The following is a 230686-nucleotide window of genomic DNA, read 5'->3' as shown; positions in this document are numbered from 1 at the left end:
TTAGTTCGCTAATACGTTATCAGAGTATCATGATAACATGACAAATTAACTACGTCGATAGATTAGGTAAGCCTACATGTGTCAAATCTACAAAGATTTCAGACAACAAAAAAAAGACGACAGATCAAATCTGTCGCCATAACAATGAAAATGATTTAATTTTACTATCAGAGTTAGCGCTTATCGTTCCAAAAATTGTTAGGCTCCATATCCGAAGTAATAATACGGAACGCATAGCCTTCTTTCTTCAGTGCCTCTAGGATGCGTGGAAGAACTTTAAGTGTAGCCTTTTGATCATGCATTAGAATCACCGGGCTGCTCTTCTTCAGATTATGAACCTCTCTCATAACTGTATTATAGATAGAATTACTATCGTTCTTATATCGCCAATCCTCAGAGTCAACGTTCCAATCCCACAGATGGTACCCTTGCGTTAATATCTTATCTCTATAAGCTTTTGTTAAATAAGGTTTACTGCCATAAGGTGTACGAATCAGTGTTGTACTTTGACCCGTAATCTTCTTCAGAATTGCATTATCGTCATTCATCTCTTTTAACGCAGAGGCTGGAGAAGCATAAAATTTATCTTTCACATGTGTCATGCCGTGTAAAGCAGGTGCATGTCCCTCTTTCACTAAGCGTTTCACTTGAGACGCATGTGCGTTCATGTTATTTCCTAACATAAAGAAAGTTGCTTTCGCATCATACTTCGCCAAAATATCAAGTAGTTGAGAGGTAGTAGCAGATGGACCATCATCAAAGCTAAGATATACGACTTTCCCCTTTGTGCCTGTCGTCCCTGTAGGTACATTTTGTTGCAAATCCTTTTTATATTGGTTCACGAATGCAGCATCGTCTAATTTAGCCCCGGAATTATACACTCTTAATAGAGATTGAGCTGGCTTAAACGAAATTGAAAATCCAAGATGAGAAGTCATCTTCACAGGAACCATCGTTCTACCATTTTCAACAAATGTTATCAGCGGAATAGTCTTTCCATTAGGGAGAAGCGCTGTTGCATGATCATTCAGCAGTTCGATGGAACCGTTGTTCCCTTGAACATGAATTCCAACACCCTGAAGGGTAAGATTCAGATTCAGTTCTAGGGACAAATCACGCAGTGAAACATAATATGTATCCTTTATCGACACTGCATCAATTTTAGTTAATTTATCGTTCACCCCTAATTTCAGGGATCCTGTCGCACCCGCTGCATTCACTGTATCTATCTCTCGTACCAAACCCGTACATACGAATAGTACTATAAATAAAAGCCACACTTTCTTTTTAAACATCTTAAAAAATCTCCCATCTCGTATATTTACCTATAACATTATCATAGATTAATAGATAGAAATTTGAGAGATTGTAACTTAATACAGAATAATTTGTTACCCTTTTCGACGTTCGCAGATATTTCGACAAAATTCTTCAAATTCTGATTTCGACCAAATCCTGTCACACCAACAAAAAATGGTTAAATTCCAATCCTTTTGCACAAAATAGATGTGTCCAAATTAGCAACTTTAGTAAATTATTGAACAAAGTTTGAACAGAAATAAATAACCATTAAACAGCGTAGCTACAGTGATCTTTATCATATCATTAGGAACTTGTAACAAATTGATCACACATATTTAACTTGATCGCCATTATTAAGGTCTATTATGGCTAAGATGGAAAAATAAGTCTTTTGCTTTCTTTCTCATTAGTTCTTACTATATATGAAGGTAATGATGAGGGTTAATTAATAGAAGTATTGAAGGAAGGAGCTTAAGCATGAACAAAAAGGGACCGTTATACGCTTTATTTCTCAGCCTAATTTTACTCTTGCCAGGATGCAGTTCAATCGCTGTTCTGAATCCGAAGGGGCCGGCTGCGAGAACTCTGTCTGACACGATCATCCTCTCCATTGTTGTGATGCTCGGTGTTCTAGCAGTTGTCTACATCTTATATGTCTTTGTACTTTTGAAGTACCGCGCTAAGAAAAGTAACGAAGATTATATTCCTCCTCACGAGGAAGGAAACAAATGGTTGGAGGCTATCTGGATTACAATCCCGATTATTATCGTGGCATTCCTCTCCGTGGTCACTGTCAAAACGACAGTAGATGTAGAAAACGTTGCAGCGGATTATAAAGATCAGAAACCGCTTGTAATCTACGCTTCCTCCTCCAACTGGAAATGGCATTTCAGCTATCCTGAGGAAGGTATTGAAACCGTGAACTACGTGAACATTCCAGTTCACCGCGCTGTCGAGTTCAGATTGTACTCTTTCGGTACGATCTCAAGTCTCTGGATCCCTCAATTGGGAGGACAGAAATATGCGATGAGTGACATGCTTACCACTTTGCATCTTTCAGCGGATACTGTAGGTTCTTATACCGGAAGAAATGCGAACTTTAATGGTAAGGGTTTTGCCCACATGGAGTTTGAAGCCCTTGCGATGACTGATAAGGACTATCAAGAATGGGTAAAAGACGTTAAAGAAACAGCAGGTCCATTAACCGAAGATGAATTCAAAAATCTTTTGAAAATGGAATATGTCGGACGCAAAACATACACCAACACTCACTTATCCTTTAGCCCTCCTCCGGGAGATCATGGCGACCATATGAGTAATAATGGTAAAGAAATGGATATGGATAATGGAACTATGGAACATCAGGATAATAAAGAAATTCATCCGTCTCCTGCACCATCTAGCGAGACAGAATTTAACAGCGAGCCTAATCCAGAACTGGATGAACAGAGCACTACACATGAAGGACATTAGTCCATGTTAATTGAGCAACTTGAAAGGAGCGATTCCTAATGGATTGGGATAAATTTAAGGTCCACGGCGAACCCCTGATTTACGGGGCTATGGCAAGTATTGTTTTAGCTACAATCGGGATTATCGTCGGACTAACCTATTTTAAAAAATGGGGATATTTATGGCGCGAATGGTTAACTACCGTTGACCACAAACGTATCGGGGTTATGTATATCCTTGCTGCGCTACTAATGCTTTTCCGCGGCGGCGTTGACGCTATTATGATGAAGCTGCAAACGGCAGCCCCAGACATGAAATTTCTTGACGCACAGCATTACAACGAGGTATTTACAACACACGGCTTGATCATGATCCTCTTTATGGCCATGCCGTTTATTATCGGTTTGATGAACGTTATCGTACCGCTACAAATCGGTGCCAGAGACGTTGCCTTCCCGCGTCTTAATGCCGTCAGCTTCTGGCTCTTCTTCTTCGGAGCAATGCTGCTTAACATTTCGTTTGTTATCGGGGGATCACCAGATGCTGGCTGGTCTGCATACTTCCCACTAGCAAGTATAGAGTTCAGCCCAACGGTGGGTAACAACTACTATTCGCTCGCGCTTCAAATATCTGGTATCGGTACACTCCTCACAGGCGTTAACTTTATTGTAACGATTCTGAAGATGCGTGCTCCAGGTATGAAATTGATGAAAATGCCAATGTTTACATGGTCCGTGCTAATCACGAACGTAATTATCGTATTCGCTTTCCCAGTGCTTACGGTTGCGCTCGCTTTGATGATGTTCGACCGGTTATTCGGCTCTCAATTCTTCACGATGGCCAACGGCGGTATGGATATGTTATGGGCCAACCTTTTCTGGGTATGGGGACATCCAGAAGTATATATCGTTGTACTACCTGCCTTCGGTATTTATAGTGAAATTATCGCCACCTTCTCCAAAAAGAACCTGTATGGATATACATCCATGGTCTTTAGTATGTTGATCATCTCCCTCTTGTCCTTCTTAGTATGGGCTCACCATTTCTATACAATGGGTCAAGGCGCTATGGTTAACAGTTTCTTCTCGATTACTACTATGGCCATTGCCGTTCCAACAGGTGTGAAAATATTCAACTGGCTATTCACCTTACGAAAAGGGCGAATATCATTTACGACGCCGATGCTATATTCGCTCGCCTTTATCCCGATCTTTACGATTGGTGGGGTAACAGGTGTCATGCTGGCCATGGCCAGCGCCGATTATCAGTACCATAATACAATGTTCCTGGTGGCGCATTTCCACTACGTTCTCATTCCAGGTGCTGTATTCGCCGTTATCGCAGGTTTCCACTATTGGTTCCCTAAAGTATTCGGCTTCCGTTTGAACGAACGCCTTGGTAAACATGCCTTCTGGTGGATTATTATTTCCTTTAACGTATCGTTCTTCCCACTATTCCTTCTCGGACTTAAGGGAATGACACGTCGACAATACACTTATTCTGCGGATACCGGATTTGGTCCGCTCAGTATGGTCTCGTTCATAGGGGCGATAGGTCTTACAGTCGGATTTGTAATTCTGGTGTATAACATCTACTGGAGTACACGTTATGAACCAAGAGATACAAATGGAGATCCATGGGATGCACGTACTCTGGAGTGGGCAACGAAAAGTCCGATTCCGGCTTACAACTTCGCAGTGGTTCCAACCGTAAAAACACGCGATGCCTACTGGTTCTCTAAACAAGACAACGTACCTTTATACGAAGACAAGATTACTAAGATTCATATGCCTAGTAATTCAGGCAAACCATTTATTCTGGGTGTTATCTTCTTCATTGCAGGATTCTCTCTGGTATTCAGTCTCTGGATTCCGGCCATCCTCTCTGGAGTAGGTATCCTCATCGTTCTAGCTGCTATGTCCTTCGATCGGGATCACGGATTCTACATCCCTGCAGAAGAAGTTATTGCTACTGAAAAGAAATTGCGGGGTGAGACAATATGAAAATAGATGCGTCTAAGCCGCTTGAATACTCAACAGAAGAGAATAGTAATAAAATCTTTGGCTTCTGGGTCTTTCTAGGAGCAGAGATTGCACTGTTCGCTACGTTGTTCACTGTTTACTTTGTAATGGTAGACCGTTTTGCCAGCGGCCCTAGCGGGCCGGACCTTTTTGAAATTGGTCCAGTGATGATCGAAACATTACTGCTGTTGACAAGCTCATTTACGATCGGTCTTGCAGTTCATGCTATGCGGCATGGTTACCAAAAAGCTATGATGGTCTTTTTCGGACTAACCCTGTTAATGGGTCTTGGCTTCCTTGGTATTGAAATCACGGAGTTTGTCACTTATGTTCACGAAGGGGCTACACTTCAAACCAGCGGATTCCTATCCAGTCTCTTTGTACTGCTGGGAACACACGGAGCTCACGTATCGTTCGGGTTCCTTTGGGGTGCGGCTATCTTAATCCAGTTGAAGCGTCAAGGTATTACTCCGGCTACGGCCAATAAATCCTTTATCTTCTCGCTGTACTGGCATTTCTTGGACGTTGTCTGGATCTTTATTTTCAGCTTCGTCTATCTGAAAGGACTGATGTAGCATGATGAAGCAACTGTTTCCAATTCGCCATGTGATGGGTTTCTTAGCCTCTCTTGTCCTTTCTGTGGCTGCACTTGCTGTAATCTACCTTGATCTATCTAATAGTGCGAACATGGCTATCCTGCTTATTACAGCGCTCATTCAGGCTTCCCTGCAGCTCTTCCTGTTCATGCATATTGGGGAATCAGCTGATACCAAGAAAGAACTCTACATCAATATCGCCTATGCCTTATTCGTTGGCTTAGTTACGATCTTTGGTACGCTCTTCATCTTCGTATGGGGCTGGTATGCTTAACTCCATTCAATAACACACAAAAGGACGTCTCCAAAGCCTAAATGGCTCTGGGACGTCCTTTTTTTTTCATTTCGCGTTATAATCTAAATTGCGCTAAAGTCTTCTGCAGATCTTCCGCCAGCACCGCTAAATACTGAGCTGATGCGGACATTTCCTCCATAGCAGACAGTTGCTGCTGACTAGCTGCGCTGGTGTCCTGAACACCCACTGCCCCTTTATTGGATATAGCATTGACCTGCACCATTGCTGCCGCCACACCTTGTGACTCTAAGGAGACATGCGCAACCGCCTCTCTAATCTCTTCCGTCTGCAGCGTAGCTTCTTTAATAGAACTTTGAATCTCATGAAACGCTTGAGATACGAGCTGACTTTGAGCAACGCCGATAGAGACTAGCTCAGAGCCGAAAGCCATTGATTCTACTGCTCTTTCAGTTTGCTTTTGAATATGCGTAATAATATCTGTTACTTTCAGTGAACTGTTTCTCGTCGCTTCTGCAAGACCCCGAATTTCTCCAGCAACTACAGCAAAGCCGCGTCCATGTTCTCCAGCTCTCGCTGCTTCGATAGAAGCATTAAGCGCCAGCAGGTTCGTCTGTGTTGCAATTCCGTTAATCGTAGTAATAATTGTATTTATATCCTGAGACAGATGCCCGAGGTTACTAATAATCTCTTGGCTCTGAGTTACGCCGGAGTCGATTTCCTTCATCTGTTCAATGATGTTATCTACAGCGATTACCCCACGATCTGTTGAACCAGAAGCGACTCCCATAAGGTCGGACATTTCAAAACTGCTACTTTCTACGGCCGAAATATTATTGGTCATAGCTTGTATAGACTGAGAGGTACGATCAATGCTTTCCGTCTGTTCATCAAACCCCGCTGCAATCTCTCCTGAAGATTCGGCGATCATTTGCGAAGCCAGCGAGGTCTGCTCCGCACTAGCGCTCATCTCTTGCGATGAGGCTGATAACAATTCTGCACTCTCCGCAATGCCTTGCATCATCTTCCGTAAGCTCTCCAGCATATTGTTAAATGAGCTATTAATTTGGCCGATTTCATCCTTAGCGGTATACGTTGCCGTGACGGTTAAATCTCCATTTTCCGCCCGCTTCATTAAACTTTGCAGTTCCTTAAGAGGTTTCGTAATCAGTCGAATGATTGCAACGCTAAGCACGATACAAATGATCCAAGAGAACGTTATCAACACTATACTTTTAGTCTTCATGCTCTTAGCGGTAGCCGTAGACTCTGAATTATGATCTCCAGCTCCCTTTAGCAGCGAATCGCTTATTCCTTTAAGCATATTGATCATTTTCTCACGAGAATTACTAAACTCACCTGTGAATACTTGAAAGGCCTCTTGACTACCTTTGCTATCCGCAATCTGAATAATACTGTCTCTTTGTGCACGATAGTCTGTTAAGGAGGACTCATATTCCTTTATTTTACTCACTACCGTACTATCTTTGTACTGGACGGTCTTCAACTTGTTCAAAAGATTATTATTTTCCTGCACTTTCTCCGTAATGCTCTCTTTCAGTTGTTTGTTCTTGTTTACATCAACGCTAATCAAGCGCTCCAAGAGAAAAGCTTCAATTGCCCGATTGTTTGTACGCATTTGTCCCACGTAAGAAACAGGCAACAAGTTTTCATTATACGTCTCTGTTGTTTTTTTGGCCATTTTGTCCAAAGTGATAAAGCCAGTTACCCCCACAATGTTCAACATAACTACAGAAAATACCAATAGAATCCCAATTTTAAATTTTACTTTCATATTCTTCATCTGCATTCCGCCTTCTCATGATCTTACTAACTATCTATTTTTATCGGTAAGAAAGGCGAATAGTGTGATGATTTTTAAATAAAATCATGAATAAAATGTCGAAAAAAAGTTTCTCTTGTCAAATAATGCAACGAATGAAAAGAAAAACGGACACTAGATCCGCTAATACTCCGAATCGTAGTGTCCGTCTAACGAATAATCAATCGTACTTATTCACCCAATGAATAGTACCAATATAATATATCACCGTTCTCTAAAATGTAGCTGTCCGCACTGATACTTGGATCAGCATCTCTATTCGTCTTATACTTCCATCCACTGCTAGGTCCGCCATCAAATTCGGACAAACCATTTATAGATTTCACGTATTTACTTCCAGCGTTTCCGGATGATACTACCTTATCGCCCAATTGACTAATCAATAAGCTATAAGCTGTTTCACCTTCTTTTAGCGATACTGTTGTACTGTTCAGAATCGTACCCTTCTTGTTATCCCCAACGACTGAAATGGTAGCCGTAGCTTTAACAGGAGCAATAACATCTGAAGGAATGTTTAGGGACTGAGTATAACGCGCCACACTAGGCACACTATCCTTAACATATCCGGTAACAATGATCGTATAGGTATTCGATGGTAGACCTTGGTCAAATGCAGCTACCCCCTTAGGATTTGTGATCGCCTTCTGATCACCGATCAAGACCTGCACACCAGCGGCTGGAGAAGTCACTGGATCAGAAGTAAAGGTATCCTTATTCCACACCCATTGTTTCTGAGAAACTGTTACTGTGAAAGCTTCACCCGGCTTCGGCTGTACAGAGGATACAACCGCAGTATCAACAACCTGTGTGGTTTCTCCGGCATAATATACAAGAACACGGTCCGATTCCTGTAATTCAAAAGCATCCATACCCACACTTGGATAGATCCATTCGCCGCTACGCCATACTACGAAGCTCCACCAGCCATCATAAAGGCCTTGAGTAACCCCATGAATGCCCGATACAAAATTACCATACGACGATTTCGTGATATCTACTTTAAAATCATTGGATAACCCCAATTGCTGCAAAGCTTCAAGCGCATTGGAAGCCTTTAAAGTCCCCTCACCGATCAATCCTTGCGGACCCTCAACGGTAAGTGAAGCCGTTACATTCTTAGGAATTACCTTTAGATCTTGCGTATATTTAGCTATCGATGGTGCTTTTCCTTCACGATAGCCTGTTACTGTCAGCTTGTAATCACCTGCCGGAACATTCCCTGAGAATAACGCCTCGCCTTTAGCATTCGTTGTTACGATGCGATTTCCAATTTGGACCTGAACGGCAGAAGCTTTGGCAGTTACCGGGGAGGACGTATTCGTTACAGCGTCCCATTTCCATGTCTTACTAGTCACTACTACAGTAAAAGAATCGCCCTCTTTAGGGCTTGGTTTAGACACCGTTACCGAATCTACAAGTTTAGTATCATCTCCAGCATAATAAACCAGCACCTGATCTGAATCTTTAAGCGCAAAATCACTCATTCCAACATCAGGGTTGATCCATTGAGAGTTACGGGATACGGCATACATCCATCCGTCATAGCCGCCGTAGCTTCCAGCGGAAATGTTTCCAATTCCAGTGACATATGCACCGGAAGGATTCGTGATCGGCAAGTTCGTCTGAAGAGCCAACTTCTCTAGTGCACCAAGCACGTTACTGGCATATCCATATCCCTGTACTAAAGTACTCTTAGGACCCTCTACAGTAACAGGTGCATAGATTAAGGCATTCTGAACGGATGACTTAGAAAAATCGTATAATTTACTGTTACTGCCTTTATAGAGTAGATTGTAAGCTACAAGCGCCTGAAGGCCCTGCTCTGTAGCTAGAATATTACTGCTTCCGTCACGGCTATGCGCGAAGCTTCCGTCAGCTAGACGGTAGCTCAGCAGGTTACCCATCAGATTCACTTTATTCTTGGTATATTCTAATCCACTTGGGTCTACACCGAAGGATGTGAGACCTAGAATAGCTTGTGCAGCGCTCTCAGCACTATCTCCGTAACCTCCATGACTATCCTGAGCATTAGATAGCCAAGATACGGCTTGTAGCCCTGCTGTGTAAGCTTCTGGATTACGCTTATGCGCCGCTAGAGCGGTTAAAGCTATCGCTGTCATATCTGGCTCACTCGCACCTGTCGTTAAGGCAAAGCCACCATCTTGATTTTGCTTGGAGAGAATTTCAGCAATGAGCTTATCCGCAGTCCATTTCGCGTTATATGGAATATTATATTTACCAGAGTCCAGTGCGAGCAAAGCATATACTGGATTATTAAGTGTCTGTCCACTGATTTTGTCATGATTATAGATCTTCTCTATTAAGTTATAGCCAGGTGTTGTTCCGCTTCCAGCAAAGTTGGTAGGATCAGCACCAATTGCTCTTACTGCGAGTACAATTCTCGCATAATCCGTTACGTTCGCGAAATTGCCCTCTGCATCCTTCACCTTTTTCTCAAGGGATAGGCTATAACTCGCAGGCAGTTTATATCCCGCTTGAGCCAGTCCAATCGCTTGCCAATCCGACTGCACGCCACCCTTTAAAATAAACTCTGCAGCTGTATAGGTCGCATCCGCAACGTTAATTCGCTCCGCCTGAGCAGCTGCATCGTTAGATTCATCTAGTCCGGTGCTAACACCTGCCTCTGCAAAGATGGTTCCTGCCGGAGCAAGGGATGTTCCTAAAATTGAAATGACCATAAATATGGCCAGTCCAAGTACGAAAAACTTGGAGGTGACTACTTTCTTCATTGTTCAACCTCTTTCTATAAAGGAATGGATACTACATAAAATAAGAGCGCACAACATAAAGACCGCCCCTATAAAGGGCGGTATAACCTTATTTTCATAATCATATCTATTAATACATAGCATGTCTATAGAAAAGCTTTGTTTGAGTAACAAAAAAAGAACAGCAGAACCAAACCTTTCGGCATCGTTCTGCTGATCAGAAATTCCTTTATTCAGCTGTTCCTTCCGGACTTGCCGTTGGCGAAGGTTCAGCACTTGGGTTAACACCCAGTGCATCCTTTGGAGCGGGATCTACAATCAATGTAAATCTTCCCGCCTTGATCATACTTTTCTCTACGATGGTCGCTCCCGGTTCTAAGGTAACCTCCACCTGATAGGATGGCTGTACCCCTTCTGTGACAGCTGTCGCGGATGACCCAACTGTGTTATTATCCGCATCGGCTCCTGCGTTAGTAGCCTCCGCATCTTCAGCCGGTTCAACAGCAGTGCCTGTGGCATCCGCTGACGGAACTGGACACGTTCCATTGCTAGCAGCGACCTTAAAGGTCTTATCCACCACATTGGATGAAGTCATCAGACTAATCTCCGTCGGATTAAATTGCACACAATCATCTGCTTTAGCAAACGTGAACACCAATATGCTGCTTCCCTTATCTCCTTCGACACTCTGCTCCTTCAAGTATACTGAAGCCGGAGGCAGTTCATTGCCTGCACTCTGAACGGCTGTCGGCTCAGGGCTTGTCCCCGGTAGAGCCGTCTTTGGATCTTCCGGACGCAGCATACTGAATACAATAATTGCGACAATCACCAGAATGCCCGTGATGGAACCGGAAATCAGGAGTCGAAATCGACTGCGGCTGATCCAGCGCGCCAGCGGGGAAGCAAGCTGAGCGCGAGCTTCATTGTACACATTTTGAAGAGCAGGCCGTGCTGTAGCGACATAGCTTTTACGGAACTCACGATTCTTGAAGGCTTCGCGGTCACTGCTCTGGAAATACTTCAGAATCGCCCGGCGATAACCCGGATAAAGCTTTTTATTCGATATCGAAAATAAAGAATTCCCTTGAGACCATGCAAAGAATCGATAGATAACATCCTTATCGGTACCGGCTTTATGCTTTACTAATTCCAGGAGTGCGTCATAATCCAGCGGACCACCCTCCCGCTGACTAGTGTAGTAGAAAGCTAGAGGCAGACGTTCAAAAGGCTCTAGCACTCTAGCTTCCTTCAGTAAACGGCGACCGAGCAGCTGTACATCGTCCAATTCCTTTGGAGATAAGCCTGCAAAAATCTCTTCATTCGGCTTCTCTTCACCAAACCAGCGATACGCAGCGCGGAGTGCATTTTCTTTCTGCTTGCTAATTCTATCTAGTGGGGGCTGCCACTCCACAACATTTCCATAACGTAAGAAAACAACCTCAAGTAACTCTTCCTGCGTCATTTCAGTAAGGGAGAGGCGGTTCAACAAGAATCTATCAGCAGACGCGGCAAGCTCCAGCATAAGCGAAAGTACTTTAGGAGATACGCCTGTCCCTCTACGTCGATCTTTCTCTGCTTTATCTACAGTGCCATGAATTTCCGCCACCGCAGCAACCGGATCAGTCTCCAGTTGTAGCTTTTCTAGCAAGTAATCCCTTACTGCATCCTGAGCAAAAGGCTGCTCTAACGCAGCCGGTAGAAAACGGCCCCAATGGAGTACAAAATTCAGAATATCCACAGATTTAGATGCAGCAACTAGTCTTGATTCCATATAAGGCTCTAATAGCTGCTTACGGAAATACGATTCAGACATTACCCGTTGGAAAAAAGCAACACTCAGCTCATCATTACTCTCAATGATACCGTAAGCTTCATTAAGAACATCTTTGCGTCCCGCTTCCACGCTATGAAGCATTCCATTAATGAAATAATCAACGATTCTGGCTTTGTAATTATGATCCTTGAGAATAAAATAATCCTTAAAGCACTCCATAATTGCAGGATCCGGGACATTCCTTTGCCGGACTAAATCAAATTCTCTGTCGAACCGCTCCAAGAAAATATCATTCAGTCGGATTCTGGAATGAATCGCACCCTCAGCTTTAAGATAAGAGAGCAAACCACTCAGCACCGCGCTCTTATTCTCTGTATATAAGTGCTCATTCCCCTGCTCAATCTCATAAAATACGGCTAACTCATTATAGAGAGCGAGCGATAGTTTATGCTCAGGACTTTCTCCACGCAGGATCTGATCGGCAAAACTTACGAAATCGTCGAGATCCCCCGGATTCAGAAGTAACAGCTTCCAAACCAGATCAGCATACGGCTGACGGGACTCGCCAAAATCTACATTTCCCATCCGGCCTGTAACCAAATCGAAGGTGAAGTCCTTCTCGATGCTGCGATCACCGGGACGGAGCGAACCTTTTTCCACAAAACTAAGATGAATATATTTACGGCTTTGCGGTTCATTAGCATAAGTAATGACGCCTAATCTGCGGCGGAATTCATATGGCAGCACGCTATATAAAATTTCTGTAAGCTCCACCGCACGTGCAGACAGCTCCGTGATAGGTACATTTAGAGCGATATAGATTTTTTTCTTACCTGCCACAGAGAGCATCACCGCTTGCAGCAATGCCTTAAATATCCCTTCATCAATCCCTAACAAGCGTAATCCCGCTATAGGATCAGGGCGACGATCTGTACGTATAACTGGAATAGCTGACAGCTCCGGCAAGGTGCCGCCCAGCTCTCCTTCATAGCTTTTTGCGAAATCCGCATGCAGAAAGTCCCCGTAGCTCTGAACAATCTCCTCTGAACGTGAGGCCGGAACTACAAAGTTATGTGCAAAAAAGGCGCTCCGCTGGCCCGTAAAATCCGTCGCTTGATAATGACTTTTTCCAATAACCGTGTCACCATTTTCCGCATGGAACAGATGCAGCGCACTAGGATATGCAGATTCATCCTTTTCTCCACGCGCGGTAAGCTCTGCCGGTGCATCGTAGAGGCAGAAGGGATGTAATGTTTTTTTGATAAAATTATTGTCCAGGCTGTCCGATTTCGCTACTGTATCAAAACCTTCAGTGGAACGAAACAATCCGCGTCGTTCGCGGGTATACATTTGTTGGGCGATCTTAGACCCTGAGAAAACATTCACGGGCCGTCGCTCCCCTCAATATACTTCAGCTTGTGCAGCAGCCAAATAAACGGCTCGTCTACGCGAATCGGGCTTACTACACCCTCAATCTTCTGATTCACAGGATTACTGCCCAACGCAGAAACCGCAAAATAGCCCGTATTCGAGAAGTACACATCCATCGTATCTTTAAAAGGTCTGTCCACCTTACCAATAAATCTGCGAATTTCTCCGTCGATGTTATGGAATTCATCCATATTCAATGTTTTGCGATGGACATAGTTATTGAACACATTACTGTTGGACTTGATGTAATCGCCATCCTCATCCTTTAGCGAATGCAGCATATCACTTTTCGCAAGAACGACTGCTGTTGGAATGTCAGTTTTGCTCTTTTCCTGATAAGCGATAAAATCACCGAACATCGTCAGCACAACATCACGCGGCTCGTCATATTGCGAGACCCATTCGCCCGGGCGATCACCGATGTTAATATGAATCTTCTCACGGATTGAACGGATTTGCAGCGGATCGACCATAAACAGAATACCGGCAGAGTTCTTAATATGCTGACCGTGTAGTCCGAGATAATCCTGATCCACCATGCCCTCACCCGCTACATCAAAGAACACAAGTGTCAGCGGCGGCTTTTCTTCATCCTTAAAAACAAATTGAAAGATAAACGGCTCCTGCATTTTCTCCTTCTGTGTGGAAGCTAGCAGATCCCCGCGTTCAAACAGCGGTTCTTCATAGAGCGTACGGAACTTACGGCTAATCTCCGCGTTGAGCGGCATACAAGCGGCATCGAAATGACCAGCTGTCGTATGCTGCAAGGTATGAATCAGCGCGGTCATGTATACCGACTTCCCGACTTGGGAAGCTCCGATAATCGAGATAATGTTACTCGGAACCTTACCTGCAGTCACAGGCAGCTCGTTATGACAGGATGGACATAGCCGTCTGCGTGTGAGCACGCCATAACGATCCGTAAGCCCTGTTAACACATGATCGGTATAATGATGGTATTCTTCCGGAATATCCGCCGGATTAATGATTGCTTCTATGTCATCCACCGTATCAAGCCCAAAGCGCTCACGGTATTTATTCAAGGCATCATCTTCGCCCAGCGCGTAATTCTCATCGTCCTCTCGGCTATGCATAGCCCGGAAGACTACATCCTCCGGAGAGAACTTAGTGAAGCAATACGGACACACAATATCATAAAAAAGCGGCCTTGGCTCCGGCTGATTCTTTTTCATAAAACGGCTAAAAAAAGACATCTACTCATCCTCCCAAAAGTTGTATCTGCGTATCTTGCTATGGACAGGCAATGTCCAACTCTCGCTTGTACGCATAGACTGGTTTTACTCCGGCACCAAATCGTAATAAAGCCCATACTTAGGACCGTCGGTGAAAAAGATGCGTACAAAATCATCCTTACCGATCTCAATCGGCGGGAGTACATTGCGTCCAGGGGCGAAATCCTGTACAAAGGGAAAGAGAATACCATCCTCTTTCCCTGCCGGATGTCCTCCCCGTTTCTTAACATAACAGAGGACATCTCGAGCCACTGGAACTTCTGCCGTAATCGCCATATGTACGGTCTTTTGTTTGCCGAATAATCCTCTTTTTTGTTGAATGGAATAATAGATTCTGGCTTTGCCTGCACTGACCACCATACGGTTCGCACCATCACTTTGCCTCACCAGCAGCGTCTCTCCGTTATCAGCAAGGCGAGCGTATATGGTATAGGAGATTAGGCCGATCTCATCCAATCGATCACGGTATCCATTATTTGATTTGTATTCCTCACGAGTATAGAGCTTCATTCCGGCCGGAGGAATATCCCCGGTGCCAATAGAAGCCTCTTCTGCGGAGGTCTTATGGATGTACACCGCCTGCACACCGTCCGGCCAGCGCCATCTCAGCGTACAGAACCGGTCATCCACTTGAGAGGTCACATCCGTTATTACCAGAGCGGAAGTATTATCCTCGGCGTACCTCATTACTGTAAGCCCCTTTCAACTACTAGAATCCTTTGCTGTTCCGATTTCTCCGTCGATCAGGAAAGCTTTCTGACGGTGGAGTAGGCGCCGCATTGTTTCTTCTATTACGGTAAATACGTCCTTCTCCTACCGGAATGACGCCTGTAAATAACGAGATGATTGCAGCCAATATAAGAACAGCTAGAAGGCGAATAAGTCCGTCCGTGAAATGATGTCCGCTAAGTCCAAATTCCAGAATAAGCCCTGCGAACAACCCTGAAATTACGCCGCCAATCCCGAAGCTTTTTGCTAGATGACGGTTATCAAACATAATACCAAGACCGAGTCCAAGTGCAGCACCGATTAGCATCAGCGACAAAATACGAACTGCAGCATAGTATGGACTATCTGCTGTAGCATCACTGCGCACCGTAAGCAATGTTCGATCTCCCAACCGATCATAGATTTGCTGGAATACATCACCCAAAAGAGCCGTATCTGTCACATCATAATAGTGACCGCCCGTTAGTTTCGCAATATCCTGCAGCAACTGGGTACCGGCAGGATCCTGCATCCCCAGGCCAATGGTATTTACGGCAATGCCACGATCTATATAGGTCTGTAATTCTCGTGAGGTGTCGAAATTACTGACTCCGTCCGACAGCAAAATGACCATAGCGCCTTGATTTTTTCTGCCGTCACTGTCTATCTCCTTAAGTGCTTCCGAGATCGCACCACTAATGTTCGTGCCGCCCTCAGTTGGCTTCAGATTATCAATGGACGTTAGCACCTTCTCACGATTCTGCGAATTCGAGAGTGGTGTTAACGGCTGGACGACTACTGCTTCGTGGTTAAAGGTCACCACCGCTACCTGATTATCATTGTCCATTCTCGCAATTAACGCCTTAGCGGCTGAATAACGGCTGTTATCAGGATCACTCTGCGCCATACTGCCAGAGTCATCAATAGCCATTACAACATTCTTAACCGGTTTAGCACCGCCAAAATTCAGCTCATAAACGAATTCTGTTAATGCTCCAACTCCAAGTGCAAGGACAATCATCAGTGGCAGGAGCTTCCAGGAAAGTCCTAGGTAGCGCTGCTTCCATGAGGCTCCGTTCAGCCGTGGCGAGATCATTTCTGCTAGCAGGCAGCCGATGCCGATACCGAGTGCTACTATGGCAAAATAAATGCCTACGAGTAGGATCGAAGGCAGCTCGTTGTACCAGCTTAGCAGCCACTCGCCAAAAAGAAAGGCGACCCCGCCGCCGATCAGACTGAAGAAGAGCAGGAGCAGATTGATTTTTCTCTGCATCATTATACTTCCTTTCCGGGAGAAACCTGAATTGTACTCTTATGGTCTTAACATTGTTCGGGGGTTATGTAGCCCAAATTAACGGGCTGCCCGGATGTGTAATTATCCCCCAGATTGCACTTTGTGCAATAGAATGGAATAAAAGAAACATCTATTTCTATTCTATTGCATAATGTGCATTGGAAATAAGGAGAAATGTCCCTCTTCCAGAAATCCGCTTAAATCTAATGTATCAAATACAACAGAACCCTAGTTAAAGGTTATTTCCGTTGATTCTATTGCACAAAGTGCAATAAAGAGGCTCAAAGTGAGGGTACCCACCTATTACGCCATCAGCGCATCTCGGGAAGCTGCTCTTCACTCACCCCATGAAGCTGATAGCCATTCTGAGCATAGGTTTCATAATAAACCTTCCCATTACGGTAATAGAGCAAGTCCTCTAAATGGAAACCACCCATCAGATTTAATTTTTCCACTCCGCTCCTGCGCTGTTCATGCACGAAGCCTAAGCGATAAATCCGAGTCGTCTCATCCACACCAAATGCATAGCGCAGGAATTCAGATGCGCTGTCTCCGAAGAAATATTTTTCCTCATGACGATGCTCTTGCGTGTATTCGAACAGACGAACATTGATCGTCGCGCTATCTTCCAGGTTATGGTACAGACGCTTGAACAGCTCTTCCTTGGATAGAACCTGACGGTTCTCATAAGCAGCCGCAACATTTGCACGTCGCAAAAGCTCTTCTTCGAAAGATAGAGCAAACGGATCTGCCGTTAATATTTCCCGCTGACAAATGGCAATCAAACGCTCCGCTACCGCTACTTTGCCTTGCTCTAACAGCTTAGAAATGCTACCCATGTACTTGTCACTAAAGAATATCCCTGGCCCACGCCGGGTCTCGATCTCTTTCATTACTTCTTCTGTGACAACTCGGTAGTATTCCATCACGTTCTGGCCAGTGGTTTCATTCGTTCGCCCAATGCTGTCCATTACAGTAATACGCAGGTCTTCTTGGAGCGTCTCCATAGCTTTCACACGAGCCACACATTCCACGTGAAGCTGCTCAAGCGCAGATTCCAAACGACTGCATAGCGCAAGCTCACTTTCCATACATAATAGCTCATATTTTTTGCCATATACCGCAGAGAATAAGTAATGAATGAAGTTGCGTACCGTTCGTTTGTCAAAAAGCGGCATACGCTGGAACGGTTGGCGCTCCACACTTTCCGCATAAAGATCCTCAAGCTCATCCTGCGCGGAGACAAGTGCTGAACGCAATCCAGTCATATGCTGACGCAAAGCATGCAGCACACTGCCACCCTCATCGCGATCAGCTGTCCACTCCGCAAGCTGATAGAATGTTACTGCTGGTGTAGCTGTTTCCTGTGCCGCCAATAGGGTGCGCCATCCACGAAGTGGATGAATACCTTCTACTCTCCGGTTAGACTCTGCCACAAAATTATTACGGAAATAAGCTTCGCCCCCATCACCGAACAGCTGCTGTTCAGCTTCACGAAGTGACAGCTGCTTCAGCTCATTGTAGGACGGACGTCCATGGCTCATTAGCCCTGTCATTTCACTAAGGCCGTCTTTCTCCGGGACTAGCTGCGCCCTATGCTCCCGTAAACGATCAGGATCCAGCCCTAATAGAGATTGACGCTCGCGCATAGTCCATGGACTACCCTCACGCATATCCGCTGCAAGACGCCGGAAGGCGTGATACAGCACGGCCAAGGCAATTTGGACATTAGGCCTTCTTACGCCAGAAAAGCCTGCAGAGGCGTAGCCTTGTCTTCCTGTGCTGCCTCTAATCCCGCTTTTGAAGGTCATATTGTTATACCCGCCGTGTCCGGTTGCCTGATCAGAAGTCGGGCGAACACGATTCTTGAGTAAACTGATATGGGAAATAATCTCGTAGTTATCATCCATGCCGTGAGCAGACATCATTCCGCGCTCATTCTTATCAGAGAGCAGGTACACAAGGTCAAATAATGCAGAAGGACCATGGCCAACTGGAATTGACAGTCCGTCTTCGGTTACAAGCAGCGGCGCATTAAAGGTATAGTCCGTAGCTTGCATTCTGTCCAATTCACGCAGAAAAGCCAGCCCTACCGAGCTGGAATATCCAAAATTATCCCCTTGCTCCCGCTCATTAATTAGAGCGTAGAGATCCGTCTGTACCGACTTAAAAGACTGACTGAGTATTGCACGAGCCAGCAGTGTAATTTCTGGCAACAACACATTAAGCGGGTCATCGACCCGCGTAATGATAGAGAGATGAATCACGTCAAAAGATGAATATAGACGTCCATAATCCGCTATACTGTTGCTCAGCCGCCGGATAACTTTATTCATTTCAGCAAGATAACGTGTATCATCATGAAACTTGCGGTAAAGCTCATGACGCACCTTGCGCGGATCTGACCCTGCCATATCCGGCAAGGCCATGGCCAGCACCCGGTCTTTTCCTCCTGCATCAGTGCCCCTCTTACTTCTGTCTGAGTCCTCACTCATCGTGCCTGACACAGCATGTAATGCCATAACACCGCCGGCGTTATCCCATTTCCGTTCGCAGCTATCCAGCACCGGACCGATGGCCGGAGCAACCTTGTCGCCTACGAACAGAAACAGGGCTGGGTAATGGATGCTGCTGCGTCCATCCCCTTTACTGCGCTGTGCCTCTTCCTGTACCGCATATTGTTCACCATAGGATATTGCCAGTGTTTTGATCATTGGCCTATTTCAACTTTCTGCGGATGCTGCCGAGTTTGCTAGTCATACTCTTGTAGAAACTATACATCTCATCGCCGCTCTCATACTCTACCCGTTCATACTCCAAGCTGTCGCGTGCTTCAAGGAAGGATACATAAAGACCTTCCAGCTTATAGAGCAATGGGGTTACGTCTTCAGCGGCAGTCATTTCACTCGCACGGCGAGCTGCCTTACGCAGCAGAACGCTGCGGCTCTTCTCATCCAGCTCCCGGAAATGACGGTACACGGCATATTCCACGTAGCTACGTTCTTTCATCAAGTTGGCAAACGGCTCCCAAGCTTCCTCTTCTTCATCACGGTCATAAACGTAGAGTGCGCCTTTCTTGATAATGCTGTCCGTGTACAACGCTTCGATGAATTGGTCCATCCACTTGTCTTCGTCCAGATATTGATGGAGTAGCCCTTCAAGCTCCGTTGCTTTTGCAGTCAGCTCAGCATATTTAGCTAGCTCAATACGAACACGAGAAATCAGCTGTGGTGAACGAATTAGATTCTCCTGTGCCATTTCTTTATTGATGCTGCCAAAAATATCTTTAATGCCTTCGCGCTCCAAGCCCTTCTCGCGCAGATTCTTTAGTTCATCAGCCGCCTTCTTCACTTCTCCGAGATTCGGACGCGAAGAATTTAACTGCATATCAAATCCACTCAATAGAGCATCCATATCAAATGGTTTCGTAAACACAACAGAGTATCTGTTGCTTGTGTTCTCGTCTACACCTTTTTCGATGATCACTCCGCTTGCCAACGCCTTTGCAAAGTCTGCACGCACACGTGCGTTATAATCACGTACACGAGAATTGACGTAAGTGTCACCCCATGATTTTTCCGGAATCGGAGAAGGGAGATACGTCCAGTTGTTCTTATCCGTCATCACCAGATGGCGGCCGATCCCTTCCTTATCGAGAATGGTCCGCTCATAGTTCTCTTCAAACACCCGCAGCGGCGTGTAGACGAAGAGTGGCACACCGTTACGTGTGTTAAGCCAGAAAATACGGTTTTTCACTTGGCTTTCTTTGATTGTAAATTGTGATTTGCCAAGCGCATTATTCTGATAATTACGAATCCCTTTCAGGATGCCAGGCGCTTTAACAGGTACGGAAACAAAACCCCATGATGGGAAATGCAAGCTGCCCGAGCTGTTGCTAAGGTGGAAGGTAGGCACAGCCTCTTCGTCCAATTTACCGGCAATAATCCGCTCTACGAACTTATCCAGCGGCTCTTCATGGCCGAATTTCATCACAAGGAAATCTTCCATCGAACGGGTGATCAGATCCCCGAACTTATCGCTAAGGAAATCCGAAATCGAGCGAACGATATCAATCTCCTGTTCCTTAACCCAGCGTCCGGAATGTTTCAGCATTTCACGGGTGAAGTCGCGAATCAGGTCGTCGCCGTCCTTCTGATCCATGATTTTGGAGATCGTCGCCGAAATATCCGGCACGTTAACAATGTTCCAATAATAAGTTTTGTTGCCTTTATAATCTGCTTGCTCTTCACCATTGATAAGGATGTCCCCATTCTTGGCAAAAATCGAGCTAAGCGCACTAAGAATCTCCGTAAACACACCGTAAATCCGGCTATTCTCTTCATTTAAGAGTTCATATAAGTCCTCGTAAAATTGAATCATTTGTTCCGTGCGTTCTACATCGGCATGGAGCCAATATTCATTGATTTTAGCCTCAATATAGGCATTTTTCTTCTTCTCTTTGGATACAAAAGCACTGCGAGCATCGCTTAGCTTCTCATCCGCACTGTCCTGTGCCGTCTCAATATCCCTTGGCAGACGCAGCAAGCTTTCACGTAAAGCCTCAATATAAGACTGAATCAGCTTCAAAATACAGAAGCCCTTCTCGGTGTACAGCAGGCGGGAAACGTAGAACGGACCTTGCTCTGGGTGCAGGAAGATGCGCTCCAGCTCTTCACTGAAACGTCCGACAATTTCGCCAGGCAGCTGCTTTTTCGATTTGATATATTCTTCTCGGGCACGAGCCAGGAAGTTCTGCTCCAGCTCTGTATCCATGCTTACCACTTGATTCTTAACTACATTGGCATGATTCAGGCGTTCGCTATTTTCGAAACCTGGTAATGGCTCAGGTACACGGGATTCAAAGGTTTTAATCATGCTGTCGAGATCTATCCCCAGCTTGCGTGCGAATTTCTCAACATCCTCTTGGCCAGGCGCCTGCTGGAACATTTTTTCCATTTTATCAAACAAGCGGAAAGCCAGATAAGTCGTCATTTCCTCAATTGGAAGCACGGCAGATGAGGCACCGATAATGTTGTATTCATAGTTAGCTGGATAAGTCTTGTTCATCTGCGCAATATTAGTGCGGATATTACTGATATAGTCATGGATGGCGAATTCTTCACCCGATTGCTTTTCTTCACTTGCCATAAAGTTCGTGATGTTCTCAGCCGTTACGTTCATACAGTAATCATACGCATTCTCAAGCAGCTTACCTTCTGTATTCGTTGCAGAGATCAAATGGCATAGATTAAAAGGCGGCAGCGGAGAATTCACCGTCAAAATATTACCGTATTGCTGCTGGAATCGTTCCCCGCGACTGTCTACATTCATCCAGTAATCCAGCTCTTTTAGCGCCGCATATCCGTTCTTGCGAATATATTCACGCGTATGCTCGCTTAGACTTTTATTAGACAGGTTCACGTCCGGTGTAAATAGGTAACCCAGTGTGTTCACACGGTCAATACCGGCTGATCCATAATCACGTTCAATAATACCGCGTACGATATAGGCAATATCCAAGAACGCTCCACTACCTGTACCGCCTGACAGACCTGTCAAAAGAAAGACCATTAGCTTTTTGTTAGTGCCTACGGACAAGGTCTTAATCTTCTTATCAATCGCACCTACCACCTGATTAATCTTGGTGAATAAGAGTAGACGTCCAGCTTGCCGAACACCAGCGGCACCGTTCATACCATCTGTGATGCTCAGTTCAGGTGACAACCAATCCGTAATGTAGGAGTCAAGAATACTGCGATTCTGCAGCAATCCACCGATTTCGGCATTTGCCAGCAATACAAATTCATTCTGTGGATCGAGTCCAATCCCTTTGTATTTCTTACCGCGATCCTGTTCATTCGTCTCAAAGGCTAGAAACTCCACATTATCCGGCTTGTCCCGTTTCTTCTTGGATATCGGATCTTCCGGCAGTTTAAAGCGGCGGTTAATCTGATATTTAAGACGCAGCAGGGCATCAATGCCCGTGCCGCCTAGTCCAATAATCAGGATCGGATTATCAATCGTATCCACCCTGATTTTATCGCTGACAATCCCGCCGCCTAGTGATACATCCAATTGCTGTATATGCTCTCTTACTACTGGTTTCATATGCTTTATCCTCCTAAAAGTTTTGCGGAAGCTGTACTTCAGATTTCTTGCAAAACCACTTCTATACTAAATATTCGAGATAAATCGTCTTATCTACCGTGTGCAGGGACACTGAAACGCGGTCACCACTCTTCAGCTCAAGACCACGCGAGGCATCCGCAGCACGTCCGGATCTCTCTACAGTAACACCTTCACCACTGCGTAACAGCAATCGGTCATTCTTAGCTGGTGTGAAAATAATGCTCTCGCTTTCCTTCAGCTCAGGCGCTAATTGCAGCAGCTGATGAAGAGTGAACTTGCCTCTGAAGCCAGCAAGTTTCTTATATTGTGGGTAGGTCTTCTCACCCGTATTGCCGTCTTTAACCTCAATTACCAACTGTCCAACAAAACCACGTGCCGATTTCTTATTCAGCACATACCATGCCGCAGCGGCTGCCAACACCAGAAGAATACCACCAATAATGTAATACAAGGTATTAGACGATGCTTCTTTCAGAGGTTCTTCTTTGCCAGTCCCTGTTGATGGACTAGTAGTAGCTGCGCCACCTGACTTCGCGCTGATCTTCACAGGAGCACTTTCACGATAGAAACTACTTTCCTCTGCACGAACCTTCAACTCATAGTCATGGCTCTCTTTTACCTCAAAGGTACCCTTAAAAACATCCCCGGAGTTATCCAGTTCGATTTCCTGTACATCACCTGTATCGATATCTGTAGCAAGCAGTACCGCCTTCATATCTTGATACAAATTACTGAGCGTTACCTGAGTACCATTGCTGAACAGGTGAGAGGTAATATCAATTTTATCACCTTTTTTATAGGTTGCTGATGGCAACGCATCGATCTTAAGCTCCAAATCGTAGTTAAAAACTAGATTAATATCAATTTTATCCTTTGGCACACCTTTGACCTGAAGCTTCCAATCTCCTTCTTGCGGTGACAACAGCTTGATCAAGCTATAAGTAGAAGACTTCGACAGCACAACATCCTTGGACGGGATGGCGACAGCATTTCCTGCAGGATCAGTTAGCTTCGCGGTCACAGGCTGTGACGACATAATTGAGATATTGGCTTCCAAAACACTGCCGTTAGGCACGTTGACGGTCACATCCTGATAATCCCCATTTGCAGTGATCGACTGCACAGGTACTACCTTTAGCTTCAGATGGCTAGCAAAAATTTCACTAAGTATTTGCGGAAGATCATCTGCGGAGTCCGTCGAAAATGCTTTACCACCTGTCTCAGTGGACAGATCAGCGAGTTTCTGTTTATTCAGCTTGCCGTCGGCATTAAGCCCAATCGTATAAATGGGATAGCCATTCTTCTTGGCGACCTCCACAGCGGCGTTCAGTTCTTTATCCGATTCGCTTTGCGTCCGGCCTGTTGTTTTGTTGAAATCATTATTGCCATCAGCTAGCATTACAATGATTGGCTCATGATTCGGATCGCTACCATTCTGGAGCACCTTCACAGCTTCTTCTACACCGACAGCAATGTCGGTATAAGCTCCACGGTCCAGTCCATCAATAAAATCCTTCAAATCCTGTTTATCTGCCTCTGAATTAATTTCCAGCAGGGCCTTCTCCCGCTGCACTTTGTCGGTATAGGCAACAATACCTACTTTATCACCTTGAGTAGATAGCATATCTATGAACATTTTCATCGCTTCGCTCGCGACTTTGTTCTTGTCACTAGTCTTCATGGAGTTACTTACATCGATAAGAAGCACTGCATCAATGTGAGATTGCGCCGATGTTGCCGCATAGGCCTGAACAGCTGCAAATGGTGAGGCAGCAAGACATAGCGCCAGCAGTAATGCCGGGAAGATACGTTGAATAAGTGTCTTAGTTGTTCTGTTACTTTGATATTTACGAAGCATAAATAGGGCTCCTCTTGTGTTATATTAGGCACATATGACAGGTTCAGCACTATCGCTAAAATCTGTAAATAGTATGCCATTATGATATAATTAAACCTTGTAAACTTCAACTTTAGGACCGCCGGACCAAAGTAGCAATGATGCATAGAGTGATCATTCTATGAGCCATCCAGACTGCGAGGCGTCTATGAGAAAGGACTGTTCCATGATTTCATACGTCATTCTTGGGATTACGTTCCTAATTGTCGTAATTCAAATTTCCATCTATGCTGCACGCCAACGTAAACCACTAACTCGAGATGATATTAACGACCGCCTACTGGCCGCATTGAACGGAGGCGATAAAGGCCGTGAATAAGAAAAGACCTGTTACCTTTCGCCCTTTCAAGGCTCCTCGTTACGCTTATGACAAGCTTCGTATTTGTCGCCACTGCGGACAATACACCGCTCTCGGTGAAGATCGATGCTCCAAATGCGGGAAAGACTCACTTATTACGGTAGAGAAGCAAGCCGCATCCATTGCAGGAAGAAAAATGCATACGCGCCTCCTATTCATCTTACTGCTTACACTAGCCTCCGTCTATTTTGGAAATAGCATAGAGCAGATGATGTTATGTGGTGCCGGAGGAATTCTCCTCGCTGGACTATTGTACTATACGCAGCGAAAAGTACGGCAGAACGAGAATCTTCGTTCTCTTAACGAGCTGCTCGGCCGAGGAATTGGCATCATCAAAGAGGGACTGGAGATCAACCGCCAGGAGGCTGTCTCCGTACTCCGTGAGGACGATGTTCTTGCCTACGAGAAGCTGCGCGAACTCTCCATCCTGCTTCGTGGTGACCGGATCGCACGGCAACGTATCGCCTTGCTGCATGGTTTTTTGCTTCGCAAGGATATGGATTTAGAACTGGAGCAGCTTCTTCTTAAGGATTTCGAGCCGCTACTAGCCGAATATATCGGCGAGATCGCTAAAGTCCGTCCTGATCTGATCAAAGATCGTACACTACGATACGTAAAGAACTATGAAGTAGAAATTCGTCATATGAATAATGGTATGACCATCCTTACGGGAGTTGCCGGAGCTGCAGTAAGAATGAAGCGTTATGCCCTGCTCTACTCCAGTATGATCGGCCGATACGTGCAAGATCTGCCTAAAGACCGCTTTATGCGGTTATCCAAACTCATCGCTGCGAATCCCCATGAACCGTGGAATGGCTTGGACCAAAGAGTAGCGGACATTCGTGAAGCCAAATACCGCTGGGACCCGGAAGTTCAATAGGGCTTTCTTATATTTCAAGAAGAAACGGGATTGGCATCTTATTGATGGCAATTGTTTCTCGGTGAAATATAAGGATAAAGAATGATGTGAAACTATGCTTTCTTATATTTCAAGAAGAAACGGGATTGGCATCTTATTGATGGCAGTTGTTTCTCGGTGAAATATAAGGATAAAGAATGATGTGAAACTATGCTTTCTTATATTTTGAAAAAAGAGGCTACTCTATATGACGTTCAAACCATTAATAACCCTGCGAAACTTTATGATCATTTTGTGTATAAGCATGTTTGTGATGCTTGGACAGAAGGTTTTTCTCATCGCCGACAAAATACAAATAACTAAGGAAGCCGACCGTCTCTATGCTGCTGGCGATCTGATAAGTGCAGAGAATCAGTATCGCCTAGCGGCGGCAAACCATTCCATATTTTATATGGAAGAAAAGGTTGCGAAGCGACTTGATGAGCTGTCACCAATCACGGCCATCCGCCAAGGTTTGAATGCCTTGGTATCATCCGCTAAAGCACAAGCTGCGACGAAAGATTTCACCGGATTTATGAAAAGTTATGATACCCTCCTCAGCTTAAAAGCTACATATATGAAGCCCGGTGGTCCTTATGAATCCTATTATCGCCAGTTATCGACCGATTCAGGCATTTCTGACCAGTTCACAACCTACTTCCGAGAATTTAAGGAGCAGTTTCTTACTGAACTTGCTCAGAGCCAAGATGGAAACAAGAGTGAAGAAGACACTTTTAAATGGAATCTGTTGCAGATTCCCGATGCTTATTACGGAAGCGCTGCTTCCAAGGAGGAGTTGCTAGCCTCCAAGTTCAAAAGTCATGATACAGCTAAACTAAAAGCCTTAGCAGGCACAGGAAACTTTACAGGCATGCTGGAGAGCACCCTCTCCATGAGGAATGCTTACAGCCAGCATAGTTACGAAGCGCCATGGGTACTTGGGCAGGCAGAAAGTAGCGGAAAAATCATCCTGAACAAAGACCTAGAGAGCGATAACATCACCGCTTTTGCTGGGCATGCTGTTGCCTATCGTCATTTTGCAGGATCAGCAGGGATCACCTCATCCAAAGTACTAACCTTAGTAGATACCAGTAAAGCTAAACTACTTAAAAATGCCAAGCGCATGGCCAGCAAAGGCCAATATGCTGAAGCTATTCAGCTATACAGTGATCTTGCTCCGCTAGAGGATACTTCTTCAATCCTTGCCGCTACAAGATTGGCTTGGAATATTGCTGAACCTGTGCGCCTTCTCCCGGGCGGTGAGGAACAAGGCAGATATGGGAACGTCATCTCCAGCAAGGGACTACACGATAAGAAGGTCATTGTGGCTGGAACGGATAGCAATGGTGTCCTCTATTATGCAGCAATGAATAGCGACGAAAGTGTCATTACTTTAACTGGAAATAGTTTACCAAAATTCGAGAGTCTGCGCAGTCTAACTTTTAATGACCAGCTTGCTGCCTCTTCAGGTTCTAGTGCACCCGTGATTCTGGCTGAATCTGAGATCGAAGGTGGACGTACCCTTTTTACAGCATATGAAATGAAAAAAGATGGTATTTCACAGTTGTTTTCTATGTCTGGAGATAGCTACGAACTGCAGTCCGATGATTCCATACTCGTATCTAACGCGGATCTCGGAGACGGTGTCATTGGACAGACAGCACGTTATCGCAAAGTAGATGCCAGCTATCAATTTGCTGAGATTGTTCAGGAGTATGCGGTAATTTCAGCTTCCGATGTAGCGCTTCATCCTTTTGAAAAGGTCTCTTTTCACTGTGAAATCGTCGCTGATAACTTCGGCAATATGCTTGCATACTCCAATGGAATTTATATTTTTCTTCAAGGAGACTTGGGTTCCGTTACAGGTAACGCGTTAGTTAGTGGTCAATATCAGAACGGTTATCAGCTTGTTGGAACGGACATGGGAGAGCAGTATGTGCCTGTGTTTGTGGTGGAATCCGTAGGTAGTATGAGTTTTGCACAGTAGAATATATGGGTTAACTGCTTAGTTGAATTGTGGGAACGCTCGTCGTGACGAATGAGAAATTTTATATATACATGAATCTAGGATCACCATATCCGCTCAGTTTTTTTGTCCAAGGGGTGTCGGTAGCCCGTCTATACTTGTAGTATTCTTCTCTTGTCTATATTCTTTCAGACCTGCTTCGCCCTTTTGGATAGACCAACGTTGTAACGTGTCCCGCTCACCATCATAACTCATAAATGGGACCGAAAATCCGCAGGAAGTCTGTACTTTATGAACATCAATTAAAATGATCTGTCTAGCTCCAGGCAGAGATGTAAACATAGGGTACAGCGTTTCCCATTCTGATGAACCAGGCAGGATTACTGCCCCTGTTCCATACAGTCTCAGAATGTTCGGCGGTCCTTCAAAGGCACAAAACATAACCGTCACTCTTCCGTTTTCCAGCAGATGAGCGCTTGTCTCATTGCCACTACCGGTCATATCGAGATAAGCCACCTGATTAGGAGACAAAATCCGCAAGCAATCATGACCCTTAGGTGAAAGGTTAACATGCCCCTCTTCAGAAAGTGGCGCTGACCCTACGAAAAAAAGATGCTGCTGCTGAATAAACTCCTGATGTGCAGGTAATATAGCCGTGAATTGTTTTCCCATTTGATGTTCTCCGTTTCTTTTGGTTTATGTGTGATTCGTTTGATGGGACTGTCACGCTCCATCGAACCTATTAACTCAACCAGCTACTTCGTTCGAAACCAGCCAATGTACGGGATTTTTACCGTTCTTTTTCTCATTCGTTACGCATTCCTTCTATTGATATATATTCGTTTCTACCGTTGAGTAACCCTTCACCCTCACCCAAGGTATTAAACTCATCACCGAAAAAAGGAACTGCCTCTCGGCAGCCCCCAAATCCCCACGAAACATTTCTTTTAGCTAAAATATCTTTCACCCGATCTACTCAATCGCAATATAAATCTCAACCTGCGTGTTGGCAGGATCAAAATTCCGCGAATCGTAAATTTCAAAATCACCCGTATAGGTTCTTACCTCTGTAGACGCCTTAAAATACGCCCAAATCTCCCCCCATGCTTGCGAGACTACTTCAAATACCGGACCTTTTTTCGTCGTAAAAACCATATACTTGCTCTCCGGAACAGCCGAACTCACGATCCCGCTATCCGCTAAATGTCTCTCCCCAGCGACTTCATGCCCGATCACAACGGTATATGCACCCGACGCATCACTCTCATAATCTGTATACAAGGCATAGATGTACTCAGGCTTAACCGTATCCATCTGCCCCGCAATATTACTCTGAAAATACGTTTCCCAGAGCCGCGATAAGCCCCCGTCGGGACCCATTTCCACTTCATTTGTCGTACGTATGCTAACCCCAGCCAATGTCATTTTCGGTTTTTGTACAAAATAAGTATTCATTATTCTCCCTCATTTCCTGTAATTGAGTTCAGTATACACAAGGGAAGTGGACATCTGTCTGTCCAGTTAGAGCAGAATTATCGATTTGGGTTATAAAAGCATCAATGGGGTAATTAATAGTATGGAACTACACTCGAAGGGAATGACCTAGCATGTCAAAAATTAAATTAGCTGTCATCTATTACAGTGCCACAGGAACTAACTACCAGCTAGCACAATGGGCCGCGGAAAGCGCCGAGAAAGCGGGAGCTGAGGTAAAACTGCTGAAGGTGCAGGAGCTGGTTCCCGAGGATAAAATTGCGGCCAATCCGGCCATGAAGGCCTTGGCTGAGAAGACAAAAGATATCCCCGTTGCAACACCTGATGATATTGTGGAGGCCGATGCGATTATTTTCAGTTCTCCAACCCGTTACGGTAACATTGCTTCTCAAATGAAGCAGTTCATTGATACAACCGGAGGGATTTGGGGCAAAGGACTCACGGTAAACAAAGTCGTCAGCGCCATGAGCTCAGCACAGAATCCGCACGGCGGACAGGAAGCTACGATCTTGGCACTCTACACATCGATGTATCACTGGGGAGCGATTGTCGCTGCACCTGGTTACACAGATCCCGTCACATTCGGTGCAGGAGGCAACCCGTACGGAACAAGCGTCAGTGTAGATGGGGACGGTAAAATGATCGAAGAGCAGGATCGGATCCGTGATGCTGTTTTTCATCAAGCCAAGCGCACGGTTGAAGTGGCCGGCTGGGTCCAAGCAGGCAAAAATAAAAACGACAATAGTCAGAACTAGACTTCCACCTATCGTTCGATATAGCAAACACCCCTCGGAGCTACCTTAGTAGCTCCGAGGGGTGTTGTTTATTTTATTTACTCTCCAGGATACTTAAGACCCCACTGCGCACGTATTTGATCCAGCAGTTTCAGAATCGCTAACGATTCATCCAATGACATGACTGGACTTTCAGTTAGCCCTGCTTGTAAACAACGTCCTACTTCCTCTGCTTCAAAACAATATCCAATAGAAGCTCGATCATCCACAAAGCTCTCTACCTTCTCATCCCCTATATAGAGCGAAGCCGATTTCGGGTTCACTAACGTCCCTTCAACAATTATACGTCCCTCTGTTCCAAACACATGTGCTTCCTCCAGCGTATTAAGACGAATACCACCGTTCAACGAAGCGGTTTTTCCATTGCCATAATTCAGCAGCATGGAGAAATGCTCGTCCACTCCAGTCTCGCCAATATGCACCGTACTGGACATAGATTCAGGATGAGGTCCAAACACCATCGAGGCAAAAGAAACCGGATAAATCCCAACATCCAGCAGCGCGCCTCCCCCCAGCTTCGGATTCAGCAATCTGCTTTCTGGATTCCAGTCGGTGCGAAATCCTAAGTCTGCCTTCACCAAACGAACATCACCGATTCTGCCCTCGGCGATCCATTCTCTAACCTTCACCATCGCCGGGATGTAACGACTCCACATGGCCTCCATCAGGAACAGCTTATGATCTCTAGCATAGGCCACCACTTCTTCCAATTCTCCGCTATTCACGGTAAAAGGCTTCTCACATAGAACAGCTTTACCTGCACGTAGCGCCAATAATGCATTTTCTTTGTGAAAAGGATGTGGCGTTCCAATATATACAGCGTCTACATTCGGGTCATTTACCAATTCCTCATAGGTAGCATAAGCATGTGGTACTCCATGATCCCTCGCGAATTTATCCGCACTTTCCTGTGAACGCGAACCCACGGCATATGCCACGCCATTGCTGGCATGAGATAAATCAGTAACAAACTGATGGGCAATCCAGCCTGTACTGAGAATTCCCCATCTTATCTTGTAAGCGTTATCCATTTTCATTTGCATGTTCCTCCTAATCCTTCTGCTAAGTCTCTTTAATTCTATCAGACCATTCTAATAAATGTATAGGAACTGATGCCGGCGAACACCACCGTCACTACCAAAATAGCAATATTCCAGCTCCTGCTCAGAGCCGCTGAATGCTCGTTAGAGCTCTGAATAAACGCTTTTTGCAAAAGGAACTGCAGGAGTTTCATGATTATAAACCCCAAACATCCAAGCCCGCTTTGCAAAATAACCTCCAGACTAGACTTGCTTACAAATCTATCAGCCATATTCCCATCGTAATGGATCGGAACCCTATCAGGCATTTTGGAATATAGGAATAAATAAATAGCAATAGGAATCAAGGCTACCACACCGCTTAAGATCATCATCAGTTTGGTTTTGGACAACTTTAATAACCTCCTTATACGGAACAATAATCTCTAGTTATTCTCTTTCCACATCAATCAAAAATATCTGCTCCTTAAATCCGCCACGACGTTCAGCTTTCTCAGCACGAAGCTCCTCCAGCTCTGCGCTATTACTTCCATGGGTCTCCGCCAGCGCTTGAATTACTTCCAGCATGTCGGCAAGCTCCTCTAGCGCTTCTTCATTACTCACTGCCCGAAAATACTCCTCCGACTCTTCTTTCAATTTCTTACGTAGTTCAGTTATGTATTCTTTGGAATCTAATATCCTTGTTTTAAAGTCTTTACCTTGAGAAGCTATCAGGTTGGGGATTCCGTCACGCACTAGCTTTTCATATACGGGCACTTATGTTCTTCCTTTCTACTTGATGTTCAGACTGACTTCACACTTGATCTGACCCCACCATTAGCCGTTCTACAAAAGGAATATCTGCAGGAGCAAACGTGAACGGACCGAGTGCAGTTGGAAACACCCACCTATATTCATCGTGATCGACAAGTTCAATTACACCTCCCAGATATCGGGCTTTCCAAGCAAACAGTCTGATCTCGACACTTCCATAGTTGTGCTCGTTCACGCCAAAGCTTTCATAGGGAAGGATTATTATCCCCATCTCCTCCTGAAGCTCTCTTTGCAGACAATCTGCGATGCTTTCATCCTGCTCTATTTTGCCGCCAGGAAATTCCCAAAGACCTGCCTGAGATTTACCTTGCCTGCGCCGAGCAATAAGAATCTGTCCTTCTTCATTATGTATAATCGCTGCCGCCACCTGGATCACAAGGAACACCTCCTTTATTGCTATTTATTAGACAGATACTTCTATTAAAACATACATTTCATTCCAAACCAAAGAGACTCTCCCAAAAGCTATTAGGCCCGGGAAAGTCTCTTCCGTACAGTTGCTCTATAAATTCACTGCAACAAGACTGATGCTATTTCTTCAACACAAGCTCTAATCGAACCTCAAGATTGTTCTCCGTATCCAGTACAACGGTGTGTGGATTGCTTAAGCCAAAATCAGAAAAGGCCACTGTCGCTGTACCCGACAGCATCAGCTGTCCACCACTGTACGCTGCTTGAGACTGGAAAGTAACGTCCTTATCCACACCCTTCACTGTAAGCGTTCCTTGCATTTCAACCGGTACAGTTGCTCCTTCGGTCCATTCCGTTGGCAGCTCGGAGAATGATTTAACGACAAACGTAGATTGTGGAAATTCCGTAACGGCTAGAAAGTCTTCCCCTTTTACATGCTCATCTCTTTGACCATTGCCAGAGTCCAGAGCGCTCATATCTACTATCCCTTCTCCAACCATCGAAGTAGTATCTTCTATATTAACTTTCCAGGTACCTTGAACTTTGTTATCCACGAAGTTTACTGTTTCTTTAGAGGTGGTTACTGACCAATATACCTTAGAAGCATCCGTAACCGTCCAATCACCGTTTAATTGATCGGCTGTGACTGCCATACCTACTGGTGCTCCAGTGTTAGCCGTGCTTTCTCCATTACCGGCTGTTGTGGCTTGCCCTGGAATCACGGACTCGATCTGTACATTATTGCCCAGCGATTTATCCAGCAATGTATAGCCTGTGACTACTCCTACGATGATGACTCCGGCCGCGATCAAGGCTATTCTTTTTCTCTTCATCCTGTTCCCTCCAATATTCAAAATATTCTGTATATTTTCAAGCTCGTCCCTCATTCTAACAAAGCAATATGTCGGGAAGAAGTCAGAGCAGAGCGAGCAATGATGTGTTAAACTTGTCGTAATTTTATAGATTGGAGGACCACCACAGGATGAGATCCATTCTAATTGTTGAAGATGAGGAAGCTATCTCCAGGGTCCTCAGTGCCTATCTGAAAAAAGCAGGCTTCCATGTCACCCGTGTAGCCGACGGACACGCTGCACTGGAGTCTTTTGCTATAACACCTCCCTCATTAGTATTACTCGACATCATGCTGCCAAACATGGACGGCTTTGAACTGCTAAAGCTGATTCGTGAAAAAAGCAGCTGTCCCGTAATCATGCTCACCGCAAGGGACGGGATCCATGACCGACTAGCCGGACTCGACGGTGGTGCGGATGATTATATGTCTAAGCCCTTTATTCCTGAGGAAGTGGTGGCACGCGTGAATGCTGTGTTACGCCGTCCTTCGCAGTGGTCCGATGGCAGCCGCAAACGGCATTATGGCAGTTTGTTTATCGACTTTACTGCACGAGCTGTATTTTTAAACGGAGTTGAGCTGAGTCTTAGTCCACGTGATATGTCGGTCATGTTATTTCTGGCTGAAAGACCTAATCAAATCTGTACCCGCGAGCAATTAATAGAACATGTCTGGGAGATGGATTACGAAGGAAGTGAGAGAGCCGTGGACTTGTCTATCAAAAGACTTCGCCAAGCGCTGTCGCATTGGCCAGTAGATGAGGGGGAAATCCGTACCCTGAGAGGGACAGGATATCAATTATGGACAACCTAAAGAAGAGCAGCCCCAAACGTACTTCGATTCTCTCCTATTGGACGATTCGTTACCTGCTCATCATTAGTGTTGGTCTCCTGCTAACTGCACTAACGACGTTCTGGTGGATCCAACAAGAAGCTATGAGTAACCGGATGCAGACTACTGGATTATTAGCACAGGAGATTGCCGACCGGAGCGTAAATCGTGAGGGTTCAATAGAGATCAGCCAAAATCTTGGAAGGCTCATTGAAGACCGAAAACGATTCTTCAAGTTAACCGTAGAAATGTGTGTAATCATTACAGATCAGCAAGATCAGATGCTGTTCTCAATGCCGCCTCTAACTGAAGATGAGATGAGGCATAAACTTAATGATAGCCTTGACGACTCTCGCAGTCCGGAGTTCAAAGCTGCAGTAGCGCCCATAAAATCGGATGGGGAAACGCTGGGACAGGTGATTGTGCTTCAATCCAAGAAATCGCTGAGGCATATTCCGCAGGAGGAGATCATTTTTTTCTCCATTCTGTTGCTATTTCTAATTATATTAAGTTGGCTAACCATTTACCTCTTGTCTCGTAAACTGGCAAAACCGATCCAGAAGGTAGCCAAAGCAGCCGCTCAAATCAGCCATGGCCGTTATGATATCGTTCTGGATAAGGACGCCAAAGAACGGGAAATCCATGAACTGATGTTGTCTTTTGAAGAGATGGCAGGCAAGTTACAACAATTTGAGCAGTCCCGTGCGGTTATGTTAGCCGGTGTATCCCATGAACTAAAGACACCAGTAACCTCTATTAAAGGCCTAATCCATGCCGTTCGTGAAGGGGTTGTCGAAGACGATGAAGCTGTGGAATTTCTAGATATTGCTTTGCAGGAAGCTGGACGATTGCAACGGATGGTTGCCGATCTTCTGGATTACAACGCACTGACTGCAGGAATCGTTTCAGTCCGTCACGATCGACTGGATGCCGTACCACTGTTATCCGAAATCGTGTATCAATGGAAGCTGACACAAGCGTATGAAGTTGCGGAGCCTGTGCTCCATATGCCAAGAACTCCCTTATTTTTGTGTGGGGACCCGCTACGTATCCAACAAATCATCGTCAATTTACTTAATAACAGTGTACAAGCCAAGGCCCCAGACCGAATGGTACAGCTTACAGTAGAGGTGCTTGAACAGCAAGGTCATGACATGGCGGAGATTCGTATTCAGGATAACGGGCTGGGCATCTCATCAAATCATAGTGAGTATGTCTTCGAGGCTTTTTTCCGAGGTAGCGACAAACAAAGCACACTACGTGGTCTGGGACTCGGCTTAACCTTCAGCCGTCTGCTGGCAGAAGCCATGAACGGGAGCCTTGTGCTTGAGGAGCACTCCGAGGAAGGCTGTACCTTCGTGCTGACTCTGCCGCTTGATCACTAAAAAATAGTCTGCGGGCCATCGTCATGGTATAATCATGTGCACAATCACACCGAAAACCGGAGGCTGTATATGCTTACTTTTGAACAAAAATTAGCGATTCTCGACTCTTACCCCCAATTGGAACGTAAAAACGTATCCCTTGGGCGCGTGAACTATCACTACGAGGAAAGCCAGCATGATAAGAAAACCGTTGCTTACCATCTGCATCCTAATGGGAATGGTTATGTGTTCGCAGGCTTATTGCGGGGCTATGAGGCAGATGATAAGGGCCTTGTGAACATTCGCGACTACTCGGAATCCGAGCTGCGGAGTCTGCTGGATGCCACCATCACCTCACTGTCTATTTACATTCCGGATGCCCCTGTAGCCAGCAAAAGAAAGAAAAAGGCTGCGGCAGCAGCCGACTCATTCTGGACTAATGATGAGGGCCATACGCTGACTCTAAAACTTGAGGATGATTTATGGTACGTCTATGCCGACCTTAATCTAGAAATGGCCTTTGAGACCCTTGAGGAAGCTAAAGAATATTTAGCGGAAGAGGGATTTACAGCACAGGGGTAATAATGACTCTTATCAAAAAATAAAAAGAGGTGTCCAAAGGCCATTTTATCTGGCGATTCGGGCACCTCTTTTCAATTGGGAGCATGAAAGCTCTTTGAATAAAAATCTATTTATCTCACGCCTCAATATAACACTACCCATCAAACCCAAATTATGGTTAGATGAAGGAGAAGCTATATCCTATAGGGAAAGAAGCGTGAACGCACATGAGTTTCGAACTCGTAGAAGCCACTGTACCCGAGATCCAAGCTGCATTAGAATCCGGAGAAATCACGTCAAAACAACTAGTTCTCATGTATTATGAACGCATAGCTGATCATGACAAAAATGGCTTAACGATTAACTCTGTGCTAGAGATCAATCCGGATGCATTGTTTATCGCAGAATCTCTGGATGTGGAACGTGCGATCAAAGGCTCCCGAGGTCCTCTGCATGGCATCCCTGTGTTATTGAAGGATAACATCAATACTGGGGACAAAATGCATACTAGTGCGGGTTCGCTGGCTTTGGCGAATTCTTTTGCCGGGAAAGATGCGTTCATCGTTACCAAACTGCGTGAAGCCGGAGCGATTATTATGGGTAAAGCCAATATGACCGAATTCGCCAATTTTATGACCACCGGCATGCCCTCCGGTTACAGCTCCCGTGGCGGGCAAGTCCTTAACCCCTACAATATATCTACACCAACTGGCGGCTCCAGTAGTGGATCAGCGGTTGCTGTAGCCTGTAACTTCTGTACAGTCTCTGTCGGTACAGAAACCTCCGGATCGATCCTTAACCCCGGCAATTTGGGCTCTATTATTGGCATTAAGCCAACCGTTGGACTGCTCAGTCGTTCGGGAATTCTTCCGCTCTCCAACACGCAGGACACTGCGGGCCCTATGGCCAGAACGGTTCGTGATGCTGTTCTGCTGTTAAATGCCATGCTGGGCGACGATAATCATGATGCCGCCATGGGAACGAATATAGGTAAAATCCATGAGGATTACACTGTATTCCTCGACGAGAACGGCTTGCAAGGTGCCCGAATAGGTATCCCGCGTGATTATTATTTCGAGGAGCTAACAGAAGAACAACTTGCACTATTCAACGCTTCCGTAGACAGGATGAGAGAGCTCGGAGCGACCATCATTGATCCTGCGGATATAAAGACCGCTCGGGAAATTAGTTATTCTTCGGTAGTCTTAAACGAATTCAAAACAGCACTGAACGCTTATTTATCTCATTTGGGACCTGGCGCACCAATGCGAACCTTAAAGGATATTATTGATTTTAACCATGCGCATCCTGTGGAGACTTTGAGATATGGTCAAGCTACATTAATAGATGCGGAATATACCTCTTCCGGCACACAAACCGAATCCAAGTATTTACGACACCGCGTGACTGACCTGAAGCTGTGCAAGGAAGATGGAATCGACGCTACTATGAAGGAATACAATCTGGATGCCCTGCTGTTCCCCGCCGATTTCGGCGCCAGAATTACCTCCAGAGCGGGATATCCGTCTATCGTTGTGCCTTCCGGTTATACATCAGCCGGCGCCCCTTTCGGTGTGACTTTCTCTGCGAAAGCTTATCAAGAGCCCACACTCATCAAGCTCGCCTATGCTTATGAACAAAATTACAAGGTGCGAAAAGCACCTTCGCTAAAGAGTTTTATCTAATCTCTTCTTATATTAAAAGGCCCATAAACGGTGATGTTCTCATTCACTGTTTACGGGCCTTTACTTTTCCAAAATCTACATATACTTACTCGTAGTCACGTTGATTCTCTTCATCGGCAATATTCTGAATTTCATCGGAGTGAATTAGAAACAACTCATATTCCCCTTCAGCATGCAGCTTCAACGCCCGCTCTTTAAAAAACTTCGGACTCCCCTCCGCCGCATCCTCATCATAAAAGAGCAGTATTCCGTCACTTTTGCGGAACAGCAGATCATCTCTGGCCCGAAACTGCCAACTACCGTCATAAGGGGCATTACTGACCGCCCCGAAGAAATCCGCACCCGCAATAATACGCCGATACTCGTTCTGCTTCTCTTCTTTCCACTTCTCTTCCTGTCCGGTATGCGCTGTAATGATCCCAAGCTTTAAGTCCGGATATTGCAGCTTAAGTTCGCTTACCACTTCGCATGCCCACAGATCCACACCATACTGGCCGGGCGTAATCACCCATTCCACGCCTTCTTCAATCAAAGGTTTTAATCGGTTAGCTAGTGCCTTTTTGATATAAGGAATCCCTAGATGCTTATTGTCAAAAATACCGAGCTCGTGCGCACGATACCCCGTTACTAGTAAAGTCTTCATGTGCTGCCTCTTTCCTGGTCGTCTCATTGCAGATTGTGCAACAGAATGCTACCTTTGGCTCCTATAAAATCATTCCATTGTACTTCGTGCAATAGATTTCGGAGAAATCCGTTAAAATAGGTGCTTTTCTCTTCTTTAAGTGTACAAAGTGCAATAGAATTCTTATCCCCCCTCATTTCAGGAGAATCTATTGTACAAAGTGCAACCTAGTGGGCTATAAAGCTCCACATATTTGTTCATTATATAACATTTGCATATTTCATTTCTTTAGGCAAACTTTCAGCTAATATTAAGCAAACTTTCAGAACTGTTTGTTATATTTCTCCTAATCTATCTTTAACCTACTAAGGAGGAATAAAAAATGAGAAAGTTCGTCCCTATTCTAATATCTGGAGGCCTACTCGCTTCTCTATTATTGGCTGGCTGCAGCGCGAATTCGGAGGCCGAAGGAACAGCTGCTGCAAATAACCAAGCAGACAGGGGTTCAGCAGCCAAACAACCACAAGCAAACGGCAATCAACAAAATGGCAGACCCAATATGTCCATGAATTTCGGTAAGATTAAGAGTGTAAGCGATACTACCCTTACCCTCTATAAATCGGACATGTCTATGCCCCGACAAGGTGCTGGAGAAGGGGACGGGCAGAACAGTCAAGGCGGTACCCCACCGGAAAAACCTGATGGCGATCAAAATACAGGAAACGGCGCTGCGCCCGAGGGTGGGATGCCACAAGGGGAAATACCGGAAGGTGGCGGACAAGGCGGCGGGCCACAGGGAGGTAGAATGCAGCAAAGCTTCTCCGATGAAACCACAGACATTACGATTGATGCGGATACTAAAATCGTAGCGGTTACCTTCGACAATGGCACGCGTCAAGAAAATGCAATCACCTTAGCAGAACTAAAGGCGGATGATATTATCCAATACACACTTAAATCAGATTCCACCGTGGCGGAGAGCATTACATTAAGTAGTGGCAATCCGGGTGGAGCTACTCTAGATGACAGCACGAGCAGCAGCAGCTAATGAAATGCTGCATAACAAAAAAAGATCTCCGGGGACAAGCTGGTCCCCGGAGATCTTTTTATATACTACGAATTAGTTCTTATCCGACAAAATCAATACTCCACGGGCTGGCACAACAGCAGAACCGCTAACCTTATTGCCAGTCAGAAGATCCGTACGCTCAGTAGCACCAATATCCGCACTCAAATCACCAGTGGTGTGGTTCAGCAAGAATAGGTAGGATGCGCCTTCCTTCACACGTTGCACAGATTCGATACCTTCCGGTGCATTCACTAGCGGCTGAATGTTCTTGTCAGCACATAGATTGGCTAAGAATCCTTTCAAGAATCCCGCTTCTGGGCTGGTAGCCACGTAATACGCCTTACCCTCACCAAAGTTATTCACAGTCAAGGCTGGCATTCCTTTATAGAAATCAGATCCGTACTCTGCCAAAACCTCAGCACCTTCGGCATGAATCAGATCACAGAGCAGATCACATTTGTAAGAACCACTCAAATTGCCCCATGCCTTGTCCATCACAATCTCATTGCTCATCCCTGGCAGCAATGCATCAATTTCCTCAGCCCAGATCCCTAGTACGTTGCGCAGTTCCCCAGGGTAGCCACCAACGGTTACGAGGTCGTTCTCATTAACAATCCCGCTGAAATAAGTCGTAATGAATGTTCCGCCTGCTTTTACAAAAGCTTCAACCTTCTCAGCAAAACCCGGCTTAACCATATACATCACAGGTGCGATAACAATCTCATATTTGAACAGATTCTCTTCTACACCGATCATATCGGCTTCGATATTTTGTTGGTAGAGTGCATCATAATATTTATGAATCTCATTCACATAATCCAAAGCTACGGATGGTCCACTTGAAAGGTTGATAGCCCAGCGGTTTTCCCAGTCATAAATAATCCCTACTTTAGCTGCACTACGCGCATCCAATAGCTGATCTCCAAGTTGTCCAAGCTCTTTTCCTAGCTCAGCACATTCACGGAATACACGCGTGTGTTCATGTCCTACATGCTCAATAACAGCTCCATGATACTTCTCACATGCACCAATTGAACGACGCAGTTGGAAGAACAGAACAGTGTCTGCACCACGCGCAACAGCCTGATAACTCCATAAGCGCATAACCCCTGGACGTTTCAGAGAGTTATAGGGTTGCCAGTTCTGCTGGCTTGGCGTTTGCTCCATCAGCATGAAAGGTTGTCCATTCTTCAATCCACGCATGAGATCATGCGCCATGGCTGTAAAGCTGACTGGTGTATCGAGTGAAGGATAGTTGTCCCAAGAAATGACGTCCATATGTTTAGCCCACTCAAAATAGTCCAGTTCATCATAAAAGCCCATCAAGTTAGTGGTAACAGGTACGTTAGGACTGTGCTCCTTAATCGCATCACTCTCAATTTTGTAGCATTCCAGCAAGCTATGCGACATAAATCTACGGAAGTCTAAGGAAATGCCTTGGAAGTTGGTACGGTTACCATCCCATTCTTCACTTAGCTCACTAGGCAGTACAATTTCTTCCCAATCATAAAACGTATGTCCCCAAAAACGTGTATTCCACGCTTTGTTTAATGCATCCAGAGAGCCGTAACGATCCTTTAACCAGACACGGAACGCCGCTTCAGATAAATCAGAATAATCGTAGTTACTGAACTCATTCGAAACGTGCCAAGCTACCAGCGCCGGATGATCCTTATAACGTTCAGCCAGCTTTCCTGCCAGCTTCGCTGCAAACTTGCGGTAAACCGGACTGTTTGGATTCGAGTTATGACGTCCACCGAACTTGCGTTTTCTACCCTTCACATCAACACGAGTAACTTCAGGATAACGATGAGCCATCCAAGCTGGGTGCGCTCCTGTACCTGTTGCCAGACATACGTAAGTACCATTTTTATATAGTCTATCCATTAATTCATCTAGTGATGAGAAATCATAAGTGTCTTCGGAAGGTTGAATCAGCGCCCAGGAAAATACATTAATTGTGGCAACATCAATTCCTGCCAGCTTAAACATACGCTCATCCTCTGCCCATACAGGCGCATCCCATTGCTCTGGATTGTAATCTCCACCGTACCAAATCTTAGGTAATTTATCGTTAATCACACTTCGCACATCCTTTATTGTATAATTATATATATATTGTAATCGGTTCATCTGACGCTATAAATATAAAATAATCTTCCCGTCATATAAGAATATGGAACTAAGAGGAGATGGATTCATTGAAGGGAATCGTGCATCGTAGAATTGTGTTCCCCCATGAGGGTGGACAGCATCTACCTATCACATTAGACAGCATCGGTCACAATCATCAACAGGAAAAAGTATCTCGCTTAGATGGCTACGAAACCTATCATTGGCTCCAAACGGCGTCTGGTGAAGGGGTGATTCATTTGGAGAATGAAAGCTTCTCCCTCCCCGCAGGCAGTGGTGTATTACTTCTCCCCTATACTCCACATCGCTATGAAGCTTCTGCTGCTAACTGGAGCACTTCTTATCTAACGTTCGGAGGCAGCTCTGCAGGTTCTATTTTGGAGACGCTGGGGATGAATATGAATTCTTTTTACCGCTGGGAAAAAGAGGCGCCTCTCTCCAAGCTGCTAAGAGAAATACTTGATCAGTATGATGCCTCACAGGACATGTTTGGTCTGACTGCCTCCACAGATGCTTATCGCTTTCTGCTTACTTTAAGCAAATATGGGCAACTACATAACAACACAACAATATCCCGCAATGTAGATAAGCTGCAGCCGCTACTGAAATGGATGGACAGTCATTATGGTGATCCTGATCTCGGACTTAACGATCTAGCCGATCAGCTCGGCGTCTCAGGACGATATCTCAACAATCTATTCATACAGACCTTCGGGCTATCTCCTTATGCCTATTTCGTACGGCTACGTATCCGTAAAAGCAAAGAAATGCTCGTAAGCCAGCCGGATCTTACTGTAAAAATCATCTCGCAGAGAGTAGGCTTCCGTGATGTTAGCCATTATGTTGCCACCTTTCGCAAGCAGTCAGGGACTACACCGGAGCAGTTTAGACGACTTCACTAATACTCTATGGTGTATAGCTTAATCGCCTCCTGCGTAGTGAAATGCTACATAAGATTGCGTATGACAGAGCTCATCGCTGTGTGGCTCTCATTAGTATGGGCATGTGCGTTAGAGTAACTGCATTTAGTACACTTAAATCAGCCTGTTCAGCAGAAAATATCCATATAAGTGTATTCTGTGCAGTTATATTCTCAGCATTTGGCTGAGAACCGCGATACTTCGCATTATAGCTGCACTAAATACAACTAAATCCATTTCATAGCCCGAGAACTTTAAATAAGTGTAGAAAGTGCAGCTATTCCGCACCGCACCAACTCGCCATTTGCCCCAGCGTAACATTCTGCACCATTCCACTCGCCTACCACTCCAGCGTAACATGCTGCACCGCACCAACTAACTTGCCTCGACAGCTCCTCCGACCCAAGGAGCACATTCTATTGCACTTCATACATTAGAATGCACTTTTCCATCTCATTTCGAGCGTTCTGTTGTACTTCGTGCATTAGAATCTTGTGAAATCCATTAAAATGGAGGCTTTCCACCAATCTGATTGCACAATGTGCAACAGATTTCAAATTCCCCCACCCAAAAAGGAATTCTATTGCACAGAGTGCAATCCCATTCACAATCCCAAAGGATTCAATCATAGGTCGAAGGAGATAAGAACGCCCTCCCCATCAACGGTTACTAAGAATCCTTTCACATCTCCAGAATTTCTACACCATATGGCTCAAGCTGCAGCTCTCCTGAACAAATCGAGTGATCGAGCAGACTGCTATACTCTTGTGGCAAGGTGACTGTCACAGACTCCCGGCTCAAGTTAAGCAAAAATAAGAAGCTGCCTTGATCTCCCGAACGCACAGAGGCCTGTACTCCATCCGGCAGTCCCTCAAATCTAAACAGCCCCTGCTGTTTAGAAAGGCGCTCCAACAACACTGACCAGAAGCGCTCTTCCATATGCGTTCCAAAATAATAAACCTGACCCTTCCCAAAAGCATTAACGGTTACAGCCGGTGTTCCACTATAGAAATCATCGCTATACCAAGCAATCGGCCACGCCACAACTGGTCTCAGGATGTCGCACCACTGCGTACATTCATATTGGTTCCCCTCAGCATCAACAACCTTATGGGTTTCAGCACCAATCGGATCATACTCCAGTACTTCAATCCCTGTGCAATAGCTCAGTAGTCCCGGCAGTGGCTGCATGACTGCGATGTTATTTGTAGTTTTCACGCCACTTCGGTTGGTAATGAGCAAGGTGCCGCCAGCTAGTGCAAAATCCTCCAAACTACGTACGATCTCCTCATCCAGCAAGTATAAATTTGGCGCGATCACTACTTTATATCCATCCAGTGGTTGTCTGAGGTCAATCACATCGCAGCCCAAGCCAAGCTTTGTTACTGCACGATGGATCTGTTTAATATTCTCATAATAATCAAATCCCTCAGCTTGAGGCTGAATATCCAGTGCGGCTTTCTCTTCATGAGAATATAGAATCGCCACTTCATGCTTTAATGTCGTTCCAGTCAGCCTTTCCCCAAGTGTATTCACTTCATGGCATAGCTGAGTGAACTCTGCAAATCTGCGTCCTGGGACATTACTGTGATCAATCAGTCCATGCCAGAATTGCTCTGCACCTGCGGCTGCACTACGCCAACGGAAATGAACGACAGTATCCGCACCTCTGGCTATCGTCTGCCACGCATAAGCACGAAGCATCCCAGGATACGGCGTTCTCCACATCGGCATCCAACAACCTGGTGAGCCGCTTAGCTGCTCCATGATCCAGAAGTTTTGACGTTTAATCCCTCGGGTTACGTCTAACGAAAGTGCTCCGCTATATGGTGTTGTCGCTTGCTTGGTTGGTGAAGTATTCGGATAATAGTCAAATGCAGCGATATCCAGATCAGCACCGACTGCGTACATATCCAGACGCTGCGGATAGCTGTGAAAGTTATGAGTGATAAAATGCTGCGGACAAACAGACCTCAAAATATCAATCTGCGTCTTCTGGAATGCTACCACCGAATCCCACTGAAACCGCTGATAATCTAGCAGAAACGATGGATTCTGATGTGGCGATCCGCCCAGTGGAACCGTAAGCTCATTCCAATCGCTGTATTCTCCACTCCACACAACCGTTCCCCACTCTACATTCACCCGATCAAGGCTGCCATATTTGGCTTTTACCCAAGTGCGAAACGCTATATTGCAAGCGTCACAATGACAATCTAACATACCGAATTCATTGTCAGTCTGCCAGCCTATAACGGCCGGGTGTTCACTATAGTGCTCAGCAAGACGCTGGGTAATACGGCTTCCGTATTCACGTAAAGATGCACTGTTATAACAGCGATGTCCGCGTACCCCTGGGTGGAATATATCTCCGTTCGCAAACACTGGCAGCACGTCCGGAAATTTCGTAGTTAACCATCTAGGAGGTGTAGCAGTCGGCGTACCGATCACAACTTGCAGTTCATATTTGTGAAAAAGATCCAGCGCGCGATCCAGCCACCCGAACTGGTAATTCCCCTCCGTAGGCTCTAATCGGCTCCATGCAAACTCGGCGACTCGAACTACCTTAACACCTGTTTCCTTCATTAAACTGATATCCGGTTCCCACATGGATTCTTCCCAATGTTCCGGGTAATAGTCCACACCCATCTGAATAGGATCAAATCGTTTCATCGGCGCCCTCTCCCCTAGCTAAGATAAAAGGCGCTCCCCGTCTCATATTGATGAGGTATACGGAGAACGCCTTTGTGAACTACTTGTCCATTTTAATCTTTTTTATGAACGAGCTTTCCTTATTTCTTAAGCTTGTCCCAAGCTGCTTGCATGCCAGTCATCCAGCCGTTCACATCCACTTTGCCAGCAATCATCTGTTGAATAACACTAGCAAATTCTTGGGTTACACCATCAGGGAATTTAGAAGATTGCAAACCATACACCTTGTCTTCTTTTACATAATTCCATACGTCAGATCCAAGCTTACCGATATCTTCAGGAGTAGCTTCGATTGTGGATAAAGCAGGAATGAATTTCCATTTTTTAACGATATACTCTTTACCCATATCAGAAGTTACCAACCAGTTCAAGAAGGTTTTAGCTTCTTCTTTAGATCCGGAATCTTTGTTTACAACAAGGTTAGCAGGAATACCTACAGTCATTTTATCGTTTTTCTCAGCATCTTCATTGATTGGCATTGGGAACATCCCGATGTTCATATCAGGTGTGATGTTATCTACAAGTGTTTGTGCCCAGTTCCCTTCTTGCATCATTGCGATTTCACCTTTAGCAAACATAGCCAAGTGAGTGTTAGCATCTGTGGTCAAAGGATTTTTTTGTCCGTATTTCAAAGTCAGGTTGAGCAAGTTGCTCCAATCTTCAAACACTTTGTTACCTATGATTGTACCCGTACCCTCATTCAAGCTCTTAATGAAGCCATTTACATCGTCTTGTTGTGCAAATGCTACGCTAATGCCTTGGTTACCAAGGAGCCACCATTCTTGATATGCATTACCAAAAGGAGTTACGTCAATGGCTTGTAGTTTCTTAGCCGCTTCTTCTAGTTGTGACAATGTTTTTGGAGTTTCAGTGATGCCTGCTTTTTCAAATAGGTCTTTGTTATATACAAATCCAATACCTTCAAGGTTCATTGGCATACCGTATACTTTACCGTCTTTAGTCATTGGCTCTGCAGCCATAGGAATCAGATCTTTCACCCAAGGTTGGTCGGACAGATCCTCCATCTTATCTCCCCAAAGCTCCATTTCAGCATATCCACCATTGGAGAAAATGTCAGGTGCGTCGCCGGAAGCAAACTTCGTCTTCAGTGCTGCTGCGTAATCCGCACCACCACCAACGGTTTGGATATCCAGCTTGATGTTAGGGTATTCTTTTTCAAATTCAACCTTGAGCTCATTCAGACCTTCAACGATTTCAGTTTTGAACTGAAAGATTTTAACCGTTTTTACTTGGCCTTTATCCGTGCCAGCGCTTCCATTTTGTGAGTTACTAGAAGCGTTATTGCCTCCACCACATGCTGTTAATGCTAAACTCATAGCCATTACTGCCGAAAGTGCAACTGCCGAGCGTTTCTTATTCATTATGTTTTCCCCCTTAAGATAGTGGATCAAGTCTACAATATTTGGAACGGAGGGCTCGGTGTTAACCTTTCACCGAGCCAGCCGCTATTCCCTCAACAATGTAACGCTGCATAAACAGATAGAAGATGATAATTGGAGCAATCCCGATTACGAGAGCCGGAAGCGCCATATCCCATTGCTTGGTGTATTGACCAAAGAAGGAGAAGGTCGCCAGCGGAATGGTACGAAGTTCTGGTGCCTGAAGAATCAAGGAAGGCAGCAGATAATCATTCCATATTCCAAGTGCATTCAGCACGATCGTTGTCATTACCATTGGCTTCAGCAAGGGAAGTACTATGCGGAAGAATACGGTAATTGGATTACATCCGTCAACTGTTGCCGCCTCTTCGATTTCAAGCGGAACGGACTTGATAAAACCGTGGAACAGAAAGATTGCCATTGGAACACTGATCCCTAGATTCGTAATGATCAATCCTAGGAAGGAGTTGTTTACTCCAATTACATTTACGACTTTCAAGATTGGAATCATGATCGTTTGAAACGGAACAACCATTGCAGCTACGAACAACAGCAGCAAAAATTGATTGAATTTCGTATTCGCCCGAACCATACGATAAGAAGCCATCGCACTAAACAGAGAGATCAGAATAACACTGATAACCGTTATGATAACCGAATTTCGGAAAGCTTCACCAAACCGTGCCAATTTCCAAGCATTTGTATAGTTCGACCACATAAATGTCTGTGGCCAGCTTGCGGCATCACTCAGAATTTCACCGAAGGATTTCACTGAGTTCGCAAGTAAGAAATAAAATGGAGAGAGGAAGAGAAGGGCAAGAAGAATCATCAACACCTCTACGCCGATATTCCATCTGCCTTTTGACTTAGCGTTCATTAAGCTTCTACCTCCTTGCTCTTCGTAATACGGACCTGAATCAGAGTGATAATCGCTACGATAACAAAGAACAGTAGCGCTTTAGCAGTACCCAGACCGTAACGATTGTTCAGGAAGGCTTCATTGTAAATATTCATGGCAACCGACTCTGTAGATTTGAACGGTCCACCTTTCGTCAAGGAAAGGTTAAGGTCGAACATTTTGAAGGACCAAGAAATCGCTAGGAACAAACCGATAGTTACAGCAGGCATGATCAATGGAACTACAATGCTGCGCAGGACCTGCCAACGGGAGGCACCATCAATATCAGCCGCTTCCAATACTTCTTTCGATACGTTACTTAGAGAAGCGATGTAGATAACCATCAGATAACCAGATGACTGCCAAACAAAAACCATCACAATCGCCCAGAAGCCGGTTGTTGCATCACCCAGCCAAGGAAGATTAAAGAACGACCAGCCGGTGAGTTCTCCCATCGTTGCGAACCCTTTGATGAAGATAAATTGCCAGATGAACCCAAGCAACAATCCCCCAATAACGTTCGGCATAAAGAAAATAGTCCGAAGCATGTTCCGTGTCTTTAAAGGTTTCGTTAACAGATAAGCTAGGAAGAATCCTACCACGTTAGTCAAAACAACACCTAACACAGTAAATCTTACTGTAAACCAAAAGGAAGACCAGAAGTCGGGGTCATTCGTAAATATAGTGGAGAAGTTTTGAAATCCGACCCAACTTACATGACCAGATACACCGTTCCAGTCTGTGAAAGAGTAATACATCCCCATGATGAATGGGATAATCGTTATTAAGGTAAAAAACAAGACTGCAGGACCAACGAAAAATGCTTGTTGACCTAACTGGGACAACTTAGTGCCGCGCATTTATTGTCCCCCCCTTTCTTTTGCTCACTTACTTGTTTATGCTTTATACACATATTATCTGTTTTTTTGAGGCTACCTCACACCTACGGAAGTGATCTTTCAGGTGTAAAATATTGATCGGATGTGACAAATTTCGATGAAATGGAACACGATTCGCACAAAAATGATCGTTTTCATCCTACTCCCAACTTTAATCTGCATTATGGCCACAATGTTTATAAGTTACCACTTTAGTACTCAATCCTTAAGAACAAGAGCAGTAGATGAGAATACGAATCTTCTCTTTCAAGGCACTAAAAATATCCAAAGTCTGATTCAGGAGCTGAATCGACTCTCCCTTATCGTTTATTCAGATTCAGAATTCTACAGGTCACTGGAAGCCGGATACGAGGATATGCTAGCCAATGCAAGAATCTACTCTTCTCTGAATTATATTTCATCCTCTATGCCTGACATCTCTCAGGTCTATTTATACGGTGTCAAAGAAAACACAGCTACTCTGCTTACCCAGAGTACACCGAAACGTTGGCAGGGTATCCCACCTTATCCTGACTCCAAAATCACTACCGAGTCTACGGTATCCATACAGAGCACACATATAAGTCATAGCTACGGCCTAACGGCACCGATCCCGCAGTTCGTACCGGAACCAGTGTTTACCTTGCATAGAAGAATTGAAAAGGTCCCTACCACAAAGGCACTTGGCTACCTGTCGATTGATGTCAAGCTAACAGCGCTAACCGACATCATCAGTCAGTTATATGACCAGAAGCAAGAGAACATCTGGCTGCTGGATGGCAGCGGAAACATTGTCTATGGGGACAATAGCGAAGAATACGGTAAGAAACTGAAAGGTAATTGGTACAATGCACACATCGCGGGAAATCCTAGCCCACAGGGCTACTTTGAAGAGGATAAAGCCATGTTTATTTACCAGAATATCGAAGGTCCAGGATTGAAATGGACACTGGTAAAGCAGATTCCTGTTTCCTATCTTTTCCGAGAAGCCAATGAAGCGGCAAAGATTAATATAGCACTGATGGTCCTGCTGTTGATTACCATTACTACACTAACAATCCTAATCTCTTTTCGAATCACAGCCCCGATTAAGCAGTTGACCCGCTATATGAATCAGGTCCAGACCGGAAAGCTTGATATCGATATCCGCCCCATGGGCAAAGACGAGATCGGTGTCGTTACAGAGCGGTTCCGCAGTATGATGGATACGATCAATAATCTGATCCTGAGAGAGTATAAGCTGGAATTAACGAATAAAACGAATGAGCTGCGGGCTTTGCAAGCGCAGATCAATCCGCATTTTCTCAACAACACCTTGCAAATCATCGGTACGCTTGCCTTGGAGCTTAAGGTACCCCAAATCTATTCTCTTCTTTCGGCGCTTGCGAAAATGATGCGTTACAGCATGTACAATGAGGAGAAGATTGTCACCGTTAAAGACGAGCTGGATCATGTCAAAGCTTATATTGAATTGCAAAAGGAACGTTTTGAAAATAAATTCAGTTTCCGTTACGATATGGAGGAATCTCTTTTAGAGACATTTATGCCTAAAATGATTCTGCAGCCTATTGTAGAAAATTATTTCAAACATGGGTTTAATCATTCCCGTACGGATGGATTCATTGAGATCACCGCAGCAAGAGCAGGTGACAAGCGGATGGAAATTCGTATCCAAAACAACGGAAATGCCATTCCTTCTGCGAAACTGGATCTTCTACGGCAGAAACTTCAACATTCCACTAGAACAGATATTGATTTATTAAGAAATTCTGAGCAAGACAAGGAAGCTGCTGGATCTGGTATTGGTCTGCCGAACGTTCTGGCACGGCTCAAGCTAGTATGCGGAGACAGTGCCCTCTTGACTGTGGACAACCTCAGAGCGGGTGGAGTGGTTGTAAGACTGGAAATAGACATTATAGCGGAGCGTGAGACGATATGAAGGCGTTAATTGTTGATGACGAAGCGAGAGTTAGAAAAGCAGTTAGACTTCTTGTTGACTGGGACGCGCATCAAATCGATGGGATTCTGGAAGCCGGAAACGGAAATGAGGCCATAGAGATTATTCGGCAAGCAAAACCCGCCTTAGTCATTATGGACATGATGATGGAATCCGGCAATGGCATAGAGTTAATGACATGGGTTAACGAATTTGCCGGCAACACCAAGTTTATTGTGGTCAGCGGACATAATGACTTCGAGTTCGTCCGCCAGACCGTACGCCATGGAGGGATTGATTACATCCTTAAACCCATTGAAGCAGAGGCCATCAATGTTGCAGTCGCTAAGGCAGTGACTGCCTGGCGTTCAGAGGAAGCTGATCGGAGCGAGCGACAGAAGCAGAGTATTCAGCTCAATGAGTTCAAGCCCATCTACGGAGAAAAGCTTCTATCCGCGTTAATCGATGATCCGATCAACTCGGAATTATCCTTCCGAAGATTATGTAACGATGGCATTATCCCGGACAATGTCCTCACTTCGCGCTTAATCCTGGTGCAGACAGACACAGGAAATAATCTCCTGCTCAAACGTTTTGGAGGAGACACTGGACTCATGAATTACGCAATCGTCAATATATGCAATGAATTTCTACAAGGTCAGCATAAGGGTGTGGCCTTTCGTTACTGGGGAGGTCCTTCGGAGATTGCCATTATTCTATGGGATATTCAAACGTCAGTTGTCGAGCTTATAGGTAAAATTAATCATGGTATCTACGCTACCCTACAGGTCCGAATGCATTTCGGAATTAGCTGTATCGGTAGCCTGCCTAAGCAATTACCTTCTCAGCGTGCAGAAGTGGCCGAGGCCCTGCAGCGTCGAAATTTATTAGTTCATGAGGATTACTGCCATTTCTCCAGTTCTTCTGAAGAGTTTAAAGAGCGAAATGAAATCTCAAAGCCAAAAATTCAAGGAAATGCATCTCCGACGATCTTTGCTCGTGTGAAGGAGGATTGGAAAATGGCAGTCATCAGTGGAAGCCCTGAAGTTATATCCTCAGCAGCGCAGCACTGGGTAGATGAGCTTAGCCGAGGTGGTATTGTTACACCAGAGATCCTAAACTCATGGAAGAATGATGCTCTTTTATTCCGTTCCCAGTTAGTACGTGAAATGTTAGGCCCTGATGCCGATAGCGCACTAGCCGAGCTAGAACAGGCCGACCAGCTTCATCCGGCCCCTTATACGAACGGATACTCGTTCTCCTTATTTGCCTGGCGTGACTGGTCATTTGACCTGATGGAGCGACTGTCAGAAGTATTCTCGGCTAAACAAGCTAAAGAACGTAATCCTATGCATGACATCGTGAAATATATTGAACTCAATTACGCCTCCGATCTTTCCCTACAGGAGGTTGCCAGTAAGTTCTATGTTAGCCGCGAATATATATCACGCCGATTTAAACAGGAATACGGCATTAATTTCTCTGATTATATCGTTAACATCCGGATAGATAAAGCTAAGCTGCTTATGCAGAACCCTCGGCTTAGGCTGTCGCAAATTTCTGAAATGGTCGGGTTTCATGATGTGAAATACTTTAGCAAGGTCTTCAAGAAACAGATTGGGGCATCACCTAAGGACTACCGAAACCAGACTAAAATTTAATTCATACCTCGCTACGAGAAAACGATTGTCTCCTTTATGGAAGACAACCGTTTCTCGCAGAAATATAAGGATAATGTATAGCGTGAAACTTAAATTCTTATATTTTTAAAAAGGCGTCCGCAACCGTCTTGCCGGCTTCGCCATTCGGATGCGGGTCGTCTGTTCCACTCATATACTCCGGTCTGATAAGATGATCATCTGGTGCAGGTAATGATAATAGGCTTGCTATATCAAACACCCGGCTCACACCTATAGGCGGATTGGACAAAATCTCACGATTCACCTTGCGCCAAGTCTCTTCTCTCTCGCCCTGGAAATTGAATGGCGGTACCGTACCTAGAATAATACTAGCTTCAGCATTTGCCCCCTTGATCTTAGAAATAAGGGTCTGCAAATCACCAAGAAGCTCGTCCGCCGAACGGCAGCCAATATCAATGTCATTTACTCCGAGTACGATCATCACTTCATCACTCTGCTTAGCTTTGTTTAGCCATGGGCCATCCGCGGCCACATCATAAGCTCTAGCCCAGCCAGAGCCGAGATTCCATACCCCAATATCCGTGCTAAGGCCATCCGCAATTCTCGCAACCCAATATTCGTACGCATCCTTTAAGGTCCGCACACCTTGAGTAATCGAATCCCCCAGAAATACTAGTCTCTTGGTAACAGATTTCTTATACCCAATAAAGCTTGGCAGTACCAAAAGATTATCAGACACAGTAAAACCATCCGCTGATTGCTGTGCAGCAAGATTTCCAGGCCCGTCATAAGCTGTAGCCAGCATCCCTTCTACATTGAAAGGAATCGATTTGCCTGCAGTGAGCGTCTTAATCGTCCACGTAAACGCCAAGTAATGACCCTCCGGTAGAACAATGCTTGTCTCATCACTCCAGAAACATTCACCAGCCGCAACGGTTTTTGAGGCTTTGCCCTCAAAGGTAAGCGCATGCTGTGTATTTTCAGTTATCGTTCCGTCTGGTTCTGTTCCTCCGTCAGCGATATAAGCTGTCTCGATAACCCAGTCGCCTCCAGGTTCACTGCCTACAGCTTCTTGCCCTTGATCCCATGTAGAATCCACCGCATTGCTATGCCAGAACTTTAACTTTAACGTACCATTTTCCCTTAAACGAATATAAGTCCGGTACGTATGCGTAAACGGTTCTTGCCTATTCATTATAAAATTCGCTGCAGTTGAAAGAACCGTTGCTGAGGTATAATCCGTCTGGTTCAATACTCCACTTCCCTTGGTTAAATTAGTATCCATAACGTTTCCCCCGTTATTCCATAAGATTGTAACACTAAAACCTCTCCAATAAACTAAGGGAACAGATCGTCCACCCTGTTTACAAGAGAGGTTATGGCTATATCAATATGCTTTAAGAAACAATCTTATTTCAATGTGATCGTAAACGATACGGTTTTTGCACCTGCGTTTACTTTTACTGTATTTTCATCTACTTGCTCTGCACCTTCTACAGAAGCGATAGCTCCCAGATCTTTAAGGGAAAGCGAGAATTCTTTACCGCTGCCTTCCGCAGTAACTGTTACCGTACCGCCTTTACGGTCAGCCTTCACAGTCAATTCAGGAGCACCTTTAAGATCACGAACGGTTGCAGAAGTCGTGGTGCCATCTTCAAGTGAATACAAGCCAAATTTCACGCCATTCGCATAGTCGTAATCCGGTTTGTTATCCACACTGCCAATTGCCAGCAAGGAATTCTGGCGAACGAATAGGGGCAGGCTAAAGAAATCATATTTCTCTTTGCGCCATGATCCGCCCTGTACGGTTTCACCAGTAAGCAGGTGAGTCCAGCGACCAGCCGGCAAGTAGTACTTCGCTTCACCGTTTTCTTGGAAGATAGGGGCTACAAGCAAGGATTCACCTAGCATGTATTGACGATCCAACACCTCGCAGGTAGGATCTTCCGGAAATTCCATAACCATAGCCCGCATAGAAGCCCAGCCATGTTCATGAGCCTGTCCTGCTACATCATACAGATATGGCATCAAGCTACATTTAAGTTTGGTGAAGAAACGGGTAACATCACAAGCTTCATCATCATAAGCCCAAGGCACACGGTACGAAGTGCTACCATGCAGACGGCTGTGACTGGACAATAGTCCAAACGCCAACCAGCGTTTAAATACATGTGCCGGAGCCGTGTTCTCGAATCCGCCGATATCATGACTCCAGAAACCGAAACCTGACAAGCCCAGAGACAATCCACCACGAAGGCTCTCCGCCATGGATTCATAATCTGCGTAGCAGTCACCGCCCCAGTGAACCGGGAACTGTTGGCCACCGGCAGTTGCAGAACGTGCGAACAATGCTGCTTCATTCTTACCAAGCTTCTCTTCTAGCACTTCAAATACAACCTTGTTGTACAGTTGCGTGTAATAGTTGTGCATTTTCATCGGATCAGATCCATCGAAGTAAACTACATCTGTAGGAATACGCTCGCCGAAGTCTGTCTTGAAGCTATCTACACCCATATCTACCAAATCACGCAGGTAGCCGGCATACCATTCACAAGCCGCAGGGTTGGTAAAGTCCACCAGCGCCATTCCCGCTTGCCAAAGATCACATTGATAAACGTCACCGTTAGGTTTTTTGAGCAGATAACCATTTTTCTTGCCTTCTTCAAACAAGCGGGAACGTTGCCCGATATAAGAGTTGATCCATACGCAGATCTTCAGCCCTTTTTCTTTCAGGCGTTTCAGCATGCCTACTGGATCAGGGAATACGCGCTCATCCCACTGGAAATCGGTCCATTGATATTCACGCATCCAGAAACAATCGAAGTGGAATACACTCAGTGGTAAATCGCGCTCTGCCATACCATCTACGAAAGAGTTTACGGTTGCTTCATCGTAGTCGGTAGTGAAAGAAGTCGTCAGCCACAGGCCGAATGTCCAAGCTGGCGGAAGTGCAGGTTTGCCAGTAAGTGAGGTATAGTTACTGATCACTTCCTTAATGGTAGGACCATCAATCACGAAGTATTCCAGGCTTTCTCCAGCTACACTGAATTGCGCTTTTTTCACTTTTTCCGAAGCGATCTCATAAGAAACCAGCTCAGGATGGTTAACAAATACGCCATAGCCTTTGCTGCTTACATAGAAAGGAACGTTCTTATAAGCTTGCTCGGAGCTAGTACCACCGTCTTTATTCCAAAGATCTACGGTCTGTCCATTCTTTACAAAAGCGGTAAAACGCTCGCCCAAACCATATACGAATTCACCTACACCGAGATCCAGCTCTTCACGCATATACGTGTTGCCGTCTTGATCTGTGATATAAGCCATGGACTTGAAACCGCTGCCTGTAATTCTCTCGTCTCCACGATAGAAATCCACAGCCCATTGTTGGCCTTTGCGAATCACTACACGAAGTCCGCCGCTGATCAGTACAGTCTCGGAATCGGTTTCTTCAATCTTAACATGATCTCCAGTACCTTTTGTGAGTTCGAAGACTGGACCGCGTTCTTGTACGCCATCATGATGAATAATCTTAACCCCTACCACACCTGGAAGCGGGGAATGAAATTTTACAGTAAGCAGGGTTGAGTTCAGCGTCGCTGAACGCCCTGTGATTGGAGTGGTTTGAGTAATTGCTGTTAATCCTTCTGGAGTCTTTTCTACAACATAATTTTGAACTGCACCGTTAATCGTGATACCATCACGCACCAGCCAGAGACCATCAGTGAATTTCATTGTGTACTTGCCACCTTTCAATTTGGTGTTTATAGTTGCATTATACCGATAAAAAATAAACAAAACTAATACTATATAGCTCATTTATAACACTATTTTGATGTTTTTTCCGAAAGAGGTGGCATTTATGGACCGTACAACCCAGAGTTTGCTAAAAGAAGACAGAGTGCATGGCGATAGCATGTTTCCGCTTGCAGCTTATTGGATAGAATTACCGGCTGGAACACATGTCCTCGATACCCATTGGCATGAAGAAGCGGAGTTTTTTATGCTGCTCGAAGGTGAGATTCTGTTTCAGGTGGATACCGAATATTTCCCACTTAAAGCCGGTGAGGCTGTATTTATCGAGTCCGGTGATATTCACGCTGCCTATGTACTTAACGAAGACACACCCTGCAAATTTTGTGCGCTCGTGTTTCTTCCTGATCTTCTGGCTAGTGCCCAATATGATACGATCCAGCAGAACACCATCTTACCCCTTCAGGAGAAAAGACAAAGCTTTCCTCGCCACCTAACACCAGCTGTGAAATGGCAACATGAACTTCTCGGGCACTTAGAACGCATGATGGACGCCTACGCTGCGCAATCTCCCGGGTTTGAAGCTTTTATTAAAGGCACGTTGCTCATCATGCTCTCGCTGATTGCCCCAGAGGATCGTTTTGTAAACCGCAGCCAGCTGGATGACGCTGATACTACTAAAATCAATCGACTTAAGAAGATTATTCTCTATATTCAGGATAACTATCAGGAGCCGATTCGAACTCGTGATCTCTCTGAGCTGATTCCCATGAGCGAGGGACAGTTCTGCCGTTTTTTCAAAGAAATGACCCGAAAGACTCCAGTGGATTACATTAACTCTTACCGGATTCGCCAAGCCGCCGATCTACTGCAACAAAGCGACAGAAAAATATCCGACATCGCATTCGAAGTCGGATTTGATAATGTAAGCTATTTTATTAAAGTATTTCGCAGAGCGATGAAATGCTCGCCTTCGGAGTTTAGGAAGGAGTCCCGTTGACATCTTGCTGTTCGACTTAGCTAACGGCTCTCTTTATTAATTCTTCTTGTTCATCTACCGATATATTATAAATAGATCTTATCGTCGTAGGAGGAGAATGAGCCATGCATATAACGAATATGACCACTGCTATGGGAACGAGACTAAATGTAGCTGGTAGACATCAAACTAACGATAAAACCATAAATTCAAACAGTAAGACGAGCGGTAGCGGAGACCACTTATCGATAAGCAAATCTGCAAAAGCAGCTTTTCAAAATCAATCTAAAATGAGCGGAATGGTTGATTCTCTACTTAAACAAAAACAGAGTATCATCGATAGCAAGAACAGCCTAATTGAAAGAACCACCAAAAACTCACATAACCTTGATTCTATTCAAGATCAACTTAAGGAATTCGATAAACAGCTCCAAACGATTGACCAACAAATTGCAAAACACGCCTTCGAAGAGCAACAAAAGAGCTTAGAAAATGCTCAGAAAGCAGATCCATCGGATGAACCTAAAACCGAGCAAGAGGTACAAAACGAAAGATTGAATACGATTGTTGCTATAAGCCAAAATATTTCTCAAATGGAGGTTGTTTCTTCTACCCACACTAAGATGCATGGCGAGGCAAGAGTTCTGACCAAGGAAATCGAATTGGATGAAGCTCGTTCTACTCATTCCGCAACAGCCAAACGTGAGCAGTTATCCAAAATCGAAGATAGAATATCGGAAATGAATGAAACGTTAGGCGATACTATACAAGAAACCGGAGATAAAATTAAAGATCAGGAACGGTCTGAGAAATTAGCCACCTACCAAGAAATTCAGCGTTTAGCCGAAGATTCTGATAAATCGCAGCTAGAAATACTAATCTAACAAAAACAAAATTCTATATATAGAAAAAGCAATCGGACCTCTACCACATCAAAGGGTTTGCCGATTGCTTTTTTATATGCAGATGACTTTATATTGTTCAACTATTCCTTCCGAATCACAATAAAGCAGGTGCTGTCCGGTAGCGCCACTTCCTGTCCGCTCTCATCCATGAACCTTACTCTGTCATGCAGCGCTTCGGTATAACCTTCTTGCAAGTAATGCCGGAAGACTTCAATCTTTGCCTGCTTTCCTAAAGTCTGATCAATAAATGAGGCAAATTTCGCAGGAGTAAAATAACCAAACTGTTCTTGTACCTCATGAATATAAGCCTCCTCGCCCCAAGTATACGTATATAAAAATTCCATAGCATCATTAACAGGCATGAGTACTTCTTGCTCTCCTAATCTTTGATACTGAATCTGACGTCCGGCAAAATCCTTCGCATAACGCTCCAGCCACGCCATACCGTCCTCCTCCAGAAAGCGAACTCTCCGCAGCAATGCTGTGGGTTCGGTCATTATCCCATCGCGGATAATGATAACCCCGCCCACTGACAATACATCAAAAGCACTTCGCAGAGCGGCCGAAACGGTATCATGATTGAACTTTTTACCGTTAAGCGGCACATAAGAATATAGTTCATGCAAAATCGAAGAAAAAATCACCGTGTCCACCGTTCCAGCCTCCACGAAATCTTTAAGCTTCAACGCATCTCCCTGCTGGACCTCCCAATGCCGCCCTTCCCGTTGCTTGCGCTGCCGCAGAGCTTCCACTACATTGCTCGATATATCAATACCGATAGGAGTAACCTCTGGCATACGCTCTTCCAGTAAATCCAGCAACACACCGCCGCCCGGACCGATATCCAGCACTTTTTGTCCAGTGACATGCTCCAGAATCACAGCCTTATAATCTCCTGAATGATTCATTTGGCTTAAGTAGGTATCTTCATTATGAAAACGGTCGAAAGCATCCCTCCGCAGCTCGAACAGATCGAATAACAGCAGTACTGCACGTTCATATAACGGTGATTTTTCAGCTTCCATACAGAATTCGATCAGCTTCTCTGCCGCTGCCGAAAATTGGAACTGAAAAAATACCGTGTCTGGCAGATACTCCTTAGCATAAGGACGAAGCATTAGATGAGGGTTCTCATCACGTAAGGTCCCTTTTTCAATATCTTCCCATGTAAGCTCCGCTAAATATTTTTCTATAATCCGCTTCTTATAAACATTGATCTTCTTAACACCCTTGTAGTCATAGTAAATGCTGTTCATTACCTGCTCGAAACTGATATGGCGTAGGGGTTCATGCTGAGCCCTTTGGGCTGCAAGCAACATCACCTTCAGAAATTGCTCCAACGAGAAGGTCTGCATTGCAGATTCCACATACCAGAAGATAGTTTTACTTAAAGACTCTAACCGTTCCGCATGGAAGCCTTCCTGTGTCAGCTTTGCCCATTCCGTAGTGAAATCCTCTCCTCTAGAGATCGGACCTAACCGCATTCTGCGCAGTCTTTCTTTCATCGGCATTGGACTAGCAAGTTCACCGGATGAAATCAGAGCGATAAGCTGCTTCACTTCATGCTCTACATTCAGCCAGAGCTCGGGGGATACAGCGCCGATGATGCAATGATTGAGTACGGTTAGCAAGCGTTCAAGTTCCTCGGCAGTCAGTAACTGTTCTTCCACAAGATCACGGAGCGGCTTATTTACTTCTGGAGGCACCTCCCCACGGATTTGCTGACCTATCAGTCCATGGGTTTCAATAAGCCGATGAACCAGTGCACTTGTTTCAGAGACCGTACCGCTCAAATGTTTCCCGTATAACTGTGCGGAACCCATATTATGTACAAAACAATTAATGCCTTCCTCCTGCCAAAGTAACCTTTCCTTCAATGTGCCACCCTTAGCCGTTTCTGACCAAATTAACGTTTCTTCCACAAGCTCTTTGATCCAAATAGAGCGGGGAAGTTGGTCCAGAATCAGCAGACTGCGTTCCACATAATCCAGTACAGGATTCCTGCGATCCAGCTCCTCCAGAGATTCCACACGCTCCAAATTGACAATTTGCTCCTCCGCTTGAACGATAAGCTTCAGCCAGAGGTTATCCTCCAAATGATCTTGTATTCCTTCACGGTATAAGGTGATGGCTTCCAGCGATTTCAGCATATACTCCTCCTTCGCTCCAAGTGGAGACTATATAGACTTATTATTATATATACACTCCCATTCATTAAAAAACAGAACCAGGACTCATGAAATAGCCATGTCCCAGTTCTGTTTACATTCAAATCTTTAAGTTCCGAACCGTTGCCGGTATCCGCATTTGCGGCACAGCTCTTCCACTGCCTCTCTACGAGAGAATCCATAGAATAGATTATTCGCTCGCTCGCCCTCTACGATTTCTGAGAATGGAGTCTCATGAATGTTGCCGAGGTTGATTACCCCTTCACCATCTAGACAGCACGGCACAACGGTACCATCCACGAGGATTGCCGCTTGGCTGCGCAGTGCATGACAGAATCCTTTTCCGTCGTCCTCCGGTTCGTTCAGTGCAGGCCAACGGAACTCATGGTCCTGATTGAGATACACCCGAGGAGCAATCTTGACGCCGCTGCCAGGTACAACCTTTTCTTCAATTTTAAAATCAAGATTAAAGGCTTCCTCTAGCATAGCAAGAGTCTCACGATTACGATTCTTCTCTAGATTAGTCAGGTTATCCTCCGTCAAATTCCACAACCGGAAGGAAATAATCACGCCTTGCGCAGAGGCTTCCCGTACAAAAGAAATAATCTCCGCCAAATACCCTTCGCGGTTCTCAGATCCCTCATGCCCATCAAAGCTATGCAGAGAGAAGTTCATCTGTCGTATTGCAGGTTTGCCGAGAATCTTAGGGCCTGCCTTATGAATTAACGTACCGTTGGTAGTAATATTGACCTTAAACCCTTTGGCATGTGCGGCATCCAGCAGTTCACCAATCTTTGGATGCAGCAATGGCTCACCTTTTACGTGAAGGTAAATATGATTACTATGCGGTTTAATTTCATCTAATATCGTATTAAAAGTATCGAGCTTCATAAAGTTCTTCGTTCGGGCGGTTGGTGGACAAAAGCTGCAGGCTAGGTTGCAGACGCTTGTTATCTCAATGTATACCTTTTTAAAAGTCTTCAAGTGCTGCTCCCCATTCTATTTATAGATCTGCGGCATAGCGGAGGCCGATCTGTGCTCTGGCTTCCTCCATAACTTCTGCTACTGCCAAGGAATTCGCATGTGTATTAACCCTGCTTTCCCGTTCACCATTCTTTATTAAGTTGATAAATTCCTCAACCTCATAATACATAGACTCGAACACCTGAGGCTGTGTAAGCTCCTCGACGGTCCCGTCACGATAATGAATCTTCACTTGATAGGGTTGGTTGATCTTATCGATCACCATTGTACCACTTTCCCCTTGAATCTCGGCTGGCAAATAGGAATCAGCGATCTTGGAATGCATCACAACTGCATCCATATCATCATATTGCATGACAAGACTTCCTTCACCATCCACTCCGGAAGACAGCATAAGACCCACGGCCTTTACAGACTTCGGTTTCCCAAACAACACTACCATAGGATATAAGCAGTAAACGCCAAGATCCATCAACGAGCCATTAGAGAATGCCGGATTAAAAGCATTTAACACTGTTCCCTGCCGATAAGCATCATATCTCGATGAGTATTGACAATAGCTCGCAAAATAACGACGTACTTGGCCAATCTTATACAAATTGTCTCTGATCACTCCGAAATTCGGCATAAATGTCGATTTCATTGCTTCTACCAACAGCACATCATTGTTCTGAGCGGCTTCAATCATGGCTCTAAGCTCCGCACTGTTTGAGGCAGCCGGTTTCTCACAGAGCACATGTTTGCCATGGTTTAAGCACATAATCGCCTGCTCAGCATGCATGGAGTTCGGGCTTGCAATGTAAATAGCATCGACATCTTTACTGGAAACCATATCTTCCAAATTCGTATAAATTGTAGCTCCAGCATATTTTGCAGCAAAGGCCTGACCTTTCTCCATTGTGCGGGAGTACACGGCTGTCAGGATAAACTCCTCATTCTCCAAGCCGGCTTGCACGAAGCGGTCTGTAATAAAGTTTGTTCCAATGACCCCGAAACGAATTGTCATGATAATCCCGTCCTTTTTAGTTCTTACTAAAACTCTATATGCTATTTTCTCACTCTCTGGGTAGTCATGTCTACTTTTCAGGACAAATTTCCGACAAATTCCGATAGATCCACCTTGTGAAAAAAAGCACCACTGCATCATCTTTTGTCGATATCAAACTATTCATAGTAAACAGCGACATTATTTGTCGAAGGATGCAGTAAAAAGGCTCCCATTCTTAACTTAAGAACAGGAGCCTGCTGAGCCATACGGATTTACAACTTATTTATAAAAAGCCTGCAATTGACGCACAATTTCATCCTTGTCATGATCCACTACGGTTTGGTGTTGTGGCATCTCGAACAACGCTTTAATTTGTGCCGGGAATTCCTGTTTAATGTCGATCAGAGTAATCGCCTCATCAAACTTAGCTGGATGTGCGGTCGCAAAGGTAATCCCAATCTCATCCGAACCATTAAAAGCTTCGTAAGCTGCGATTCCACATGCAGTATGCGGATCAAGCAGGTAACTATATTCTTTTTGATACTTAGCAATTGTATTCAAGCATTGATCATTCTTCACGCCAAGCGCTGCAAAATCCTGCTGCACCTGCTGAAGCGCCTCGCCTTCAACCGTAATCTTGCCCTCGGTTTGCAGCTTGGACATATACGCAGACAGCTTCTCGGAATCTTCGCCAACCAAATAATACAGATACCGCTCAAAATTGCTCGCCACTTGGATATCCATCGAAGGGCTGTACGTACTTGTGAAGCCGCCTGGTTTGTATTCCCCAGTGTTCACAAAACGCTCCAAGATGTTATTTTCATTCGTAGCAATAATGAGTTTGTTAATCGGTAAGCCCATTTGCTTAGCCAAATATCCGGAGAAAATATTACCGAAGTTGCCGGAAGGCACGCTGATGTTAATCTTCTTCTCGTTGCTGCCATCAACATGCAAATACGCATAGAAATAATAGACGGTCTGCGCCAGAATACGCACAAAATTAATGGAGTTGATCGCACGCAGATGATAGCGACTCTTAAAGTCGAGATCTGCGAACAGATCCTTAATCACCTTTTGGCAATCATCAAAGTTACCATGAACAGACAGGTTCAGTACATTACTGTCATCAACCGTAGTCATCTGCAGCTCCTGCACTTTACTAACCTTACCATGGGGATGAAGAATACAGATCTTGATTCCTTCTTTTCCGCGAACGCCCTGAATGGCTGCCGCCCCAGTATCCCCCGAGGTTGCTCCGAGGATGTGGATGATCTTGTTCTGCTTTTTAGAAATATACGAGTACAGCTCACCCATAAACTGCAGTGCTACATCTTTGAAGGCAAAAGTAGGGCCATGGAACAATTCCAAGACATATAAAGAATCGTTCAATTGTTGAATAGGCGTTACTTCTGGCGTGCGGAAATTACCATAACTAGTATTGACCATTTCCTGCAAATCTTCTAAAGGAATCTCATCATTAGTGTAATAGGCGAAAATCTTCAGGAACAATTCCTGGTAGCTAAGACTTCTCCACTCTTCTAAAGTAGCTGCTGAAACTACAGGAATCTCGGAAGGAACCATCAAACCGCCGTCATCAGCAAGTCCCATCAACACCGTATCGATAAAGCCTTTAGGTTCCACATTGCCTCTTGTGCTTATATACTTCATGCTCATCCTCCTGAACCCCTCTATATACTATATATAAATATAAGTTTCACTTTATAGCTGCTTGTTTTCCCTATATACTACCACGTTTACGCGCTAAAGTCCGTTAATTCTTTGTCTTATTTTGTAGCTCTTTCCAGACGGTTTTGTTGCTGTACTGCCGTTCTGTGCTGACATCCTTGCCGAACCATTCCGGTGCCTTGAAGCTTTCCGCTTCCTCCAAAGATTCAAATTCAACCTCCAGAACGGACAATTTAAGCTGAGAATAGACGTCGATCTCAACCGTTGTGTCATTCCACACCGCCGTAATCCGCTCTTTGACCAAGGCTACCGCATTTACTGCCTCAATCATCTGATTATATAAACCCTCCGAGATAAAATATTCGATCTCTTCACGTTTGATCCCTTTGCCGTCCTTAAACGTATGTGTGTATGTTACCTCTCCTGAGTCCAGATCCGTAATTTTACGCACACGCAGCTCTTGCCCGCCGTCTATCGCCAGATACGTCTGATCGATATTATGCCGGGTCACAATCTTCAATTCGCCTGCTTGAATAAGCTGCTCCGGAAATTCCGGCAGCAGAAACTTGCGTTCGATCTCCAAAGCCATGATGTTTCGCTCCTCAATGTGCCATTTATTTTATATTAATAATCATCATAGGGGTGAGACAAACCCAAGTCAATGTAGATTATGGGGAAATAGGTCATGTTCTTATCGAATTACCTCAATAATAGAAACAGCGGCAGTCATGGACGTGGAGACAAAGCCCTAGACTGTCGCTGTTTAGTTGAGCTATAGTTACCCGTTAGCTTAACGAATAGTGGTTAATTTTACGTTGTCTAAAGATTTCCTAACAAAGCGGACATATTTTTTTGATTTTCTGCAAGCCAAATCATTTCCTTCGCAAAGCGAGCTGGCGGTACACTATGTTGATCTATGTTAGCGTTAATCCACCATATGCTTTCCATATACCACAACAACTGTAATGAATGTGTTAAATAGCCTTCTACCACGTCGCGTTCCTCACTGTAACCTTCCATAAACGCCGAAGCCAGGGAGACATCTAAATTATCATCTAAGGCACATGACATCACAGCACGAGCTACATCAAGCTGCGGATAGTCATATTTTAGTCGATCAAAATCTAGAATTGCAGATAATCCGTTATCATTAAATAAAAGATTATCTACCCAAAGGTCACGATGTGCCCAGCCTGATTGAAGTAATTCGAGTAATTCTATATTCATTTCTTCAGTAGCTTTAAATTGAGTTTCTATATCAGCAAGCAGCTGAGGTTTACCAAGTCCCTTAGTCTTTTCCCAAACGGAGTTCCAATGTGCTAAGCGCTCCTCACGACTTGGAGGAATAAATTGCGGACTATTTTTAATGCCAAGTGTCCCGTCATTTAACAATCGATGCATTTTTCCTGTCGCTCGACCTAAATCATATATTTGATGGATATTGATTGTACCTGGTGAAATTAGTTTTCCCTGGCAATACTCCATCACCAGGAAGCGTTCTCCATTATCAGATTCAAGCAAAACACTTTCATTCTGTGATAGCACTTTGGGGCACGCTAGACCTTGGTCATACAATCTAATCTGTTGAGAGAGAGCTAACAATATCTCCTCTGACTTATATAATTTATATCTTTCTTTATTGTATTGTTTAAGTAACAATACCCCTGCATCCGTCGTAACTTTCCACTTTAAGTTTAACCAGCCTCGTTTTATCGAAGTAGTTTCAATTACATTCAAACCGAATAAACGATGAAATGTATTTAGTAGGTCATCCAAGATCATTTCCTCTGTTAATATGGTCTCCATCTGCTCAACTCCTATATTTATAGTGTATAAGTTTTTATTCCTTATGGAGACCTATATAACCTCTGGCATAAATCTAAGTTTTTGAGTTAAACTGCCTTAAATAATCAATCTGATATTAATTTTGAATACATATTGAGATCTATAAACTTTCCGTTTACTCTTTCATACCTTCTTAAGGTTCCCTCAAACATAAAGTTCAGCTTTTGCAAGACTTTTACTGAATTCACGTTTTCGGGTTCCACTTTTGCTTCGATTCGATTCAGCTTCAAAGTTGAGAATGCGTAATCTAACAAAGCACTTATAGCTTCTGAAGCATAGCCTCTTCCCCAAAATGCTCTAGCAATGTCATATCCAATCTCCGCTTTCTCATTTTCAAAGTCTAAAGAATTAAAACCACATGAACCTATAATTTCATTGGATTTCATTTCAATTATGGAGAAACGAATAGCTTTGTTATCTAGAGAAAATTCATCAAGAAGTTTTATCATATCTTTTGCCTGATTTTCATCTGTAAAACTATCAATATTCATGAACTTGGTAACCTCTGGATCAGACCAAATTTTAAACAAACTTGGCGAATCCGATACCTTCATTTTTCATTCCCCATTAGAATATCACACCATCGTTAAAACGAATAATATACCTCTTTTCCCTCAAGAAAATCGCGGCATAGGGTACTGCATATTTTGGAGGCGTGCTCTTTCATCCAACCGTTCCTCTCAGAGTCATGAATAAAAAATACGTAACTAATAAAAATATCCATAAATATTTGTCCTTCAATGTACCGAATCTCATCAAGCGAAAAGCTTGATTTAGAAGCATAACCCTCCAAAAGCGTTTTGCGGAGCTCACTTTTCAACATGGAAGATGCAGAGCCCAAATCAAACAGGTAGTAACCATAACCAAATAAACAATAATCTATTAAGATAGGATTTTGTTCCGACACAACGATATTCCCCAGTTGAAAATCAGCATGAATGAACCCCCATGAGTTGTCCCTAGCGTCTAGCTCTGCTAATTGTTCTTTTACTACGAGTAGAACGCTACTAATAACTTCGTAATCCTCCTGATTAAGGGCTCCATTGTCTGTTCCCTTTCCAAGTTCTATTAAAGTTTCATCAATCTTTGTGACATTGTATACAGGTCTATGTAACTCCAAGGGCATTAGCGTTCGTGAGAATTCATGTAAAATGGCAAGATTTCTACCTAATCTATGAACAATCTGTTCAATGTTATCTTCATCTTGGGTTAGCGTCGAGCCTTCGATCCATTCTAAAAGAGTGGCCAAACTAGTACCAAATTGCTCCGAACTATATTCAGTAACCAGTTCCCCTTTTTGATTTACAACAGGTCTTTGAACTTTTAGTATGTTCTTCTGATCGATTTCTCGCAGAAAAAACATTTCTGCCTGTAATCCATCTCGTGTATGTTGTAAGCCTGAGAACCCTTCAGATATTGGTTTATGTATACGTAACAAATAATTCTTGTTATCCGTTTTGTCGGTCACTTTAAATGTAATATTCTCATTATGTCTAATGAATTCAATGATGGGATTGATGAACGAATACTGTAACAATACTTTCTCAGCTTCAATGATCATAAGACTTCCCTCCTTCAAATCTAGGATATTCTTTATATTGTACCTGTTGCCCGTTGTATTTTGTTGGAATTAATAACTATATTTAAAAAGTATCCTATTGATTAGCTCCTATAACAAAATAGAGTTACATATTAGATCTCTAATACGTAACTCCGTTTAGTTCATTACCTTTTTTATTCATAGCATTAATATAATACCCATACCCCAAAGCCTTCCAAAGTAACCTCACCCGATAATGTTGTTCCGCTCAGTAAATCTGTTTTGGTCTCATGCAAATGTATGGAGGCAGGCACTTCACTATAATTAAGTAAAAAAGTGTAACTGGAAGAAGTCCCATTACGAACTTGCAGCTCTACATCTTCAGGGAGCACCAGCCATTCTACTGGCGACTGCAGACCGATTTGTTCTATGATTATGGACGCTGCTTGTTCATTAAAGACTGCTCCGTAATACCAAACCTCGCCTTTGCCGCGACGATTTCTTGTAACCGCCGGCTTTCCCGCATAATAGTCCGAGGCATAGACCGCCATGACTTCGACCGAATCATCCTCATTCCGGAGAATATCATTAAAATCATCTGCCCCGGTAACCCCTTCTGCCGCACCCGACCAGCTAATCGTCGTTGGCTGACGACTACCTTTAACCATGGTGAATTCTTCGACTGTGATCCCGCATAGATCCCTAGCAGCACCTGGGAAAGGACGCATATAACATTGACCGCGCTCATCCTTATAGCCGGTTCTGCATCCGAAGATCAGTTTTCCACCTTGTTGAACATATTCATCCAGAAGCGACGCTGTCTCATCTGTCATGATCGCTGGGTGAGGATAGATAAGCACGTCGTATCGTGCGAGCTCTTCCAGCATCGTCTTTTGGCGTAAATAGAGTACGTCATTTGGGATATGCTTCCGTTGGAGTGCCTTGTACCACTCCTTATTGCTCTTCCACATAAATGGACCATGCCATACATCGTACTCTCCATCCCACTCATTAGCATAATCACGAACAATAGCAACGTTAGCCTGATTACGGGTGCCGATAAGTGCTTGCCCTGCCGCTGCCAGCTCTTGACCGATCTGTCCCGCTTCCCGTACTCTTCGGTTCGGCTGGTTATGGTAGTCGTTAATGCCGTGCCAATAAATTTCATTGCCCATCGTGGCTGTCCGCCAGCGGAAATACAGCACCATATCTGCGCCATGAGCGATCGATTGATAGGTCCATAACCGCATCTGTCCCGGCTTCGGAGATGGCATATCCATCCGGTTCACCCAGCCACCCGGTCCCGACTGCTGCTCCATAATACAGAAATTAGGGGAAATAGAACGGACAACAGATAATGAAAGTCCCCAGCCTCTGTCATTCAGCGGATTCCGCTCATTCGGATCATAAAAAATAGTCGAGAACTGCGGATAGGAATCATAGCTGAAGAAATCCAGTAATTCATCCGTCAATTCATGGCTGTCGAGATGCCCGAACAGACCGTTCGTTGTTACCCACTGCTTAGAGGCAAGTTTACGGATGATGTCCGCTTGGTTTTTGGCAAAAGAAATCGTATTGTCCGATATAAACCGCTTTTCATCCAAAGCCTGATGGGGATTGGGCTGCTTAGGTGATGGGGTTGGACGCGGAAGATACACCTGAGACCAATCACTATAACTCTGATTCCAAAAAACGGCCCCCCAAGCCTCGTTTAGCTGCTCAAGCGTGACATATTTCTGCTGCAGCCATTTCCGGAAAGCCTTATGGTCACTCTCTGAATAAAATTCACTGATCTCGCAGTTGAGCTCATTATCAATTTGCCAGCCGACCACACCTGGATGATTGCCATAATGTTCAGCCATCTGTTCCGTAATCCGAGCACATAGCTCACGGTATTTGGGACTACTGTAATTATAATGACGGCGCATGCCATGCTGTAGGGTAACCCCTTCATACGTCACGTTTAATACTTCTGGATACTTATGGGTCAGCCAAGCTGGAGGTGTTGCCGTTGGCGTGCCGAGAACAACCTGAAGACCATGTTTATGAGCTAAATCAATCGCCCGATCAAAGAGCCCGAACTGGAATTCCCCTTCAGCAGGTTCAAAAATTGACCAAGCAAACTCCCCGATCCGAATGATTGTAAAGCCTAGTTCTCGCATCCGGCGATAATCGTCCTCCCACATGCTTTCCGGCCAGTGTTCCGGATAATAACAGACACCGAGCTCGAATTTTTCTGTTGCGACAGGTTTCTTCATCATTACCTCCAAAGTATTAAAAATATGCTTTCAGTATTTTATAATTCTATTGTAGTATCAATATTGACAAGTCTTATATAACAAAATATTGCGATCATATAACGATCTTGCGTTAATGAACTTAAACCAACTAGCGCTCTGATGCGCGACAGAAATGAGTGCCATATAACATGAAGAAACAATGGTATTTGCCGACACCAGCTTTTTCAAAATATGTCTGTTATCCTGAATTTTTGGGACATTACAGTCACTTTCCACAGCATACCGAGAGAAGAAGTGAAGGATTCCTGGGAAGCTATAACCTGCATTTAATCTTTGGTGGGGAGGGTTATGTATTCCATGAGGGCGAACGTATTCCAATGAGCAGAGGACGAGGGTTTCTTTACCCTAAAGGCGCCTACCAGCAGTACGGCTCTGATCCCGGAGAGCCTTGGGATGTTCGTTGGGTTCATTTTAGCACTCAAATTGTACTCCCCTTATTAGAAGAAGTGGACCAGTCTAGTGCATACCTGTTCACTTTTGATTTGGACGCTAAGCTGGATGAGTTATTCGAGGAAATGTATTTACTGAGCGCTTCCTATGTAACACGTAATGAGCCAAGACTATCCGCGCTTCTGTACGAGCTTCTAGTGAAATTGCTGCAGAACTCCGAACCGCTTCACGGCTCAGTACCACACGAGGTCAGGCAGTCTATCCGCAGTGCCGCAGATATCATTCATGTCGAATGTGCCCGCCCTTGGTCACTGGAGTCGATGGCAAGACTAACCGGGTACAGCAGCTATTATTTTCTACGGCTGTTCCGAATGGTTATGGGCAAAACACCAAACCGTTATTTAACGGATTGCCGACTGGCCAGAGCCAAGCTTCTACTGGTTTCTACTGGACTCTCCATTGCTCAGGTTGCGACTCAGTCCGGTTTTGCCCAGTCCAGCTATTTCATTAAAGTGTTCAGAACGTTCGAGGGGATGTCCCCCGTAAAGTACCGTCAGGCTTTTGGATCATAATTCCTTAAACGTTAAACGAGAAAAAACCGAACAACAATCAGAGAAAACCCTGAAGTTCGTTCGGCTCAAACAGAGGAAAAATATCATTTATACCAGCACAAAAAACAAGCCAAGAGCCGGGCTCATGGCTTGTTTCCTTTTGAAATAAATTATCTATTCCTGCACCTTCAATTTAAAGCATCCGCTAACATAATCCTGCTGAATATCCGGCAGTGCCAGTCCGACCTGCATTAGACGGTCGCCGCCGTAGACCTCACCGCTTGCCTCCAGAGTATAATTCAGCTCCGGATTCAAGCCATTCAGCTTCAAGCTGCGGCGTGGCGGGTGCGGCACAGCCATTACCCGGAAGTAATAAATGAGTGCTTCATGCTGATCGTCTGAGACGAACATCCATGCCGTCTCGTTACCCTCGAACGGGCTTTGCAGACGATACAGATTGCCCTGCTGAACAAGACTGCGGATCTGTTTATAGTTCGCAACCTGTTCCTTCACAAGCTCCTTCTCTTCGTCTGTAAACTTCGTAAGATCCAGCTCGTAACCAAAATTACCGGACATAGCTACATCTCCACGAAAGGACAGCGGGGTGATCCGTCCTACCTGATGATTCGGCACAGCAGACACATGCGCGCCTATGGAACTAACCGGATACACCAGACTTGTTCCGTACTGAATCTTAAGCCGTTCTACAGCATCAGTATCGTCACTGGTCCATGTCTGCGGCATGTAATGTAGCATGCCTGGGTCGAAACGGCCACCACCACTACAGCAGCTCTCGAACAAAATATGTGGAAACTCTGAAGTTATTCGCTCCAATAGTTCATACAAACCTAGCACATAACGATGTGCAGTTTCCTCTTGGCGTTCAGGGGGTAATTCTGCAGAGCCGATCTCCGTTAAACAACGGTTCATATCCCATTTCACATAGCTAATCGGCACGGTAGTGAAAATTCGGCTTAACGATTCATAGATGTACTGCCGTACATCTTCTCGCGTATAATCTAGCACCAGCTGCCAGCGGGCCTCGCTGCGGCGCCGTCCCGGCACATGCAGACACCAGTCGGGATGCTTCCGGTAGAGCTCACTGTCTGGCGAGATCATTTCCGGTTCGAACCAGAGGCCGAACTGCAAGCCTAGATGGTTCACGCGTTGGGCGACATCAGACAATCCGCCTGGAAGCTTGCGCAGATCCTCCACCCAGTCTCCGAGAGAGGAGTTGTCAGCGTCTCTTTTGCCAAACCAGCCATCATCCAGCACGAATAATTCGATCCCAAGCTTCGCGCCTTCGGCCGCAATGGACTCCAGTTTCTCCGCATTGAAGTTGAAATAGGTGGCTTCCCAGTTATTGACCAAGATCGGTCGCTCCTTATCTCTATATAACCCTCTGCACAAACGAGTCCGGTACAAGCGGTGATAGGTTCTCGACATTTCCCCGATCCCCTCGGATGAATACACCATAACTACCTCCGGGGTCTGGAAATGTTCCCCCGGCTCCAGCAGCCAAGAGAAATCAAAAGCGTTCAGCCCCATCGTAAACCGTGTCATCCCGAAGGAGTCGACCTCTGCCTCGGCTTCAAAGCCTCCACTATATACAAGACTGAAGCCGTAAGCCTCTCCATGATTCTCATCCGTTTCAGGTTTCACCAGCGCGGCAAATGGATTTAACTGGTGGCTGCTCATCCCTCTGCGGCTCCCAATAGTTGTACCACCTTGCACCAGACGTCTGCGAGTCAGATTACCTTCTCTTGACCATGCTCCTGCCAAATAGATCATATCCATTTCGCCAGACGAGAAATCTACACTCGCACTCCATGCACGCTGTAATTGCAGTTGTGTTTCTCCATCATTTGTGAACTCGACCGAGCGGGTAATTACGTTGGAATGCTCATATATGGAATATCGTAAAATAACAGTTAGCTTGGCATAATCATCCCTAAGCGTAAGCTCTAGCGTCTGTGCTTCTTGGCCAGACTCTACATATACTGAAGGCAGCCCGGTAAGTGCTGGTTTCCCCTCCATTACGCGATACCCACTGTATTTCAATTCCGTGATACGAGTGCCGTCTTCAAGCCGAACCTGATAAGCAGGTGTTCTGAAATCTCCCGTGCCGTATTGTGGATATTCCTGCGGCAGTCGGTCAAGTCCCGTATTTCCTCCCAGATTCAATAGGTCGTCCAAATTGCTGTCGCTACGCAGCTTTTTGCCCCAATACACATGTGCCGGATAATCATTAACCAGCTGAAGGATATAACTCATCCCTGCATTCTGTAAATGGAATAATCCCTTATCTTCCTGAATTGAAATCCCCATGCAACAGTCCTTCTCTCCTTAAGATTTACAGTGAATCTTCGCTCACAAAATCAACCATCGATTGAACCTTCAGTCCCTTAGGAGCGCCTGGAATCCAGCCCCTTCCATCGTTCCCGCGTTTCGAGAACGTTATCGTCTTGGGCTGCCCTGGGAGAAGATCAAAGTAATTGTCAGAGAATATTCCTTCATCTTCTGAGGTCAGATATACGCCTCTAGCTAATACATCACTTGTCACAGTGAAGCTTAGACCTCCGCTATCTGGAGTTTCCATTATGTTAATTACTGACCGCTGCAACCGAATTTCTTTTTCCGGGACAAAATAGTGCACCTTTCGATCTATCATCTCGCCATCAGCCTGCAAGCTGATCTCAAGCAACACATCGTTAGATCCATGACTTTCTATTAGTTCCGCTACTGGAGACGAGAATACGATAGCCGCAGAATCAGCTCCTAACTCAACTGAATGTGTCCACTCTTGTACTAGGGAACCGTTAAACTGATACAATTTAAGCACCAAATCAGCGATAACCGCTGTTCTTAAATCAGATACGACATGAACGTCAATCCGCTCACGGTCTGTACCGTCAATAGACAACAGAACATCTTGAAAACTTGAGCGCACGGTATATTGCAATGCCTTCCAGCGTCCGTTGTAATCCATCCCCGCCCAAGAAGCGACCGGCCAGCAATCATTCATCTGCCAGTATAAAGTCCCCATACAATAAGGTTTATTCCTTCTGTGACTTTCAATCGCGATTCGAATCGCTTCAGCCTGCAGGATTTGACTCATATACAGAAATGATTTAAAATCCTTCGGCTGCGGCAGATACATATCCATGTATTCCTTGATCAGCAGATTCCCGCGTCCATTCTTCTGATGAGCCAGCATCACCTCTGAAGTAAGCTCCAAATCCTGCTCTTCAGCATAGCTCATTACGGTCTTCAGTTCCGGGAACGATTGGAATCCGTATTCACTCATAAAGCGGCCAACCTTGGTATTATAATTCTCAAAAGGCTCAATCCCGTGCCACACGCCCCAGTAATGCACATCCCCATCGCCCACAATCCGTGTCGTATGTTGATTCATATCTCCAGTCAAATTCCGCATTGGTGAAGACGGCCAATAGTCCACACCTGGATGGAATGCGGCTACAGCCTCCGGTAGAATCCGGTGGAATATTTCCTCATAATCAGCCCACATGGTAGCTCTTTGCTCAGCACTGAGTTTTTCTTTCCAGCCCCAGCCCATATTTTCCTCGAACTGTGACCAGGCCGAATCAATCTCGTTATTACCACACCATAAGGCGATGCAGGGATGATTGCGCAATCTTTTAATGTTATACTCCGCTTCTTTCTTCACATTCGCAAGGAACGCTTCATCCCCCGGATACATGCTGCAAGCGAACATGAAGTCCTGCCAGACCAACAGCCCGTATTCATCACAGAGCCTGTAAAATATCTCCTCTTCATAAAAACCGCCACCCCACACTCGCAGCATATTCATGTTTGATTCTGCAGCCGTGGCAATTTCATGCCGATACCGCTCTTCGGTTACTTCTGTGATGAAGCTGTCATTCGGAATATGATTGGCACCTTTAGCGAAGACCGACACCCCATTCAGTACAAAAGAAAATGAAGTCCCTTTCGCATCATGCTCCCGAATCAATTGAATGCTACGAAGCCCGGTTCTTACGCTTTTGCTAACTTCAACTTCCGTATCTTGCAGCAACTCCGCTTGGAATGTATATAAATTAGGCTCGCCTAGTCCTCTACACCACCAGAGCTGCGGCTGATCTACCACGATATCCATCTCTATTAGCTGCTTTCCACTTTTTAAGGAAACCGCTTTTATTGACTCTAATCCATCAGCACTCATTCGCAGCATTCCCTGCCATGCCGCAGGAGCATCTACTTCAATCATTGCGGTTAAATGAGCCTCTTCCTTTGTGATCACATTTTGGCGGATATGGAGATCTGTGATTTGAACTGTGTTACGCCCCTCAAGAGAGGCCTCACGCCAAATTCCACTGGTCAAAAAACGCGGACCCCAATCCCAACCGTAATGATAAGGCGCTTTGCGGGCAAAAACGCTAATCCGCTGTTCCTCTAGTCCCCCAAGCTCGGATTGATCATTCGGTGCAGGTAACGCATATCCCAGTTTCGCTAGCTTAGGCAGATCCTCTTTAACTACAGAGCGGAATCTCACTCGTATATGGTTTTCACCAATCTTCAACTGATCTTTAACATCCACTCTCCACGCCAAAAACATATTATCTGCAGCGAGCACATGTACATTATTCACATACACGTCAGCATAGGTATCAAGACCTTCAAAAATCAGTTCTGTGCAAGTAAGCTCCAACCACTCTTCACCCAGCTGCAAAGTGGTTTGATATTCCCAATCCTTCTTATCAATCCACTGTAGGTTATGTTCATTTGTTCCATAGAAGGGATCCTCAATCTTTCCGTTCTTCAATAAATCCGTATGGACCGTGCCTGGCACAGTAGCCGGAAGCCACTCCTCGTCACCACAGCTTCTAAATTCCCACTTCGCAAGCTTCATCTCAAGATGTTTCATGGTACCCTCCTAAAAGTGTTGTAGAGCATATGCATCTTTCAAAATAGCATACCTTTTCTAGTATTTCATTGAATCCAATTGTCATTCTTAGTATTTTGTTATCCATTAGTTAGGAATAAATTAATTATAATCGTTCAAACAAAACAAATAAAGACAATAAATAATAATACAATACATTTCTAAACGCTTTATTTAAAGCTATAATGTTCATGTAAACGCTAACAAAATAATGAAAAAGGGGACTATGTTATGAGAAATAAGTTATTTTCGTTATCTTTTGTTATGATTATGGTTTTATCATCAACGCTGACTGGCTGTGGCTCGAACAATGGAAACAGCACCAATAACGGGGCTTCTGCAACCGATAAGCCTGCAGCAACGAATACAGAGAATACAAGCGGAGATTCAACAAACAACGCAACAGCCGAGCCTGCAGCAGGAGCTGATATTAGCGGCAAAATCACCTTCCTGACTAACAGAACAGACATGATTGGCAAAGAATACGATGAATATTTAAAGCGCTTTAATGAAAAATACCCGAATATTAAAGTCGAATTCGAAGCTTCCCAGACCGACTATAATCAACAGGCTAAAGTCAGAATGGCCAGCGGCGAGCTTCCAGATGTTATGTTCATTCCTACCATTCCTAACTCCGACCTGCCGAAATACTTCGCTTCACTGGATGACCTCGGTCTGAACGATCAAATCACCTTTAAAGACTTCAAATCCTTTGATGGCAAGCTGTACGGAATTACCACAGGGAACTCGACATCCGGAATTGTTTATAACAAAAAAGCATTTACAGATGCTGGCATCACAGAAACACCTAAAACTTGGGATGAATTCCTGGCTGCCTGCGAAAAGCTGAAAGCAAAAGGTGTCATTCCATTGTCCTCTAACTTCAAAGATAAATGGCCACTCGGTACTTGGGCTTATGACACTCCACGCCTAATTGCAGGCAACCCTGACTTCCCTAATGAGAAGCTGAACTCTGAGACACCATTCACTTTAGACAATGGTTACGGGAAAGCGTTTAGTCTGCTGAGAGAACTGAACGAAAAAGGCTATCTGGAAAAAGACATCAACTCCACCAACTGGGAGCAATCGAAAAAAGACATCGCTTCTGGTAAGTTCGCCATGTACTATCTCGGCAACTGGGTCATTAACCAAGTTATTGGAGTAGGAGCTCCTTCAGACGATGTTGGCTTCTTCCCATTCCCTTATGACAATTCAGGTAAACCTTCCGCTACTCTTAGCCCAGACTTCTTCTATGCTGTTGCTAAAAACAGTAAAAATTTAGAAGCTGCTAAAGCTTTTGTAAAATGGATGATTGAGGATTCCGGCTATGAGGACTTTGCGGGCTTTATCTCCCCACTAAAAGGAAAAGAATCTAATCTGGCTCAGCTAAAAGAATTCCAAGCTACCGGAGTAGAGCTAGTAGAGGGAACTGTTGACGATGCGAAGGTTACAGAAATCGGCAACAAAGCACAACTGGATCTCCCTGCTGTTGTCCAGGAATTTGTGCTTGCCAAAGATCCACAAACTGTATTAGACAAATGGAATAAAGCCTGGGCTAAAGCTAAGAAAGATCTCGGCTATTAATACAAGCTTTTGACCAGAAGTACACCACGGCGCAAAATGGATTATCGCCCTTACGGATAGTCCATTTTGCCTTTCCATACCAAGCTTTTATGAAAGAAGGGCTAGCGATGTTCGGAACACTTTCCTATAACAAACAAAAAACGATAATCATCGTATCATTCCTTACGATCCCATTGTTGCTCCTTGCGACGTTTACGTATTATCCAGCGCTTAAGCTGATCTATTACAGCTTCACCAACTGGGATGGCTATAGCCCTGAGAAACCATGGGTCGGACTTGCTAATTACCGTGAGGTCTTCTCTAATCCTGATATTTTCAAAGTATTTACACATAACTTTGCATACTTCGCTATGGGAATTGTTCAGAACATAGTCGCCATTTATTTTGCAGTTGTTCTGAATAGTAAGCTCAAAGGGAAAAATGCATTCCGAATCTTACTTTTCCTTCCTTACATTATGAACGGAGTTGCCGTTGCTTTTATGTTTGGTTATGTCTTTGACACTACTAACGGCTCTCTGAACATGTTCTTGAACAGCATCGGTCTAACCGGATTAGGGCAGACCAGCTGGCTTGGAACAGAAGGACTGGTCAACTACTCTCTGGCATCCACAGGGTTTTGGCGTTTCATGGGTTATAACATGGTCATCTACATCGCCTCCTTGCAGGCTATACCAAACGATATCTATGAGGCTTCAAAGATTGATGGTGCCGGGTCCTTCCAAACCCTTTGGAGAATTACTTTACCGAATATGAAGCCAGTCATTCAGCTTAACTTATTTCTTACCGTCACAGGAGCACTGGAAGTATTTGATCTCCCGTTCGTATTGACCAAGGGTGGTCCTGCGGGCGCCAGCGAAACTTACGTACAAAAAGTAGTAGACACTGCATTTGCTTACAACAACTATGGTCTCGCTTCTGCCATGAGTATCATCTTGCTCTTCTTTGTCGTCATCGTACTATTAGTACAGCAACTAGTTCTTAGCCGGGGAGGACACAAATAGACATGACAAACTCCAAATTCCGCTTTACAGATGTTATTAAATACTTCTCGCTAATCATCGGCATATTTGTCGTGCTCTTTCCTCCTTATGTAGTTATCGTAAACGCCTTCAAATCAACTGATGAATTTAACAGTAGTAGCTCCATGGCGTTGCCAACAAGCTTTTTAAACTTTGATAATTTCATTGCAGTCTTCCAGCGTGGAGGTTTACTTAACGGCTTTGGTAACGTGTTAATTATTATTGCTGTTACTTTAATTCTGAACATTCTTTTTGGAACTATGGTAGCATTTGTACTGGGACGCTTCTCTTTTAAATTAAAACCTGTTGTCTTCGGTGCCTATCTAATAGCTACTATCATTCCTAGCATCACGACACAAGTAGCGACTTTTGGTATCATCAAAAGCATGGGGCTTTATAATACACTCGGCGCCCCTATCGTGCTATACATCGGAGCAGATGTGATTCAAATTATTCTTTATTTGCAATTCATCCGTAACATTCCCGTGGATCTCGATGAGAACGCGATGGTAGAAGGTGCATCTCTTTTTAAAATCTATCGCTCGATTATTTTTCCATTATTGACGCCGGCTACGGCTACTTTGATTATTTTGAAGACGATTAGTATCTATAATGACATGTACATCCCTTATCTATATATGCCAAAACAAAGCCTGGGTGTAGTTACGACGATCCTGATGCGTTTTCAAGGGGTCAATTCGGGAGAATGGAATTTGATCTGTGCGGCCATTCTGCTCATCCTGCTCCCAACAATAATTCTATATTTCTTCCTACAACGTTACATCTTTGAAGGCGTAACCAGTGGCGCAGTTAAATAAGGAAGTTGACTTTAAGAAAGGACAACGCAAATGGTATCATTCATCCGGCTAGCCTTACGAAAAATGTGGTTGTTCCTTGCCAATCTTCCGATGGAGCGAAAACTGATCGTCGTATTTGTCTTTCTGATCTCGCTTCCAATCACTTATGTTAGTTATTTGTCCTCCCGCTCCATGTTCAATTCTGTTCTTGTGAATGCAACGGAAAGCGCGAACCAAATGACATCGAATGCCTCTGATACCATTGACCGTTATGTCGCCGATCTAAAAAGATACACAGCGCTACCGCTGTATAACACCGATGTACAATTCTACCTCACTCAGCAAAATACCGACTGGGATAAAAGTACTGGCATGGCGATGTTCCTGAGCTACTTGAAGCATACGAAGGAAGAGATCATCGCCGTGTACATGGTGGATCAGTACGGTTCTGTTTTTTATGATAGAGTCCCCGGAATCCACGAGCTGTACCCTGAAGAACGACTAGCCGAATGGAGAACCTTAAGTGATGAAGCTGGAGCCGCTCCTGTCATTCAAGGCAGACATACGATTCGTATAAACTCCAATGCCCATAGAGAGGTTTTCAGTGTACTTCGCACCATTAATTCTGTAAGCACGCTAGATCATATAGGAATTCTCGTATTTGATGTAAACATCAACTTGTTTAACGGGATTATTGATCCCGTAAACGCAGTTACACAAGGCAACACATTAATTGTAGATAATAACGGAGAACTGATCTATGACAGTGAAGACGCCTCAGACTCGATGCAAACCGGCGGGGAACAAAGACTGAACACGCAGCTTTTGCTGCAGCATGTGAATCAGCAACAGGATCATTTTCAAATAGAAATGAATGGTCAATCTTATCTTGCAGTGTATAGCGTCTCGAAACAGACAGGTTGGACGACTATGGTTACGATTCCTTTGGCCCGTATCCTGTCACCTGTACAGAAGAATCGCAATGCTCTTATATTAACTACACTGATCATTATTGCTTTTGCACTTTGCGTTGCCACGTTCATCTCACATGCGCTGACTAAACCCCTTAAATCTTTGGTCCGTCTAATGAAACGGGTACAGCACGGTAATCTGGATGTCTGGCAGCACTCCAAATATAATGATGAGATTGGAATGCTTGGCAGTCATTTTAATCGAATGATCATAAGGGTCAAGGATCTGCTACAGGAAGTATCCCTCACCGAGAAGCGTAAGCAGAAGGCTGATATGAGGGCACTTCAGAATCAGATCAATCCCCATTTTATTTATAATACGCTGGAGTCTATCCGTATGCTGGCAGAGAGCAATGATGACCCCCGTGTAGCGAAGCTCACCTATTTACTTGGACTTCAGATGCGTTACAGTATTGTCCGAAGCGAAGAAGCCGTTACGATCAGACAAGAGCTGGATCATGTTCGAAATTATTATCATCTGCTACAAATCCGGTTTCCAGATAAGTTCAATCTACACATTGATGTGCCAGAGAAATTTCTACATCTTCCTGTAATCAAACTTGTCTTCCAACCCATTGTGGAGAACGCAGTTTTTCATGGCTTAGATCAAAAAGTAGGTCTCGGTACCTTAACCATCACCGCATGGAGTGAGCAAGGAAATGTCGTATTCTGTGTAGAAGATGATGGCATCGGTATGGATGCTGCCACCCTTCGTTCCTTAAATCATAGTCTGCAAAGTGGGAATGAAAGTGAAATGTTTGGAATTGGCCTACGAAATGTGAATGAGAGAATCCGTCTGCATTACGGCAGCTCATTCGGGCTCCTTGTAGAGAGTAAGCTCGGAGTAGGTACTCGTGTTACACTGCGCATTGAGGACATTCCCTTCACTACTCATAGTGAAGATGATATGAATTACGGAGAGGAGATGCTCTGATTGCTGCGTATTGCAATTGTTGACGATGAAATCCTGATCCGCGAAGGTCTGGCCCGAATGATCAGCAAAGAAAATACTGAATTTCTGGTCATCGGCACCTACTCCGATGGGAAACATCTACTTGACGAGTTACCTTCGCTTCAGCTTGATGTTGTGATTACTGACATTCGTATGCCGCAAATTAACGGCTTGGAATTAATTAAACAATTAAAAGCCAGTCACCCGCAAATCCGCTCCATTCTAATGAGTGGATTTGTTGAATTTAATTATGCCAGAGAAGCCATACGCAGCTCTGCAGTAGACTACTTATTAAAGCCTATCGATAAGGAGCAATTATTCGACCTGCTTTATCAATTGGAGAAAGAGCAGCAGTTCTCTCGTGACAAGGAGGTACGTCACCGTACCGGTCTCCTACTGACCCTTCTTCAAGTCGACGAGCCCCCATCCCCCTTGCTTTTGTCGAGCCTTACTTTGCCCCAGCCTTATTTCTCAGTCTTTGTGTTCAAAGGAAGATCAAGAGAACCCGTCTGTTTCTGTGTAGACAGTCTGCGGCAAGAGAAGGCATTTAGTATCGACAGCTTAGAGATCCAAAATGGACTGCATGTCTGTATCCTGTATTCTACAAAACAACTCTCGGACAGCGATAGGAATGAAATCGGAGACAGGATTCGTATCTCTGCCAATGGTATGATACTGCATGTAGGTACTAGCAGTTCCTATAATGATACCGCCAAGCTCAGACAAGCGTATCAAGAGGCTAGGTTAGCCTGCAGTGTCGGCATCTATAACACTGACCGATTGCACTATGCTAATATTCAGAACATTCAGCAGCCTGAGATAAATATTCTCGAGCCTTTTAATGCGATCAAGGAACCATTAATCCATGATCTGCAGATCCTAAATATGGAGGGTGCTTTAGAGCGCGTGCGTAACTTATTCTCAATGTTGAAATCACAACAAGCTGTGCCCGATCAAATTCTCCGTGTCTGTCGATGGGTTATTGAATCTGCGCAGAAAGAATTGCAAGAATTTGAGACCCTCTACAAAGGTGCACCCTATCTTGGACTGGATGAAAGCATTACTTCCAGTATGAGATTCAGTGAAGTTGAGCGTGTATTCACCGACCATTTTTCAAGCATTTTATTTGAAATCAGAGCCCATCGCCTAGAGATGTCCGGTACAGCTGTAGAAACCATAAAGCGCTGGATATCAGCCAACTATAATCAACATGCGGATCTGAACACCTTAGCGAATATGGTTTTTTTGACACCAAGCTATCTAAGCAAGCTGTTCAAACAAGAAACTGGACTTACATTAACGGACTACATCACGGAAATCCGGCTACGTAAAGCCAAGCATCTGCTCAAGAATGCTCCTGACCTAAAGATTCACGAGATTGGAGCAGAAGTTGGATATGGCGATCCTGCCTATTTCAATAAGCTTTTTAAACGTGTAGTCGGCGTTACACCCAATGAATATAAACGAATTTCTATCGTATAAGGAGCTTGATCACTTGCAATCACAGATTCACACAAGCAGCGATAATCATGAAATCACCGTCTATGACACCACAGAACTATACGGTGAACAAGGTGCGTTCCGCGTCATGCAGTTTTCCAATCAGGCCATTCAAGGTGCGATGGATCTCAATCACCCAGAACGAGTTGTGTTTGAATATCCGCGAGCCATCATTCACTTGATGAAATGCAATGCTTCCTCTTTCGAGGACGCCTTTCTTATTGGTCATGGGATTGGAACGATTGCCGGGTATTTTCTAGACAAGAGATTTAAAGTAGCTGAGCTAGACAGCGAAGTAGTCGAATTAAGCCGCCGCTATTTTGGATACATCCAAGATAACGTAGTGATCGGTGACGGACGTCAGATCCTTGAAGGTGAAGAAACACAGAAATATGATTACATCGTCTTGGATGCTTTCACCGCTGCGGGCACGCCGAGGCACTTAATCTCCAGTGAATTTTTCAACATCGCGCATTCAAAACTGAATACCGAAGGGTATCTCCTGATGAATCTGATGGGAAAAGGTGAAAATGATCCGCTCATTAATGCTATTTACACCACGCTCGCCGAACAATTTACCTATATTAAATCCTTTTCACTGCCTTCAGATGGGACTGCGGATATCAAAAACATCATTATTATAGGTGGATTTAAGCCGATCCGCTTTCAAGCTCGCCACATGGCAGGCTTTAATGAAATCCAGCTTGGGCAAGGCTATCTTATACGGGATTAAGCTAAGCATATAAAAATGACCTCATCCTCCACTTTACTGTGGGTTTTGAGGTCATTTTTGAGTTGTTACTATCTGATATCCTTTACACCGGATTTGGGACAAAACTGCCACCTCGGCAATACTTCAAATAATTTAGCGCATGTACCTGTCCAGTCATTTCTAGTTCACCCTGGTAGACAGGATCATGCCAGCCTTCAATATCAATTGTTCCCTTATAACCAGCTTGGCGCAGAATCGAGATGATATCCACCCAGTTCGTATCCCCGAAGCCAGGCGTCCGGTCCCAGACATAAGGCTTAGGTCCATGAATTCCGTATTCCTTGACGATATCCCAGGCAATAGTGGCATCCTTGCCATGTACATGGAACACCTTATTCACCCATTTGCGTAGCTGCGGAATCGGATCAATGAGACCTATCAGCTGGTGGCACGGTTCCCATTCCAGACCCAGATTGTCTGCTGGCACAGCATTGAACATTTTCTCCCAGGCTGAAGGATTGTGAGCGATATTCCACTCTCCCGCCTGCCAATTTCCACCCATAGCGCAATTTTCAAAAGCAATTCTTAAGCCACGATCGGCTGCCCTTTTGGACAATTCACTAAACACCTCTGCAAATCTCGGAATCGAATCGTCAATCGAAGAACCTGGAAGACGTCCGGTGAATCCTCCGATAATATCTGTGCCGAATAAATGGGCATGATCAATTAATCGCTCCCAACTGGCGAGTGTGTCAGCATTGTCTCCATCTCCTGAAAGTGGATTTCCGTAAATCCCAACGGAAGAGATGACAAAATCATGCTCAGCAGCCAGCTCCCTTACTCGTGCAGCTGTTTCTACAAGATTAGTTTCACCTGTGGTCTGCCAAAAGTTCAGGTTAAAGGATTCAAAACCATGCTGAACGATTTGCGGAATCACGGTGACGGCCTCCCCGCCACGAACCAGAGTACCTATTCTCAATGTGTCTTGCATTTGGGTTACCACTCCAATGATAGCGTTTATAGTCAGTATTAAATCTTAATTGTTTTGAGCATCTTGCAAGAACCTCGCTTGAGCAATACCGCATCGTAGACAATATGCTGATGACCTGACCTTCCGGAAATTAGATCAAACAGAACACCCACACTGGACAAAGCCATTTCTGTACCCGGTTGGCTGATCGTATCAAGAGAAGGATGAAAATATTCAGCCATTTCGATCCCGTCAAAGCCAATGATTGAAATATCATCTGGAATAGACAACCCCGCGGTAAGCACCGCCTTGGCTGCACCGATAGCAATCGTGTCGGAGGCTGCAAATATTGCGGTTACTCCCTTATTCCGTTTAAGCAATCTCCGCGCTGCATCAAATCCCGAGCTAGGACTATATTCACAATCCTCCACCAACTGTGGATCATAAGGCAGATTATGTTCTTCCAGTGCTTGTTTGTAGCCCAAATATCTCCGGTTTCCTGTTGTTTCATCCAATAAAGGGGACTTGGCTAGAAAACCGATATTCTCATGCCCAAGTGATATCAAGTAATTGGTGGCCTTATAAGCTTCCTTCAATTCATTAATGGTGACACTAGAAAAGATATCAGGGTCCACCTCTTGTGTAGAGGTGATCGTCGTCAGTACAAACGGAACCGTCAGCTGCTTGAACTTCTCTTCGGAATGATTGTAGGTTCCGCCCATGAAGATGATCCCGCATAGATTTTTTTCTTTGGTGAGCTGAATGGCAGCATTGATTTCATCCGTACCATCCTCTACCTGATGAATGAGAAAGGGATAACCACGCAGATTAGCCTGCCGCTCGATTTCTTTAATCATATTGGAGAAAAACGGATTGGTAATCCCCTTAACCATAAGTGCAATGTTCTTTGACTCTGTAGTTTTTAAATTTCTTGCATTGGAATTGGGAATGTAATTGTATTCCTTAACAACATTCAGAACCTTTTCCCGAGTAGCCTTACTCACCAGCCCCTTATTGTTGATGACCCTGGAGACCGTCGAGATGCCCACACCGGAAATCCGCGCGATATCCTTGATATTTACGTCCACTATACTCCCCCACTTATAAGTAAGGGAGCTATATGCTACTATAGCTCCCTCACACCTTTTAACGTTCTTTAGTTCACTGGAACAAACGCAGCCAATTGCTTTTCTACTTCGGCAATAACCTTGTCAATTCCTGCTTTTTTCAGTTGCTCACGGTAATCCGCTACAGCAGCTTTAGGATCTTTGCTTGTTTTACCAAGCATCAATTGAATACCAAGCTGGGAATTCACGTTGGAGATGGAAGCAATTTCTGTAGTTACATTCGATGGATCAAAGCTAAAGCCATTGTATGGATCATCGATAGCGACTTTATCCCACTCTGCAAATAAAGAGTTACGAATTGGGTTTTCTGTATCCGTAGGAACTACGAATTTGTCATTACGAAGTGACCAAGCCGCGAAACCTCCGCCGTCCGTTTTTTCGTTGAAGCCTGGAGGCTGCTTTTTAACACCATTTTCCATAACATATTGTTTGCCTTCAATACCGTTTTGGATGAGGTTGTAGTAGCTTTCGTCTGTCATGAACTTCTCGATCACCATCAGAGAACGCTCTGGATTCTCGGAGCTCGTGCTAATTACAGTCGAGTTATCAACACCCATCTTACGTTTGATCTTCTTGTTGGCTTCCGCAAAAGTAAAGAATGCAGTTTCTGCCTCTGGTTGTGCCTTCAAATCTGCACCGTATTGGCCAATCCAGTCCTGAGCATGAGTCAAATAACCAGCGGAGTTTGCTGCTCTGAAGTTATCTTTGCTGCCAAGAGTTGCAGACAGCACATCCTTGCCCCAGTATCCTTTATCTGCCCATTCACGCATTTTCACAGCCCAATCTTCGAATTCCTGAGTGTATGCTGGATGGAAGACGGTCTTGTAGTCCTCTGGACTTTTAGTCACAAGATTTAGTTCATTCAAAGATATACCAGGTGCGTTAAGCCACATTCCTGTAGTATCTACGAGCATTCTGAACATATTGGCCGCATCTTCTGACTTACCGTTAATTGGTGGGAAGGACTCATTGGCAACAACATTATCCATGTATTTAACCATGTCATCGAGAGTTGTAATTTTTTCCATTCCGTATTTCTTCAACAGGTCTACACGATAGGCATAACCATTTGGTGTATATTCACTATAAAGACTCGGTACGCCATAGATTTTACCTTTGTACTTAGTATTTTCCCATACACTAGCAGGGATTTCTGCCTTCAGCTTAGGAGCAACTTTATCGAGCATATCGGTAAGGTCCACTAGAGCACCTTCACTAGCCAATGTGAAATAGGATACAGGTGCTCCTGGAGATGCATGAGACATATCAAACTGCTCGCCTGAAGCAAATAGCAACGGGTATTTCGTATTGATATCTGGCCAGTCAATATACTTCACTTCAATTGTAGCGTTGAGATCAGCCTTGAGCTTTTTGTTAATCTCAGCTAGAATCGCCTTATTTTGAACACCTTCACTACCCCACAGATAATACACCAACTTAGCTTCTTTGGAAGTGTCTACTCCTCCTGCATTCGTTGAAGCATCTGGTGCCTTCGTAGCTGCCGGATCATTACTCGCCTCGTTGTTCTTCGATGAACAGGCTGTCAATGCCCCAGTAAGCATGAGTACAGCAATTAAAGAAGACGCAATTTTTTTACCTTTCATTAGGTAAGCCTCCCTTTTCTTTTCTATTTATGAATTGCATTTATAATAAACGCGCCTTCGAAAAGGAGACGTCCATTAACCCTTTACAGCCCCAACGGTGAGGCCTGTTACGAAATAACGCTGTACAAATGGATAGAGGAGAATAATTGGCCCGGTGGCCAGCACAGCTGTAGCCATCTTGATGGATTGCGTTGGAAGATCAGCTGTATTGATAACTGCCCCCGAATTGATTAGTGTACCGAGATTCGTCTGATTGACCATTCGCTGCAAGAAGTATTGGAGTGGATATTTCGTCGGGGAGTCCATATATAACATCCCGTTGTACCACTCATTCCAAAAGCCTATCGCCGAGAAAAGCCCGATGGTAGCTAAGGAAGGAACCGCCAGCGGAATAAATATCCGCCAATAGATACGGAAGTCGCCAGCACCGTCAATGGTAGCAGATTCATATAAGGAATCCGGAATGGCCTTCATGAAATTACGCATCAGGAAGATCGACCATGCGCCAACTACAGCCGGTAGAATCATGGCAAATAAGTTGTCTTTCATATGCAGGTGCTTGACCATCAAGATGTACGTTGGAATCAAGCCACCGCTGAAGAGTGTCGTAAAGTAAATTAGAAAGGAAAAGAAGTTGCGATACTTGAAATCCTTGCGGTTAAGCACGAAGCCAGCCATCGACATCATGAACAGTCCAAGGACCGTACCCACTACGGTTATAAAAATAGTTATCTTATAAGCATTTACTAGTTGCGTAGAGTTGTTAAACAACAATTCGTAAGCCTTAAAGGAAAATTCCTTAGGCAGCAGCTTGTAGCCTTCGCGGACAATTTCCTGCTCGTTCATAAACGATGAGGAGATCATTAGTGCAAAGGGAAATACACAGAACAGTGCAAAGATACTAATGCAGATATAGCTAATCACTTTTATGATAATACTTCCGGAATCCTGTTTGATTTTTTGAGTTTCCATATTCATCACCCCTGTTTCGTGTCTGGTTTTAGAACAATGCGCTGTCCGGCTCGACCTTACGTACAATAAAGTTAACTACTAGCACCAGAATCAGGCCAAACATGGATTGGTAGAAGCCCACCGCGGCGCCCATAGAGAAGTTGAATTGTCCCACCAGTGAACGGAAGACATAGGTATCGATAATATCCGTCTGCGGATACAGCACCGAGTTCGTACCGATCAGATTATAGAAAAGGTCAAAAGAGCCCTTGAGAATTCCACCCATACCAAACAGTAAAAGCAGAATAAAGGTTGGCTTCAGAATCGGTAAGGTCATATAACGGATCCGCTGCCAGGTAGTAGCTCCGTCCATATAAGCAGCCTCGTACAGATCATGATTAATCCCTGTGATCGTTGCCAGGTAGACAATCATTCCATATCCGGTAGCGGCCCAGATCTTGAAGGCTACTATGATATATTTCCATATGCCCGGATCAGAATAGAACTCGTAACGGTCTAGCCCCATTCCAGTTAGCATCGTATTGATGAACCCGGAATTAAAATTGAATATATTGTAGGCAAACACACCGACGATAACCATAGAGATAAAGTAAGGTAGGAGAATAACGGATTGAGACACTTTCTTGAACCACTTGCCCGAGATCTCCGATAGCATAATCGCAAACACAATTTGAATAATGTTACCCAGTGCTAGGAAGACGATGTTGTAAAGAAGCGTATTCTTGGTAATATTCCACAAATCTCCATTTTGAACCAGAAATTCGAAGTTTTTCAGACCGATAAAATCACTTCCGAAAATACCCTTGTTGAGCTTGTAATCTACAAATGCGACATAAGCGCCAGGCATTACGGCATAGTGAAAAATAATGAAGTATACGATTACAGGCAGCAACATTAGAAAAAGCACTTTGTTCTTAATGACTTCCCGGACAATATTTCCACCCGCAAGCTTAATTCTTGCCAATGAGCCCACCTCCAATTTGAAAGATGCATTTCATCACATGCATAACTTAGCTTCCTTTCTTGTCCCGCAACCAGCATGAAACTGCTTGCTCATCCTTTATAATAAGCGTATCGGATGATATAGAAACGTTTCCATAATTTCTTTGAAACTCCCTGTACGAAAATCATACTCCCTAGTTGTATGCGCTGTCAATTGATTTTATTTTTGATTTTCTAGTAATAAAAATCACATTTTATAACCTAAATATAATGATTCGGCCGATTTCACGAAGATAATTGACTTTTTATGGCCTTCGGACTAAGATCGATATGTATCGTTAATGGAAACGTTTCTATCTGTTCTTTCACAGACATGTCAGTCTCTATTATATGATGTCTGACAATGAACTCCCCGTTCTTATCTATCTCATGTCTCATCCAATTATATTTATCTGCGTGTGCATAGCGGCGAACTCAAATAGCAAGCGCTTTCTTATTGGTATAGCACATCTATTTGTCACAATAACTTTCAATGCGCTCACGAGGAAGGTGTTAACCATGACTAAACTGTTTATCCAAGATCTTGTGAACGATATGACGCTAGAAGAAAAGTTGGCCCAATTGACCCAGCTAGGCCCTCACTATTGGGGTTTGGATGATACCGTAGATTTAACCGGTCCATTCAAGGAGCTGAACATTAATCCGCAGCTAATGGAGAACATCGGAAGCGTTCTGAACGGCATTGGAGCCAGGAATGTGATTGATCTACAGACCCGGCATTTGCAAGCCAGCCGTCAGAAAATCCCCTTGCTCTTCATGGCGGATGTCATTCATGGCTACAGAACAATTCTTCCGATCCCGCTTGCGATTGGTTGTAGCTTTGATATGGAAGCTTGCGAGCGATTTGCTGAAGTTGCAGCCAAAGAGAGCGCAGCTGCCGGCATCCATCTCACTTTCTCACCTATGACAGATCTCGTACGCGATCCGCGCTGGGGACGGGTGATGGAGACATCCGGTGAGGATCCTTATCTGAATGCCCGTGTAACTGAGAGCATGGTACGGGGCTATCAGGGCAAAGACCTAAAAGAAAAAGGTCGTATCGCTGCCTGTGTGAAACACTTCGCCGGTTACGGCGCTCCCGAAGGCGGTCGAGAATATAATACGGTCGATATGTCCCTCGGCGTATTACGTGAGTTCTATCTACCAGCCTATAAAGCTGCTGTAGATGCTGGTGTAGCCATGGTGATGGCCGCATTCAATACGATTGACCGCATACCAGCAAGCGGTAATTCCAAACTTCTCCGGGGAATTTTGCGTGAGGAATGGGGCTTCAACGGCGTTACCATTGCCGACTTCAATTCCGTCAATGAGCTAATCCCTCATGGTGCAGCTGAGGATGGCCGTGAAGCAGCGGAGAAAAGTATAGCTGCAGGACTTGATATTGAAATGATGTCCACCCATTATCTAAACCACGGCGCTGCTCTAGTCGAAGAAGGCAAGCTTGATATCTCCTTGATTGATGAAGCCGTTATCCGGGTGCTAGAACTCAAGGACGCTCTCGGCTTGTTTGACAATCCATTCAAGGATGCAGATCCAATAGTAGATGAGGCACCTACGCCGAGCGTAGAGAATTTACAAGCTGCGAGAGAGCTGGGTGCCAGCTCAGTGGTGCTGTTGAAAAATGACAATAACGCTCTGCCCCTTAAACACGGTATGAAGATTGGATTGGCTGGTCCCTTCGCCACCTCTATTCAAGTGCTGGGCGGCTGGTCTGGAACGGAAAAAGACCCAGCCGTATCACTCTACAATGGCATTTCTCAAAAAACATCTGCCGCGGATATTATTACGGCCATGACTGGTGAGCTGGGAAGCATGCTGGAGGGTGTTTTTGATGTGGAGGATGAAATCGAAGAAGCATTCCAGCGCCTGAAAGATTGCGACGTCATTCTCACTGCTGTCGGTGAGAATCAGCAGGATACCGGGGAAGGCGGAAGCAAAACCAATCTGCGCTTGTCGACCAATCAGGAGAAGCTAATCTGGCGTCTGAAAGATACCGGCAAAAAGATTGTTACCATTGTATTTAGCGGCCGACCGCTGGAACTAAAGCCTGTTCTTGAGGCCAGCGATGCTTTGCTGCAAGCCTGGTTTCTGGGTACAGAATCCGGAAACTCACTAGCTGATGTGCTGTTCGGAGATTATAATCCGTCCGCTCGTTTATCAATGAGCTTTCCTTACTCGGTTGGGCAAATCCCTGTTTATTACAATGCCTATCAGACGGGACGCCCTTATGATCCTCTATATCCCAATGTACGTTATGTAACCCGATATTTGGATTGCCCTAATGATCCGCTGTTCTGCTTTGGCTATGGTCTGAGCTACTCCAGTTTTGATTACAGCAACTTCAATGTTGATGCTACCGATCGGATTGTTGCCTCCATTGAAGTGGAGAATACTTCAGACATCACCGGCAAGGAAACCGTTCAACTCTATATCCATGACGTTAGCGCAAGTGTTGTACGCCCGGTCAAGGAGCTGAAAGCCTTCCGACAAATTACACTCGCAGCGCATGAGAAACAAGTGGTTTCTTTCGAGATTACTAGAGAAATGCTGATGTTCTATGGAAAAGACGATCAAATGCTCTTCGAACCCGGAGAATTTGATATTATGATTGGTAGGAACTCCGGAGATCATTTCACCCAGCGGATCTGGATCGGCTAACGTCTATGGCTACATAGCTGATAGTGTCAGCCCTCACCCGGCTTGATGTCGCATAAGCGGCTCACGCTTCCGGAGCTTAGAATTCAATATCAGACAGTAAGGGAGATACCCCAATGAGACACAGCTTATCATTTCAGCAAGATGGAACTTTGAAAATTGTACAGTTCACTGATCTTCACTGGATGGATGGAAGAGCCGAAGATCAGCGTACCCGGGAACTGATGGAACGCGTTCTGGAAGCGGAACAACCTGATCTTGTAGTTTTCACGGGCGATCTAATTTACACCGGCCCTGTATCACCTGGTGAAAAGGCCTGTGAAGACCCCGCCCAAGCTTTTCGGGATGCTGTTGCTGCTGTGGAGAAAACGGGAACCCCTTGGGCCTTCGTATTTGGCAACCATGATACAGAAACCCTGATTTCCCGCAATGAACTGATGCAGATTGCCTTGGAGCATCCCCACTGCCTGGCCAAAGCCGGCCCAGAGGATCTCGAGGGTTCAGGGAATTACTCACTTGAAATTAAAGATCAGGATGGCCAAGCGGCTGCAGTCCTTTATTTTATTGACTCGGGCAGCTACTCTGAGATGGAGCATATCCCTGGCTATAATTGGGTTAGCCGGGGTCAGATCAATTGGCTGACAGCTGAATCAGATCGGCTAAATCCAAAGACTGCGGAAGACAGACTACCTGCATTAGCTTTCTTTCATATCCCAATTCCTGAATACCGGGAAGTATGGTTCACACAAGTTTGTCATGGACATAAGAACGAGCGTGTATGCTCACCACATGTTAACTCGGGATTGTTCACCGCTTTACTTGAAATGGGTGATGTGCTGGGCACTTTTTGCGGGCATGACCATGTTAACGATTTTACGGGCAGCCTGTATGGCATACGTCTTTCCTATGGCCGTGCTACCGGCTACAATACTTATGGAAAAGAAGGCTTTATGCGGGGCGCACGCGTCATCAAACTGACCCAAGGCACCCAAGACTTTAATACCTGGATTCGACTTGAAGACGGATCCGTTCTACTGGAACAACCCGTTCATCAACCTGAACCTGATGCCACTCCAGAGTATTAATCGCCTTCCTTCATTTTCTGCACTCTTATTTGCTCATTATAGTGATAAAAAGAACCCGCATTGTGCAGGTTCTTTTTTTATGTTCCAATATTAGCTTGTTCCCTTACTCCCCATTACATCGCTTTTTTTGTTAAAATAGAGTAGTCGACGTATTAAGCACTACAGCGTCAGTCATGGAACGGAGGCAAGTACCTGTGGATTATATTATTCTGGACATCGAATTCAACGGCCGTAAGTTTGCCAGCGAGCACCCTATGGAGGTCATTGAGATTGGAGCCGTCCGGTTAGACTCTTCATTGCAGTATAAGGATGAATTTTCTTCCTTGATCAAACCCATATATTTCTCCACCCTTAATTCTTTTATTAAGAAAAAAACCGGTATTCCCCAAGAGGAAATCGACATCGCACCCCGATTCCCGAAAGTCATCACTGCTTTTAGAGAGTGGCTTGATCTAAGTACAGATGGAGTGCTGCTGCTTACTTGGGGTGGCGAAGACATGAAACGAATCATTCAGGATGTACGTATGCACAAGATGGACGACTCCTACTGGATGTCCGCAACGTATTTCGATTTACTGAAGGGTGTGCTTCGGGCTCGCGGACTAAGTAATGATGTCAGCGTGGAAAGCGCAATGGCTTTATTTGAACTTGAACCTTCCGGATCTGCTCACCGGGCGCTGGATGATGCAAAGATGACTTCAGAGATTTTCCGCGCTGTGTTTAAGGATCTGGATTTTGAGCGCTCACAGCATTACGTAGATACCTTTTCTAATGCCAAAGAACGTAAGACGGTCAAAGTTGCCATTAAAGCGATGAACTCACAAAAAATAGTACCTACCTGGGACCTTGTTCTCGAACACTACTTCTCAGACAAAACAACTCTAGCTGATCCTCGGAAATTAGAGGAATTACAGAATTATTTTGCGGCGCAGATGGGTCAAAAATAACTTCAAACATCAGCAAATCATAGCAGCGGCAGTCTTCCCAATGATCTTCAGCGGGTAACTGCCGCTGTTTGGGATACCCTAAAAAAACATTTGACCTTCACGCTACGTAAAGGTGTACATTGAATTTGTGGGAGGTGATACTACGGAATACACAGTACAGAAGCTCGCTGAGCTAGCTGGAATCAGTACGCGAACCCTGCGATACTACGACGAGTTTGGCATTCTTAAGCCGGCGAGAATCAACTCCTCGGGGTATCGTATCTATGGCCGCACCGAAGTAGATCTACTGCAGCAAATTTTATTTTATCGAGAGCTTGGCTTGAGTCTGGAACGTATCAAAGCTATTATGACCGAACCGTCTTTCGACGGAGCCAAGGCACTACGGGAGCATCATGACAAGCTGCTTGAAAAGAGACATCAATTAGATCTACTCATTGCTAACGTCGAACAGACGCTAGCTCACCAAGAAGGGAGAATGACTATGAGTGACGCAGAGAAATTTGAAGGCTTTAAACAAAAGCTGGTAGAAGACAACGAGAAGAAATACGGTCAAGAAATTAGAGAGAAATACGGGGACAGCACTGTAGATCAATCCAACAAGAAGCTTAAAGGTATGACAGAAGAACAATATGCGGCTATACAGCAGCTTGAGGAGGAAATGTTTGAGTCCCTAGTTCAAGCGATGGAGCATGGAGATCCTGCCAGTGTATTGGCGCAAAAAAGTGCTGATCTGCACCGCCAGTGGCTCTCCTTCTACTGGGATTCCTATTCCAAAGAGGCACATGCCGGTGTTGCTCAAATGTATGTTGATGATGAGCGTTTTACCAAGTACTACGACAAGCATCGCCCTGGACTTGCAGCGTTCTTAAGAGATGCCGTTCACGTATACACGGGTACAAAATAATAAAAAAGAGCGGCACCTGAAATCCGGTCGCCGCTCTATTTCTTTTATCTGGAGCCTTGCTGATCCCTCTTATAGACTGCTATGCAGCAGTGACAGTACCTTTCGCAGCTCAACTACAGCTACCTGCCCAGGTGCAGAGGGCTTATGTGCCGCTCCAAAGGTAAGCGCTGAACCGAATATTTCACCGGCTAGACGGCTAATTACCCCAGCTCCAGCCATAGACATCGTTATAATTGGGCGATCTGCATGTTGTTCTTTCATGAGATGTGTAGCTTCTAGTAAAGTCAGTACATCCCCGGCATCCTTAGGCATCACGGCAATCTTGGGCAGGTCCCCCCCAAGCTCCTGTGCTTTACATAGTCGTGAGATAATTTCCTCTTGAGAAGGGGTTCCATGAAAATCATGATTGGATATAATAACAGACACATTATGGGTATGAGCAGTCTCGACTAGCAGCTTTACATCCTGTTCCTCATTAAATAATTCAATATCTATTATGTCTACCAGCCCGCTTTCGGCTGCAGCAGTATTCAATGCAATGTAGTACTCCTTGCTAACCTGCTTTTCGCCACCTTCTTTGGCACTCCGAAAAGTAAAAATCAGCGGTAACTCCGGAATAACAGAATGGATTTCTTTTAGTGCTGAATTGACCGCCTCTACGTCTTCAACTTCATCAAAAAAATCCGTCCGCCACTCTACTAAATCGGGACTAAGCTCTTTTAATGATTCGGCTTCCTGTTTCAGTTCAGACAAGGTAGCTCCAATCAACGGAACACATATTTTAGGGATTCCTTCGCCAATGATCACATTTTTTACGATTACTGTCCTGCTCATTATTTCAGCCCCTATCCAGTCGTCTGTTATAGATTCTGTATTGTTTATTTTACTGCCGATACATGTTTTAGAAACTGTTCGACCTCTGATAATTGCGGAAGCGATGGGATCGCGCCTTCTTTCCCTACAGCCAGTGCTCCAACAGCATTAGCGAAGCTCACTGCCTCCTCCAACGTTTTGCCTAAGACCAATTGCTGGGCTAATGCCCCATTGAATGAGTCTCCGGCAGCAACCGTGTCTATCGCCTTAACCGGGAATCCAGGAACTGACTTAGCGCCTTCAGCATTAACGATCAGTGCGCCTTTAGATCCCAAGGTTACGATCACATTTTTAACACCTTTTTGCAGCAAAATACGGGCTGCCTGCTCAGCAGTCTCTAAACTATCTACAGTCATTCCAGTCAAAATTCCCGCTTCCGTCTCATTAGGTGTCAGATACGATACTTGACCCAGCATCTCGTCTTTAAGTACTCTAGCTGGTGCTGGATTCAGAATGACCGGAATTCCATGACGATGTGCAATGGCAATAGCATGCTCACTCATCGCCAGTTCCATTTCAAGCTGCATCACAATCATCTCAGCCTGGCTAATTACAGCCTCTAACGCCTGTATATCCTCTGCAAATAGATCAATATTCGCTCCGGGTACAACGATAATCCGATTCTCTCCATCTTCTTCAATAACGATTGAAGCTACACCTGTTGCCTCAGTTTCACTCATTGAGATATGTTCTATATGAATACCTTCTTGCTTAATAATCTCCAGCATTTCGCTTCCAAAGGTATCTTTTCCGACGCTGCCGATCATACTAACCTCAGCACCCAGACGTGCTGCGGCAACGGCTTGATTCGCTCCCTTTCCACCGGGAGATAGAGCAAATACTTGTCCCATAAGCGTTTCTCCTGCATTCGGTGCCCGGCTCGTACGTACTACCATATCCATATTTATGCTTCCAATCACAACTATACCCAACTTAAACACCACCAGTAATTATTTCTTCAATCTCTTTATCTTAGGGTCTTCCCTTCACTTTATCAATCACTTCCGTTGATTTTACCCCTAATTGGCTATTTTCACCAAATCGACGTTATGCTTTTATAGATAAAGTGTGCTAGAATGATGGTGCAATCGCTTCCACAACGATTGTTGGCTGTTTTTTGAGCAAACGTTTGCATCGTAGATAATGCCAGCAGCTTTACTGCAATTCAATCTAATCCGCGATTAGGAGGCTTATCAAGTGAACGAACAAAAATTACCAACAGTAGCTTATTTCAGTATGGAGTACGGGTTACATTCCGATTTTAAAATGTATGCCGGAGGGCTTGGAATTCTCGCCGGTGACTACATTAAGGGAGCTAAGGACATCAATGCTCCTATTATCCCTATCGGGCTGAAGTGGAAACAAGGGTATACGGATCAAAAAATTGATGCGAATGGTAATCCGTACGACTCCTATCACAATTATGTTTATGATTTTCTTGAAGATACAGGGGTGAAAGTAACCGTTAAAGTCAGAAAGACCGATGTGGTGTGCAAAGTATGGAAGACTGATTATTTTGGCAACAGCACGTTGTATTTACTGGATACGGATATCCCCGAGAATAATGATGCCTGGATTACTGGACAACTGTACGGCTGGTTCGGCGAGGAACGGATCGCACAAGAGATCGTACTTGGAATCGGTGGAGTAAAAGCTATGCGTGCGCTAGGCATACCGATTGATGTGTATCATTTCAATGAAGGCCATGCAGCCCTTGCAGCTATCGAGCTAATCCGAGAGAAAATGTCCGGAGGCAACACCTTTGAGGAAGCTTGGAAAGCTACTCGGGAAGAGGTTGTGTTCACTACACATACCCCAATCAAAGAAGGCAACGAAACCCATCCCCTCGACCGCTTAGAGTATATGAGTGCATTTAATGGTTTAACCCGTGATCAGATGGAGCGAATCGGTGGTGAGCCTTTCAACATGACAGTTGCCGGTCTGCGCCTCTCCCGAATATCCAATGCCGTGGCTCAGCTTCATGCGGATACAGCCAATAAGATGTGGAAAGAGGTTGCCGGAAGATCGGATATCATCGGCATTACTAATGCGATTCATACGCCTACCTGGGTTGATGAAAGAATGACCCAAGCCTACGAAGAAAATGGCGATTTATGGGCAGTGCATCAGGAAATTAAAGGTGAACTGATTGATTTTATTAAAGAACGCTCTGGCATTAGCCTCAATGCTGATAATCTACTTATTGGCTTCTCACGCAGAGCTGCTCCGTATAAACGCAGTGACCTGATCTTCTCGCAGCCGGACATTATTGAGCCTTATCTAGAGTCTGGAAAAATACAAATTGTATTCTCCGGCAAAGCCCACCCACTGGATGATAACGGCAAAAAAATCGTCAGCAATCTAGTGGCGATGATGAAAAAATATCCGAAGAGCGTTGTCTTCTTAGAAAACTACGATATGACTATCGGCGCACAGCTGACACGCGGTTCTGATATTTGGCTCAATAATCCTCGTAGACCACTGGAAGCAAGTGGTACCTCCGGGATGAAGGCAGCCATGAACGGGGTATTGAACTGCTCTATTCTAGATGGCTGGTGGCCGGAAGCCTGTATAGATGGCAAGAATGGCTGGCAGATTGGAGATGGCTTCGAGACAACTGACTTCGAGGTTCTGGATAAGCATGATAGTGATGCGCTATACGACACCCTATTGAATCGAGTACTCCCAACCTATTATGAGAATCGTGAACAGTGGGTACAAATGATGAAGAAGAGTATCGAAACCACTCGCACCGAATTTGCCACCAAAAGAATGCTGGATGAATACTATAACAGAATGTACATTAAAAACTAAGTACAGAAAACGGATATTCCTATATCAAAATAGAACAGCGTACCCTCCAGTGATGGTAGAGGTGCGCTGTTTCTTTTTTAACTCTGCTTAGTAATTAATCACTCTATCTATCATATATATCTGAATGGGACGACGATTACCACATACTGTAATGTGTCAATTAATCAAAAAGTGTTGCATTTTCCCCAAAAAACATTAATATAGAACTTATACTAAATCTAAAATCAAATCTTACGAGGTGATTCTATTAATGAGCTCCAATAATAATAATCTTACGACCAGCTGGGGTGCTCCAGTAGGCGACAATCAGAATTCAATGACAGCCGGTGATCGTGGTCCTACTTTGCTGCAAGATGTCCATCTGCTTGAAAAATTAGCCCACTTTAACAGAGAACGTGTTCCTGAACGTGTCGTTCATGCTAAGGGTGCTGGCGCTCATGGGTATTTTGAGGTCACTCAGGATTTAACTCAATATACAAAAGCTAATTTTTTATCTGAGGTAGGCAAACGCACACCCATGTTCATCCGTTTCTCTACGGTTGCTGGGGAGCTAGGTTCTGCTGATACTGTACGGGACCCTCGTGGTTTTGCTGTGAAATTTTATACGGAAGAAGGAAACTATGATCTCGTAGGTAACAATACACCTGTATTCTTCGTTCGTGATGCAATCAAGTTCCCTGATTTTATTCATACACAGAAACGTGATCCACAGACTCACTTAAAGAACCCTAATGCGGTTTGGGACTTCTGGTCTTTATCTCCGGAATCTCTACATCAGGTGACTATTTTGATGTCAGATCGCGGGATTCCAGCTACGCTGAGACATATGCATGGGTTCGGAAGCCACACCTTCAAGTGGGTAAATGACGAAGGAAATGCAGTCTGGGTGAAATATCATTTCAAAACAGAACAAGGCATTAAGAACCTTGCTCCAGATCTTGCCGCAAAAATAGCTGGGGAGAACCCAGATTATCATACAGAAGACTTGTTCAATGCTATTGATAAAGGAGATTTCCCTGCGTGGAAACTCTACGTGCAAATAATGCCGATCGAAGATGCGAAGACGTACCGCTTTGATCCATTCGATGTAACAAAAGTATGGTCGCAAAAAGATTATCCATTAATTGAGGTTGGCCGCATGGTACTGGATCGCAATCCAGAGAACTACTTCGCGGAAGTAGAGCAAGTTACGTTCTCGCCTGGCTCTTTCGTCCCTGGTATTGAAGCTTCTCCTGATAAATTACTACAGGGTCGACTGTTTGCTTACGGCGATGCTCATCGTCACCGTGTAGGTCCTAACCATAACAGCCTGCCTATCAACCGTCCAAAAGTAGAAGTGAAGAACTATCAACGTGACGGTGGCATGGCACTCGGCAACAATGGCGGATCCGGTGCTTATTACGAGCCTAACAGCTTAGGTGGACCTAAAGAAGCACCACAATACAAAACCTCACCCTTCGAAGTATCTGGAAATGCCGACAGTGTCTCCTATAATAGTGACGATCACTATACACAACCTGGTGACTTGTATCGCCTGTTAAGTGAAGAAGAGCGTATCCGTCTTGTTCAAAATATCGTAGGTGCTATGACCCCCGTTGAAAGTAACGATATTAAACTTCGCCAAATTGTTCATTTCTATAAAGCTGATCCGGAATTGGGACAGCGTATCGCTTCCGGTTTAGGATTATCCGTTCCAGACGGTATTTAAGACTGTAAATGCACTTATATAATCAAAGAGGACCTTTACCCGTAGATGGGAAAGGTCCTCTTTTTAATAAGAAAAGCTAAAACATATAATATATTAGAACAATCACGATGCATAGTGTGGAGACAACAGATAAGCACGAAAAAAAAGTATTCCAGTTATTGCCCTTCATTTGTCTTATACACGACCAGTATACTGCTTCTTTGATGCTCTGCCCCATCACGTGAAGATTTAACTACCGAACCGTAACAGATATTCACAACCTGTTCCTCACTCAGCCCTGCCAAGAACTCATTAGCTTTATTCTCAGCATACGAATTATCAGCATCTACAAACTCTTTTACTTGAATCATCCTGATCTCTCCTTTAATAAATTTTAGTTACTTTTTATGTCTAGATTCTATAGGTAAACTCAACGAAATGTACATGGCGTATCACTCCCCTGGTAACATTTAATGTAAATTTATCTTCGAAATATAGTATAGGCATTCCGCAGTTTTCTACGAAATGCCCATAACATCAGCCTATCATAGCACCCAACTATACAATAGTCAAACGTTTTAAATACAATATTTAGTAAGAATTAATTGCCTTTGCAAAATGGATTGGATTTACATATAGAAGCTGTTATACTGATCAGAAGGTTCCCTCTGGGGGACCTCTATTTGTATAGGAGGGATTGTACTATGGCAACGCGTCATAACAAATTTGCAAAGAATGTGCTACTTAGAGGGGGTGAAATCTACTATGAACCATAGTCTAATTTATGAAGGCTCAAGGACACAATTGGTCCAGCAGCTTATTTATTTTGATGAGGAAAAAATCGCATTTCTAAATCAGTATTTCCCGGAACGAAGCAAACAAAGAAGTAATGCTGAAACGCTGTTGTCCCGTTATTGCTCCGAGCTGGAACAATTACTTTCCCGTTTTAATGGTGAAGAATTGAATTCACTCGTATTGATTGGAAGTCAGCTTCAGCTACGCTACTTAGACGACAATACTACAGATACCTACACCATCGTATTTCCAAACCAGGCAGAACCCAATGATAACAAGATTTCAATGTTCTCGCCTATTGGCATGCAGTTGCTGTTAGCTCAGATCGGCAGTACATGTCAGCTTGCTATACCTTCAGGTGAGTTATCAGTAAAAATCGAAAGTATTAAGTTTGTGAATTGTGGTGAGGTAGCCGTTCTTATTTAAGCCAACTCGCACATATCACCAACATTAACAGCGTCCCTTTCCAATCTTATGGAAGAGGACGCTGTTCATCTATTCAGCCTGCTAAGCACTTCTTCATACTCTTATTTAAGCCTTAAGCCTTCACCCAGTTTACTGACTGATTTATTGATACGAGATGCTCTGGTTTCAGGTTTTTTCGCTGCTTCGATCCAAGACACATATTCCTTCTGATAAGAATAAGCTAGACCGTTAAAATAAGCTTCTGCCTGCTCATGCCTACTCAGCGCATCAAGGAAATCCTCTGGGGCTTCTACCTCCCGTAATTGATGATCTTGCTCCATCGTCATACGCACAATATCACCAGGTTGAGCTTTGGCTAGATCCCTTAGTTCTTTCTTTACCACCATAAAATGCTTTCCGTTTCCATGGGGCATAAGCGTTCCTCTATAGGGGATTCCATTTACACTTCCTTTTACCTGTATTCTGGACTTTGTTTCAAATATTTGTTCGGCATCAAAAGGGACGTTAAGATAAGTCCAGCTCCCGCTTGCATCAGGCCGCACTAATTTAGCTTCGAATTCAAACATAGCTACATCCCCCTCAACTAAAATCCTATGTTCTATTGTATCCATTCGAATGTAACTATACAAAAAAACACCTATCTATAATAGATAGGTGTTTCTTAATTATAAGCGGGTGATGGGAATCGAACCCACGCTATCAGCTTGGAAGGCTGAAGTTCTACCATTGAACTACACCCGCAAAGGTATAAAATCGGGATGACACGATTTGAACATGCGACCCCCTGGTCCCAAACCAGGTGCTCTACCAAGCTGAGCTACATCCCGTCAAAACATGTAATTACTTCGTAATAAAAATGGCGCGCCCTGAGAGATTCGAACTCCCGGCCTTTTGATTCGTAGTCAAACGCTCTATCCAGCTGAGCTAAGGGCGCAAAAATTATGGAGCGGAAGACGGGAATCGAACCCGCGACCCTCGCCTTGGCAAGGCGATGCTCTACCGCTGAGCCACTTCCGCAAAATATGGTGCGCGTGAAGGGACTTGAACCCCCACGTCGTGAAACGCCAGATCCTAAGTCTGGTGCGTCTGCCATTCCGCCACACGCGCACACTTTAAAAATAATGGTGAGCCATGAAGGACTCGAACCTTCGACACCCTGATTAAAAGTCAGGTGCTCTACCAACTGAGCTAATGGCTCGCAAGATGGGGTCCCCGAAAAGTATTCGGATTCACCTTCAGAGAGTAACTTCACTTTTTGGGGTGAAGTGGCTGGGGATATAGGATTTGAACCTATGCATGACGGAGTCAAAGTCCGTTGCCTTACCGCTTGGCTAATCCCCAACAATAATTAACTAAATGGCGGAACCGACGAGATTCGAACTCGCGATCTCCTGCGTGACAGGCAGGCATGTTAGGCCAACTACACCACGGTTCCAAAGACATAATGCATAAGTGAAAATTGGTTGCGGGGGCAGGATTTGAACCTGCGGCCTTCGGGTTATGAGCCCGACGAGCTACCGGGCTGCTCCACCCCGCGTCATTTAATAATTATATACTATTCATTTACACTTCGCCAGCTAGTCCCAAAACATCATGCTTAAGGAAAATTTGGTTGCGGGGGCAGGATTTGAACCTGCGGCCTTCGGGTTATGAGCCCGACGAGCTACCGGGCTGCTCCACCCCGCGTCGTTCTTAAATGAATATGGTGGAGGCTGAGGGGATCGAACCCCCGACCCTCTGCTTGTAAGGCAGATGCTCTCCCAGCTGAGCTAAGCCTCCATGTTATGACCCGTATGGGATTCGAACCCATGTTACCTCCGTGAAAGGGAGGTGTCTTAACCCCTTGACCAACGGGCCATGCTAATAAAATTTGTGGCGGAGAGAGAGGGATTCGAACCCTCGAGACGCTTGTGGCGCCTACACGATTTCCAATCGTGCTCCTTCGGCCAAACTCGGACACCTCTCCATAAATGGCTCCCCGAACAGGACTCGAACCTGTGACAACTCGATTAACAGTCGAGTGCTCTACCAACTGAGCTATCAGGGAATATGGTGGGCCTTAGTGGACTCGAACCACCGACCTCACCCTTATCAGGGGTGCGCTCTAACCAGCTGAGCTAAAGGCCCTTTTAAGACATTTAAATATTAAGGGCAAAAAAAATACCACGGGTAATGTGGTTGTCCGCTTGGCGGCGTCCTACTCTCCCAGGACCCTTCGGTCCAAGTACCATCGGCGCTGGAGGGCTTAACGGTCGTGTTCGGGATGGGTACGTGTGGAACCCCTCCGCTATCGCCACCAAACGGGCATTTACATCGTAAATGCTCAGGCTTGAGTCGCCTGAAAACTGAATCCGAATCGAATTTGCGTCTTAAATATAGGATAAGCCCTCGACCGATTAGTATTGGTCAGCTCCATGCATTACTGCACTTCCACCTCCAACCTATCTACCTCGTCGTCTTCAAGGGGTCTTACTAATTGGGAAATCTCATCTTGAGGGGGGCTTCACGCTTAGATGCTTTCAGCGCTTATCCCGTCCGTACGTAGCTACTCAGCCATGCTCCTGGCGGAACAACTGATGCACCAGCGGTACGTCCATCCCGGTCCTCTCGTACTAAGGACAGCTCCTCTCAAATTTCCTGCGCCCACGACAGATAGGGACCGAACTGTCTCACGACGTTCTGAACCCAGCTCGCGTACCGCTTTAATGGGCGAACAGCCCAACCCTTGGGACCTACTTCAGCCCCAGGATGCGATGAGCCGACATCGAGGTGCCAAACCTCCCCGTCGATGTGGACTCTTGGGGGAGATAAGCCTGTTATCCCCAGGGTAGCTTTTATCCGTTGAGCGATGGCCCTTCCATGCGGTACCACCGGATCACTAAGTCCGACTTTCGTCCCTGCTCGACTTGTAGGTCTCGCAGTCAAGCTCCCTTATGCCTTTGCACTCTTCGAATGATTTCCAACCATTCTGAGGGAACCTTGGAACGCCTCCGTTACTCTTTAGGAGGCGACCGCCCCAGTCAAACTGCCCGCCTGACACGGTCCCCGTACCGGATTACGGTACTAGGTTAGAACCTAGATACGATCAGGGTGGTATCCCAACGGCGCCTCCACCGAAGCTTGCGCTCCGATTTCTACGGCTCCCACCTATCCTGTACAGATCGTACCCAAATTCAATATCAAGCTGCAGTAAAGCTCCATGGGGTCTTTCCGTCTTGTCGCGGGTAACCTGCATCTTCACAGGTATTAAAATTTCACCGGATCTCTCGTTGAGACAGCGCCCAAGTCGTTACGCCATTCGTGCGGGTCAGAATTTACCTGACAAGGAATTTCGCTACCTTAGGACCGTTATAGTTACGGCCGCCGTTTACTGGGGCTTCGGTTCATAGCTTCGGATTGCTCCTAACCACTCCCCTTAACCTTCCAGCACCGGGCAGGCGTCAGCCCGTATACTTCGCCTTGCGGCTTCGCACAGACCTGTGTTTTTGCTAAACAGTCGCTTGGGCCTTTTCACTGCGGCCCCCTCGTGCTATTCACACTACCGGGGCACCCCTTCTCCCGAAGTTACGGGGTCATTTTGCCGAGTTCCTTAACGAGAGTTCTTCCGCGCGCCTTAGAATTCTCTTCTCGCCTACCTGTGTCGGTTTGCGGTACGGGCACCTTCTCCTGGCTAGAGGCTTTTCTTGGCAGTGTGAGATCATGACCTTCGCTACTGTAATTTTCGCTCCCCATCACAGCCCAGCCTTAACGATGTGCGGATTTGCCTACACATCAGCCTCACTGCTTAGACGGACATATCCATCAGTCCGCGTCACTACCCTCCTGCGTCACCCCATCGCTCATAGCGGATTACGGTGGTACAGTAATTTCAAACTGTTGTCCTTCGACTACGCCTTTCGGCCTCGCCTTAGGTCCCGACTTACCCTGAGCGGACGAGCCTTCCTCAGGAAACCTTGGGCTTTCGGCGGATCAGATTCTCACTGATCTTTTCGTTACTCATACCGGCATTCTCACTTGTATGCTGTCCAGCGCTCCTTACGGTACACCTTCAACCCACATACAACGCTCCCCTACCCCAGATACATACGTATCTAGCCATAGCTTCGGTGGTGTGTTTAGCCCCGTTACATTTTCGGCGCAGAGTCACTCGACCAGTGAGCTATTACGCACTCTTTCAATGGTGGCTGCTTCTAAGCCAACATCCTGGTTGTCTGTGCAACTCCACATCCTTTCCCACTTAACACACACTTGGGGACCTTAGCTGATGGTCTGGGCTGTTTCCCTTTTGACAATGGATCTTAGCACTCACTGTCTGACTCCCGGCAATAAGTATATGGCATTCGGAGTTTGACTGAGCTTGGTAATCCTTGCGGACCCCGCACCCAATCAGTGCTCTACCTCCACTACTCTTATACCGAGGCTAGCCCTAAAGCTATTTCGGGGAGAACCAGCTATCTCCGAGTTCGATTGGAATTTCTCCGCTACCCCCACCTCATCCCCGCATTTTTCAACATGCGTGGGTTCGGGCCTCCAGTGCGTGTTACCGCACCTTCACCCTGGACAGGGGTAGATCACACGGTTTCGGGTCTACGTCCACATACTAAATCGCCCTATTCAGACTCGCTTTCGCTGCGGCTCCGTCTTCTCGACTTAACCTTGCATGTTAAACGTAACTCGCCGGTTCATTCTACAAAAGGCACGCCATCACCCATTAATAGGGCTCTGACTTTTTGTAAGCACACGGTTTCAGGTTCTATTTCACTCCCCTTCCGGGGTGCTTTTCACCTTTCCCTCACGGTACTGTTTCACTATCGGTCGCCAGGTAGTATTTAGCCTTAGCAGATGGTCCTGCTGGATTCATACGGGGTTTCACGTGCCCCGCACTACTCGGGATCCGTCTCGGAGAGAACACAGTTTAGGCTACAGGGCTTTTACCTCTATCGCGGGCCTTTCCAGACCTCTTCGCCTACCATATTCCTTTGTAACTCCATGTGAGACGTCCCACAACCCCTAAGAGCAAGCTCTTAGGTTTAGGCTGTTCCGCGTTCGCTCGCCGCTACTGACGGAATCACTATTGTTTTCTCTTCCTCAGGGTACTTAGATGTTTCAGTTCCCCTGGTCTGCCTCTACATCTCCTATGTGTTCAGAGATGAGTAACTGCGAATTACCACAGCTGGGTTTCCCCATTCGGACACCCCCGGATCAAAGCTTGCTTACAGCTCCCCGAGGCAGTTTCGTTGTTCGCCACGTCCTTCGTCGGCTCCTGGCGCCTAGGCATCCTCCGTGTGCTCTTATTAGCTTAACCTTCGCTCTGATGTTTCGCTTGTTTACACAATCGAAAATCTTCGCTTCCAGCTAATAACTAACATACTTGTTTACACAAGTTATAGCTAAAAGATGTTCTAAAACGCAAATTCGTTTCGGTATCCAGTTTTCAAGGATCAAGTCTTACTTGAGAGCTTAAACTCTCAAAACTGAGCAACGAGTGAGTAACAGGCCTAAACCTGAGATTTGGAAGTTTAACTTCCGATTTGAATGTCTTCATTGCAGAAGACGATTCTCCATAGAAAGGAGGTGATCCAGCCGCACCTTCCGATACGGCTACCTTGTTACGACTTCACCCCAATCATCTACCCCACCTTCGGCGGCTGGCTCCCTTGCGGGTTACCCCACCGACTTCGGGTGTTGTAAACTCTCGTGGTGTGACGGGCGGTGTGTACAAGACCCGGGAACGTATTCACCGCGGCATGCTGATCCGCGATTACTAGCAATTCCGACTTCATGCAGGCGAGTTGCAGCCTGCAATCCGAACTGAGACCGGCTTTGATGGGATTGGCTTCACCTCGCGGCTTCGCTTCCCGTTGTACCGGCCATTGTAGTACGTGTGTAGCCCAGGTCATAAGGGGCATGATGATTTGACGTCATCCCCACCTTCCTCCGGTTTGTCACCGGCAGTCACTCTAGAGTGCCCAACATTACTTGCTGGCAACTAAAGTTAAGGGTTGCGCTCGTTGCGGGACTTAACCCAACATCTCACGACACGAGCTGACGACAACCATGCACCACCTGTCTCCTCTGTCCCGAAGGCCGCCACTATCTCTAGTGGATTCAGAGGGATGTCAAGACCTGGTAAGGTTCTTCGCGTTGCTTCGAATTAAACCACATACTCCACTGCTTGTGCGGGTCCCCGTCAATTCCTTTGAGTTTCAGTCTTGCGACCGTACTCCCCAGGCGGAGTGCTTACTGTGTTAACTTCGGCACCAAGGGTATCGAAACCCCTAACACCTAGCACTCATCGTTTACGGCGTGGACTACCAGGGTATCTAATCCTGTTTGCTCCCCACGCTTTCGCGCCTCAGCGTCAGTTACAGCCCAGAAAGTCGCCTTCGCCACTGGTGTTCCTCCACATATCTACGCATTTCACCGCTACACGTGGAATTCCACTTTCCTCTTCTGTACTCAAGTCACCCAGTTTCCAGTGCGACCTCAGGTTGAGCCCAAGGTTTAAACACCAGACTTAAATGACCGCCTGCGCGCGCTTTACGCCCAATAATTCCGGACAACGCTTGCCCCCTACGTATTACCGCGGCTGCTGGCACGTAGTTAGCCGGGGCTTTCTTCTCAGGTACCGTCACTCCGATAGCAGTTACTCTACCGGACGTTCTTCCCTGGCAACAGAGCTTTACGATCCGAAAACCTTCATCACTCACGCGGCGTTGCTCCGTCAGACTTTCGTCCATTGCGGAAGATTCCCTACTGCTGCCTCCCGTAGGAGTCTGGGCCGTGTCTCAGTCCCAGTGTGGCCGTTCACCCTCTCAGGTCGGCTACGCATCGTCGCCTTGGTGGGCCGTTACCCCACCAACTAGCTAATGCGCCGCAGGCCCATCCCTCAGTGACAGATTGCTCCGTCTTTCATTCTTTCTTCAGGAGAAGAAAGAAATTATCCGGTATTAGCTACCGTTTCCGGTAGTTATCCCAGTCTAAGGGGCAGGTTGCCTACGTGTTACTCACCCGTCCGCCGCTAAGTTATTTTGAAAGCAAGCTTTCAAAATAACTCCGCTCGACTTGCATGTATTAGGCACGCCGCCAGCGTTCGTCCTGAGCCAGGATCAAACTCTCCAATTAGTATTGAAAAGAGCGATATGCTCATTTTGAAACATCTGACGAGAAAATTAATTCTCTAATTTTGGATTTCACTTTCGTGATTTCCTACTCACTCGTTGTTCAGTTTTCAAAGATCAAGTTCTCGTTGGCGCCGTTTAATGTCTCAGCAGCAACTCTTATACTATATCATGTTCGGCTATTTAATGTCAAGCTCTTTTTTTAACTTCTTTTTCGAGCTCGGCATGTGTATTTCTTGGCCGGACTTAGAATATATCATGTATAGAGATTCATTGCAAGTGTTATTTGTAAAAAGTTATTGAAACACAAAAGAGCCCCAGCCGATATGCTGAGACCCCTTTGTTCAATACTTACTGAGCTTAAGTTCTTTTCACCCTGTTAATAGATTATTTCTGCCCTTTTTCTAATAATGCAAGGATTATGGTAACAGCCTCTGCTCTTGTTGCCTTCTGGTTAGGTGCAAATTTATTCTGCCCTACACCATTCACAAGGCCTGATTTCGCTGCTGCTACAATATACGGCACAGCCCATGCTGGTACATCCTTAGCATCATTGAAGGTTAATGTCGCTTTCGGATCTACTGTAATACCAAGAGCACGAACAACCATAACTGCTAACTCTGTACGTGTTAGCTCCTGTGTAGGACGGAATGTCCCATCATCATAGCCACTGATAATTTGCAGAGATACAGCCTGTGCTACAAAAGACTTAGCCCATGCTGGAATCTTCGCAGCATCTTTAAAGCTTGATGTGTCACCACTGTCCGGCAATTGTAATGCACGTGCCAGCATTGTGATAAATTCAACCCGATTTACTTTCTGATTCGGACGGAAAGTATCATCCGGATACCCGCTAACGAAGCCAGCTGCTACTGCTTTCTCAATAACTGCTGCTGCCCAGTGATTGCTAGTATCCGTTAAAGTTGGCTTGTTAACTGGCGTTGCAGTTGGTGAAGGTGCCGTTGTCGGTGCTGGTGTAGCTGTTGGCGCTACTGTTGGTGTTGCTGTCGGTTTTGTTGTTGGTGTCGTTGTTGATGGCGCTGTTGATGGTGCTGTTGTTGGTGCTGTTGTCGGTGCTGTTGTTGGTGCTGTTGTTGGCGTTGGTGTCGGTGTAACTCCACCATTCTCATCGCCCTTAACAATACCGAACTCTTCAAGAACATATGGTTTAGCCTCATTAACATTCTGATCAATCTCATAAGATACAGCTGTCAGCTTCCCTGCATCTACAGTGATACCCACAAAGGTCTGAACTTGACCGCGCATTGGACGCGTAGCATCACTTGGGTCCGCTCCGTATTTAGCAGCTGTATTCTCATTGGCTACTTCAAAGAGATTATAATACGCATCTCCCAACTCAGGTTTCATGTTCTTGTAGTAAACCTTTGCTCCTGCTGTAGCTGGAATCAGATAGATCGTTCCATCTGGGTTTACTGTGTACTCCACAGTTTGACCATTAAAGCTTTCCTTGATCTTCACTGTGTCTGCTGCAGTTCCGTCAGCCTTGATTGGCTTCGTCCGTGCATAAATATGGTCGTGGCCTTGAAGAACCAAGTCAATGCCCAGTTCAGCCATCATTGGAGCGACCTTCGCTCTTTCTCCATTAGCACCCATAATATCTTTGTCAGTAGCGTGGTTAGAGGTTGTGTATGGTCCTTTATGCATAGCGACGATAATCCACTTCGCCCCAGCAGCCTTCGCTGCTTTTACATCGGCCTTCATCCAATCCAACTGTGCTTTGCTGAAGTTAGCATATTCATCCGAATTTTCATTCGTGTTCAAGACTACAAAGTGCGCATTGCTGTAATCATAGGAATAGTATGCTCCCGTTTCTGTTGGTGAGCCTGCGGCTTCCTTAATATTGTAGTGCTCATAGAAGGCATTCGCTTTATCCTCATGGTTTCCCGCAACTGGAACAATAGTCGTATTGAGCAAGGTTTCCTGTGAATGGCCAAGCAACCAATTCCATTGTGATTCATTGGTTCCAGTATCTACGATATCTCCGTTAATCGCCACAAACTCAGCATCCGGGAATGTCGTAAGTGCTTTTGCCATCGTTTCTCCAGAAAGAATAGCCTCATCTTCCGTCTTAGCTTGTGTGTCCGCCAGGTCGATGAAAGTAAATGCACCTGTCTTAGCAGCCGTTTCGAAAGTTCCCACTGCACTCCACAACCCTAGTGCTTTATCACCTACACGGAAGTAGTATTTCGTATCAGCCTTAAGGCCAGAAGCTTCAGCTTTATGAACTAATTCATCCTTTGAATTTCTGGAAACAGCAGAACGGCCTGTAAACTCAGCTGCTTTTATAAAGTCTGGAGTAACACCCGTGTTCTCTACTACCTGCAGGTCGCTTCCTGCAGATTTCAACGCTGTGTACCATGTGAATCCTTTTGCACTCACTGGGTCGCCGTTAAAGGTAACGGTAACTTTTTTGATAGAATCGGTAGAAGCAATTTTAGCTTCTGAATTGGTTCTGTCACTTACAGCTTTGATAACAAATTGATAGGTTTGGTTCGGATTAGTATTTTCTACAGTGTAACTATAAGAAGTTTGACCTTCCGTATTAGGAACACTGACCGTCCAGTTTGCAGATACCAGATCATTTTGTTCATAAATGCGATATCCTGACACTGGTGCGCCAGATGCAGGCGCATCCCAAGTTAACGTGATTTTACCGCCATCTGCTACAGTAGCTTTTGCATTTTGCACAGGTTTAACAGCTACGTCAGATTTATGAATGCTGTATTTATCATACAAGTCGGTAGTTCCACCAGTTGTCGTGGTGTAGGCTTCGTATGAAAATTCATTATTCGTTACAGTCATTCCTGTGAACATTTCCTTACCAGGCTGCTCGTATTTAGCGGCAAAAGGAAACGGACCTGCGCCAACATTATATTTTTTATTACCCGCTGCATTTGTAATCAGGTATAACGTACCCTTAGGATCAGTTACCACTCCGTTTTTATCCGGCTTAATATCCGTCAACGGCTGATTGTTGTACATTTGATAGCTTCTAGTATAGGTGTGGTCATGTCCTCCGATAACCATGTCAATACCAAGCTCATCAAATACCTTTGTCAAATTAGCTCTGTAATAGAGTACATCTGTATCATTTGTGTGACTGGCAACAGAATAAGGCGATTTATGCAAGAGCACAACTTTCCACTTCTGATCGCTTTTCGCAGCTTCACTGCGCAGCCACTCTACTTGTTTATTGTAAATTTCGTTATTCTCAAGATTCGAACTAGCACCATAGTATTCTGTATTAATAACCATAAAGTGTGCTGAACCGTAGTCAAAAGAATATACAGAGCCGTCTGGTTTTGCGCCCGTATTCGAGACATTAGGTAAATTAAAATGAGTTGTGTAATTGCTATAACTCTTACTTTCATGATTACCTACCAGTGGAACCAATGGAATATTTGCTAGAATATCCTTTGGTTTATTGAAGAACCATCCCCATTGCTCCTCAATATCACCGTTGTCTACCAAATCACCGGAATTCAGAATGAATTCACTTGTCGGGAATTTAACCAATCCCTCTTGAAGGGTATGATTCCAAATATCAAAATCACCTTCAGTTGTTCCTTGAGAGTCCGTTGTATATAAGAACTTAAATGCCTGATTACTGGAGCTTTCTGTTGTAAACGTTCCGATGTCACTCCAATTGTCAGCTTGTCCATCCCCAGCACGGTAAGCATACTCCGTTCCCGGCTGCAAATGATCAGCAATGACCTTATGGCTAGTCAGTACAACTGGTTTTTTAGCTGACTTATCCGCTTTTGTCATATACACGCTTGTTGTAACCGATGTTCCTTCGTAAGTTTGAGCACCTACCGGGAACTGACCGTCCACTAATTTAGAAGCTTCTACTACTTCAAGTTTGGTACCCGTCACACTCTCAGGTGCATACCAGTTGAACCCCATACTAGTCTGAGGGTTTCCGTTAAAAGTCAGTGCGATGGACTCAGGCTTACCAACACCAGGTTCTACAGGTTCTACTACCGGATAAGCAATCAGGTTCATATCCCAATAGAGGTCAGAGCTACCATCACTCGACTGATGCACCTCAGCTGAAAGCTCATTACTTCCGTCCTTCAAGTTAGCCTTTACTACTTCGGTAAGGTCTACCTTAGTATATTCGTTTGGATCACTTAAGTTAGTTGAACTTTTTGTTTGAAAATTAATTTCGCCCGCTGGCATAGCCTCACGGTAGATTTCTTTACCGTTCAAATATAGTACTGCTCCGTCATCAAATGCGAAATTACCCAAGATTTTATCGGATTTCGCAATCTCTTCCTTATTCACCGTTACGTTTGTACGGAAGTAAGAAGTACGATATTTCAAACTCTTATTAGAACCGTAGCTTATATTTGTGTTCAGAGCACCAAATTGCTTGCTGCTGACTCCGGTTCCATTATCTTTATACCCAAGCGGTGCTTGGCCAGACGCCCATGTTGAATCGTCGTACACGGACCGCCATACCGTTCCTTGATCTGTTCCGTGATCTAGATACTTCCACGTAGAATTCCCTGCCAATAATGTAACAGGCTCTAGCGATTGTAATTGCAGTAGTCCAGCATCCCCATTGCTGTCTTCAGCATAAGCTGGTATTCCTGTGAATGTAATTCCCAGTACCATAACGAAAGCTAAGGTCATGGATACAGCTTGTTTAAATAACCTGTTCATAATCAGTCTCCCTTACTGTTCTATGAAATGCTTGCATCCATTTATAGTAACTATTAAATATTTTCGCAATGTCTTTATAAACATAGAAGTTTGTAAAGTACATCGTGTATGTATTCCTGCAAAAGTGGTTACAGTAACGGCAAGGTTGCCATTCAAGGAGGATAAACATGGACGATACTCATGCTTTTGTAGAAAAAGTACATGACACCCAAAAGAAAGCTGAAAAGAATAAAGAAAACCATGGTAAAAGTACACCAAGTCAAAAGCTGCCAAATAAACAGCACAGTAAGTAAAAGCGTTTAAATCATTGACTCCCAAACACGACAAAAAAAAGCAGCAAGCCACTCCAACTACGGGAGACTTGCTGCTTTACTTTTTAAGGCACAAAGATAGGTGCTAATGAGGGCTTATTTCGTCCATTTCACTACATTCACTGCTACTTTTTCTAATTGCGTCTTACTCAGTGTTTTATTCGGGGAACTAATCGTAACAAAACGATCATCCAGTTTATAGGTCAAGAACAACGAATCACTGGAGGGGCTATACCACTTGGCTTCTGTACCATTGGAAAGCTTTACGGTATCGCCTTTGTAATCATAGGAGTAGTCACGTGGAGAAACGTTCACCCTCATATGGTTGAACAATAAGTACACTCCATCTTCAGAGCTAGCTGCTTTTTGAAAAGCGTCACCACTCACCATTTGTGCTGGTGCATAAACCGTTTTAAACCCATCGAAATTTGCAAAAGCTTTAGAAATTTGTTCTTTTTGAGCGTTGCTGTACTGTACTGGTGTTAATGTATCTTTATCCGGCACCACAGTTCCAGTACCCAGAATAACCTGATTATTCACCGCATCAAAGGTCACAGGCACCTTCATCACATCAGCAATCGCACGTACAGGAAGATAGGTTGTATCGTTATAAGTAATTGGCGCTAATGAGTTTCCTTTATTATCTACTGGTGTATAAGCTGTGCCATTCACCTTAAATCCAATGCTGTGATTGAGGTATGCCGTAATTTTCTGAAGTTTAGTGCCCGCGTACACACCAGCTGATCCTGTGACTGCCATCCCAAATACCATCGTTGCTATAAGTAATTTTTTATTTTTCATAAGTAAATCCTCCTTAGAAGTTCAATCTTTGTTCTTACTTTAGCTCAAACGAAATAAGATTATGTCTCTAAGTTGTTTCTAACTTGTACCCATTTTGTAAAGAAAAAAATCATGAAATCAATCATTTATATAAAATAAAAACAGCAACCCACTTATCCTAAAAAGGATCGTATGGATTGCTGTTAGAGATTAGCCTTGATACGGTGTTGTAACCTTATACACTTCTGTATATAAAATTTCTCGATAAAGATCGAATTCTTCCTCATCGACAGGGTTAGGGTAAGTCATGATTTGAAGCGGTAAGTCAGCATTTCCCACACGCAGAGGGGGCTGCACATACGCATAAGGATTTAAGTGGAAACCCAGTCGCTCATAAAAGCCAATTCTCCGTTGCTCCATTTCACCCAGTGGCGGTTCAACTTCAAGAAGCACAGGCTTGCCTGACTGACGGATATACTCCTCCATCAGCTTTTTACCAACGCCTCCACCTCTAATACTTGGGTCCACTGCGATATGTTCTACAAATCGAAATCCTGGAAACTCCCAGCAAGCTATAAAAGCAATGATTTTCCCCTCAGCATTCACTTCGGTAATCAATCGGTAATGTGAAACATCCAATAACTCCTGTTGTCCCTCATAGGTTCTGATCTCGGAGGTAGGAAAAGAGGCTTCCATAATAGCGAATATTTCATCAAAAGTTGTGTGATTCATAACATAGTTCTCACTTTCTGGATTTATATTTACACAAGTTATCTTAACCTTCTAAACCCTATGATATCAAATTTAAGCATCAAGGTACTAGTACCTGGTACTAGGATAACGTGCTATACTAAGCATAACCGTTATACACATCTTGTTTTATATAGGAGAGGTTCATATTGGATAATCAGCAGTGGATCGCACCTGAGTACTACAATCTCACTTCGGAAATGGAACGCCATACTCCGGAAAAGATTGCGCTTAAGTGGTTGAATGAACAAGGAGACTACGAGGAGATCACTTACGGAGATCTTCGCAAGCAAGCTAACCAGCTTGCCGGAGGGCTCGCAGCACTCGGCCTTCAGCAAGGGGATCGTGTTCTTGTAATGGTTCCCCGTCGAATCATCGCTTATGTCATCTATTTAGCATGTCTGAAGCTAGGACTTGCCATTATCCCTTCATCAGAAATGCTTCGCGCAAAGGATTTATCCTATCGTCTGCGGCATTCCGAAGCCAGAGCTGTTATTGCCTGGTCCGAAGTCACTGATGAAGTTAATAAAATCTCGGACGATCTGCCTGCTCTGGATTACCGTCTTTCCGTATCCGGCGACCCTGAAGAGCTCGGTCATGGATGGCTAGATCTGGAAGGTCTAATGATTGATCAGTCCGATAAATTCACAGCAGTCGAAAGCCACCGGGACGATATGGCGATCTTGGCCTATACCTCTGGAACCACTGGCAACCCTAAAGCAGTCGTTCACAGTCATGGCTGGGGTTATGCTCACTTACGTATCACATCGCCTCAATGGCTCGATATCAAAGAAACTGACACCGTTTGGGCAACAGCAGCACCGGGCTGGCAGAAGTGGATCTGGAGCCCCTTCCTAACCGTCCTTGGCAACGGGGCGACCGGTTTTGTATATAGCGGATCTTTTCATCCCAAAAAATATTTGCAGCTGCTACAAGATCATAACATCGAGGTATTATGCTGTACGCCAACCGAATATCGCTTGATGGCCAAATTAGAAAATCTCAATCAGTATGACTTGTCCCGCCTTCGCTGCGCGGTTTCCGCTGGAGAGCCTTTGAATCAAGAGGTCATCAACACCTTCCAGCGTGAATTCAATATCACGATTCGTGATGGTTACGGTCAAACAGAAAGTACGCTTATAATCGGTACTCTCAAAGATACTCCAATTCGAATAGGTTCTATGGGTAAATCTATTGCTCCGGGTCTAGTTGAAGTGGTAGATGAGGACGGCATTCCGTTACCTGCTGGAGTTGTTGGAGACATCGCAGTGCACTTAAGCATGCCAGCGTTGTTCCATACCTATTACAAAGACCCCGGCAGAAAAGAAAGCTCTACTCACGGCGAGTTCTTCATAACTGGAGACCGGGCACGGAAAGATGAAGAGGGTTATTTCTGGTTCGAGGGCCGTGGAGATGACATTATCATTAGCTCGGGTTACACCATAGGTCCTTTCGAAGTAGAAGAAGCCCTTATGAAACATGCTTCGGTTAAGGAATGCGCAGTCGTTGCAAGTCCGGATGAAATCCGCGGACATATCGTTAAAGCTTTTATTGTACTAAAAGATGAGACCGCCGCTTCTCCAGAGCTTGTGAAGGAGCTGCAATCCCATGTTAAAGAGTGGACCGCACCTTATAAATATCCACGCAAAATCGAGTTCATTCCAGATCTTCCGAAGACGACCTCCGGAAAAATACGGAGAGTAGAGCTTCGTGAGCAGGAGAAACGTGCCGCGCAGGAGTAACATAACAGTAGATATTGAATAAACAAAGAGCAGCTGGTCCGTAATAGGACTGCTGCTCTTCTTTATAGGGTACCAGCTTGTTACTCGGACCAATATTTCGCATCCGGGTTTAGAGCTGCACCTACTTCGCCCTCTTTTACTAAATCGCAATCGAGGTATCCCTCTTCATCCAGGAAATAAACCTCCTGCTTGTAGAACTCACATAAAGTCTCCAGGAACTTTTCAGGTGATTCATACATCACAATGAGATCCCCAAAATCATGCAGCAGGTCACATACGCGTTCCACACCATCTGCAGATTTATAGTAACAAATGAAGTCGCTGCCGTAGTTCGTTAAGATCGGCAAGATAACTCCATCCACTTGATGACCTTTTTCCTCCAATATTCCAGCTAAAATCTTCATCTCTGCTTCATATTCATTAATATGAATTAGACGATACCCTGGAATAAATTCGATTAGACTTGGTTCTTCTTCCTCACTGCTTGTGCCTGAAACCGTGTTATAAATGGCCTTCAGCAGTGCAGGGGTTTCCGGGAAAACCGACGTAATCTTCGCTTCGTTATCACCTTGGCCTAAGCTTGCAATATAGTCGGGACGTAATTCAGCAGAAAGCTTAAGGTATTCTTGAAATTGTTCAATTAATTTGTTAATTTGCATGTTGTCATCCTTTACTTGTTCGAGGAATTCCACATCTTCATCAGCCAAGCGTCAAAGTCAGCGCCCTTTTCGCCTTCGTAAATATCGTACACGTCGATTCTCATCTTTTTCAGCTTCTCTTTGAAATCTTCGTACGAATGATCTCTTGGCAAGCTCTTCTTGATTCTCAGGAGTATTTTGGATACGCCTTTTACTAGCTCCGGTTTATTCTTGGACGGTGCTTTAACATCTTCGCCGAATGCCTTCAGTTTAAGGTAAGCTGCTTCTTGAACTGTATATACAGGATCGCTCTCCATTAAACGCGTCAGGATATCGATAATTTGTTTGTGGTTAGTCTGTCCCAGTTCTTCAACAGCTTCTAGACGGGCTCTCCAATCCGCAGAGCGGTTGGCAGCTTTCTTTAATTCCTCGTAATTCTCCGGTAGTCCATTATTGTTCAGTTCTTCGATCATTCCGTTCAATCCCCTTCTATTCAAAACTATCTATCTAACATTAACAGTATAACCAACCATTGCGCAAGCTAAGAGAGGAAGATCTTTGCATGACCTTTTTCTTCGAACATATTTCCACTAAATTGGGGTAAAGTATTCGAAAGATAGTGTCCCGCAACATTCTATAGGCTCTTTACGTTAGTTAACTAGAGAAATATAGATCAAACACACCAAGGAGAGTGACCTAATTGAAAAAACATACCTTCATTCTAGCGTTAACTATTGTATTAAGTGTAGTGCTTAGCGCCTGTTCCAGTGGTAACAATGAAGCCGTTGTCGAAACCAATCTGACGCCGAAAGAAATGATCGACGAGATGCTCGCAAAAGTGGAACAGCCTTCATTAATGGAAGTTGAAGAAGATATGGTGGCTCAGCTGTACCATCTAGCTCCATCATTACTTGAAGATTATAGCATTAGAATGCCAATGATGAATGTGAAAAGTAACGAAATTGCCATTTTAAAAGTTAAAGATGCAAAAGATATCTCTACGGTCGAAACCGCCGTCAAAGAGCGTGCGACCGATATTCAAAAGCAATTCGAACAATACCTTCCGGATCAGTATGAGAACGCCCAAAATTATAAGCTGGTCACAAAAGGAAATTACATCTTATTCGTGATTTCGGAGAGTGCTGATCAGCTGGTGACTGAATTTGATACCTTGTTTACTAAAAAATAACTAGCGATGGTATTCAGCAGCCTACTCTTTCTATTCCTGTTTCTGCCGGCTGTCCTTGCACTCTACTATGTTTCGCCTTGGCGAATCAAAAACCTCATATTGTTCTTAAGCAGTCTGGTGTTTTATGCTTGGGGCGAACCGGTCTACATTGTAATTATGTTGCTGTCCACCATTACGGATTACGGCTTTGGTCTACTTCTTAGTAGACCAAAGCTGACTATGGTACAGCGCAAGTGGATTGTGGTTAGCTCTATGGTTATTAACCTGGGCTTATTGTCGTATTTCAAATATGCAGATTTTCTCATCCAAAATGTAAACGAACTCCTCGGTACTCATCTCCCATTAACTGATTTACCACTACCTATTGGGATTTCGTTCTATACTTTTCAATCCATGTCCTACATCATTGACGTTTACAGAGGAACTGCTAAAGCACAGCGGAATTGGATTGATTTCGGTACGTTTGTAGCCTTGTTCCCACAATTAGTAGCCGGGCCTATCGTTCAATACAACACCATTGCAGAACAATTACGAGCGCGTTCGGTGGATATCTCCATGTTCGCAGCGGGTGTGCGAAGATTCATTATCGGACTAGCCAAAAAAGTGCTGCTTGCCAATAACATCGGTTTGCTTTGGCACACCGTTTCCAGCTCCAATCTAGATTCCATGCCTGCTTTAACCGCTTGGATTGGCATTATTGCATTTGCTTTTCAGATCTATTTTGATTTCAGTGGATATTCGGATATGGCGATTGGCCTCGGACTTATGTTCGGCTTCCGCTTTAACGAGAACTTCAACAAACCTTATATTTCACAGAGCATTACCGACTTCTGGCGGAGATGGCATATTTCCCTTAGCAGTTGGTTTCGTGACTACGTATATATCCCGCTTGGAGGCAACCGCCGGGGTTTAGGCATTCAGGTGCGCAATATCCTCATTGTCTGGCTGTTGACGGGAATCTGGCACGGAGCAAGCTGGAATTTCCTACTCTGGGGATTATACTTTGGGATTATTCTTATCTTCGAAAAATGGTGGGGTTTAAAGCTACTGAGCCGCCTACCGCGCTGGGTTAGGCATCTCTATGCCATTGTGCTTATTCTCATCGGATGGGTCTTGTTCGCCTTTGAAGAACTTCCATTGGTGCTTAGTTACTTGCAAGCGATGCTTGGCTTTAACGGTCAGCCATTGTGGAATACCACTACTTTATACTTTACATACACAAACGCGATTCTACTTGTGCTACTAACTTTAGCATCCGTACCTTTGAAACTCTCCAAGCGTATGGATGATAAATCGATTCCTTCTCTAGTTTGGTATGGCGTGCTGTTCTTCCTATCTGTCGCTTATTTAGTGGATGCTACCTTTAACCCATTCTTATATTTCCGATTCTAGGGGGTGATTGTTTATGAAGCAGAGGACGGATCGAATACTAGTGGCAGGATTCGTCGCGACGCTGTTTCTGGTGGGTATAACCTTTTTCTTATTGCCAGTTCAACGTTTCTCTGAGCTAGAAAACCGATATTTGCAAAGCGCTCCCCAACTGACATGGGACAATTTATTATCCCACACCTACGCGGAAGAGGCGGAAAGCTTCGTAACCGATCACTTCCCTTTTCGAGCCAAATGGGTATGGGTGAAATCGGCAGTGGAGCAAATGAGGTTGCAGCAAGAGAATAACGGAATTTATAAGGGGAAAGATGGCTACTTATTCGAAAAATTCGAGGCACCTGATCACAATAAGGTTCAGCAATATGCAGCGGCTGTGAGACGTTTTGCCGATAAAAATGCAGCAGCCAAAATGACCTTTCTGCTTGCGCCGACATCGGTAGGCTTGTACAACGAACGTCTGCCCTGGCTAGCACCCGTATATTCGCAAGCCGAGGTGAATCAAACGATTGCTAAGGATGTAGGGGATAGTTTAACTTTTATTAATGGATTTGATGTTCTTGCTCCACATGCCGCAGAGCCCATTTATTATCGGACCGATCATCACTGGACAACCTACGGTGCTTATTTGGCTTACGTAGCTTATGCTAAAAGTATGGGATGGCAACCTCTGTCCCAGAGCGAATTCGAGATTGAGACGGTAAGCGATTCGTTCCTTGGAAGCTACCATACGCGGAGTCAATTTAACGGAGTGGCGCCAGATTCCATTCAAATGTATAAGCCTGTTCATGATGTATCCACCAAGATGCACATTGTGGATACTAATGAGACTTTATCAAGTATGTACGATCCAAGCTATCTGGCGAAAAAAGATAAGTATTCTTATTTCCTTGGCGGCGTTCATGCTCTCATGAAAATCACAAGCCAGCTTGATCCTAAAGTGGTCAAACAGGAGAAGCTGCTTGTCATCAAAGACTCTTATGCACATAGTGTGATCCCTTTCCTGACTCAGCATGTACCGGAAATCCACGTGATCGACATTCGTTATTATAACGGAAGTATCAGTGAGTATATGGCTCAGAATGAGATCAAGGATGTATTGATGCTTTTTAATACAGCTACTTTTGTTGATAATGCTTCAATCTTGAAGCTGAATTGATGGTAGGGTGATGAATATGGTGATGGGGCGTAACTGCGGGAATGTTTGGACTTTCGGTCGCTGTTGTCTCCAGATGTTTTTGATTTTACCGCTATCAGCGGATAACATCCGGAGACAGCATATGCTTCCGATGCGAGCTTTCCTTCGGAAAGCTTTCAGGCGAACGCTCCGCTCATACAGTTCCAAAATTCCCTCCGTTACTTTTCACCATATTTATTGGGGGAAGTCTAAAAACATTCACGATTATATGTAGAATCATGTCTCTGCCTAAGAACTGTAAATCAATTCCACTAGCGTTGCATTAAGCTTCACATCATACGAACAAAGGGAGGTTTTCCCTAATCTAATCATTTAATCGAGGTATATATTATGTTCATACGAAGATACCAAAGTACTCATCATTCTGTAATCTTAACATCAAACCAAACACTAAACCTAATATACGAGTCCTCTAATGTGGCTTCGTATTTCAGATCATTTTTAGCTAGAATCTCCGCGACGATAGACAGGCCAAGTCCAGTACCGGAGATTTCTTTATTCCGAGACTCCTCGATCACATAGAACGGGTCCCAGATATACGCTAGATGCTTCTCTTTTAGGCGCGTGGTTTTATTTGTAATGGTGAATTTCAGGGTATCGTGGCTATCATTCGCTAGCGATATTCCAAAAACATTCTCTTCCCCATATTTAATGGCATTACTAATTAAGTTGTTGAATATAATTTCTATTTGGCTGATATCCTCTTCAACGATGGATCGATTAACCGCATGGAAGTCGCTCTGTAAAATCAGATTTTTATTTTTGAGCGTAATATTATATTGTGAGATCACTTTGAGCAGAAGCTCTTTAAGATCGAATCTTTCTTTATGGACTTCGGTCTTTTGGATTTTGGACAGTTTAATTAAATAATCCACCATATCCGATGTATATTTCACCTGCTCCAAAATGATATCCGCATACGTACCATCATCCAAATCGTCCTGAATGCCAATGGTATACGCTTGGATTAAGGATAACGGTGTCTTCACTTCATGTGAAATGCTTGAGATCAGTGTGTTTAAGCTTTGATTTTTCTGCTCCAGCTCTGCATGGGCACTTTTCAGGCGCTGGCTCATCTGGTTAATGCTTTTGGATAATTCTTCGATTTCATCCCCCGTTTTAATCGTCACCTGTTTAAATTCAAGATTGGAGATATCCTTCGCGACATCCTGTAGCTTCTCTAATGGGGTAATAATCTTTTTTGAAAAAAATGCCACTAACAGCAAGCTGATAATAATCCCCAAAAGAATGGAATAGAAGCTGAATTGATTTACGATATTTAAAGCATCGGTATTGTGCACAACCACAGTGCCGATGAGAATCAAACTGCCATCCTGCTCGTATATTTTCGTTAACAGGCTGGATTTCAATTTCCCCTGATTAAATAAAAGATTCACCGTATTTCCTTCGTTTACCTTTTGCAAAACTTTTTCTGTAATCCAAAACTTATTGAGTGCCACCTTATCTTTAAACAACGCAAATTGAATGTTCTCGTTAATTGCTGTCACGCTTCCTCTGTTCTCAACCCTCACAATCGTTACATTGTTATTGTTCTCGATCGCTGTTTCTTTCTCCATGAGCTGATCCAGACTGAGATCCTTTACTTCTTCATAAATAGCGTTAATCTTGGTTTTCATTTTATAAAGATAATAATCGGACGAGAAAAAATTGTGCAATAAATAAGATGTTCCAAACACAATCAGCAGAATGATACTTACCATAATCAATAACTTGGTGCTTATTTTATTGATTTTTATCATGGAAGCTGTACCCCATTCCCCTGTGTGTGATTACGTGGTCAGCCCCAATCTTATCGCGCAATCTCTTAATATGTGTATCCACGGTTCTTTCTTCGCCAAGGTAGTCCATCCCCCAAACGGAAGATATCAAAGCATCTCTAGACAAAATCCGGCCTTTATTCTCATAGAGGAAGGTTAGCAATTCAAATTCTTTTTTATATAGGGACAGCTCCTCCCCCTGCTTGTACACTTTCTTCCGCTCAAAATCAATTTCTAAATCCCGTATAGCAGCCACTTTTTCGGTACCCAGCATTTTTTTGATTCTCAGCATTAAAATCCGTGGGTCGAATGGTTTTCTTATATATTCATCTGCACCGATATCTAAAGCGCTAAATTCATCGTCATGGGAAGATCGGGCGGTCAGCATCACCACTTTAGCTAAACTAACCTGCTTGATTTCATTACACACCTCAATCCCGCTTCGCTTCGGCATCATCCAATCCAATACCACAAGATCGATCTTATTCGAAAAAAAGAGCTCTAGCGCCTCCTCCCCATCTGCAGCTACCCAAACGTTATAGCCCTCTTTTTCAAAATAAGTCTTCAAGATATGGGTCATATGTTTCTCATCATCGGCAATTAGAATGTTCAATTAGCATCATTTACTCCTTTCCTTCAAGTCCTTTCTTCAATACTTCCCAAATCGGGTTATGATCTACTGCTGTTCGAGGGGGCTGTTCGCCTTTCTCTATCGCTTGCCAATATTCCCAAGTTGGGGGCTGATTGCCCAGTTCATAATCCATTCCGTCCCATGTATCCTCTCGGAAGGCATAAAACGCCCAGTGCCAGCCAAAGTCATCAAAAATCGAGATTAAATCAGCCATGTATTGATCTGCACCTTTTACTAACCGATTCGTTCCAAACTCTTCGGCAACAATCCGATTTGCGGGAATATTATGTTCCTTTGCCCACTGCGCAACAGGTTCCAGAAATTCCTTTAAGGTCTCTTTATTAAATGCTTTTTCCGTTTTATTGTCTCCGACTTTTATCGTTCCAGGATATTCATAGGTTAACCCTTTTTTCTTATTCTGACTGGTTAGCTCGTAAGGCTCGTACATATGAAAAGCATACAACACATTCTCGTCTTCGATAGGTTTCAAATATTTAAAGGCCCACGGTGTAGCATACAGACCAGAATTGACGATAATAGGTGTCTTGGTATCCACAGTACGAATAGCGGTCACAATTGTCTCATATAAAAGATTTAAATCCGCAGGCGTATTCTCGACTGAGCTATACCATTCGTTGTAATCCTGAGTCCAGAAGTCATGAAATCCAGTCGCCGTCTCCGGATGTGGCTCATTAATCAAGTTATAACCGATTACCGCAGGATGATCCTTCAATCGACTTGCCAGATCCCTCCAAAACACTGCCGCTTGTTCATGATAACTGAAATCCTTCCATATCCGATCATCATTCTCATAATTGTTGAACTGCCTCCAGCGATCTCCGGGGAGACTTAAGACGGTCAGCACCACTTTGGAGCCCCGAGCCTCCGCTGCATCTAAGTCCGCTTTTAACTCGGCAAAATCCGCCTCAACCATCCCTTCATACTTATCTGCATTCCCTATTAGAAAATCTTTATCCGGGTTCGCATCCAGTTTGTCATTGAAAAGGAAGTCCCTGCCTTTTGCCCATTTATCTGGTGCAAGTCGAATGAATTCAATGTTTTGCTCTTTGGCAGCATCATAGTTTTCCGGTAAAGATTTTGAATTCATGAAATTGGCTCCTTTTCTCTGGTCCTCCCAGAAGGCCATCTTCTCATTCCTTTCGGTCTTCTCTTCCTTCTTCTCTTCTATCTTCAGTTCTTGATTAGCTTGCGGTGTTACAGAACTACATCCTACAACCAACAATAAGATCAACACGATAAAACCTTTAGCTTTCTTCATTCTCTCACCTCATAACCTATCGTAGTCAATCTCTGTTACAAGAGTGTCACAAGGGGTGGAAATCGTTTAAAAGCAAAAGCTCAACCAATAGTACTGGCTGAGCTTCTGTTCATTCGCCAAACAATAAATCCAATATCCGCTCATCTGCCTTTCGGTTCTTCCCTTTATAAGGATAACAGTGAATATGAATTGCTGGATTGAAATTGATCTCAATAATGCTGTAATTGGTATCGGTCGCTTCTTCCTGCATATCATCGATCATCATATCCACTCCACAAATCGTGGCCCCCGCAGCTTTAGCTGATTGAATGGCTAGTTCTTTATAGCTGTGTGGAATCTCATCTGTAAAGTCTAGGCTATCTCCACCAGTACTAATATTCGAATTCTCCCGTAAAAAAATGGTCTCATTCAATGAAGGAACATCGCTCCAAGCCAGCGCGTGATTCTTCAAGAACATCGCCTCTGCTTCGCCGATCTGAATTTTCTCAAGCGGAGTTTTGTAGCCGCGACCTCTTAGCGGATCCTTATTCTTTTCGTGGACCAGCTCTTCAATCGTATGTACATCATCACCGACCACATTCGCCGGAACCCGGTGCAATACTCCGACTACTTCATCACCCATGACTAGAAAACGATATTCTTTCCCCGTCATAAATTCCTCAAGCAGTACTGTCCGATCATGCTCGAAGGCGATAGTGAAGGCTTTTTGATAGTCTTCTTTGGAGAACTCATCTGTAAAAATAGTAATGCCGATTCCAAAATTCGTTGATTTGGGTTTGATCACAATTGGCTTATTACGATAAGTGTCATAGGCATTCATTGCCGCTTTCAAATCTCCAAAAGCCTCACCTGAGGGAACACGAATGCCTTGCTGTTTGAGAACTTCCTTCGTAACAATTTTATTCTCCATAATTAGTACCGTGCTGTAAGAATCCAGGGATGTCTTCGTAGCCTGCTTAACGTATTCTTTATGATCGCCTTTCGTAAGTACAACGAAGTTCTCTTCCCGATCGAGCAATCGAAACTTAATCCCACGTTTAACCGCCGCCTTCAGTAGAAGCTGTGTAGATAGCTCCAAATCCTCATATCCTACAAAGCGGTACCCATTCGTAAGACTTTCCTTAGCATATTGTTTGGCTTGATTCAGATGATATTTAATAAAAGAGGATTGTTGAACTTCCGACTTCACAATCCCTGCAAAGCTCTGATCTGGATTTAGAATCTTATCCTTAGCTCCGTTCAGAACGTTCGAGAACTGTTTATCCTCCGGGTTCAATTGCTCAATCATATCCTGCATCTCTTGCATACAAATTAAAGCCTTCTGCTCCATTGCCTCGCAAGAATCTCCGTTATCATGCAAACAGCCTTGAATCCCCTCCATGATCAATTGATCATGATTAAGATTCGCCAGCTTCTGATCCTCTACGCCGAACGGTTCGTCCTCTTTCAGTAGCATATACACGATAAACAGATGTATAAAAATCATCGTTTCTTTGCTAATCCCTATTTTGTAGAGGGGATTCAGATCAATAAAACGAAGCTCCAAATAGGCAACACCATCTTGCAGCAGCTCCTCTAATGGATGTTTACCTCTTGCCGTCTTCACTCTAACCGGGCTATAGAACTCTTTTACACTTAATAATTCTTCTGACTCGATCAACGCTTGTAAATCATGTACGTAGTCCGTAAGGGAATCAAAAGAAACATAGAGAGGTTTTTCATTCCTATACCCGCATTCGCTATTTCGCAGTGAATTCATATTCAGATAATAGAAGCTTTTGTCATCATCTGATTCACCACGTGCCACACATTGCTCCATATACGTCTTATCAAAAACAGGACTAGCGCCTGTTAAATAGAGTAGAAGCCAGCGGTATCGCAATAGGTTGCGGGCTATTTTTAAATAGGTAGCATCTTTGAAATCTTTATAGCTCTCTTGTGAATCTACGATATCATGAAGCTTTTTTAGAAATTGTTCATCAAAAGAGAAATTATAATGAATCCCGCTCAGCAATTGTCTTTTGCGGCCATACTTATCGGCTAACTGATGTCTATACTCGTCCTCTACCGGATTACCCATTCTGGCAATGGGAATGTCCTTATCCTTCGGTAGCATGGGAGGATTACTACTCGGCCACAGATACTCTTCATTAAGCTCTAGCGACACAATATCCTGTAGCGCCTCCAGAAAGTTATAAGTCTCTTCAATAGAATCAAAAGAGGGTGTCACCATTTCAACCTGACTCTCTGAAAAATCCGTTTGAATATAGGGGTTCTCCAGCTTATTGCCAAAGGCTTTTGGATGTGGAGTTAGCGCAAGGTTTCCTTCTGGATCCACTCTGACGTTTTCTTTTTCTAGTCCAAATTCGCCATGAAAAATCTCCTTATTTAATTGGTTATCTCTTAGAAGCTGTATGAGTTTACGATTTAATAAAGCCATTTCACGCTCATCCTCTGCTTAGTAGTTTACCTGCTGTCTGTTCATTCTGAACAAAGATCTTCTAAACCAGAACACTAGAATAACTCCCTTGAAAACACTGCTTATCGCAATCGACATCCACACCCCATTCAAGCCAAAAGGTTCGGATAAGAGTAAGGCTAGTGGAATTCGGAGTGCAGTAAATGAAATACTAAAGATCGGTGGAATGTGGGTTTGACCCATGCCGTTAAAAGCACCTACTGTCATCAATTCCAGACACATGAATACCTGTGAGTAACCGATGATCCGCATATAATCTGCGCCCAATTCCAAACTTGTCTGGTCTGATAAAAACAATGAAAATAGCTGCTGCGGGAACGCAATAAATAGAAGCGACACGATCACGCCAAAAATGGAGGTTAAAATTAAGGCCTGACGATACCCCTGCCCCATACGATCGAAGCGACGCGCTCCATAATTTTGACCAAAAAAGGCAGCAATAGCTCCCTGTAGTCCGCCAATGGTCATATAGGAAATGGATTCAATTTGGATTCCTACTTTTTGAACCGCAATAGCATCCGCTCCAAATCGTACAATGATCTTGGCAATGATGATCGATATGATCGTAAAGGTGACCCGTTGGATCGTTATTGGTAGCCCCATGCGGATGACTTCTTTCATTTGACGACTGTCCCACGCGGATGTGCTTGAAATGAGTTCTGACTTTCTTGTCTTCATGATAAAAAGAGCCGTAACCAAAATGTTCGCCATTAATGTTGCAATAGCGGCCCCCGCTACTCCCCAGCCCTCAAAACTGCCCCAGCCAAAAATCAAAAATGGATCAAGGACAATATTAACCATAAGACCAATGGAGAAGATCTGAAACGGTTGTTTACTATTTCCCATAGCGTTTAGGAGAGTTGCGAATAACGTATTCACAATGGAAAATACCGATCCAAATATCGAAATCATTAGAAATTGTCTAGCCATCCGCTCTACTTCATCACTTCCAAGATCAAAAAAACCAATCAACTGATTCTTGGTTAATAGCACTAAACTCATATAGAGAAGTCCTAATAAAATAGACATCATAAATCCGTTTTTTATATAAGATTTAGCCTTCTCTAACTGACCGGATCCCATACAATGCGCCACCTTAATCCCTGTGCCGATCGTAACCATAGTCGATAAAGCAATCGCTAGATTAATGAAAAAACTCGCTGTACCAATCGCGGCAACCGGACCACTTCCTAACCTTCCAACCCAAATCATATCGACTAGACCATAAGTAGTAGAGATGAAATTCGTCGCAATAATCGGAAGCGTTAATTTCATTAAGGTAGGCATTATAGGACCCTGAGTCAAATCGTTTGTGTCCTTCAAGTCTAATTACACCTTCTTCATTTAAATATCAAATTCATTATATAACCGTATACTTATATAATCAATTGATTATATTTAAACATTATTTTGAGTTCGGATTTTTCGGTGAAATGGCTATTGAAAAGAACAAGGAGTTCGTTTACAATAAAACCAACAAATAGTTCTACATTTATAGAACAATAAGGAAGTTCAGTATTTCACTGAAAGAATGGAGCAGCTCATGGATTATAAAGTAGAAGTTGATTTTGCACCCATGTATGAATGTGTTAGTAGTATGACTGCCTTTCTAAGCAAGCAGAACCATACTGCCATGGATTCCGGTAAGCTCTGGGTACGCGATGTTCAGGCAAGATTCGCACCCATGCTCCTTCGTAAAATGCAAGAGGTCGTTAAAAAACTTGATGATTTCAGTTTGGCCCCCTATATTTGGTCTTGTCCGGGCGAGCGTTCGGTAGAGGGCTTTTTGGTCTGGTTCGATGCTTTAACATCTGGAGAGCTATATGAAATTTCCGGACGTTTCGGCCAATCAGTTCCCTCCAATCTTGCGGAGCTTAGGGATACTGCTTCTGATATCCTGCGCGAATGGAACGCGGGATACTTCAGTGGAATCGACCCTAATATCATCAAAGGGCTTGAGCAGGAAGCCGAATCAAGACGCGCGATGCTAAGCGTCAATAATGACATGGAAGTGTTTGAAGCAGCTACCGCTGGCATGCGCCTTTATCCAAACGAACATCTGAAGCAGGTCATTATCATCCCGCAATATCATGCGCGTCCACTGGTTACCACCTCTATGTATGATGAATTCGTGTTCACTAGCTACTCTTGTGATGTTCTCCCTCCGGAAGCCGGACGGCCTGCTCCTGCACTACTCCGCCTTACTCGAGCATTGTCGGATGAGACCCGGCTGCATATCCTTCGTTTACTCACAGGGAAACAGCTCAATTTCACAGAAATCGTACGTGAAGTAGGACTTTCCAAAAGCACAATCCACTACCATCTTATCGCGCTGCGCGCAGCTGGGCTGGTCATTGTCCATACCCATGCTAGAAGCGCTTCGTACAGCCTACGATTAGAAGCCTTAAATGGACTGCCCCAGCAGATTGGGACGTATCTGGAGAGTTAAAAAGGAGCTACCAAGCTATGATAAAACGCAGCTATTATGGTCTTCTCTCGACCATTACTTTAAGCGCTTTTGGGGATGCCTTTGGCTTGCTGGCTATGGAATGGCTCGTCTATGAGCTAACCGGTTCTAAGCTAGCGATGGGAGCACTCGCGCTCAGCTCTGGCATACCTGAGCTACTGTTGCGCTTGCTCGGTTCACCGTTGTCTGATCGGCTGCACCGGGTCCGTTTTATGGCCTGCTTGGCAGCCATTCGCTTGCTGGCTATAGCCCTGCCACTTGGCATGGGATTAGCGGGTCAGCTGCAGCTGTGGCATCTGTTTGTCGCTGCCGGACTAAGCGGTGCCTGCGCCGCACTGTTCATGCCAACAGCGATGGCTGTTATTCCCGGCGTTGCTGACAGCCGGAAGCTGGTGCGGGCTTTTGCTATCATTGATGGCAGTAAAAGCGCAGCAGTGTTACTGGGACCTGCCTTAGCTGGAGCGTTGACCGCTGCCAGTGGAGCGCTGCCAGCCCTTAGCATCAACATGTTATGTTACGTAGCCGCCATAACTACCCTGCTATGTTTACAAAATCTACCAAAACCTTCTCCAGCCCCAGGTCGTTTCTCCATCACTATTTACGTTCGCGAGATAGCCGAGGGCTTTACCTTCTATAAACAATTTCCTGCAATGCTTACGATTATGATCATGGCCTCCATCAGTAATTTAAGCTCAATTGCCGTCTGGACGATGATGGTGCCTTTTGTACGCGAAGTGCTCCACCGCGATGCGGCAACGATGGGCACGCTAAGTACGGTTTTGGCGCTGGGAACCTTAGTCGGGCTAAGTGTGATTTCCATGATCGGGGAGATAAAAAAAAGGCGGTTTGTCATGCTTGGCAGTCTGGGGACCATAGGTTTAGTGACTACCTTATGGGGGTTATTCCCTAATTTTTCTTTTGCTCTCGCCGCCGTATTTGCTACTGGAGCGTTAGCTCCCTTCTTCGGTTCCTTAAGCTCGTCACTCCATGGACGTCTAGTTCCGAGCAATCTGCAAGGAAGGGTTAATTCTATTCGCTTTCTGATCGGTGGCGGCTTGCAGCCTTTTGGTGCTTTTGCCGGTGGTGCGATTGCCGAGCATTATGGGGTACCTGTGCTTTTTATAATCGCCGGACTGCTTCCAATGCTCTGTGCTAGCGCAGCCTTGCTGCTCCCCGGACTCAAAGCACTGGATGGGGACCTTTCCACCCTTGAGTCCACCCATAGGCGACCCGTTGTGGAAGTTCCGTCACAAGGAGTTGTAGCTGAACGATAAGTGGGGATATGTAGAAGAGTTCCCTGATTCTAATAGAAAACTACCGCTGTTTATTTTAATTTTTTCACAATAGACTACCCTCTGTCGTTAAAGGCGGCGGATGGCAGTCTGTTTTTTTATAGTCTTGTTAACGTTCCATTCACACTACTCTGATAATCTCTATAAGCGTTAGGTGGATGATCATCCAAGCCCAATAATTGATGATGCGGAGGATAATAATGTTAACATCTATAAAAAAAAGACTGATCGCTGTTCTAACCCTATTGGCTGTGATTAGTGCCGGATTAGGAGCAAGTCTGGTGTTGCCCGGAAAACAGGCATCGGCCGAGACCAAGACGGATCAAACCGTGCTACCTATAGCTCAGACTGAAGCACCCGCCAATCTTGATGATACCGCTAGTCTGACTACCTTCGTTGATGGCATTATGGAAAAAGATATGAATCGGCTGCAAATTCCGGGAGCGGTCATCTCGATCGTAAAGGATAACAAAATTATTTTGGCCAAAGGTTATGGCAGTTCCAATCTGGAAGAAGCGGCACCGGTTGATCCGACAACCAGCATGTTTCGAATCGCTTCGACGACAAAGCTATTCACCTGGACAGCGGTAATGCAACTGGTCGAGCAAGGTAAAATTAATCTGGACACGGATATTAATACCTACCTGAAATCAGTAAAGATCCCTGCTACTTATCCTGAGCCGATTACTATGCGCCATTTGATGACACATACAGCAGGGTTCGAAGAAGGTGGAGTTGGTTATCAAATCACTACAGACCCTGCCAAATTGCCGGGGTCAATCTCGGAAACACTCAATAAGCATATGTTGTCACGAGTAAGACCACCCGGACAGATAAGTTCTTATTCGAACTACGGTGCTACACTCGCAGGTCTAATTGTAGAGGAAGTTAGCGGTGTTCCTTACAATGATTATATAAAGAAATATATTTTTGATCCGCTCGACATGAAATATTCGACTGTAGTAGAACCTTTGCCGGAGTCATTCATGCCCAACAAAGTTGTCGGGTACAACAGCGAGAACGGTAGTTTTATTCCAGGCACACCTACCTTCGAGGGAGGGTTTCGTCCTGCCGGCTCGGGTACAGTATCAGCAGTAGATATGGCGCATTTCATGATCGCCCATCTGCAGAACGGCAACTATGGTGACCAGCAGATTCTGAGACCCGAGACGGCAGAACTAATGCATTCAACGGCGTTTCAATTTGATAAACGTCTGCCGGGAGTGGATCTTGGGTTCGCAGAGAAACAAATCAATGGGCTCACGCTGATCACTCATGGTGGTTCTGACCCCATGTTTAATACGGGATTGTATCTTGTGCCTGCCAAGCATGTAGGCATCTTTGTATCCTACAGCGGCGGTGAGGGCGGTGATTCCGCATCAGACCTCATCCAAGCCTTTTTCAACCGCTACTACCCTGCTCCTGATGGGAGTCAGCCTGAATTCATAGCTTCTGATGAATCTATTCAGAAATTCGCAGGATCCTATCAATTTACCCGCAGAAACATCAGTGATATTGATAAGTTTTTCAATTTTTCCGCTCAGCTGAATGTCTCGGTTGAGGATAATAAGCTATCCTTGGGAAGTGGTAGTGAACAACAATTGTACAGAGAAGTCGGTCCGAATATGTTCCAACTCGAGGGAGGTGCCGAACAAATTGCCTTCCGCACGAATGAGTCCGGTAAGGTTACACATATGATCTTAGGGATGGTACCAGATATGCCGCTGGAGCGTACGCCTCTCTTGGATCAGAATAAATTTTGGCTTATCGTACTAGGGTTCTCTGGGTTTATTTTTATCACTGCATTGCTCGGACTAATCTTTTCCAGACGCAAGATCAAGGCGATGACGCCACCGGAAAAATGGGCCATCCGACTGTCTACGGGAACTGCTGGTTGGGCGCTGCTATCTTTCGTCACGATATTCATGGTGGTTATGTCCATGGACACGATGCAGAAGTACAGCGGTATCAGTCTTTCGCTTTCTCTCAGTTTAGTTATGCCAATCATTTTGGTGGGTCTGACTTTAGCTCTGTTAATCTCGGCTATACTGGTTTGGAAGAATAAGTACTGGACAGCTTTCAAGCGGGTGCATTATACGTTAGTGACGCTTTCTGCTGTGGCAATGACTCTGTTCTTCTACTATTGGAATCTGTTGGGTTGGCAGTTCGGATAACACCATTACTTGCTAAGAACAATTCAGATATAATGAAAGCTTAATAGAGGAGGAAAATCGTGGCTACTATACTTATCGCTGATGATGATGATAACATCCGAAAGCTAATGTCTTTATTTTTGCGAAAAGAAGGTTTTGAACTCAAAGAAGCCAGGGATGGTACCAAAGCTCTGTCCATTATACAGAATTCGCGTGTCGATCTCGTCATTCTAGATATTATGATGCCAGGACTTAATGGTTGGGATCTGTGCAGAGAAATCAGGCGCTGGGATGCCAACATCCCCCTCCTCATGGTGACAGCTAAAGCGGAATCCGTACACAAAGTGAAAGGTTTTCAGCTTGGTACGGATGACTATCTAACAAAACCATTTGATCCACTTGAACTGGTAATGCGAGTAAAAGCTTTGCTTAAACGCTCGCTGGTCGTTACTTCCCAGTCTGTGCAGTTGGGCAATGTGGTTCTCAACCGCCGAACTTTTCAGGTCACGCGTGGTGAAGAACCAGTCACAATTCCTTTGAAGGAATTTGAGCTGCTGTTTCTGCTGGCCAGCCATCCTGGGCAAATCTTCACAAGAGAACAGTTGATCCTTCAGGTCTGGGGATTAAATTATGAAGGAGACGGCCGGACTGTAGATGTGCACATAAGTCGGTTGAGGGAGAAATTCAGCGGCAAGGGCGAGCAATTTCAAATCGAAACGGCCCGCGGTCTGGGATACCGGCTGATCCTTACGCCATGATCAAGACGTTGTATGTACGAGTCATTCTCACGTTTCTAGGCATCATTATCTTTAGTCTAATCTGTTCCTTTTTCATTGGTTTGTATGTCTTTCAGAAACAAATAACTTATGAGGGACAGAATGAAATGATCGTAGTAGGAAAAGAGATCATTCACCGCTATGATGACGCCAAACCTAAAGATACGGACGAGTTCCTGAATAGTATGGTTAAGGTATCTGCATACCCTATCCACCTGTACAATCATGCCGGGGAACATACCTTTTATGGGCTCAAGGGTAGTCCAGCTGTCATGGTCCCCCCCGATGCTGTCAAACAAGTCCTACAAGGAAAGCTCTACCGATCCTCCGCGGACGATAAGGATATTTTTATCGGGATGCCCTTTATGTTAGACGGGGAGTGGCGTGCGATGTTCTTGCAGTATTCTGCTGAGAACGAAAATATCGTCAATCGAATGATGCTATTTGTGCTTTTGCTCGTGCTTTTACTGGGTAGTGTATGTATTCTTATTGCCGCCAGATATTTGGTGGAGCCGATCAAAGCACTGACGAATGCGACCAAAAGGCTGGGCAAGGGTGATTTCGAGGTGGAGCTTAAAGTGAACCGAATAGATGAAATCGGGGAATTGACACAGAGCTATGTGGAGATGGCAAGGGAGCTGAAGCAGTTGGAACAGATGAGGCAGGATTTCGTATCCAACGTTTCTCATGAAATCCAGACACCGCTTACGTCCATTTCCGGCTTTGCCAAGGCGCTACTGAACCATGATTTAATCGTGGAGGAGGAACGCAGCGAGTATCTTGATATCATCATTGCGGAGAGTGAGCGCCTATCGAGGCTAAGTGATAATTTACTGAAGCTCGCTTCCCTGGATTCTGAACATCATCCCTTCAACGCAAGTCCCTTCAATCTTGACGAGCAGATTAGAACCATCGTTGTGACCTGTGAGCCCCAATGGTCAGCCAAAGGCATTGTTATCGACCTTGAACTGCCGGAAGCGATCAAGATTAAGGGTGATGAAGATCAACTGAAGCAAGTATGGATGAATTTGCTCAGCAACAGCATCAAATTCACACCGGAAGGCGGGAATATTCGCATCAGTATAGATAGTCGTGCAGCAGAAGTATCCGTCACCATCAGCGATAATGGAATCGGGATGTCCCCGGAAGAGTTCAAGGCTGTATTCCAAAGATTTTATAAAATAGACAAATCGCGGAACGGAAACAACAATGGCAATGGCCTCGGACTTGCGATCGTTAAAAAAATCGTCTCTCTGCATCAGGGAAGGATAGAGATAGATGGTGCGGTTGGAGAAGGAACGACGATTATCGTTAGTTTACCCGTCTCTCCGTCTGCTCCCAGCCGAAAGAGCCAAGAATAGCAACCCTAACGAGGCTCACTAAGCTAACATCTTTTAAATATCATAGAATCAAAAAACAGGCGATACCGGTAGACCGGAGCATCGCCTGTTTTTTAAGGTTAGATCTAGGAGCATCGCTACTAGATCTGCAACTGATTGTAATATCTAATAGTGGCCAAAGCTCCAGCCACTAGGTACTGCCGCCCCCCTTCGGCTAAAAACCGAAGGGGGGTTCTTTGAGCCTTCCTTCGGTTTTGGGTTTGTGTTTTGGGGTTCGCGCTGATGGCAGCGGAGAGAACGGACTGATTGTGGAAAAGCGGAGCGGCCGCCAGCGCAATGCGCAGCACTTAAAACGCCAAATGCCCAATTCCAAAACCTAAGGCTCAATCAACCCATACTTCGTTTTTATCCGATCCAACTTTTCAATCATAGGGTTAGCAATGAAAAAGAGGAACACCACCGTCGAGATAGCATGCACCATATCAAACCAAAAGGCGGAAATATAAGTTGTCATCAAAGCCGACCATGAGAACTCAGACGTGAACATCATCAGCGAGCCTATATTGATAATGCCGCCATATACCAAGAACGTCGCTAGCCCTCCGAATATACAGAGAGACAGTTTGGTCTTTTTAAGCAGACCTTTCTTGAAGAAAATGCCCGCCAGGAAGCCAATGATGCCAAAACAAAACATTTGCCAAGGCGTCCATGGTCCCTGCCCAAAAAAGAAATTGGAGACAAAGCCCGCAACAGCACCGACCAGAAATCCTGCCTCAGCTCCCAAACTCACCCCTGCGATGATGACAATGGCAACAACCGGCTTAAACTGCGGCAACATGAAAAAGGCTGCGCGACCAGCAACAGCAATGGCTGCTAACACCGCTATGACGATGAGTTCCCTCGCCTGAGGCTTCCGATTCTCGAACACTAGCGCAAACGGAATCATCGTATAGAGGACGATCAATAGACTGATAAAGTAATATTTGCGATCGTCTAGGACAAAAATACCTAACAAAATTGTAGCTGGAATAACTATAAAAATTAGCAGTGCTGCTAATAAAGTTCGACGACTCAAACGACGACCCGTTACCTGCTTCGTTGACATAAATCAATCACACCCTCTATCGTAACTCCCTCGCTCCATACATGACGCGCCATCCGATTGGCGGCAGTCGTATAGAAGCTGTTTCCCGCAAAAAACTTCTGGGCTTCATTCGTAGTGATGATGCTTCCATCAAAAAACATCGCGCAGACCTCGGCGTACTTGGCACAAAATTCAACGTCATGCGAAACCATTACGATGGTAACACCTTCGGCATTAAGCTTCTGTAGAAATAAAGCTAATTTCTCTTTAAAAGGTCCATCCAGTCCCTTAGTCGGTTCATCCAGCAGCAGAATCTTCGGTTCTAACAAAAGCACTTTAGCCAGCGCCGCACGTTGCTGTTCTCCCCCGCTAAGATCATACGGATGCATCGAGAGAAGATGTTCCAGTTCTGCGAACTTAACCACGGCCTCAACTTTAGCCACCTTTTCTTCCTTCGTTAAAGGAAGCTGAGATAACATTTCGTATAAATCTAGTTCGACTGTTTTTTTCACAAATAACGTTTGCGGATTTTGCGGAAGGATGCCCAGATGGTTAGTAAACAATTCTTTGGCATTTATTTTCGCTGGGTTTTTCCCGCCGATTAGAACCTTCCCTCGATAGGGCTGAAGGATGCCGCTCATAAGTGACAGCGTCGATGTCTTCCCCGTTCCATTCCCACCAACAATGCAATAGAACTGCCCTTGCTTTACTTCAAACGACAAATCTTTGATGATATCCGGTCCATTTTTATCATATTTAAACCATACATCCTTGAACTTTATGACTACAGGGCCGTCCACTTTCGAGCTTGACTGAGCTACTACCATCGTTGCAGGTGTCTTATCCTCTAGAAAAGCATCCAGCCATTGGCGTCCTTCCTTCACTGTAACAGGCCATGCTAAGTCATTCTCTACGCCTGCGTAAATTTGCATGGGTGAGGGCATGGACAGAAACATTGGATGGTTCAGCTTGCTTAAAGCTTCGCCTACCTTTTGCGGGGTATCATCTGCAATCACAACGCCCTCATTCAGCACAATCAGCCGATCTGTGAGCGGAAGAACATCCTCTAGACGATGCTCGGTCATGATAACGGTGGTTCCAAGCTCGCGATTAATCTTTTTGACCGTCTCCAAAAAATCGGAAGCCGCGATAGGATCTAGCTGAGAGGTAGGCTCATCAAGGATTAGAACCGAGGGATGCATAGCCATAATCGCAGCTAAATTGAGTAACTGCTTCTGGCCACCCGATAACTCAGTCACACTTTTATGGAACCAGGTCTGAATTCCGAAAAAGCTCGCCATCTCAGCCACGCGCAAACGAATCGTAGAATTGTCATAACCTAAGCTTTCAAGACCAAAAGCCAGCTCATGCCACACCTTGTCCGTCACAATTTGATTGTCGGGACTTTGGAGTACATAACCGATTTCTGCTGCCTGTGTCCGTTGATCGATCTCCTCTACAGGTTGCCCCTTATAATAAATCACCCCTTGGCGTTTGCCATGTGGGGTTAGGATTGTTTTCAGTTGTCTTAGTAAGGTACTTTTGCCGCAGCCTGACTTTCCACAAACAGTAATAAAGTCTCCGCTTGCAATCGTAAGATTAACATTCGAAAGAGCCATCTGCTCTTGTTCAGGAAAAGCAAAGCTTAGTTCTTCGATTCGATAGATTTCCATTTCATTGCCTCCACCATATTGATGAGCACAGGGATCATACATAGCGCAAAATAAGCGATATATACAAGGATACTAAAAGGTGTAATTGCGCTCGCTTTAATCGACGGATAATATCTCATCGTGTTCTCACCCATCGCTGCACCGACAGCTACTATCGCAATTAAGCCTGCCATGATCAAGAGGGCTACTTTGTCCCGGGCATCTAATCGGAAGATCGAAAAGCTTGTACGTCCCGGCAATCCATATCCTCTTGACTTCATAGAATCCGCCGTCTCAATCGCATTTTCCAGGGCCCAGGTAGTCATTATCGATAGGATCGTTATCCCATTTCGCGCTCGCGCGAGGAGATTTCCCTGCGTGACATCCCGGCCTATACATTTTTGAGCATTCGAAATCACCTTGATTTGCGCTAAATATCTAGGAACAAAACGAAGCACCATCGAAAAAATCAACGACAGTGCCGGCAGTATTTTTCCGAATATATAAATAAACTTATCAGAGGTCATCACGGCGTTATAACAGGAGAACCATATGATTACCGTCACAAACATGCACGCCGCTGCTACGCCATAAAGAATCGATTCCTTCGTAACGGGGTTTCCATTGTTTAAATAGAACAAGATCGTTACCCCTTGATGATTAAAAACAGGGTTCATAATCGCCATAAATAGTAGAAAAGGAACCATGTACAGCAGATTAAATCGAACGGCTTTTTTTCCTTTTAACATAAAGGAGTAAACCACTGCACTGATCAGGGCAATCACCTGAAATATGGGATGCATGAATACCATGCTAAACAGCAATACCACGACAAAATATAAAAAATTCACAAACGGATGAAAGGTAGAAAAGCTATCCTTCATTATTTCTGAGCTCCTCCTGTGGCTACATAACCACCCACATCTCGACCTAGATCACAGGTGTACACCCATTCCACAACATCGCCGTCCTTAAGCACATAACGACTACTGCCGTAGTTAGGGAACCAGCCATTTACTTTGTACATCCATCCACTAAGCTCTCCAGCATCAAATTCATACAGATTATTTATGCCTTCAATATAATTACTGTTATAGATCGGAGTCATACTGAATTCCATATGGATTTTATTCTTCTTCATCTCTCTTAGCAACACATCAAACACAGACTCCCCTTCATAAAAGGTTACCTTCTGCGCTTTATAAATGATACCATCTGCCGGTAATACTTCAAGCTTATCCTCGTTGAAAATGTTCATATTATCTAAAATGGTAGCCGCCGAGACGGACAAGGTAGCCGTTAATTGCTTCTTCTTATCTACTGTTGCATTTTGCCATTCCACTGGCTTAGGTTTCCCGCTCGGTACTGGATCCGTAAGAAATTTATCCTTTTTCGGTTCCTGCTTGGCTTCTGTTGCCGCTACTTTTGAATCCGGTTTGGTTACTGGTTTTGCCGTCGCTTTCGTTTCCGGCAAGGACGTTTTAGCCGCTTTCGGTGTTGCGGTCGGCTGTGCCTGTGTATCCGGTTTAGGTGTTGCGGTCGGCTTTTCAACCTCTGTACCCGCAGTTTCGGTTGGCGTTACCTCTTCAGTTGGCTTTACCGTTTCAATGGGCTTAGCTGTTTCACCTGGCGTAGCTGTAGGAGCTATCTCCGTTGTCTCGGCATCACTTGAGGCTGTAGGCTCTACTTCAACATTCTGATTGGAAGCCGTATTGGCTGATTCTACAACTTGTGACCCAACATTGTTACTCGCAACCTTGTTCGGGCTCTTCTGATAATTCCCGCCCCAAAAGAACGCAATCGCCAACACACCAATAATTAGTATCGCTGTTAGCCATTTTTTCTTGTTCATTTCTTAAGTTCCCCACCTTAAATAATAAGCAAGGGTATACACGCTACCCTTGCTTATCTCTTTAAATAAAGTTCTATTTAACGTCTGTCATGTCATAAAGACTCGTCTGACCCTTAACGAACCGATCATAAGCAACCAGTGCATACATCGCTTGATCCGTAGCCATAAGATCTACTTCTCCTGGTTTCGCGCCTCCGTTGCCTACTCCACCCTGCTTCACGTGATAAAAACCACCTTCAGCAGCAGCAAAGCCAAGCAACGCATCTACCGCTGAACGGCCATTTTTAATAAATCTGGAATCCTTATGCGGATCTATACCAAGTCCAGTTAAAGCTACAATAACCTGAGCAATGCTCTCGGAGTTCGTAGATTCCCAGCTTGCAAAGCCACCGTCTGCTGTTTGTGTTTTGGATAACCAAGCCAATCCACGATCTACAGCAGCCGTTACTTTGGCATTCGTTTTGTAATAAGGGGTTAAGCCTTGAATAACCATCCCAGTGATATCCGGATCGGCCGCAGTAGCATTACTGCCAAGTGCCCATCCCCCACCGTTGATCTCTCTGCCTAAAATATAATCAATAAGCTTCTCTCTAGTCGTCTGTGTCTTTACATCCTTAACCACTGGAATGTCGTAATGATTACTATCCAGTGCGATCAAGGCAAACACAGGTCCATTAATACCTTGCTTGATTACAGTATCAAAATCAGCGAGCGGCTCCAGTAGGTTATAACCCGCCACTTTATCAATATTTTTGCCGATTGAAGTTAATGCCAAAATAACTCTATCATATTCCGTATATTTTACGCTATGCAGCTTCCCAGCCTTTTCTTTAAGGGTTACTTCTACATTCGCATAGTACATAGCGTAATAACTATCTGGAACCTTCACACCAGAACGTGCCAGCCCGAACACTGTCCAATCGCCGCCAACCGAGGAGATGACAGGGTTTGTTACTGTTTTTTGCAAAAAGGCTGCTGTGTTCTGAATATATGGACTAACTGCTTTGTCGCCACTCTTATAATCATGGGTTCTAGTAGCTACAACAGCTGCCATTTCTCTAGTTACAAGCTCTTTAGGTTTAAATTGATTTTCATCACCTAACATTAGTCCAGTGGCAACAATAGTTTCCACATCTGCTTTAGCCCACGCGGATGCAGTTTTGATGTCTTTAATCGCTGTTCCTGGCTTCGTAGCTGGGATTGATAATGCTCTGACAATGATTGCTGCCATCTGCTCGCGAGTAATCTTGTCATTTGGCTTAAATTCATTATTAAAGCCTGTAATTAATCCTGCTTTATGAGCAGCATTCACATATGGATAGAACCAATCTGCCAGAGCTACATCCTTATAGGTAATTCCCTTATCACTCTTAATATCAAGTTCCAATGCAGAAACTAGGATCTTAGTAAACTCTGCTTTTGTAATGTAATCCTTCGGATTCACCTGACCATTGTTACCTTGGATGTACCCTTTTACTGTAGCTGTTTCAATCGCTGAGAACGCCCAGGATGAGATCTTATCGGCGTCTTTATACACTTGCTTGATATCATTAGGAGCCGCTGTTGGAGATGGACTTGCTGTCGGATTACCGTTACCTTCCGGAATAGTTACATCACCCGGAGCAGGAGTACCGCTGGGTTTTGGCGTTGGTTTTGGAGTCGGACTCGCTGTTGGTATCGGTGCATTTAGATCGGCACCCAAATTCGTAGTATAACGCCACTGAATTCTATCCCCAGCACTTAGGTTATATGAAGATGCACCATAATTAGGATATTTTCCATTTACATTATACATCCATCCACTACCGCTACCATGGTCAAATTCTCCATCACCAGCTATGGATTCAACATACACACTTCCAAATGTACTGTTCCAAGAATAGCTATAGTCGATCCCGCGGCTATCTAGTACTCTTTCGAATATAGACCACACTGTGTCACCAGATTGTAGCTCTACCTGTACAGAAGGAACAACATATCCCTTCTTAATCGTAAGCTTATCCACGGATAGGGTTACATATGGCTTCGATGGAGTGGTTCCTCCACCACCAGTGCCACCGCCATTTCCTTCGCCGTTGTCACTACCACCGTCACCACCAGGTGTCTGAACTACACTGGATGTGTAAGCAATGTAATCAGTGAAGTGATTGGTTTTTACGATTAAATCATTTCCATTATCGTAGGCATACTCTGACTTGCCGCTTGCCAAACCTAAGGCATCACTTACAAATTTTTGAATCACATGAGGTGTACCATTTTGAATATAAGCTGCATCTTTTCCTTTAAGGTCCTTAAAGGTTAATGTTATAAATTGACTAAATTCTACTCTTGCACTGCCACCCATGGAAAAGGCTTGAATAATGCTCTCCAGCTTCTTATCCTGGGAAATAATCTGATTCAGACTATCTTTTATTGCAGCTTCTGTGCCTGTTAAAGGTGACAAAAGTTCAATTGCTGAGGCATCTCCACGGGTAACTTTTGCACCCTTAGGAATGACTACAGATACGTCACCTTTGGTAGCTTCAATCTGAGGAAGATCGCTGTTATCTGGTAAACTAACACTAACCTTCGATTGTTGATTTTTAGGAATAACTACCGTTATTTCCTTGTTGCTATCTCCTGTGCTGATTGGAACAATATAATCTTGAGAGTCAATTGGGATATCAACTTTTGGGTGATCACCAGACGGTAACGGAAGTTCTTTTGGACCCTCTGGTTGCCCAGGTCCCGGTCCTTCTGGTTGTTCCAATTTCACATCATTCATATCAAAGAGACGGTTACTATGATTGATCAGACGATCATAGGACACAAGTGCATACGTGCCTTGGTCCGTAGCCATTCCATTTACTGATCCTGTTAAGGTGTGCTTAAATCCACCATCAGGTGCAGCAAAGACAAGTAATGCATCAATAAGGGACTTGCCATTCTTGATAAACCTAACATCATTGTCTGGGTTAACACCTACGCTAGTTAAAGCAACAATAACTTGCGAGATGCTTTCACTGCTTGTGCTTCCCCAGCTTGTATAACTACCATCATTATTTTGATTACTCGATAACCATGCAATGGCCCGATCTACGGCAGCTTTTACATTAGAATCCTTTGCGTAATAAGGTGCAAGTGCTTGTATTGCCATAGCCGTCATATCGACATCGGCTTTCGCCGTACCTAATGCCCAACCACCGGCTTCTACTGTACCTTTTTTAATCTCATTATCTAAAATATACTGAATCAGGTTTTCTCTTGTGGTTTGAACTTTACCTGCTGGCGCTACTGGAATATCATAGTTATGACTATCTAGCGCAATTAGAGCAAATATAGGACCATTATTTCCTTGCTTCTGAATGTATTGATAATCAGCAAGCGTTTTTCTCAGATCATACCCCGCGACATTCGTGATATCTTTTCCAATAGAGGTAAGTCCTAAAATCAATCTGGAATACTCTGTACTTACAGTAGTATCGATTTTCCCATCCTTTATTAAGGCTGCTACTTTCGTAGCTATATTGTTGTAATAGAGATCATAATAATCATTAGGCACATCGTAGTTTGCACGTGCTAAAGAAAGAATGGACCACTCTCCGAAATAAGTCGGATTCGTTACGGTTTTAACAAGATAGGCAAGGCTCTTATCCAAATGCTGCTTGGCTACATCTGGAGTCGGTACTTCCGGCTGCTCTAATTGAACATCATTCATGTCATAGAGACGGTTGCTATTATTGATCAGACGATCATAGGATACGAGTGCATATGTGCCTTGATCCGTAGCCATAGCGTCTACTTTTCCGGTGAGAATATGCTTGAATCCACCATCCGGCCCAGAGAAGCTAAGTAAAGCATCTATAAGTGAATTTCCTTCTTTAATAAACTTAGGGTCACTGTGCGGATCTACGCCTACGCCAGTTAAGGCAACAACAATCTGTGCGATGCTCTCACTGCTTGTGCTTCCCCAGCTTGTAAATCCACCTTGAGCATTTTGTACACTCGATAACCATGCAATCGCCCGATCCACGGCAGCTTTTACATTAGAATTCGTTGCGTAATAAGGCGCAAGTGCTTGCATCGCCATCCCGGTCATATCGACGTCTGCTTTGGTTACACCTAAAGCCCAGCCCCCGGCATCTGCTGCACCTTTTTTAACTTCTCTATCTAAGATGTACTGAACCAGGTTTTCTCTTGTGCTTTGATATATAACTCCCTTCTCATCAGGATCAGGGAATAATACTGGAATTTCGTAGTCATGACTATCTAGTGCAATCAGAGCAAATATGGGACCGTTGTTCCCTTGCTTCTGAATATATTGATAATCAGCGAGTGCATTTCTTAGATCATGACCTGCAACATTCGTGATATCTTTTCCGATAGAGGTCAGTCCTAGAATTGCTCTGGAATTCTCTGTGCTTTTATTGGCGTCGAGTTTTCCATCCTCTTTGATAATCGATGTTATTTTCGTAGCTACATTGTTGTAATAGAGATCATAATAACCACTTGGTACTTTATAGTTCGCACGTGCTAGAGAAAGAATCGACCATTCTCCGCTACCTGTTCCAAATGACGGATTCTTTACAGTGTTAACGATGTAAGCCAAGCTTTTATCTAACTGTTCTTTGGCAGTAATTTTATAAGTAACCTGATAGGTTACATTATCTGCTTTGTTCCCAGCGCCATCTACAGCCGTTACTGCGATTACGTTACTACCTGGGTTAAGAGAGGCTCTGTACTCACCATTAGTAGCTGACAGAACGACTTGGTTCAGCTTTACTACTGGGATAATGTCTTTATAGACATTGTCTGTAACCACTACTTTGAAGCTTAAATCTTTACTGGATACTTCTTGTTTATCTTGTATACCTTCTATTAATATCGTAGGCTTCTCTGTATCTGGCTCTTGTACTAACGCATTAATCTGCTCTACTAGAGCTTGATTAACCTCTGTTGTTACAACTGCACTATCGGCAATTACTTCATTCGCATGAGCCGGGATTAGGCTTGTAGAGAACGTCGTGATAAATACAGCTACAATGAGTAACCAAGCTAAAAACTTATTTTTCTTCATGTTTCCATAACCCTTCCCTTCTCTTCCTATAATAAAAAAACAGAATAAACTTTCCAAGCATAACGCCCTCGGCGTCCTTATAAGGACGTTATGCGTTTAGCGAGAAATATAAGACATAGAGTATAGGTGCTAAACTTATACTTTCTTATATTTTTAGCACTACAAAAAAACCACTCAACATAACGTCAAGAGGTTTAAGATAGTGAACCGCAATAATAGCAGGCATATACTATATCAAACACCCCTCTATCGCTCGTAGAGTTTAATGGTGTATCAGAAACAGGCAGATATTCTGGCTCAAGTATCATCACCCTTGCTACCTTCCCAGTTTCCCAGTGGTACCTTGCAAGGACTCCTCTTTCACAGCGGCGGGACCGCGCGGGACTCACACCCGCTTTCCATTTAACCAATCTATGATTGCATTTCCGAAACATTCATAATTGGCACCTATTGCTAATATTAATTTTTCATGCTCCATCATATCTAATATAGATGCTTTTGTCATGCAATATTTGTTTTTTGTATAACGAGTAGTTAGCGATAATCCTATTGAATATCAAATCATTTTAACCACAATATACTCTTTTTCTCTCAGCTCAAAGCCCTCCTCCAGTGACAAAGAGGCCAAATCAAAGATTCGATCATACTTTTTATTTCGTAGGAGCCCTTCTTCCTCAGCCCAACAAGTATAAAGCTCAAACTCGGCACCAGATACCCCATAATCTGTCATAAGCCTAAATAACTCCCGACAACACTTGAGTGAGGCATCATACGATCCTGGTAGCGTATCTTTTAGCTTAGGGGATACAGAGAAGCCGCCCCAATTCGGTGAAATCCGGTATACATATGGACTCCGAAAATGCTTGCGAATCTCATCGTTCCAATACCCAAGTTCCTCTATAAAAATACCCGCTGCATCTTCTTCCGAGTCGTATACAAGACAGTCCTCATCTCTTAAATGAGACAGATCTGCGATGTCATCCAAAGGAATTATGCCTTGCAGGCGTAAAGCCTCTCTTTGATTCTTATACTCTGGGGAATTTTTCACTTCATTATATGTCTTTGCTGACAGTACACTGCCTCTTTCTCCTAACGGAAGCTCTGTAGCCGAGCCTATGTAATGAAATCTGCTCACTGGATTGCCCTCCATAACTTTGGAATCACTGCAAATCACTAATTCATATATGAATTTACCACAAATTAGTAAGGTACTCGTTGAAATTATTCTATGTTAGGGTATTTGGTAAGCGTTTACAACAAATTAATGGAGGTGTATATGATCATCTAAGCACCAAAGTACTAAGGAAGGTCCGGTTTAAGCATCCTCAAAAATGATCTTACAAAGGAGAATTCAATGACTACTCGAATCCAGAAACACTTCTTATCATTGACCCTTGTCACCGCTCTTCTGCTTTCTTTGTTCTCATCCATTGCCGCCGCTGCCACTAAGGACGAGCAACAAGCTAAGCCAGCACCAAAGAGTAAGATCCAATCCTATGTAGACGATATGCAGCCCGGATGGAACCTTGGCAATACGCTAGATGCTACAGGTGAGGATGAAACCTCCTGGGGCAATCCGCGTGTGACCCAAGAACTGATTAAGAAAATCGCCGCACAAGGCTACAAAAGTATCCGGATTCCCATCACTTGGGATTCACACATAGGTGAAGCACCGAACTATACCATTGATCAAGCTTACCTCAACCGTGTCGAAGAAGTTGTCGGCTGGGCGCTGGACGCCAAGCTTTATGTAATGATTAACGTCCATCACGACTCCTGGTTATGGGTAAGTCATATGGAAGAGAAGCATGATGAAACGCTCGCGCGTTATAACGCAGCATGGACTCAAATTGCGGACCGCTTCAAGGATAAATCCGATAAGCTGATGTTCGAAAGCATTAATGAACCTCGTTTCACGGATGGCGGAAGTACGGATGAAGTGAAGATGGAACAGATGCTTACAGAGCTCAACAATTCTTTCCATCAGATCGTTCGAAACTCAGGTGGAAAGAATGATGTCCGTCCGCTAGTGCTGCCTTCATTAGAGACTTCTCCTACCCAACCTAGAATGGATCAGCTTTACAAGACGATTACAGCTCTTAACGATCCGAACATAATCGCGACCGTTCACTACTACGGCTTCTGGCCGTTCAGTGTGAATATCGCTGGTTACACCACGTTTGAAAAAGATACAAAAAACGATATCATCCAAACTTTTGATAACGTTTACAACACATTCGTAGCCAAAGGAATCCCTGTTATCGTTGGTGAGTTTGGACTGCTAGGCTTCGATAAGGATACAGGTGTGATTGAACAAGGCGAGAAGCTGAAATTCTTCGAGTACCTTACCTATTATTTAAAAGAAAAGAAAATGACCTCCATGCTCTGGGATAATGGGCAACATTTCAACCGCAAAACGTATAAGTGGTCCGATTCCGAACTCCACAACGTATTAATGTCTGGTCTGAAAGAACGTTCCTCGAGCACCGAGAGCGATCTGGTCTATCTAAAAAAAGGTGCAACGATCAAAGACACCAAGGTGAAGCTGAACCTAAACGGCAATAAGCTAACCACGATTAGTGCAAATGGGAAGTATCTAATAAAGGGAAAAGATTACACCTTGAATGGCGAGGAACTCACACTCAAAGCCAGCCAACTCAAAAAACTCACAGCTTCCCAAAAATACGGTGAAAATGCCGTGTTAACGCTGAAATTCAACAAGGGTGTTGCGTGGAGACTAAAGATCATCGTGAATGACACTGCCAAATTAAGTGATGCCAAAGGTACGACTGAATCGTTTGCCATTCCAACTACCTTTAATGGCAACCAGCTTGCCACGATGGAAGCTGTCTATACCGCTGGTGGCAATGCAGGCCCGCAAGACTGGACTCCATTCAAGGAGTTCGGCAATACCTTCTCACCCTCTTATAACACGAAAGAAATCAAGCTGCTACCAGCCTTCTTTAAAGATGTTAAAGACGGAGAAGTTATCCTGAAATTCCACTTCTGGAATGGTGATATCCTTACGTACAAGATCACGAAGAGTGGAACAAACGTTGTAGGAAAGTCTTCTTAGCTTTCGCTGCATAACATAAATAGGAGTGTCCCTTCACGAGGACACTCCTATTTTTAATTAAATCATACATAAACTTCTTCATACGTCATCAACATTAAGCGATAGACCAGATACACTCCAAGATAAGCTCCCGTTATAAGGAACATTGGATTCAAAAAAATCGCATGGATCGAGGTCATGAATACCGTGTTATCTCTTAATATTTCATATATGGCTAGGGCAGAAATATTGCCTAAAATAAGCGTAGATAACACAGAAGCAACATTAAAAACAATACGCCACTTTATCCATTTATGTTGTATCATTAGCATCGCGACGGGAACCACTATACTGCCAAATACGATTAGAAATTTCATTTAGCCAGCCACCTCAGTATCTCTTTAATCCTCCAGTTCAACACTTTCAATTTGCCCCTCTGCATTCACTGTCCACTCGATATCAACACCTGGCATCAATCCAAGCTTGTCCTCATCTTCGATCACTACATGATCGGGGATGGCTAGGGTCTGCTCTCCCCCACCTTCTACTTTAACGGTAACCTGTCTACCATTAGACGTAGTAATCTTCCCTTCATATTCAATCTGCTGCAAAACAATCTTTTGGCTCGGATCCGTAATGGTAACCCGCTTGCCGCCGTCTGTCAGCAGCTCAATCTTTTTATGATAGCCATCCTTTAAAGTGACTTCCTTCATGACTCGCTGAACGCTAACATCCGCCGGAAGTCCCTCTGTATTTGTACCGGATGAGGCACTGGGTTGTTCTGTTGCATGGTTCGTAGGCGCAGGTGCAGTGGCATCTGTTGTAGACGTTGGAGTTACTTGTGTGGTTTCATTGGCAGCATTAGAGCAGCCACTTAATAGGACAGTGCAGGCACAGCTCAAACAAAGAATTGAAGTTCGAATCTGGCGTTGTGAATTGCCTTTATTCTGTGTCATCATTTACCTCCGCATTAAAATTTCTTCCAGTTCTATTTAGTGAACATAGTTTTACCTCTTCCCTTCCTTTTATACCCCAACTTCCCCATACAAGATCGATAGAATGGTAAAAATTCATGAACATATCAAAAAACCGCCCTGATTTAAGATCAGTGGCGGTTCTTGTAAATTAAATTATTTGCTGCCGGTAAACGTAATTCCCTTTATAAAGAAGCGGTTAAAGAATGCATAAATAAGGAGCGCTGGGAGGGTAAACACCATTGATGCGGCCATAATATAATTCCAGTGGCTAATATACTGGCCCTTAAAAGTATTGAGACCTAGTGTAAGTGTGAACATCGACTTGTCTGACATGAACATCAGTGGCTTCAGAAATTCATTCCATGCACCCATGAATACAAAGATCGTCTGAGCCGCCAATGCGGGGATAGCTAGTGGCAGAGCAATGCGGAAAAATGTGCCGAACTTATTTAGACCATCCATCTCGGCAGCCTCCTCCAGCTCTTTCGGAAAGCTCAGGAAGAATTGCCGCATCATAAAGATGAACGTCGCATTTACCATCATCGGCAGCGTCAGCGCAGCATAAGTGTTCAACAAATCAAGCTGTTTCATGATCAGATATGCAGGCACGATAGTCAATTGGCCGGGAATCATCTGTACGGCCAGGATTAGAAAAAACACAACCTTGCTGCCTGTAAAATCAATACGTGCAAGCGCATAACCCGCCATAGAGTTGAACAAGGTATTGCATAGCGTTGAAACTACAGCGATGAGTGCACTGTTGAACATCCATCTGAGAAACAGCGGCTCCTTCACGAAGATGTCGTAATAGTTCTGGAAAGTGAACTGTTTTGGAATAAAGTTGATACTCCCTGACACAATCTCGCTTAACGGTTTAAACGATGAGGATAGTGCCCATAGGAAAGGTATGACCGTCACGCACCCATATGCGAATAACAGGAAATACAGAACCACCTTAACCCCTTTGGAATAGTTAATTACCACCTGATCGTCCTCCTAGTTCAGCTTCTCTTCGGAGAATAGCTTCCGCTGGATCAGCGTTACGATCATAATGACCGCAGCCAGCATGACAGCGAGCGCAGAAGCGTAACCGAAGTCGAGATTTTTAAACGCATACTGATAGATAAGCAGAGCCACCGTTAAGGTGGAGTTATTCGGACCGCCGGAGCCAGCCGAAAAAATATACGATTGATCGAATAGCTGAAAGGTACCGATGATTCCCATGACTACCGTGAAGAAGGTCGCCGGCTTAATCATCGGAAGCGTAATAGAAATAAAACGTCTAAATCCACCTGCCCCATCCAGCATGGCCGACTCGTACAATGCATCAGGGATATCCTGCAGTGCAGCTAAGAAGACTACCATAAAAAAAGGAGCAGTAGACCATATATTCATAAGCATGATCGCCTTAAGAGCGACCGCCGGATCTCCAAGCCAGTTGTAGCCATGCAAACCTACGAACTCAAGCACACGGTTCAGCAGACCGTTTGAATTGTAAATCCACATAAAAATAAGTGACAATACCGCCGAGGAAGTAACCGTCGGCATAAAAAAGACGATTCGGAAGAAATTTTTAAATCTAAGCTTAGCATTCAAAATAACGGCTAATAAAATAGCAAATGCAGTCTGCAAAGGTACAACGAACAGCGCAAAGGATGCCGTGTTTTTCAGCGCAATCCAAGCTCTCTCGTCACCAGCCATACGTGTAAAGTTATTGAATCCAACCCACTTGTAACTGACATCACCAAGTAAATTTACCTTATGTCCTGATAAATAGAGCGAATAAAAAACTGGCAGGAACAAAAAAGTGCCCAGTACAAGAATAGTAGGAAGCAGGAACAGATAGGCCGTCACATTATTTCTTAGCTTCTTTCTAAATGTTGAGACTTGAGTCATGCTTCACTTTTCCTTTCGGTTCAGAATGAAAGAAGGAAGGGGTGGTCCGAAGACCCTCCCCCTTCAATCCGTTTATTTTGCTGCTTCAATTTCCTTATTCGCTACATCTTCAGCTTTCTTCATGGCATCCTCAAGCTTGGAGTTGCCCATAAATGTATCTACAAATTGGTTATTGAAGTTATTAGTGATGGTAGGCAGCGTAGATGCGGCTTGCCATGGTGTTGCATAAGAGGCACCCGCTACAATTGCTCCACGCAGTTCGTCCTTGTCGTAGCCCAGCTCCTGTGCGACAGATTTCCGTGTAGGAAGTGCGAACCCTTTGCTGGTCCAGGTCTTCATTCCATCCTTTCCTGTCAAGAAAGAGATTAACTGCCAAGCCGCTTCTTTCTTCTTCGATTGCTTGTTCATTACATAAGCTACCGTAAAGGCCATTGTGCCTTTCGTACCATTCACCGTTGGAAGCTCAGCGGTAGCATAATCCAGATCCTTGTAGTTGGATTCCAGGAATGGAATCGCCCAGTTGCCTTCAAATACGATAGAAGCCTTGCCTTGCCCGAACATTTCTCCACCCCAGCCAGCGCCTACTTCCTTAGGCTCACCGGAGGATTTATCAACGTTGTGCATATCTACAACAAGCTGCAAGCCTGGGAGTGCTTCCGCAGATGCGAAGGTTGCTTTGCCTTCTTCGTCAGAAACTTTTCCACCGAACGCTTGGATCATGAACATCTGACGTGCAAGCTCAGGCGCAACGCCGAAGCCATAACGAGTGATTTTATCTCCTTCTTTTTTAGTCAGCTTGATCGCGTCTGCTTTCAGTTCATCCCAAGTTGTTGGAGGCGTCGTAATTCCCGCTTCGGCAAAATCCTTTTTATTGTAGAACATAGCGAGCGTAGAGAAATCCTTAGGGAATCCGTAAGATACATCATCTTTCTTAAAAGCATCGACCATTGGCTGTTCAAAATCTGCAACATCAAACTCAGGTGTCACATAGCTGTCCAATGGCTCCAGCACATTAGCTTCAATGAGACCAGGCGCCTCAAATGCGTCCAGGTAGAAGACATCCGGGCCTTCTCCACCTATGAGTCTAGTCTTGATAACATCCATGTATTGATCGGCAATAACTTCGTAATTTACTTTCACATTCGGATATTTAGCTTCGAACTCCTTCAGCGTCTGATTTAACAGGTCCTGCTCTTCTGGACTCGCTCCCCAGCCTGCAAGTGTAATCGTAACCGGCTCATCCGTTGTCGGTGCTGCTGTTTCTTTATCTGTGCTATTGTTTGTTGCAGCCGTTCCTGCGTTACTGTTTGTTTTGTTGCCACCACATGCGGTCAACATTAGTCCAGAAACCAGCATCAAAGATAGAATTATTAACCCCGATTTTCTCATTTTCAATACAACCTCCTTAGTATTGTCAGGCTTTTTATATAAAAAAATTACGTATTGCCTATAGAATCACCAATTCATAGCCAGTCTGGTTAGACAAAATCTCCAGCTTCGGCTCGTTATCCACACGACTAACTCGCAGGCTGAGCGTGCCATTGCCAATCTGTAATTGCTCCACCTTTAAGTCATTCATACCGTTTAGAAGTGCAGGCTTGATCGTAATTTGCCGGGTTAGGGCATTCGGTTGAAGACCAAGCAGTGCTTGCACGAAGGTCAATGGTGTTCCAGCCGCCCATGCTTGCGGAGAACAGGCTACCGGATAAGGAACCGGAGCACCGAGCTGGTCACTGTAACCACAATACAATTCAGGCAATCTGTAATATTCAAATTGGTCAGCTGCGTTCAGTAATCCTTGCATAACGGTGATTGCTTCCTCTGTGAACCCGGACTGACTAAGGCCAAGCAAACAGAGTGAGTTATCATGTGGCCATACACTTCCGTCATGGTAGCTCATCGGATTGTAACCTGTAGCCGCAGTACTCATGGTCCGAATACCGTATCCTCCGAAGAGATCAGGGGCTACCAGTCTTGCCGCAACTGCTTTTGCCCGCTCTGGCGAGGCGATTCCTGACATTAGAATATGTCCTGCATTCGAAGTAACGGAGTCTACCCGTTTCTTATCCTTATCCAGGGCGATTGCATAAAATTGCTCATCATTCATCCAGAAGTCTTCCTCGAAACGGGTTCGCAGCTGAGCTGCATCTTTTTCCATAACCTCTGCCTGTTCTTCGTGACCTAGGCTTTTGAAGATAGGAGCAAGTCGAGTCAGCGCCTGATACACATAACCTTGAACCTCTACTAGCGCGATTGGGGCCTCCGCATAATCACCATTACTATGAATGACGGAATCCGCAGAATCCTTCCACCCTTGATTGGCAATTCCCTTGGATGACTTCTGATAATACTCCACAAAGGAATCTTTATCATAATCGCCATATTCTTTAATCCAATTCAATGCAGCGTTGAGATGCGGCATTAACGAGCTAACAAAATCAAGATCTCCTGTCCAGTGGTAATACTCAGCGGTAAGCAGCAGAAACAGCGGTGTTGCATCGATTGTGCCGTAATAAGGTGTGAACGGAACTTGGTTAGTAGCCGCTAACTCTCCATACCGGATTTCGTGCATCACTTTGCCTGGCTGCTCATCGCGCCACTCATCTTCCTTCTGGCCTTGGTAGGCAGCCATTGTAAGTAAGGTTCCCTTAGCAATTTGAGGATTCGAAGATAACATTTGCAGCGCTGCAATCAGGCTGTCGCGTCCAAAGGGAACGGAGTACCAAGGTAAGCCTGCAACCGGAAACTGCCCATAACCAAGGTCTGTGAGCAGCACCCGTAAATCTTGAACCCCTCGATGGTACAGCTTGTTAAATAACGGCATATCACTGCTGATGGAGGTCGATGAAGCATTCCAACTAGCGTAAGATGCTCTGAGCTTATTCATCGCTTCCTTAGGTTCATGCTGCAGCGGCTCGTTGCCATTTATCATCGGGGCAATAAAGAAAGCGATTTCAACACTCTCCTGATGCTTCAGCTCGACATCGAAATGTACCTCACCTGTCTCGCTTATTCGGCTTTCCTGAGTATCCCATTTCACCTTGGTTTCTCTCAGTAACTCATCTGCCCCGAGATAACTGATCACTCTTTCACCTGGAGCACTTCGTTCACCCGTCTTACTCCCTAGCTTGCCATGCTGAAACCCACGAATCACGAACATATCTGTAAAATCCGCATCTAACAGCACAGAGAAATCGAATTGGATGGCTTTTGGATAATAACTTGTTAACTTGAAGGTCTCATATAATGCACCCTCATAAATAAAGCGGGTACGTTCAATCTCTACAGACTCACGCCATAAAATCAATTTACCGTCTTCCTCCATATGAGGATTGGTAAGACGAATGGTAGAGATATAATTCTCATCGGCAGCCGAGGATAACAATATCGGTCGCTGATTATTAATTCGGATTTCCATTCGGCTTAAGAAACGGGTATCTCTAGTATAGAGACCTAGACCCGATTGATCATTGTCCGGTATGTCCCCACTTTTGTCCGTCATTAGAAACAGATCATTTTCTTTAATAACTCGATAATTCAAAACTTCCCCTCATTTCTTCGCTGTGTATCCGAAACGTTTCGGAAAAAGCACAAAAAAATATATGTTTCAGATAATCTAATGCTCCACAGACTTACCAAAACGTTTCGGATAAGGTATAATCGAATTATAAATCATGATGAAAGCATTTACAAGATGCTTTTTATATTTTATTTTTTAATATTTAAATACTACATATTGCCTTATTGTCCCTAAATATGAAGGAGGTATCGTAATGGTTACTATAAAAGATATTGCCAAAGCCGCCAGCGTATCCGTAACTACCGTCTCCCGGGCCTTAAATGGTTATGACGATGTTAACGAAGGTACTAGGCTCAAGATCCGAACTATTGCAGACCAATTAGGCTATAGCCCTAACATGGCTGCCAGATCGCTTATATCCAAAAAAACAAAAACGCTGGGTCTCCTACTCTCCAATGTTACAAGAGATAGCTCCAAAGACAATATAGCCTTTGAAGTATTATGCGGGATCAATGATCGTTCAGGAGAGCTGGATTATGACCTTGTACTCTTCAGCACAACCCCGCAAAAGCAAAGAGTGAAATCCTATAAGACATTATGCCAAGAAAGAGGTGTAGATGGTGTCATTATTATGGGGATTCGACTGGATGATCCCTATCTCAAGGAAATCGTATCCTCTGATATTCCTTGCGTGCTCATTGATATTACACTTGAAGGGCCAAATGTCGGTTATGTCACCTCTGATAATACAAAAGGGGCGCTTCAAGCAGTAACTCATCTGCTAGAGTCAGGGCATCGCCATATTGCTATGATTAACGGACATACCCAAGCAGATGTAGCACTTCTTCGATTAGAGGGTTACCGTCTCGCCCTTGAGAATTACAGTATTCCTTTTGACGAATCCCTCGTTTTTAATGGATTATTTTCCGAACAAGGAGGAAAAGAAGCCGCTCAGCAAATAATGTCCAGCCATCCTGAGGTCACTGCTATTTTTTGTGCAAGTGATTTGATGGCGCTCGGAGCTATGCAGGGTGTGAAGGAAGCCGAAAAATCGGTGCCCGAGGATATTTCAATTATAGGTTACGATAATATTGATCTGACAGCGTATTGCACACCCGCTTTGACTACAGTGAACCAACATAAATACGAGTTAGGAACCAACGCTGCTCAGATCCTCATAGATCTACTAGAGAAACAACAAGCTATTCATCATGTCATGCTTCCTAGCGAGCTAATAAAAAGAGATAGCGTTCGAACCCTTTAACTCCCTTTGGAAACCATTAAACAACTAAAAAAGGATTTCCCTTCATTAGGGACATCCTTTTGGTTGTATGAAATCATGAATCAATGCTAATTTATTACAGCGTCATAGCACGCCCATATCTAGCTAAATACTCTTCCTTCTCCTTATAATCCGGCATGAGGCTTCCAACCTTTCGCCAAAAAGAGCGGTCATGATTCATATGAAGTAAATGACACAGCTCATGGATGATTACATAATCGATAACCTCCACTGGAGCCATCGCTAAGCGATAGTTAAAGGTTAGCTTTTTATCCGAGCTGCAGCTTCCCCACTTGGTTACAGACTCAACAATGTCAATCGTCTTAGGCTTTACTCTAAGCTGTGTCTGATATTTAGGGATCCGTTCGCCTACAATCTTCTTACAGCTAGCGAAATAGAATTTCTTCAGCTTAAGCTTAAGCTCTTCCTCATTTAAATCCCCTGTCTCTATTAACTCATGCAGCGAATAATATTTGCCTAAATACAGGAATTTACCCTCGTCTTCATACTCTTTGAGCTTTGGTGTTTCTCGGTTCGCTTCAATGCTCCGCAGCTTCTCCACTATCAATTCCCCATTGCGCTCAACCACGCTTTTAATCGTCTCTTCACTTGTTTTCTTGGGAGCTTTGAGCGTTATACGCCCTGAAGAATCTATATGAATGGAGATTTTCTTGCCGTTTCCATATTGAACATTAAACTCGATCACCTGATTGTCGTACTCAATCTTCATACCCACCATCGTTTCTATAAGGTTATTCGCAAAAAAAGGAGAACGCGTTTAAGCGTTCCCCCTATTTTAACATGATTCATCAATACACTGGATACTACCTTATAATACAACCCTTTCCCAATCCGCTAACTTTTCTTTTTGTGAAATCGTAAATGCCTTGGTTAACAGATTCGCTTCCAATTTCGCTTCGTTCAACAGATTTTTCCAAGCTATCACCACATTATTCTCATCCAACTGTTCAATCTGTATATCTCCATCAAAGGCTGGATTACTATTTCTGAATTTCAAGATATTAAAGAGCTTCTGCACGACTGGGCGCTCAACCTCAACATCTATCTCTTCTTGAGTATAATAATGCCGATTAATATTCCGTCCTTCTTTGGTCTTCTCCAGAAGCTCTATATCATTCACTCCAGCCAGTAACCCCACATAATAGATCTGCGGTATACCCGGTGCAAAGCATTGGATGGCTCTCGCCAGCAGGTAAGCCTGATCATCATTACCAAGTGCTGAATAATAAGTACAGTTGATTTGGTAAATATCAAGGTTGTTATACGCTTCGGTGCTGTATATTTTTTTGACATTAGCGCCTTGGCTATAAAGGCTTTCTCTTGTCATTTCTGCTTCTTCATCACTCAAAAGATCCTTTACATCCACCACACCAATACCATCATGCGTGTCTAGTGTTGTAAACTGTTTTCTCGGGCAAATCTCCAGCCAATGCACCAACCGGTTTACTTTCCCACTAAATAAAGCATGCAGCACCAACATTGGTAACGCAAAATCATATACATAGTAATCCTGTTCTGCAATTTTTAACTGGATGCTATAATGCTCATGAATTTCCGGCAAAACGGTCACTCCGTAAGGGGCAACGGTCTGCTCAGAGTGATTCAGCATCTCCCAAATATCCGGCTCAACAAAGAAACAATTCGTACCGATTTTTTTGTTAGCATATGCGAAAGCATCTAGTCGAATAATCGAAGCTCCTTTTTCAGCCAAAAACGTTAGATTGTCCGTTATGAATTTCCGCGTCGTTTCTGTAGTCACATCCAGATCAATCTGCTCTTCATCAAAGGTACACCATACTTTTTCCATGCTACCATCCTTAAAGGTAACCTCTACGTATGGAGCGCGTGGTTTACGCTTATAGATTAAATCCACATCTTCCTGAGTGGGCTCCCCGTTCGGCCAAAAATCCTTGTACCGGATAAACAGATCCGCATATTCTGATTCATCCTTTTTCTCAAGAAAGTCCTGAAAATAAGGAGATTGTCTTGAGATATGATTAATCATAAAATCAAACATCATATAAAAATCCTTACTCATGGCTTCGACGTCCGCCCAATTGCCAAATGCCGGATCAACCTTGGTATAATCCATTGGTGCAAATCCTCTGTCACCCGAAGAAGGATAAAACGGTAGTAAATGAACACCTCCAACGACGCCTCGCAGATGCTTATCTAATATTTCGTTTAATTCTTTTAAATTACGCCCGAGGCTATCTGCATAGGTAATCAACATAGCTTCATTCTTAATTTGCATCATAAATCCCCCTATTTAGATTTCGGCTGCATCTGCACTCTTTTCCCCTTTGCAGATCAATGCCTCATAAGGCCTCAACAGACCCTTATCATGATTATTAAGGTTAGACAGTACAACATGGCCTGCAAGAGGATCAGTTAACGGAATGGTTTGATCCGTAAAATTACAGATTACCGTCCAACACTCATTCCCGTAAGTTCGAACATATCCGCCTAGCTCATTCGAGTCCACATAAATCTCATGATAATCACCATAAATTAACGCTTTATTGTCCCGTCTCAGCTTGATTAATTCCCGATAAAAATGAAGGATAGAATTATCGTCTTGTAGCTCGTCCTCCACATTAATCGATGAGTAATTCGGATTCACATTAATCCATGGCTCCCCATTCGTAAATCCGGCCATAGGTTCTGAACTCCATTGCATCGGTGTGCGGCCCTGATCCCTGCTTCTGATCGCTAAATAGTTCAGGATATCTGCCTCAGACCTACCCCGTGCAGTTTCATTACGGTGATAATTTAAGCTCTCAATATCTCTATACTCTTCAATTGAAGCCATGAAATAATTGGTCATTCCAATCTCTTGTCCTTGATAAATAAAAGGTGTTCCTCGCATGAAGAAATAATAGGCAGCCAGCATTTTAGCTGAGTCTTTATGGTATATCCCGTCGTTACCGAATTTTGAAACCGAACGTACATGATCATGATTCTCCATAAAAAGTGCCATCCAGCCCTTATTGGCTGTCTCAAGCTGCCATTTAGATACTGCGTGCTTAAATTCAGTCAGCTTCCAAGGATGATAGATTCCTTTAGCCATTGGCTTGGCATCCAGATCTACATGATCAAATTGAAATATCATATTAAAGACGCCGTTCTGCTCATCTACATATTCATGAATTTGCTCTATCGGAACCCCAGGAGCTTCCGCAACCGTCATCACATTGCGAGGTTCAAGAACCTCCTGTTTCATCTCGTGAAGAAAATCCAAAATTCCGGATTGATTCAAACAAGCTTCAGCCAGAGGAACATAGCGGCGGTCGTCTTCAGACTTAAGGTGCGGAAATTGCTGATTCTTTTTAATAAATGTGATCGCATCAATGCGAAATCCGGCTATTCCCCTGTCAATCCACCAATCCATCATGGAAAAGATGCTTTGGCGAACTTCGGGATTCTCCCAATTGAGATCCGGTTGTTTCTTAGAGAAACAATGTAAATAGTATTCCTCTGAGGTCTCGTCATATTCCCAAGCTGAACCTCCAAAATTCGATTCCCAGTTGGTAGGCTCCTGACCATCGTTTCCCGGCTTCCATATATACCAGTCACGCTTAGGATTGTCCTTAGAACTTCTTGACTCCATAAACCAAGCATGTTCATCCGAGGTATGATTCGCTACCAGATCCATGATCATACGGATTCCGTACGCTTCCGCTTGTGCGATCAATTCGAGCATATCTTCCATACTTCCAAACTCATCCTGAATTTTATAGAAATCCCGAATGTCATACCCATTGTCATCATTAGGTGAATCGTAGACCGGACACAACCAAATAACATTGATTCCCAAATCCCTTAAATACCCGAGTCGGTTGATGATTCCACGCAAATCTCCTACTCCATCTCCATTTGAATCCTGAAAACTCCGGGGATAAATTTGATAAACTACACTTTCTTTCCACCAGTTGCTGTTTCTAGTCTCCATAACTCCACACTTCCTCCAGCACCCGAGTCTGGGGCTTTCTTTATCTTATTTAATAGCGCCTTGGCTGACGCCTCTTATGATGTAACGTTGACCGAACAAATAAGCAATAAGAATCGGCAGGATCGTTAACAGAAGTGCCGGTATCAACAGCTCCCAGTTATTCATATACGTTCCGTTAAACACCTTCATCTTAATAGGCATAGTAAAATGGTTATCCTTAGTCAACACCAGTGAAGGCAGCAGATAATCATTCCAAATCCATAACACATTCAGAATCGCAATGGTCACCGATGTTGGAGCTAACATAGGCAGTACAATCTTGAAGAATGTCTGTCTACGATTACATCCATCGAGCAGTGACGCTTCTTCCAATTCATATGGAATCGACTTCACAAAACCATGGTACATAAATACCGATAACGCACTTCCGAAGCCGATGTAGAGAATAATCAATAATGGAATAGGCGCTGCGTCGATCCAATGAAGCTTTGCCCCGTAGATATAAATCAGGGGAATCATAATGGACTGAAACGGAATAATCATGGAAGCCACCATTAGAGCAAAAAAACCATTATTAAATTTAGTCGAATGTCTCACCATGTAATAGGCGGTCATTGCTGCAAAAACACCAATGAACAGGACACTGAAGAAGGTGACTACGACTGTATTTCTAAAGGAAACAAAAAAATTCATTTTATCAATGACTTCAGCAAAATGCCCAAAGTTTAAGCTGGTCGGCAGTGAAAAAGGGCTTTCGAGAATTTGACCATTACTCTTGAAGGAATTGACGATCATAAGAAAGAACGGAAAAACAAAAATGATGAAAAACATAACCAAAAATAAATACGTCAGAATCACGGAAGTTTTTCGTCTAGCATTCATCATGCAGCAACCTCCAATTTCTTACTGAAATAAACCTGCAGACCCGTAACAATTGCAACGATAGCAAACAGCACAAAGGCTTCCGCTTGACCCACACCATAATTATTTTCGATAAAAGCCTTTTTCACCACATGCATCGATACCATGGTTGTACTATCATAGGGTCCGCCTGCTGTTAGAGAATAGTTAACGTCGTAAACCATAAAGGCATTCTTCAGCGTTAAAAAGATGGTAACTACAAAGGAAGGGACCATCAGCGGTAAAGTAACTTTTCTCAACCGTTGCCATCCATTGGCGCCATCAATCGTGGCTGCTTCCACTACATCCTTTGGCACATTAACTAAACCAGCCACAAAGATGATCATCATATAGCCCGCAGATTGCCAGATCGACACGATAACAATGGCCCAGAAAGCCAAATGTTCATCCCCTAGCCACCCTAAACGCAGCCACTCTATCCCGAACTTCTCACCAATAGAAGGCATAGTTTGCACGAATATAAACTGCCAGATGTAACCCAAAATCAAGCCGCCAATCAAATTCGGTGTGAACAGAGAGGTTCGAAAGAAATTTTGCATCTTCACTCCGGAAGTCACTAAATAAGCCAATATAAAACCGAGAATATTAATGATAATAACGGTTGTCACAACAAACTTAACGGTCAATAAAAGAGAATCCCAAAACTTGGAATCCGTAAATGCTGTCTTATAGTTAGCTAAACCTGAGAACTCTATCGGATTTAATGGAGAGGTCATATTGGTAAAGGTCAGATATAATCCATATGCAAAAGGAATCAGTACTGCAATCGTAAAGAAAATGATCGTGGGACCGGTGAAAAATAACTGGTTGCCCATTCGTTTGATCAGACGTTTTTCTGATATCATACGTTTAGCACACCCCTAATTGCTTTAAGGAGGAAACAGGCGAGAGTGAACCCAACCCGCTTCCCCAATTCAGCAAATGATTAATTACTTTTGGCTTTTGTAATAGGTTTCAATAGCTTTGGCAAGATCGGCACGGGATTCTTTTTGAGCGATATATTTCTGAATATCCGGTGCAAGAATGTTACCCCAATCTTCCACCTTCACATAGTTTGAACTGAACGGCATCGTATTGCCGGCTACCACAGCATCCGCAATCGCTGATCCGAGTGGATTATTAACTTTCAAAGTGTTGTTCTTAAAAGCGGAGACCACTTGTGACTGATTCACCAGAAAATCTTGACCTTTTTCATCGTATACGAGCCAATTCAGGAACTTCTTAGCTGCTTCTTGCTCAGTCGGCGTTGCCGCTTTATTAATGACCAGGATATTAGTTGGACCTGCCGCAATCTTATTGTTAAGTGGATTGTCTGGATTGTTATCTACCGGAACAGGTATAAATCCGAAGGATTCTCCACTAACGGCTTGCAATGAATCATAGGCCCAGTTTCCGTTAAACAGAATAGCTGACTCCCCTTTACCCACACTTACATGCGCATCGTCATAGTACTTGCCCAGTGGACGTTCACCATATTTGTTATATTCTTTCGATACCAGTAGATCCATCGTATCGTAGTAACCATTCCAAATATCATTACTTGCTAAATCGAATGTTCCCGCTTTTAGTTGATCTACAATTGTGTTTGGATCTTCTGCCTGATTCACAAACTGTGTACTGTAATGGTTCGCTACAGACCAGTTTTCGGTTTGATAGGCAACCGGATATTTCACACCGGAAGCTTTAATTTGATCTAATAATTCTTTTAGTTTGTCACGGGTATTAATAGAATGCGGATCGAAAGTGCCGCCAACGGCCTTATCAAGTACACTCTTGTTATATACGAGACCGAAGCCTTCTATTGAGAATGGAAAGCCGGCAATTTTCCCCTCTGCGTCTTTAACGCCATAAACCGTTTCTTCATTCCATTTCTCACCTGAAAGATCTATACCGAAATCCTTATATTTGTTCACAATGGAATCGGGGGACATCATCGCCATAGTTACCGTTTTACCGGATGCCGTAAGTTTATCCAGCAAGTTAACGGTATCACCAACAGCTCCAGAGACAGCCTCAACCTTGATATTCGGATTCGCTGCCATGAAATCTTTAGCTGCTTGTTCCCATTGGGAAGCGATTTCACCTTTTCCGTTCGTAATAATTATGCTGACTTGTTCATCCTTCGAGTTCGCTGCCGGACTTGATCCCGCTCCGTCGGATCCACCACAAGCTGTCAATGAAACAGCAAGCAAAAGAACAAATAATAAAACAGATATCTTTTTCAAACAAAACCCCTCCATTTTGTGCTTTTTTTATATGCTAGACCCCTATAAAAGTCTGAACATCAGATTGATACCGTTTTCATTAATTCAAAAATCCCTTCATTCATTTAGCTGCTTTATATCCTAGAAAGCTTTCTTGCCTGTATTGTAACATCACTTGGTATCGGTTTCAATATAATTTAAAGCTAAGTTTATAAATTATTCAGAACAACCACTGATAAACAAGGTTATTCCAGTTAATTATTGATCATATACAAGTGGTATCGATACCAAAAAAGATAAATAAAAAGCGAGTCTGCATTGCAAATTCGCTTATCAGTGTTAAGTAGATTCTCGGACTACCAGTTCAACCGGAAGCTCATAAGTAACTGACTCTACATTGGAATCATCCAGCATCTCCATAAGAACTTCCCCTGCCTTACGCCCCATCTGCTCTATAGGCTGCCGTATAGTCGTTAATGCGGGATCCAACATTTCAGCGAGGGGCTGGTCATCGAAACCAATGATCGCCAGATCTCGCGGGATACTTAACCCTTCCTTTTTCGCAGCCATCATCAAGCCACCAGCAATTTCATCACTGCCTGTAAACACAGCGGTTGGACGATCCTTCATTTCAAGCAAGAGTTTCATTACTCTTTTCCCATCTTCAATGGTATGCTGGTTGACCAAAATCCAGTTAGGATTCACTTGAATCCCGGCCTCTTCCAATGCTTTTTGATAACCTAGGTTACGGTCTTTATCTTTCCCGACCTCGGTAAACAGACCTCCCGTACAGTAAGCAATTTTACGGTGACCTCTTTCAATTAGGTGCTTGATTCCTAAGTATGTACCTTTAAATTGATCCAGCCGAATCATCGGAATTTTTGCATGACTCACATATTCATTACATAACACAATAGGCCCAAATTCAGTATACGGTTCAATGACTTTCCAATCATTCTCAATGGATGCCATGATGATGCCGTCCGCTTGTTTGGTCTTCAACAAATTTAAATAGGTTAACTCTCTCTCCTTATCCTCATTAGTCTGACAGATCAAGGTTTGGTAGCCGTTTCTGTAACCAACCTTCTCTATGGAATCAACTAAATAGGAGAAAAAAGGATTCACAATTCTAGGAACTACGACAGCTATCGTTGTTGTCACTTGTCCTCTTAATCTTCTTGCTGAGAGATTCGGGGTATACTCAAGCTCTTCCATTGCTTTTAATACCAATTCTCTTTTATCTGCTGAAATATGAGGATAGTTATTTATTACTCGGGATACGGTCGTCTTAGACACTCCTGCTAGACGCGCCACATCTAAAATATTTGCCATTTCTACACTCACTCCAGATAGGGACAGTTTTTGAAACCAGTTTCAATCATTTTATCTTATAATATAAAAAAATGAAAGGGTCCTCAATACACTGGATATCCTGCCACAAACATCGCTAAATACAAAAGACTCCCCACAACAGAAACTACAGTAAGGATAGCATCCTTTGATTTTTCTTCAGTGAGCGCAACAGCAGCAAAAGCTAGTGGAAATGCAACAAGCAAATACCGCGGGGCTGACAGCAGCCAGGTAGCTCCCACTACGAACGCAAAATACACGATGAAATAAGCGGTGTATGAAGGTCGTATCTTTTTTGCACCCAAGAACATGATAATAAGTGCTGAGAATATAGCGATTAAATTGGGCAGCCATAAGCCGAGAAAAGAACGACTATCTCCACTCTTAAAGGTGCCCACAGCATATTCTATCTGATATCTTACCGTATCAAAAAAGAGATAAAACCGCTGAGACCAATGCTCTCTCTGATAAATACTGAACTGAAACGCATTTCCCGTCACATGATAATTAATAAACAGATAGGCCAGCAAGCCCATTGATATGATAGCGAGAAAACTGACGGCGCTGATGATTCTATGTATAAAGGCTTTGTTACTTAATCGCTTATAGTTGCCCATCAGATCCCGTCCAAATTCAATCGCAACCGGTACAATCAGAAGCACTCCGGGAGAACGTGTGTATGCTGCAAGTGCACCGCATAAGCACCCGATCAGCCATTCCTTTTTTCTCACAAAATATAAACACATCAACGATAGGGCTAGAAATAAAGATTCGGTCATCGGAATGAAGAAAAAGAACGCGGCAGGGAATATAAAAATATACTTCACAACTCGCATGGCATTCTTTCGATGCATGTCTAATGCTGCCAGTTCATAAGCAACCAATGCAGCGACAATCGATGAGATATTGGAAACGATGAATCCAGCGACAAGATAATTGCCTACGAATACCTGAACTACTTTAATTAAATTTGGGAGAAAAGGAAAAAACACAATATGGAACTTTGGATCTCCCTCTGTCACGTACCAGTTCTCGGCAATCCCCAGATAACTTGAAGCATCGATCCCAGAAATATGCCAAGTCTCGGCGATTTTGCTAAACAGGCCGCCTGAATAACCATTCTGTATAATCAAAAATGCATAACCGATGAGCATAAGCAGGATACGACTCGCCAATATCCATCCAATAATATAAAGCCACGCCTGTCTTCTATCCTGCTCCTTACTCTTCCAAGCCACTTCAGGTACTGGATTCGTCAAAAGAAAATCCGTCAATACAGGTATAGTGCGGAGCCCCAATAGCGCAAAAAGCCCGAAACAGACCACAGAAGCGAGGGTGCCCAGCATGGTCCAGCTCTGAGTCGAAATGGCCCAGTAAATAGCCGTCACCATCATAACAAGTATGAAGATGAAGGAAATGATTTTGTCGTGCTTTTTCATTTGATCCTCCAGTTATTTAGTCCGAACAATTGTTTAGGAAAAAAAGGATATAATTACCTATAGAAATATAATAGTCCTTGTGTATTTTTTTGTAAATCACATCTTATCTCTTCGTTCCTTACTCCCTCTCATTGCTGAAATAAAAGTTCAAAGGCAATTCATCATCACCTTGAAAACTGTTCGACATCCTATAGGTTATATACAATTTATCCTCGTCCTTGCCGTATGACCATGATTCTTCGATAGAGCCTGTTAATGGCTTTAGCGGAAGAGCCATCCTGTCAATCGTTTGGACTGATTTCTCGACTTTTTCAGCCTCTTCATCTTCCACAGGTTTGTAATGCTCCAGAAAAGCGCGCACCAGTTCTCTCGCATTTTGATAGCCGCTTTCCGATCTGGGAAAAACGGTTCCTACCCGATAACCAATGATTTTATTGGTCTTAACATCTACCACAATCTGCTGTATAAATTCCTTTTGATTCACGGATAAGATATCATCCTGCATAATTGTACCCAAGGTTGTATCGTATTCACCCACAGTATCCGCAATTTGCAAAGCAGCAAGCCCTTCTTCACGCGGCTGCATGAACACAGCCCGATGCTCTTCCACATGTGTGAAAAGCTCTGCATACTTGGGTCTTTCCTTACTGCATGCAGTGAATACCAGCAAAAGAATGACTATTCCACAAAGGAGATTGAAATATGATTTTTTCAAACGAATACACCTCCTGGCCTAACGAAACCGGTTTGGTTAATCGACCTCCTAAACCTTACCATATATTCGAAAAAGACACAGCTATTCATGCCTTATATTAGAAAAATAAAGCATGCCCACAGCAGTGGGTCCCAAAGAAAAAGCCCGAGCGTTTATGCCCGGACTTAATATCATTCAAATGGATAGATCCAGAAATGCTCTGTTCCAAAACGATCTTGGATTTCTTTATCCTCTAGCGTTTTGCTGCCTAACAGTTCAGCGGCTTGGAATTGGGATTTATGCGCCTGAATGGACGCCATCTTTTGCTTCAGGAAATCTTTCACATCAATGGTGACCTGAGGCTTTCCAATCTCTTCAATATTATTGGCAAAAGCTATGCAGTGCACAGGTGGTCTTTCTGCCTTAGGCAGTCTTCCAACGGTTCGAGCCACCGCAGCTCCGGTCGCATCATGATCAGGATGAACGCTGTACCCCGGATAGAATGTAAGGATCAGTGAGGGATTAAGCTCCTTCAGAAGCGCATCAATGTGGCTATCTAGCAGCGCTTGATCCTCAAATTCAATCGTCTTATCGTGGAAACCAAGCATTCTCAAATCCTGTATTCCAATCGCTCGGCAGGATTCTTCCAGCTCCTTCTTACGTATCTGTGGGAGGGTTACCCGGTTTGCAAATGGCGGAACGCCCATATTCCGGCCCATCTCTCCAAGTGTCAGACAAGCGTAGGTGACTTGGGTGCCATTTTGCACATGCTTAGCAAGCGTTCCAGAGATACCGAAGGCTTCGTCATCCGGATGCGGTAATATAACTAGAATATGTCTTTCCACTGAACTCCTCATCTCCTCTACCATTAGAACGGCTCCCGGCTTAATTGTAAAGATACGACCAGTTTGCCTTGACTGTCATGCCCGGCCAGAATCAATCTTTCTGTCTCACTCTCTTCATAGTGAGTTAATCCTTCCGAGTACACCCAGCCCTGTGACATTTTTAAGCCGACCCGATAAGGTCCATTGCCGGAAATCGAACCATGGGAATATCGGATCACAGCATTAGTAATGAAAGTAGCCGCCGGATGTTTAGAACTATCGAAATGGGCAGCGTATGCTCCCGTTGTCATCTCAAGATGGATATACAGATCCTGATCTTTAAGCAGGTCGATCCTCTCTTGTATTTCGGATTGATTGATTAGCTGCAATGTCGCGCCTCCATATCTGAATGAATATATTCATACGAAAAATAAGATCCATACCTTATAAAGGACGGATCTGTTAAATGATAAGCGGGTCCGTATTTCTCATCAAAGTATAACTTGCAAAGCTATGTAATTCAATGGATACTCCTGATAAGGGGCCCTACGTCTTCACTAATAGAGCAGTATAGGAACTTGATCAAGCATCGAGATCTCAATATATGGTAAAATTAATGAGGATAATAACTGTATAGAATTTGAATTACAGGAGAAAGGATGGAGCGACTTGGGATTTCATCAAACATCTTTTTCAATCAAATATCCAAACGTAATGAAAACATTAATTGCAATGTGTTTTTTTGAAGTTTCCTTGATAATTACTATGTATAATAGTACTAGCCGCACATCTGAATTTCTATTCTTCTTTCCAAGAATATGGTTCATCTTTATCTTCATTATTATCATATTTGTACTTTATCGATGGATTAGTTCTAAGAGTATTACAATTGGCGACAATTATATTGTTTCTTTAAATAAGAAAAGATACGATGCGGATGAAATAAGCTCAGTATTTATCGATGGTGAACGAATTGGATTTAAGACTGTTGATAAAAAGTTAGTTCCAATACAGCTGTACTTTACTTTTAAAAAAGAGAATACGGTTAATGGCATGAACGAAATTAAGGAGTGGGCACAAAGAAACAACAAGCCCATAAGATATAAATTCTTCTTTGGATGGATTTAAGCAAAGGGGCGTCCTATATCCATTTTATATGGGTTTTAGACAGCCCCTTATATATTTATGCATGCTGCTGTTCAGATTAAATTATTCTTTCAGCCTTTTATCCAGAATTGGGCGTATGAACCAGATGTAATAAACTAGACAGAGTAGCAATACTACAGATGTCAGAAAAAAGGGGATTTCATAATCCTGTCCAATCAAAATCCATCCGGTAAGCAGAGCGGCGCCGGATGATCCGAGGCTCCGAAACACGGATCTCATCCCTGCGTAGAGATTCCTCTCCCGCTCCTTAAAGGCAGACATCAACTGACTGTCCAGCAGATTAGACAGCATCGTAAGCCCTCCCCCGCGAACCAGAAACACAATTGTGAACATCCAGACCGGCATAGCCCAGGATAAAGAGGCGAACACGAGTATGTTAACCAAAAAGACAGATACGATGGCCACATTGTGGCCAAAACGCTCTAATACATAAGGCGTCATTAAAGAAGCTGCAAACAAAACAGCTCCGCTTACCGCCAGCAGAATTGACACTTTATCATCCATCCAGTTCAGTCTATACTTCACAATTACATTAAGAAATGACCCCGTGATGGCTATCGCTCCTCCGAGCAGGGCCATGAATACCGAGAACAGCCAGAGTGTGCCGGAAGGCAGCTTCTTCCTCAAGCTAGAAACTTCACGGTTCACTTCCAGAACTTCAGACGTTCTAACCGTTTCGTTTTCCCTCCCCTCAGAGGGAAGCCAGAGTCCTCTAATCATACTGTGAACAACGAAAACCAGTGCAGCAAGCAGCAGCGTAAGCCCATATCCTTCCCCGCTATCAGCCAAATTCGGCAGATATCCGGCAGCCAGGGTTCCTGCCCCTGTAAATGCCGTAAACACGGCAAACATCAGGGAGAAGGCACTTGCTTCTTCCTTGCGCGAGGCACAATAGTGGAATAGCAACTGTACCTCAGTCGTCTCTACAAGAGTAAGCCCGATCGAGACCAAAGCTTGAGCCAAATAGAATATACTGGAACGATTACCTATCGCATAGAGTGCACTCCCTGCTGCTATAAACAGGATGCCAGATACCAGCAGCTTTTTACGTCCTATACGGTTTGCTGATATGGATACAGGAATAGCCAATGCCCCCATGATCAGTATGCCTATGGACATGAGCAGTCCGATTTCATCCTCCTTCATTCCTTTGGACAATAAATGTAAATTAAGAACTAGCGAATACATACCGATGCCGATGCCATACATAGCTTCGGTCATAAGAAACCGGCGGACGCCGACGGACAGACGCAGCAAGTCCCTCATATACCCAGACATAACCATAACCCCTTTCCATGGTGATACAGTCAAACAGGAAGGGCTCCGAACGGAGCCCTTCTGCTTTCCAATGTATTATTAATAAATGTGTGGGGCCAAACCCTATACAGGCTCTGTCTTCTTAAGATAAGCCCGCCACGTGATACACCATTCTGCAGGATCATCTAGAGAAGATTCCACATTCCGGTGAACGGTGCTGCTGTGCGGAGCTAACTTAACGATATGCGGCTGCGTGTAAGCTTCATTCGAAATATGGGCCAGCGTCTCGATATATTCATCAAGATCTTCCTTCGAATAAGATTCGGTTGGCTCCAGCGTAAATGGCTGCGGAACGATGTACGGATGATGGGACGTCCAATAGTGCAGGCCGAAATCACACATCCGACGGGTGATATCTTCTGTCGTTACCCCAGTCTCATCCGTAAGCTGTTTCCAACTGTACCTTACCTGTTCAAGACGCTGACCTTTCATGTAAGGCGCGCTGGCTCCGCGGATTTGCAGAATTTTGTGATACAAGTAATTATTATTCAGGACAGCGATTTGAGCCACATTCTTAAGACCGTCTGGGCCCAGGCTCATAATCCAGGCGTAGGAGCGTAGCACAGTCTGGGCCACGCCGTGGAAGCTGCGGACTTTACCGATACTGTCATCGCTTTGCTCTGCAAGGACATAATGGCTGCCGTCCCAGTCAACAAGCGGCCCCGGCAGGAAACGCTTAAGAGCATCGATTACCCCAAGAGCGCCTGTAGCCGGTCCCCCACACATATGAGGCGCGGCAAAGGTCTTATGCAGGTTGAAGAAACACATGTCAAACCCGGCTTCCTTGGCCCGGGTGATGCCGAGCAGTCCATTTGCGTTTGCCTGATCGTAGAAGCAGATTCCGCCTGCTTCATGAACCACGTCCGTGAACTCACGGATACGATGGTTGTAAATGCCGGTGTCTTCCGGATTGGCCACGACGAAACCTGCTGTGCGTTCGGAGACAGCATTCTTCAGCTTCTCAAGATCAGGAAATCCGTCTTCATCCGGATGCAGTGTAATAACCTTATATCCCTTAACCGCTGCGGTTGCCGCTTGAGATGGATGTGAGAAGATGGTCGTAATGATCTCATCCCGCTGATCTCCCTCGCCACGTGAATCGTGATATGCACGGACAATAGAAGCCATAGCCAAGAGGGCTTGAGTGCCACTGCTTGGCTGAAACGAGAAGGCGTTCATCCCTGATATTTCACGCATCGCTAGGTCCAGCTTATAGTAGATTTCCAGGATACCCTGAACCGATCCGGCATCCTGCAGAGGATGCAGCTCCATCAGATTAGGGGTACGTATAAGCATTTCATTGATCCGGGGGATATATTTCATCGTACAAGTCCCCTGTCCGATCTCTACGTTAAAATCGGAACCCAAAGTCTCTTGGGAGAGTCTTAAATAATGCCTAAGAACTTTGGCCTGACCAATCTCAGGCAGTGCTGGTGCTTCTTTTCGCCGCATGACTGATGGAATTCGGGCGGAGCCTTGGCCGACAACTTCGGCAATTCCAGCCTCGGTGTATGGTGGGATCACTCCGCGCTCCCCTGACCGATGAAGCTCAAAGATCACCGGTTCATCCCATTTGGCCTGGTGAAAGCGGCGCACCTTGTGGTCTCTACGAATCCGTTTCATGACTTTCCTCCTCCTCTTCTATGCTACTGATTCTTGTAGACAATGCGCCCTATAGCTAACGCAAGCCGGTTCAGATCTGCCTGCATATGAATTTCAGTTACACAGTAAAGGGCACATTGTCCCCACTGAGGATAAGCGGATGACAGATCTTTTCCTCCAAAAATCCCTTCTTCCAAAAGGCGCTTGTTAATCTCAGCAACAGATATGCCGGTCTCGTTAAAATCTAAGACAAATTCTTTGAAAAAAGCTGTATCTTTAAACCGTAAAGAGACACCAGGAATGGCACACAGCTTATCCGCCGCATATTGGGATTTCTGCATAATGGTCTCCCCTATTTCCTGCATACCCACTGGTCCAAGCAAGGAGAGATAAACTCCGGCGGTAATCCCCCATAGTGCTGTCTGTGTTCCCACTGACTCCTTCCCCTTCTCCCGGAGGGCAAAGGATGTACGCTCATAGGCCACATCGCCAAAGCCGTATTCCCCTTCCACTTCTGTGGGAACAATACCGAACAGGCGGGACGGATATTCCATCACATATTTCTCTTCATCCCGAGTAGCAATGAATCCGGCTTGACCCCCGCCATAGTTCATGTGCATGCCCAACGGTTGCAGATCCCCACAAACAATATCAGCGCCGTAACGACTTGGAGGTTCCATTACACCAAGAGAGATCGGATCAACGCCCACAATAGAGATTGCGTTCACCTCGTGCACAAGTGCAGATATTTCAGCGCCTTGATCCTCAATAACGCCGAGGTACCCCGGATTCTCGAAGTAGAATGCCGCCGTTCCTTCCTCAAGCTTGCTCTGCAGATCATCCAGATCTATCTTTCCTGTCACTGGATCAATCTCCACGTACCGAATTTCCATTACAGGTGTACAGTAATTGCTAATGATCTTGGCTTTATCCGGATCGACAGATCTGGAGAGCAGCGCAATGCTGCGACCTGTAATTCGGCCTGCCATGCGGATAGCCGTGGAGGCCGCTTGTGCCCAGTCGAAGGTAGGAACGTTAACTACATCCATATCGACGAGCTCAGCCATCAGACTCTGATACTCGAACAAAGCCTGAAATCGACCGTGGTCTTCGTAAGGCTCTCCGGCATAAGCCGTCACGAACTCCGATCGTTGGTTAATTTCGTCGCATACTGCCGGAACGAAATGCTGCCAGCATCCAGCTCCGAGGAAGTTGATATAATCAGCGCCATGCTTGTTCTTCGCAAGCAGAGCCTCAATATGCCGGCGAAGCTCATATTCATGCATAGCCGGAGGAAGATTCATCTCCCGCTTGAGTTTTAGACTGTCCGGAATCGCATCATGAAGCTGGTCGATGGAGCTCAAGCCGATTTCCTTCAGCATCGCCTCCTGGACTTCCGGTACTGTGTTCGGAATATAGGGATGGGCATACGTTCTGTGTTCAGACATGCTTAACGCCTCCGTCCTTAAAAGGTTGTTTAAATGAAATGATTCGTTTCTTTAGTTGTTAGGCAATACCTCCGCCATCCACAACAAGTACACTTCCAGTGACCCAAGAAGACAGATCGCTGGCTAAGAACAATACCGCATTCGCGATATCACGTGGTGTGCCCAACCGCTCCAATGGTCGGCCCCCCGCCGAGGCCACCAGGAAGGCAGCTTCGTCCTGATGAAGCTGCTTGGCTTCATCACGCAGAAGCGGCGTATCCGTGTCACCCGGGGACACGCAGTTCACGCGAATGTTCGCAGGGCCGTGGTCAATGGCCATCGCCCGGGTGAGGTTGACCACACCCGCCTTGGCCGCGCAGTAGGAAGCGGCACGGTCCCCGCCTTTAAGGCCCCAGCCGGAGCCGGTATTAATGATGCTGCCTCCACCTCCGCGCTCCATCACGGGTATCATATATTTGGAGAGTAGATAGACTCCCTTAAGCGATACATCCATCACCAAATCCCAGTCAGCTTCCTCAAGCTCGACAACCGTCTTGCGACGGATAATCCCCGCATTGTTGAATAGAATATCAACTTTTCCGTGTGCGTTATCAATCTCTGTAGCTACACGCTTGCAATCCTCCGAAGAGGAGACATCGCAGCGGTGGAAGCTGGCGATCCCTCCCCGCCCTTTCATCTCCTGAACAGCCTGCTCCCCTTGCCTTACATTGATGTCCAGCACAACCACATGTGCTCCAAAATCTGCAAGTAACCCAGCCGTCGCAAGACCAATACCTGATGCTCCTCCGGTAACAACAGCAATCTTTCCGCTTAAATTGAGTACATCCTGTGTATGGAGCATGCTGCCTCCTCCTCTCATTGCTATAGTTGTGGTGACCCAAGCAGTATTTGTCTAGCAAGCCACTCCGGCGATGTATCTTCTAATAAAAATGGAGTGAGTTCTATACGGAATGTAAAAGCTCCCGATGTTACCTTATGATCCGGCATCTGAGCAGGCCCACAACTGTTGCTGCCCAGCCCATTCTGCCGGTAATCCAGATTTAGCGTGACGAAGTCGCGCGGAACAAGCGCACTTGCATGTTTTGCCTCTTCAAGATCCTTGTCTGTATAGCGGCGCGCGCTGAATTCAAGCGTTGGATTCCCCGCGGCAAGCAGCCCAAGCCCTGATGCATCTGTGATGGATATCCATCTGACATCCGTCCGGTTACCATTCTCCTGTGGATATATATATGGAGTGAATAGTCCATCGACCGAAGCTGTATACACACCAACACGACATGCCTCTTTGCTGTCCGAATAATTCTCACCAGGTCCCCGGCCATACCATTTCACCCGATCCAGATCACCTGGAATCTCCATCTGGAGCCCAATCTTTGGAAGCATCTCTGGCGGTTTGCCTTCAGGTGTGCCCTGTACATCCATAGTGATCTGCCCTGTGCCGGTTACGGTATAGGTGGTTACACAGCGGAACCCCCAATCAAAAACGGGTGGAGCAATCCTTGAGCTTACAGCGATGCGAAGGGTTCCTTCATCAAGCCGGGTCCAACTCACCTCATCAACACGTTCCGTTAGCCGATCGAGGTGTGCTTTGCGCCAGTCCGGCAGCACATACATATCATTGTCGATCGGCGCACGCCAGAAATTCAGCCGCGGTCCGGCCTTCATCAGTGCCTTGCCATTCAGATGAAGCGAATGGATTCGCCCGCTCCGCGTGTCCAAAACCATACGGAAGTCATCATTTGCGAGAATGATCTGCCCAGCAGCTTCCGTGCAATGAAGATGCTGCCTGATCAGCTCACTCTCAACTTTATGCTCCACCTCATCCTTCATTAGAAACTGGGCCCAAGCTACTTCATGCCCCTGCTCTGCCCAAGGGCAGTCCGCCGCGATGGAGAAACGGATGTTCAGCCACCGTTCCGCATCCGCACTGCGATGAAGAACATCAAGACTATGGTCGTATGGAATCTCCATTTCTGCCTGTCCGCCCGCTTCAATCTCTGGCAGTGCAAGTGCCCCGCTCTGAACGGTTTGCCCATCCATGGTGATGCTCCAGTCAGCATGAAGGTGATCTAGTGTTAGGAAATCATAGCAATTAATCACATTTACTATATTCCTGCTTATATGCTCGACCCGCACCGGCTCGATAATTTTCTTGTATTCAAGTAGGCCCGGTGATGGCGTCCGGTCCGGCCGGACCAGACCGTCTATGACGAAGTTGCTGTTATTTGGCACATCACCGAAGTCCCCGCCATAAGCGTAATCAGCCTTCCCGTCTGCTGTCTTCCAACTCAACCCATGATCAATCCATTCCCACACAAAACCGCCCTGAAGTCTGTCGTACTTCTCAAAAATATCAAAATAAGGTCTTAATCCACCCGGTCCGTTGCCCATGGCATGCGCGAATTCACACAGAATGTGCGGTTTAGGATGGTCAGTCAACTGACCGAAGCCTTCCATTTTCTCAACAGAGGAGTACATCGTGCTTACCACATCACAGACTTCAGCTTCGCGGTCTTCTTCGTAATGAATAAGCCGTGTCGGATCAGCTTCTCTGCACCACTGTGCCATCGCCCGGAAATTGCAGCCGAAGCCGGACTCATTCCCCAGCGACCAAAAGATCACGGAAGGATGATTCTTATCGCGCTCGACCATCCGCTGCATGCGCTCCACATAGGCTCCCTGCCAAGAGGGATCATCGCTGAGTCTGGAAATGTTGCCAAGTAGTTCGAATCCATGTGTCTCCAGATCGGTCTCTTCCATAACATATAAACCGTACTCATCACACAGATCATAGAACCGGGGATCATTCGGATAGTGGGCGGTTCTTACGGCGTTGATATTGTATTGCTTCATCATCTTGATATCCTGCATCATGGTGGATACGGTAACTGTGCGGCCGGTATCAGGATGATGATCATGACGATTGACCCCTTTGAGTTGAATCGCCTTTCCGTTCACCAAGAACTGTCCACCACACACCTCAACTGTGCGGAATCCAACCCGCTGGGCCACCACCTCTACCGTTTCCTCACTTTCATTCCGCAAAGTAATCAGTAGATGATATAAATGTGGCGATTCCGCACTCCATAGCTCCGGTTGGCCTACCGGCATAACAAGCTGCACATTTCTTCCTACAGTAGCCTCAGTCTCAGCCAGGGTAACAGATTCACCAGTCCGTTTAAGCAGCTCAAGGTGCAGACGGCCCTGTGCCGTGGCTTCCCCTTGTATGTTCACTTGAACGGACAAGATCCCATCACGGTAAGATTCATCCAGTTCCGTTACAATCCGATAATCAGCAATGCGAAGCGAAGACGGCTCGGCGAGCAGGTACACATCTCTAAAAATCCCGCTCATCCACCACATATCCTGATCTTCCAGATAACTGCCGTCCGACCATTGGTACACTCTAACGGCTAAGGTATTGCGTCCGGCCTTCACATAAGGAGTGAGATCGAATTCTGAGGTGAGGCGACTGCCCTGACTATAGCCGACCGATTTACCGTTCACCCAAATATGAAACGCACTATCCACCCCGTCGAACTTAATGGCGACATTCCGCCCATTCCAGAATTCGGGCAACATGAACTCTCTTACATAACTGCCTGTCGGATTCTCATCAGGTACATGTGGGGGATCTGCCGGGAACGGATAATATAAATCCGTATAATGCGGAGTTCCATAACCTTGTAGCTGCCAGTGCCCTGGTACCTGAATCTCATCCCAGCCGGAAGTATCATACTCTTCCTCATAGAAGTCGTCTGGTGCCCACTTTGGACCTTTTGCATAGTTGAACTTCCATATGCCATTCAGGGATTTGAACCAGGGTGAGCTTCCCCTGTTGTAAGTTAGTGCCTCTGACGAGTCAGAATAGGGGATGAAGTAGGTCCGGCTTTGGGCCCGACCCCGCTGAAGGATGCCAAGATCATCCCAATCCCTCCCGATCATTTGCTGTGTCATGGTTCATTTCTCCTCTCTTTTCTCTAGCCAACTAACCTTTAATGCCTGTAGTCGCAATGCCTCCAACAATGTAGCGCTGCGCGAAGAAGAAGATCGTCAGCGGCGGGATCGAGATCAGACAAGTAATCGCCATAATGGACTGCATATCCACACCGTACATCCCTTTGAACTGTGAGAGTCCTAGGGTCAATGTGTATTTCGTCTGGTCATTAAGGAAAATAAGCGGACCGAGATAATCATTCCAACATCCCATAATCTGAAACACAGCGATTAAGATCAGCGAAGGTTTCATCAGCGGAACAATAATCCGCGTCAATACGGTCAGCTTGTTGGCTCCGTCGATTGTAGCTGCTTCGTCCAGCTCACGAGGAAGCGTAAGAATGAACTGCCGCAGCAGGAAAATGAAATAAGCGGACCCAAAGAAGGATGGTACAATTAGGGGTTTTAGCGTATTAATCCATCCTAGACCGTTGAACAACATATACTGTGGGATCATGGTAACCTCCCACGGAATCATCATCGTTGCCAGCACAACCAGGAACAGAAAGTCTCTGCCCTTGAACTGGAATCTCGCGAATCCATAAGCAACGAGCGTGCATGAAATCAGTTGGCCTAGTGTCGACAGGATGGTGATCAGCAGTGTGTTTTTCAGAAATATATTGAAGGGCTGAATGTTCCACGCCTCTGCAAAATTGCTGAACTTCCACACGGATGGAATCCATTTAGGTGGAAAAAGATACAGCTCGGACTGTGACTTCAGCGCAGTCGTAACCGCCCAGAACAACGGGGCCACAAACAACAGTGAGAAAAAAAGCAGCAGCACGTATACGAGTATTTTCTTCACAATGAACGTCTCCTTCCTTGAGCCTTCTGCTTCTTCTGAGGATTCTTCTTCATTTCACCTTCGTAGAACACCCAGGCTTCCGAGGACTTGAACACAATGAAGGTCAAGCTGAGCACAATCAGGAACATAAACCAAGCGTTAGCTGCCGAATATCCCATTTTGAAATACTTGAACGCATTCTCATACATGTACATGGCGTAGAAATAAGTTGCTCTCATTGGACCGCCTCCGGTCAGCAATAACGCCAGGGTCAGCTGCTGGAAGGCTGCAATGATGGAAGTAATTAGGTTGAATAAGATCGTCGGTGTGATCATTGGAATGGTCACACTGCAGAATTGTCTGATCTTGCCTGCTCCATCAATGGAAGCGGATTCATAAAGGTCTTTTGGAATCCCTTTGAGGCCAGCCAGAAAGATCAGCATCATCGAGCCTTGTCCCCAGAGACTTGCGACCACCATCGCTACTAATGACCACTGCTTATCGTTGAGCCAATCCGGACCCTGAATGCCGATAAGGGACAGGAAGTAATTCAGAATCCCATAATCGCCGCTGTACACCCAAGACCAGATCATAGCCAGAGCGACACCGGATATAACCGAGGGAATATAAAAGGCGGTCCGGAAGATGGCACTGCCCCGAGTCTTCTGATTCAAGAGAATCGCAAGCCCAAGCGCCACAATGATGTTCAATGGAACAAACAATGCCGCAAATTTGAGGGTAACCCCGAGTGAGGTCCAGAACAGCGGGTCATCGGTAAACATATCCGCATAATTGCCAAACCCGATAAAATGTACTTCGCCAACAATCGGCCAATCAAAAAAAGAGATGATAAGGGAAAACAACAATGGCCCCAAGGTAAACACGAGGAATCCGAAGATCCATGGAAAAATGAAGAGGTAGGGAATTGCCCTACCCCATTTACGTTTTCGTGTCGGCTTGAGCTCGGCCATAGGCTCCCCTGCTTGATGCAGAAAGGTCTGAGCCATCTCTTAACCTTCTTTCTGTAAATGTGTTATTTCAAATAACGTTCACTGTCTTTAACAGCCTGATTGAGCACTTCCTGGGCATTGCTGCCATGCATAACCGCTTCTACCGCCGCCGAGAGCTGGCGGTTTACTTCATTCCATTTCGGATTGAGCAGGAACGCCGGTGTGTTGCTGGAACGCTCCAGCATCGTGTAATAAGGTTTATAGAGCGGGTCCTGATCTTTCTTCAGCTCATTAACGACACTGACCCTTACAGGCAGATCAGCCACACGCATCTTGATCGATTCATTGGACACATAGAATTTCACGAATTCCCAAGCCAGATCTTTCTGCTTCGAATCCTTGGCGATCGACAAGGCGGATTCTGCAAGCACTCCTTTGACTGGTTTGCCAGGAAAGGCTGGGATTTCGACCGTACCTACATCTATGCCTGCCGTCTTAAACGATTCCAGCGGCCAGATACCGCTCTCCCACATCGCGATCTTACCGGCTTTAAAAATATCGTCTCCACTCTGCTGGCCTTTACCTCCGGTCAGCACAGCCGAACCGTTCTTAACCATATCGCCGAGCATCTGGATGGACTCCGCTGTCTCTTTGCTGTTCATAAATCCTTCAATCGTTTTCCCATCATCTGAGATGAAAGAGCTTCCGTTGCTCCATACGAAGCTCTGCAGGTCATACGTATCGTTCTCTGCACGAACCCCGAATCCGTATTGCTTCTTCGACTTATCACTAAGCTTGGCCGCGATGTCCTGGAACTCTTTCCATGTCCATCCATCCTTTGGATAAGGTAGCTTTGCCTCATCGAACAACTTCTTGTTGTAATAGACCACACGAGTGGTGAACCCTGCCGGAATACCATAAAGCTTGCCGTCAATTTTTCCATAATTGAATAATCCCGGATAGAAATCTTCAATGTTTAATTCTTCATCTTTGCTCGAATAACTGTCCAGTGGTTCCAGAGATTGATGATAGGTTGGAAAATCCCACATATACATCACATCCGGCGGATTAGTCGCCCCGAATCCAGCGGCAAGCTTCTGATCAAAACCGTCTGCATACGCCTCTACCTGAACCTTCGTGCCCGGATGGGCTGCTTCGAATTTCTTGGCGATGTCTTGCTCAATCTTGAGCGCATCTCCGGTATCCCATGTCGCAAAGCGAAGCGTCTTCGTCTCCCCTGAGCCTGCGGTACCTGTGGATGTTGAGCTCTCATTCTTCCCCCCGCAAGCCGTGATCATAGTTGCCATTAATGTTGTGGCAAGTACTATAAGAGAAATTTTCTTTTTCACTGTAGCAGCCTCCCCTTTGAATGAGGTTATAATAATTGAACCGCTTTCATCTTAACTTTTATGAAAGCGGTTCAAAACGGATATCTATTCGAATGTTTGTGTACTTTTGTTCGATTTACAGGCTGGGGTGTTCATCTGTTCGAATCACGTCGTCTTTTTGTTGTATCCGGTAATGACTAGGCGTCTGCCCCGTACAACGCTTGAACCATTTGCTGAAGTATTTGCTGTCTCCCAGCCCTGTTCGCTCCGCAATGTCCTGCATTGTCAACTGCGTATCCCGCAGCAACTCCTTGGCCAGCTTAAGCTTCCGTTTATATTGGAAAGCCACAAAGCTGTCGCCGAGTGTCTTCTTAAATAGGATCGAGAAATGGCTTCGGCTAAGCCCCACCTGGCCCGCCAAATCACTAACCGACCAGTCCGCTCCAGGGTTCTCGTACAGTAGCTTCACGGCCTTCCAGATCGGTTCAGGCCAGTCCTGGGACGAAATTCCATGCAGCTTCTCCACTTCCGCTTCCTTGTGAAGCGCCATGAAGGCTTTGCTTAGGTCTTCAGCGTCGTGCAACGGTCCTCTCTTGGCCCAATTCAGCTTATCGGATTGGCTTTTCAACTGAACGAGCAGACTGCCCGCAGTCTCCAACTCGTTACCAGGTACAATCCAGTAGCACAGGTTCTCACCATAAGGGATGATAACAGAAGCACTGTGGGGTACCCGGCTATTCCCATCCTCATGAACCTTAACGAGATCCAGATAGGTATGATCGCATCCACAGGTTTTGACCAAATAAATATACAAGGATTCCCTATTCAGCGGCAGCTTTTCCCCAATGAGCTTATCCATTTCGTCAATAAATTTGCTGTTATACCCACTCTGCCAGGCAAACAAGAGAGAGCCCAGCCGTTCTCCATAGATTTCGCTTGTTTCAGGATCCACTGCGGGAGCAGGGGATGTCAGTTCTCTCTGGAACTTCTCCAGCATTCCTTCCAATTCTTCATCTTCAAAGGCTGTCTTAAGCAGATATCCTGAAGCACCAAGCTTAATTCCCTGCTGGGCGAATTCGAAGTCACGGTGACAGCTCAGCAGAATAATCCGGGTGTCCTTATCCACTTCTTTAACTCTGCGTAACAGTTCAATCCCATTCATCTCTGGCATGACGATATCGGTAATCACGATTTGGGGCAGATGAATCTGGTAGGCCTCCCAGGCCTTAAGGCCGTTCGGCGCATCTGCCACCACTTCCATCCCATATTTATGCCAAGGTATTGTGGAGCGAAGCCCTTTGCGCACGATACTCTCATCATCTGCAATTAACACTTTAATGGTCTTGGTTGTCTCCATGCGGACTCTCCTCCTTCTTAGGCCACCGAATTACGATAGTAGTGCCTTCACCTTTCGTGGATTGAACCGTTAAGCCATACTGTGGTCCGAAATGAAGCTTGAACTTCTGGTTGGCGTTCTGAACGCCGAGTCCCCCGCGTCCCTGCGGTTTACTTTCCGGCTTTGCAAGCCTAAGTGCCCTCAGGTTCTCTTCCGTAATCCCTGCACCGTCATCAGACAAGGTTAACAACAGATGCTCGCCTTCCTCCCGTACACTTAACGAAATATTCCCCTTCCCGTCTTCAAAACCATGAAAAAAGATATTCTCAAAGAGCGGCTGAAGGGTCATACGGGGAATCAGATACGACTTAAGGTCATCGTCGCAAGTCTGTTCATAGCGGAACGTGGCTCCATAACGAATCTCCTGGATTTTCAGAAAATGCTCAATCATACGGAGTTCACGGCCCAGAAGGATCAACTCCTGGGAAATATCCAGATTTCCTTCAAGCACCATCGTCAGATGATAGAGCATTTGGCGGATATCCTCCGCCCCTTGAAGCCTTGCCTTCCACTGGATAGAATTCAGTGTATTGAAAAGCAAATGAGGATTAATTTGGTAGTGGAATGCCTTCAGCTCGGCCTCCTTCTTTAGCCGCTCACTCTGCTCCACTTCCTGGACAAGAGATTGAATTCCCCCCACCATACGATTGAAGCTGGTATCCAAGCTCCCGAGTTCATCTTTGCCTTCCACCAGGGTCCTCGTATGCAGCTTGCCAAAGCTGACCTTCTGCATCGAGTCTTTCAGCCTGCGAATGCGAGCTGTGAATTTTGATGAGAATATATAAGCTAGCCCAAAGGCAAGGAGACAAGAAACAATGGCTACAAGTACTGTATTATAACGGATCAGGCTTGAGGAAAAATAGAAGGCTTTGGATGGCAGCCTCGCTTCAATCTTCCATCCATTGGCTGCCAGTGTCCTATTCCACACCACATCTTTGTCGTTCGGGGTGAACGGTGATTCTGACTGATAAATGGGCTGTCCCTCTGTATCAGTTATCGTCAAATGTGCTTTGGTATCCTCCTCAAACATATGGAACATATCCAGAAGAACCTGCGCATCCTCTTCAATTAAGATCGTGCTTCCATGCTGGGATCCCGCCGGATTATTAATCCGTACGGCGAGCCCCAGTATAGGTTCCCCGGTATTCGAATCTCCCATGTCATGATTCATAGGATAGAATCCCAGCCAATAGGGACCTTTAGATGAATAAGTAATGGCCCGCCAGGCGGGAATATCGTTAAGCTTACTGACATCCAGATTATTCTCTCCATAGTAATAACCAGAGCGGGTAATTAAATAAATCCCTCTTGTCAGATCCGCCTTAAGTGATTTAAGAAGTGCCTCGAAGTCATCTTTATCCATAATCTCCTGATACGTAGTCGGTACATGATCACCTAACCCCGCCCGCGCAGGATCAAGGAGATACGAATAGATCGCTCCTGTCGTCTGATTCATCCGGTTCAAAGCAGAACTGATCTGCTGATCAAGCTGTGCCACGGTGTTCTCCCCGTATTTCCCGAATTGGGAGTTGATAACTTTGGCTGATTGATAATAGTTCAGGGCTCCCAGCGACAACAGTGGAATAATAGTGACAATAAGAAAGCAAAAGAGCAGCTTGGTCCTGATGCTGAAATAAGAGCGAATAGAGAAGCGATGATATAACTTCTGAAAGAAATGACTCCACATGACTCCTCATCCCCGCCTTATATTTCATTTTTATAGTTGAAGTGTAGCATGGACTGGCACACTCGGGAATATCTCGAAAAATGGGAAAGCACTTCCCCTCACGCCGGTCTTGACCAGAAGGAAGTGCCCGTATATTTTTAGGTTGTATACTCATGCCCCAGTATTAAGAAGACACTTGAGGTCCAAGTGAATGCCCTGTCACGAAGGCCTTGACCCGTCAAGGCATCGAAATTCTCGGCCATGCCGCTCTTGTTCAGCATATTGCAGAATCGGCGGGCTACCTCATTTGCCAGTTCGATATCCCCCGCTGCGGCCACCCCCTCTACGAGCAGCATGGTGGAAGGCGCCCAGATTGGGCCTCGCCAATAGCCATCCGGGGTGTAGTAAGGGCTCTTCACGCTCTCAGTAGCCCAGCCGTTCGGCGTCAGGAAGCGGCTCTCATCCCTTAAGCCATCCAGCAGTGCGCGCAGGATGGGCTCCGGCAGCCGCTTGCCGAGCAGAACGGGCACGAAGAGCAGCAGGCTGTCGCCGTCGGATGCTTCGTGAGTTCCAGAACGGCAAGCGGTGAACCTTCCATCCTTCCAGAAATGACGCAGCATTTTCTCCAGGGTCTCCTCGCCCAATCGTCTCCATGCGGTGCTTTCGTCGGTAAGCCCCAGAAGCCCGGCAATTTCGGCAAGCAGTTCAATCTGCAAGATCAAGAATGCTGCCAGATCCGGACTCTCCACCGGAATCCCGTTATTAAAGGCAGTACTGTTGTCCCAACCCGAATCGTTTCCATGATTGTACTGTGGTATACCGTCCATGTCGTTATCCCGGTATCGGAACCACCAGTTCGTCCACTTGCTCAAGGGGCCATACACTTCACGAAGATGGGATTCCTTAATATAATCCGTCCGCTGCATCATCCAGGCCAGCGTCCAGCCATGAATAGGCGGCTTGTTGCAGTTCCAAAGCTCATACTTGTCATTGATAAAATCTGGAATCAGGCCGCTCTCTTCCTGACGGTCGAAGAAGATCATGAACTGGTCCCACGCCAGCTCTGGATGATGCATAACTAGAGCCATCGCATTGAAGCAGTGATCCCAGCTCCAAATATTCGTCATCCAGTTCTTCGACATATACATGGCTGGCCGGGTCAAACATCCTTCCGCGGGAACGAGACAGGACCAGGTAATATAAGCTGCCAGTTCACGGCCGTCCTGCCATTGTTCGGGAACGGTCAAGCTAGCATCCAGCCACTGGTCATATTCCTGTTGCACCTCTAGTACTGCTTCCTCCCATGGTGTCCAGGCATCACGCCGTTCCCATACCGTGCGGAATTCTTCCACCGCGAACTCGGCAATTTTCGTACTTGCTTCAGGGATGAATTCCGCCACAATGCGGGAGCTCTTGATTTTATCCCAAGGCACCTCCATCCGAAGCGCCCCGGTTAACCGGGTGAGCATGAACCGGCATTCATGGGTGAAGCTGTTTACTTCAAAGCTGCCTGCGCTGTGTTCATAAGCATAATCGTAGGCTGAGGTACGGAAGGTGAGGCGAATGCCACATCCTCTGCTCTTGAAACGGACCGTACGGCCATCTGTAATACAGATCTCCGCATAGATATTATCGATATCCGTATTCAAATGAAGCAGTGCAGGCTCTGCCTTAGCCTCGTACGGAATATACTGATTACTCTCATCCAGCAGTTCAATTTGAAAAGCTTCACCAAATTTATCATCCCCACCACGTACAGTCCGTAAGTAAAGTCCCTCCGCCCTGACATCCGATTCAGGTAGTTCAGAAATTGCCAGAAAGGTGCCTCTTCGGCTGAAGGGTACCGTGTTAAGATTAAAGTTCATATCGTTGGACTCCTTTCTAAAGGAAGTATGCGCTTTCAGTTTATCCAAGGCGTTAGAATTACGAAACAGACAGGTGTTAGCGATGGGGAGTCATATTGTTGGAGTGAGAAGTCTGAGGCGTACACGGGTGTCTTTTTGTTAGATGATCAGGGTACAAATGTTAGCGCGTCTTTGTAAACGAGCATAGCGAAAGGGAAACAGCATATGAGTTTGGTAGAAAAAAAGGTTATCCGGAATACCTCATGTTGGCATTAACGGGATAACCTTTTACTGATAATTCAATTCAATCGCTCGTGTATGCTAATTTAATGGGATCGAATAAAACAGTCGGGATCCTTTGTTGTTGGTATACCAGACAATTTTGCCACCGCTAACAATAGGGCTGCTTTCTGATAGTACAAAGTTCTTAATCGTTTGGATACCGCCAGTGGTTGCACCCTCTCCATTTATTAGAACATATTTCAGGTCCCCCGGATGATTTTCCTTATCAAATTCCTGCCACAGCACCATCAGCTTGTCGTCGGTTATTTTCACCAATTTAGGGATGGAAGCGATCTGGTTTGTACCTACATACTTAGCCAAGGTGATGTGGTTCACTGACGTGCTAGATAGATTGGCTTTTGGCAATACACTAAGAACGATATCTCTCTGGTCCTTCTCCAGTCCCACCATCTCATAAGACGTATATTCTTTGACAAGCGAATGGTCAATCGTATTCATAGCGACAATATAGTTCGCCGAAGACATCTCAAACCCGCCTATAGAAACACCGGTGGTGTTCGCTCCGATTTTGCCGGGGATATTAAACAGGTTCACTTCGTTATAGCGGGTTCCGTCCCCTTTATTCAGGACAATCGAACGGGGATAGGCATCCCCATGATCCACTAGAACATGAGTAGCACCATCAAACAATACATATTGATCAAAAGAGTGGCTGACATGATTCTTCTGGAATCTTCCGAGATCATTCGTCACGATCATAGTTTGGGTATTCACGATAATGGTCAGCTGGGATTGATGATTTAGTTTATCTTCTGTCGTGTATCTTGTACGTGAAGTGTGGAATACAAGCGTATCACCAGCCTCGGCCATACTTCCAGAGCCAGAATCAAAAGGGCTAACCGTATAACTCTCGCCACCCTTAATGGAGACACTATCTACTCTATTAAAGCTTTTATCATAACGGACAATACGAATCACTTCTTTGCTATCATTCTCTTCGCGATTCTCTTGTCCAAAAGCAATATAGTTATACTTCTCCCCACTATAGAAACCACCAAATATCGGAAGCTCAAAAGGGATACTCTTATTTCCAGTTAGTTCAAACTTCTCATTATATGATTCAATCCTAACTTCCTTATTCGCCTCAAGGATACATACAGTCCCATCATTATTATTCACGAGATAGGAAGTGGCTGTACTTTTCCATCTGGGAAAATAAGAAGATACAGCGTTACTTTCGGCTTCCACCGTCGTCTTCACTCGGTAAGCATGATCTGGAACTTTTGAGAACAAGGATATTCGATCAGACTGAACGTCATATTCGATCTCGAATGGAATCTTCCCCGCCAAATCTCGTAACTGAACATAGTTATTCTCGTCAATATTGTACGCCGTAATCGACTGTAGCTGCCCATTCACTAGCACCTTAGAGGTCGACAGCGTAGCTGAATAATTTCTATTGCGACTATAATAGCTGCTGCTAGTTTTCTTTTCGGGAGTATAGGCTTGCCCCGTTATAATCTCTATCGCATTGTTTGCTTTATTCCAAGTGATATCAAATTGACTGGCTGTTCCGGAGAAATACTCCGCTACATCGCGCAGCCGGAAATAATTGTTGTTCGAGATATTGAACCCATTCAGATCCCTTTGTTCTCCGTCAAAATATGTCCTGCTCTCGGTTACCTTAGCCTTCACCGTGCTGCTCGCAAAGGTTGTAGTGCCAAGCACTGGTATAACCAGTAATGCAATTAGCAAAACACTAAAAATCCTCTTCATCCAACTATTCCCCCATTTATGTATAAATAAAAATTTTATAATTTTTATCGGTATTTTTGCAATATGACCTTAATAAAAAAAGAATGGGGTCAGCGCCCCACTCCTCGATTTCAAACACTTCTATTCTTATCTTGGCTATTCCTCAACCACATAACTTACAAATGCTAATCGCTTACTATCCGGTGACCACGAATTCACGTTAATCGTACCCTGTCCTCCATACAGTTGTACCAGTGTGCGATACTCTCCTCCCGTGCTTGCCATTAATCGAATCTCAACATCCTTATTCGCAGGGTGATCACCAGGATCTACATCTCCTTTGCGGTAACTAAGGTATGCAATCGTCTGTCCATCTGGCGATACATGCGGGAACCAGTTATTACTCTCGTCAAAAGTCATCTGCATCTGCTCACTGCCATCGGCATTCATACGCCACACCTGCATCAGCCCTGTACGCACCGAATTGAACCAAATATGCTGTCCATCTGGTGAATATTCAGGTCCATCATCCAGACCTGGATCATCCGTCAATTGCACCTCTTCTCCACCGTCTACTGGAATGGTATAAATATCATACTGACCATTGCGCTCAGCACAATAAGCCAAATCAGCACCATTTGGAGACCAGCCATGTAAATAGCTTGGAGCCTTTGGTGTAATTAGAATCGGCTCGCCACCTTCTATAGGAAGGATATATATACGCGATTTACCATCCTCTTTCGTATGATGACTAATGGCGATCTTAGTGTTGTCAAACGATACCACATGATCGTTATTACATTCCGTAGCAAAACTCGAATCCATGTGAACGCTCTCACCGGTCGCGATGTCAAACGAATAAAGACAACCCTGACTATTATAAATAAGACGCTTGCCATCGTTCGTCCAATTGGGTGCTTCGATTAAGTAATCGAATGAGCTAAGTATGGTTCGTTCCCCTGTCTGTACTTCCACGATTTCTAATGTGCTAATCACTTTCATTATCCTCTCTCCTATCATTAAAATATGTATATAACCCACTTCGACAGCTATTCTAAATACCCTTTCTTAAAAAAAATCTGCCTCGAAGAGTGTTCACTCCTCAAGGCAGATCCAACTTCCGCTTATAAACGTCCAGCCGCTTTCACTTTTACAAGCAATGCATTGCCTGGCAAGTATGCAATCGGAATATCCTCAGACAGCACGATCTGTACAGTCTCACGAGCTGCACCAGCAAGAACGGCTTGTTCAATCGCATGGTTGCGAGCATCTTCCTTAGCTTCATCATAAGACATTTCATCCAGCGAATAGATTCGCTCGGTCTCTCCGCTAACTTCACCTAGTGCTGCGCCAATCGCATTCGCTGCATCATAGTGATCCGGTCTTACTATCCGCGCTACACCCTCAAGCTGATCGGCTACAAGAATGCTTCCGCCGCCGACCAAAATAACGTCAACAGGGTCCGAGCTAGTCTTCATCCGATCAATCGCATCCTCAATATCTTGGGTAATGATCTCATCGGCTCTGCGGCAGATTGATTCACTAAGCTTCTCAGTCAGCGCATCTTTCCATTCGTATCTTCCAAGCTTAACCGCCACATCGGTTGCTGTGAGCGTATCTCCACCAAAGATCAGGCCACGCTTCAATAGCTCGTACCCCACGCTATCGGGACCCACTGTTACCTGATCCTTCGCTTCATCGAAGCGAACGATTGTCCCGCCGCCGATCCCGATCGATAAGATATCCGGCATGCGGAAGTTCGTGCGAATCCCGCCAATCTCAACCGCAGCGGAGGATTGACGCGGGAAGCCTTGCATGAGAACGCCGATATCCGTTGTTGTACCCCCGATATCCACCACAAGCGCATCATTCAGACCTGACAAGTGTGCCGCGCCCCGAATGGAATTCGTCGGACCGCAAGCAATCGTCAGAATCGGGTAACGAAGCGCGTATTCACTATACATCAGTGTTCCATCGTTCTGACAGATGTATAGGCTCGCGTCAATTCCATAAGTGTGAAGCGCCTCTTCGAAGCCTTTGACTACTCCCGCAATGACGTTAAGTAAAGCACCATTTAACAAGGAGGCATTCTCACGCTCAAGCAATCCAATGCTTCCAATTTCATGAGACAGTGTCACAGGCATATCTTCACCGAGTACTTGCTTCGCAAGCTCTTGAACACGTTTTTCCTGTGAAGTATTCACTGGAGAGAACACACCACAGATTGCAACCGCTTCGACCTCACCCTTCATCTTCAAAAAGCAGTCAATAACCTCAGCTTCATCCATCTCAACAATCGTACGACCATCATATTCATAACCACCGTAAACAACATAAGCATGTGGGCAGACCATTGCTTTCAGCGTATCGTCCCAATCCGCAAGTGGAGGAACAGCAGTTGTTGCCGGTGCACCGATACGAATCAAGCCTACTTTCCCTAAGTGCTTGCGTTCTACAATAGCATTCGTACAGTGCGTAGTTCCGAGCATCGCATAACGAATCTGCGCCGGATTGACGTTACTCTCTTCAAGTAAACGGCCAATCGATTCACTGATGCCCTCATTCACATCACGTGTGGTATGTACCTTTATCGTGTGAATAGTCTTTAATTTGGAATCGAGCAAGGCAGCATCTGTATTGGTCCCGCCGACATCAATCCCAATGCGGTAAATTTCATCCTTGTTATTAATATTCGTCTGAGACATTACTCTGCTCCCCCTTTCTCTGCTGCCAATTTTTCAATTGGAACATAAGATGCATCATAACCAAAATACTGTGGCCCTACCGTCTCAAGACCCTTTTGCGAACGCCATTTCGGATCACAAGGGAAACCGACCACAGTCACCCTGGCACCGTATTTCAAATTTTCAGTTGTAACCGGCATGCCTGTATCCTGATCAAGCACCGAAATCAAATCAGGGGTAACCGCTACTGAGCTTCCATCCTCTGTAGCCAGAAGGAACTCATTCTGGAAGAACAAACTCATCGTACTTCCTTTTTTAGCATCCGTACCTTCGAAGATCGCTTCACCACGTGTGAATCCGCCTTCTGTCCGGCGACGAATATCTACAGCTTTGCCCTGGAACAATTCATACCCATTCAACTGCTTCAATAGCTCTTCGATTGGATTCTTTTTCATTTCCTTAGCTTCGAATAATGTTTTTCCAATTTCATAAGCAAGCGTTAGGGTATATGGAATTGCACTTTGTTTCACCTGTGCTCCAGACAATGGATAATCACAGATCGAGGCTGATCCACCCATTTGAATCGTCACGGCGCGCGCCATCCGCTCTTCCCAGACGCCGTCGATCGCATGCATTAGCACACCATTGCCGCGTTCATCCGCCATCGTAATCGGACTGCAGTCTATACCGTCCAAGTAGAACGTCACCATTTGCGATTCAGGAAAAGCACGTCCCATGGCATCCGCATCCACGATAGGAATGTTGCGTTCCGCCGCCGTGATTACAGGAATCAGAGAGTTGCCGCCGCCAACCTCAATGGGCATAATGGCATTCACTTTGCGTCCAAGCTCTTTTTCAATCATATCCAAAGGTTTGATCATTTGCAGAATCGAAGGTATCTTCTCATTCATAACCGTGGGTGCACCAATCATGGATATTGGAACAACCAAAGCGTCGTCCTCCAGATCCTCTGGACTGATCACACGAACAGGACCATGTTTACGAATGGCTTCCTTCGCCATTAATTTACCAATATGCGGGTCACCGCCCCCACCTGTTCCAAGAACGGCTGCACCTACAGCGATATATTGTATTGCTTGCTCATTTAATTCTGTTAGTTTGTTCATTCTCATGATGTTATCCCTTCTTTGTCATGATTTTGCCGACCATCCATTGCACGATAAAGGCGAACATAAAGGCATCTAATGCCGGAACACTCGTCACCTGGAACCATCCAAATCCATCTGGAGCTGCGGTGGTCATAAAAGCAAATAACGTAGCTGCAACCCATACGGCTAAGGAGCGAATCACCCAGTTTTTATTGCGGTCCAAACCTTCAAAAGTGAATTTCTTTCGATCCACAAGCAAAAATTCAGATGTATAAATCCCCCCGATGGGTGAGACAAACATCGTAATAATGTTTAGGAAAGATAAGAACTTATCATAGATCCCTAATACGGCAAGAAACGTAGCAATAATACCAGCAATAATCGTAATCAGCTTCTTCGGTACTTTCTGGAACACGACAGAGAAACCTAGCGATGCTGAGTATAAGTTACTCGTATTCGTCGTCCATTGCGCAAGTGTTAAGACGATAATCGCAGGAAGACCAAGCCCCAGCGCAATGAAAATATTCGTTAGATCATCTGTATCCATGATTCTAGATAGAAAGATAGCCACAATCGCCATAAAGCTGTTTCCTACAAAGAAGCCGATAAACGCAGCCGTAATGGCATGCATAGGAGTACGTGCCCAACGAGCTATATCAGGTGACAGCACCGTACCCACGATAAAGATACCGATAACAAGCGAAATCGCTGTTCCCATTGGGATCGTTGCACCGCTAATCGGTTCCCAGGCTGCTGAAGCTCCTTTGGTGTGGAACGCTGAATAAATAGCCACTCCGATAAATAAAATAAGCAATGGCACAGACCAGGTGCTTAGCCGCTCAATGGATCGATACCCCCAAATAGCCGTCGACATCATCAGCAGCCCGCCTATAAATGAAAGCACGCCTAGGGACAAATGAATATCCCATAATTGACTAAACGCAGTCTGCATATTCGAAGCGAAGAATCCGACCTGCACCCCAAACCAACCGAGTGAGAAAATACCGAGGATAATCGCAACGACACGTGCACCTACATTTCCGAATAGAAAACGTGAGATCATCGACGTAGATAAACCCGTTTTCGCACCTACATATGCACACATAGCTCCAATTACCCCTAGAATCATCGATCCGATGATCGTAGCTGTCAGCGAATCTGTGAGATTCATGCCATTGCCAAGCTGCGCCCCCAAGAACATTGCTGATAAATCAATCCCGATGGCGATCCAGACAAGCGACATGGACAGCCATCTTTTACGCATATGTATAGGAACGGGCTCTCTCTCAAAATCCCCCGAGCTTGAATCCTTCTGCTTTACTTGACTTACTTCTGCCATTCTCCCCATCCCCTTGTTGTTATCATCTTCCGTAGTTCTATGAGGACGCCCCATTCCAGTACATTTCAAACGCATGGTTCAGTTTACGCTCATATATTCCTTTAGAAGTGTAATAGAAATATTGCATGCTTAATCCATCCATCAAGTTGAGAAAAGCGTCTACGAGAAGCTGCACGGATTTATCGCGAATTACACCCTCTTCCATCCCTTGCGAGATGAATTGTTCAATGATCTTCGTCAGTATGGCGTCCGACGCCAGGAATGCTTCCTCAATCGTTTCCTTCAAAAATCCAGGTGGAAAGACTACATACCTCAGTACGATTTTGCTTGCTTCAGGACTCTGCTGATAGAATTGATACTGTCTGGATAGAATGCCACGAAGACTTTCCTTCGCACTCAGCACCTTCTGATCTTCCGACAACTCCTGAATATAAGTGTTATAGGACAACATCGCCTCACGGAAGACCGTCATAAACAAATCCTCTTTATTCTCAAAAAAAGCATAGATCGCCGGAGTCTTCACGCCAACTTCCTTCGCAATTTCAGAAAGAGCTGTACCTTCGTACCCCTTCTCACCGAATAATCTCATCGCCACTTCTTTCAGCTTGTTTTTGGTCAAGATATTTCACACCCTTATTTACTTAATTAACGTTAATTAAAAATCACTATACATCTTTATGCATAAAAATTCAACGATTTTCAGAAAAATAGCAACAATACACTCAAAAAAAAGCTGACCACCATCAGGATAACTTCCTGATTGATGGTCAGCTGAACGGTTCACTCGGTGTGCATTAGACGCAAAATACATATTTTTATGAATGTAATCTCTCATCAAACATCAATTGAATTTGAATACCAAATGGGTCTTCAATAATGCCATAGGCTTTGCTGAACACATTACTAGATAAAGGAGCAATAATCTTTACGCGCTCATCTGTCACTAAGCTTTTATAAAAACCTTCAATTTCCTCTAAATCAGCACTTTGTATACACAATGATGTGTTATTCCCCACTGTATATTTCTCATTCTTATTCATTGTATCTTCTGCTATCATTACTTTTGTTTTTCCGATTAACAAGACAGAGTGAGTAATGTAATCCTTATTCTCATCCGTAAGCTGTATGGAACCGTCACGTTCTGCAAGCTGTTGATAAGTAACACGTAGCAATTCCTCTGCCTTAAAATGTTGTTCGTAAAATTCTATAGCTTCCTTTGTGCTTCCGTTCATCGATAAGAAAATAGCTACTTCTAGTGTTGCACTCATCGTATAACTCTCCTTCGTAGGTTTGATATGTGGCCCTGAACTTATTATCTTATATAAAGGTATCAAAACATGACACCTTAATAAGGAGCTTTTTATATGATGAAACCAGAACGATTAAATGACATGATGCGATACTTAAACGGGCGAGAGTTTTTTAATCTAAGTGACCTCATGGCGAAATATAATATTTCAAAAAGCACAGCGCTACGTGATATTGCTTCATTAGAACAATTAGGTATGCCTATCTTTTCGGAGCATGGGAGATATGGACGATATGGTATTTTAAAAAATAGATTGTTATCCCCTATTATTTTCACCATGGATGAAGTGTATGCACTGTACTTTGCCATGCTGACCTTAGAATCTTATCAATCCACTCCGTTTCATTTAAGTGTGAACAAGCTAAACGAAAAGTTCGAACACTGTCTATCGAATACACAAATCGACCAGATTCATAAAATGAAAAAGGTTCTACAATTCGAAATGGTTCAGCATAAGCATGTTAGTCGTTTCTTAGATAAAATCCTAGCAAGTATTCTAAATGAGAGTGCCTGTAACATTGAATATACAAAAAACAACCGGCTAAAAAGCTACTCTGTGCAATTCTTCAGAATTTCCGCAAAGTTTGGGCAATGGTATGCTACTGGAATAGAGCTTACTACGAATAAATATAGGGTTTACAGAGGGGATAGAATATCCTTCTTGGAAGAAGATAAGAGAGCAGCCCGCTATTCTTTAGAAGAACTTCTTAGCCGTTCCTTAGAATTTTATCAATCTGCGAGCAATATTCACTTTGAAGTTGAGATCGAGGAACAAGCCAAGGATATTTTTTATAAAGAACGTTATCCTTCTATGGAAATAGAAGCTGGCCCGAGAACTATCATTAAGGGATTCTATCATCCAGGCGAAGAAGAATTTCTAGCTAATTATTTCATGCGTTATGGTCAATATGTTAGAGCGGTGAAGCCTGAAGCCTTAAAACAAATGATTCAGGATAAAGTTAAGAATCTCTTAAATCACTATCAGAAACTATAAATGGAACGAAAAAAAAGAAGGGTCTATGCCCCTCTTTACTACTTCTCCAAAATAGACCGCATTGTAATTCTAGCGGTTTATTTTGGCATGGATTATGATTTTATTTTTCCGATGGATAGATTCACTCGATAATTGCCATGTTTCAAAAGCTGCGCCAGAAATGCCTCAAGCTCCTCATTAGAAGCAAAATGTCCGGTTAACACATAACATCCTTCTCCGCTAATTCGATGCACTTCGGTAATAGCATCCTCTGCCATCACGAACTTCTGGAATAAAGGATGATTGGCTGATTCCACAAAAAATGTAATAAAGGCTGTGATAGACAGTCCTAGCTTTGCTTTATTAGTAACGATCGTATATTGCTCGATAACCCCTAAATCTTCTAAACGTCTAATGCGATTTCCGACCGCTTGGCCGGTCATATGTATCTTTTGGCCGATGTCCTTCCACTGAATTCTGGAGTTCTCTTTTAGTAATGCTAGTATCGCAAAATCGATATGGTCAAAAATAAAAATCAATCCTTTCGTCATGAAAGCAAATGGACATATAGCGTTTCGCCAACTTATTCAGCATTTAAGCATGACTATCTATACTTAGTTATATCCTGATTCACTAGTTAGTAGCCATTGAAACAGTGATAACTAAACACTTTAAAGGAGGTCCAAGAATGCTATTACAAGAAATTTTAGAGTATAACGATCAGTTCGTAGAAGACAAGGAGTATCTACCTTATGAGGGAACAAAATTCCCTAAAAAACGCATGGTTGTCGTAACATGCATGGATGCACGACTGATTGAACTGTTACCTAAAGCCCTAAATATACACAATGGGGATGCCAAAGTCATCAAAACAGCAGGTGGAACGATTACCCATGCATTTGGAAGCATCATGCGCAGTATCGTAACGGCTGTCTATGAACTGAATGCGGAAGAAATTTATATTATCGGTCACCACAATTGTGGCATGAGTCAAAGTAACCCTGAAGGAACACTTCAAAAAATAATGGATCGTGGAGTCGCGACACCAGAAATTCTTTCTTCACTTGAATATGCAGGTATCGATCTTCATAAATGGTTGTTCGGCTTTACGAATGTCGTAGATTCGATTAAAGGAAACATAGATCTGGTGCGTAATCATCCGCTCATTCCGAAAGAGGTAGCTGTTCATGGTCTGGTGATTGCACCCGACACTGGTAAACTCGATCTGATTGTAAATGGATATGAACAAGTAACAGGCTACGACAAGCACTAAGCGATACTCATTATACTAAACTAAAGGGAGCAATAAAATATGAATAGAAAAGAAGCGACACAACAAATATTGGACGCTAAATTTGCAAAAGGATTAACTTGGGGCGAAATTGCAAAGGAAAGCGAGCATTCAGAGAGCTGGGTTGTAACTGCACTGTTGGGCCAAGCGACAATGACGCGTAATGAAGCAGATAAAATGGGGGAATTGCTTGAACTCGATGAACAAGTCGTTCAAGCACTCACACAAATCCCACACCGTGGCGATGTCATTGCTATGCCGCCTACAGATCCAGGACTGTATCGCCTATACGAAATGCTGCTTGTATACGGTCCAACGATTAGAGAACTTGTTTTGGAGAAACTTGGCGAAGGTATCATGAGCGCGATCGATTTCCAATTCGACGTACAGAAGCAAGAAGATCCGAACGGTGACCGTATCATTCTGACGATGAACGGAAAGTTTTTGCCATATCGCAAATGGTAATAGATTAAGGAGCAAGCCACCTTTTAACGATTTCACATTGAAAGGTGGCTTGCATTTTCCGTATAGATTGTATAGTTAACAATAGTGAAGGTGAGTAGATATGAAGAACAAATGTGTTACCGATAGTCTCAGCACTATACAATGGTTTATTTTTTTGCTAGCCAATGCAGTGGCGCTGCCCATTGTCATTGGAGGTATTTTTCAATTGTCGTTTGAACAAATTTCAACCTTAATGCAGCGGACATTTTTCGTTGTAGGAATCAGTTCATTTATTCAGGGATGGTTAGGACATAAATATCCTATTGCAGACGGTCCTGCGGGATCATGGGTAAGTATCTTTATCATATTAGGCAACTTAGCTTTAATTCAAGGGCAAGATCAAATGAATGCATTACAAATTCTAGAAGGAGGATTAATCGTAGCCGGGCTTGTTCTCTTCATATTAGGAACTACAGGGTTAGTTTATAAGCTTCAATTTTTATTTACACCCTTAGTTTCGGGTTCATTTTTATTCATTCTCGCCTTGCAATTAAGCGGTGTATTAGTCAAGGGCATGCTTGGAGTACAGGAAACAAGCGCCGAACCAGATGGTATAGCAGCACTCATATCCTTTTTTATTTTTGGACTTGTTATTTTTCTCTCTATTAAAGGAAGAGGATGGATTAGTAGTTACGCCGTACTGATTGGAATCGGCTTGGGTTCGGCATTATTTGCAGCATTCGGGAAAGTGGGGCCAACATTTACAGCTTTAACCCCCGTCTTGAAGTTCCCTCATATTTTTGCTTGGGGAGTACCTCAATTTGATCTAGGGATCGTGATTACCTCACTGTTGTTTACGTTTTTGTTAGTATCCAATACAATTTCTTCTATTTCCGCTGTAAAACAAGTAGTTCCGGTTTTACCGAAAGATGAAAAAACAGCATTAAGCCGAGGGATTTGGACGGGAGGGATCTCTCATATACTAGCCGCCCTATTCTCAACGATAGGAGTTGTTCCTTTACCAGCCTCGGCGGGCTTTATGAAATTAACAGGGCAAAAGCGAATTCGGCCATTTCTTATGGCCTGTATGTTACTAACCGTTATCGCGCTAATGCCGTCCGTTGTCAATGTGCTAGCGTTACTTCCAGCGCCTGTAGCCAATGCAGCACTTCTAGCTACTTTTGTACAAATCGTAGGGATTGCATTCCAATCCTTGCTACAGGAACAGCTTGATCATCGCCGATTAACGATACTAGGAATAACTTTGTTGGTGAGCATTGGACTCATGTTTTTGCCTCCAGCGGTATTTCAGAGTCTCCCTTCCACACTTCGATATATTTGCAGTAATGGTCTGCTTGTCGGCACTATACTGGCCATGCTTTTAGAGCAAATTTGGAAAAGTGAAAAGAAAATAAGCCACTGTCAAAAATTATAAAGCTACCCAAAAGAGGTAAAAAATACATCCTGCAGAATGGCTTTAGCTTTTTTAAGGTTGCGCGTGTCCAGTTGGTTAAGCATTTCTACGATTTGACTCATTTCATCGCTATCTATTACCTCAAGTGATTCTCCAGCATTTAATAGTTCTTCTTCAGCAACCGATTCCGAATGAACCCATGATGCTTCTAAAGTATCCTCGAACGCTTGCATCAGAAATAATAATTCATCTGTGTTATACCTCTGCAGAAACCGAGTTATCCCTTTATTCATCTCCTTATGTAGTTCTTGATGCAAATCGAATATTTCTTTTCCGAGAGGTGTTGTAAGAAACAGCACTTCTTTTTTATTTTCGGGGAGAAACTCCGTGCGAATCATTTGCTGCTGAACTAATTTTCTAGTGATTTTGGACACGCTACCTTTCGGAATCCCGAAATGCTTCGAAATAGTAGTGCCATTCACCGGCTCAAGCTGTCCAATTGCATCTATTACATGCAGCATCATGACTGTGGAGTCTTGGAGAAAATCAATGATAAGTGGATTACTACAGTTCTGGAGCAGCCATTCCTTTTCTTCATCATCCTCCGATTGAAATCGTTTTTGTAATTGAGGAATCATCTCTATCAGTTTTTTTATCAATAAATCCTTATTCGGTAAGTTCTCGAAAGAATGCGTCACTGTTAAGTCTCCTCGTAAATTCATCTTATGATCATCTTAACAAGACACAGCTCAAAAATAAAGTTTCCTAGAAATAATATTGACAACAAGGAAACTTAAAATGTACTATTGTTTCCATAGTCATTATTTTATTTCCAGGAAACAATAAAACGTAAAGAAGGTATTTATATGAATGTCTTAATTATTTTTGATCATCCATACGGAGCATCGGCGTCCGAGAATGTCCCACATCAGCGAAGCTATTCCGCAGCTCTGCTAGCCTCCGTGATGCGAGGTCTTACCACTAAAGGCCATACGATCGATCTTATCGATTTGCATGCCGATGGATTTAATCCAATCATGTCGCGCGAAGAACTTGCTGCTTGGCGACAAAAGAAAACCGTCGACCCCCTAGTCGCCAATTATCAGCAACGGCTTATGGCAGCAGATCATATCGTCTTCCTATTCCCCATTTGGTGGGAGGCCATGCCTGCTCTTACCAAAGGCTTTCTGGATAAGGTCTTCGCAAAAGGCATTGTCTATGAGGAAATCAAACCTGGACGGCCCTTTAAATGCTTACTCCCGAATATGAAAGGCGTATCCCTGCTGACGGTAATGAACACGCCCGACTTTGTTTACCGCTGGATATTTGGCAACCCTATCACCAAAATCCTGTTCAGAGGAACCTTCCGCAAAATGGGCATACGAAAGAACCTCCGTTGGTATAATTATGCCGGCATGTCAGATCGCAGCTTGGAAGAACGGGTGAAATATCTTGATAAGACAGAACAACGGTTTGCACGACTAGACTAGATTACTGAAGCGCTGACGGATTCCGAGAACGAAACCTCCTGCTTCTTCACTTCCTGGAGCACCAATAATCCAATTAATAAGGAAGCAACGCCAATAAGGATCAGCAGCGCTCCCAGCTCCAGACTGTAGGCAGATAACGCCCCATCCCGAAAAGCCATCCCGCGTATGAGCCGGTTCAGCCAGTTCATCGGTAATACCCAAGCGGAAATTTGAAAAAACGCAGGAAACGCTAGTGGACTCAGTTGGATTCCAGTAGCAAGAAATGACGGATACAATACGAAATTGGTTCGTAAATTAACTTTGGAAGCGTCTTTGGCGGTATAGCCAATCAACAGGCCCATAAGGGACAAAGCAAAGGCATACACAAGCAGCGGAATAATAAAAAGATAAGGCGCCGCTTCAAAACGCATTCCCCCCACCTGCTTTAATAAGCCATAACATAGGAGCAACGAAAGCGTGGTCAAGACAGCATAAGGGACACTACGAATCCAAATTTGCCAAGGCGACTTCCCGTTTGTAAAAAGTTTTCCTTCCTGCCGCAAACGCGGGACAATGGCGCCCGCTGCGCTTGTTGTAATCATCAGCACCACAATATTCACAAATCCAATGACCATAAAGCTCACATAACTTGTGGTCGGATTGAACAACATCCGCTGTTGGAGAGATAACGGTGAAACAAGCCCTTTAGAGGCTTCGGCATCCATCCCCTTCTGAATCAGACGGGTCATCGAAAGCGTCATATTCTCCGTCTGAATGACTTCCTGAATGGCAGTTCGGATGCCGGTTAGCCCTGAGGGCATCGTGTTATCCATCAAGATGCCGATATTCGTTGAAATCCCCTGCTGTTGATGTTGTCCCAGCTCTTTAGGAAGCGTGATAACTGCGACAGCTTGCTCATTTGCCAGTATAGTTTCTGGATTTAAGCGGCTGGCGTACACATTGGTTACTTTCATATAAGGAGAGGCATTGATTTTAGAGATCAGCTGCCTTGAATACGAACTGTGATCCTCATCAATAACTACAACATGCGATTCGCTGATTTGATTCTTCGAGAACATCAAGCCAAAAAACAGAGCCGCAATAAGCGGACCAATAAAAATCAGGCGTAAATACTTACTGCCCGCCACGTACTTCCACTCATCAATCAGTGACTTCATCGAGCTTCACCTCCGCTGTCATCCCCGGAAGCAACTCAGCATTCGCATCCATAGCTACACGGACAAGAAACATACTTAAATCCGCTTGCCCCTTTTCACGTGACATACGTAAGCTCGCAAATTGAGGGGCGGCTGCGATGGAAGTAATTACACCCGTCACCTCCGCTTCATGCTCCAAATACGGAAAATGAACCCCAATATTTTGATTCACCTTTAGCTTTTGGATTTCACTTTCCTGTACGTAAAGGTCTGTATAAAAGCTGTTTTTTTGCAGCACCGCCAGTGGCATGCCTTGCTGTACTTGATCTCCCGGCTTTACAACCATCCTGTTGACCGATCCGTCCTCAGGCGCGAGTACATCTGTTTCTCCTTCTTCAGCGGATTTAACCTTGAACAATACCTCTCCCTGTTTTATAGAATCACCTACAGCCACACGGACCTCAACAATTGACCCTGGACTGTTCTGATAAAATATAGTCTTTTGCTCTGCATCAAGAATCCCTTGCTTCCTGCTCTCAGCCTGACTAACAGCATCCTTACCTTTTACTGCAAGCAGCGACCCTCCAACGATCAACACAACCGCAATTCCAATATACAAGCCTGCTTTTATCTTCATTTTCCACGCTCTCCCCTTATCATTTTTCTAACCGCATTTTCGGCAGCCTCCATAATCACTTCTCCCAATGTAGGATGAGGGTGAATGGTCATCGCCAAATCCTCCACAGTGGCTCCCATCTCAATGGCAAGGGCAAGCTCCGACACGAGTGTGGATGCCTCCACGCCAACGATTTGGGCCCCCATCACGATTCCTGAGATCGGATTTGCTACAATTTTGACGAAGCCCTCAGTTTCCTTCAGGGCCAATGCTCTCCCGTTAATCCCAAAGGTGGATTTACCAATTACGATCGGGATGCCCTTTGCTCTTGCTTCTGTTTCACTTAAGCCCACGCTCGCTAACTCTGGTTCAGAAAAAACAACAAGCGGAATGGCTCTATAATCAACCTCGGAGGAAAGGCCTGCAATGGCTTCTGCCGCAATTTTAGCTTCATAGGACGCCTTGTGAGCAAGGGCTGGACCTGACGTAATATCCCCAATTGCAAAAATATTCGGAATAGCCGTTCTGCACTGTTCGTCTGTCTCAATCAATCCTCTAGCCGTCACGGGCAAGCCTATACGATCCAGTCCTAAATTGCCGTCTGTATTTGGTTTTCTCCCGACAGTGACTAACACATATTCCGCTGTCACATGCAGCTGTTCCTGATTTTTCAAATAATGCAGTGTGATGGTATCTGCACTCTGCATTACGTTCACAGCTGTCGCTCCGGTAATCATCTTAATCCCATCAGCCTTCAACTGCCTTCCAACAGGGTTCACAAGCTCCGCCTCAAATCCAGGCAGCACTTGATCTCCTCCCTCCAGAATCGTTACCTTTGTTCCAAATTTGGCATACATTTGCCCCAGTTCAATCCCTATATATCCCCCACCAATAACAACTAAGCTAGTTGGAGCTTCGGAGAGTGACAGAGCTTCTGTAGAAGATAAAACACGTCCGCCAACCGGAAAGGCTTGCAGCTCAATCGGACGTGATCCTGTGGCCAAGATGGCGTTTTTAAAAGAAATACTTTGCTCCTGCCCAGACTGACTGATAATCGCCGTATGCTCATCAACCAATCTTGCCTCTCCTTCCAAAATATTCACACCTGCCGTCTTTAATAAATAGCTAACTCCGCCTGCCTGCTTATTCACAATTCCCTGTTTGAAATCCTGAGCATTCTTAAATGACACTGCCGCCTCTGAAGAGCTGAACAGTCTAAACAACTCGTAACGATGAGACTCTGCAATTAATGCTTTGGATGGAATACACCCAACATTTGTACAAACCCCGCCAAGCTGATTGCGTTCAACAATTGCCGTCTTCATCCCAAGCTGGGCAGATTGCAGCGCCGCTACATACCCTCCCGGACCTGATCCAATGACCAACGTTTCTACGGATTCAAGCTTACTCATCGTCGCTACCTCCTGTTAAAGTTATTTTAAAATATGATGACCGTAATATATTATTATCATCATATTTTAAAACCGTCAACAACCCTGTTTAGCTATTCATCAGCTAATAGTGCTCACAATCGCTAAATTGACAGGCTTTATTATGATGATTATAATATTTTAAAAAGTATACTTATGAAGCTGTGGAGTGATTATAATGCCCTATCCCAAAGGCCATAAAATAAAAGTGCGGAATACGATTATTGAAAGTGCTGCTCAGGCTTTTCGCTCGCATGGTATTCATGATGTAAGTGTTCCCTTCATTATGAAGGGTGCCGGGTTAACTCATGGCGGGTTTTATTCCCACTTTGACAATAAAGAACAACTGGTCGCCGAAGCCTGCCGGTATGCCATCAGTGATACCATCACACTTTTGCAGAAGGTTGCGGAGCAGGAAGAGCAGAAACCCAAAATCAATGCGGTCATTGATTATTATTTAAGTCCGTATCATCGCGACAAAACGGAGATGGGCTGCATTATTCCTGCCCTTTCTGCCGAAATAGCCCGTTCTTCCGAAGAAGTTCGGCGGATATTCACGCAGGAATTAGAGCGGATGGTTACATTCATCTCCACGCTGGCGGGCATTGACGCGTCCAAAGGTAGCACACTGTTCAGCACCATGGTTGGCTCTCTAGTTCTTGCACGGACAGTAAATGACCCTGAACTGAGCGACAGCCTCCTTTCGTCAGGCAAACGGTATGCTAAAGAGCTGGTTATGATCTAAAAACAATAAACACCCCAAACAAATGAATCCAACTCAGAAATTTTTCGTAATATTATGAATTATAGATAACTGAGGGGTGTATCCAATGAACGAGCAGTTTGCAGCAAGGGTTGAATTGTTCGCAGAGAACGCGCTGAGGATCAAAAAGGCTTTTCCTTGGCATAATGCAATGGTTAGCCGTTTGGCGGGGTTACTGTACACAGCAGAGAATAAAAGTGCAGATGAGGATGCGATTCGTGCGAGCCACGAGCTTATTAAAGAAAATACCGGAATGTTTTCTTCGTTTAGGGGGAACTCGGCAATCAGTATTGCTACTATGCTCTCTCTTTCTGCTGACAAGGAACAACAGCTTGCAAACACACTGACCGTATATGACTTATTGAAGGACGTCAAATTTAGAGCCTCTGATTATCTCGTCGTTGCCGCTTATCAAATCGCCGCTAATACGACAACAGATCAGTATCAGCGTACGGTAGAACGCGCAAAGATGTTTTACGATAGCATGAAAGCGAAGCACCGTTTCCTTACCGGACATGATGATTATATTTTCTCTGCCATGCTCGGCCTTTCCGATATCGACGTGGACAGCGGCATCGACCGGATGGAGCAGCTTTACACTACACTAAAGCCTGAATTTATGTCGGGGAACAGTGTGCAAGCTCTGACACAGGTACTGGTTCTTGGAAAAGAAGCTTCAGAAGCAGCGGATCGTGTACTGGCATTACGAGATGCGTTCCGTGCACATGGCATCCGGTTAGATAAGGAATATACCCTTTCTTCGCTGGGCGTGCTAACTTTGCTCTCCTCCAACAATAAGGACATGGTTACGGAAGTCTCAGAGACCTTCGAATTACTGCGTACCAAAAAAGGCTTTGGCAGCTGGTCCATTGTAAAGCAGGAATTGCTACTGCTGTCAGCTGCGCTAGTAGCCTTCAAATATGTAGAGGATGTGCAAAGCGGCATTGTAACCTCGATGCTTTCCACCAGCATCACTAATATTGTGATCGCACAGCAGGCTGCTCTTGCAGGGGCTGCGGCCGCTTCGGCTGCGGCTGCAGCTTCATCTTCTTCGAATTAAGTGAAAATGCGAGGGAAGACATGGACTCAATACAACCAATCAACACTAGAAATGAAGAATGTTTATACCGTCTACTGAATATTTGGGAATCCTCTGTGCGGCATACACATCTATTCCTGTCTGAACAGGACATTGATGCGTTGCGGCCACTGGTTATACAAGGGATGGAGCATATAAGTCGTCTGCTTGCTTTTATAGATGACCATGACCAATCGCTTGGATTCATAGGGATTCAGGATAACAAGATTGAAATGCTATTCGTAGAACCTGCTGCAATGGGAAAAGGCATTGGAAAATCACTCGTTGCTTATGCTATACAGACACTGAACGTACGCTACGTTGATGTAAATGAACAAAATCCGCAGGCCTTAGGTTTCTATGAGCATATGGGCTTTCAAGTTTTCGAGCGTTCTGCACTAGATGAACAGGGTAATCCTTTTCCTATCCTGCATATGAAGTTATCAATCGGCTCACGTTAAAAGATTCCATCGCCTCTCAAAGCAAAAGAGACCGCTTCGAGTAGCCAAAACAATGGCTGTTCGAAGCGGTCCTTTGTGGTTAAGTAGGATCAACTTTTGTTTTTGGTGTGGAAGCTCCGCTTATTCTACCGACTTTAACGCCTCAATCATATGAATCCGTTTGAGCTTAATGTGCATGAAAGCCATGACTATGCCTGAGAACAGCAGTGTTAAGAGTGCGGCATACACATAGCTTGGCCACTTAATAATCGGCGCGAACATCGTTGCATCCAGCTCAGCTGTATTCAAGACGAAGCTGTGCAATATAATGCCAAGACCCGATCCGGCTACAATGCCGAGTAGGCTTAGCAGCATATTCTCACGGTAAATATACAACGTTACTTCTTTATCATAAAATCCCAATACCTTGATCGTTGATAGTTCCCTGATCCGCTCAGAGACATTAATATTGGTCAAATTGTAGAGGACGACGAAAGCCAGAGCAGCAGCCGATACAATGAGCACCAAGGTTACAACGTCCATACTCTTCATGGTGTCATCAAAGGCAGTACCTACATTGCTGGAAAAGCTGACCGCTGCCACTCCCTCATTGTCCGTTAGCTTCTCGCCGAACTTGTCCTCCCATGCTTTGTCGTGCGTGGTATAGTTCAGCAGCTCTGTGTTGAACACCGGTTCATGTCCAAATACGGAAGAATAATACGCAGGTGTCATATAAACATAGTGCATTACATAGTTCTCTGTAATCCCTATGACCTTAATCTTGAATGTCTCGTTATCCTTGTCCACCACATTCAATGGGTCGCCGGGTTCAAGCCCGTATAATTTAGCCAGCTTCTCCGAGATTATAGCGCCCTCGTCCGAAAGCGTGCGTTTTTCACCACTCACTCGATCCCGCAGCTCCACATAATCGGATATCGCAGCAACAGATGCAGGGATGAACATATGCACATCCTGATCATTCACACCACTGCTGTGCGCTTTCATCGTTTCCTGTGCCACACTTAGTGATCCGGTTATAGTGGACTCGCCAGTGATCAATTGCTCGTAGGCATCCCGCACATCAGCAGACGCATCTTCATGCAGCGCTACAAGTGCATCATATTTCATAATTGTGCCGAACTGCTGGGGGGCAATGCTGCCGATCGAGTCTTTAAGACCAAAACCGGTCAGAATCAGCGCCGTACAGCCGGCCACGCCGAACACTGTCATGAACATCCGCTGCTTGTAGCGGAATAAATTCCGTGCGGTCACCTTTTGAACAAAGCTCAACCGTTTCCATACAAAAGTAACTCTCTCCAGTAAAATCCGCTGCCCGCTCTTTGGCGCCTTCGGACGCATCAATACGGAAGCGTTGCTTCGTAGTTCTACCCGCGCGGCAATCCAAGCCGTCAATGTAGTGCAGATTAGCGCCACTATAATGGAAATGATGGAATACGACGGATAGAAGCTTTTGATAAGATCCGGCAGATTATAAAGTGAACTGTACGCATTATAGATAATGGTTGGAAACATCGTAAATCCGAGCGCAAGTCCCGCAACCGAAGCCGTCAAGCTGGCAAGCGTACCATAAACCAAGAATTTGGCCATAATGTCACGGTTCCCATACCCAAGCGCTTTAAGTGTCCCGATCTGCAAACGATGCTCCTCGACCATCCGAGTCATAGTCGTCAAGCTGACCAGCGCAGCGATCAGGAAAAAGAATACCGGGAACGCACTCGCAATTGCCGACAATCGATCAGCGTTGTCTTTATATTCGGCATATCCCGGATTGGCACTTCGGTCAGTGACGTAGACCTTCGGAAGGCCCAGTTCTGCAAGCTTTTGCTCCCCTGCAGCTAGTTCCGCCTTGGCCGAGACCAGTCCGTCAGTAATAGCTTTCATGTTTGCAGCTTGTTCCTGCTGCACCACCTCTGGCTGGCGCTTTAATTCAGCAAGCTGTTGCTCGGCGGCGGCCACCTTACCTCGTCCACTGGACAGCTCCTTCTCACCTTCCGCGCGCATCTCCGCAAGCCGAGCCTCCGGCACGCCGGACAGCGCCTGCTCTACCGCCTTAGTATGCTGTTCGATCAATGCCTTGTACTCTGGCGAATAAGCCTTCACACTGGCTGTATCCTTAAAGGACAGATAGGCTTCCGTATACACCGGGAGCTTGAAATCTGACTCCGGAATTGCTGCGAATGCATCGGCCATACCCTTGCCGATCCCACTGGTGCCCCGGGTACTCTTTTCTATAAATTGTGGGCTTCGCACAAAACCTACAACCGTATAGTTCAGTGACGCAAAGTTGTTCGACAGCTCCGCATCCGATCCGTCACCGCTAAAGGTTATTTTGTCACCCAGCGCATATTTTCCAGCCAGCTTGTCATCCAATACGATTTCTCCGGAAACCTCTGGAAGACGTCCTTCAATCATACTGTACTGGTTAAGAGGTTTATCTGAATGATAAGAATGGACTTTGAGGATCAAAGCATTATCACCGCTGAACACATCCGTACTGTAACCCGGCTGGACTTCATCGATGCCCGGTATATCGCTCAGCAGGCCGATATTATCTTCGGTCAGACCATAGTTGGTCTGCACCTTCAGATCCATTAGTCTCGTCTCTTGATAAAAGGTTCCGGCTGTATCCAGCATATCCGGACCGGCTGACTTGATGCCGGAAAAGAAACTAACGCCCAGCATAATGATGGCAAAAATCGAAATGAACCGGGCTTTGGTATGCCTAATTTCACGAAAAATATCTTTCCACAATGCTCGCTTTTTCATAGATGCCTTCTCCTTACCATTCGATATCTTCAACGGATATTGGCGAAGGATTGACTACCATCTTCCGTACCTTAGCATTATTAATCTCAATAACCCTGTCTGCCATTGGTGCAATCGCCAAATTATGCGTGATTACGATGACCGTAGTGCCTGTGTTACGGCAGGTATCCTGAAGCAGCTTAAGCACTTGCTTTCCAGTATTGTAGTCTAGCGCACCTGTTGGTTCATCGCAGAGGAGCAGCTTCGGCTGTTTAGCTAGCGCTCTGGCGATAGCGACACGTTGCTGCTCACCACCAGACAGCTGAGCCGGAAAATTATCCAGCCGTGCACCTAGTCCCACATCCTCAAGCACCTTACGCGCATCTAGTGCACGCGGGGAAATCTGAGAAGCAAGCTCAACATTCTCCAGTGTGGTGAGATTCGGCACTAAGTTATAGAACTGGAACACAAAACCCACGTCATTGCGGCGGTAGCCCGTCAACTCCTTGGCACTGAACTTGGCAATGTCCGTACCGTCCACAATGACCTGGCCTTCGTCAGCAGAATCCATCCCGCCAAGAATATTAAGCACCGTCGATTTGCCCGCACCGCTGGGGCCGACAATCACTGCAAACTCACCTTTATTTATCTCAAAATCAATTCCGTCGTTGGCAACGATCACACTTTCACCCATTTTGTAACGCTTGTACTCATTTTTGACAGCAACAAAGCTCATTTTCCATCCTCCTGTCTCTATCCAAACCAAGCCTAATCACTTTATATTGTTTCAGTTTATCATAATTAGAACGCCCAAGCCCGAATGGCAAACCCTCATTACGCAAGGTTAAATTCACATCATTAATAAGTTCATTTTTTTGTAACAATAATGTAACAAGGAAATTTTACCGTAAACGATACTTAGTCATTTGATAATGTTATAATCACTTTGTTTTATTCACTCTTTTCAGGCAAGAGTGAAAGAACAAGAACAATCAGAAACAGGTGATCAGATGTTCGAACTGAAATGGCTATGGCAGAACTTAGAGGGCAACCGGACACGGTACATTCTGGCACTCTGCCTCTCGGTAGTGGGCTCAAGTCTTACGATTGTAAACCCTTACATCAGTCAGCGCATTGTCGATACGTTTATAGCAGGTGACAATGCGCTGCAGAATCTTACACAAGAACGGCAATTATTGATTATGCTCTGCTTGGCTATGATTGGATTTTCTCTACTGCGCACAGGACTTGCTTATTTTACAACGATGCAGTACGAACAGTCCTCTCAAAACATGATGTACAACATCCGGATTTTTTTGTACAACAAGATTCAGGGACAGGACAGAGAATATTACGACCGTAACCGAACCGGCGATCTCATGACCAAGATGACCGGGGATCTGGACATGGTTCGGCACTCGATGGCATGGATTTTTAAAACGATCATTGAATCGCTAACGATCTTCATTGCTGCTGTTATCTATTTTTTCACCATAGATGCTCAGCTCACGCTGTGGATGCTAATCCTGTCGCCACCTATTTTTATCGTGGCTTACATATTCGCTAAACGCGTCCGTCCTATGTATATTGACCTGCGTGAGCGGTTGTCCCAGCTTAACACGACTACTCAGGAGAATATTTCAGGCAACCGTGTGGTTAAGGCTTTTGCCCGTGAAGAGTTCGAGGTTCAAAAATTTACGGAGAAGAATGTCAATTATTCTACAGCGAACAAAAAGGCCGCCCTTGTATGGCTGGATTACTTTCCTTTTCTGGAATCCTTCGCTCAGGGCTTCAACGTCATTCTAATGCTGGCAGGCGGTTTGTTCCTGATGAACGGCCGGATCACCTTCGGTGAATTTACAGCTTTCTCTTCGCTGATCTGGGCGATATCGAACCCTATGCGCAATATTGGTATTATTATCAACGACATTCAGCGCTTTTTTGCGAGCTTGTCCAAAATCATTGATATCTATTACGCAAAGCCTAATATCGTAAACGAGCATACGTCTACTAACAAACGCCGTTACGAAGGCCGTATTGAGTTCGATCATGTCCGCTTCAAATATGACAGCGCTATCGTACTTGACGATGTTAGCTTTACCGTTGAACCTGGTGAAACCATAGCAATCATGGGCTCGACCGGATCAGGCAAAACAACAATCATCAACCTGATACCTCGCTTCTATGACGTAGCCGAAGGACGTGTACTCGTCGACGGTGTTGATGTCCGAAAGCTGGAGCTCGATGAGCTGCGCGATAATATCGGTATGGCGACCCAAGATGTGCTCTTGTTCTCTGATACTATCGATGGAAACATCGCCTACGGTGATCCTGATCTTCCGGAAAAAGATGCGATAAGCTTTGCTGAGCTCGCAGCCGCACACGACTTCATTACCAAAATGCCTGAAGGTTATGATACCGTTGTCGGCGAAAGAGGCGTCGGCTTATCCGGAGGTCAAAAACAGCGTATCGCTTTAGCACGTGCTTTGGCAGTTCGCCGTCCGATCCTCATTCTGGATGATACGACCTCTGCTGTCGATCTTGAGACGGAGGAGCATATTCAGAAAAGTCTACGTGAGCTGGATTATCCTTGCACGAAGATTATTATCGCGCAGCGTGTATCTACGACCGCGCAGGCTGACCGTATTCTCATTCTGGATGACGGGAAGCTGGTTGAGGAAGGCACCCACGCCGAACTGCTAGCGAAACGGGGCTACTACTACGATGTGTTTAAACTGCAGAACGAGGGTATTGGAAGGCAGGTGACCGCAAGTGGCCAGGAATAAATTCGACGTCGATGAGAATCTGGAATCGCCGTTTAATATAAAACACTTCCGGCGTGCGATGATATACATCAAACGAAAGAAAACGCCAATGATTGTTGCATTTATACTCAGTGCACTTTCAGCGGCCATTTCACTATCAGCTCCGCTGATCATGCAGCATGTGATCGACGTGACCATTCCGGCAAAAGCGAAGCTTGCGCTGCTGGGCTGGGCTGGACTGATGCTGCTGACCATTGTAGTCAGCGTTTATCTGGCTACGATTCGTTCACGTATCATGACGAGTGTTGGACAGGATATTATTTTTGACATCCGTACAGATTTGTTTAAGCACCTGCAAGAGTTGCCATTCAAGTATTATGACGACCGTCCGCAGGGCAAGATTCTTATCCGGGTCGTAAACTACGTTAACGCCGTTTCGGATGTGTTATCCAATGGTATTATTAACTTTATTCTAGAAATCGTGAATTTGCTCTTTATCGCAGCCTTCATGTTCGCTGTTGACGTACGTCTATCATTTGTCATCCTTGCAGGACTGCCAGTCTTCTTTGGCATCATGATGCTGATCAAAACTCGGCAACGCCGGGCTTGGCAAGCAGTATCCAATAAAAGCTCCAACCTGAACGCCTATTTGCAAGAAAGTATCAGCGGTATTGGTGTGACGCAAATGTTCTCACGGGAACAACGTAACGAAGGAATCTTCACACGTCTCGCGGGTAATTTCCGTACAGAATGGATGAAGGCCCAACGTTACAACTTACTTATTCCGTTCTCCGTGGACAACTTGTCTACGATCGTGACATCATTGATTTTCCTTGTAGGCTTACTAACACTAAGCCCTCAAGATATGACCCTCGGTGTCATTCTGGCGATGAGCAGCTACGCTGCCCGCTTCTGGCAGCCGATTCTGAATCTTTCGAACCTGTACAATAACTTTATCAACGCCGTTGCCTATCTTGAGCGTATCTTCGAGACGCTGGATGAACCCGTTACCGTCAGTGATATTCCAGATGCGAAGACACTGCGACCTGTAGAGGGCCATGTCACTTTCGACGATGTGACCTTTGCCTATGATCCTGGACTCAATATTCTGGAGAATATCTCCTTTAAGATCAAAGCAGGAGAAAGCATCGCTCTAGTGGGACCAACAGGTGCAGGCAAAACTACGGTCGTCAATCTGATCTCGCGCTTCTATAATATTTCAAGCGGTAAGATTCTTATCGACGATCAGGATATCTCGCAGGTTACGCTGAAGTCCCTGCGCAGCCAAATGGGGATTATGCTACAGGACAGCTTCATCTTCTCCGGTACGATCCTGGACAATATTCGTTACGGTAAACTCGATGCCACCGAGGAAGAAGTCATCGCCGCAGCGAAAGCCGTTTGCGCCGACGAATTCATCCGTGAATTCGATCAAGGCTATCTGACAGAGGTTAACGAGCGTGGCTCCAAGCTATCTCAGGGGCAGCGGCAGCTCATTTCGTTCGCAAGAACGCTTTTGGCTGACCCTAGGATTCTCATACTGGATGAAGCCACTTCTTCCATCGATGCGAAGACTGAGCGTTTGCTTCAAAAAGGTCTGAATGAGCTCCTTAAAGGGCGTACCTCATTCATTATCGCGCATCGTCTGTCCACCGTAAAAAACTGCGACCGCATTATGTATGTGTCTAACAAAGGCATCGCAGAAAGCGGCTCACATGATGAGCTAATCGCACAAAAGGGACTTTATCACCGCCTTTATACGGCGCAGAAGATGGAAGCTTAATTGAATAAACACCAAAAAAGCTCAGGCTGAATTGCAGCCTGAGCTTTTTTGCATAGGTACAATGTATTTTGGTTTCACCGTTTAGAATTACAATAGGTTATAATTATATAAAGCAATAATAATTACAAGGGCGTGATAAAGATGCAATGGCAAGAGGTTCGGTCAATTTATCCTGATCAATATGTACTGCTCGAAATTTTGGATTCTCATACCAAAGAAAACATTCAGTTCATAAATAATGTTGCTCTAGTACGTGCCATTTAAGACCCCGATGAGGCTACCCGCCTATTATTAAACTACAAGAATAACAATATTGTTTATCATACCGGACAAGAGAATATCACCGTCGAACTTAGAAATCATCCTCTATATAAGAGTAGATAAGATGCAAATTGAGTTTATGCACGACTTAATTCAGACAGCGATGACGATTGACTACAAGGGACGTTCCTTAAAAATAGACAATTTAGTCATTGATACAGGTGCTGCTCACTCCCTACTGTCTTCTGACATCGTTTCTGAACTAGGCATTAGATTCGAAAATGGCGAATCGGAATTGATCATGAAGGAATTAATTACATCAACGGTCTTATCGGACTGGATATTCTAAAAAGCGGAAATATAATATTGATCTAAATCGGATGGAGATGTTCCCTGCAGAATCGCAGAGACAGCTAGATTAAAGAAGGATCAAAAAAATAAAGGCAATCCTGAGACTGGTTGTTCAACCACCTTCAGAATTACCCATAATACTACTTACTCTATTCATTCTTTTTTTGAATAAACACATACGTATTCTCATCCGACAGCTCCTCAGCAAAGCTGAAATCAAACCCGTCGAAGCCTTTGATATCCTCCACACAGGTGATTTGCCGCTCAGCCATGAAGCGTACCATTTCACCTCTGGCCATCTTGACCAGGGTCGCTCTCTCCACGATCTTACCGCCGATTTCCTGCCCGAATACACAGCTAATCATTCGAACGTTTCCGCCAACATACGGGGAGATGCACTTGCTGTATTCCTTGGAGGCCAGATTCAGAATGATGTCACTCTCCGAGAATAGCTGATCCGCCAGCTTTCTGTTCCAGAACTCGTAGATAGAGCTAAAACCAGGTCCGCTAAGCTTGGCCTGCATTTCCAGCCTGTACAGAACAACGCCGTCAAACGGCCGGACGATTCCATAGAACCCGGACAATATCCGTAAATGCTGCTGAAGATATTCCAGCTCCTCCATTTGAAGTACCCCAGGTGCCATGTATTGATACTGGATACCCTCATAGGAAAAGATAGCCGGTGTAAGATTCCGTGTTACATCCATATCCCGAATCCGCTCCACATTCAGTGTGGCGATGGCATCATTGCATTTCCATAGGGATTTTGCTTCTTCATAATTCAACTTTTGTAATAAGGCCAGAAGCGTCTGTGACTCGCTTATGAATTGCGGCATCTGCCGGCAATCCATGAAATCCGTGTCCCTCTTCATCTTCTTGGCAGGCGATATAATGATTCTCATGATGCTCCCATTTCTCTTTTCTTACCCCTGCGGGGAATTTATATATAATCTTATCCTATCATACTTAATCTTCGTAGACTTGAGGCAAGTTCATGAAATTTATTCACTGTCGCCCGCTTCGTCCGCTAACTCCTCCATCACCGCTACCGTCATCCTTACCCTGGCTACCGTTTCCTCTCGTTCCGCCATTCATGCCCGGAAAGCTACCTCCATTTTTGTCCCGACCACCATTAAAACCCTGTCCCCCGTTCGCCCTTGACCCGGAGTCGGTACTTGATATCTTCTGCGCGGTAATGGCCTCACAGGAGACGAGTACTATGGAACAACTAAGCACTGATATGAGCAAAGCGAGAACTCGCTTGATTCGCATCTTTGAACCCCCTCTTTCCGAGCGAAAATAGTTAACGAAGAACATATCTTTTCACCATATAATCGTATACATCTTTAAAGCCCATGTAGGACAACACGATCAGCAACGGGTACACGGGGTAAATATATCGGGACTTAATCTCCCACAATAAATAGAATCCGATAAAGCCCAGCACCACAAGAATCAAAGGGGTCTCTTCAAATCTTTTAACTCTTATTCCACCGATTAAGCGAACGAATATACACACATACATCAGAAAATTCAGAACATACAGCAACCACAACATTCCGCTTCTATAATTGGAGTCCGCCTTAAACAAATCCGTAGCAGCATTAGTGTAGCTATAACGGTCCATGACAAAACCCATTCTTCCACCGTTGCTGGATGATCCGTCATTCCCAAGCCCATATCGTTCCATCTGGTATGTTCCTTCTGTCCAGGTCCAAACGAGCTTTTTATAATACATTTCCACTAAGTCACTTAAGCTTGCTTCGGAGAGCTTATTGCTGATCTCCTCTTTAAATAACTCCGTACTTTCTGCCTTATTATAATTTGCATCTTGCTGATAGATTGCGTAGCTCTCTCGATTGTCCCAGAACCCAAACGTCTCCAAATTGATCCCCATATTCAGCCACATGTAGACTGGTGCGGAATTTTCGTTAATCGGTTCATCTACAACATTCATCCCCTGCAGCACAGCATTTTGCGTCCAGCTCGGAGTATTGAACAATAAAATCGTGATAAACAAAGCGCTTAGAGCTTTTTTCACCCCGATCGCACGCATGTTGAACAAAAGACTGACCACCACAGCAATCAGAACAATAACACCGATGCTTCGGAAATAGTTGCCGACTGCCAGAAGGATGGCTGCGAAGAGGATATCCTTTATGGACTTTCTTTTTATAAATTTCACAGTAAAATATAAAGCACTTGTTAGAAAGGCTGTAGCAATCACATCGTTATAGATTAAATTACTCATAAACAAAGAAGGAATATAGGTAGCGGCAAACACGAGAATGCCATAATCATGATCCTCAGACTTACCCTTGAGCTCTTTATACAGCAGGTAAATCATTAACGAGGTTAAGAGTGTGAATAGAATATTGAATATTTTGATCACCAAGTAATTATCCGGAAATAACTGTAGCAACGTCTTTAAGTACACAACAATCGAGAAATTAAACGGGAACATATGCAGATAACCCGTCGTGTCAAAAGATGAATAATCATTCCTGTACAGCATATCGAGTGCCAGTGAAAGCACCGTCTGCGAATCATCCGTCGGCAAGCGAGGAAACAGAAAAATGATGACGATCTGAATGGCAAAAGAACACAGCAATATGGATGGAATGACGATTTTCCAACTGTACGGATTAAGCTTCAGGCATATTTTATACAAAATAACGCTTAACGCCAGCACCACCACAATCCCTAGAATAAAAAGACCCAGCTGTTGCTTCTCCAAAACTGGCGTGTCCCCATATACGAAATAATTATATTTCGCCCGGATAAAAAAGGAGGAAGCGATAAATAGTCCTATGAAGCATGCAAGTATGACATACAATGCTTTTTGAATTGCCCTTACCATGGAAAGCCTCCTTTACACAGTTGAAGTCCTATACAAGTACATCCCCCGATTCATAAAAAGCATTATAAACACCCAAACTGAATATTGAATGAAAATTGAGTGTGCCGGGATCCTGCAGTGAACAAACGTAAATAGACCGCCCTCCATGCAAAGGGTTGCGGTCTATAATGTAATTCTTTTTGAGATGAAGTTCATTTAAACCCTACGAATTCCAAATCCTTTAGGAATCGATTACTTCCTATTAAACTCTTTACCCTCTTCGTTACATTAGGTCCTTTAGGTGTACTACCTCGTCTATTCAGCAAGATCCATCTAAGACAAGCCCAGGCTTCGAAGACCTCAAGCTCTTCCTGCTCCATAAAATTCTCCAATAGATAAGCAGAACGGAACATATCAGCGTAACGCTCGGAGATATGGATTTTCAGCAGAATAAGTGACCACGCAAAATCATATCTAGGATCTCCTAACTGGCCGTTCGTCCAATCAATGACGGTAAATCGCCCCTTATCTTCTACTATATTTCCTAAATGAAAATCTCCATGAATGATACGGTCCTGTTTCATTGGCGTTTGCTCCACTAGAGAAATCAGTGCTTGTTTAAGATCTGCGTGCTCGATCACTTCGGGAAAAAAGTAATCGACGAAGTCGTACTTAGGTAGTTGTATATGTTCAAGCTCAGCAATATCTATTTGATGAATTCTGGCTAAAATGCTCGCAAGCTCCTTCAGTGTCTTATTATTCACTTTATGAATTGGCGTTCCGTCAAAGCTTGTTAACAACACCTTATCCCCGTTCGGGTTGATCCCCCAGCCCACTGGTTTAGAGACGGCTCCCCCTCGTTCGGACAGGACATCCAATAAACGATATTGAAACTGAACATCTGGTTTGGAGCTTTTACTCCACGTTTTTAAGACATAGCTCTCCTCATCAGAACTGATCTTTAGAACCTCTGCTTCAAAGCCCTCATCCATCAGATGTATGGTTAAGTTGGCTTCTTGAATAAGTAAGTCTTCCATGATTTCTTTGTGTTCTATCCAGTTTACGTTAGTTATAGGGGTTCTCAAGAGTGGTTCTTCCTTTCGGGTAATTGTATATAGCTACGATCTCAATCAAGTTCCCTTCTGGGTCAGCCACAACAGCTTCACGCAGCCCATAGGAATTTTCATGATGTCCCGATAGAATGTGGCCATCTTTCCCATGTCTTTTACAATCAAAGTGATCGCGCCAATTTCCATGAAATCCGCCTACTCTTCTAAATTATTCCTTTTATGATCGTAGATATAGTAGCATAGACGGTAAAATATTGAAATGAAATGTGCAATAATAAAAAGCCCTGTAGAAGTTCTACAGAGCACTTGTTGGCTTGAATCTAACTTCTCTACCTATGTCACTGAATAAAATGCTAATCCGATACTTGAAAAGATAAGCAACAATATGGTAATAAAAACCGCAGATCCTATATACTTATTCTTTCTAGACTTACCCGTAATTGATATTCCTCTTTTTCCAATAAGAGAATATAAAATGAATCCCAATATGGGAGTGGTCGCAATCATTAAGAACACCCAAATCCAAGGATTTATTCCTCGATACAAACAATCGTTGTAGAGCCATAGGCATGATAGCGTTATAGTCAATAAAGCAAATACAACAACTAATACAACTAATGGAATCATAGCTTTCTCCCTCCTTACTTATCACCAAAACAAATAATTAAGCAGGTTCAAGTTTACTCCCCTTGCTCCTGCTTAAAAGTACTAACATACTGCTTTCATCATATTTCTAACTGGTTAACTACTTTGAACGAATATCACAACTATTGTTACCAAGAAAACCTAACCAGTTAGAAATATTTAGTTTAAATTAGAAGCAGAAACAGAAGCACAGTGAGAAACAAATGGAGAAGCAGAAACAACCATACTCTTCTCTCGTTTCCAAATTTTCTACGGATTCATCAGTCCAAAGGGATTCTGTGGCATTTAAAGAATGCATTTACCTTCCACTCCTTTCATTTTGAATTAGCGGAAACAATTGATGGCATAAATGAATTCACATATAACAATAATATTTATTTAGTTACTGTATAAAAGTAACAATAGTTGTCGCATTTGTCATATGAATAATTAATCTCATTCTCTAATCACTTCTAAATCATTATATTTCCTACTGAAAAGAGATATATTTCCTACAAGTACAAACAAAACAGATATAAAAATGATAAATCCATACATACTTCCATCAATAATTACATTTCCTTTAGAAATAGCTGAAACAGCAACGGATATAACTACAGAAAATAGAACCAACGACATCGTAAGCGAACATATTATGCTAATTATGGCTTTGATCACAAATTGCTTCACAAGAATTTTCTTACCTATGCCTAAAGACCGGATGATTGCATACTCTTTTCTATTGAGATCATTCATTAAGCTAAGTAAATTAACGTTAAATATGACTGCTGCCACGATGAAAAGAAAACAAATATATTTAAAACTAGTTAAGAATGAATCCATTTTAGATAACAGGTAATCTCCTACTACATTCATGTTAGCAATATAGCTATCCTTCACTTCATTAAGGAATCCATCATCTACTGCTCTTACCAAATAAATTGTATCGCTATATTGATTTTCGGAAGCTTTCAACATCCAATTATTATTGATACCAGCAGAATCGTAGGTTCCTTTTACTCTATAATTCACAGTTTTCTCTTCGTTCGTAATTTCTAAGGTATTTCCAATATTGATTTTATAGGCGTCTGCATATGCTTTTGAAATGAGTATTTCTCTTGGATTTCCTTCAAAGACATCTTGCCCCTCGGTCATTTTAAACTTTGATGTATAATTCTTTTGGTCAATTTCATTGATACGAACCTGTTTGTTGGAGACCTTATCATTTTCTATCTTTGCATCCATATAGTGCATTATCGTGAATGCCTTTATATCACCGGAGTTGATCAACACCTTACTTAGAGCCTCTTCATCACTTGTCTTCATTAAATAGTTATAGGGTAAGGATTGTTGATACCCCATATCAACAGATTCCTTTAAGGTATTTGCTAACCCAAAGCCTATTAGAATAAACCAAAGCATCATGGTTAAATTTAAAATCCCTATTACAAAAACGAGCTTATTTTTTTTGATTTCTTTAAATGTATATAAGGTACTACGATGATATTTCCATACTGGAAGTCTTGTAATCAGCTCAATGAGCAGTAATATCCCTATAAAAATAGCGCATAACGTAATTAATAAAATAAAGTTACTCGCCATGGATGTACCACTACCCAATAAAACTGCATATACGGAAAAGACAACTGGGAGAGATAGCATAATCCCAAAATTTCTTAGCCTATTCCTGTTAGGGAGACCATGATCTCCTTTGACAATAAGAACAGGATCTAGATTGACCATATACTTTAGAGCAACATTTCTGTACAAAAGGAATACAAAAATATTAAAGACTACAAATTTAAGAATATTTATCATATAAGCGGCTGTGTAATTAACACTAATATTTTCCGCAGCTAAAATCATTTTTGCGAGTGGAATGCTGAAAATAACGGACAAAATTAATGGGGTAAAGATCAAAATATTGATCTCTAATTTCATTGCCTTAATAATGTCCTTCATCTTGATAGGAATTAGCATTAACGCAGCAATATCTTTCTGGCTTCTCACAATCAACATCGTAATCCCACTAATCAACACGGCGATTGCTAATAAGTACCCTACTGTACTAATCAAATTCAAAGCCATAATCTGTTTATCTAAGTCTGAGAATAATTCATTTCTTCTATCTTCAATTGTTTTGTATTTATAACCAGACTCCAGGGATTGCAGTTCTTGTTTCAATAACTCTCCGGATTTACCGGAAATAAATACTAATCCAGCGTCAGAATGATAGGAGGTTTCTAAATTTTTAGTCTTGATATAACCAGAAACCTGGGCATCATCCACAACATCAATAGGGAGATATTCTATTCTCGTGATCTTTAAAGCTTTATCTTGTTCCTTAATTCCTATTAGATGGATTGTATCTCCTACATTTAAATGCTGCTTGTTCGCCAATCCTTCAGAGATTACAACCTCATCCTCGGATAAATTTTCGTAACCGGATAGAAGATAGAGCATCATTTGGTTATTTTCATTTTTAAGATAGACAGGGGCTGAATGAACATAGGAGGTTTGAATTCCTTCCTGTTCATATGTGCTTATAGCTTTATCAAAGCTCTTAGAGGGAAAAGATTGTGTGACTACAAGATCAGCAGGGTTAGATTCTTGCATAGCCTGATTAATGTATTCCTGCTTACTCATTCTTATTTGAGGCAAAATAAGCGAAACGGTCATTGTAATTACGATTGAAAGGGCTATAAAAAACATTGACCATTTATTTTGGTTTAGGTTTTTAAGATTATAGAGTTTAAATAATTCTCTATATTTCATTTAACAACCCCTCATTCATTAAATATTGTCGTTTACCCAGACTTCCAATGGAATGATCATGAGTAACTATCACTAATGCGCTGTTATAAGAAGCACTTACTTCTAGAAGGAAGTCCATTATGCTCTTGCCGGTGGCAGCGTCTAAAGCTCCTGTTGGTTCATCACATAGAATCATCTTGGGATTATTAATTAAGGCCCTCGCAATGGCGACTCTTTGCATTTCCCCACCAGAAAGTGTCGGTGTCTTATGACTATGTTTGCTTGTTAATCCCACTCTTTCTAGCATTTCCATTGCACGACTCTTTTTCTTTGCATACGATAAATTTTCATGAATAGCAATAATCAAATTTTCTAAGGGTGACAAACAAGGGATTAGATTTGAGTTTTGAAATACAAGTCCAATATAATCTTGCCTGATCTGTTCGATCTCTTTTCTATTCTTGGTATCAATGGATCTTCCATCCACTAAGATCTGACCCTCTGTTACATCTGTTAACAATGAAATACAATTTAAAAAACTCGTTTTTCCACTTCCCGATTTCCCCATTATGGTGATGAAGTCACCTTGCTCAATGGTTAAATCAATTCCCTTTAGAACATGCTGCACATTTTTATCAGTGCTAAAATCTTTTTTAACATTTACACACTCAATCATTGTGCCTTCAAGCCTCCTTTAATTTTCAAAGTGAGGTAAAGTCTTTTTAAGAAGGATGCCAACAGGCTAACAACAAAAATCACCGGTATAAATAGAATAAATAGGTTATTTAGATCAACTAAAACATTAGATATATTTCCATGTATTATATTTTGCTGTAAGGATATAAATTTGTTGATTAACAAATCATGATTTTGAATTAAGCCCATGACAGAGTACAGAAGTGACAGAATAATCAAACATGTAGTAAGTACATATACACTACTGTAAATACCATACACATATACAGACTTACTGATTGAATAGTGTTCATCCATTTTTCTTGCTCTCTTTGCATTTATTAATTCTACAGTCATCTTTTTGATTGACTTAAACGCTTTGACCTGAATATTTTGAACATTTAGATAATCCGACAACAGCCAGTATCCATCCATTCTTAAGAATGGTATAAGGTTCATCGCCGACGTCATTAGAATAAGAACAATGCCGATAAGTAAAGAAATATTATGCGATATCATATAACACACGAATATTGGAATTGTAGTGAGTACTTGAAAGTACATCCCACTGACATCATTGATAATTCTTTTGTTTTTATCTAAACGCCAAGTATTTGTCATATCAATAAAGAACACAAAATAGGTTAAATAAATTCCGATACCTATTTTCCCAACGTTAACATCGTACTTATAAGCTGCTGTTGCATGCCCCAGCTCATGAATAAACATGGAGAGATACACTAAAAAAATAACAAGAATAGTGTTCAGGTTATTAAAAATATCCGTTGGATATTTTGAAAGATGCATCACCGAAAATACTCCACAAATACTTACAATGATCAGCAATGGGATAACAACCCAACGACTATAGAGTAGATATTTCAGTATTGAATATAGTCCACGGAACTTCGATGACTCAATGATCGGAAGATGTAACCAAAGGTAGCTTTTTTTTTTCTCACCAGATTTGTTAGAGGAATTTGTCATCATATTTTTAGGAACAAGAAATTTTTTAATAAAATAATCGAATTCCTTGTCTGTAATACTAATACCTTTTGCATTGAGATCATTAATAATCTCCTCATTACTGTTCGTTCCATCTAACTTATCAATGATTTCTTTTGCTCTAGGTGATACTTTGATATGGCTGGATTGATCAAACGATAATATATAAAAGCTATTACCGTCTACATCAAGCTCTTGTCTAGTTTCATATTGCTTTACTTGTAGCAGCCCCTCCATGCTCATCACACCTTTTGTAGAATTTGACGCTTTCTTGTATTCACAAAAGCTTTCATTGTAGCTTCAATATCACTGCATACAGGACAATCAATATCCTGGTTTATGTCTATGGCTGCTATAGGACAACCCCCACCACAAATCAGACCGTATTTGCATTCTTTGCATTGTGGAATTCGTAGTATAGTTCGATCTTTCCACATTCCCTCAAGATTTGGATCAAGCTTTACACTTTCCCCGTCATAGGATCCGATTTGATGATGCCCCTTACCGGCTAACATTAAGCAAGTAGAAATATTTCCATCGGGAGAGAATACTAAATTACCACCAGAAGTAGCCTCACAATAATTTAGCTTCCAAGGTTTCATTTGATTATTTGAATCAAAGAAAGATTGTAGGTAATTCACACATGGAGAAACAACCATTTTAATAATTGAATCTTCAGATCCTAATGTGGGTTCGATTTCTAGAACTCTGGAGTATAACTCACTTTCTTTCATAGAGTTGTTCGAACCGTCACAATATTCTAATACTGGTGCTACATAAGGGTATACATAGCCTGATTCCACCCATTTCTTTTCTTTGATAAACTGGACCAAATCGCTTAAAGAATCGATATTATCTTGATTTATATTTGTTCGTAAATGCGTTTTTATTTTCATTTCAATCAGTAAATCAATACTTGATTCGATGAGATCAAAGGTTCCTCTTCCACTCACTCCAATTCGTCTGACATCATGAATAGACTTTGAACCATCCAAGGTGATCTGAATGATGACATTATCATACATTTTCAAAAGCTTACTGTAGTATTTTATTGTTGTTCCATTCGTTACAATTCTCACTTCGATGTCCCTTGCTTTTGCAAAATCAAGTGTCTTTTGTACAATTGGCATGTTTTGAGGTAACAAGGGCTCTCCTCCAAACAAGGAAATCGATGTTTTTGGCGTGTCAATCTCTGTTTGTGCAGTAATGCAAGTATCAATATAATTAAGAATTATAGTTAGTTGTTCTTCAGTCATTACTTTTTTATTACTTAGATTCTCGTCCCCCTCAAAGCAATAGGTACATCTTAAATTGCACCCCATCGTGGGACAAATGGTAAAGCTGCGAACTAGATTTTTCTCAATATACTTTTGATGTATCTCAGCATACTTTCTTATGAATTCTTGTTCTTTCTCTTTTTGTTCAAACACGTAGCCCCTCTTAATTAAAGTTTGCATCAGCTCATCTTTATCATCAAAATTGGAATATCCCTTCTTCATTTCCTCAATCCGTTCATACGTATCTGAATCAATAATGTCAAATGCACTAGAGATTGTATTTATTAATAAGATACTCTCATCATCAAGTTGGAAATCCATTACTCTATCCGTGAAATACAATTTTTCCATCCTCCTATTTCACTTTTCATTTTTATTAGTGGGAACTATTCGTCACATTTCATTCCTTATGTTGAAATCATAAACCAATATTTTCTGTTTTTTTGTTGCTCGTTGTAATCGGCACAATACTCGTTGTAATCTGCATAACAAAAAGGCGATTTCCCATTCAATTGTTTTGAATGGGAAATCGCTGCCTTTTGTTCTTATGGAATTGGTAAAACTACGATTGAATTAAAATAGCCCTCATCGTACGAAAAGTCTGAGTATCCTTTTAACTTTTTGACTCGTTCATTGATACTGCTGATTCCAATGCCGTACCTATTTTTCCCTTTTTCAGAGATTAATCGCCCATAGGAGAAGTCCACATTCACATGATTCGATGAATTTACAATGATTATGAATAATTTACCTTCACTAAACTTTATTTTAATTTCAATTTCCTTTTTTATTTCTTCTGTTAATCTAAGTACGGCTTCAACAGCATTATCTAAAAGATTTCCTAAAATGGCTGCTAGATCAATGGTATGCTCTATAAATAAGTCATGAGGAACTTGGAGGTCTAAAGTGCATTCTATATTATACTTTTTGGTTTGTTCTAGCTTACTATTAAGAATGGCATCGATGGGTATACATCCGGTTAATAATCTATATGAGAATACATTGGTTTTCAATAACTCCTGTAGCTCCTCTTTTACCTCGTCTGTTTTTTTCCTCTCCAATCCATAGGCTATATTTAATAAAATATTTTTCAGATCATGTTTTAGCTTAGACATTTCCCTTTGATTCTCTAAGCTCTCTTCGTAATATTTATTTTGTGTCTCCATTATGGAGTACTTATGTATTAGAAAATTTTTCCCTTCTAAACTGTTGTAGATCAGCATGATGCATACATTAACAATTAACAAAAAAATACAGGGAACGAATTGATTAATATCTTTATATTGGAAAATCCAATATATACTCAATAAGGATAGACAGGGAACAATGCTTAATAACAAACATTCCTTATTACTTAATCCGATCTCATTATCAGATCTAAAATAGAGTAACAGCTTTGCTGACAACATCACAATTAACAACGATAAAAAGTTTGCACTAAAATATACGACAAGCATAATAAATAACTGGCCTTCAAATTTTTGATCATAATTATATGTAATAATTGACAGGGCTAAGTCTGCAAGCGTAGTTATCAGCGTAAAAAAGATAATGTGGTAAATCTTTCGAGCCATTGATCCGTAGAATGAGTACAATATACAGATGCTTAAAAGAACAACAAATAAAAGCAACCTGACCATAGCGTTTGTGTCATTAGACAATAATTTTATGATTCCCATAGAAAGAAAGGTTAAAGAATAGAATTTATACTTTGAGATTCTGAGGTTAAGAAATCCATTAAAATAAATTGAAATTGATGTGACCTGAACAAGCGTATAGAGAATAGCTAGAATTGCAATGCTAATAACCTCAATATGTCTCAAAAGCCAATCCTCCTTTTTATGAAATGGTTATAGGCATCTTTAACTATTTTCCTCTGCCCTCTACTAATTGCAAAACTTTCCTTATTGGTGAGAATAATATCAGTCCCTGAAACAATATGTATGTAATTTAAATTTATAATGGTGCCTTGATTTACTTTTATAAAGGATAATGGATCAAGCATTTCTTCAATATCTTTTATTGTGCCATAGAATGAAAATTCGTCATTAACGGTTACAACATGTATAATCCTACCTTTCTCAGAGGAAATGGATAGAATCGTGTCACTTTTAATTTGATAGTTAAGATTTTGAGTTTTGAAGAATAAGTACTGGTTATTCCTTCTGACCTCATCAATGGCGTGAAGTAATACTTTACTTATTTGTTCTTCTTGTATAGGTTTTAGTATGTATCGAAAAGGTGAAACTTCAAAGCTTTCCATAGTGTAATTGTCATAGCTGGTAACATAAATGATAATCATATTTTTGTCTATTTTTCTAATTTCCCTAGCGACCTCGATTCCATTTAGAATCCCCATTTCAATATCTAAGAATAATATTTGATACTCTTCGTTTCTAGCATTTAAGGCTTTCAATAATGATTTTCCGGATTCATAAATGTCAATATCTAACTCTATGTTTTGATACAAGACCAGACTATCCATAATGATCTTCTCTAATTTGGAGCTATGTAATGGCTCATCATCACAAATACAAATTCTTATCATTCCCCTAAACTCCCTCTATTGAAATAAAATAAAGAAATTGAAATTTCAATATATGCCTATAGTTATGTAAATATTACCTTATTAGTATTAATTCAACAAAGTAGGTCTGAAGTCCTTGCAAAATAAAAAAAACACCTCCTAGAATTTATCAGATAGGGATTATCCAATGTTTATTCTAAGGGTGTTGTTTATTACTCGTGCAAAACAAACTGCGCAATATTCTTACTATGATCACCAATTCGCTCCAGATTGGTTAGCAGGTCGAGGTAAATTGAGCCCGTTCCGACGGAGCATAAATTTTTATGCAGCCGCTGAATATGATTTTTACGATATTCGACCTCCAGCTCATCCAGCTTTAATTCAAATTGAAGTACTTCTTTGGCTGCTTCCTTGTCTTTATGCTCAAGTGCAACCAATGCTTTATTCACAGCATGATTAGCAACTTCCATCATTTCCTTGAGCTCAGCAGCCGCTTCGGCTGACAACTCCAGCTTGTTCGTCATTCTAAATTCGCCCAGCTCCACAATATTCTCAGCGTGGTCACCGATTCGTTCCAGATCACTTACGGTTTGGAACCAGCCTGTGGCATTCTCAGATTCTTTCGGAGAAAGACCCTTCTGGTGAATTTTCACGATATAATCGGTAATTTTACGGTTCAGCTCATTCACTAGCTCTTCCTTCTGAAGAGCCTGCTCTGCGGATTTGGTGTCCTTATTGAAAAAGAACCCTGTTGCATCCTGAAGTGATTCAGATGCATATTGGCCCATTCGGACAATCTCATGCTGAGCTTGACCAAGAGCCATAGCAGGCGTCGCGAGAAGACGTTCGTCGAGATAAATGGCTTTAAACTGAATCTCCTCCTTTGTGCCCGGAATGGCCTTAGTTACGATCCAAGCCAGTACTGGAATTAGGGGCAGGAAGATAAGTGTATTCGTAACATTGAAAAACCCATGAGCATAGGCAATCTGCATACGGATATTCACACCTTCTCCAACCCAGAGGACAATGTTATAAACGACTGGTAGTAGAATCGTAAAGATAATCGCCCCAACAATATTAAAAATAACGTGCACGAGAGCCGTCCTTTTAGCAGCCACCGACGCACCGATCGATGCAAGCACCGCCGTAATGGTGGTTCCAATATTGTCACCGAACAAAATCGGTAAAGCTCCACGTAGACTAATCATGCCCTCGTCAGCAATTGTCTGCAATATACCAATCGTTGCACTAGAACTCTGTACAATCATTGTAAATAACGTACCCACAAACAAACCTAAGACTGGTTGGTGAGACAGATCAATCATAAAATCTGTAAATGCCGGCAACTCCCGAAGTGGTTTAAGTCCCCCTCCCATCGTAGCTAAGCCGAGAAACAAAGTTCCAAATCCAAATATAATCTGTCCAATATACTGGTAACGCTTTTTGTTAATGAAGAACAAGAAGAAAGCACCGACCGCAATAATGGGAAGGGCATACTCTTCAATCTTAATTCCTACAATAAATGCAGTCATTGTTGTTCCGATATTGGCGCCCATGACCACACCAATGGCTTGCCGCAAAGTCATAAGCCCCGCGCTAACAAGTCCGATTGCCATAACAGTTGTCCCTGTTGACGATTGTATCAATACAGTTACGCTAATCCCGACAAGAACACCCAAAATCGGATTGGATGTATACTTCTCGAGCAAACCGCGCATTTTATCCCCTGCGGATTTTTGAAGCCCGTCCGACATGTATTTGATACCGAATAGAAAAATGCCAAGTCCACCAACAAACTTAAATATTAAATCCTGCCAATCCAATAGGTAAATCCTCCTCTAGTTGTTGTTTTAAACCCGTTTTATTTTAGCATATCATATAAAGATTATGAATTATCTAAATATAGACATAGGTTACGAATCTCAATGTTGACTACAACACATAGCATGATCTAATTTCAGGATGCCTAACCCAATTTATATATAGTGAGATCCTTTTCAAAAATATCGCAGCAAAAAAGCTCAAGCTTCGGCAGGTTAGCCACAAGCTTGAGCTTCTTCAGTATTACTAGTCGCCAATAGTTCTAATAAGCGTGTCAAACGGATCTAATTCCAGAGTTTGTTCTCCATACTCCGTATGAATCGTCGTTTTTTGAAGTTGATCGCTATTGTTAATGACTACGAGGATTTTACTTTCTGGATAATAAGCACATTCTGTATATAAGTTATCCGTAATGTATTTTGTCTCCGTGAACTCATTACCCGCAAAACGAATCAAATTCAGCAGCAATCTTGTATTCTCAAAGCTGAAGGTGAAAGAAGGCAGGTAGATCCCTTTTCCTTTACCGAAGTCATGCGTGGATAAGGTTATCCTCCCATCCGTTTCATTCACAACCGCTGCTGCTCCATCAGTAAGATAAATGTTATTTTTGGGTGTAATGTTAGCCCCATCAGGCACTAAACCAAGCTCATCTTTAACGTCATATGTCCATTTTCCATGGGCGACTCTGGAGCCTGTATCCTCATCCAGTCCAAGAACATGTGCCATTCTAAAAAAATGGTCATACCCTTCAAGCGCCGAAGGCTGATTCACGCCTATAAAAGCACCACCTTTATAGACCCACTCTGTTAGCAAATCCACGCACTTACTGTCATCCCAGCGTTCTCCACCACTCCATGCTGAACCTGCAGAGCCGGCATTGATCACTACATCACAATCTTTTAAAATTCCCTGCCGGATATCTTCAAAATCAATAAACTGAACTTCAAACGGCAATCCAGACAAAGCCTCGTTGATATGAATCAAATCATGCATATGCGTTTCATGGAAATGCCCGGACAAGGTCCATGATCTCAATTTGCCCCAAGCGTGCAGAATGGCTACCTTTGTCTTAAGGTGATACGGGTTACCTTTATGATGCAGCTCTTTAATGTCTCTGAATTCACCGGCAATCTTTTCGATGTAATCACAGAAATCCGGATAAGGCTCTACAAGATGCAAATATCCACCCAATCCAATTCGGTCTATCGGCTCTCTGAGCAGAGCACGCCGGATATTAATCCAATACTTTTTGGCATCTAGTGTAGGATTCCCTCCCTCCATAAAGGTAGGCAGGCCACCTAAACCAACCGGAAATAGGTAGGGATGCAGCCGAATCTCGTGGGTATCTACTTTTACACCTGAACACATTCTTGCCTCGAACCCTGAGAACACACATTTAATCATCCCGTCGAAGCCAAATTCTTCAAATCGATCATTGTAAGGCTCCATGCCAACCCAACTGTCATCATAGAAGACATACGCCAGCTTGTCGTGCTTATGCACGATATCAATTAATTTCTTACTAAATTCGATGACAAAATCATTGATAAATGCCATCCAGTCCAGCTTGCGCTGCTGCGCCGGGATATGACTGACACGATATTTCCCACCATTCACAAAATCCTCGGCCGTGAGCGAATACCCATGTTTTCGGGCAAACAGATCAAGTGCTCTTGCGCTTACCGTAAAATCATATGAACCCCAATCCGAGAACAAATGCCGATTGCGTTCATTGCTGCCCCAAATCCAGGCGAAATTATAAAATAGGGATGTAAACCGGACAACTGTTGTTTCCTGATGCTTATGACACCAATCTTCGATCCAATGGAGCAAATAGTTCTGCGTTTCAACATAGATGGGATCAATCTGCATCAGATGCTCTTTTTCCCAGTGATTCGTGGTGTGGTTGTACATGGAGATCTCTTCCCAAATCCGGTAGACCATGAAGCTAACCGTATACTTATGCCAAGGCGAAATACCAGTAACGACTACATTTCCTGATTCCCGTTCATAATTCCACTGTTCTTTCGGAACCTCTTCACCAGACGTTCGGTCAAAAACCTGCCAGTACTTAAACGCCTCTTTGGAGTCATTTACTCGGAATTGCTCAGCGAAAAAGTCCTCCATCAAATAGATGGATAAATAATCTTCGACCGCTACCTTCGGATTGGTAATTAAAAAGCTCTGCTGTAGCTTATCAGAGTTTTGAGTTGCCCATTCATTATGATCTCTGATGATACAGATTGTAGAATAAATGCCGTATCCTGCGTTGATAATCTCATCGGATAACTGTGTACCGTCACTGTCACGGATGACATCGGCACCCCACCGTTCAGCTAACGCTAAGGTCAGTGCCTCATAACCGGATTCGCCCGGTAGTGTAAAGGCCCCCGTTGTATTTGTGGACAACTTGGATCCCTCCTATTTAAGCATATCGGATAGAAAAGAAAGTGCTAAGCCTTGCCCCCAGCCTTGAATCCAGTCTTTTGGAATATTGCGATAACCTTCCCGGTCCTTCATAACCGCTGTTCCGCCGGATACTCCCAGTACACGTCCATCCTCGCTGATATTACTTAGAACACCCTTCAGGGCCTTTTGCACATATTTGGTATGCAGCGGATTGCCGTTATTGATCATTGCAGCCGCTATCCCGCAAGAGGCAGATACTTCTTCATAAGACTCTTCGTCATCAAGCACTGTCCGCCACAGGCCATTCTCCGTTTGCACAAGCTTGAGTGCGGCCAGTTGATCGCGAAGCGAGCACTCCACATCCATACATTGCGGATACAAATACCAGTCTTTCAAAAGCTTTTTGACTTGCGACATGGTATATGCGCCCCAAGCATTTGCTCTGCCCCAATATAGTCCGGACATATGATCCAGCTTCACATTATTGTAGCCATGGTACCAGAGGCCGCTGCTAGGGTCTTGCAGGTATTTGATATGCCAGTAATATTGATTCAAGGCATCTTGGATCATTTCCTGATCGTTTAATTTAGTTCCTACACGAAGCAGAAAAAATGCCGCCATAAACAAGGTATCTGCCCATGCCTGTTCTGGAAAATCATTCGAGACGGATACGGTATGCTGAAGAACATGATCTCCGAATCTGAGCGCATGGTTCTGAAGATAATCCACCTTACTCATTGCAATATCCCAATATTTCTGGTTGCCTGTTTCTTCATATAAGGTGATCAGCATATGACCCATGGCACAAGTGTTTACCGTCCAGTCCGGCAGGCCCAGCTCAATATATTCATCTGCCCACTGGACAAGCATATCCAAATACGCTTTATTTCCGGTAGTCTGATAAGCTCTGGTTACCCCATAATAAGCCACACCACATGGCCAGTCCCATGTTAAATCCATCGTCATTGTTTTTCTAACGACTTTGCCGATAACGCTTAGAATCTCTTCTCGGTCATACGTTAATTGAAGCATCTTCATTCTCCTCTCATTCGCACACGCCCCCAATGGCGCTTGAGCGCTGTCCGTCCTATTGTAAACGCTTTACTAATTCTATTGTAAGGAGTAAAATGGTCTGATTCTAAGCATATTCATAACTAAACTGCGCAAATTCAACCATTTATGGTACAAGGACAGGGTGAGTCGCAATTCCGGTGAATGTTTGGACTTCCGGCCGCTGTTGTCTGCAGATTTCTTGATTTATTCCGCTCTTTGCGGTGGAAATCTGCAGACAAAGGCGGACGCTATCGCTCCTACAGTTCCAAAATTCCCTCCACTGCTCCTTTCCCTCTCCTCAAGTTATAAAATACATCTATATAGTTGAATTTGGAATCACGTTCACCTATAATCTACACAAATCAACGGAATGGGGGCAGAGCACCCAATATGCCCAGAAAAAAAAAGCCCGTCATTGAATACCGCCACTACAGCTTGCCGATAAACTTCCCTATTCTACTGTTAAGCGGTGAACGTTGGAAGATTTCCGATATTAAAAGTGAACATCTCCATTTTCATAACCATTTAGAGATTGGCATCTGTCATTCGGATAGCGGGATCATGGAGATCAAGGGAGAAGCTGTGCCTTTTAAAGCCGGAGATGTGACCTTCATCCCTAGGTATCTGCCTCATACAACATATAGTTCGCCAAATGAGGCCAGTCTTTGGTCATATATCTTTTTTTCACCTGAGGAGCTCTTTCAACATTCATTCAAAAGCGCTTATAGTGACTTCGAGCCAAATTTGTGGGCGATCAAGGGAATGAACTGTATTGTGAACAAGGAGGAACATCCCAAGGTTTATACCCTTGCGACATCGGTCGTAGAGGAATTGAAGCACAAAAATCCTTACTATCAGGAAAGCGCTTATGGCTTATTATTATCCCTTTATATAGAAGTTCTTAGAATCCATTCCCGGAATGAACTCTTGGCCGAGCAAGAAACAGAACATAATCTAAAAGGTGATTTTGTCATCGCTCCGGTTCTGGAGTACATCACTAAAAACTATATGACACCTATGTCCATCAATGATCTGGCTGATCTATGCCATCTAAGCACCACTCATTTCCGTAGAAAATTCCATGAAATCATGGGAAGCGCACCTCTTGATTTTCTAAACAGCACCCGCATTGAAGAGGCCTGTAAGCAGTTGAAAAGCACGGATGCTTCCATCCTCTCCATCTCTGAACGAGTCGGTTTTCAGTCCATCTCCAGCTTCAACCGATGTTTCTCCAAGCTAATGGGCGAATCGCCCAAGCAATGGCGCAAAGGCGCACATACTGAAGCGCAATCCGCAAAGGCATCTATATTGGAGTTTACGGGGTGGGTATAGGGAAAGGGAGTTCCCTGTCTACTCTATCTCACAAAATCTGCTTCATGCGACCCACCTACCTTTAGCATTTGGCAAGGGAGAGTTTATTTATAATACAAAAGAGAGTCCCCGGTAACCACTTTTTTTGGCTGTTGGAAGACTCTCTCACTATTAGGTTCTGCTATTAAGTTATTTTGATTTCTTTACAGTCGCCGATTTAACTTGAAATGCTCCATTTTTGTAA

Annotated in this window: 178 protein-coding genes, 15 tRNA genes, 3 rRNA genes and 1 riboswitch (1 of these 197 cut by a window edge); of the genes, 58 read left to right on the top strand and 138 right to left on the bottom strand. The window is 44.2% G+C overall.

Going from position 1 to position 230686, the window contains the following annotated elements; genetic code table 11:
• Positions 1-173: 173 nt before the first annotated feature.
• Complete coding sequence (locus tag MHB64_RS04525; RefSeq protein ID WP_280787748.1) at positions 174-1295, bottom strand: polysaccharide deacetylase; 1122 nt, start codon at positions 1293-1295, stop codon at positions 174-176.
• Positions 1296-1779: 484 nt separating this feature from the next.
• Between MHB64_RS04525 and qoxA the strand changes: the two genes are divergently transcribed.
• Genes qoxA through qoxD form a run of 4 tightly spaced genes read left to right on the top strand, consistent with a single transcriptional unit; the run spans position 1780 to position 5645 of the window.
• Positions 1780-2775 (top strand): cytochrome aa3 quinol oxidase subunit II, encoded by a 996-nt coding sequence (gene qoxA, locus MHB64_RS04520; RefSeq protein WP_094871516.1) that lies wholly within the window; start codon positions 1780-1782, stop codon positions 2773-2775.
• 38 nt (positions 2776-2813) lie between these two features.
• A complete protein-coding gene (gene qoxB / locus MHB64_RS04515) occupies positions 2814-4757 on the top strand; it encodes a cytochrome aa3 quinol oxidase subunit I (protein ID WP_042185110.1) in 1944 nt (647 codons plus the stop codon).
• Complete coding sequence (gene qoxC / locus MHB64_RS04510) at positions 4754-5350, top strand: cytochrome aa3 quinol oxidase subunit III (RefSeq protein ID WP_094871514.1); 597 nt, start codon at positions 4754-4756, stop codon at positions 5348-5350. The genes qoxB and qoxC overlap by 4 nt, the downstream gene beginning before the upstream one ends.
• A gap of 1 nt (position 5351) precedes the next feature.
• A complete protein-coding gene (gene qoxD / locus MHB64_RS04505) occupies positions 5352-5645 on the top strand; it encodes a cytochrome aa3 quinol oxidase subunit IV (protein WP_179281646.1) in 294 nt (97 codons plus the stop codon).
• A gap of 76 nt (positions 5646-5721) precedes the next feature.
• On the opposite strand, the gene MHB64_RS04500 is transcribed toward qoxD, so the two are convergent.
• The 9 genes from MHB64_RS04500 to MHB64_RS04460 form a co-directional block, all read right to left on the bottom strand.
• On the bottom strand, positions 5722-7428 hold the full coding sequence (locus tag MHB64_RS04500) for a methyl-accepting chemotaxis protein (protein ID WP_179281645.1): 1707 nt from the start codon (positions 7426-7428) through the stop codon (positions 5722-5724).
• A gap of 209 nt (positions 7429-7637) precedes the next feature.
• Positions 7638-10217: a DUF4430 domain-containing protein gene (locus tag MHB64_RS04495; protein ID WP_341133815.1), complete on the bottom strand. Its 2580-nt coding sequence runs from the start codon at positions 10215-10217 to the stop codon at positions 7638-7640.
• Between the two features lie 208 nt (positions 10218-10425).
• Positions 10426-13356, bottom strand: coding sequence for a GAP1-N2 domain-containing protein (locus MHB64_RS04490; RefSeq protein WP_341133814.1), 2931 nt, complete (start codon positions 13354-13356; stop codon positions 10426-10428).
• Positions 13353-14615: a TRAFAC clade GTPase domain-containing protein gene (locus MHB64_RS04485; RefSeq protein WP_042124368.1), complete on the bottom strand. Its 1263-nt coding sequence runs from the start codon at positions 14613-14615 to the stop codon at positions 13353-13355. Before MHB64_RS04485 ends, MHB64_RS04490 begins: the two co-directional genes overlap by 4 nt.
• 84 nt (positions 14616-14699) lie before the next feature.
• Complete coding sequence (locus tag MHB64_RS04480; RefSeq protein WP_094871508.1) at positions 14700-15341, bottom strand: beta-mannanase; 642 nt, start codon at positions 15339-15341, stop codon at positions 14700-14702.
• A 22-nt stretch (positions 15342-15363) separates the two neighbouring features.
• Entirely contained in the window at positions 15364-16638 is a 1275-nt protein-coding gene (locus tag MHB64_RS04475; protein WP_341133813.1) for a vWA domain-containing protein, read from the bottom strand.
• Positions 16639-16967: 329 nt separating this feature from the next.
• Positions 16968-19370 (bottom strand): transcription initiation factor TFIID, encoded by a 2403-nt coding sequence (locus MHB64_RS04470; protein WP_341133812.1) that lies wholly within the window; start codon positions 19368-19370, stop codon positions 16968-16970.
• A 4-nt stretch (positions 19371-19374) separates the two neighbouring features.
• Positions 19375-22764 (bottom strand): tubulin-like doman-containing protein, encoded by a 3390-nt coding sequence (locus tag MHB64_RS04465; RefSeq protein WP_094871503.1) that lies wholly within the window; start codon positions 22762-22764, stop codon positions 19375-19377.
• A 61-nt stretch (positions 22765-22825) separates the two neighbouring features.
• Positions 22826-24643: a vWA domain-containing protein gene (locus tag MHB64_RS04460; protein WP_094871502.1), complete on the bottom strand. Its 1818-nt coding sequence runs from the start codon at positions 24641-24643 to the stop codon at positions 22826-22828.
• Between the two features lie 160 nt (positions 24644-24803).
• Between MHB64_RS04460 and MHB64_RS04455 the strand changes: the two genes are divergently transcribed.
• The 3 genes from MHB64_RS04455 to MHB64_RS04445 all read left to right on the top strand — a co-directional run bounded on the left by MHB64_RS04455 (position 24804) and on the right by MHB64_RS04445 (position 27925).
• Positions 24804-25001 (top strand): hypothetical protein, encoded by a 198-nt coding sequence (locus MHB64_RS04455; protein WP_341133811.1) that lies wholly within the window; start codon positions 24804-24806, stop codon positions 24999-25001.
• Positions 24994-25920, top strand: coding sequence for a hypothetical protein (locus MHB64_RS04450; RefSeq protein ID WP_341133810.1), 927 nt, complete (start codon positions 24994-24996; stop codon positions 25918-25920). The genes MHB64_RS04455 and MHB64_RS04450 overlap by 8 nt, the downstream gene beginning before the upstream one ends.
• A gap of 226 nt (positions 25921-26146) precedes the next feature.
• A complete protein-coding gene (locus tag MHB64_RS04445; protein WP_094875456.1) occupies positions 26147-27925 on the top strand; it encodes a hypothetical protein in 1779 nt (592 codons plus the stop codon).
• A gap of 96 nt (positions 27926-28021) precedes the next feature.
• Here the strand turns inward: MHB64_RS04445 and MHB64_RS04440 are convergent, their stop codons facing one another.
• The 3 genes from MHB64_RS04440 to MHB64_RS04430 form a co-directional block, all read right to left on the bottom strand.
• The gene (locus MHB64_RS04440) at positions 28022-28576 is read right to left on the bottom strand and encodes a pyridoxamine 5'-phosphate oxidase family protein (protein ID WP_094870798.1); all 555 of its coding nucleotides are present in this window, start codon (positions 28574-28576) and stop codon (positions 28022-28024) included.
• 133 nt (positions 28577-28709) lie between these two features.
• On the bottom strand, positions 28710-28871 hold the full coding sequence (locus tag MHB64_RS04435) for a hypothetical protein (RefSeq protein ID WP_341133809.1): 162 nt from the start codon (positions 28869-28871) through the stop codon (positions 28710-28712).
• Between the two features lie 5 nt (positions 28872-28876).
• Positions 28877-29359 carry a GyrI-like domain-containing protein gene (locus MHB64_RS04430; RefSeq protein WP_341133808.1) on the bottom strand — a complete coding sequence of 161 codons (483 nt, stop codon included), beginning with the start codon at positions 29357-29359 and terminating at the stop codon, positions 28877-28879.
• Between the two features lie 152 nt (positions 29360-29511).
• On the opposite strand from MHB64_RS04430, the gene wrbA reads away from it, so the two are divergent.
• Positions 29512-30153 (top strand): NAD(P)H:quinone oxidoreductase type IV, encoded by a 642-nt coding sequence (gene wrbA / locus MHB64_RS04425; protein WP_094875457.1) that lies wholly within the window; start codon positions 29512-29514, stop codon positions 30151-30153.
• 77 nt (positions 30154-30230) lie between these two features.
• Here wrbA and MHB64_RS04420 read toward each other — a convergent pair whose 3' ends face one another.
• The 5 genes from MHB64_RS04420 to MHB64_RS04400 form a co-directional block, all read right to left on the bottom strand.
• Entirely contained in the window at positions 30231-31229 is a 999-nt protein-coding gene (locus MHB64_RS04420) for a Gfo/Idh/MocA family protein (RefSeq protein ID WP_373455807.1), read from the bottom strand.
• Between the two features lie 44 nt (positions 31230-31273).
• Positions 31274-31624, bottom strand: coding sequence for a DUF1648 domain-containing protein (locus MHB64_RS04415; RefSeq protein WP_094870792.1), 351 nt, complete (start codon positions 31622-31624; stop codon positions 31274-31276).
• A gap of 37 nt (positions 31625-31661) precedes the next feature.
• On the bottom strand, positions 31662-31988 hold the full coding sequence (locus tag MHB64_RS04410; protein ID WP_094870791.1) for a nucleoside triphosphate pyrophosphohydrolase: 327 nt from the start codon (positions 31986-31988) through the stop codon (positions 31662-31664).
• Positions 31989-32025: 37 nt separating this feature from the next.
• Positions 32026-32421, bottom strand: coding sequence for an 8-oxo-dGTP diphosphatase MutT (mutT, locus tag MHB64_RS04405; RefSeq protein ID WP_094870789.1), 396 nt, complete (start codon positions 32419-32421; stop codon positions 32026-32028).
• 154 nt (positions 32422-32575) lie between these two features.
• Positions 32576-33289 carry a YceI family protein gene (locus tag MHB64_RS04400; RefSeq protein WP_094870788.1) on the bottom strand — a complete coding sequence of 238 codons (714 nt, stop codon included), beginning with the start codon at positions 33287-33289 and terminating at the stop codon, positions 32576-32578.
• A 149-nt stretch (positions 33290-33438) separates the two neighbouring features.
• On the opposite strand from MHB64_RS04400, the gene MHB64_RS04395 reads away from it, so the two are divergent.
• From MHB64_RS04395 to MHB64_RS04380, 4 genes are all read left to right on the top strand, one after another.
• Positions 33439-34119: a response regulator transcription factor gene (locus tag MHB64_RS04395; RefSeq protein ID WP_341133807.1), complete on the top strand. Its 681-nt coding sequence runs from the start codon at positions 33439-33441 to the stop codon at positions 34117-34119.
• Positions 34107-35522: a HAMP domain-containing sensor histidine kinase gene (locus tag MHB64_RS04390; RefSeq protein ID WP_094875460.1), complete on the top strand. Its 1416-nt coding sequence runs from the start codon at positions 34107-34109 to the stop codon at positions 35520-35522. The genes MHB64_RS04395 and MHB64_RS04390 overlap by 13 nt, the downstream gene beginning before the upstream one ends.
• Positions 35523-35591: 69 nt before the next feature.
• Entirely contained in the window at positions 35592-36083 is a 492-nt protein-coding gene (locus MHB64_RS04385) for a hypothetical protein (protein WP_094870784.1), read from the top strand.
• Positions 36084-36289: 206 nt separating this feature from the next.
• Positions 36290-37747 (top strand): amidase family protein, encoded by a 1458-nt coding sequence (locus MHB64_RS04380; RefSeq protein ID WP_280787737.1) that lies wholly within the window; start codon positions 36290-36292, stop codon positions 37745-37747.
• A gap of 85 nt (positions 37748-37832) precedes the next feature.
• On the opposite strand, the gene MHB64_RS04375 is transcribed toward MHB64_RS04380, so the two are convergent.
• A complete protein-coding gene (locus MHB64_RS04375; protein WP_042185074.1) occupies positions 37833-38390 on the bottom strand; it encodes a DUF1273 domain-containing protein in 558 nt (185 codons plus the stop codon).
• 361 nt (positions 38391-38751) lie between these two features.
• On the opposite strand from MHB64_RS04375, the gene MHB64_RS04370 reads away from it, so the two are divergent.
• Positions 38752-39417, top strand: a complete 666-nt coding sequence (locus MHB64_RS04370) for a hypothetical protein (RefSeq protein WP_341133806.1) — start codon at positions 38752-38754, stop codon at positions 39415-39417.
• A gap of 72 nt (positions 39418-39489) precedes the next feature.
• Here MHB64_RS04370 and MHB64_RS04365 read toward each other — a convergent pair whose 3' ends face one another.
• On the bottom strand, positions 39490-41520 hold the full coding sequence (locus MHB64_RS04365; RefSeq protein WP_094870778.1) for a beta-galactosidase: 2031 nt from the start codon (positions 41518-41520) through the stop codon (positions 39490-39492).
• A 119-nt stretch (positions 41521-41639) separates the two neighbouring features.
• Here MHB64_RS04365 and MHB64_RS04360 point away from each other — a divergent pair, with 119 nt between their 5' ends.
• Positions 41640-42473 carry an AraC family transcriptional regulator gene (locus MHB64_RS04360; protein WP_256990341.1) on the top strand — a complete coding sequence of 278 codons (834 nt, stop codon included), beginning with the start codon at positions 41640-41642 and terminating at the stop codon, positions 42471-42473.
• Between the two features lie 183 nt (positions 42474-42656).
• Here MHB64_RS04360 and MHB64_RS04355 read toward each other — a convergent pair whose 3' ends face one another.
• From MHB64_RS04355 to MHB64_RS04335, 5 genes are all read right to left on the bottom strand, one after another.
• Entirely contained in the window at positions 42657-42851 is a 195-nt protein-coding gene (locus MHB64_RS04355) for a hypothetical protein (RefSeq protein ID WP_341133805.1), read from the bottom strand.
• A gap of 321 nt (positions 42852-43172) precedes the next feature.
• Positions 43173-45164 carry a beta-galactosidase gene (locus MHB64_RS04350; protein WP_341133804.1) on the bottom strand — a complete coding sequence of 664 codons (1992 nt, stop codon included), beginning with the start codon at positions 45162-45164 and terminating at the stop codon, positions 43173-43175.
• Positions 45165-45283: 119 nt separating this feature from the next.
• On the bottom strand, positions 45284-46585 hold the full coding sequence (locus tag MHB64_RS04345) for an ABC transporter substrate-binding protein (RefSeq protein WP_341133803.1): 1302 nt from the start codon (positions 46583-46585) through the stop codon (positions 45284-45286).
• 61 nt (positions 46586-46646) lie between these two features.
• Positions 46647-47480: a carbohydrate ABC transporter permease gene (locus MHB64_RS04340; RefSeq protein WP_094870770.1), complete on the bottom strand. Its 834-nt coding sequence runs from the start codon at positions 47478-47480 to the stop codon at positions 46647-46649.
• Positions 47480-48361, bottom strand: coding sequence for a carbohydrate ABC transporter permease (locus MHB64_RS04335; protein ID WP_094870769.1), 882 nt, complete (start codon positions 48359-48361; stop codon positions 47480-47482). Before MHB64_RS04335 ends, MHB64_RS04340 begins: the two co-directional genes overlap by 1 nt.
• 136 nt (positions 48362-48497) lie before the next feature.
• On the opposite strand from MHB64_RS04335, the gene MHB64_RS04330 reads away from it, so the two are divergent.
• Both MHB64_RS04330 and MHB64_RS04325 read left to right on the top strand, forming a co-directional pair.
• Positions 48498-50318, top strand: coding sequence for a cache domain-containing sensor histidine kinase (locus MHB64_RS04330; RefSeq protein WP_094870768.1), 1821 nt, complete (start codon positions 48498-48500; stop codon positions 50316-50318).
• On the top strand, positions 50315-51976 hold the full coding sequence (locus MHB64_RS04325; RefSeq protein WP_094870767.1) for a helix-turn-helix domain-containing protein: 1662 nt from the start codon (positions 50315-50317) through the stop codon (positions 51974-51976). The genes MHB64_RS04330 and MHB64_RS04325 overlap by 4 nt, the downstream gene beginning before the upstream one ends.
• Before the next feature lie 97 nt (positions 51977-52073).
• Here MHB64_RS04325 and MHB64_RS04320 read toward each other — a convergent pair whose 3' ends face one another.
• Both MHB64_RS04320 and yicI read right to left on the bottom strand, forming a co-directional pair.
• A complete protein-coding gene (locus MHB64_RS04320; RefSeq protein ID WP_341133802.1) occupies positions 52074-53240 on the bottom strand; it encodes an SGNH/GDSL hydrolase family protein in 1167 nt (388 codons plus the stop codon).
• A gap of 125 nt (positions 53241-53365) precedes the next feature.
• Positions 53366-55687, bottom strand: coding sequence for an alpha-xylosidase (gene yicI / locus MHB64_RS04315; protein WP_341133801.1), 2322 nt, complete (start codon positions 55685-55687; stop codon positions 53366-53368).
• A 127-nt stretch (positions 55688-55814) separates the two neighbouring features.
• Here yicI and MHB64_RS04310 point away from each other — a divergent pair, with 127 nt between their 5' ends.
• Together MHB64_RS04310 and MHB64_RS04305 are read left to right on the top strand one after the other, a co-directional pair.
• Entirely contained in the window at positions 55815-56705 is an 891-nt protein-coding gene (locus tag MHB64_RS04310; protein WP_094875474.1) for an AraC family transcriptional regulator, read from the top strand.
• Between the two features lie 104 nt (positions 56706-56809).
• A complete protein-coding gene (locus tag MHB64_RS04305; RefSeq protein ID WP_341133800.1) occupies positions 56810-57568 on the top strand; it encodes a hypothetical protein in 759 nt (252 codons plus the stop codon).
• A 101-nt stretch (positions 57569-57669) separates the two neighbouring features.
• On the opposite strand, the gene MHB64_RS04300 is transcribed toward MHB64_RS04305, so the two are convergent.
• The 9 genes from MHB64_RS04300 to MHB64_RS04260 all read right to left on the bottom strand — a co-directional run bounded on the left by MHB64_RS04300 (position 57670) and on the right by MHB64_RS04260 (position 69058).
• Positions 57670-59739 (bottom strand): class I SAM-dependent methyltransferase, encoded by a 2070-nt coding sequence (locus MHB64_RS04300; protein ID WP_341133799.1) that lies wholly within the window; start codon positions 59737-59739, stop codon positions 57670-57672.
• 126 nt (positions 59740-59865) lie between these two features.
• Positions 59866-60741 (bottom strand): radical SAM/SPASM domain-containing protein, encoded by an 876-nt coding sequence (locus MHB64_RS04295; RefSeq protein WP_341133798.1) that lies wholly within the window; start codon positions 60739-60741, stop codon positions 59866-59868.
• Between the two features lie 19 nt (positions 60742-60760).
• Positions 60761-61747, bottom strand: a complete 987-nt coding sequence (locus MHB64_RS04290; protein WP_094870760.1) for a Gfo/Idh/MocA family protein — start codon at positions 61745-61747, stop codon at positions 60761-60763.
• Positions 61748-62008: 261 nt separating this feature from the next.
• On the bottom strand, positions 62009-63397 hold the full coding sequence (gene thrC, locus MHB64_RS04285) for a threonine synthase (protein ID WP_094870759.1): 1389 nt from the start codon (positions 63395-63397) through the stop codon (positions 62009-62011).
• A gap of 103 nt (positions 63398-63500) precedes the next feature.
• Entirely contained in the window at positions 63501-64004 is a 504-nt protein-coding gene (locus MHB64_RS04280) for a CYTH domain-containing protein (protein ID WP_341133797.1), read from the bottom strand.
• A 230-nt stretch (positions 64005-64234) separates the two neighbouring features.
• Positions 64235-65221 (bottom strand): phosphotransferase, encoded by a 987-nt coding sequence (locus MHB64_RS04275; protein WP_341133796.1) that lies wholly within the window; start codon positions 65219-65221, stop codon positions 64235-64237.
• A gap of 104 nt (positions 65222-65325) precedes the next feature.
• Positions 65326-65814, bottom strand: a complete 489-nt coding sequence (locus MHB64_RS04270; protein ID WP_341133795.1) for a GNAT family N-acetyltransferase — start codon at positions 65812-65814, stop codon at positions 65326-65328.
• A 32-nt stretch (positions 65815-65846) separates the two neighbouring features.
• Positions 65847-66821 (bottom strand): phosphotransferase enzyme family protein, encoded by a 975-nt coding sequence (locus MHB64_RS04265; protein WP_341133794.1) that lies wholly within the window; start codon positions 66819-66821, stop codon positions 65847-65849.
• A 185-nt stretch (positions 66822-67006) separates the two neighbouring features.
• Positions 67007-69058, bottom strand: coding sequence for a beta-galactosidase (locus MHB64_RS04260; RefSeq protein WP_341133793.1), 2052 nt, complete (start codon positions 69056-69058; stop codon positions 67007-67009).
• A 170-nt stretch (positions 69059-69228) separates the two neighbouring features.
• On the opposite strand from MHB64_RS04260, the gene MHB64_RS04255 reads away from it, so the two are divergent.
• Complete coding sequence (locus tag MHB64_RS04255) at positions 69229-70062, top strand: helix-turn-helix transcriptional regulator (RefSeq protein WP_094870754.1); 834 nt, start codon at positions 69229-69231, stop codon at positions 70060-70062.
• A 153-nt stretch (positions 70063-70215) separates the two neighbouring features.
• On the opposite strand, the gene MHB64_RS04250 is transcribed toward MHB64_RS04255, so the two are convergent.
• Both MHB64_RS04250 and MHB64_RS04245 read right to left on the bottom strand, forming a co-directional pair.
• The gene (locus MHB64_RS04250) at positions 70216-72369 is read right to left on the bottom strand and encodes an alpha-galactosidase (protein WP_341133792.1); all 2154 of its coding nucleotides are present in this window, start codon (positions 72367-72369) and stop codon (positions 70216-70218) included.
• 25 nt (positions 72370-72394) lie between these two features.
• Entirely contained in the window at positions 72395-74947 is a 2553-nt protein-coding gene (locus MHB64_RS04245) for a beta-mannosidase (RefSeq protein ID WP_341133791.1), read from the bottom strand.
• Between the two features lie 249 nt (positions 74948-75196).
• Here MHB64_RS04245 and MHB64_RS04240 point away from each other — a divergent pair, with 249 nt between their 5' ends.
• From MHB64_RS04240 to MHB64_RS04215, 6 genes are all read left to right on the top strand, one after another.
• On the top strand, positions 75197-76549 hold the full coding sequence (locus MHB64_RS04240; protein WP_094870751.1) for an ABC transporter substrate-binding protein: 1353 nt from the start codon (positions 75197-75199) through the stop codon (positions 76547-76549).
• Between the two features lie 107 nt (positions 76550-76656).
• Positions 76657-77550: a carbohydrate ABC transporter permease gene (locus MHB64_RS04235; protein WP_094870750.1), complete on the top strand. Its 894-nt coding sequence runs from the start codon at positions 76657-76659 to the stop codon at positions 77548-77550.
• Positions 77551-77552: 2 nt separating this feature from the next.
• Positions 77553-78386: a carbohydrate ABC transporter permease gene (locus MHB64_RS04230; protein ID WP_094870749.1), complete on the top strand. Its 834-nt coding sequence runs from the start codon at positions 77553-77555 to the stop codon at positions 78384-78386.
• A 30-nt stretch (positions 78387-78416) separates the two neighbouring features.
• Positions 78417-80270 carry a sensor histidine kinase gene (locus MHB64_RS04225; protein WP_094870748.1) on the top strand — a complete coding sequence of 618 codons (1854 nt, stop codon included), beginning with the start codon at positions 78417-78419 and terminating at the stop codon, positions 80268-80270.
• A complete protein-coding gene (locus MHB64_RS04220; protein ID WP_341133790.1) occupies positions 80271-81770 on the top strand; it encodes a response regulator in 1500 nt (499 codons plus the stop codon). It abuts the gene before it with no gap.
• Entirely contained in the window at positions 81742-82521 is a 780-nt protein-coding gene (locus tag MHB64_RS04215; RefSeq protein ID WP_445671598.1) for a spermidine synthase, read from the top strand. The genes MHB64_RS04220 and MHB64_RS04215 overlap by 29 nt, the downstream gene beginning before the upstream one ends.
• Positions 82522-82603: 82 nt before the next feature.
• Here the strand turns inward: MHB64_RS04215 and MHB64_RS04210 are convergent, their stop codons facing one another.
• The 5 genes from MHB64_RS04210 to MHB64_RS04190 form a co-directional block, all read right to left on the bottom strand.
• A complete protein-coding gene (locus MHB64_RS04210; protein ID WP_341133788.1) occupies positions 82604-83491 on the bottom strand; it encodes a sugar phosphate isomerase/epimerase family protein in 888 nt (295 codons plus the stop codon).
• A gap of 38 nt (positions 83492-83529) precedes the next feature.
• Positions 83530-84558, bottom strand: a complete 1029-nt coding sequence (locus MHB64_RS04205; protein ID WP_341133787.1) for a LacI family DNA-binding transcriptional regulator — start codon at positions 84556-84558, stop codon at positions 83530-83532.
• 68 nt (positions 84559-84626) lie between these two features.
• Positions 84627-86201, bottom strand: a complete 1575-nt coding sequence (locus MHB64_RS04200) for a DUF3502 domain-containing protein (protein WP_094870743.1) — start codon at positions 86199-86201, stop codon at positions 84627-84629.
• A 75-nt stretch (positions 86202-86276) separates the two neighbouring features.
• The gene (locus tag MHB64_RS04195; protein ID WP_218832580.1) at positions 86277-87173 is read right to left on the bottom strand and encodes a carbohydrate ABC transporter permease; all 897 of its coding nucleotides are present in this window, start codon (positions 87171-87173) and stop codon (positions 86277-86279) included.
• Between the two features lie 28 nt (positions 87174-87201).
• Complete coding sequence (locus tag MHB64_RS04190) at positions 87202-88137, bottom strand: ABC transporter permease (protein ID WP_256989849.1); 936 nt, start codon at positions 88135-88137, stop codon at positions 87202-87204.
• 536 nt (positions 88138-88673) lie between these two features.
• Here MHB64_RS04190 and bglX point away from each other — a divergent pair.
• The 4 genes from bglX (at position 88674) to MHB64_RS04170 (ending at position 93766) form a co-directional block, all read left to right on the top strand.
• Complete coding sequence (gene bglX, locus MHB64_RS04185) at positions 88674-90833, top strand: beta-glucosidase BglX (RefSeq protein ID WP_341133786.1); 2160 nt, start codon at positions 88674-88676, stop codon at positions 90831-90833.
• 113 nt (positions 90834-90946) lie between these two features.
• A complete protein-coding gene (locus MHB64_RS04180) occupies positions 90947-91915 on the top strand; it encodes a metallophosphoesterase family protein (protein ID WP_341133785.1) in 969 nt (322 codons plus the stop codon).
• Positions 91916-92109: 194 nt separating this feature from the next.
• Positions 92110-92862 carry a 3'-5' exonuclease gene (locus tag MHB64_RS04175; protein ID WP_094870739.1) on the top strand — a complete coding sequence of 251 codons (753 nt, stop codon included), beginning with the start codon at positions 92110-92112 and terminating at the stop codon, positions 92860-92862.
• A 112-nt stretch (positions 92863-92974) separates the two neighbouring features.
• On the top strand, positions 92975-93766 hold the full coding sequence (locus tag MHB64_RS04170; protein WP_341133784.1) for a MerR family transcriptional regulator: 792 nt from the start codon (positions 92975-92977) through the stop codon (positions 93764-93766).
• Positions 93767-93835: 69 nt separating this feature from the next.
• On the opposite strand, the gene aroD is transcribed toward MHB64_RS04170, so the two are convergent.
• Complete coding sequence (gene aroD, locus MHB64_RS04165) at positions 93836-94600, bottom strand: type I 3-dehydroquinate dehydratase (protein ID WP_341133783.1); 765 nt, start codon at positions 94598-94600, stop codon at positions 93836-93838.
• Between the two features lie 44 nt (positions 94601-94644).
• The gene (gene rbsK, locus MHB64_RS04160) at positions 94645-95559 is read right to left on the bottom strand and encodes a ribokinase (RefSeq protein WP_341136048.1); all 915 of its coding nucleotides are present in this window, start codon (positions 95557-95559) and stop codon (positions 94645-94647) included.
• 277 nt (positions 95560-95836) lie between these two features.
• Between rbsK and glgP the strand changes: the two genes are divergently transcribed.
• Both glgP and katA read left to right on the top strand, forming a co-directional pair.
• Entirely contained in the window at positions 95837-97453 is a 1617-nt protein-coding gene (glgP, locus tag MHB64_RS04155) for an alpha-glucan family phosphorylase (protein ID WP_094870735.1), read from the top strand.
• Between the two features lie 250 nt (positions 97454-97703).
• Positions 97704-99161 carry a catalase KatA gene (gene katA / locus MHB64_RS04150; protein ID WP_094870734.1) on the top strand — a complete coding sequence of 486 codons (1458 nt, stop codon included), beginning with the start codon at positions 97704-97706 and terminating at the stop codon, positions 99159-99161.
• 155 nt (positions 99162-99316) lie between these two features.
• On the opposite strand, the gene MHB64_RS04145 is transcribed toward katA, so the two are convergent.
• Positions 99317-99511, bottom strand: coding sequence for a sporulation protein Cse60 (locus MHB64_RS04145; protein ID WP_280787713.1), 195 nt, complete (start codon positions 99509-99511; stop codon positions 99317-99319).
• A 394-nt stretch (positions 99512-99905) separates the two neighbouring features.
• Between MHB64_RS04145 and MHB64_RS04140 the strand changes: the two genes are divergently transcribed.
• The gene (locus MHB64_RS04140; protein ID WP_060625163.1) at positions 99906-100361 is read left to right on the top strand and encodes a GreA/GreB family elongation factor; all 456 of its coding nucleotides are present in this window, start codon (positions 99906-99908) and stop codon (positions 100359-100361) included.
• A 101-nt stretch (positions 100362-100462) separates the two neighbouring features.
• Here MHB64_RS04140 and MHB64_RS04135 read toward each other — a convergent pair whose 3' ends face one another.
• From MHB64_RS04135 to MHB64_RS04040, 20 genes are all read right to left on the bottom strand, one after another.
• Complete coding sequence (locus MHB64_RS04135) at positions 100463-100927, bottom strand: YdeI/OmpD-associated family protein (protein WP_280787711.1); 465 nt, start codon at positions 100925-100927, stop codon at positions 100463-100465.
• A gap of 104 nt (positions 100928-101031) precedes the next feature.
• Positions 101032-101102: transfer RNA gene (locus MHB64_RS04130), tRNA-Gly, on the bottom strand.
• Between the two features lie 12 nt (positions 101103-101114).
• Positions 101115-101188, bottom strand: a tRNA-Pro gene (locus MHB64_RS04125).
• Positions 101189-101218: 30 nt separating this feature from the next.
• A tRNA-Arg gene (locus tag MHB64_RS04120) sits at positions 101219-101295 on the bottom strand.
• A gap of 8 nt (positions 101296-101303) precedes the next feature.
• A tRNA-Gly gene (locus tag MHB64_RS04115) sits at positions 101304-101378 on the bottom strand.
• A gap of 6 nt (positions 101379-101384) precedes the next feature.
• Positions 101385-101468: transfer RNA gene (locus MHB64_RS04110), tRNA-Leu, on the bottom strand.
• Between the two features lie 15 nt (positions 101469-101483).
• Positions 101484-101559: transfer RNA gene (locus MHB64_RS04105), tRNA-Lys, on the bottom strand.
• A 68-nt stretch (positions 101560-101627) separates the two neighbouring features.
• Positions 101628-101702, bottom strand: a tRNA-Gln gene (locus tag MHB64_RS04100).
• Positions 101703-101718: 16 nt separating this feature from the next.
• Positions 101719-101796 (bottom strand) — tRNA-Asp (locus MHB64_RS04095).
• A 25-nt stretch (positions 101797-101821) separates the two neighbouring features.
• Positions 101822-101898, bottom strand: a tRNA-Met gene (locus tag MHB64_RS04090).
• 72 nt (positions 101899-101970) lie between these two features.
• Positions 101971-102047 (bottom strand) — tRNA-Met (locus tag MHB64_RS04085).
• Between the two features lie 17 nt (positions 102048-102064).
• Positions 102065-102140 (bottom strand) — tRNA-Val (locus MHB64_RS04080).
• Between the two features lie 6 nt (positions 102141-102146).
• A tRNA-Glu gene (locus MHB64_RS04075) sits at positions 102147-102218 on the bottom strand.
• A gap of 16 nt (positions 102219-102234) precedes the next feature.
• Positions 102235-102327, bottom strand: a tRNA-Ser gene (locus tag MHB64_RS04070).
• A 5-nt stretch (positions 102328-102332) separates the two neighbouring features.
• A tRNA-Asn gene (locus MHB64_RS04065) sits at positions 102333-102408 on the bottom strand.
• A gap of 3 nt (positions 102409-102411) precedes the next feature.
• Positions 102412-102488: transfer RNA gene (locus tag MHB64_RS04060), tRNA-Ile, on the bottom strand.
• A 57-nt stretch (positions 102489-102545) separates the two neighbouring features.
• Positions 102546-102662 (bottom strand): 5S ribosomal RNA (gene rrf / locus MHB64_RS04055).
• Positions 102663-102737: 75 nt separating this feature from the next.
• Positions 102738-105666, bottom strand: a 23S ribosomal RNA gene (locus MHB64_RS04050).
• 262 nt (positions 105667-105928) lie between these two features.
• Positions 105929-107486 (bottom strand): 16S ribosomal RNA (locus MHB64_RS04045).
• The 16S, 23S and 5S rRNA genes sit together here with 15 tRNA genes alongside, the layout of an rRNA operon.
• Positions 107487-107869: 383 nt before the next feature.
• Positions 107870-112171 (bottom strand): S-layer homology domain-containing protein, encoded by a 4302-nt coding sequence (locus MHB64_RS04040; protein ID WP_341133782.1) that lies wholly within the window; start codon positions 112169-112171, stop codon positions 107870-107872.
• 167 nt (positions 112172-112338) lie between these two features.
• Between MHB64_RS04040 and MHB64_RS04035 the strand changes: the two genes are divergently transcribed.
• Positions 112339-112464, top strand: a complete 126-nt coding sequence (locus MHB64_RS04035) for a DUF4023 domain-containing protein (RefSeq protein ID WP_052404154.1) — start codon at positions 112339-112341, stop codon at positions 112462-112464.
• Positions 112465-112578: 114 nt separating this feature from the next.
• Here the strand turns inward: MHB64_RS04035 and MHB64_RS04030 are convergent, their stop codons facing one another.
• On the bottom strand, positions 112579-113283 hold the full coding sequence (locus tag MHB64_RS04030) for a hypothetical protein (RefSeq protein WP_094874617.1): 705 nt from the start codon (positions 113281-113283) through the stop codon (positions 112579-112581).
• Between the two features lie 189 nt (positions 113284-113472).
• Positions 113473-113994 carry a GNAT family N-acetyltransferase gene (locus tag MHB64_RS04025; RefSeq protein ID WP_094874618.1) on the bottom strand — a complete coding sequence of 174 codons (522 nt, stop codon included), beginning with the start codon at positions 113992-113994 and terminating at the stop codon, positions 113473-113475.
• A gap of 164 nt (positions 113995-114158) precedes the next feature.
• Between MHB64_RS04025 and mbcS the strand changes: the two genes are divergently transcribed.
• A complete protein-coding gene (gene mbcS, locus MHB64_RS04020; protein ID WP_094878792.1) occupies positions 114159-115754 on the top strand; it encodes an acyl-CoA synthetase MbcS in 1596 nt (531 codons plus the stop codon).
• Between the two features lie 80 nt (positions 115755-115834).
• Here the strand turns inward: mbcS and MHB64_RS04015 are convergent, their stop codons facing one another.
• On the bottom strand, positions 115835-116413 hold the full coding sequence (locus MHB64_RS04015; RefSeq protein WP_094874620.1) for a hypothetical protein: 579 nt from the start codon (positions 116411-116413) through the stop codon (positions 115835-115837).
• Between the two features lie 11 nt (positions 116414-116424).
• Complete coding sequence (locus tag MHB64_RS04010; protein WP_042184977.1) at positions 116425-116865, bottom strand: HEAT repeat domain-containing protein; 441 nt, start codon at positions 116863-116865, stop codon at positions 116425-116427.
• A 227-nt stretch (positions 116866-117092) separates the two neighbouring features.
• Between MHB64_RS04010 and MHB64_RS04005 the strand changes: the two genes are divergently transcribed.
• The 3 genes from MHB64_RS04005 to MHB64_RS03995 are packed head-to-tail and all read left to right on the top strand — an operon-like array spanning position 117093 to position 120126.
• A complete protein-coding gene (locus tag MHB64_RS04005) occupies positions 117093-117581 on the top strand; it encodes a DUF4358 domain-containing protein (protein ID WP_094874621.1) in 489 nt (162 codons plus the stop codon).
• 6 nt (positions 117582-117587) lie between these two features.
• Positions 117588-118973, top strand: a complete 1386-nt coding sequence (locus MHB64_RS04000; RefSeq protein WP_341133781.1) for an MBOAT family O-acyltransferase — start codon at positions 117588-117590, stop codon at positions 118971-118973.
• 13 nt (positions 118974-118986) lie between these two features.
• The gene (locus tag MHB64_RS03995; protein ID WP_280789074.1) at positions 118987-120126 is read left to right on the top strand and encodes a DHHW family protein; all 1140 of its coding nucleotides are present in this window, start codon (positions 118987-118989) and stop codon (positions 120124-120126) included.
• A gap of 398 nt (positions 120127-120524) precedes the next feature.
• Here MHB64_RS03995 and MHB64_RS03990 read toward each other — a convergent pair whose 3' ends face one another.
• The 5 genes from MHB64_RS03990 to MHB64_RS03970 form a co-directional block, all read right to left on the bottom strand.
• The gene (locus MHB64_RS03990; protein ID WP_341133780.1) at positions 120525-121925 is read right to left on the bottom strand and encodes a HAMP domain-containing sensor histidine kinase; all 1401 of its coding nucleotides are present in this window, start codon (positions 121923-121925) and stop codon (positions 120525-120527) included.
• Complete coding sequence (locus tag MHB64_RS03985; protein ID WP_094870040.1) at positions 121909-122556, bottom strand: response regulator transcription factor; 648 nt, start codon at positions 122554-122556, stop codon at positions 121909-121911. Before MHB64_RS03985 ends, MHB64_RS03990 begins: the two co-directional genes overlap by 17 nt.
• Positions 122557-122566: 10 nt before the next feature.
• Entirely contained in the window at positions 122567-123853 is a 1287-nt protein-coding gene (locus tag MHB64_RS03980) for a glycoside hydrolase family 5 protein (RefSeq protein WP_445671597.1), read from the bottom strand.
• Between the two features lie 109 nt (positions 123854-123962).
• Positions 123963-126293, bottom strand: a complete 2331-nt coding sequence (gene gshAB / locus MHB64_RS03975) for a bifunctional glutamate--cysteine ligase GshA/glutathione synthetase GshB (protein ID WP_341133779.1) — start codon at positions 126291-126293, stop codon at positions 123963-123965.
• Positions 126294-126311: 18 nt separating this feature from the next.
• A complete protein-coding gene (locus MHB64_RS03970; protein ID WP_094870037.1) occupies positions 126312-127655 on the bottom strand; it encodes an MATE family efflux transporter in 1344 nt (447 codons plus the stop codon).
• A gap of 220 nt (positions 127656-127875) precedes the next feature.
• Between MHB64_RS03970 and MHB64_RS03965 the strand changes: the two genes are divergently transcribed.
• The 5 genes from MHB64_RS03965 (at position 127876) to MHB64_RS03945 (ending at position 134381) form a co-directional block, all read left to right on the top strand.
• Positions 127876-128781, top strand: coding sequence for an ArsR/SmtB family transcription factor (locus tag MHB64_RS03965; protein ID WP_341133778.1), 906 nt, complete (start codon positions 127876-127878; stop codon positions 128779-128781).
• A gap of 17 nt (positions 128782-128798) precedes the next feature.
• Positions 128799-130073: an MFS transporter gene (locus MHB64_RS03960; protein ID WP_094870035.1), complete on the top strand. Its 1275-nt coding sequence runs from the start codon at positions 128799-128801 to the stop codon at positions 130071-130073.
• 218 nt (positions 130074-130291) lie between these two features.
• A complete protein-coding gene (locus tag MHB64_RS03955) occupies positions 130292-132265 on the top strand; it encodes a serine hydrolase domain-containing protein (protein ID WP_341133777.1) in 1974 nt (657 codons plus the stop codon).
• A 59-nt stretch (positions 132266-132324) separates the two neighbouring features.
• Positions 132325-133002, top strand: a complete 678-nt coding sequence (locus MHB64_RS03950) for a response regulator transcription factor (protein WP_094870033.1) — start codon at positions 132325-132327, stop codon at positions 133000-133002.
• Positions 132999-134381 (top strand): HAMP domain-containing sensor histidine kinase, encoded by a 1383-nt coding sequence (locus MHB64_RS03945; RefSeq protein WP_094870032.1) that lies wholly within the window; start codon positions 132999-133001, stop codon positions 134379-134381. The genes MHB64_RS03950 and MHB64_RS03945 overlap by 4 nt, the downstream gene beginning before the upstream one ends.
• Positions 134382-134736: 355 nt before the next feature.
• Here MHB64_RS03945 and MHB64_RS03940 read toward each other — a convergent pair whose 3' ends face one another.
• The 6 genes from MHB64_RS03940 to MHB64_RS03915 all read right to left on the bottom strand — a co-directional run bounded on the left by MHB64_RS03940 (position 134737) and on the right by MHB64_RS03915 (position 145139).
• Complete coding sequence (locus tag MHB64_RS03940; protein ID WP_094870031.1) at positions 134737-135465, bottom strand: ECF transporter S component; 729 nt, start codon at positions 135463-135465, stop codon at positions 134737-134739.
• Positions 135447-137117: an ABC transporter ATP-binding protein gene (locus MHB64_RS03935; protein WP_094870030.1), complete on the bottom strand. Its 1671-nt coding sequence runs from the start codon at positions 137115-137117 to the stop codon at positions 135447-135449. The genes MHB64_RS03940 and MHB64_RS03935 overlap by 19 nt, the downstream gene beginning before the upstream one ends.
• Positions 137090-137980 carry an energy-coupling factor transporter transmembrane component T gene (locus MHB64_RS03930; RefSeq protein ID WP_280789064.1) on the bottom strand — a complete coding sequence of 297 codons (891 nt, stop codon included), beginning with the start codon at positions 137978-137980 and terminating at the stop codon, positions 137090-137092. The genes MHB64_RS03935 and MHB64_RS03930 overlap by 28 nt, the downstream gene beginning before the upstream one ends.
• Positions 137980-138948 (bottom strand): DUF4430 domain-containing protein, encoded by a 969-nt coding sequence (locus tag MHB64_RS03925; RefSeq protein WP_341133776.1) that lies wholly within the window; start codon positions 138946-138948, stop codon positions 137980-137982. The genes MHB64_RS03930 and MHB64_RS03925 overlap by 1 nt, the downstream gene beginning before the upstream one ends.
• A gap of 73 nt (positions 138949-139021) precedes the next feature.
• Positions 139022-144004 (bottom strand): S-layer homology domain-containing protein, encoded by a 4983-nt coding sequence (locus tag MHB64_RS03920; protein WP_341133775.1) that lies wholly within the window; start codon positions 144002-144004, stop codon positions 139022-139024.
• A gap of 265 nt (positions 144005-144269) precedes the next feature.
• Positions 144270-144470, bottom strand: a riboswitch (cobalamin riboswitch).
• Between the two features lie 90 nt (positions 144471-144560).
• Positions 144561-145139, bottom strand: coding sequence for a hypothetical protein (locus MHB64_RS03915; RefSeq protein WP_094876823.1), 579 nt, complete (start codon positions 145137-145139; stop codon positions 144561-144563).
• A 219-nt stretch (positions 145140-145358) separates the two neighbouring features.
• Here MHB64_RS03915 and MHB64_RS03910 point away from each other — a divergent pair, with 219 nt between their 5' ends.
• Complete coding sequence (locus MHB64_RS03910) at positions 145359-147080, top strand: cellulase family glycosylhydrolase (RefSeq protein WP_094876822.1); 1722 nt, start codon at positions 145359-145361, stop codon at positions 147078-147080.
• A gap of 62 nt (positions 147081-147142) precedes the next feature.
• On the opposite strand, the gene MHB64_RS03905 is transcribed toward MHB64_RS03910, so the two are convergent.
• The 6 genes from MHB64_RS03905 to MHB64_RS03880 all read right to left on the bottom strand — a co-directional run bounded on the left by MHB64_RS03905 (position 147143) and on the right by MHB64_RS03880 (position 153473).
• A complete protein-coding gene (locus tag MHB64_RS03905; RefSeq protein WP_094870025.1) occupies positions 147143-147436 on the bottom strand; it encodes a transposase in 294 nt (97 codons plus the stop codon).
• Positions 147437-147460: 24 nt separating this feature from the next.
• On the bottom strand, positions 147461-148015 hold the full coding sequence (locus MHB64_RS03900; protein WP_341133774.1) for a hypothetical protein: 555 nt from the start codon (positions 148013-148015) through the stop codon (positions 147461-147463).
• Positions 148016-148189: 174 nt separating this feature from the next.
• Positions 148190-149014, bottom strand: a complete 825-nt coding sequence (locus MHB64_RS03895; protein ID WP_042193304.1) for a carbohydrate ABC transporter permease — start codon at positions 149012-149014, stop codon at positions 148190-148192.
• A gap of 18 nt (positions 149015-149032) precedes the next feature.
• On the bottom strand, positions 149033-149932 hold the full coding sequence (locus tag MHB64_RS03890) for a carbohydrate ABC transporter permease (protein ID WP_094870022.1): 900 nt from the start codon (positions 149930-149932) through the stop codon (positions 149033-149035).
• 72 nt (positions 149933-150004) lie between these two features.
• The gene (locus MHB64_RS03885; RefSeq protein WP_094870021.1) at positions 150005-151321 is read right to left on the bottom strand and encodes an ABC transporter substrate-binding protein; all 1317 of its coding nucleotides are present in this window, start codon (positions 151319-151321) and stop codon (positions 150005-150007) included.
• A gap of 58 nt (positions 151322-151379) precedes the next feature.
• Complete coding sequence (locus MHB64_RS03880; protein WP_341133773.1) at positions 151380-153473, bottom strand: amylo-alpha-1,6-glucosidase; 2094 nt, start codon at positions 153471-153473, stop codon at positions 151380-151382.
• A gap of 232 nt (positions 153474-153705) precedes the next feature.
• Here MHB64_RS03880 and MHB64_RS03875 point away from each other — a divergent pair, with 232 nt between their 5' ends.
• Entirely contained in the window at positions 153706-154716 is a 1011-nt protein-coding gene (locus MHB64_RS03875; protein WP_094870019.1) for a LacI family DNA-binding transcriptional regulator, read from the top strand.
• A 94-nt stretch (positions 154717-154810) separates the two neighbouring features.
• Here the strand turns inward: MHB64_RS03875 and MHB64_RS03870 are convergent, their stop codons facing one another.
• The 11 genes from MHB64_RS03870 to MHB64_RS03820 all read right to left on the bottom strand — a co-directional run bounded on the left by MHB64_RS03870 (position 154811) and on the right by MHB64_RS03820 (position 166528).
• The gene (locus MHB64_RS03870; protein WP_341133772.1) at positions 154811-155464 is read right to left on the bottom strand and encodes a M48 family metallopeptidase; all 654 of its coding nucleotides are present in this window, start codon (positions 155462-155464) and stop codon (positions 154811-154813) included.
• A 99-nt stretch (positions 155465-155563) separates the two neighbouring features.
• Positions 155564-157009: a sucrose phosphorylase gene (gtfA, locus tag MHB64_RS03865; RefSeq protein WP_341133771.1), complete on the bottom strand. Its 1446-nt coding sequence runs from the start codon at positions 157007-157009 to the stop codon at positions 155564-155566.
• A 15-nt stretch (positions 157010-157024) separates the two neighbouring features.
• Complete coding sequence (locus tag MHB64_RS03860; protein ID WP_341133770.1) at positions 157025-158707, bottom strand: glycoside hydrolase family 13 protein; 1683 nt, start codon at positions 158705-158707, stop codon at positions 157025-157027.
• Positions 158708-158752: 45 nt separating this feature from the next.
• On the bottom strand, positions 158753-159589 hold the full coding sequence (locus MHB64_RS03855) for a carbohydrate ABC transporter permease (protein WP_094876838.1): 837 nt from the start codon (positions 159587-159589) through the stop codon (positions 158753-158755).
• The gene (locus MHB64_RS03850; protein ID WP_094876815.1) at positions 159589-160473 is read right to left on the bottom strand and encodes a carbohydrate ABC transporter permease; all 885 of its coding nucleotides are present in this window, start codon (positions 160471-160473) and stop codon (positions 159589-159591) included. The genes MHB64_RS03855 and MHB64_RS03850 overlap by 1 nt, the downstream gene beginning before the upstream one ends.
• 84 nt (positions 160474-160557) lie before the next feature.
• Entirely contained in the window at positions 160558-161853 is a 1296-nt protein-coding gene (locus MHB64_RS03845; protein ID WP_341133769.1) for an ABC transporter substrate-binding protein, read from the bottom strand.
• 318 nt (positions 161854-162171) lie between these two features.
• Positions 162172-163164, bottom strand: a complete 993-nt coding sequence (locus MHB64_RS03840) for a LacI family DNA-binding transcriptional regulator (RefSeq protein WP_094870013.1) — start codon at positions 163162-163164, stop codon at positions 162172-162174.
• A gap of 83 nt (positions 163165-163247) precedes the next feature.
• Positions 163248-164621, bottom strand: a complete 1374-nt coding sequence (locus MHB64_RS03835) for a hypothetical protein (RefSeq protein ID WP_341133768.1) — start codon at positions 164619-164621, stop codon at positions 163248-163250.
• 118 nt (positions 164622-164739) lie between these two features.
• Complete coding sequence (locus MHB64_RS03830; RefSeq protein ID WP_341133767.1) at positions 164740-165336, bottom strand: hypothetical protein; 597 nt, start codon at positions 165334-165336, stop codon at positions 164740-164742.
• A 170-nt stretch (positions 165337-165506) separates the two neighbouring features.
• Positions 165507-166160, bottom strand: a complete 654-nt coding sequence (gene bshB2 / locus MHB64_RS03825) for a bacillithiol biosynthesis deacetylase BshB2 (RefSeq protein WP_341133766.1) — start codon at positions 166158-166160, stop codon at positions 165507-165509.
• A 23-nt stretch (positions 166161-166183) separates the two neighbouring features.
• Positions 166184-166528, bottom strand: a complete 345-nt coding sequence (locus MHB64_RS03820; protein ID WP_341133765.1) for a YojF family protein — start codon at positions 166526-166528, stop codon at positions 166184-166186.
• Between the two features lie 280 nt (positions 166529-166808).
• Between MHB64_RS03820 and MHB64_RS03815 the strand changes: the two genes are divergently transcribed.
• Positions 166809-167267, top strand: coding sequence for a hypothetical protein (locus MHB64_RS03815; protein ID WP_341133764.1), 459 nt, complete (start codon positions 166809-166811; stop codon positions 167265-167267).
• An 81-nt stretch (positions 167268-167348) separates the two neighbouring features.
• On the opposite strand, the gene MHB64_RS03810 is transcribed toward MHB64_RS03815, so the two are convergent.
• The 18 genes from MHB64_RS03810 to MHB64_RS03725 all read right to left on the bottom strand — a co-directional run bounded on the left by MHB64_RS03810 (position 167349) and on the right by MHB64_RS03725 (position 192035).
• Entirely contained in the window at positions 167349-168584 is a 1236-nt protein-coding gene (locus MHB64_RS03810) for an MFS transporter (protein WP_341133763.1), read from the bottom strand.
• Between the two features lie 102 nt (positions 168585-168686).
• Positions 168687-170246, bottom strand: a complete 1560-nt coding sequence (gcvPB, locus tag MHB64_RS03805) for an aminomethyl-transferring glycine dehydrogenase subunit GcvPB (RefSeq protein WP_341133762.1) — start codon at positions 170244-170246, stop codon at positions 168687-168689.
• A 23-nt stretch (positions 170247-170269) separates the two neighbouring features.
• Positions 170270-171673, bottom strand: a complete 1404-nt coding sequence (gene gcvPA / locus MHB64_RS03800; RefSeq protein ID WP_341133761.1) for an aminomethyl-transferring glycine dehydrogenase subunit GcvPA — start codon at positions 171671-171673, stop codon at positions 170270-170272.
• Between the two features lie 58 nt (positions 171674-171731).
• On the bottom strand, positions 171732-172514 hold the full coding sequence (locus tag MHB64_RS03795) for an SDR family NAD(P)-dependent oxidoreductase (RefSeq protein WP_341133760.1): 783 nt from the start codon (positions 172512-172514) through the stop codon (positions 171732-171734).
• A 20-nt stretch (positions 172515-172534) separates the two neighbouring features.
• The gene (ebgA, locus tag MHB64_RS03790) at positions 172535-175630 is read right to left on the bottom strand and encodes a beta-galactosidase subunit alpha (RefSeq protein WP_341133759.1); all 3096 of its coding nucleotides are present in this window, start codon (positions 175628-175630) and stop codon (positions 172535-172537) included.
• 31 nt (positions 175631-175661) lie between these two features.
• The gene (locus MHB64_RS03785) at positions 175662-176474 is read right to left on the bottom strand and encodes a carbohydrate ABC transporter permease (RefSeq protein ID WP_341133758.1); all 813 of its coding nucleotides are present in this window, start codon (positions 176472-176474) and stop codon (positions 175662-175664) included.
• Positions 176471-177424 (bottom strand): carbohydrate ABC transporter permease, encoded by a 954-nt coding sequence (locus MHB64_RS03780; protein ID WP_341136046.1) that lies wholly within the window; start codon positions 177422-177424, stop codon positions 176471-176473. Before MHB64_RS03780 ends, MHB64_RS03785 begins: the two co-directional genes overlap by 4 nt.
• Positions 177425-177486: 62 nt before the next feature.
• Positions 177487-178710 (bottom strand): ABC transporter substrate-binding protein, encoded by a 1224-nt coding sequence (locus tag MHB64_RS03775; protein ID WP_440962367.1) that lies wholly within the window; start codon positions 178708-178710, stop codon positions 177487-177489.
• A gap of 157 nt (positions 178711-178867) precedes the next feature.
• Complete coding sequence (locus MHB64_RS03770; RefSeq protein WP_341133756.1) at positions 178868-180088, bottom strand: response regulator transcription factor; 1221 nt, start codon at positions 180086-180088, stop codon at positions 178868-178870.
• Positions 180066-181814, bottom strand: coding sequence for a cache domain-containing sensor histidine kinase (locus tag MHB64_RS03765; RefSeq protein WP_341133755.1), 1749 nt, complete (start codon positions 181812-181814; stop codon positions 180066-180068). The genes MHB64_RS03770 and MHB64_RS03765 overlap by 23 nt, the downstream gene beginning before the upstream one ends.
• Before the next feature lie 137 nt (positions 181815-181951).
• Entirely contained in the window at positions 181952-183658 is a 1707-nt protein-coding gene (locus tag MHB64_RS03760) for an amylo-alpha-1,6-glucosidase (RefSeq protein WP_341133754.1), read from the bottom strand.
• A 300-nt stretch (positions 183659-183958) separates the two neighbouring features.
• Positions 183959-185656 carry a hypothetical protein gene (locus tag MHB64_RS03755; protein ID WP_341133753.1) on the bottom strand — a complete coding sequence of 566 codons (1698 nt, stop codon included), beginning with the start codon at positions 185654-185656 and terminating at the stop codon, positions 183959-183961.
• A gap of 135 nt (positions 185657-185791) precedes the next feature.
• Positions 185792-186637, bottom strand: coding sequence for a TolB family protein (locus MHB64_RS03750; protein WP_341133752.1), 846 nt, complete (start codon positions 186635-186637; stop codon positions 185792-185794).
• Between the two features lie 122 nt (positions 186638-186759).
• Positions 186760-188340: an ROK family protein gene (locus MHB64_RS03745; protein WP_094870008.1), complete on the bottom strand. Its 1581-nt coding sequence runs from the start codon at positions 188338-188340 to the stop codon at positions 186760-186762.
• The gene (locus MHB64_RS03740; protein WP_341136045.1) at positions 188340-189446 is read right to left on the bottom strand and encodes a DUF917 domain-containing protein; all 1107 of its coding nucleotides are present in this window, start codon (positions 189444-189446) and stop codon (positions 188340-188342) included. Before MHB64_RS03740 ends, MHB64_RS03745 begins: the two co-directional genes overlap by 1 nt.
• Before the next feature lie 10 nt (positions 189447-189456).
• On the bottom strand, positions 189457-190767 hold the full coding sequence (locus MHB64_RS03735) for a cytosine permease (RefSeq protein ID WP_094876807.1): 1311 nt from the start codon (positions 190765-190767) through the stop codon (positions 189457-189459).
• 37 nt (positions 190768-190804) lie between these two features.
• Positions 190805-191386 carry a TetR/AcrR family transcriptional regulator gene (locus MHB64_RS03730; RefSeq protein ID WP_094870006.1) on the bottom strand — a complete coding sequence of 194 codons (582 nt, stop codon included), beginning with the start codon at positions 191384-191386 and terminating at the stop codon, positions 190805-190807.
• A gap of 196 nt (positions 191387-191582) precedes the next feature.
• Positions 191583-192035 carry a VOC family protein gene (locus tag MHB64_RS03725; RefSeq protein ID WP_341133751.1) on the bottom strand — a complete coding sequence of 151 codons (453 nt, stop codon included), beginning with the start codon at positions 192033-192035 and terminating at the stop codon, positions 191583-191585.
• Between the two features lie 96 nt (positions 192036-192131).
• On the opposite strand from MHB64_RS03725, the gene MHB64_RS03720 reads away from it, so the two are divergent.
• On the top strand, positions 192132-193070 hold the full coding sequence (locus MHB64_RS03720; protein ID WP_341133750.1) for a helix-turn-helix transcriptional regulator: 939 nt from the start codon (positions 192132-192134) through the stop codon (positions 193068-193070).
• 92 nt (positions 193071-193162) lie between these two features.
• Here MHB64_RS03720 and MHB64_RS03715 read toward each other — a convergent pair whose 3' ends face one another.
• Complete coding sequence (locus MHB64_RS03715) at positions 193163-193600, bottom strand: Lrp/AsnC family transcriptional regulator (protein WP_094870003.1); 438 nt, start codon at positions 193598-193600, stop codon at positions 193163-193165.
• A gap of 137 nt (positions 193601-193737) precedes the next feature.
• On the opposite strand from MHB64_RS03715, the gene MHB64_RS03710 reads away from it, so the two are divergent.
• The 3 genes from MHB64_RS03710 (at position 193738) to MHB64_RS03700 (ending at position 196219) form a co-directional block, all read left to right on the top strand.
• The gene (locus tag MHB64_RS03710) at positions 193738-194322 is read left to right on the top strand and encodes a beta-class carbonic anhydrase (RefSeq protein ID WP_094876804.1); all 585 of its coding nucleotides are present in this window, start codon (positions 193738-193740) and stop codon (positions 194320-194322) included.
• Positions 194323-194361: 39 nt separating this feature from the next.
• Positions 194362-194805: a cyanase gene (gene cynS, locus MHB64_RS03705; RefSeq protein ID WP_094870001.1), complete on the top strand. Its 444-nt coding sequence runs from the start codon at positions 194362-194364 to the stop codon at positions 194803-194805.
• Between the two features lie 100 nt (positions 194806-194905).
• Positions 194906-196219, top strand: coding sequence for a purine/pyrimidine permease (locus MHB64_RS03700; RefSeq protein ID WP_341133749.1), 1314 nt, complete (start codon positions 194906-194908; stop codon positions 196217-196219).
• Positions 196220-196221: 2 nt separating this feature from the next.
• On the opposite strand, the gene MHB64_RS03695 is transcribed toward MHB64_RS03700, so the two are convergent.
• Positions 196222-196896, bottom strand: a complete 675-nt coding sequence (locus MHB64_RS03695) for a MarR family transcriptional regulator (protein ID WP_341133748.1) — start codon at positions 196894-196896, stop codon at positions 196222-196224.
• 168 nt (positions 196897-197064) lie between these two features.
• Between MHB64_RS03695 and MHB64_RS03690 the strand changes: the two genes are divergently transcribed.
• Entirely contained in the window at positions 197065-197688 is a 624-nt protein-coding gene (locus tag MHB64_RS03690; protein ID WP_341133747.1) for an NAD(P)H-dependent oxidoreductase, read from the top strand.
• Here the strand turns inward: MHB64_RS03690 and MHB64_RS03685 are convergent.
• Genes MHB64_RS03685 through lpdA form a run of 3 tightly spaced genes read right to left on the bottom strand, consistent with a single transcriptional unit; the run spans position 197685 to position 200852 of the window.
• Entirely contained in the window at positions 197685-198845 is a 1161-nt protein-coding gene (locus MHB64_RS03685) for an ABC transporter permease (protein ID WP_094876800.1), read from the bottom strand. The genes MHB64_RS03690 and MHB64_RS03685 overlap by 4 nt on opposite strands.
• Positions 198829-199461, bottom strand: coding sequence for an HlyD family efflux transporter periplasmic adaptor subunit (locus MHB64_RS03680; protein ID WP_341133746.1), 633 nt, complete (start codon positions 199459-199461; stop codon positions 198829-198831). The genes MHB64_RS03685 and MHB64_RS03680 overlap by 17 nt, the downstream gene beginning before the upstream one ends.
• Positions 199458-200852 carry a dihydrolipoyl dehydrogenase gene (gene lpdA / locus MHB64_RS03675; protein ID WP_341133745.1) on the bottom strand — a complete coding sequence of 465 codons (1395 nt, stop codon included), beginning with the start codon at positions 200850-200852 and terminating at the stop codon, positions 199458-199460. Before lpdA ends, MHB64_RS03680 begins: the two co-directional genes overlap by 4 nt.
• Positions 200853-201048: 196 nt before the next feature.
• Between lpdA and MHB64_RS03670 the strand changes: the two genes are divergently transcribed.
• From MHB64_RS03670 to MHB64_RS03660, 3 genes are all read left to right on the top strand, one after another.
• Positions 201049-201615, top strand: coding sequence for a TetR/AcrR family transcriptional regulator (locus MHB64_RS03670; protein ID WP_094876797.1), 567 nt, complete (start codon positions 201049-201051; stop codon positions 201613-201615).
• A gap of 85 nt (positions 201616-201700) precedes the next feature.
• Positions 201701-202693 (top strand): DUF4003 family protein, encoded by a 993-nt coding sequence (locus tag MHB64_RS03665; RefSeq protein ID WP_094876796.1) that lies wholly within the window; start codon positions 201701-201703, stop codon positions 202691-202693.
• Positions 202694-202713: 20 nt separating this feature from the next.
• Positions 202714-203172, top strand: coding sequence for a GNAT family N-acetyltransferase (locus MHB64_RS03660; protein ID WP_094869993.1), 459 nt, complete (start codon positions 202714-202716; stop codon positions 203170-203172).
• A gap of 120 nt (positions 203173-203292) precedes the next feature.
• Here MHB64_RS03660 and MHB64_RS03655 read toward each other — a convergent pair whose 3' ends face one another.
• A complete protein-coding gene (locus tag MHB64_RS03655) occupies positions 203293-205938 on the bottom strand; it encodes an ABC transporter permease (RefSeq protein ID WP_341133744.1) in 2646 nt (881 codons plus the stop codon).
• Positions 205939-205951: 13 nt separating this feature from the next.
• Positions 205952-206653 (bottom strand): ABC transporter ATP-binding protein, encoded by a 702-nt coding sequence (locus MHB64_RS03650; protein WP_094869991.1) that lies wholly within the window; start codon positions 206651-206653, stop codon positions 205952-205954.
• Between the two features lie 238 nt (positions 206654-206891).
• Between MHB64_RS03650 and MHB64_RS03645 the strand changes: the two genes are divergently transcribed.
• The 4 genes from MHB64_RS03645 (at position 206892) to MHB64_RS03630 (ending at position 211075) form a co-directional block, all read left to right on the top strand.
• On the top strand, positions 206892-208703 hold the full coding sequence (locus MHB64_RS03645; protein ID WP_341133743.1) for an ABC transporter ATP-binding protein: 1812 nt from the start codon (positions 206892-206894) through the stop codon (positions 208701-208703).
• Positions 208690-210465, top strand: a complete 1776-nt coding sequence (locus MHB64_RS03640; protein WP_094876792.1) for an ABC transporter ATP-binding protein — start codon at positions 208690-208692, stop codon at positions 210463-210465. The genes MHB64_RS03645 and MHB64_RS03640 overlap by 14 nt, the downstream gene beginning before the upstream one ends.
• 141 nt (positions 210466-210606) lie before the next feature.
• The gene (locus tag MHB64_RS03635; protein ID WP_341133742.1) at positions 210607-210729 is read left to right on the top strand and encodes a hypothetical protein; all 123 of its coding nucleotides are present in this window, start codon (positions 210607-210609) and stop codon (positions 210727-210729) included.
• Between the two features lie 121 nt (positions 210730-210850).
• Positions 210851-211075: a hypothetical protein gene (locus MHB64_RS03630; protein WP_256989798.1), complete on the top strand. Its 225-nt coding sequence runs from the start codon at positions 210851-210853 to the stop codon at positions 211073-211075.
• Between the two features lie 151 nt (positions 211076-211226).
• On the opposite strand, the gene yaaA is transcribed toward MHB64_RS03630, so the two are convergent.
• From yaaA to MHB64_RS03560, 14 genes are all read right to left on the bottom strand, one after another.
• Positions 211227-211979 carry a peroxide stress protein YaaA gene (gene yaaA / locus MHB64_RS03625; RefSeq protein WP_341133741.1) on the bottom strand — a complete coding sequence of 251 codons (753 nt, stop codon included), beginning with the start codon at positions 211977-211979 and terminating at the stop codon, positions 211227-211229.
• A 103-nt stretch (positions 211980-212082) separates the two neighbouring features.
• Complete coding sequence (locus tag MHB64_RS03620; protein WP_341133740.1) at positions 212083-212349, bottom strand: hypothetical protein; 267 nt, start codon at positions 212347-212349, stop codon at positions 212083-212085.
• Between the two features lie 31 nt (positions 212350-212380).
• Positions 212381-213937 carry a glycosyltransferase family 39 protein gene (locus tag MHB64_RS03615; RefSeq protein WP_341133739.1) on the bottom strand — a complete coding sequence of 519 codons (1557 nt, stop codon included), beginning with the start codon at positions 213935-213937 and terminating at the stop codon, positions 212381-212383.
• A gap of 191 nt (positions 213938-214128) precedes the next feature.
• Positions 214129-215001 carry an aminoglycoside phosphotransferase family protein gene (locus MHB64_RS03610; RefSeq protein WP_341133738.1) on the bottom strand — a complete coding sequence of 291 codons (873 nt, stop codon included), beginning with the start codon at positions 214999-215001 and terminating at the stop codon, positions 214129-214131.
• Positions 215002-215046: 45 nt separating this feature from the next.
• Positions 215047-215172: a hypothetical protein gene (locus tag MHB64_RS03605; RefSeq protein WP_256989796.1), complete on the bottom strand. Its 126-nt coding sequence runs from the start codon at positions 215170-215172 to the stop codon at positions 215047-215049.
• A gap of 894 nt (positions 215173-216066) precedes the next feature.
• The gene (locus tag MHB64_RS03600; RefSeq protein ID WP_341133737.1) at positions 216067-218385 is read right to left on the bottom strand and encodes an ABC transporter permease; all 2319 of its coding nucleotides are present in this window, start codon (positions 218383-218385) and stop codon (positions 216067-216069) included.
• The gene (locus MHB64_RS03595) at positions 218375-219040 is read right to left on the bottom strand and encodes an ABC transporter ATP-binding protein (protein ID WP_094869983.1); all 666 of its coding nucleotides are present in this window, start codon (positions 219038-219040) and stop codon (positions 218375-218377) included. Before MHB64_RS03595 ends, MHB64_RS03600 begins: the two co-directional genes overlap by 11 nt.
• Entirely contained in the window at positions 219037-220281 is a 1245-nt protein-coding gene (locus tag MHB64_RS03590) for a hypothetical protein (protein ID WP_094869982.1), read from the bottom strand. The genes MHB64_RS03595 and MHB64_RS03590 overlap by 4 nt, the downstream gene beginning before the upstream one ends.
• A gap of 5 nt (positions 220282-220286) precedes the next feature.
• A complete protein-coding gene (locus MHB64_RS03585; protein ID WP_341133736.1) occupies positions 220287-221672 on the bottom strand; it encodes a radical SAM/SPASM domain-containing protein in 1386 nt (461 codons plus the stop codon).
• Between the two features lie 194 nt (positions 221673-221866).
• The gene (locus MHB64_RS03580; protein ID WP_339302271.1) at positions 221867-222487 is read right to left on the bottom strand and encodes an ATP-binding protein; all 621 of its coding nucleotides are present in this window, start codon (positions 222485-222487) and stop codon (positions 221867-221869) included.
• Between the two features lie 653 nt (positions 222488-223140).
• Complete coding sequence (locus tag MHB64_RS03575) at positions 223141-223869, bottom strand: LytR/AlgR family response regulator transcription factor (RefSeq protein ID WP_341133735.1); 729 nt, start codon at positions 223867-223869, stop codon at positions 223141-223143.
• A gap of 191 nt (positions 223870-224060) precedes the next feature.
• Positions 224061-225671: a Na/Pi cotransporter family protein gene (locus MHB64_RS03570; RefSeq protein WP_341133734.1), complete on the bottom strand. Its 1611-nt coding sequence runs from the start codon at positions 225669-225671 to the stop codon at positions 224061-224063.
• Between the two features lie 244 nt (positions 225672-225915).
• A complete protein-coding gene (gene gnpA / locus MHB64_RS03565) occupies positions 225916-228078 on the bottom strand; it encodes a 1,3-beta-galactosyl-N-acetylhexosamine phosphorylase (RefSeq protein WP_341133733.1) in 2163 nt (720 codons plus the stop codon).
• A 12-nt stretch (positions 228079-228090) separates the two neighbouring features.
• Positions 228091-229110 (bottom strand): glycoside hydrolase family 88/105 protein, encoded by a 1020-nt coding sequence (locus MHB64_RS03560; protein WP_341133732.1) that lies wholly within the window; start codon positions 229108-229110, stop codon positions 228091-228093.
• Positions 229111-229521: 411 nt separating this feature from the next.
• On the opposite strand from MHB64_RS03560, the gene MHB64_RS03555 reads away from it, so the two are divergent.
• A complete protein-coding gene (locus MHB64_RS03555) occupies positions 229522-230463 on the top strand; it encodes an AraC family transcriptional regulator (protein ID WP_341133731.1) in 942 nt (313 codons plus the stop codon).
• Positions 230464-230631: 168 nt separating this feature from the next.
• Here MHB64_RS03555 and MHB64_RS03550 read toward each other — a convergent pair whose 3' ends face one another.
• A protein-coding gene (locus MHB64_RS03550) for a hypothetical protein (RefSeq protein WP_094869975.1) crosses the window boundary here: on the bottom strand, positions 230632-230686 show its 3' end. 1865 nt of this gene lie beyond the right edge of the window; the window shows 55 of its 1920 coding nt (coding positions 1866-1920); its start codon lies beyond the right edge, outside the window — the gene reads right to left on this strand; it ends in the stop codon at positions 230632-230634.

Origin of the sequence: Paenibacillus sp. FSL K6-2859, assembly GCF_038008265.1 — a bacterium.
GTDB classification, from domain to species: Bacteria; Bacillota; Bacilli; order Paenibacillales; family Paenibacillaceae; genus Paenibacillus_AQ; species Paenibacillus_AQ nitricinens.
This window is presented reverse-complemented; position numbering and strand designations above follow the sequence as displayed.

Coding starts and splice junctions, on each gene's coding strand:
- MHB64_RS04525 (WP_280787748.1), bottom strand. CDS start 1,295: ATGTTTAAAAAGAAAGTGTGGCTTTTATTTATAGTACTATTCGTATGT.
- qoxA (WP_094871516.1), top strand. CDS start 1,780: ATGAACAAAAAGGGACCGTTATACGCTTTATTTCTCAGCCTAATTTTA.
- qoxB (WP_042185110.1), top strand. CDS start 2,814: ATGGATTGGGATAAATTTAAGGTCCACGGCGAACCCCTGATTTACGGG.
- qoxC (WP_094871514.1), top strand. CDS start 4,754: ATGAAAATAGATGCGTCTAAGCCGCTTGAATACTCAACAGAAGAGAAT.
- qoxD (WP_179281646.1), top strand. CDS start 5,352: ATGATGAAGCAACTGTTTCCAATTCGCCATGTGATGGGTTTCTTAGCC.
- MHB64_RS04500 (WP_179281645.1), bottom strand. CDS start 7,428: ATGAAGAATATGAAAGTAAAATTTAAAATTGGGATTCTATTGGTATTT.
- MHB64_RS04495 (WP_341133815.1), bottom strand. CDS start 10,217: ATGAAGAAAGTAGTCACCTCCAAGTTTTTCGTACTTGGACTGGCCATA.
- MHB64_RS04485 (WP_042124368.1), bottom strand. CDS start 14,615: ATGTCTTTTTTTAGCCGTTTTATGAAAAAGAATCAGCCGGAGCCAAGG.
- MHB64_RS04480 (WP_094871508.1), bottom strand. CDS start 15,341: ATGAGGTACGCCGAGGATAATACTTCCGCTCTGGTAATAACGGATGTG.
- MHB64_RS04475 (WP_341133813.1), bottom strand. CDS start 16,638: ATGATGCAGAGAAAAATCAATCTGCTCCTGCTCTTCTTCAGTCTGATC.
- MHB64_RS04470 (WP_341133812.1), bottom strand. CDS start 19,370: ATGATCAAAACACTGGCAATATCCTATGGTGAACAATATGCGGTACAG.
- MHB64_RS04465 (WP_094871503.1), bottom strand. CDS start 22,764: ATGAAACCAGTAGTAAGAGAGCATATACAGCAATTGGATGTATCACTA.
- MHB64_RS04460 (WP_094871502.1), bottom strand. CDS start 24,643: ATGCTTCGTAAATATCAAAGTAACAGAACAACTAAGACACTTATTCAA.
- MHB64_RS04455 (WP_341133811.1), top strand. CDS start 24,804: ATGAGCCATCCAGACTGCGAGGCGTCTATGAGAAAGGACTGTTCCATG.
- MHB64_RS04445 (WP_094875456.1), top strand. CDS start 26,147: ATGACGTTCAAACCATTAATAACCCTGCGAAACTTTATGATCATTTTG.
- MHB64_RS04440 (WP_094870798.1), bottom strand. CDS start 28,576: ATGGGAAAACAATTCACGGCTATATTACCTGCACATCAGGAGTTTATT.
- MHB64_RS04430 (WP_341133808.1), bottom strand. CDS start 29,359: ATGAATACTTATTTTGTACAAAAACCGAAAATGACATTGGCTGGGGTT.
- wrbA (WP_094875457.1), top strand. CDS start 29,512: ATGTCAAAAATTAAATTAGCTGTCATCTATTACAGTGCCACAGGAACT.
- MHB64_RS04420 (WP_373455807.1), bottom strand. CDS start 31,229: ATGAAAATGGATAACGCTTACAAGATAAGATGGGGAATTCTCAGTACA.
- MHB64_RS04400 (WP_094870788.1), bottom strand. CDS start 33,289: ATGAAGAGAAAAAGAATAGCCTTGATCGCGGCCGGAGTCATCATCGTA.
- MHB64_RS04395 (WP_341133807.1), top strand. CDS start 33,439: ATGAGATCCATTCTAATTGTTGAAGATGAGGAAGCTATCTCCAGGGTC.
- MHB64_RS04390 (WP_094875460.1), top strand. CDS start 34,107: ATGGACAACCTAAAGAAGAGCAGCCCCAAACGTACTTCGATTCTCTCC.
- MHB64_RS04385 (WP_094870784.1), top strand. CDS start 35,592: ATGCTTACTTTTGAACAAAAATTAGCGATTCTCGACTCTTACCCCCAA.
- MHB64_RS04380 (WP_280787737.1), top strand. CDS start 36,290: ATGAGTTTCGAACTCGTAGAAGCCACTGTACCCGAGATCCAAGCTGCA.
- MHB64_RS04375 (WP_042185074.1), bottom strand. CDS start 38,390: ATGAAGACTTTACTAGTAACGGGGTATCGTGCGCACGAGCTCGGTATT.
- MHB64_RS04370 (WP_341133806.1), top strand. CDS start 38,752: ATGAGAAAGTTCGTCCCTATTCTAATATCTGGAGGCCTACTCGCTTCT.
- MHB64_RS04355 (WP_341133805.1), bottom strand. CDS start 42,851: ATGTTACGCTGGAGTGGTAGGCGAGTGGAATGGTGCAGAATGTTACGC.
- MHB64_RS04350 (WP_341133804.1), bottom strand. CDS start 45,164: ATGAAACGATTTGATCCTATTCAGATGGGTGTGGACTATTACCCGGAA.
- MHB64_RS04345 (WP_341133803.1), bottom strand. CDS start 46,585: ATGAATAAGAAACGCTCGGCAGTTGCACTTTCGGCAGTAATGGCTATG.
- MHB64_RS04340 (WP_094870770.1), bottom strand. CDS start 47,480: ATGAACGCTAAGTCAAAAGGCAGATGGAATATCGGCGTAGAGGTGTTG.
- MHB64_RS04335 (WP_094870769.1), bottom strand. CDS start 48,361: ATGCGCGGCACTAAGTTGTCCCAGTTAGGTCAACAAGCATTTTTCGTT.
- MHB64_RS04330 (WP_094870768.1), top strand. CDS start 48,498: ATGAAATGGAACACGATTCGCACAAAAATGATCGTTTTCATCCTACTC.
- MHB64_RS04325 (WP_094870767.1), top strand. CDS start 50,315: ATGAAGGCGTTAATTGTTGATGACGAAGCGAGAGTTAGAAAAGCAGTT.
- MHB64_RS04320 (WP_341133802.1), bottom strand. CDS start 53,240: ATGGATACTAATTTAACCAAGGGAAGTGGAGTATTGAACCAGACGGAT.
- yicI (WP_341133801.1), bottom strand. CDS start 55,687: ATGAAATTCACTGATGGTCTCTGGCTGGTGCGTGATGGTATCACGATT.
- MHB64_RS04310 (WP_094875474.1), top strand. CDS start 55,815: ATGGACCGTACAACCCAGAGTTTGCTAAAAGAAGACAGAGTGCATGGC.
- MHB64_RS04305 (WP_341133800.1), top strand. CDS start 56,810: ATGCATATAACGAATATGACCACTGCTATGGGAACGAGACTAAATGTA.
- MHB64_RS04300 (WP_341133799.1), bottom strand. CDS start 59,739: ATGCTGAAATCGCTGGAAGCCATCACCTTATACCGTGAAGGAATACAA.
- MHB64_RS04290 (WP_094870760.1), bottom strand. CDS start 61,747: ATGACAATTCGTTTCGGGGTCATTGGAACAAACTTTATTACAGACCGC.
- thrC (WP_094870759.1), bottom strand. CDS start 63,397: ATGAAGTATATAAGCACAAGAGGCAATGTGGAACCTAAAGGCTTTATC.
- MHB64_RS04280 (WP_341133797.1), bottom strand. CDS start 64,004: ATGGCTTTGGAGATCGAACGCAAGTTTCTGCTGCCGGAATTTCCGGAG.
- MHB64_RS04275 (WP_341133796.1), bottom strand. CDS start 65,221: ATGGAGACCATATTAACAGAGGAAATGATCTTGGATGACCTACTAAAT.
- MHB64_RS04270 (WP_341133795.1), bottom strand. CDS start 65,814: ATGAAGGTATCGGATTCGCCAAGTTTGTTTAAAATTTGGTCTGATCCA.
- MHB64_RS04265 (WP_341133794.1), bottom strand. CDS start 66,821: ATGATCATTGAAGCTGAGAAAGTATTGTTACAGTATTCGTTCATCAAT.
- MHB64_RS04260 (WP_341133793.1), bottom strand. CDS start 69,058: ATGAAGAAACCTGTCGCAACAGAAAAATTCGAGCTCGGTGTCTGTTAT.
- MHB64_RS04255 (WP_094870754.1), top strand. CDS start 69,229: ATGAAGAAACAATGGTATTTGCCGACACCAGCTTTTTCAAAATATGTC.
- MHB64_RS04250 (WP_341133792.1), bottom strand. CDS start 72,369: ATGGGGATTTCAATTCAGGAAGATAAGGGATTATTCCATTTACAGAAT.
- MHB64_RS04245 (WP_341133791.1), bottom strand. CDS start 74,947: ATGAAACATCTTGAGATGAAGCTTGCGAAGTGGGAATTTAGAAGCTGT.
- MHB64_RS04240 (WP_094870751.1), top strand. CDS start 75,197: ATGAGAAATAAGTTATTTTCGTTATCTTTTGTTATGATTATGGTTTTA.
- MHB64_RS04235 (WP_094870750.1), top strand. CDS start 76,657: ATGTTCGGAACACTTTCCTATAACAAACAAAAAACGATAATCATCGTA.
- MHB64_RS04230 (WP_094870749.1), top strand. CDS start 77,553: ATGACAAACTCCAAATTCCGCTTTACAGATGTTATTAAATACTTCTCG.
- MHB64_RS04225 (WP_094870748.1), top strand. CDS start 78,417: ATGGTATCATTCATCCGGCTAGCCTTACGAAAAATGTGGTTGTTCCTT.
- MHB64_RS04215 (WP_445671598.1), top strand. CDS start 81,742: ATGAATATAAACGAATTTCTATCGTATAAGGAGCTTGATCACTTGCAA.
- MHB64_RS04210 (WP_341133788.1), bottom strand. CDS start 83,491: ATGCAAGACACATTGAGAATAGGTACTCTGGTTCGTGGCGGGGAGGCC.
- MHB64_RS04200 (WP_094870743.1), bottom strand. CDS start 86,201: ATGAAAGGTAAAAAAATTGCGTCTTCTTTAATTGCTGTACTCATGCTT.
- MHB64_RS04195 (WP_218832580.1), bottom strand. CDS start 87,173: ATGGAAACTCAAAAAATCAAACAGGATTCCGGAAGTATTATCATAAAA.
- bglX (WP_341133786.1), top strand. CDS start 88,674: ATGACTAAACTGTTTATCCAAGATCTTGTGAACGATATGACGCTAGAA.
- MHB64_RS04180 (WP_341133785.1), top strand. CDS start 90,947: ATGAGACACAGCTTATCATTTCAGCAAGATGGAACTTTGAAAATTGTA.
- aroD (WP_341133783.1), bottom strand. CDS start 94,600: ATGAGCAGGACAGTAATCGTAAAAAATGTGATCATTGGCGAAGGAATC.
- katA (WP_094870734.1), top strand. CDS start 97,704: ATGAGCTCCAATAATAATAATCTTACGACCAGCTGGGGTGCTCCAGTA.
- MHB64_RS04145 (WP_280787713.1), bottom strand. CDS start 99,511: ATGATTCAAGTAAAAGAGTTTGTAGATGCTGATAATTCGTATGCTGAG.
- MHB64_RS04140 (WP_060625163.1), top strand. CDS start 99,906: ATGAACCATAGTCTAATTTATGAAGGCTCAAGGACACAATTGGTCCAG.
- MHB64_RS04135 (WP_280787711.1), bottom strand. CDS start 100,927: ATGTTTGAATTCGAAGCTAAATTAGTGCGGCCTGATGCAAGCGGGAGC.
- MHB64_RS04040 (WP_341133782.1), bottom strand. CDS start 112,171: ATGAACAGGTTATTTAAACAAGCTGTATCCATGACCTTAGCTTTCGTT.
- MHB64_RS04035 (WP_052404154.1), top strand. CDS start 112,339: ATGGACGATACTCATGCTTTTGTAGAAAAAGTACATGACACCCAAAAG.
- MHB64_RS04030 (WP_094874617.1), bottom strand. CDS start 113,283: ATGAAAAATAAAAAATTACTTATAGCAACGATGGTATTTGGGATGGCA.
- MHB64_RS04025 (WP_094874618.1), bottom strand. CDS start 113,994: ATGAATCACACAACTTTTGATGAAATATTCGCTATTATGGAAGCCTCT.
- MHB64_RS04015 (WP_094874620.1), bottom strand. CDS start 116,413: ATGCAAATTAACAAATTAATTGAACAATTTCAAGAATACCTTAAGCTT.
- MHB64_RS04010 (WP_042184977.1), bottom strand. CDS start 116,865: ATGATCGAAGAACTGAACAATAATGGACTACCGGAGAATTACGAGGAA.
- MHB64_RS04000 (WP_341133781.1), top strand. CDS start 117,588: ATGGTATTCAGCAGCCTACTCTTTCTATTCCTGTTTCTGCCGGCTGTC.
- MHB64_RS03995 (WP_280789074.1), top strand. CDS start 118,987: ATGAAGCAGAGGACGGATCGAATACTAGTGGCAGGATTCGTCGCGACG.
- MHB64_RS03990 (WP_341133780.1), bottom strand. CDS start 121,925: ATGATAAAAATCAATAAAATAAGCACCAAGTTATTGATTATGGTAAGT.
- MHB64_RS03980 (WP_445671597.1), bottom strand. CDS start 123,853: ATGAAGAAAGCTAAAGGTTTTATCGTGTTGATCTTATTGTTGGTTGTA.
- gshAB (WP_341133779.1), bottom strand. CDS start 126,293: ATGGCTTTATTAAATCGTAAACTCATACAGCTTCTAAGAGATAACCAA.
- MHB64_RS03965 (WP_341133778.1), top strand. CDS start 127,876: ATGGATTATAAAGTAGAAGTTGATTTTGCACCCATGTATGAATGTGTT.
- MHB64_RS03960 (WP_094870035.1), top strand. CDS start 128,799: ATGATAAAACGCAGCTATTATGGTCTTCTCTCGACCATTACTTTAAGC.
- MHB64_RS03955 (WP_341133777.1), top strand. CDS start 130,292: ATGTTAACATCTATAAAAAAAAGACTGATCGCTGTTCTAACCCTATTG.
- MHB64_RS03945 (WP_094870032.1), top strand. CDS start 132,999: ATGATCAAGACGTTGTATGTACGAGTCATTCTCACGTTTCTAGGCATC.
- MHB64_RS03940 (WP_094870031.1), bottom strand. CDS start 135,465: ATGTCAACGAAGCAGGTAACGGGTCGTCGTTTGAGTCGTCGAACTTTA.
- MHB64_RS03935 (WP_094870030.1), bottom strand. CDS start 137,117: ATGGAAATCTATCGAATCGAAGAACTAAGCTTTGCTTTTCCTGAACAA.
- MHB64_RS03930 (WP_280789064.1), bottom strand. CDS start 137,980: ATGAAGGATAGCTTTTCTACCTTTCATCCGTTTGTGAATTTTTTATAT.
- MHB64_RS03925 (WP_341133776.1), bottom strand. CDS start 138,948: ATGAACAAGAAAAAATGGCTAACAGCGATACTAATTATTGGTGTGTTG.
- MHB64_RS03920 (WP_341133775.1), bottom strand. CDS start 144,004: ATGAAGAAAAATAAGTTTTTAGCTTGGTTACTCATTGTAGCTGTATTT.
- MHB64_RS03910 (WP_094876822.1), top strand. CDS start 145,359: ATGACTACTCGAATCCAGAAACACTTCTTATCATTGACCCTTGTCACC.
- MHB64_RS03905 (WP_094870025.1), bottom strand. CDS start 147,436: ATGAAATTTCTAATCGTATTTGGCAGTATAGTGGTTCCCGTCGCGATG.
- MHB64_RS03900 (WP_341133774.1), bottom strand. CDS start 148,015: ATGACACAGAATAAAGGCAATTCACAACGCCAGATTCGAACTTCAATT.
- MHB64_RS03890 (WP_094870022.1), bottom strand. CDS start 149,932: ATGACTCAAGTCTCAACATTTAGAAAGAAGCTAAGAAATAATGTGACG.
- MHB64_RS03885 (WP_094870021.1), bottom strand. CDS start 151,321: ATGAGAAAATCGGGGTTAATAATTCTATCTTTGATGCTGGTTTCTGGA.
- MHB64_RS03875 (WP_094870019.1), top strand. CDS start 153,706: ATGGTTACTATAAAAGATATTGCCAAAGCCGCCAGCGTATCCGTAACT.
- MHB64_RS03870 (WP_341133772.1), bottom strand. CDS start 155,464: ATGAAGATTGAGTACGACAATCAGGTGATCGAGTTTAATGTTCAATAT.
- gtfA (WP_341133771.1), bottom strand. CDS start 157,009: ATGCAAATTAAGAATGAAGCTATGTTGATTACCTATGCAGATAGCCTC.
- MHB64_RS03860 (WP_341133770.1), bottom strand. CDS start 158,707: ATGGAGACTAGAAACAGCAACTGGTGGAAAGAAAGTGTAGTTTATCAA.
- MHB64_RS03855 (WP_094876838.1), bottom strand. CDS start 159,589: ATGAATGCTAGACGAAAAACTTCCGTGATTCTGACGTATTTATTTTTG.
- MHB64_RS03850 (WP_094876815.1), bottom strand. CDS start 160,473: ATGATATCAGAAAAACGTCTGATCAAACGAATGGGCAACCAGTTATTT.
- MHB64_RS03840 (WP_094870013.1), bottom strand. CDS start 163,164: ATGGCAAATATTTTAGATGTGGCGCGTCTAGCAGGAGTGTCTAAGACG.
- MHB64_RS03835 (WP_341133768.1), bottom strand. CDS start 164,621: ATGAAAAAGCACGACAAAATCATTTCCTTCATCTTCATACTTGTTATG.
- MHB64_RS03810 (WP_341133763.1), bottom strand. CDS start 168,584: ATGTCTGGGTATATGAGGGACTTGCTGCGTCTGTCCGTCGGCGTCCGC.
- gcvPB (WP_341133762.1), bottom strand. CDS start 170,246: ATGAAACGGATTCGTAGAGACCACAAGGTGCGCCGCTTTCACCAGGCC.
- gcvPA (WP_341133761.1), bottom strand. CDS start 171,673: ATGTCTGAACACAGAACGTATGCCCATCCCTATATTCCGAACACAGTA.
- MHB64_RS03795 (WP_341133760.1), bottom strand. CDS start 172,514: ATGCTCCATACACAGGATGTACTCAATTTAAGCGGAAAGATTGCTGTT.
- ebgA (WP_341133759.1), bottom strand. CDS start 175,630: ATGACACAGCAAATGATCGGGAGGGATTGGGATGATCTTGGCATCCTT.
- MHB64_RS03780 (WP_341136046.1), bottom strand. CDS start 177,424: ATGGCCGAGCTCAAGCCGACACGAAAACGTAAATGGGGTAGGGCAATT.
- MHB64_RS03775 (WP_440962367.1), bottom strand. CDS start 178,710: ATGGCAACTATGATCACGGCTTGCGGGGGGAAGAATGAGAGCTCAACA.
- MHB64_RS03770 (WP_341133756.1), bottom strand. CDS start 180,088: ATGGAGACAACCAAGACCATTAAAGTGTTAATTGCAGATGATGAGAGT.
- MHB64_RS03765 (WP_341133755.1), bottom strand. CDS start 181,814: ATGTGGAGTCATTTCTTTCAGAAGTTATATCATCGCTTCTCTATTCGC.
- MHB64_RS03760 (WP_341133754.1), bottom strand. CDS start 183,658: ATGAACTTTAATCTTAACACGGTACCCTTCAGCCGAAGAGGCACCTTT.
- MHB64_RS03755 (WP_341133753.1), bottom strand. CDS start 185,656: ATGAAGAGGATTTTTAGTGTTTTGCTAATTGCATTACTGGTTATACCA.
- MHB64_RS03750 (WP_341133752.1), bottom strand. CDS start 186,637: ATGAAAGTGATTAGCACATTAGAAATCGTGGAAGTACAGACAGGGGAA.
- MHB64_RS03745 (WP_094870008.1), bottom strand. CDS start 188,340: ATGTCTCAGACGAATATTAATAACAAGGATGAAATTTACCGCATTGGG.
- MHB64_RS03740 (WP_341136045.1), bottom strand. CDS start 189,446: ATGAACAAACTAACAGAATTAAATGAGCAAGCAATACAATATATCGCT.
- MHB64_RS03735 (WP_094876807.1), bottom strand. CDS start 190,767: ATGGCAGAAGTAAGTCAAGTAAAGCAGAAGGATTCAAGCTCGGGGGAT.
- MHB64_RS03725 (WP_341133751.1), bottom strand. CDS start 192,035: ATGAGTGCAACACTAGAAGTAGCTATTTTCTTATCGATGAACGGAAGC.
- MHB64_RS03720 (WP_341133750.1), top strand. CDS start 192,132: ATGATGAAACCAGAACGATTAAATGACATGATGCGATACTTAAACGGG.
- MHB64_RS03715 (WP_094870003.1), bottom strand. CDS start 193,600: ATGACGAAAGGATTGATTTTTATTTTTGACCATATCGATTTTGCGATA.
- MHB64_RS03710 (WP_094876804.1), top strand. CDS start 193,738: ATGCTATTACAAGAAATTTTAGAGTATAACGATCAGTTCGTAGAAGAC.
- cynS (WP_094870001.1), top strand. CDS start 194,362: ATGAATAGAAAAGAAGCGACACAACAAATATTGGACGCTAAATTTGCA.
- MHB64_RS03700 (WP_341133749.1), top strand. CDS start 194,906: ATGAAGAACAAATGTGTTACCGATAGTCTCAGCACTATACAATGGTTT.
- MHB64_RS03690 (WP_341133747.1), top strand. CDS start 197,065: ATGAATGTCTTAATTATTTTTGATCATCCATACGGAGCATCGGCGTCC.
- MHB64_RS03685 (WP_094876800.1), bottom strand. CDS start 198,845: ATGAAGTCACTGATTGATGAGTGGAAGTACGTGGCGGGCAGTAAGTAT.
- MHB64_RS03680 (WP_341133746.1), bottom strand. CDS start 199,461: ATGAAGATAAAAGCAGGCTTGTATATTGGAATTGCGGTTGTGTTGATC.
- lpdA (WP_341133745.1), bottom strand. CDS start 200,852: ATGAGTAAGCTTGAATCCGTAGAAACGTTGGTCATTGGATCAGGTCCG.
- MHB64_RS03670 (WP_094876797.1), top strand. CDS start 201,049: ATGCCCTATCCCAAAGGCCATAAAATAAAAGTGCGGAATACGATTATT.
- MHB64_RS03665 (WP_094876796.1), top strand. CDS start 201,701: ATGAACGAGCAGTTTGCAGCAAGGGTTGAATTGTTCGCAGAGAACGCG.
- MHB64_RS03660 (WP_094869993.1), top strand. CDS start 202,714: ATGGACTCAATACAACCAATCAACACTAGAAATGAAGAATGTTTATAC.
- MHB64_RS03655 (WP_341133744.1), bottom strand. CDS start 205,938: ATGAAAAAGCGAGCATTGTGGAAAGATATTTTTCGTGAAATTAGGCAT.
- MHB64_RS03650 (WP_094869991.1), bottom strand. CDS start 206,653: ATGAGCTTTGTTGCTGTCAAAAATGAGTACAAGCGTTACAAAATGGGT.
- MHB64_RS03635 (WP_341133742.1), top strand. CDS start 210,607: ATGCAATGGCAAGAGGTTCGGTCAATTTATCCTGATCAATATGTACTG.
- MHB64_RS03630 (WP_256989798.1), top strand. CDS start 210,851: ATGCAAATTGAGTTTATGCACGACTTAATTCAGACAGCGATGACGATT.
- yaaA (WP_341133741.1), bottom strand. CDS start 211,979: ATGAGAATCATTATATCGCCTGCCAAGAAGATGAAGAGGGACACGGAT.
- MHB64_RS03620 (WP_341133740.1), bottom strand. CDS start 212,349: ATGCGAATCAAGCGAGTTCTCGCTTTGCTCATATCAGTGCTTAGTTGT.
- MHB64_RS03615 (WP_341133739.1), bottom strand. CDS start 213,937: ATGGTAAGGGCAATTCAAAAAGCATTGTATGTCATACTTGCATGCTTC.
- MHB64_RS03605 (WP_256989796.1), bottom strand. CDS start 215,172: ATGGAAATTGGCGCGATCACTTTGATTGTAAAAGACATGGGAAAGATG.
- MHB64_RS03600 (WP_341133737.1), bottom strand. CDS start 218,385: ATGAAATATAGAGAATTATTTAAACTCTATAATCTTAAAAACCTAAAC.
- MHB64_RS03595 (WP_094869983.1), bottom strand. CDS start 219,040: ATGATTGAGTGTGTAAATGTTAAAAAAGATTTTAGCACTGATAAAAAT.
- MHB64_RS03590 (WP_094869982.1), bottom strand. CDS start 220,281: ATGGAGGGGCTGCTACAAGTAAAGCAATATGAAACTAGACAAGAGCTT.
- MHB64_RS03585 (WP_341133736.1), bottom strand. CDS start 221,672: ATGGAAAAATTGTATTTCACGGATAGAGTAATGGATTTCCAACTTGAT.
- MHB64_RS03580 (WP_339302271.1), bottom strand. CDS start 222,487: ATGGAGACACAAAATAAATATTACGAAGAGAGCTTAGAGAATCAAAGG.
- MHB64_RS03575 (WP_341133735.1), bottom strand. CDS start 223,869: ATGATAAGAATTTGTATTTGTGATGATGAGCCATTACATAGCTCCAAA.
- MHB64_RS03560 (WP_341133732.1), bottom strand. CDS start 229,110: ATGCTTCAATTAACGTATGACCGAGAAGAGATTCTAAGCGTTATCGGC.
- MHB64_RS03555 (WP_341133731.1), top strand. CDS start 229,522: ATGCCCAGAAAAAAAAAGCCCGTCATTGAATACCGCCACTACAGCTTG.